The 224,327-nt window shown below is 65.0% G+C and carries 210 protein-coding genes, 5 tRNA genes, 3 rRNA genes and 2 pseudogenes (2 of these 220 running past the window's edge); 125 read left to right on the top strand and 95 right to left on the bottom strand.

Annotated elements, in window-relative coordinates; translation table 11 throughout:
- The 7 genes and pseudogenes from ACI766_RS26355 to gcbA all read right to left on the bottom strand — a co-directional run.
- Window positions 1-798, bottom strand: partial view of an EI24 domain-containing protein gene (locus tag ACI766_RS26355; protein WP_003112326.1) — the 5' portion only. Its footprint begins 69 nt before the window's first position; 798 of the gene's 867 nt are visible here — the first part of the coding sequence; its start codon is at window positions 796-798; the stop codon falls past the left edge of the window.
- A 110-nt stretch (window positions 799-908) separates the two neighbouring features.
- Entirely contained in the window at window positions 909-2,258 is a 1,350-nt protein-coding gene (gene accC / locus ACI766_RS26350; protein WP_003095391.1) for an acetyl-CoA carboxylase biotin carboxylase subunit, read from the bottom strand.
- Between the two features lie 17 nt (window positions 2,259-2,275).
- Window positions 2,276-2,746, bottom strand: a complete 471-nt coding sequence (accB, locus tag ACI766_RS26345; protein ID WP_003110495.1) for an acetyl-CoA carboxylase biotin carboxyl carrier protein — start codon at window positions 2,744-2,746, stop codon at window positions 2,276-2,278.
- A gap of 23 nt (window positions 2,747-2,769) precedes the next feature.
- The gene (gene aroQ, locus ACI766_RS26340; protein WP_003095385.1) at window positions 2,770-3,213 is read right to left on the bottom strand and encodes a type II 3-dehydroquinate dehydratase; all 444 of its coding nucleotides are present in this window, start codon (window positions 3,211-3,213) and stop codon (window positions 2,770-2,772) included.
- 143 nt (window positions 3,214-3,356) lie between these two features.
- Window positions 3,357-5,132 carry a protein-disulfide reductase DsbD gene (locus tag ACI766_RS26335; RefSeq protein ID WP_003106232.1) on the bottom strand — a complete coding sequence of 592 codons (1,776 nt, stop codon included), beginning with the start codon at window positions 5,130-5,132 and terminating at the stop codon, window positions 3,357-3,359.
- Between the two features lie 159 nt (window positions 5,133-5,291).
- Window positions 5,292-5,807: pseudogene (gene ctpL, locus ACI766_RS26330) on the bottom strand (methyl-accepting chemotaxis protein CtpL); the annotation flags it as partial.
- A gap of 1,535 nt (window positions 5,808-7,342) precedes the next feature.
- On the bottom strand, window positions 7,343-8,971 hold the full coding sequence (gene gcbA / locus ACI766_RS26325) for a diguanylate cyclase GcbA (RefSeq protein ID WP_003106227.1): 1,629 nt from the start codon (window positions 8,969-8,971) through the stop codon (window positions 7,343-7,345).
- A gap of 352 nt (window positions 8,972-9,323) precedes the next feature.
- On the opposite strand from gcbA, the gene ACI766_RS26320 reads away from it, so the two are divergent.
- The 4 genes from ACI766_RS26320 (at window position 9,324) to speA (ending at window position 13,669) form a co-directional block, all read left to right on the top strand.
- Window positions 9,324-10,394: a DUF2333 family protein gene (locus tag ACI766_RS26320; RefSeq protein ID WP_003106226.1), complete on the top strand. Its 1,071-nt coding sequence runs from the start codon at window positions 9,324-9,326 to the stop codon at window positions 10,392-10,394.
- Window positions 10,395-10,397: 3 nt separating this feature from the next.
- Window positions 10,398-10,934 carry an NUDIX hydrolase gene (locus tag ACI766_RS26315; protein WP_003095369.1) on the top strand — a complete coding sequence of 179 codons (537 nt, stop codon included), beginning with the start codon at window positions 10,398-10,400 and terminating at the stop codon, window positions 10,932-10,934.
- A gap of 203 nt (window positions 10,935-11,137) precedes the next feature.
- Window positions 11,138-11,509, top strand: a complete 372-nt coding sequence (locus tag ACI766_RS26310) for a translation initiation factor Sui1 (protein WP_003106225.1) — start codon at window positions 11,138-11,140, stop codon at window positions 11,507-11,509.
- A gap of 249 nt (window positions 11,510-11,758) precedes the next feature.
- Window positions 11,759-13,669: an arginine decarboxylase gene (gene speA, locus ACI766_RS26305; RefSeq protein WP_003095365.1), complete on the top strand. Its 1,911-nt coding sequence runs from the start codon at window positions 11,759-11,761 to the stop codon at window positions 13,667-13,669.
- A 242-nt stretch (window positions 13,670-13,911) separates the two neighbouring features.
- On the opposite strand, the gene ACI766_RS26300 is transcribed toward speA, so the two are convergent.
- Window positions 13,912-15,066 (bottom strand): DUF1624 domain-containing protein, encoded by a 1,155-nt coding sequence (locus tag ACI766_RS26300; RefSeq protein WP_004347775.1) that lies wholly within the window; start codon window positions 15,064-15,066, stop codon window positions 13,912-13,914.
- Window positions 15,067-15,207: 141 nt separating this feature from the next.
- Between ACI766_RS26300 and cntO the strand changes: the two genes are divergently transcribed.
- Genes cntO through cntI form a run of 4 tightly spaced genes read left to right on the top strand, consistent with a single transcriptional unit; the run spans window position 15,208 to window position 20,289 of the window.
- Window positions 15,208-17,334, top strand: a complete 2,127-nt coding sequence (cntO, locus tag ACI766_RS26295; RefSeq protein ID WP_016253948.1) for a pseudopaline transport outer membrane protein CntO — start codon at window positions 15,208-15,210, stop codon at window positions 17,332-17,334.
- 29 nt (window positions 17,335-17,363) lie between these two features.
- Window positions 17,364-18,155 carry a pseudopaline biosynthesis protein CntL gene (gene cntL / locus ACI766_RS26290; protein WP_003104339.1) on the top strand — a complete coding sequence of 264 codons (792 nt, stop codon included), beginning with the start codon at window positions 17,364-17,366 and terminating at the stop codon, window positions 18,153-18,155.
- Window positions 18,152-19,453, top strand: coding sequence for a pseudopaline biosynthesis dehydrogenase CntM (gene cntM / locus ACI766_RS26285; protein WP_003104337.1), 1,302 nt, complete (start codon window positions 18,152-18,154; stop codon window positions 19,451-19,453). Before cntL ends, cntM begins: the two co-directional genes overlap by 4 nt.
- Window positions 19,435-20,289 (top strand): pseudopaline transport inner membrane protein CntI, encoded by an 855-nt coding sequence (gene cntI, locus ACI766_RS26280; RefSeq protein ID WP_003104336.1) that lies wholly within the window; start codon window positions 19,435-19,437, stop codon window positions 20,287-20,289. The genes cntM and cntI overlap by 19 nt, the downstream gene beginning before the upstream one ends.
- 44 nt (window positions 20,290-20,333) lie before the next feature.
- On the opposite strand, the gene trhA is transcribed toward cntI, so the two are convergent.
- Window positions 20,334-20,951 (bottom strand): PAQR family membrane homeostasis protein TrhA, encoded by a 618-nt coding sequence (gene trhA, locus ACI766_RS26275; RefSeq protein ID WP_003095352.1) that lies wholly within the window; start codon window positions 20,949-20,951, stop codon window positions 20,334-20,336.
- A 230-nt stretch (window positions 20,952-21,181) separates the two neighbouring features.
- Here trhA and ACI766_RS26270 point away from each other — a divergent pair, with 230 nt between their 5' ends.
- On the top strand, window positions 21,182-21,979 hold the full coding sequence (locus ACI766_RS26270) for an SDR family NAD(P)-dependent oxidoreductase (protein WP_003104334.1): 798 nt from the start codon (window positions 21,182-21,184) through the stop codon (window positions 21,977-21,979).
- A 4-nt stretch (window positions 21,980-21,983) separates the two neighbouring features.
- On the opposite strand, the gene ACI766_RS26265 is transcribed toward ACI766_RS26270, so the two are convergent.
- Both ACI766_RS26265 and ACI766_RS26260 read right to left on the bottom strand, forming a co-directional pair.
- A complete protein-coding gene (locus ACI766_RS26265) occupies window positions 21,984-22,544 on the bottom strand; it encodes a TetR/AcrR family transcriptional regulator (protein ID WP_003112334.1) in 561 nt (186 codons plus the stop codon).
- A gap of 67 nt (window positions 22,545-22,611) precedes the next feature.
- Window positions 22,612-23,151, bottom strand: coding sequence for a PaaI family thioesterase (locus ACI766_RS26260; protein WP_003095346.1), 540 nt, complete (start codon window positions 23,149-23,151; stop codon window positions 22,612-22,614).
- A 172-nt stretch (window positions 23,152-23,323) separates the two neighbouring features.
- Between ACI766_RS26260 and lpdA the strand changes: the two genes are divergently transcribed.
- On the top strand, window positions 23,324-24,727 hold the full coding sequence (lpdA, locus tag ACI766_RS26255; protein ID WP_003095344.1) for a dihydrolipoyl dehydrogenase: 1,404 nt from the start codon (window positions 23,324-23,326) through the stop codon (window positions 24,725-24,727).
- A 4-nt stretch (window positions 24,728-24,731) separates the two neighbouring features.
- Here the strand turns inward: lpdA and ACI766_RS26250 are convergent, their stop codons facing one another.
- Window positions 24,732-25,187 carry a DUF2214 family protein gene (locus ACI766_RS26250; RefSeq protein ID WP_003104329.1) on the bottom strand — a complete coding sequence of 152 codons (456 nt, stop codon included), beginning with the start codon at window positions 25,185-25,187 and terminating at the stop codon, window positions 24,732-24,734.
- A 124-nt stretch (window positions 25,188-25,311) separates the two neighbouring features.
- On the opposite strand from ACI766_RS26250, the gene ACI766_RS26245 reads away from it, so the two are divergent.
- From ACI766_RS26245 to ACI766_RS26215, 7 genes are all read left to right on the top strand, one after another.
- The gene (locus tag ACI766_RS26245) at window positions 25,312-26,151 is read left to right on the top strand and encodes an arylamine N-acetyltransferase family protein (RefSeq protein ID WP_003095340.1); all 840 of its coding nucleotides are present in this window, start codon (window positions 25,312-25,314) and stop codon (window positions 26,149-26,151) included.
- Window positions 26,152-26,480: 329 nt separating this feature from the next.
- The gene (locus ACI766_RS26240) at window positions 26,481-26,699 is read left to right on the top strand and encodes a hypothetical protein (protein ID WP_003095337.1); all 219 of its coding nucleotides are present in this window, start codon (window positions 26,481-26,483) and stop codon (window positions 26,697-26,699) included.
- Window positions 26,700-26,925: 226 nt separating this feature from the next.
- Window positions 26,926-29,637: a magnesium-translocating P-type ATPase gene (gene mgtA, locus ACI766_RS26235; protein ID WP_003095335.1), complete on the top strand. Its 2,712-nt coding sequence runs from the start codon at window positions 26,926-26,928 to the stop codon at window positions 29,635-29,637.
- A 97-nt stretch (window positions 29,638-29,734) separates the two neighbouring features.
- Window positions 29,735-30,511 (top strand): hypothetical protein, encoded by a 777-nt coding sequence (locus tag ACI766_RS26230; RefSeq protein ID WP_003112339.1) that lies wholly within the window; start codon window positions 29,735-29,737, stop codon window positions 30,509-30,511.
- Between the two features lie 50 nt (window positions 30,512-30,561).
- Window positions 30,562-30,771, top strand: a complete 210-nt coding sequence (locus tag ACI766_RS26225) for a hypothetical protein (protein ID WP_003104324.1) — start codon at window positions 30,562-30,564, stop codon at window positions 30,769-30,771.
- 42 nt (window positions 30,772-30,813) lie between these two features.
- Window positions 30,814-32,481 (top strand): Na/Pi cotransporter family protein, encoded by a 1,668-nt coding sequence (locus tag ACI766_RS26220; RefSeq protein ID WP_003104322.1) that lies wholly within the window; start codon window positions 30,814-30,816, stop codon window positions 32,479-32,481.
- On the top strand, window positions 32,469-32,837 hold the full coding sequence (locus tag ACI766_RS26215) for an SLOG family protein (RefSeq protein ID WP_003112341.1): 369 nt from the start codon (window positions 32,469-32,471) through the stop codon (window positions 32,835-32,837). The genes ACI766_RS26220 and ACI766_RS26215 overlap by 13 nt, the downstream gene beginning before the upstream one ends.
- Here ACI766_RS26215 and ACI766_RS26210 read toward each other — a convergent pair.
- Window positions 32,813-34,174, bottom strand: coding sequence for an MATE family efflux transporter (locus tag ACI766_RS26210; RefSeq protein WP_003095327.1), 1,362 nt, complete (start codon window positions 34,172-34,174; stop codon window positions 32,813-32,815). The genes ACI766_RS26215 and ACI766_RS26210 overlap by 25 nt on opposite strands.
- Before the next feature lie 236 nt (window positions 34,175-34,410).
- Here ACI766_RS26210 and ACI766_RS26205 point away from each other — a divergent pair, with 236 nt between their 5' ends.
- From ACI766_RS26205 to ACI766_RS26195, 3 genes are read left to right on the top strand one after another with little or no spacing between them, the layout of a single operon-like run.
- Entirely contained in the window at window positions 34,411-34,773 is a 363-nt protein-coding gene (locus tag ACI766_RS26205; RefSeq protein ID WP_003095326.1) for a GtrA family protein, read from the top strand.
- Window positions 34,770-35,744, top strand: a complete 975-nt coding sequence (locus tag ACI766_RS26200; protein ID WP_003107470.1) for a glycosyltransferase family 2 protein — start codon at window positions 34,770-34,772, stop codon at window positions 35,742-35,744. Before ACI766_RS26205 ends, ACI766_RS26200 begins: the two co-directional genes overlap by 4 nt.
- On the top strand, window positions 35,741-37,177 hold the full coding sequence (locus tag ACI766_RS26195; RefSeq protein ID WP_003123522.1) for an ArnT family glycosyltransferase: 1,437 nt from the start codon (window positions 35,741-35,743) through the stop codon (window positions 37,175-37,177). Before ACI766_RS26200 ends, ACI766_RS26195 begins: the two co-directional genes overlap by 4 nt.
- Before the next feature lie 2 nt (window positions 37,178-37,179).
- On the opposite strand, the gene ACI766_RS26190 is transcribed toward ACI766_RS26195, so the two are convergent.
- The 4 genes from ACI766_RS26190 to ACI766_RS26175 form a co-directional block, all read right to left on the bottom strand.
- The gene (locus ACI766_RS26190) at window positions 37,180-37,674 is read right to left on the bottom strand and encodes a YkgJ family cysteine cluster protein (RefSeq protein ID WP_079384496.1); all 495 of its coding nucleotides are present in this window, start codon (window positions 37,672-37,674) and stop codon (window positions 37,180-37,182) included.
- A complete protein-coding gene (locus tag ACI766_RS26185) occupies window positions 37,650-38,885 on the bottom strand; it encodes a DUF1835 domain-containing protein (protein ID WP_087823868.1) in 1,236 nt (411 codons plus the stop codon). Before ACI766_RS26185 ends, ACI766_RS26190 begins: the two co-directional genes overlap by 25 nt.
- Before the next feature lie 155 nt (window positions 38,886-39,040).
- The gene (locus tag ACI766_RS26180; RefSeq protein ID WP_003095321.1) at window positions 39,041-39,490 is read right to left on the bottom strand and encodes a DMT family transporter; all 450 of its coding nucleotides are present in this window, start codon (window positions 39,488-39,490) and stop codon (window positions 39,041-39,043) included.
- Window positions 39,491-39,698: 208 nt separating this feature from the next.
- Window positions 39,699-41,744 carry an NADPH-dependent 2,4-dienoyl-CoA reductase gene (locus ACI766_RS26175; protein ID WP_003116092.1) on the bottom strand — a complete coding sequence of 682 codons (2,046 nt, stop codon included), beginning with the start codon at window positions 41,742-41,744 and terminating at the stop codon, window positions 39,699-39,701.
- Window positions 41,745-42,103: 359 nt separating this feature from the next.
- Between ACI766_RS26175 and lipC the strand changes: the two genes are divergently transcribed.
- The 7 genes from lipC to selB all read left to right on the top strand — a co-directional run bounded on the left by lipC (window position 42,104) and on the right by selB (window position 52,526).
- Window positions 42,104-43,033 carry a lipase LipC gene (gene lipC, locus ACI766_RS26170; RefSeq protein WP_003095318.1) on the top strand — a complete coding sequence of 310 codons (930 nt, stop codon included), beginning with the start codon at window positions 42,104-42,106 and terminating at the stop codon, window positions 43,031-43,033.
- A gap of 307 nt (window positions 43,034-43,340) precedes the next feature.
- Window positions 43,341-46,421 (top strand): formate dehydrogenase-N subunit alpha, encoded by a 3,081-nt coding sequence (fdnG, locus tag ACI766_RS26165; protein ID WP_077557572.1) that lies wholly within the window; start codon window positions 43,341-43,343, stop codon window positions 46,419-46,421.
- A gap of 8 nt (window positions 46,422-46,429) precedes the next feature.
- The gene (gene fdxH / locus ACI766_RS26160; RefSeq protein ID WP_023086683.1) at window positions 46,430-47,359 is read left to right on the top strand and encodes a formate dehydrogenase subunit beta; all 930 of its coding nucleotides are present in this window, start codon (window positions 46,430-46,432) and stop codon (window positions 47,357-47,359) included.
- Between the two features lie 71 nt (window positions 47,360-47,430).
- Window positions 47,431-48,057 (top strand): formate dehydrogenase subunit gamma, encoded by a 627-nt coding sequence (locus tag ACI766_RS26155; RefSeq protein WP_003095316.1) that lies wholly within the window; start codon window positions 47,431-47,433, stop codon window positions 48,055-48,057.
- Window positions 48,058-48,189: 132 nt separating this feature from the next.
- Window positions 48,190-49,119 (top strand): formate dehydrogenase accessory protein FdhE, encoded by a 930-nt coding sequence (gene fdhE / locus ACI766_RS26150; RefSeq protein WP_012614581.1) that lies wholly within the window; start codon window positions 48,190-48,192, stop codon window positions 49,117-49,119.
- Between the two features lie 78 nt (window positions 49,120-49,197).
- A complete protein-coding gene (gene selA / locus ACI766_RS26145; protein WP_003123517.1) occupies window positions 49,198-50,604 on the top strand; it encodes an L-seryl-tRNA(Sec) selenium transferase in 1,407 nt (468 codons plus the stop codon).
- On the top strand, window positions 50,601-52,526 hold the full coding sequence (selB, locus tag ACI766_RS26140; RefSeq protein ID WP_003102294.1) for a selenocysteine-specific translation elongation factor: 1,926 nt from the start codon (window positions 50,601-50,603) through the stop codon (window positions 52,524-52,526). Before selA ends, selB begins: the two co-directional genes overlap by 4 nt.
- 3 nt (window positions 52,527-52,529) lie before the next feature.
- On the opposite strand, the gene ACI766_RS26135 is transcribed toward selB, so the two are convergent.
- A complete protein-coding gene (locus tag ACI766_RS26135; protein WP_003123516.1) occupies window positions 52,530-53,213 on the bottom strand; it encodes a helix-turn-helix transcriptional regulator in 684 nt (227 codons plus the stop codon).
- A 281-nt stretch (window positions 53,214-53,494) separates the two neighbouring features.
- On the opposite strand from ACI766_RS26135, the gene ACI766_RS26130 reads away from it, so the two are divergent.
- The 4 genes from ACI766_RS26130 (at window position 53,495) to ACI766_RS26115 (ending at window position 57,286) form a co-directional block, all read left to right on the top strand.
- Window positions 53,495-54,901: an aminotransferase gene (locus ACI766_RS26130; protein WP_003111398.1), complete on the top strand. Its 1,407-nt coding sequence runs from the start codon at window positions 53,495-53,497 to the stop codon at window positions 54,899-54,901.
- A 48-nt stretch (window positions 54,902-54,949) separates the two neighbouring features.
- Entirely contained in the window at window positions 54,950-56,347 is a 1,398-nt protein-coding gene (locus ACI766_RS26125; RefSeq protein ID WP_003102289.1) for an APC family permease, read from the top strand.
- Between the two features lie 94 nt (window positions 56,348-56,441).
- Window positions 56,442-57,059 (top strand): class I SAM-dependent methyltransferase, encoded by a 618-nt coding sequence (locus ACI766_RS26120; RefSeq protein WP_003095305.1) that lies wholly within the window; start codon window positions 56,442-56,444, stop codon window positions 57,057-57,059.
- Between the two features lie 131 nt (window positions 57,060-57,190).
- Window positions 57,191-57,286, top strand: a tRNA-Sec gene (locus ACI766_RS26115).
- Window positions 57,287-57,313: 27 nt separating this feature from the next.
- On the opposite strand, the gene ACI766_RS26110 is transcribed toward ACI766_RS26115, so the two are convergent.
- From ACI766_RS26110 to ACI766_RS26045, 14 genes are all read right to left on the bottom strand, one after another.
- Window positions 57,314-58,354, bottom strand: coding sequence for a tyrosine-type recombinase/integrase (locus tag ACI766_RS26110; protein ID WP_033943156.1), 1,041 nt, complete (start codon window positions 58,352-58,354; stop codon window positions 57,314-57,316).
- On the bottom strand, window positions 58,354-59,646 hold the full coding sequence (locus ACI766_RS26105; protein ID WP_033943155.1) for a hypothetical protein: 1,293 nt from the start codon (window positions 59,644-59,646) through the stop codon (window positions 58,354-58,356). Before ACI766_RS26105 ends, ACI766_RS26110 begins: the two co-directional genes overlap by 1 nt.
- A gap of 257 nt (window positions 59,647-59,903) precedes the next feature.
- Complete coding sequence (locus ACI766_RS26100) at window positions 59,904-61,166, bottom strand: zonular occludens toxin domain-containing protein (protein WP_412828481.1); 1,263 nt, start codon at window positions 61,164-61,166, stop codon at window positions 59,904-59,906.
- Between the two features lies 1 nt (window position 61,167).
- Window positions 61,168-61,518, bottom strand: coding sequence for a DUF2523 family protein (locus ACI766_RS26095; RefSeq protein WP_003159569.1), 351 nt, complete (start codon window positions 61,516-61,518; stop codon window positions 61,168-61,170).
- 9 nt (window positions 61,519-61,527) lie between these two features.
- Complete coding sequence (locus tag ACI766_RS26090) at window positions 61,528-62,670, bottom strand: hypothetical protein (RefSeq protein WP_412828480.1); 1,143 nt, start codon at window positions 62,668-62,670, stop codon at window positions 61,528-61,530.
- A gap of 109 nt (window positions 62,671-62,779) precedes the next feature.
- A complete protein-coding gene (locus tag ACI766_RS26085) occupies window positions 62,780-62,998 on the bottom strand; it encodes a hypothetical protein (RefSeq protein ID WP_019725828.1) in 219 nt (72 codons plus the stop codon).
- 13 nt (window positions 62,999-63,011) lie between these two features.
- The gene (locus ACI766_RS26080; protein ID WP_412828479.1) at window positions 63,012-63,263 is read right to left on the bottom strand and encodes a hypothetical protein; all 252 of its coding nucleotides are present in this window, start codon (window positions 63,261-63,263) and stop codon (window positions 63,012-63,014) included.
- A gap of 120 nt (window positions 63,264-63,383) precedes the next feature.
- The gene (locus ACI766_RS26075) at window positions 63,384-63,818 is read right to left on the bottom strand and encodes a hypothetical protein (protein ID WP_009875803.1); all 435 of its coding nucleotides are present in this window, start codon (window positions 63,816-63,818) and stop codon (window positions 63,384-63,386) included.
- Between the two features lie 687 nt (window positions 63,819-64,505).
- A complete protein-coding gene (gene pflM / locus ACI766_RS26070; RefSeq protein ID WP_023119949.1) occupies window positions 64,506-64,796 on the bottom strand; it encodes a lysogeny maintenance protein PflM in 291 nt (96 codons plus the stop codon).
- A 3-nt stretch (window positions 64,797-64,799) separates the two neighbouring features.
- Window positions 64,800-64,958, bottom strand: a complete 159-nt coding sequence (locus ACI766_RS26065) for a hypothetical protein (RefSeq protein WP_153573984.1) — start codon at window positions 64,956-64,958, stop codon at window positions 64,800-64,802.
- Complete coding sequence (locus ACI766_RS26060; RefSeq protein WP_029528621.1) at window positions 64,958-65,173, bottom strand: hypothetical protein; 216 nt, start codon at window positions 65,171-65,173, stop codon at window positions 64,958-64,960. The genes ACI766_RS26065 and ACI766_RS26060 overlap by 1 nt, the downstream gene beginning before the upstream one ends.
- A gap of 509 nt (window positions 65,174-65,682) precedes the next feature.
- Window positions 65,683-66,351 (bottom strand): RloB family protein, encoded by a 669-nt coding sequence (locus ACI766_RS26055; protein ID WP_079381322.1) that lies wholly within the window; start codon window positions 66,349-66,351, stop codon window positions 65,683-65,685.
- Entirely contained in the window at window positions 66,341-67,615 is a 1,275-nt protein-coding gene (locus ACI766_RS26050; RefSeq protein WP_079381323.1) for an AAA family ATPase, read from the bottom strand. Before ACI766_RS26050 ends, ACI766_RS26055 begins: the two co-directional genes overlap by 11 nt.
- Window positions 67,616-68,079: 464 nt before the next feature.
- The gene (locus ACI766_RS26045; RefSeq protein WP_003095301.1) at window positions 68,080-68,802 is read right to left on the bottom strand and encodes a carbon-nitrogen hydrolase family protein; all 723 of its coding nucleotides are present in this window, start codon (window positions 68,800-68,802) and stop codon (window positions 68,080-68,082) included.
- 262 nt (window positions 68,803-69,064) lie between these two features.
- Here ACI766_RS26045 and ACI766_RS26040 point away from each other — a divergent pair, with 262 nt between their 5' ends.
- From ACI766_RS26040 to ACI766_RS26030, 3 genes are all read left to right on the top strand, one after another.
- The gene (locus tag ACI766_RS26040; protein WP_003121092.1) at window positions 69,065-69,433 is read left to right on the top strand and encodes a hypothetical protein; all 369 of its coding nucleotides are present in this window, start codon (window positions 69,065-69,067) and stop codon (window positions 69,431-69,433) included.
- Window positions 69,434-69,728: 295 nt separating this feature from the next.
- Window positions 69,729-70,529 (top strand): class I SAM-dependent methyltransferase, encoded by an 801-nt coding sequence (locus tag ACI766_RS26035; RefSeq protein ID WP_023122381.1) that lies wholly within the window; start codon window positions 69,729-69,731, stop codon window positions 70,527-70,529.
- Window positions 70,526-71,104 (top strand): AAA family ATPase, encoded by a 579-nt coding sequence (locus ACI766_RS26030; protein WP_003114630.1) that lies wholly within the window; start codon window positions 70,526-70,528, stop codon window positions 71,102-71,104. Before ACI766_RS26035 ends, ACI766_RS26030 begins: the two co-directional genes overlap by 4 nt.
- 22 nt (window positions 71,105-71,126) lie before the next feature.
- Here the strand turns inward: ACI766_RS26030 and ACI766_RS26025 are convergent, their stop codons facing one another.
- The 5 genes from ACI766_RS26025 to ACI766_RS26005 form a co-directional block, all read right to left on the bottom strand.
- A complete protein-coding gene (locus ACI766_RS26025) occupies window positions 71,127-71,855 on the bottom strand; it encodes a GrpB family protein (protein WP_003146164.1) in 729 nt (242 codons plus the stop codon).
- A gap of 116 nt (window positions 71,856-71,971) precedes the next feature.
- A complete protein-coding gene (locus ACI766_RS26020) occupies window positions 71,972-72,439 on the bottom strand; it encodes a glycine cleavage system protein H (RefSeq protein WP_003121090.1) in 468 nt (155 codons plus the stop codon).
- Entirely contained in the window at window positions 72,436-72,813 is a 378-nt protein-coding gene (locus tag ACI766_RS26015) for a DsrE family protein (RefSeq protein ID WP_003095286.1), read from the bottom strand. The genes ACI766_RS26020 and ACI766_RS26015 overlap by 4 nt, the downstream gene beginning before the upstream one ends.
- Window positions 72,803-73,285: a GNAT family N-acetyltransferase gene (locus tag ACI766_RS26010; RefSeq protein ID WP_003111411.1), complete on the bottom strand. Its 483-nt coding sequence runs from the start codon at window positions 73,283-73,285 to the stop codon at window positions 72,803-72,805. Before ACI766_RS26010 ends, ACI766_RS26015 begins: the two co-directional genes overlap by 11 nt.
- A gap of 1 nt (window position 73,286) precedes the next feature.
- Entirely contained in the window at window positions 73,287-73,850 is a 564-nt protein-coding gene (locus ACI766_RS26005) for a DUF4136 domain-containing protein (protein WP_003095282.1), read from the bottom strand.
- Between the two features lie 131 nt (window positions 73,851-73,981).
- Between ACI766_RS26005 and ACI766_RS26000 the strand changes: the two genes are divergently transcribed.
- Window positions 73,982-74,917 (top strand): glycerophosphodiester phosphodiesterase family protein, encoded by a 936-nt coding sequence (locus ACI766_RS26000; protein WP_003102260.1) that lies wholly within the window; start codon window positions 73,982-73,984, stop codon window positions 74,915-74,917.
- Here ACI766_RS26000 and ACI766_RS25995 read toward each other — a convergent pair.
- The 4 genes from ACI766_RS25995 to ACI766_RS25980 all read right to left on the bottom strand — a co-directional run bounded on the left by ACI766_RS25995 (window position 74,902) and on the right by ACI766_RS25980 (window position 77,578).
- Window positions 74,902-75,522, bottom strand: a complete 621-nt coding sequence (locus tag ACI766_RS25995) for a DUF4136 domain-containing protein (RefSeq protein ID WP_003102259.1) — start codon at window positions 75,520-75,522, stop codon at window positions 74,902-74,904. The genes ACI766_RS26000 and ACI766_RS25995 overlap by 16 nt on opposite strands.
- A 65-nt stretch (window positions 75,523-75,587) precedes the next feature.
- Window positions 75,588-76,337 (bottom strand): methyltransferase domain-containing protein, encoded by a 750-nt coding sequence (locus tag ACI766_RS25990; RefSeq protein WP_003111303.1) that lies wholly within the window; start codon window positions 76,335-76,337, stop codon window positions 75,588-75,590.
- Window positions 76,334-76,639 carry a nucleotide pyrophosphohydrolase gene (locus ACI766_RS25985; RefSeq protein ID WP_003102255.1) on the bottom strand — a complete coding sequence of 102 codons (306 nt, stop codon included), beginning with the start codon at window positions 76,637-76,639 and terminating at the stop codon, window positions 76,334-76,336. The genes ACI766_RS25990 and ACI766_RS25985 overlap by 4 nt, the downstream gene beginning before the upstream one ends.
- An 81-nt stretch (window positions 76,640-76,720) precedes the next feature.
- Window positions 76,721-77,578 (bottom strand): MaoC family dehydratase, encoded by an 858-nt coding sequence (locus ACI766_RS25980; protein WP_003095272.1) that lies wholly within the window; start codon window positions 77,576-77,578, stop codon window positions 76,721-76,723.
- Window positions 77,579-77,838: 260 nt separating this feature from the next.
- On the opposite strand from ACI766_RS25980, the gene ACI766_RS25975 reads away from it, so the two are divergent.
- Window positions 77,839-78,840 carry an AraC family transcriptional regulator gene (locus ACI766_RS25975; protein ID WP_003095270.1) on the top strand — a complete coding sequence of 334 codons (1,002 nt, stop codon included), beginning with the start codon at window positions 77,839-77,841 and terminating at the stop codon, window positions 78,838-78,840.
- Between the two features lie 74 nt (window positions 78,841-78,914).
- Here ACI766_RS25975 and ACI766_RS25970 read toward each other — a convergent pair whose 3' ends face one another.
- On the bottom strand, window positions 78,915-80,270 hold the full coding sequence (locus ACI766_RS25970) for a 3-oxoacyl-ACP reductase (protein ID WP_003123512.1): 1,356 nt from the start codon (window positions 80,268-80,270) through the stop codon (window positions 78,915-78,917).
- A 254-nt stretch (window positions 80,271-80,524) separates the two neighbouring features.
- Here ACI766_RS25970 and ACI766_RS25965 point away from each other — a divergent pair, with 254 nt between their 5' ends.
- Window positions 80,525-81,802: an acetyl-CoA C-acetyltransferase gene (locus tag ACI766_RS25965; RefSeq protein WP_003102247.1), complete on the top strand. Its 1,278-nt coding sequence runs from the start codon at window positions 80,525-80,527 to the stop codon at window positions 81,800-81,802.
- A gap of 322 nt (window positions 81,803-82,124) precedes the next feature.
- On the opposite strand, the gene ACI766_RS25960 is transcribed toward ACI766_RS25965, so the two are convergent.
- Window positions 82,125-82,592, bottom strand: a complete 468-nt coding sequence (locus tag ACI766_RS25960; RefSeq protein ID WP_003095262.1) for an Lrp/AsnC family transcriptional regulator — start codon at window positions 82,590-82,592, stop codon at window positions 82,125-82,127.
- 154 nt (window positions 82,593-82,746) lie between these two features.
- Here ACI766_RS25960 and yedA point away from each other — a divergent pair, with 154 nt between their 5' ends.
- The 6 genes from yedA to ACI766_RS25930 all read left to right on the top strand — a co-directional run bounded on the left by yedA (window position 82,747) and on the right by ACI766_RS25930 (window position 87,768).
- The gene (gene yedA, locus ACI766_RS25955; protein WP_003161350.1) at window positions 82,747-83,637 is read left to right on the top strand and encodes a drug/metabolite exporter YedA; all 891 of its coding nucleotides are present in this window, start codon (window positions 82,747-82,749) and stop codon (window positions 83,635-83,637) included.
- A gap of 33 nt (window positions 83,638-83,670) precedes the next feature.
- On the top strand, window positions 83,671-83,916 hold the full coding sequence (locus ACI766_RS25950) for a hypothetical protein (RefSeq protein WP_003102243.1): 246 nt from the start codon (window positions 83,671-83,673) through the stop codon (window positions 83,914-83,916).
- Window positions 83,917-84,023: 107 nt separating this feature from the next.
- The gene (locus ACI766_RS25945) at window positions 84,024-85,205 is read left to right on the top strand and encodes a cyclic di-GMP phosphodiesterase (protein WP_023104766.1); all 1,182 of its coding nucleotides are present in this window, start codon (window positions 84,024-84,026) and stop codon (window positions 85,203-85,205) included.
- 123 nt (window positions 85,206-85,328) lie between these two features.
- Window positions 85,329-86,222 (top strand): PA4780 family RIO1-like protein kinase, encoded by an 894-nt coding sequence (locus tag ACI766_RS25940; protein WP_003095255.1) that lies wholly within the window; start codon window positions 85,329-85,331, stop codon window positions 86,220-86,222.
- Between the two features lie 89 nt (window positions 86,223-86,311).
- Complete coding sequence (locus ACI766_RS25935; protein ID WP_003102239.1) at window positions 86,312-87,205, top strand: EamA family transporter; 894 nt, start codon at window positions 86,312-86,314, stop codon at window positions 87,203-87,205.
- Entirely contained in the window at window positions 87,202-87,768 is a 567-nt protein-coding gene (locus tag ACI766_RS25930; RefSeq protein WP_023086678.1) for a nucleotidyltransferase family protein, read from the top strand. The genes ACI766_RS25935 and ACI766_RS25930 overlap by 4 nt, the downstream gene beginning before the upstream one ends.
- Here the strand turns inward: ACI766_RS25930 and cueR are convergent.
- The 9 genes from cueR to ACI766_RS25885 all read right to left on the bottom strand — a co-directional run bounded on the left by cueR (window position 87,737) and on the right by ACI766_RS25885 (window position 98,999).
- Complete coding sequence (gene cueR / locus ACI766_RS25925; RefSeq protein WP_003095248.1) at window positions 87,737-88,135, bottom strand: Cu(I)-responsive transcriptional regulator; 399 nt, start codon at window positions 88,133-88,135, stop codon at window positions 87,737-87,739. The genes ACI766_RS25930 and cueR overlap by 32 nt on opposite strands.
- Before the next feature lie 63 nt (window positions 88,136-88,198).
- Window positions 88,199-89,632 (bottom strand): two-component system sensor histidine kinase PmrB, encoded by a 1,434-nt coding sequence (gene pmrB, locus ACI766_RS25920; protein WP_003102237.1) that lies wholly within the window; start codon window positions 89,630-89,632, stop codon window positions 88,199-88,201.
- A gap of 23 nt (window positions 89,633-89,655) precedes the next feature.
- Window positions 89,656-90,321: a two-component system response regulator PrmA gene (pmrA, locus tag ACI766_RS25915; RefSeq protein WP_003095244.1), complete on the bottom strand. Its 666-nt coding sequence runs from the start codon at window positions 90,319-90,321 to the stop codon at window positions 89,656-89,658.
- A 12-nt stretch (window positions 90,322-90,333) separates the two neighbouring features.
- Window positions 90,334-91,194, bottom strand: a complete 861-nt coding sequence (locus ACI766_RS25910; protein WP_003102235.1) for a hypothetical protein — start codon at window positions 91,192-91,194, stop codon at window positions 90,334-90,336.
- A 2-nt stretch (window positions 91,195-91,196) separates the two neighbouring features.
- Entirely contained in the window at window positions 91,197-92,324 is a 1,128-nt protein-coding gene (locus ACI766_RS25905) for a fused MFS/spermidine synthase (RefSeq protein WP_003102234.1), read from the bottom strand.
- Complete coding sequence (gene speD, locus ACI766_RS25900; protein WP_003095236.1) at window positions 92,324-92,806, bottom strand: adenosylmethionine decarboxylase; 483 nt, start codon at window positions 92,804-92,806, stop codon at window positions 92,324-92,326. Before speD ends, ACI766_RS25905 begins: the two co-directional genes overlap by 1 nt.
- Before the next feature lie 327 nt (window positions 92,807-93,133).
- Complete coding sequence (locus ACI766_RS25895; protein WP_003123510.1) at window positions 93,134-95,950, bottom strand: FAD-binding and (Fe-S)-binding domain-containing protein; 2,817 nt, start codon at window positions 95,948-95,950, stop codon at window positions 93,134-93,136.
- A gap of 66 nt (window positions 95,951-96,016) precedes the next feature.
- On the bottom strand, window positions 96,017-97,162 hold the full coding sequence (gene lldD / locus ACI766_RS25890; RefSeq protein ID WP_017148603.1) for an FMN-dependent L-lactate dehydrogenase LldD: 1,146 nt from the start codon (window positions 97,160-97,162) through the stop codon (window positions 96,017-96,019).
- Between the two features lie 154 nt (window positions 97,163-97,316).
- Window positions 97,317-98,999 carry a lactate permease LctP family transporter gene (locus tag ACI766_RS25885; RefSeq protein WP_003163444.1) on the bottom strand — a complete coding sequence of 561 codons (1,683 nt, stop codon included), beginning with the start codon at window positions 98,997-98,999 and terminating at the stop codon, window positions 97,317-97,319.
- Window positions 99,000-99,327: 328 nt separating this feature from the next.
- Between ACI766_RS25885 and ACI766_RS25880 the strand changes: the two genes are divergently transcribed.
- Window positions 99,328-100,101, top strand: coding sequence for an FCD domain-containing protein (locus ACI766_RS25880; protein WP_003095221.1), 774 nt, complete (start codon window positions 99,328-99,330; stop codon window positions 100,099-100,101).
- A gap of 22 nt (window positions 100,102-100,123) precedes the next feature.
- Here ACI766_RS25880 and smpB read toward each other — a convergent pair whose 3' ends face one another.
- Entirely contained in the window at window positions 100,124-100,603 is a 480-nt protein-coding gene (gene smpB / locus ACI766_RS25875) for an SsrA-binding protein SmpB (RefSeq protein WP_003100496.1), read from the bottom strand.
- A gap of 275 nt (window positions 100,604-100,878) precedes the next feature.
- On the opposite strand from smpB, the gene ACI766_RS25870 reads away from it, so the two are divergent.
- The gene (locus tag ACI766_RS25870; protein WP_003100497.1) at window positions 100,879-101,313 is read left to right on the top strand and encodes a type II toxin-antitoxin system RatA family toxin; all 435 of its coding nucleotides are present in this window, start codon (window positions 100,879-100,881) and stop codon (window positions 101,311-101,313) included.
- The gene (locus tag ACI766_RS25865; RefSeq protein WP_003125388.1) at window positions 101,306-101,611 is read left to right on the top strand and encodes an RnfH family protein; all 306 of its coding nucleotides are present in this window, start codon (window positions 101,306-101,308) and stop codon (window positions 101,609-101,611) included. Before ACI766_RS25870 ends, ACI766_RS25865 begins: the two co-directional genes overlap by 8 nt.
- Window positions 101,612-101,678: 67 nt before the next feature.
- Here ACI766_RS25865 and ACI766_RS25860 read toward each other — a convergent pair whose 3' ends face one another.
- Window positions 101,679-102,209 carry an outer membrane protein assembly factor BamE gene (locus tag ACI766_RS25860; RefSeq protein WP_003109323.1) on the bottom strand — a complete coding sequence of 177 codons (531 nt, stop codon included), beginning with the start codon at window positions 102,207-102,209 and terminating at the stop codon, window positions 101,679-101,681.
- A 97-nt stretch (window positions 102,210-102,306) separates the two neighbouring features.
- Here ACI766_RS25860 and fur point away from each other — a divergent pair, with 97 nt between their 5' ends.
- Complete coding sequence (gene fur / locus ACI766_RS25855; RefSeq protein ID WP_003095216.1) at window positions 102,307-102,711, top strand: ferric iron uptake transcriptional regulator; 405 nt, start codon at window positions 102,307-102,309, stop codon at window positions 102,709-102,711.
- A gap of 69 nt (window positions 102,712-102,780) precedes the next feature.
- Here fur and recN read toward each other — a convergent pair whose 3' ends face one another.
- The gene (gene recN / locus ACI766_RS25850) at window positions 102,781-104,457 is read right to left on the bottom strand and encodes a DNA repair protein RecN (protein WP_003100507.1); all 1,677 of its coding nucleotides are present in this window, start codon (window positions 104,455-104,457) and stop codon (window positions 102,781-102,783) included.
- Between the two features lie 167 nt (window positions 104,458-104,624).
- On the opposite strand from recN, the gene grpE reads away from it, so the two are divergent.
- The 9 genes from grpE (at window position 104,625) to ACI766_RS25805 (ending at window position 115,413) form a co-directional block, all read left to right on the top strand.
- Window positions 104,625-105,185: a nucleotide exchange factor GrpE gene (gene grpE / locus ACI766_RS25845; protein ID WP_003095213.1), complete on the top strand. Its 561-nt coding sequence runs from the start codon at window positions 104,625-104,627 to the stop codon at window positions 105,183-105,185.
- Between the two features lie 89 nt (window positions 105,186-105,274).
- Window positions 105,275-107,188, top strand: a complete 1,914-nt coding sequence (gene dnaK, locus ACI766_RS25840; protein WP_003095212.1) for a molecular chaperone DnaK — start codon at window positions 105,275-105,277, stop codon at window positions 107,186-107,188.
- Between the two features lie 115 nt (window positions 107,189-107,303).
- A complete protein-coding gene (dnaJ, locus tag ACI766_RS25835; protein ID WP_003095211.1) occupies window positions 107,304-108,437 on the top strand; it encodes a molecular chaperone DnaJ in 1,134 nt (377 codons plus the stop codon).
- Between the two features lie 56 nt (window positions 108,438-108,493).
- The gene (dapB, locus tag ACI766_RS25830; protein WP_003095210.1) at window positions 108,494-109,300 is read left to right on the top strand and encodes a 4-hydroxy-tetrahydrodipicolinate reductase; all 807 of its coding nucleotides are present in this window, start codon (window positions 108,494-108,496) and stop codon (window positions 109,298-109,300) included.
- Between the two features lie 182 nt (window positions 109,301-109,482).
- The gene (gene carA / locus ACI766_RS25825) at window positions 109,483-110,619 is read left to right on the top strand and encodes a glutamine-hydrolyzing carbamoyl-phosphate synthase small subunit (RefSeq protein WP_003095209.1); all 1,137 of its coding nucleotides are present in this window, start codon (window positions 109,483-109,485) and stop codon (window positions 110,617-110,619) included.
- Between the two features lie 11 nt (window positions 110,620-110,630).
- Window positions 110,631-111,281, top strand: a complete 651-nt coding sequence (leuE, locus tag ACI766_RS25820; protein ID WP_003121078.1) for a leucine efflux protein LeuE — start codon at window positions 110,631-110,633, stop codon at window positions 111,279-111,281.
- 19 nt (window positions 111,282-111,300) lie between these two features.
- Window positions 111,301-114,522, top strand: a complete 3,222-nt coding sequence (gene carB, locus ACI766_RS25815; RefSeq protein WP_003095207.1) for a carbamoyl-phosphate synthase large subunit — start codon at window positions 111,301-111,303, stop codon at window positions 114,520-114,522.
- Window positions 114,519-114,995, top strand: coding sequence for a transcription elongation factor GreA (greA, locus tag ACI766_RS25810; RefSeq protein ID WP_003095206.1), 477 nt, complete (start codon window positions 114,519-114,521; stop codon window positions 114,993-114,995). The genes carB and greA overlap by 4 nt, the downstream gene beginning before the upstream one ends.
- A gap of 10 nt (window positions 114,996-115,005) precedes the next feature.
- Window positions 115,006-115,413 carry a DUF4149 domain-containing protein gene (locus tag ACI766_RS25805; protein ID WP_003100510.1) on the top strand — a complete coding sequence of 136 codons (408 nt, stop codon included), beginning with the start codon at window positions 115,006-115,008 and terminating at the stop codon, window positions 115,411-115,413.
- A gap of 40 nt (window positions 115,414-115,453) precedes the next feature.
- Here the strand turns inward: ACI766_RS25805 and yhbY are convergent, their stop codons facing one another.
- A complete protein-coding gene (gene yhbY, locus ACI766_RS25800) occupies window positions 115,454-115,768 on the bottom strand; it encodes a ribosome assembly RNA-binding protein YhbY (protein ID WP_003095204.1) in 315 nt (104 codons plus the stop codon).
- A gap of 94 nt (window positions 115,769-115,862) precedes the next feature.
- Between yhbY and rlmE the strand changes: the two genes are divergently transcribed.
- From rlmE to ACI766_RS25715, 17 genes are all read left to right on the top strand, one after another.
- The gene (gene rlmE / locus ACI766_RS25795; RefSeq protein ID WP_003095202.1) at window positions 115,863-116,486 is read left to right on the top strand and encodes a 23S rRNA (uridine(2552)-2'-O)-methyltransferase RlmE; all 624 of its coding nucleotides are present in this window, start codon (window positions 115,863-115,865) and stop codon (window positions 116,484-116,486) included.
- A gap of 198 nt (window positions 116,487-116,684) precedes the next feature.
- Window positions 116,685-118,604 carry an ATP-dependent zinc metalloprotease FtsH gene (gene ftsH / locus ACI766_RS25790; RefSeq protein ID WP_003095200.1) on the top strand — a complete coding sequence of 640 codons (1,920 nt, stop codon included), beginning with the start codon at window positions 116,685-116,687 and terminating at the stop codon, window positions 118,602-118,604.
- 9 nt (window positions 118,605-118,613) lie between these two features.
- The gene (gene folP, locus ACI766_RS25785) at window positions 118,614-119,465 is read left to right on the top strand and encodes a dihydropteroate synthase (RefSeq protein ID WP_003121077.1); all 852 of its coding nucleotides are present in this window, start codon (window positions 118,614-118,616) and stop codon (window positions 119,463-119,465) included.
- A gap of 16 nt (window positions 119,466-119,481) precedes the next feature.
- Window positions 119,482-120,819 carry a phosphoglucosamine mutase gene (gene glmM / locus ACI766_RS25780; protein ID WP_003095196.1) on the top strand — a complete coding sequence of 446 codons (1,338 nt, stop codon included), beginning with the start codon at window positions 119,482-119,484 and terminating at the stop codon, window positions 120,817-120,819.
- 65 nt (window positions 120,820-120,884) lie between these two features.
- The gene (gene tpiA / locus ACI766_RS25775) at window positions 120,885-121,640 is read left to right on the top strand and encodes a triose-phosphate isomerase (protein ID WP_024929037.1); all 756 of its coding nucleotides are present in this window, start codon (window positions 120,885-120,887) and stop codon (window positions 121,638-121,640) included.
- Window positions 121,641-121,642: 2 nt separating this feature from the next.
- Window positions 121,643-122,032 carry a preprotein translocase subunit SecG gene (gene secG / locus ACI766_RS25770; protein ID WP_003095194.1) on the top strand — a complete coding sequence of 130 codons (390 nt, stop codon included), beginning with the start codon at window positions 121,643-121,645 and terminating at the stop codon, window positions 122,030-122,032.
- Between the two features lie 13 nt (window positions 122,033-122,045).
- Window positions 122,046-122,131, top strand: a tRNA-Leu gene (locus ACI766_RS25765).
- A 90-nt stretch (window positions 122,132-122,221) separates the two neighbouring features.
- Window positions 122,222-122,298 (top strand) — tRNA-Met (locus ACI766_RS25760).
- 126 nt (window positions 122,299-122,424) lie between these two features.
- Window positions 122,425-122,883: a ribosome maturation factor RimP gene (gene rimP / locus ACI766_RS25755; RefSeq protein ID WP_003095193.1), complete on the top strand. Its 459-nt coding sequence runs from the start codon at window positions 122,425-122,427 to the stop codon at window positions 122,881-122,883.
- 44 nt (window positions 122,884-122,927) lie between these two features.
- Window positions 122,928-124,409: a transcription termination factor NusA gene (gene nusA / locus ACI766_RS25750; protein ID WP_003095192.1), complete on the top strand. Its 1,482-nt coding sequence runs from the start codon at window positions 122,928-122,930 to the stop codon at window positions 124,407-124,409.
- 27 nt (window positions 124,410-124,436) lie between these two features.
- Window positions 124,437-126,959, top strand: a complete 2,523-nt coding sequence (infB, locus tag ACI766_RS25745; RefSeq protein WP_003113908.1) for a translation initiation factor IF-2 — start codon at window positions 124,437-124,439, stop codon at window positions 126,957-126,959.
- A 102-nt stretch (window positions 126,960-127,061) separates the two neighbouring features.
- Window positions 127,062-127,451, top strand: coding sequence for a 30S ribosome-binding factor RbfA (gene rbfA / locus ACI766_RS25740; protein ID WP_003095188.1), 390 nt, complete (start codon window positions 127,062-127,064; stop codon window positions 127,449-127,451).
- A 2-nt stretch (window positions 127,452-127,453) separates the two neighbouring features.
- On the top strand, window positions 127,454-128,368 hold the full coding sequence (truB, locus tag ACI766_RS25735) for a tRNA pseudouridine(55) synthase TruB (protein ID WP_003100522.1): 915 nt from the start codon (window positions 127,454-127,456) through the stop codon (window positions 128,366-128,368).
- A gap of 95 nt (window positions 128,369-128,463) precedes the next feature.
- Window positions 128,464-128,733, top strand: a complete 270-nt coding sequence (rpsO, locus tag ACI766_RS25730; protein ID WP_003095184.1) for a 30S ribosomal protein S15 — start codon at window positions 128,464-128,466, stop codon at window positions 128,731-128,733.
- Window positions 128,734-128,906: 173 nt separating this feature from the next.
- Complete coding sequence (gene pnp, locus ACI766_RS25725; protein ID WP_003095181.1) at window positions 128,907-131,012, top strand: polyribonucleotide nucleotidyltransferase; 2,106 nt, start codon at window positions 128,907-128,909, stop codon at window positions 131,010-131,012.
- Window positions 131,013-131,284: 272 nt separating this feature from the next.
- On the top strand, window positions 131,285-131,629 hold the full coding sequence (locus ACI766_RS25720; protein ID WP_003095177.1) for a BON domain-containing protein: 345 nt from the start codon (window positions 131,285-131,287) through the stop codon (window positions 131,627-131,629).
- A 49-nt stretch (window positions 131,630-131,678) separates the two neighbouring features.
- Window positions 131,679-131,876 (top strand): CsbD family protein, encoded by a 198-nt coding sequence (locus tag ACI766_RS25715; RefSeq protein WP_003095174.1) that lies wholly within the window; start codon window positions 131,679-131,681, stop codon window positions 131,874-131,876.
- Window positions 131,877-131,939: 63 nt separating this feature from the next.
- Here the strand turns inward: ACI766_RS25715 and ACI766_RS25710 are convergent, their stop codons facing one another.
- The 16 genes from ACI766_RS25710 to dksA form a co-directional block, all read right to left on the bottom strand.
- On the bottom strand, window positions 131,940-132,254 hold the full coding sequence (locus ACI766_RS25710) for a DUF2845 domain-containing protein (protein WP_003100526.1): 315 nt from the start codon (window positions 132,252-132,254) through the stop codon (window positions 131,940-131,942).
- Window positions 132,251-132,544 (bottom strand): DUF2845 domain-containing protein, encoded by a 294-nt coding sequence (locus ACI766_RS25705; protein ID WP_003100541.1) that lies wholly within the window; start codon window positions 132,542-132,544, stop codon window positions 132,251-132,253. The genes ACI766_RS25710 and ACI766_RS25705 overlap by 4 nt, the downstream gene beginning before the upstream one ends.
- A 4-nt stretch (window positions 132,545-132,548) precedes the next feature.
- On the bottom strand, window positions 132,549-135,821 hold the full coding sequence (locus ACI766_RS25700; RefSeq protein WP_003116075.1) for a DUF748 domain-containing protein: 3,273 nt from the start codon (window positions 135,819-135,821) through the stop codon (window positions 132,549-132,551).
- 124 nt (window positions 135,822-135,945) lie between these two features.
- Window positions 135,946-136,827 (bottom strand): oxygenase MpaB family protein, encoded by an 882-nt coding sequence (locus tag ACI766_RS25695; RefSeq protein ID WP_023086673.1) that lies wholly within the window; start codon window positions 136,825-136,827, stop codon window positions 135,946-135,948.
- A 97-nt stretch (window positions 136,828-136,924) separates the two neighbouring features.
- A complete protein-coding gene (gene acs / locus ACI766_RS25690) occupies window positions 136,925-138,862 on the bottom strand; it encodes an acetate--CoA ligase (protein ID WP_003095161.1) in 1,938 nt (645 codons plus the stop codon).
- Window positions 138,863-139,055: 193 nt separating this feature from the next.
- The gene (pgi, locus tag ACI766_RS25685; protein WP_003100194.1) at window positions 139,056-140,720 is read right to left on the bottom strand and encodes a glucose-6-phosphate isomerase; all 1,665 of its coding nucleotides are present in this window, start codon (window positions 140,718-140,720) and stop codon (window positions 139,056-139,058) included.
- 89 nt (window positions 140,721-140,809) lie between these two features.
- Window positions 140,810-141,190, bottom strand: a complete 381-nt coding sequence (gene panD, locus ACI766_RS25680; protein WP_003095150.1) for an aspartate 1-decarboxylase — start codon at window positions 141,188-141,190, stop codon at window positions 140,810-140,812.
- 93 nt (window positions 141,191-141,283) lie between these two features.
- Window positions 141,284-142,135: a pantoate--beta-alanine ligase gene (panC, locus tag ACI766_RS25675; RefSeq protein ID WP_003163437.1), complete on the bottom strand. Its 852-nt coding sequence runs from the start codon at window positions 142,133-142,135 to the stop codon at window positions 141,284-141,286.
- Window positions 142,132-142,932, bottom strand: coding sequence for a 3-methyl-2-oxobutanoate hydroxymethyltransferase (gene panB / locus ACI766_RS25670; protein WP_003095147.1), 801 nt, complete (start codon window positions 142,930-142,932; stop codon window positions 142,132-142,134). Before panB ends, panC begins: the two co-directional genes overlap by 4 nt.
- 249 nt (window positions 142,933-143,181) lie before the next feature.
- Window positions 143,182-143,670 (bottom strand): 2-amino-4-hydroxy-6-hydroxymethyldihydropteridine diphosphokinase, encoded by a 489-nt coding sequence (gene folK, locus ACI766_RS25665; RefSeq protein WP_003095144.1) that lies wholly within the window; start codon window positions 143,668-143,670, stop codon window positions 143,182-143,184.
- Complete coding sequence (locus ACI766_RS25660) at window positions 143,667-145,070, bottom strand: polynucleotide adenylyltransferase PcnB (RefSeq protein WP_003095142.1); 1,404 nt, start codon at window positions 145,068-145,070, stop codon at window positions 143,667-143,669. The genes folK and ACI766_RS25660 overlap by 4 nt, the downstream gene beginning before the upstream one ends.
- A 900-nt stretch (window positions 145,071-145,970) precedes the next feature.
- Complete coding sequence (gene cbrB / locus ACI766_RS25655) at window positions 145,971-147,407, bottom strand: two-component system response regulator CbrB (RefSeq protein WP_087823867.1); 1,437 nt, start codon at window positions 147,405-147,407, stop codon at window positions 145,971-145,973.
- Window positions 147,408-147,433: 26 nt separating this feature from the next.
- On the bottom strand, window positions 147,434-150,385 hold the full coding sequence (gene cbrA, locus ACI766_RS25650) for a two-component system sensor histidine kinase CbrA (RefSeq protein ID WP_003095132.1): 2,952 nt from the start codon (window positions 150,383-150,385) through the stop codon (window positions 147,434-147,436).
- Entirely contained in the window at window positions 150,369-150,545 is a 177-nt protein-coding gene (locus ACI766_RS25645; protein ID WP_003095129.1) for a hypothetical protein, read from the bottom strand. The genes cbrA and ACI766_RS25645 overlap by 17 nt, the downstream gene beginning before the upstream one ends.
- A 69-nt stretch (window positions 150,546-150,614) precedes the next feature.
- Window positions 150,615-151,496 carry a tRNA glutamyl-Q(34) synthetase GluQRS gene (gene gluQRS / locus ACI766_RS25640; protein ID WP_003146131.1) on the bottom strand — a complete coding sequence of 294 codons (882 nt, stop codon included), beginning with the start codon at window positions 151,494-151,496 and terminating at the stop codon, window positions 150,615-150,617.
- 67 nt (window positions 151,497-151,563) lie between these two features.
- Window positions 151,564-152,010 (bottom strand): RNA polymerase-binding protein DksA, encoded by a 447-nt coding sequence (gene dksA, locus ACI766_RS25635; protein WP_003095122.1) that lies wholly within the window; start codon window positions 152,008-152,010, stop codon window positions 151,564-151,566.
- 192 nt (window positions 152,011-152,202) lie between these two features.
- Between dksA and ACI766_RS25630 the strand changes: the two genes are divergently transcribed.
- Both ACI766_RS25630 and sfsA read left to right on the top strand, forming a co-directional pair.
- On the top strand, window positions 152,203-153,375 hold the full coding sequence (locus tag ACI766_RS25630) for a pyridoxal phosphate-dependent aminotransferase (RefSeq protein WP_003113459.1): 1,173 nt from the start codon (window positions 152,203-152,205) through the stop codon (window positions 153,373-153,375).
- Window positions 153,375-154,082 (top strand): DNA/RNA nuclease SfsA, encoded by a 708-nt coding sequence (gene sfsA, locus ACI766_RS25625; RefSeq protein ID WP_003100180.1) that lies wholly within the window; start codon window positions 153,375-153,377, stop codon window positions 154,080-154,082. Before ACI766_RS25630 ends, sfsA begins: the two co-directional genes overlap by 1 nt.
- Before the next feature lie 31 nt (window positions 154,083-154,113).
- On the opposite strand, the gene trmA is transcribed toward sfsA, so the two are convergent.
- Both trmA and ACI766_RS25615 read right to left on the bottom strand, forming a co-directional pair.
- On the bottom strand, window positions 154,114-155,205 hold the full coding sequence (gene trmA, locus ACI766_RS25620) for a tRNA (uridine(54)-C5)-methyltransferase TrmA (RefSeq protein WP_003116071.1): 1,092 nt from the start codon (window positions 155,203-155,205) through the stop codon (window positions 154,114-154,116).
- On the bottom strand, window positions 155,202-156,497 hold the full coding sequence (locus ACI766_RS25615; protein ID WP_003095114.1) for an NCS2 family permease: 1,296 nt from the start codon (window positions 156,495-156,497) through the stop codon (window positions 155,202-155,204). The genes trmA and ACI766_RS25615 overlap by 4 nt, the downstream gene beginning before the upstream one ends.
- A gap of 413 nt (window positions 156,498-156,910) precedes the next feature.
- Here ACI766_RS25615 and ACI766_RS25610 point away from each other — a divergent pair, with 413 nt between their 5' ends.
- A complete protein-coding gene (locus tag ACI766_RS25610; RefSeq protein ID WP_003100175.1) occupies window positions 156,911-157,387 on the top strand; it encodes a SecDF P1 head subdomain-containing protein in 477 nt (158 codons plus the stop codon).
- A 21-nt stretch (window positions 157,388-157,408) separates the two neighbouring features.
- Here the strand turns inward: ACI766_RS25610 and ACI766_RS25605 are convergent, their stop codons facing one another.
- Together ACI766_RS25605 and ACI766_RS25600 are read right to left on the bottom strand one after the other, a co-directional pair.
- Window positions 157,409-158,302, bottom strand: coding sequence for a neutral zinc metallopeptidase (locus tag ACI766_RS25605; RefSeq protein WP_003095112.1), 894 nt, complete (start codon window positions 158,300-158,302; stop codon window positions 157,409-157,411).
- Window positions 158,303-158,369: 67 nt separating this feature from the next.
- Window positions 158,370-159,224 (bottom strand): PhzF family phenazine biosynthesis protein, encoded by an 855-nt coding sequence (locus ACI766_RS25600; RefSeq protein ID WP_003161370.1) that lies wholly within the window; start codon window positions 159,222-159,224, stop codon window positions 158,370-158,372.
- A gap of 169 nt (window positions 159,225-159,393) precedes the next feature.
- On the opposite strand from ACI766_RS25600, the gene alaC reads away from it, so the two are divergent.
- Complete coding sequence (alaC, locus tag ACI766_RS25595) at window positions 159,394-160,629, top strand: alanine transaminase (protein ID WP_003100170.1); 1,236 nt, start codon at window positions 159,394-159,396, stop codon at window positions 160,627-160,629.
- Between the two features lie 58 nt (window positions 160,630-160,687).
- Here alaC and ACI766_RS25590 read toward each other — a convergent pair whose 3' ends face one another.
- Window positions 160,688-161,137 (bottom strand): DUF411 domain-containing protein, encoded by a 450-nt coding sequence (locus tag ACI766_RS25590; protein WP_003095106.1) that lies wholly within the window; start codon window positions 161,135-161,137, stop codon window positions 160,688-160,690.
- 248 nt (window positions 161,138-161,385) lie between these two features.
- On the opposite strand from ACI766_RS25590, the gene ACI766_RS25585 reads away from it, so the two are divergent.
- Window positions 161,386-161,835 carry a DUF4345 family protein gene (locus ACI766_RS25585; protein ID WP_023086672.1) on the top strand — a complete coding sequence of 150 codons (450 nt, stop codon included), beginning with the start codon at window positions 161,386-161,388 and terminating at the stop codon, window positions 161,833-161,835.
- A 3-nt stretch (window positions 161,836-161,838) separates the two neighbouring features.
- On the opposite strand, the gene ACI766_RS25580 is transcribed toward ACI766_RS25585, so the two are convergent.
- The 3 genes from ACI766_RS25580 to phuR form a co-directional block, all read right to left on the bottom strand.
- Complete coding sequence (locus ACI766_RS25580) at window positions 161,839-162,351, bottom strand: DUF4136 domain-containing protein (RefSeq protein ID WP_003100166.1); 513 nt, start codon at window positions 162,349-162,351, stop codon at window positions 161,839-161,841.
- Window positions 162,352-162,431: 80 nt separating this feature from the next.
- Window positions 162,432-162,779 carry a Rieske (2Fe-2S) protein gene (locus tag ACI766_RS25575; RefSeq protein ID WP_003121065.1) on the bottom strand — a complete coding sequence of 116 codons (348 nt, stop codon included), beginning with the start codon at window positions 162,777-162,779 and terminating at the stop codon, window positions 162,432-162,434.
- Window positions 162,780-162,881: 102 nt separating this feature from the next.
- A complete protein-coding gene (gene phuR, locus ACI766_RS25570; RefSeq protein WP_003095102.1) occupies window positions 162,882-165,176 on the bottom strand; it encodes a heme/hemoglobin uptake receptor PhuR in 2,295 nt (764 codons plus the stop codon).
- 180 nt (window positions 165,177-165,356) lie between these two features.
- On the opposite strand from phuR, the gene ACI766_RS25565 reads away from it, so the two are divergent.
- The 5 genes from ACI766_RS25565 to ACI766_RS25545 are packed head-to-tail and all read left to right on the top strand — an operon-like array spanning window position 165,357 to window position 170,023.
- Window positions 165,357-166,421 carry a hemin-degrading factor gene (locus tag ACI766_RS25565; RefSeq protein ID WP_003095101.1) on the top strand — a complete coding sequence of 355 codons (1,065 nt, stop codon included), beginning with the start codon at window positions 165,357-165,359 and terminating at the stop codon, window positions 166,419-166,421.
- A gap of 9 nt (window positions 166,422-166,430) precedes the next feature.
- Window positions 166,431-167,324: a hemin ABC transporter substrate-binding protein gene (locus ACI766_RS25560; RefSeq protein WP_009877124.1), complete on the top strand. Its 894-nt coding sequence runs from the start codon at window positions 166,431-166,433 to the stop codon at window positions 167,322-167,324.
- 50 nt (window positions 167,325-167,374) lie between these two features.
- Complete coding sequence (locus ACI766_RS25555) at window positions 167,375-168,358, top strand: FecCD family ABC transporter permease (protein ID WP_003121063.1); 984 nt, start codon at window positions 167,375-167,377, stop codon at window positions 168,356-168,358.
- A complete protein-coding gene (locus ACI766_RS25550) occupies window positions 168,358-169,125 on the top strand; it encodes a heme ABC transporter ATP-binding protein (protein ID WP_003095098.1) in 768 nt (255 codons plus the stop codon). The genes ACI766_RS25555 and ACI766_RS25550 overlap by 1 nt, the downstream gene beginning before the upstream one ends.
- Before the next feature lie 10 nt (window positions 169,126-169,135).
- Entirely contained in the window at window positions 169,136-170,023 is an 888-nt protein-coding gene (locus tag ACI766_RS25545) for a ChaN family lipoprotein (protein WP_010793747.1), read from the top strand.
- 463 nt (window positions 170,024-170,486) lie between these two features.
- Here ACI766_RS25545 and cbpA read toward each other — a convergent pair whose 3' ends face one another.
- From cbpA to ACI766_RS25525, 4 genes are all read right to left on the bottom strand, one after another.
- Window positions 170,487-171,284, bottom strand: coding sequence for a cAMP-binding protein CbpA (gene cbpA / locus ACI766_RS25540; protein WP_003095096.1), 798 nt, complete (start codon window positions 171,282-171,284; stop codon window positions 170,487-170,489).
- Window positions 171,285-171,388: 104 nt separating this feature from the next.
- Window positions 171,389-171,661, bottom strand: coding sequence for a TfoX/Sxy family protein (locus ACI766_RS25535; RefSeq protein ID WP_003095094.1), 273 nt, complete (start codon window positions 171,659-171,661; stop codon window positions 171,389-171,391).
- Between the two features lie 225 nt (window positions 171,662-171,886).
- Window positions 171,887-172,234: a pentapeptide repeat-containing protein gene (locus tag ACI766_RS25530; protein WP_003095090.1), complete on the bottom strand. Its 348-nt coding sequence runs from the start codon at window positions 172,232-172,234 to the stop codon at window positions 171,887-171,889.
- 91 nt (window positions 172,235-172,325) lie between these two features.
- The gene (locus ACI766_RS25525; RefSeq protein WP_087823865.1) at window positions 172,326-173,888 is read right to left on the bottom strand and encodes a bifunctional aminoglycoside phosphotransferase/ATP-binding protein; all 1,563 of its coding nucleotides are present in this window, start codon (window positions 173,886-173,888) and stop codon (window positions 172,326-172,328) included.
- A gap of 212 nt (window positions 173,889-174,100) precedes the next feature.
- On the opposite strand from ACI766_RS25525, the gene mrcB reads away from it, so the two are divergent.
- The 3 genes from mrcB to ACI766_RS25510 are packed head-to-tail and all read left to right on the top strand — an operon-like array spanning window position 174,101 to window position 177,550.
- The gene (gene mrcB, locus ACI766_RS25520) at window positions 174,101-176,425 is read left to right on the top strand and encodes a penicillin-binding protein 1B (RefSeq protein WP_003100154.1); all 2,325 of its coding nucleotides are present in this window, start codon (window positions 174,101-174,103) and stop codon (window positions 176,423-176,425) included.
- A 16-nt stretch (window positions 176,426-176,441) separates the two neighbouring features.
- The gene (gene lpoP / locus ACI766_RS25515) at window positions 176,442-177,221 is read left to right on the top strand and encodes a penicillin-binding protein activator LpoP (protein WP_003116066.1); all 780 of its coding nucleotides are present in this window, start codon (window positions 176,442-176,444) and stop codon (window positions 177,219-177,221) included.
- A complete protein-coding gene (locus tag ACI766_RS25510; RefSeq protein ID WP_003123490.1) occupies window positions 177,221-177,550 on the top strand; it encodes a YqcC family protein in 330 nt (109 codons plus the stop codon). Before lpoP ends, ACI766_RS25510 begins: the two co-directional genes overlap by 1 nt.
- A 107-nt stretch (window positions 177,551-177,657) precedes the next feature.
- Here the strand turns inward: ACI766_RS25510 and ACI766_RS25505 are convergent, their stop codons facing one another.
- The gene (locus ACI766_RS25505; RefSeq protein ID WP_003095076.1) at window positions 177,658-178,110 is read right to left on the bottom strand and encodes a DUF4124 domain-containing protein; all 453 of its coding nucleotides are present in this window, start codon (window positions 178,108-178,110) and stop codon (window positions 177,658-177,660) included.
- Here ACI766_RS25505 and ACI766_RS25500 point away from each other — a divergent pair.
- The 15 genes from ACI766_RS25500 (at window position 178,100) to ACI766_RS25430 (ending at window position 194,048) form a co-directional block, all read left to right on the top strand.
- Window positions 178,100-178,372: a hypothetical protein gene (locus tag ACI766_RS25500; protein WP_153549457.1), complete on the top strand. Its 273-nt coding sequence runs from the start codon at window positions 178,100-178,102 to the stop codon at window positions 178,370-178,372. The two genes, ACI766_RS25505 and ACI766_RS25500, sit on opposite strands and share 11 nt — an antisense overlap.
- Window positions 178,373-178,660: 288 nt before the next feature.
- Complete coding sequence (locus ACI766_RS25495; protein ID WP_003095071.1) at window positions 178,661-180,385, top strand: acetolactate synthase 3 large subunit; 1,725 nt, start codon at window positions 178,661-178,663, stop codon at window positions 180,383-180,385.
- Window positions 180,386-180,387: 2 nt separating this feature from the next.
- Window positions 180,388-180,879: an acetolactate synthase small subunit gene (gene ilvN / locus ACI766_RS25490; RefSeq protein WP_003095069.1), complete on the top strand. Its 492-nt coding sequence runs from the start codon at window positions 180,388-180,390 to the stop codon at window positions 180,877-180,879.
- Between the two features lie 42 nt (window positions 180,880-180,921).
- Window positions 180,922-181,938, top strand: a complete 1,017-nt coding sequence (gene ilvC, locus ACI766_RS25485; RefSeq protein ID WP_003095066.1) for a ketol-acid reductoisomerase — start codon at window positions 180,922-180,924, stop codon at window positions 181,936-181,938.
- A 154-nt stretch (window positions 181,939-182,092) separates the two neighbouring features.
- Complete coding sequence (pssA, locus tag ACI766_RS25480; protein ID WP_003095061.1) at window positions 182,093-182,908, top strand: CDP-diacylglycerol--serine O-phosphatidyltransferase; 816 nt, start codon at window positions 182,093-182,095, stop codon at window positions 182,906-182,908.
- A gap of 60 nt (window positions 182,909-182,968) precedes the next feature.
- Window positions 182,969-183,982, top strand: a complete 1,014-nt coding sequence (msrP, locus tag ACI766_RS25475; RefSeq protein WP_016562371.1) for a protein-methionine-sulfoxide reductase catalytic subunit MsrP — start codon at window positions 182,969-182,971, stop codon at window positions 183,980-183,982.
- A complete protein-coding gene (gene msrQ, locus ACI766_RS25470; protein WP_016852158.1) occupies window positions 183,982-184,590 on the top strand; it encodes a protein-methionine-sulfoxide reductase heme-binding subunit MsrQ in 609 nt (202 codons plus the stop codon). The genes msrP and msrQ overlap by 1 nt, the downstream gene beginning before the upstream one ends.
- Window positions 184,591-185,132: 542 nt before the next feature.
- Window positions 185,133-186,668: ribosomal RNA gene (locus ACI766_RS25465) — 16S ribosomal RNA — on the top strand.
- Between the two features lie 64 nt (window positions 186,669-186,732).
- Window positions 186,733-186,809 (top strand) — tRNA-Ile (locus tag ACI766_RS25460).
- Between the two features lie 28 nt (window positions 186,810-186,837).
- Window positions 186,838-186,913: transfer RNA gene (locus ACI766_RS25455), tRNA-Ala, on the top strand.
- Between the two features lie 225 nt (window positions 186,914-187,138).
- Window positions 187,139-190,029, top strand: a 23S ribosomal RNA gene (locus tag ACI766_RS25450).
- A 143-nt stretch (window positions 190,030-190,172) separates the two neighbouring features.
- Window positions 190,173-190,288, top strand: a 5S ribosomal RNA gene (gene rrf, locus ACI766_RS25445).
- Together the 16S, 23S and 5S rRNA genes with 2 tRNA genes alongside form the textbook arrangement of a ribosomal RNA operon.
- A 146-nt stretch (window positions 190,289-190,434) precedes the next feature.
- Window positions 190,435-191,142, top strand: coding sequence for a paraquat-inducible protein A (locus ACI766_RS25440; protein ID WP_023187661.1), 708 nt, complete (start codon window positions 190,435-190,437; stop codon window positions 191,140-191,142).
- Window positions 191,129-191,749: a paraquat-inducible protein A gene (locus tag ACI766_RS25435; RefSeq protein WP_003107436.1), complete on the top strand. Its 621-nt coding sequence runs from the start codon at window positions 191,129-191,131 to the stop codon at window positions 191,747-191,749. Before ACI766_RS25440 ends, ACI766_RS25435 begins: the two co-directional genes overlap by 14 nt.
- Window positions 191,742-194,048, top strand: a complete 2,307-nt coding sequence (locus tag ACI766_RS25430; RefSeq protein WP_019727269.1) for a PqiB family protein — start codon at window positions 191,742-191,744, stop codon at window positions 194,046-194,048. Before ACI766_RS25435 ends, ACI766_RS25430 begins: the two co-directional genes overlap by 8 nt.
- Window positions 194,049-194,128: 80 nt before the next feature.
- Here the strand turns inward: ACI766_RS25430 and ACI766_RS25425 are convergent, their stop codons facing one another.
- The 5 genes from ACI766_RS25425 to mksB all read right to left on the bottom strand — a co-directional run bounded on the left by ACI766_RS25425 (window position 194,129) and on the right by mksB (window position 201,633).
- Complete coding sequence (locus ACI766_RS25425) at window positions 194,129-195,667, bottom strand: ABC transporter permease (protein ID WP_003161946.1); 1,539 nt, start codon at window positions 195,665-195,667, stop codon at window positions 194,129-194,131.
- Between the two features lie 20 nt (window positions 195,668-195,687).
- Window positions 195,688-196,695 (bottom strand): iron ABC transporter substrate-binding protein, encoded by a 1,008-nt coding sequence (locus ACI766_RS25420; protein ID WP_003095046.1) that lies wholly within the window; start codon window positions 196,693-196,695, stop codon window positions 195,688-195,690.
- A 111-nt stretch (window positions 196,696-196,806) separates the two neighbouring features.
- Window positions 196,807-199,653 carry an Mks condensin complex protein MksF gene (gene mksF, locus ACI766_RS25415; protein ID WP_003106141.1) on the bottom strand — a complete coding sequence of 949 codons (2,847 nt, stop codon included), beginning with the start codon at window positions 199,651-199,653 and terminating at the stop codon, window positions 196,807-196,809.
- The gene (mksE, locus tag ACI766_RS25410) at window positions 199,650-200,345 is read right to left on the bottom strand and encodes an Mks condensin complex protein MksE (protein ID WP_003095041.1); all 696 of its coding nucleotides are present in this window, start codon (window positions 200,343-200,345) and stop codon (window positions 199,650-199,652) included. The genes mksF and mksE overlap by 4 nt, the downstream gene beginning before the upstream one ends.
- A complete protein-coding gene (mksB, locus tag ACI766_RS25405; protein WP_003095037.1) occupies window positions 200,335-201,633 on the bottom strand; it encodes an Mks condensin complex protein MksB in 1,299 nt (432 codons plus the stop codon). The genes mksE and mksB overlap by 11 nt, the downstream gene beginning before the upstream one ends.
- A 284-nt stretch (window positions 201,634-201,917) precedes the next feature.
- On the opposite strand from mksB, the gene ACI766_RS25400 reads away from it, so the two are divergent.
- From ACI766_RS25400 to can, 8 genes are all read left to right on the top strand, one after another.
- Window positions 201,918-202,520 (top strand): hypothetical protein, encoded by a 603-nt coding sequence (locus ACI766_RS25400; protein WP_003095035.1) that lies wholly within the window; start codon window positions 201,918-201,920, stop codon window positions 202,518-202,520.
- Window positions 202,521-202,724: 204 nt separating this feature from the next.
- Window positions 202,725-203,771: a DUF6160 family protein gene (locus tag ACI766_RS25395; protein ID WP_003106143.1), complete on the top strand. Its 1,047-nt coding sequence runs from the start codon at window positions 202,725-202,727 to the stop codon at window positions 203,769-203,771.
- A gap of 1 nt (window position 203,772) precedes the next feature.
- A complete protein-coding gene (locus tag ACI766_RS25390; RefSeq protein WP_023086668.1) occupies window positions 203,773-204,792 on the top strand; it encodes a hypothetical protein in 1,020 nt (339 codons plus the stop codon).
- A 30-nt stretch (window positions 204,793-204,822) separates the two neighbouring features.
- Window positions 204,823-205,359: a DUF6160 family protein gene (locus ACI766_RS25385; RefSeq protein WP_003141635.1), complete on the top strand. Its 537-nt coding sequence runs from the start codon at window positions 204,823-204,825 to the stop codon at window positions 205,357-205,359.
- A gap of 259 nt (window positions 205,360-205,618) precedes the next feature.
- Entirely contained in the window at window positions 205,619-206,320 is a 702-nt protein-coding gene (locus ACI766_RS25380; protein ID WP_003141633.1) for a hypothetical protein, read from the top strand.
- Window positions 206,317-206,769 carry a ribosomal protein S18-alanine N-acetyltransferase gene (rimI, locus tag ACI766_RS25375; RefSeq protein ID WP_003095025.1) on the top strand — a complete coding sequence of 151 codons (453 nt, stop codon included), beginning with the start codon at window positions 206,317-206,319 and terminating at the stop codon, window positions 206,767-206,769. The genes ACI766_RS25380 and rimI overlap by 4 nt, the downstream gene beginning before the upstream one ends.
- 198 nt (window positions 206,770-206,967) lie before the next feature.
- Window positions 206,968-208,206, top strand: a complete 1,239-nt coding sequence (locus ACI766_RS25370; RefSeq protein WP_003113524.1) for a C69 family dipeptidase — start codon at window positions 206,968-206,970, stop codon at window positions 208,204-208,206.
- Window positions 208,207-208,267: 61 nt separating this feature from the next.
- Complete coding sequence (gene can, locus ACI766_RS25365; RefSeq protein WP_003095021.1) at window positions 208,268-208,915, top strand: carbonate dehydratase; 648 nt, start codon at window positions 208,268-208,270, stop codon at window positions 208,913-208,915.
- Window positions 208,916-208,984: 69 nt separating this feature from the next.
- Here the strand turns inward: can and ACI766_RS25360 are convergent, their stop codons facing one another.
- On the bottom strand, window positions 208,985-211,213 hold the full coding sequence (locus ACI766_RS25360; RefSeq protein ID WP_023086667.1) for a TonB-dependent receptor: 2,229 nt from the start codon (window positions 211,211-211,213) through the stop codon (window positions 208,985-208,987).
- Window positions 211,214-211,363: 150 nt separating this feature from the next.
- Here ACI766_RS25360 and ACI766_RS25355 point away from each other — a divergent pair.
- The 5 genes and pseudogenes from ACI766_RS25355 to ACI766_RS25335 form a co-directional block, all read left to right on the top strand.
- Window positions 211,364-211,489 (top strand): annotated as a pseudogene (locus tag ACI766_RS25355) (integrase); the annotation flags it as partial.
- A gap of 52 nt (window positions 211,490-211,541) precedes the next feature.
- On the top strand, window positions 211,542-211,820 hold the full coding sequence (locus ACI766_RS25350; RefSeq protein ID WP_003113526.1) for a type II toxin-antitoxin system RelE/ParE family toxin: 279 nt from the start codon (window positions 211,542-211,544) through the stop codon (window positions 211,818-211,820).
- 11 nt (window positions 211,821-211,831) lie between these two features.
- The gene (locus ACI766_RS25345; RefSeq protein WP_003113527.1) at window positions 211,832-212,137 is read left to right on the top strand and encodes a HigA family addiction module antitoxin; all 306 of its coding nucleotides are present in this window, start codon (window positions 211,832-211,834) and stop codon (window positions 212,135-212,137) included.
- A 419-nt stretch (window positions 212,138-212,556) separates the two neighbouring features.
- Window positions 212,557-212,886, top strand: a complete 330-nt coding sequence (locus tag ACI766_RS25340; protein WP_124142480.1) for a hypothetical protein — start codon at window positions 212,557-212,559, stop codon at window positions 212,884-212,886.
- Complete coding sequence (locus tag ACI766_RS25335; RefSeq protein WP_033971059.1) at window positions 212,879-213,967, top strand: ImmA/IrrE family metallo-endopeptidase; 1,089 nt, start codon at window positions 212,879-212,881, stop codon at window positions 213,965-213,967. Before ACI766_RS25340 ends, ACI766_RS25335 begins: the two co-directional genes overlap by 8 nt.
- Here ACI766_RS25335 and ACI766_RS25330 read toward each other — a convergent pair whose 3' ends face one another.
- Genes ACI766_RS25330 through ACI766_RS25315 form a run of 4 tightly spaced genes read right to left on the bottom strand, consistent with a single transcriptional unit; the run spans window position 213,968 to window position 217,077 of the window.
- Window positions 213,968-214,903, bottom strand: a complete 936-nt coding sequence (locus tag ACI766_RS25330) for a hypothetical protein (protein ID WP_124166594.1) — start codon at window positions 214,901-214,903, stop codon at window positions 213,968-213,970. It abuts the gene before it with no gap.
- Entirely contained in the window at window positions 214,903-215,700 is a 798-nt protein-coding gene (locus tag ACI766_RS25325) for a hypothetical protein (RefSeq protein WP_128671064.1), read from the bottom strand. Before ACI766_RS25325 ends, ACI766_RS25330 begins: the two co-directional genes overlap by 1 nt.
- A complete protein-coding gene (locus ACI766_RS25320; RefSeq protein WP_079384011.1) occupies window positions 215,701-216,708 on the bottom strand; it encodes a thymidylate synthase in 1,008 nt (335 codons plus the stop codon).
- Window positions 216,709-216,744: 36 nt separating this feature from the next.
- Window positions 216,745-217,077: a DUF4031 domain-containing protein gene (locus ACI766_RS25315; RefSeq protein WP_236081132.1), complete on the bottom strand. Its 333-nt coding sequence runs from the start codon at window positions 217,075-217,077 to the stop codon at window positions 216,745-216,747.
- 466 nt (window positions 217,078-217,543) lie between these two features.
- On the opposite strand from ACI766_RS25315, the gene ACI766_RS25310 reads away from it, so the two are divergent.
- The 11 genes from ACI766_RS25310 to ACI766_RS25260 all read left to right on the top strand — a co-directional run.
- On the top strand, window positions 217,544-217,816 hold the full coding sequence (locus tag ACI766_RS25310) for a hypothetical protein (protein ID WP_004352675.1): 273 nt from the start codon (window positions 217,544-217,546) through the stop codon (window positions 217,814-217,816).
- Window positions 217,806-217,988 carry a hypothetical protein gene (locus ACI766_RS25305; protein ID WP_128671063.1) on the top strand — a complete coding sequence of 61 codons (183 nt, stop codon included), beginning with the start codon at window positions 217,806-217,808 and terminating at the stop codon, window positions 217,986-217,988. Before ACI766_RS25310 ends, ACI766_RS25305 begins: the two co-directional genes overlap by 11 nt.
- A gap of 3 nt (window positions 217,989-217,991) precedes the next feature.
- Window positions 217,992-218,279, top strand: a complete 288-nt coding sequence (gene pflM, locus ACI766_RS25300) for a lysogeny maintenance protein PflM (RefSeq protein WP_412828478.1) — start codon at window positions 217,992-217,994, stop codon at window positions 218,277-218,279.
- 7 nt (window positions 218,280-218,286) lie between these two features.
- Window positions 218,287-218,931: a DNA cytosine methyltransferase gene (locus tag ACI766_RS25295; protein ID WP_003133746.1), complete on the top strand. Its 645-nt coding sequence runs from the start codon at window positions 218,287-218,289 to the stop codon at window positions 218,929-218,931.
- Window positions 218,932-219,469: 538 nt separating this feature from the next.
- Entirely contained in the window at window positions 219,470-219,904 is a 435-nt protein-coding gene (locus tag ACI766_RS25290) for a hypothetical protein (RefSeq protein ID WP_025324669.1), read from the top strand.
- A gap of 121 nt (window positions 219,905-220,025) precedes the next feature.
- On the top strand, window positions 220,026-220,277 hold the full coding sequence (locus ACI766_RS25285; RefSeq protein ID WP_003115979.1) for a hypothetical protein: 252 nt from the start codon (window positions 220,026-220,028) through the stop codon (window positions 220,275-220,277).
- Between the two features lie 12 nt (window positions 220,278-220,289).
- Window positions 220,290-220,538, top strand: a complete 249-nt coding sequence (locus tag ACI766_RS25280; RefSeq protein WP_003125072.1) for a major capsid protein — start codon at window positions 220,290-220,292, stop codon at window positions 220,536-220,538.
- Between the two features lie 135 nt (window positions 220,539-220,673).
- Window positions 220,674-221,966 carry an attachment protein gene (locus tag ACI766_RS25275; RefSeq protein ID WP_412828477.1) on the top strand — a complete coding sequence of 431 codons (1,293 nt, stop codon included), beginning with the start codon at window positions 220,674-220,676 and terminating at the stop codon, window positions 221,964-221,966.
- A gap of 4 nt (window positions 221,967-221,970) precedes the next feature.
- The gene (locus ACI766_RS25270) at window positions 221,971-222,327 is read left to right on the top strand and encodes a DUF2523 family protein (protein WP_412828476.1); all 357 of its coding nucleotides are present in this window, start codon (window positions 221,971-221,973) and stop codon (window positions 222,325-222,327) included.
- 3 nt (window positions 222,328-222,330) lie between these two features.
- Window positions 222,331-223,605, top strand: a complete 1,275-nt coding sequence (locus ACI766_RS25265; protein ID WP_412828475.1) for a zonular occludens toxin domain-containing protein — start codon at window positions 222,331-222,333, stop codon at window positions 223,603-223,605.
- A 229-nt stretch (window positions 223,606-223,834) separates the two neighbouring features.
- Window positions 223,835-224,327: the 5' end (the start) of a hypothetical protein gene (locus ACI766_RS25260; RefSeq protein WP_033946423.1), read on the top strand. 800 nt of this gene lie beyond the right edge of the window; 493 of the gene's 1,293 nt are visible here — the first part of the coding sequence; the start codon lies at window positions 223,835-223,837; its stop codon lies beyond the right edge, outside the window.

Here is a 224,327-nt window from a genome sequence, read left to right as displayed (position 1 = left end):
GCAGGTACCGCCGCCGAGCACCGCCGGCAGCAGCAGGTTGAGCAGCGGCACCAGCGCCAGGAGCAGTATCAGCAGGCCGAACAGCAACAGGCTGCCGCGGCGAGCACGAAGCACGGCGAGCTGCTCGCCGGCATCGGCCAGCCCGGCCAGCGTGGCGGGCAGCAGGAAGCGGATGTTCAGGTAGGCCAGCGCCAGCAGCAGGAGTACACCGTTGTAGAGCGGAACCAGCAGGCCGACCAGGATCGATCCGGAAACGCCCAGCCAGGGTGCCAGGCGGAAGCCGGCGGCACGCCACAGCGAGATCCTTTCGCCGGAGGCAGGTGCCAGTCGCGGGTAGCGTTGGCGGACCTGTTCCTTCAGTTGTCCGAGCAGGCCGATGCGCAGGCCCAGGCGGATGCCGAAGACGATGCTGGCGGCGTACAGGGCGACGAAGAACAGCGCGGCATAGCCGACGAAATAGAACGCCAGTTGCGCCAGTCCCGCCAGGCCGTTGAAGGCCGCCAGCGGATCGAAGTACGGGCCACCGCTGCCGGCCTCGATCAGCGAGCCGCTGGGGATCAGGGCGAAGTTGGCCACGCTGAATGCCGTGTACAGCGCGGCCCAGCCGCAGAGGCGGATGATCGGTTCGAAGAAATGCACGAACAGCCAGGTGCACAGCACGCTGACGAGAATGCACAGGCTCGCGGAGCGGAAGAGTGCGGCGGGTTGCAGGCTTTCCCTGAAACCCAGGGCGAAGCAGGTCGCGGCCTCGGTCGCGGCGGCCAGCGATTGGCGGTACCAGCGGCGGATGCGTTCCATGCAGGAGTCCGGTGGTGGAGGGGCGACGAGGATAGCACCGTTGGGGCGGCCGGCAGGCGGAAACGACAAGGGCCGCCCGGAGGCAGCCCTTGTGCGCAGCGACTGACGGATCAGTGCTTGTCCATACCCAGTTTCTTCTCCAGGTAATGGATGTTCACCCCGCCCTTGCAGAAGGCGGCGTCGCGCACCAGGTCCTTGTGCAGTTCGGTATTGGTCTTGATACCGTCGACGATCAACTCGTCCAGGGCATTGCGCATCCGCGCCAGCGCCTCGTCGCGGTCGGCACCGTAGGTGATGACCTTGCCGACCAGCGAGTCGTAGTTCGGCGGCACGCTGTAGCCGCTGTAGAGGTGCGAGTCGACGCGCACGCCGTTGCCGCCGGGGGCGTGGAAGTGCTTGACCTTGCCCGGGCTGGGCATGAAGGTCTTCGGGTCTTCGGCGTTGATCCGGCACTCCAGCGCATGGCCGCGGATGACCACGTCCTCCTGGCGGATCGAGAGCTTCTCGCCGGAGGCGATGCGCAGCATCTCCTTGACGATGTCGACACCGGTGACCATCTCAGATACCGGGTGCTCCACCTGCACGCGAGTGTTCATCTCGATGAAGTAGAAGCGGCCGTTCTCGTAGAGGAACTCGAAGGTGCCGGCGCCGCGGTAGCCAATCTCGATGCAGGCCTGGACGCAGCGGGCGAAGACTTCCTGACGGGCCTTCTCGTCGATGCCGGGGGCCGGCGCCTCTTCGATCACCTTCTGGTGGCGGCGCTGCAGGGAGCAGTCGCGGTCGCCGAGGTGGATGGCGTTGCCCTGGCCGTCGGAAAGCACCTGGACTTCCACGTGGCGCGGGTTGGTCAGGAACTTCTCCAGGTAGACCATCGGGTTGCCGAACGCCGCGCCGGCCTCGGTGCGGGTCAGCTTGGCCGACTTGATCAGCTCGGATTCGTCGTAGACCACGCGCATGCCGCGCCCGCCGCCGCCGCCGGCGGCCTTGATGATCACCGGGTAGCCGACCTCGCGGGCGATCGCCAGGGCGGTTTCTTCATCTTCCGGCAGCGGGCCGTCGGAGCCCGGCACGGTGGGGACGCCGGCGCGCTTCATGGCGTCCTTGGCCGAGACCTTGTCGCCCATCAGGCGGATCACCTCGGCGGTCGGGCCGACGAAGGTGAAGCCGGAGCGTTCGATCTGCTCGGCGAAGTCGGCGTTCTCGGCGAGGAAGCCGTAGCCGGGGTGGATCGCGGTGGCGCCGGTGACCTCGGCCGCGGCGATGATCGCCGGGATCTGCAGGTACGACTGGGTGGCCGGGGCCGGACCGATGCACACCGATTCGTCGGCGAGCGACAGGTGCATCAACTCGCGGTCGGCGGTGGAGTGTACCGCCACCGTCTTGATCCCCAGCTCCTTGCATGCGCGAAGGATGCGCAAGGCGATTTCGCCGCGGTTGGCGATCAGCACTTTTTCCAACATCGCAGGTTCCCCGCGGCTTAGACGATGGTGAACAGCGGCTGGTCGAACTCAACCGGCTGGCCGTTCTCCACCAGGATCGACTCGATGGTGCCGCTAACTTCGGCTTCGATGTGGTTCATCATCTTCATGGCTTCGACGATGCACAGGATGTCGCCTTTCTTCACGCTCTGGCCGACTTCGACGAAGTTGGCCGAGGTCGGCGAGGCGGCGCGGTAGAAGGTGCCGACCATCGGCGAGCGAACCACGTTGCCGTTCAGCTTCGGCGCGGCCGGGGCGCTTTCCGCGGCAGCGGCGGCCGGAGCGGCGGCTGCCGGCGCCGGCGCGGCGACCGGAGCGGCGAAGGCCGGAGCCTGTGCGTACACCGGCTGGGCGGCGGTCTTGCTGTGGCGGCTGATGCGTACCGACTCTTCGCCTTCGCGGATTTCCAGTTCGTCGATACCGGACTCTTCCAGCAGCTCGATCAGTTTCTTGACTTTACGAATGTCCATTAGCGCTAGCACTCCCAGTGAGGTCAGGGGCGTTGAAGTTGTTCAAGGGCGGATTCCAGGGCCAGGCGGTAGCCTGTGGCGCCGAGACCGCAGATCACCCCTACCGCCACGTCGGAGAAGTAGGAGTGATGCCGGAAAGGTTCACGTTTGTGCACGTTCGACAGGTGCACTTCGATGAATGGGATGCTCACCGCAAGCAGCGCGTCACGTAACGCGACGCTGGTATGGGTGAATGCCGCCGGATTGATGATGATGAAGTCCACGCCTTCGTCGCGCGCGGCATGGATCCGGTCGATCAGTTCGTATTCGGCGTTGCTTTGCAGATGCAGCAGGTGGTGGCCGGCTTCGCGGGCGCGGCGCTCGAGGTCCTGGTTGATCTGCCCGAGGGTGGTCGAACCGTAGGTGCCGGGCTCGCGGGTGCCCAGCAGGTTCAGATTCGGCCCGTGCAATACGAGGAGGGTCGCCATTGTCTTGTTGATTGTCCTGTACAGGCTGCAAACGGCAAGCGGGCACTATGCCGGAATTTCCGTATGACTGTCCAGTCACTGTTAGATTGCAGTAGATCGCCGCATGTTGACCGGCAATTGCGGCAGAAGTATGTCAGCGCATGTCACTGCCGGGTAGCGGCCCGGCGCAGTCGTTCGGCGAGCCCGGCGGCGTCGATCTCTCCGATGACGCGCAAGTCGCTCCATTCGTCACCGCCCGGGGCGAAGAACAGGATCGCCGGCGGACCGAACAGGTTGTAGCGGTCCAGCAGGCCGCGCTGGGCCGGGTTGCTTTCGGTGATGTCGAAGCGCAGCAGGCGGTAGGCCGGCAGTCGTGCCTGCACCGTGGGATCGGTGAGAACCTGGCGCTCGATGACCTTGCAACTGATGCACCAGTCCGCATACCAGTCCAGCAGCACCGGCTTGCCGGCCTGACGTGCCTCGGCCAGGGCGGCGTCCAACTGCGCCGGGGTGGTCAGGTTCTGCCATTCGCCGGGCGTGCTCGGCGGCCCGGCATGGATCGACGGCACCGAGCGGCCCAGCGGATGGATCGGGTCCGACTCGCCCTGCAGGGCGCCGATCCAGGCGGCCACCGCGTAGGTCAGGAACATCAGGCCAAGCAGTTGCAGCAGGCGGCGTGCGGCGCTCTTCGGGGTGAATTCGAGGGCGCCCAGGGCCAGGCCGGCGCCGCCGGCGAGCATGCCCCAGAGCATCAGCGCCACCGGGCCGGACACCACCCGCTCCAGCAGCCACACGGCGACCGCCAGCAACAGCACGCCGAAGGCGTTGCGCACGCCGTTCATCCAGGCTCCACTCTTGGGCAGCAGGGCGCCGCCGCCGGCGCCGAACACCACCAGCGGCGTACCCATGCCCAGGCCGAGGGCGAACAGTTGCAGGCCGCCCCCCCAGGCATCGCCGCTGGCGCTGATATAGAGCAGCGAGGCGGCCAGCGGGGCGGAGACGCAGGGCGAGACCAGCAGGCTGGAAAGCACGCCGAGGGTGGCCGCGCCGAGGATCGAGCCGCCGCGCGCATCGCCGGCCAGGCGGTCGAGCGGTTCGCGGATGAAGCCGGGCAGGCGCAGCTCGAAGAAGCCGAACATGGCCACGGCGAACAGCGCGAAGAACGCCGCGAATGGCACCAGTACCCAGGGCGACTGCAATTGCGCCTGGAGATTGAGGCTGGCGCCGAACATGCCCATCAGCGCGCCGAGCAGGGCGAAGCAGAGCGCCATCGGCAGCACGTAGGCGAGCGACAGGACGAAGCCGCGACCACCGCCCGGCCGGCCGCGCAGGACCACTCCGGAGAGGATCGGCAGCATCGGCAGCACGCAGGGGGTGAAGGTCAGGGTCAGGCCGGCGAGGAAGAAGAACAGCAGGCTGCGCTTGCCCTTGTGCTCGAGCGGGCCCTTGCCGGCCGCGTCGCTCGCGGCTGGCGTCGCGGCACCGCCGTCGATGTCGAAGCGCCTGGTTTCCGGGGGGTAGCAGAGGCCCTTGTCGGCGCAGCCCTGGTACGTCACCACGAGGGTATAGGGCTGCCGGGCCGGGTTGTTCAGGGGAATCTTCAGGTCGACGATGTTGTAGTAGACCTCGGTATCGCCGAAGTACTCATCGTGGTGCTGCTTGCCCGCCGGCAGCTGCACCTGGCCGAGGCTGACCTGGGCTGGCTCGACCTTGAACTGGAAGCGGTGGCGGTAGAGGTAGTAGCCCTCGGCGTTGACGAAGCGCAGCAGCACGTGCTGCGCGTCGCTGCGCTCGACGCTGGGCTTGAACGCCTGGTCGACCTTGAGGAAGCCGCCGCCATCGAGGCCGCCGCCGAGGGAGGCGCCGGGACGGCTGTCGAACAGGCCCGCGCCGGCGGGCAGGGCGACCAGCAGGAGGATCAGGGTCAGCAGGCGGCGCATGGATATCTCGTCGGATCAAAAGCCGGAATGATAGCGGAAAGCCGGGCCCGATCGAGCCCCGTGCGGCTGATCAGGTCCTGCCCCGGTTCCGCTGAGCGGTATCCGACCGGTCCGAAGCCAGACGGTTCCTCTGGCGCCTTGCGGCACGTCGCCGCAGGGTCACAGGCGGAAGGCCTGCACCGTGGTGCGCAGGTCGCCGCCCAGTTGCCGCAGTTGCTCGCCCTGTTCGCGGCTATGGCCGATCAGCCGCAGGTTTTCCCCGCCCAGGGCGTGGATGCGTTCGCTGTGCGAGCGAATCTCGCCGACCGCCTGGCTCTGCTGGGTCGAGCCTTCGGCGATGCGTTCGGCCATCACGCCGATGGTATGGATCGCGGCGACCACTTCGTCCAGCGCGCCTTCCGCCGCGCCGGCCTGTTCGGCGGTGCGTTCGGCATGCTCGACCTGGCTGCGCATGGCCTCCACCGATTGCCGCGCGGCCTGTTGCAGGCGGCCGATGAGCTGCTGGATCTCCTCGGTGGCGCCGGCGGTGCGCTGGGCCAGCGAGCGGACTTCCTCGGCGACCACGGCGAAGCCGCGGCCTTGGTCGCCGGCGCGGGCGGCCTCGATGGCGGCATTGAGGGCGAGCAGGTTGGTCTGTTCGGCGATCGAGCGGATCACCGTCAGCACGCTGCCGATGGTCGCCGACTCCTCGGCCAGGCGCTCGATCGACTGGGCGTTGCCTTGCACCTCGTCGACCAGCTCGCGCAGGCCGCCCAGGCTCTCGCCGATCACCCGCTGGCCATGCTCCACTGCCTGGCCTGCGCTGCGACTGGCGTCGGCGGTCTGGCTGGCGTCTCCGGCGACCTGCTGGATCGCCGCTTCCATGTCGCCGAGGGCGTCGCGGATCTGCCCGGTATCGCCGGCCTGGCGCTCGACCCCGGCGTGCAGGCCGCTGCTGACCTCGGCCAGGGTCTGGCTGCTGCCGGCGACCTGTTCGGCGCGGCGGTGGATCGCGCCGACCAGCTCGGCGAGGAAGCTGCGCAGGCGGTTCAGCGAATCTTCCAGGTTGCGCAGGTCCTCGGTGCGGGTACGCAGGGATATGGGGCGCGAGAAGTCGCCGTCGGCCCAGGCCGAGAGCGCCGGCACCAGTTGCCCGAGGACCCGCGCCAGGCGTCTTTGCAGGCTGTCGATGGCGAGGGCGATGAGCAGGATCAGGGCGATCATCCCACCCTGGATCAGGCGTACCTGGCCTTGCAGGCGCTGGCGTTCGCCGCGCACCTGCGGTTCCAGGGTGGCCAGGGCCTGGCGCACCGCGTCCAGTCTGGCGCCGGTGTCGGCGGACAGTTGCTGGCGACGCTCGATCAGGTCGCGGGTGCGGCGTAACTCGTCCGGATAGCGTTGCAGCAGGCTGGCGAGTTCGCGCCGCAGCGCCACGCCGCGGTCTTCGGCATTGCCGGCGCCAGCCTCGGCGTCGCCGGCCAGCCCCATCATGGCGGCGAAGTCGTCGCTGGCCGAGCGTTGCTCGTCGAGCACGCCGAGCAGCGGCAAGGCCTCGATCCGCCCGGCCTGCTCGCGCAGGTTGGCCAATTCGCGCTCGACGTCGCCGGCCAGGGCCGGGTTGGCGCTTTCCACCAGCTTGGCGCGGGCCAGGCTGAGGCGGGTCAGGTGCAGGCTGGCGAGCAGCAGCGGGGTGCGGTAGGCGCCGGCCTGGGGCTGCCCCGCCGCGGCGTCCAGGTAGGCGGACCATTGTTCCAGGTTGCCGGTGAGGTCGCGCTCGGCCTGTAGCAGCAGGCCCTGCGGGTCGCCGGCGAGCTTGCCGGCGGCGAGCAGGTCGCCGGCGCTGAATTCGCGCAACTCCGCGAGGCTTGGCGCGAGGGTCCGGGCGAGGTCCGGCGGTAGCTCCGGCAAGGCCTCGGCGAGGCTTTCCAGGGCTTGCAGCGCGGCCTGCTGGCGCACGGCGTCGCCGCTGCCGAGGTACTGGCGGATGTTGCGCGCGACCTGTTCGTCGAAGCGCTGCGACAGCTCCAGGTACTGGTCGAGCAACTGGAAGGGCCGCTCCATGGCGCGTTGCGACCACCACAGGGTGATTCCCAGGGCGAGGCAGACGGTGAGCAGGAGCAGGGTGTTGAGGTTGGTGAGTTGCTTGAGGCGCATGGCGAGTCTCGTCCGACTACGGAACGGCGAGATCGCAGGTTATTTCCGTTCGGTTACCGGCTGATGACAAAAGGCCATTATCGAGCGTCGGGACGATATACTTCGATCCGGTTGCGCCCGCCGTGCTTGGCCCGGTACAGCGCTTCGTCGGCCTGCTTGGCCATGCTCTTGATATCGAGGTCCGGGGTCAGCTCGGCGATGCCGCAACTGAAGGTGCAGCGCAGGTCGGTCGGTTGCGCCGGGTAGTGGATCTCGGCGAAGCGCTGGCGAATCTCGTCGAGCACCAGGCGCGCGGCGTCCAGGTCGGTGTCCGGAAGGACCACGGCGAACTCTTCGCCGCCATAGCGGCCGATGTGGTCGGTCTTGCGCAGGCGTTGCTTGAGGAACAGCGCCAGGCCCTTGATCACCCGGTCGCCCATGGGGTGGCCGAAACGGTCGTTGACCTGCTTGAAGTGGTCGATGTCGAGCATCGCGAAGCTCAGCGGACGGCCATCGCGACGTGCGCGCAGACGGGCGTCCTCGAGCAGTTGCAGGGTATGGGTGTGGTTGTACAGGCCGGTCAGGCTGTCGCGCACCATCCGCGCCTTCAGGCTGCGCGCGCGGCTGGCGCGGGTGCGCACGGTGGCGATCAGGTGGCGCGGGCGGATCGGCTTGGTGAGGAAGTCGTCGCCGCCTTCGCTCATGGCGTCCAGCTGCTTGTCCAGGTCGTCCTCGGCGGACAGGTAGATGATCGGCACGCTGACGTGGCGCTCGTGCTGGCGGATCACCTTGGCCAATTCGGTGCCCAGGCATTCGGGCATGTACATGTCGAGGATGATCAGGTCGGGCTGGAAGTCGCTCAGCTCGGCCATCACCGACAGTGGCTCGGTGAGTGCGCGGGTGATGATCCCGGCGCTGTTGAGGACCATCTCGGTGTGCAGCGCCTGGGCCCGGGAGTCGTCGACGATCAGTACCCGGTAGGGCTCGTAGAAGCTCAGGCGGCTGAGGGTCTCGATCTTTTCCAGCACGCTGGAGGCGTCCAGGGTGCCGGTGAAGAATTCCTGGCCGCCGGCGCGGGCCGCGGCCAGGCGGGTCGGTGTGTCGGTCTCGCTGTCGCTGAAGAACAGCACCGGCAGCTTGTGTTCGAGGCCGGCCTGGGCCTCGCTGGCCAGTCGCAGGCCCATGTCGGGGCCGGCGAAGTCGACTTCCATGACGATCGCCGCCGGGTAGCGTTCGCGCATGCTGGCGCGGAAGGCGTCGGCGGTCTCGCAGCTCAGCGCCTGCAGACCGAAGAACTCCAGTTGCTGGGCCAGGCGCTCGGCGCGTTCGCGGTCCTTCAGTGCCAGGTAGACCGGTTTGCGCAACGGCGGCAGGACGGTGTGCTCGAGCTGGTCGCCATGCCGCAGGCCGGTGCGCGACAGGCGCTGCATCAACTGGTTGAGTTCGCTGATCGACTCGCTGGAAAGCCGGCCGCGGTTGGCCTCGACGACGTCCAGGGTACGGTCGATGGCACCGGCCAACTGGGCATGCTCGGCTTGCTCGAAGCGTTCGGCGTAGCGCTGCAGGCGCAGGGTGGCGTCGGCCAGTTCTTCCATGCCGTCGCTGTTCCACTCCGCGCGGGTCAGGCGTTGCCAGACCTCCAGAACCTGGCGCGCCTGGTTGATCACTCGCTGGGCGAAGTGGTGCTTCAGGCGGTCCAGGGTCGGGTCATCGTGCTCGGTCATCATGACGCGCTTCTTTCGTGGTCTTCGCGGCAGAGCGTCGCCGCGAATGATGGCTCTATGCTATCATCTATCGCCATGAAAGCCAGCGGCCGTTGGGCGGCTGACGAGAGGAGCCTTTTCTTTTCCAAATGTCATCCCCACCTGTTGGTGGGTGCCTTTGTGCGACGGACTACGGCATGCTTATGCCTGTTTCGGAAAATTCTCACTGAGCATTCCGGCACAAAACCGGCTTCCACTACGCTGAAAGCCGACGATGCCGAGGTTTTCGGCGTCCTGGAAGGGTTGGCGCTTGGCACGGAACGCGTTCGCCATGGTCCAATCCCCCATCTATCGAGCTGTTTTAAGGACCCTTGCCATGCTGGACTGGAAGAAGCGTCGTGGGACCATGCGCGATCGCGTGGACAATTCCGTGGATGATGTGCGTACCTACTTCGGCGGCCCCTGGCTGGTGCGCGTGGTGGGAGGCCTGCTGGGCATCTACCTGCTGGTGGCGATGCTGGTTGGCTGGTACTGGAGCCAGGAACCCGACCTGTTCCCCGTGCAGCAGGACGCCCAGGCCGCCGCCGAGCGCGCCGGGCGGCAGATGGTCACCGGCTACACCACGGTGGAGACCCTCAAGGAAGTAGTCGATACCCTGCTGACCAAGCCGGGCGGCTACATCTCCAACGACATCTTCCCGCCGGGCATCTGGATGGACAACATGCCCAGCTGGGAGTATGGCGTGCTGGTCCAGGTGCGCGACATCAGCCGGGCGCTGCGCAAGGATTTCGCCCGTTCGCAGTCGCAGTCCACCGAGGACGCCGACCTGGCTCGCGCCGAGCCGCGTTTCAACTTCGACAACAAGAGCTGGGCGCTGCCGGCGTCCGAGTCGGAGTACCAGGAAGGCATCAAGTCGCTGGATCGCTACCTGGCCCGTCTGTCCGACCCGAACCAGCCCAACGCGCAGTTCTATGCCCGCGCCGACAACCTGAACAACTGGCTGGGCGACGTCGCCACCCGCCTGGGCTCGCTGTCCCAGCGCCTGTCGGCGAGCGTCGGCCGGGTCAAGCTGAACACCAACATCAAGAACCCCGAAGAGGTACAGCCGGGCGAGGCGCCCAAGGTCGAGGAAGTGGTCCAGGAAACCCCCTGGCTGCAGATCGACAACGTCTTCTACGAGGCCCGGGGCCAGGCCTGGGCGCTGTCGCACCTGCTGCGCGCCATCGAGGTCGACTTCGCCGACGTGCTGGCGAAGAAGAACGCCACGGTCAGCGTGCGGCAGATCATCCGCGAACTGGAGGCCGCGCAGGAGCCGTTGTGGAGCCCGATGGTGCTGAACGGCAGCGGCTACGGCATCCTGGCCAACCACTCGCTGGTGATGGCCAACTACATTTCCCGCGCCAACGCCGCGGTGATCGACCTGCGCCAGCTGCTTTCCCAGGGCTGACCCATGGCCGCGCCGATCAGCGCCGAAGAGGTGGCCCACCGGGCCGCCTCCGACGCCGAACTCATCGCCTGGGTCGACGAGCAGGACCGCCCGCTCGGTAGCCTGCCGCGCGCGGAGCTGCGCGAGCGCGGGCTGATCGGTCGCGGCACCTTCATCCTGCTGTTCAACTCCGCCGGCGAGCTGTGCGTGCAGCGCCGGACCCTGAGCAAGGCGGTCTATCCCGGGTACTGGGACCTCGCCGCCGGCGGCATGGTCCAGGCCGGCGAGCCCTACGCCGACTCCGCCGCCCGCGAACTGGAGGAAGAGCTGGGAATCCGCGACGCGGTCCTGCGCGAACATGGTCGCTTCTTCTTCGACGAACCGGGCAACCGGCTCTGGTGCGCGGTGTTTTCCGCCGTCTCCGATGCGCCCTTGCGCCTGCAGGCGGAGGAAATCTCCGAGGCCCGCTTCATCCGTCCCGAACTGGCGCTGGAGGAGGCTCGCAGCTTGCCATACTGCCCCGATTCCCTGCAGGCGTTGCGCCTGTACCTGGACGCCTGAGCCGCGGATGTCGCCATTTCACCGATCAATGGCGCATTTTCGCTCTTAGCATTTGCTCGCAATGCTGCTAAATTGCGCGACCTTTTCGGGCGGTCCCCATGCCGCCCCTGCGCAGCCCCTGCCTGAGTGGGGCGTCGCGGTCGGCTCCCGCCGGCCATCGTTGTTGACCTGGCCCGTCGAGGCCATTCTGGGGGAAACGCCCGGTGGTCAAAAAAGCTTCGTCCCTGTCCGCCCTCGGCGGGCTGGTGTATTCCACGGATGGCGGCCGGCATTGCCCGGACTGCCAGCAACCCAAAGACGCCTGCATCTGCGGGCAGGCCGTAGCGCCTGTCGGCGACGGGATCGCGCGCGTGCGCCGCGAGACCAAGGGCCGCGGCGGCAAGACGGTGACCACCATCAGTGGCCTGCCGCTCGCCGGCGATGCGCTCAAGGAGCTGGCCAGCGCGCTGAAGCGGCGCTGCGGCACCGGCGGCAGTCTCAAGGACGGCGTGGTGGAGATCCAGGGCGAGCATGTCGAACTGCTGATCGACGAACTCCTCAAGCGCGGTTTCAAGGCGAAGAAGTCCGGCGGCTGACCGCGTTCTCCCCTGCAGAGAGCGGGCAGGTCCGGCACCGCGAGGCCGCGCCAGCCCTTTCCCTAGATGGGAGACTGCGGATACCCGCATGAGCGGATTTCCTCGGCTTTCCTAAACTACCGCCCAGTGTGGCGGTCAACACGGCAACGTCACATCCTCCGGCTAGCCTCCACCACAGGCGTGCCGGCCCAGGGCCATCCGGAGATCCCGGCGCCCGCCCGACCCCGAACATTGAGGAGATCACCGCGCATGGCCGCTCGACGGACTCGCAAAGACGATGGCAGCAACTGGACCGTGGCCGACAGCCGCGGCGTATACGGCATCCGCCACTGGGGTGCGGGTTATTTCGCCATCAACGATGGCGGCAATGTCGAAGTGCGTCCGCAGGGTGCCGACTCGACGCCCATCGATCTCTACGAGCTGGTCGGCCAGCTGCGCGAGGCGGGCCTGAGCCTGCCGCTGCTGGTGCGCTTCCCGGATATCCTGCAGGACCGCGTGCGCAAGCTCACCGGCGCCTTCGACGCGAACATCGAGCGCCTCGAATACCAGAGCCGCTATACCGCGCTGTATCCGATCAAGGTCAACCAGCAGGAAGCGGTGGTGGAGAACATCATCGCCACCGAGAACGTCTCCATCGGCCTGGAGGCAGGCTCCAAGCCGGAACTCATGGCGGTGCTGGCGCTGGCCCCGAAGGGCGGCACCATCGTCTGCAACGGCTACAAGGACCGCGAGTTCATCAAGCTGGCGCTGATGGGGCAGAAGCTCGGGCACAACGTGTTCATCGTGATCGAGAAGGAATCCGAGGTGCAGCTGGTGATCGAGGAGGCCGCCAACGTCGGCGTGCAGCCCCAGGTCGGCCTGCGCGTGCGGCTGTCCTCGCTGGCTTCGTCGAAGTGGGCAGACACCGGTGGCGAGAAGGCCAAGTTCGGCCTTTCCGCCGCCCAGCTGCTGTCGGTGGTCGAGCGCTTCCGCCAGGCCGGTCTCGACCAGGGCGTGCGCCTGCTGCATTTCCACATGGGCTCGCAGATCGCCAACCTGGCCGACTACCAGCACGGCTTCAAGGAAGCCATCCGCTACTACGGCGAGCTGCGCGCGCTCGGCCTGCCGGTGGATCACATCGACGTTGGCGGCGGCCTCGGCGTCGACTACGACGGCACCCATTCGCGCAACGCCAGCTCGATCAACTACGACATCGATGACTATGCCGGCGTGGTGGTCGGCATGCTCAAGGAGTTCTGCGACGCCCAGGGCCTGCCGCATCCGCACATCTTCTCGGAGAGCGGCCGGGCGCTGACCGCGCACCATGCGGTGCTGATCACCCAGGTCACCGACGTCGAGCGGCACAACGACGACGTGCCGAAGATCGTCGATCTCGACGAGCAGCCGGAGATCGTCCGCTGGCTGGCCGAACTGCTCGGCCCGACCGATGCCGAGATGGTCACCGAGACCTACTGGCGCGCCACCCACTACATCGGCGACGCCGCCGCGCAGTATGCCGACGGCAAGATCAGCCTGGCGCAGAAAGCCCTCGCCGAGCAGTGCTACTTCGCTATCTGCCGGCGCCTGCACAACCAGCTCAAGGCCCGCCAGCGCTCCCACCGGCAGGTCCTCGACGAACTCAACGACAAGCTCGCCGACAAGTACATCTGCAACTTCTCGGTGTTCCAGAGCCTGCCGGATACCTGGGCCATCGGCCAGGTGCTGCCGATCCTGCCGCTGCACCGCCTGGGCGAGGAGCCGGATCGGCGCGCGGTACTGCAGGACCTGACCTGCGACTCCGACGGCAAGATCACCCAGTACGTCGACGAGCAGAGCATCGAGACCAGCCTGCCGGTGCACGAGGTGAAGGAGGGCGAGGACTACCTGATCGGGGTATTCCTGGTCGGCGCCTACCAGGAGATCCTCGGCGACATGCACAACCTGTTCGGCGACACCGACTCGGTGAACGTCTACCAGCGCGCAGACGGCGGCATCTATCACGCCGGCATCGAGACCCACGACACCATCGAGGACATGCTGCGCTACGTGCACCTGTCGCCGGAGGAACTGATGACCCTCTACCGCGACAAGGTCGCCGGGGCCAAGCTCACCGCCCGCGAGCGCAACCAGTACCTGGATGCGCTGCGCCTGGGGCTGACCCGCTCGGCGTACCTGTCCTGACTGGCTAGCCCGTCGGCGACGGGAAGCGAACCAGGCAATGGCCGGCGGGCGCGAGGCGCCCGCCGGCCGTTTCGTTTCCGTTGTCTGGGAGTTCCGCGCAACCCTTCATTTCTACTTCCCTGCCGGCGGTGGACGTCGGCGTGGTTGCCTGCTGTGTCCGGCGGATAACGCTTCGCAGCATTCGTCCTACCCGTGGGGGGGAAGGGCCGGACGTTTCCAGCGGCTCCTGGATGCTCCGCGCCTCAGAAGTATTTCAACCAGGCGATATCCCGCCGCCGCGCCTTGAAACCGGCGAACCAGTGCACCGCCGGGTACAGCGCCACGGCCAGCAGGATGCTGCACAGCCATAGCGCCGGCACCGAGGAGAAACCGAAGTAGTCGCCCCGGTTGGCGCCCCAGATCGCCAGCGCCAGCAGGTACAGCAGCTTCAGTAGGTAGAGATGCAGCAGGTAGAAGAACATCGGCGCTCCGCCGAACGCCACCAGGGCCTTGCCGCGACCGCTCCAGTCCAGGCGTTCGAACCAGGCCAGGAGCAGCAGGCCGATTCCCAGGGTGAGGGCGAGGAACAGCAGCGACGGCGGATACTTGGTGACGTTGAAGAAGCCCATCAGGGTGATCGCCGGCGTCTCGCCGAAGGCCCAGGGTTTCTCGCCATAGCCGTTGAGCAGGCGCAGCAGGATGAAGCCGAGCAGCAGCCCGCCACCGCCCGCCAGGAGGTAGCGTCGGCGCGTGGTTGCCGGCGTGGCGCCGCTGAACCAGTTGCCTGCGGCATAGCCCAGGGCGATCACACCGATCCACGGCAGCAGGGGGTAGGAGGTGCGCAGGCGCAGGGCGTCGCCCGCTTCGATCCAGCCACGGTCGTGGAGCACCGCCCACGGCAGATGCCAGGCCGAGCCGGGAGCGAAATGCAGCGGATCGAGCAGGTTGTGGCCGGCCACCAGCAGCACGCCGAGCGCCGCGAGCAGAGGGCGCGGCAACCAGAGCAGGGCGGCCAGGGCGAGCATGCTCAGGCCGATCGCCCAGATCACCTGGAGGTAGATCACCGTCGGCGGCAACTGGAAGGTCCAGGCGAAGTTCACCAGGGTCAGTTCCAGCGCCACCAGGAACAACCCGCGCTTGAACAGGAACGCCGAGACCGCCCGGCGTCCCTGGTGCTTCTCGCCGTAGAGGAATGCCGACAGGCCGGTGAGGAAGACGAACACCGGCGCGCACAGGTGCGCCAGGGTGCGGCTGAGGAACAGCGCCGGCTCGGTGCTGGCGACGTCCATCGGGTCGCCGACCTGGCGGTGCAGGAAAAAGGTCTCGCGGACATGGTCGAGCAGCATGAACAGCATCACCAGGCCGCGCAGGGCGTCGATGCTGTGCAGGCGGGAGGAATTGGAGACGGAGTTGGGCATGGCTGGGCTGGTCGTCGGAAAAGAGGGATGAGTATCACAGCCTGGCGGCGAGAAGCGAGATAGAGCCGGGCATTGTATTGCGAGGCCGGAATCGAACTGGTAGCGTTATAGTATATCATTTCTTTTCTGGTGCGATTTCCCATGAGAGTCAGTGTGTCGCTTGTCCTCGGTGTCGGCCTCGGTTGCAGCAGTCCGGCGCTCTGGGCGGAAACGGAAAGTCCCGCGGAGCTGGAGGTCCTCACTGTCACCGCCGAAGCGGAGCGCGCGGAGGGCCCGGTGCAGGGCTACCGGGCCAATCGGTCGGCCAGCGCGACGCGCACCGACACCCGTATCGAGGACATCCCGCAAGCCATCAGCGTGGTGCCGCGCCAGGTGCTCGACGACCTTGACAGCGCTCGTATCGAACGGGCGCTGGACTTCGCCGGCGGGGTCTCGCGGCAGAACAACTTCGGCGGCCTGACGATGTTCGAGTACAACGTCCGTGGCTTCACCACTTCGGAGTTCTACCGCGACGGCTTCAGCGCCAACCGCGGCTATATGAACGCCCCGGACAGCGCCACCATCGAGCGCGTGGAAATCCTCAAGGGACCGGCCTCCAGCCTGTACGGGCGCGGCGATCCCGGCGGCACGGTGAACCTGGTGACCAAGAAGCCCCAGGCCGAGCGCTTCGCCCGCTTGCATGCCAGCGCCGGCAGCTGGGACCGCTACCGCTCGACCCTGGACCTGAACACGCCGCTGGACGAAGAGGGCGACCTGCTCTACCGGATGAACCTGGCGGTGGAGGACAGCAAGGGCTTCCGCGACTACGCCGACGGCCAGCGCCTGCTGGTGGCGCCATCGTTCAGCTGGCAACTGGACCCGGACACCTCGTTGCTGGTGGAAGCCGAGGTGGTGCGCAACCGCCAGGTCTTCGACCGCGGCACCGTGGCGCCGCACAACCACCTGGGCAGCCTGCCGCGCTCGCGGTTCTTCGGCGAACCGGACGACGGCAAGATCGACAACAACAACGAAACCCTCCAGGCCACCCTGCGCCATCACTTCAACGAGCAGTGGAGCCTGCGCCTGGCCAGCCACTACAAGCATGGCCACCTGGACGGCTACGCCTCGGAGAACTCCAGCCTCGCCGCCGACGGCTACAGCCTGCGCCGGGAGTACCGCTACCGCGACTTCGAGTGGCACGACAGCATCACCCAGCTCGACCTGCTCGGCGACCTCCATACCGGCTCGATTCGCCACCAGTTGCTGATGGGCCTCGAGTACGAGCGCTACCACAACGACGAACTGATCCTGCGTAGCATCCCGTCGCGCAACCCCTATGCCATCGACATCCGCCGGCCGGTCTACGGCCAGCCGAAACCACCCTTCGGACGCGACGACCGCAACCACGAGGAAGTCGACGCGATGGCCCTCAACCTGCAGGACCAGATCGAGTTCAGCGAGAAATGGCGCGGCCTGCTCGGCGTGCGCTTCGACCGCTACCGCCAGGACATGAACGCCACGCGCCTGAACAATGGCCGCTTCCGCGACACCAGCTCGCAGCAGACCCAGCGTGCCGCCACCCCGCGCATCGGCGTGCTGTACCAGGCGACCCCGGAGGTCGGCCTGTTCGCCAACGCCTCGAAATCCTTCAAGCCCAATGGTGGTACCGACATGGCCGGCAAGGCCTTCGACCCGGAGGAGGGGCGCGGCTACGAGGCGGGGGTGAAGCTCGACCTGCTCGATGGCCGGCTGGGCATGACACTCGCCGCGTTCCACCTGAAAAAGAAGAACGTGCTCACCGCCGACCCGAGCAATCCCGGTTACCAGCAGACCGCCGGCGAGGCGCGCAGCCAGGGCTTCGACCTGCAGTTCAGCGGCCAGCTCACCGAGCAGTTGCGGCTGATCGGCGCCTACGCCTATATCGACGCCGAAGTGACCAAGGATGAGAACATCGCTCGCGGCAGCCGCCTGCTCAACGTGCCGAAGCACAGCGGCAGCCTGATGGGCGTCTACGAGTTCCGCGAAGGCTGGCTGCACGGCGCCGATGCCGGCGCGGCGGTCAACTATGTCGGCGAGCGCGCCGGCGACAGCAGCGACAGCGGCTTCGAACTGCCGGCCTACACCACCGTCGACCTGCTCGCGCGCTATCCGCTGGCGAGCAATGCCACCCTCGGGGTGAACGTCAACAACCTCTTCGATCGTCGCTACTACGAGCGTTCCTATAACAACGTCTGGGTCGCCCCCGGCGAGCCGCGCAACCTGACCATGAGCCTGACCCTGAACTACTGAGCCCTCTACCGCCGCCAGGAAGCCATGCCATGCAAGGACGCACACCGCTGCTGGAAACCCTCCGCGAACTGGAATGCGAGATTCGCCTGCTCACCGTCTATGCCCGCGAGTGTTGCGGCTGCTACGAGATCCTCAGGCGCAAGCTCGACCGTCTGAGCGGACTGATCGGGGAGGATTGCAGCCGGGCGCAGTGGCAGGCCGATTCGGACGATCCTGCGTTGCAGGCGCTCGGCCTGCGCCTGCGCGACGCGGCGGTGCAGGCCCTCTGCGAACTGGAGAAGCACCTTTGCCAGGGCGTGCTGCATGAACCCGGCGAGATGGGCCGCTACCTGGGTAGCCTGCTGGAATCCATCCGCGGCGAACTCGACAGCGCCGGGATAGATGCCGATGCACGGGTCCTGTTCGTCGGCTCCGGTGCCCTGCCGACCTCGGCCCTGGTGCTGGCGCGGGAGGTCGGCGCACATTTGTGCTGCCTGGACATCGACGAGGAGGCCCTGGGCTGTGCCCGCGAGATCGCCCGCTGCCAGGGGCTGGAGGCGCGCATGCAGTTTTCCTCGCTGCCGCCGGCGGAACTGGCGTTTTCCCGCGATGCCACGCATTTCCTGATCGCTTCGCTGGTGCAGCAGAAAAGCGCGGTGCTGGCGCAGATCCGCCAGGTCATGCGCGCCGACGCCAAGGTCCTGCTGCGTCACGGCAGCGGCATCAAGGGACTGTTCAACTACCCGGTGGAACCGGCCGAACTGGAGGGCTGGCGGGTTTGCGCGGAGCGGGTCAGCCAGCCGCTGTACGACACCCTGATCCTGGAGAAGGCCGGTCGATGAATGCCGCTGATGAGAGCCTGGGCAACGTCCTGCTGGTCGGTCTGGGCGCGGTGGCGATCCAGGTCGCGCTGGACCTGCGCCGCCACGGTGCCGGTCGCCTCGGCGCGCTGAACCATCCCGGCCGGCGCAGCCAGCGGATCGCCGAGGCCCTGGCGCGCGGCGCCTGCCTGCAGCTGGAAGGGCAGGGGCAGCATCGCTGGCTGTCCGGCAACGCCGCGCTGGACGTCTTCCACCAGGACCCCGCTGAGCTTCGCGACGATTGGCAGACCCTGGTGCTCTGCGTGCCGGGCGACAGTTACCTGGACGTGGTCCGCGGGTTGCCCTGGGAGCGACTCGGCGGGGTGCGCACGCTGCTGCTGGTGTCCGCCTTCATCGGCGCCAACCTGCTGGTGCGCAGCGCCCTGCCGGCGGGGTGCCAGGCGACCGTGCTGAGCCTGTCCAGCTACTACGCGGCGACCAAGGTGATCGACGAGACACAACCGCTGCGGGCCCTGACCAAGGCGGTCAAGCGCAGGGTCTACCTGGGTTCCAGCCGGCCGGACTGCCCGGCGCGGGAGACCTGGCGGCGAGTCCTGGCCGGCAGCGGGGTGGAGGTGGTACCCCTGGCGACGCCGGAAGCGGCGGAGGGCCGCAACGTCACCACCTACGTGCACAGTCCGTTCTTTCTCGGCGAGTTCGCCCTCGCCCGGATACTTTCCGAGCAGGGGCCACCCGGTTTCATGTACAAGCTCTACCCGGAGGGACCTATCACCCCCGGGGCCATCGGCGCCATGCGGCGGCTGTGGTGCGAGCTGAGCGAACTGTTGCGGCGGATGGGCGCCGAGCCGTTGAACCTGCTGCGGTTCCTCAACGACGACAACTACCCGGTGCACGAGACGATGCTGCCGCGCGCGGCCATCGACGGCTTCGCCGAGGCCGGCGCCGAGCGCCAGGAATACCTGCTGTTCGTGCGCTACGCGGCGTTGCTGGTCGATCCGTTCTCTCCGGCCGACGAGCAGGGTCGCCACTTCGACTTTTCCGCCGTGCCGTTCCGCCGCGTCAGTCGCGACGAAGACGGACTCTGGCGGCTCCCGCGGGTGCCGCTGGAGGACTATCGCAAGCTGGCGCTGATCGTCGCGCTGGCCGCCCACTTCGACCTGGCCATGCCGCAGGCGCGCAGCCTGTTGGCGAGCTACGAGAACGCCGTGTCCCGATTCATCGATTGCCAAGGAGCGAGCCAGTGCCATCCAAGCCTGTATCCGATCGACAGCCGTCCGGCGGCGGACGCCATCTATCGCCAATGGTGCTCGACCTGCTGAAGAGCGGGGTGCTGCTGGCGGTGCTGGCGTCCTTCACCTTCAGCGTGATGAACGCCCTGGTCAAGGAAGCCAGCGCCACCCTGCCGGCTGCCGAGATCGTGTTCTTCCGCAGCGCCATCGGTACCCTGCTGATCTATCTGCTGATGCGCCAGGCCGGTGTCGCCCTGTCGCGCCAGGGCGTGCCGATGCTGCTGGTGCGCGGGGTGATGGGGGCGCTGTACCTGGTCTGCTATTTCTACGCCATCGCCCATATCCCGCTGGCGGACGCGAGCATCCTGGCGCACATGTCGCCGTTCTTCGTCATCCTCTTCTCCGCGCTGTTCCTCGGCGAGCGGATTCCCCGGGCGGTCTATTGGCTGTTGCTGGTGGTGGTGCTCGGCGCGCTGATGATCGTCAAGCCGTTCAGCTATTCCAGCTACTCGGTATACGCCGTGGTCGGCTTGCTCAGTGCGGTGTTCGCCGCCGGTGCCTCGGTGGCGATCCGCCAACTGAGCGCGCGGCACCATACCTACGAGATCGTCTTCTACTTCCTGGCGGTGGCCACCCTGGTGGCCATCCCGCTGATGTGGAACGACTTCGTGGTGCCGGCGACGCTGCGCGAGTGGGGGCTGCTGCTGGCCATCGGGGTCGTATCGCTACTCGGCCAGGTGTTCCTAACCCGCGCCTTCAGTCACGAGAGCGCGACCATCGTTGCGGTGACCCGCTATATCGGCATCGTCTTCAACGCCGGCTGGGGCTGGCTGTTCTGGAGCGAGGTGCCGGACGCACTGACCATCGCCGGCGGCGTGCTGATCGTGGTGGCGTGCATCGCGCTGTCGCGGACGAAGAAGGGCTGAGCCTCCGGCGCGACCAGCTCCCGCTGCTTCGCGCCGGACCGCGCCTAGAGTACGTAGCGCCAGATCGCCACGAAGTGGAGGAGGCTGCCGGCGATCACGAACAGGTGCCAGATGCCATGCCAGTGGCGGAAGCGGTGGTCATAGGCATAGAAGACGATCCCTACGGTATAGAGCACGCCGCCGGCCGCCAGCCAGGTGAAGCCGGCGCTGCCGAGGGCGGCGAGCAGCGGTTTCACCGCGATCAGCACGATCCAGCCCATCACCGCGTAGATCACCACCGACAGCACTCGCGCCTCGGAGCGTGGCTTGATCTCCTGGAGCATGCCGAGTACCGCCAGGCCCCAGACGATGCCGAACAGCGTCCAGCCCCAGGGACCGCGCAGCGTGACCAGGCAGAAAGGCGTGTAGCTGCCGGCGATCAGCAGGTAGATGGACAGGTGGTCGAGCTTGCGCATCACCACCTTCGCTCGCCCGCGCACGCTGTGGTAGGCGGTCGAGATGCTGTAGAGCAGCGTCAGGGTGACGCCGTAGACGCCGACCCCGACGATCTTCCACGGACTGCCGTTGAGGCTCGCCTGGACCGTCAGCCAGACGGCGCCGGTACAGGCGGCGACCGCACCGATCAGGTGGGTCCAGGCATTGAGTCTTTCACCGTGATACATGACGCATGATCCTCCCGCGATGGACAACGCCATGGTAGGGCATGTCGGGGTGGTGTGGGTCCTGACCTTTTATTGGCGTTTTCCGTGACGGTTGCATGAAGGTTTTCCTCATCCCTCCCTGCTCGTTGGAACGGATAAAGGCTTGACGGTTTTAATTATGGTCATAATATTAAGTGTGTAATATAAACAGCCGCTGTCAGCGGTCAGGCTTTTTTCCAGCGAGAACCCACATGAACGAACAGATTGGCAATGGCGTCGCCCTGGTCACCGGCGCCTCTTCCGGAATCGGCGCGACCTACGCCGAGCACTTGGCCCGCCGTGGCCACGACCTGTTGCTGGTGGCGCGCGACCGGCAACGCCTGGAAGCCCTGGCGGATCGACTTCGCCAAGCCCACGGGGTCAGGGTGGAGATCCTGCGCGCCGACCTGTCCGAGCGCGACGATAGGTTGCGGGTCGAGCGACGGTTGCGCGACGACGCCTCGATCGCGTTGCTGGTGAACAACGCCGGCGTGGCGATGAACGGTCCGCTGGCCGATGCCGACATGGACCGGGCGGAGCGGATGATCGCCCTCAACGTAGTGGCCCTGACCCGCCTGGCTGCCGGCGCGGCGGAGGGGTTCCGCCGGCGTGGCGGCGGCGCCATCGTCAACCTTGGTTCGGTGGTGGCGCTGGCGCCGGAGTTGTTCAATGCCGTCTATAGCGCGACCAAGGCCTACGTGCTGAGCCTGAGCCAGTCGCTGCAGCACGAGCTGGCCGGCAGCGGCGTTTACGTCCAGGCGGTGCTGCCCGGCGTCACCCGTACCGAGATCTGGGAGCGCAGCGGCGCCGGAATCGCCGGGATTCCCGCGGAGATGGTGATGGAGGTCGAGGATCTGGTGGAGGCAGCGCTGGTCGGTTTCGATCGGCGTGAAGCGGTGACCATCCCGTCGTTGCCGGATGCGGCCGATTGGCAGGCGCTGATGACGGCGCGGGCCAGGCTCGCGCCCAATCTGTCGCGGCAGCGGCCGGCCGAGCGCTACCTCGGCTGAGGCCCTAGCGCTCCATCTGCTCCAGCAGCTTCTTGCGCGTCGCTTCCAGTATCCGTTGCGACAGCGCCTCATCCTGCACGCTGCGCGACAGTTGCAGCGCGCCGACCAGCGAAGCGAGCAGCAGCACGGCGCGCTCGCCTGCGTCCTCGCCCTCCAGGGCCGCTTCGATCATCGCCAGGCGCTTGCGCACGATGCTGTCGGTGGTCGGGCTCGGCGTGCCGCGCTGGCCGAGTTCCGCCGACAGGGTCGGCAACGGGCAGCCGGCGCCGGGGTTATCGCGGTGACGCGGCGACAGGTACTGCTCTATCAGCAGCGCCAGCGGTCGTTCCGCCTCCGCCAGGGGCGCGGTGATTTCGTCGAGTTGCGCCGCGGCATGCCGCAACGCGGTTTCCACCAGGTCGTCCTTGGACTTGAAGTGCGCGTAGAAGCCGCCATGGGTCAGGCCCAGGGCCTTCATCAGCGGTTGCAGCCCGGTGGCGCCGACGCCGTCCTGGCGGAACAGCCGGGCAGCCTCCTCGACGATACGCCGGCGGGTCTTCTGCTTGTGGTCTTCGGGATAACGCATGGCTTCGATACCTTGGAATGCAGGTCGTCATCTTAACGCCTGGCGGCCTTCCCTGGCGAAGCCGCGTTCATCCGGCCATGTGCAGGACCAGGCAGGTGGTCGAGCCGACGGCGTAGAGACGGTCGTCGACATCGTACAACCGGCCCTCGGCGACCGCCGTCGAGCGGCCGAGGTGCACCACCCGGCCTTCGGCGCGCACCGGGCCGACCTTGTCGGTCAGCGCGCGCAGGTAGCTGATCCGCAGGTCGGTGGTGGTATAGCCCTGGCCGGCCTGGAGCCGGGTATGGATCGCGCAGCCCATGCAGGAGTCCAGCAGCGACGCGGCGTAGCCGCCGTGCACGCTACCCAGCGGATTGTAGTGGCGGCGGTCCGGGGTGCCCTGGAACAGGAAGCGCCCTTCGGACCACTCGATGGGAACGAAGTCGACCAGTTCGCCGTAGGGCGGACAGGGCAGTTGGCCGCTGCCGATGCGGTCGAAGAACTCCTGCGGGGAGAGCGCGGCGACTTGCGCCAGCTCCAGGGTTCCGCTGGCGCCGAGGCGGGCGCGGGCGGCCCGCTCGGTGGCGATCCAGGCGTTCAGGCGATCTTCGCGGCCGGGCTGTTCCATGGTAGTGCTCCTGTCGTGGTGGGAAAGGGTTGCAGGAAAATTACGGTCATCATATAAGCTTTGCATGACGAGCGAAATACAATCGCTTTCGGTCCCTCTACGCGGCGTTTCCTCTATTTGCGCCGGCGTCGCCTACGCTGAGGGGGCCGTGGCGGGACAACCGAGGAGCAGGATGATGGAAAGCTATGACGTGATCGTGATCGGCGCCGGTCCGGGGGGCTACAACGCTGCCATTCGCGCCGGCCAGCTGGGCCTGAAGGTGGCCTGCGTGGAGGGTCGCGAAACCCTCGGCGGGACTTGCCTGAACGTCGGCTGCATGCCGTCCAAGGCCCTGTTGCACGCCTCGGAGCTATACGCCGCGGCGAGCGGCGGCGAGTTCGCCCGGCTCGGCATCCGGGTCAGCCCGGAACTGGACCTGGCGCAGATGATGAAGCAGAAGGACGAGAGCGTCGCCGCCCTGACCCGTGGCGTCGAATTCCTCTTCCGCAAGCACAAGGTGCAGTGGATCAAGGGCTGGGCGCGCTTGCAAGGCGAGGGCCGGGTCGGCGTGGCCCTTGCCGACGGCGGCCACGCGCAACTGGAGGCGCGCGACATCGTTATCGCCACCGGTTCGGAACCGGCGCCGCTGCCCGGCGTGCCTGTGGACAACCAGCGCATCCTCGACTCCACCGGCGCCCTGGAGTTGGTCGAAGTGCCTCGCCACCTGGTGGTGATCGGCGCCGGCGTGATCGGCCTGGAGCTTGGTTCGGTCTGGCGCCGGCTGGGCGCACAGGTCACGGTGCTGGAGTACCTCGAGCGGATCTGCCCGGGGCTGGATGGGGAAACCGCAAGGACCCTGCAGCGCGCCCTGACCCGCCAGGGCATGCGGTTTCGCCTCGGCACCCGCGTGGTCGCCGCGCGCAGTGGCGAGCAGGGCGTCGAACTCGACCTGCAACCGGCCGCCGGCGGCGCTACGGAATCGCTGCAGGCGGACTACGTGCTGGTGGCCATCGGCCGGCGCCCCTATACCGAAGGACTGGGGCTGGAGACGGTCGGCCTGGCCAGCGATCGTCGCGGCATGCTGGAGAACCAGGGACAGCGCAGCGCGGCGCCGGGCGTCTGGGTGATCGGCGACGTGACCTCGGGACCGATGCTGGCGCACAAGGCCGAGGAAGAGGCGATCGTCTGCATCGAGCGGATCGCCGGGCATGCGGCGGAGATGAACGCCGAGGTGATTCCGTCGGTCATCTACACCCAGCCGGAAGTGGCCAGCGTCGGCCTCGGCGAGGAGCAGCTGCAGGCGGCGAGGCGCGAGTACAAGGTCGGACGCTTCCCGTTCAGCGCCAACAGCCGGGCGAAGATCAACCACGAGAGCGAAGGCTTCATCAAGATCCTCTCCGATGCCCGCAGCGACCAGGTGCTCGGCGTGCACATGATCGGGCCGGGCGTCAGCGAGATGATCGGCGAAGCCTGCGTGGCCATGGAGTTCAGCGCCTCGGCGGAGGACCTCGCGCTGACCTGCCATCCGCATCCGACCCGCTCCGAGGCGCTGCGCCAGGCGGCGATGGACGTGCATGGCCGGGCCATGCAGAACTGAGGGCTCAGCCGCGCATGCCGAAGCCGCGCGCCATCAGCGTAGCCAGCAACGGAATGACCAGCAGCAGGAGCAGTTGCAGGCGCACCGCCAGGACCACCCGCCGGCCCCGGGCCGGCGTCACCGCCGGCACTTCGCCGGCCTTGAGGGCGCCGCGCCAGCCAAGGAAGGTAACGGTCGGCAACAGCGAGACCAGGGCAGCGAGGACGAATAGCCCGACCTTGGCGTGGAACAGACCATTGTGCAGGTAATAGTCGACGCCCTTGCCGTACCACAGCACCCGCGCCAGCCCGCTGGCCAGTACCGCCAGGGCGCAGAGGCCGTAGCCGCGGTCGATCGCCGCCAGGCTGCGGGCGCGCTCCAGGTCCAGCGGCAGGCGCAGCAGGCGGTGCTGCAACACCAGCAGGGCGAACAGCAGGAAGATCGACAGGTAGTGCAGGTAGGCGACGATTGCCTGGGCCATGGCGGCGCTCCTCGGGGTGGGATGGGCACAGTCAAGCAGACCCCGGGCCAATGTGCCTGACGGCGCTTCCGGTATTCCCCGAGAATGCGTCTAGAATCGAGCTGGCCATTTTCCGGAGCCCGCCATGACCCCGCTGACGCCCGAGCAGACCCATGCCTACCTGCACCATATCGGCATCGACGATCCCGGTCCGCCGAGTCTGGCGAGTCTCGACCGACTGATCGACGCGCATCTGCGCCGGGTCGCCTTCGAGAACCTCGACGTGCTGCTCGACCGTCCCATCGAGATCGACGCCGACAAGGTTTTCGCCAAGGTCGTCGAGGGCAGCCGCGGTGGTTATTGCTTCGAACTCAACTCGCTGTTCGCCCGCCTGCTGCTGGCCCTCGGCTACGAGCTGGAACTGCTGGTGGCACGGGTACGCTGGGGACTCCCGGAGGACGCGCCGCTGACCCAACAATCGCATCTGATGCTGCGTCTGTACCTGGCGGAGGGCGAGTTCCTGGTGGATGTCGGCTTCGGCTCGGCCAATCCGCCGCGAGCACTGCCTTTGCCGGGCGACGAGGCGGACGCCGGACAGGTGCATTGCGTGCGCCTGGTCGACCCGCACGCCGGTCTCTACGAAAGCGCCGTGCGCGGTCGCAGCGGCTGGCTGCCGCTGTACCGCTTCGACCTGCGCCCGCAGTTGTGGATCGATTACATCCCGCGCAACTGGTACACCTCGACCCACCCGCACAGCGTGTTCCGCCAGGGCCTGAAGGCCGCCATAACCGAGGGCGACCTGCGCCTGACCCTGGCCGACGGGCTGTTCGGCCAGCGCGCCGGCAACGGCGAGACGCTGCAGCGCCAACTGCGCGACGTCGAGGAACTGCTGGACATCCTGCAGACCCGTTTTCGCCTGCGCCTCGACCCGGCCTCCGAAGTGCCGGCGCTGGCGCGACGGCTGGCGGGACTGATCTCCGCCTGAGCGCTTTTGGCCGGTGTCTTTTCGCCGGACTCCTGCGGGAATTTTCCGATGTTCCATAGAAGCCTGAACGAAACGGCTTTTTCGGTTGACCTCGTCTGGCAAGAGGTCTATAAAACCCCCGCCCGCAGAGCCGGGCACTTTCTTTCCCCCTACGAAGAGAGCCATGGACAGTATTCCCAGTAGTCGTCGCCCGGCCCAGCAGATGCCGGCTGGTGCGATGACCCAAACCAACGCACGACGGAACCCGCAACGGGTCGGTCGGTTGAGCGGCATCCTGGGCTGACCCACTGCTTCTCACCCGTGTCCGGCACGCCGGGTACAGGTGAGTCATGAACTTCGAGAATTCGGTATCCCCCGGCGTATCCGCCTTCGTGGCGAAGATGCGCGTGCGCGCCGCGCAGTCCCCCGGCGCGATCCTTCCCGGCCACGGCCATCCTGCGAGCCTCGCCTGGCGTGTCGACCCGGCCGGCGGTCGCCTGGAGTATCGCCGCCTGGAGACGCAGGTCGAAGAGAACCCTGAGAGCGGTCGCCGCCCGATGCGCGGCTGACGCTTTCTCCTGCCCAACCCTTCGCACAAGGAGCCTGCCATGGACGAACCACCAAGTCGGCCTGCTGCGTGCCGCCTGAGCGGCCGCGCGCAGTGGGCCTCACCCGGACAAGCCGAACATTCTTCCCACCGATCGCGAACATCGCGACCCGGCACGCCTTTGCCTGTCACCTGACCGGCAACCGACTCGTGTCGCCGTCGCGCAGCTCGCGACAGGAGACCGAGTCATGAGCGTAGCGACCCAACGCAATACCCAGCTCGATACCGAGCGCCGCAACGACCGACTGTCCATGCGCGCCGCCCGCGAAGCGCAGAACAGCCTGGAAACCACCCTCACCAACGTCCGCGGTCGCCAGGATGGCCTCGACCAGGCCGAGGCCGCCGCCCGGCTGCACGCCGACGGCCCCAACGAAGTGGCCCACGACCGTCCGCCACACGTCCTGGTGCAATTGCTGCAGGCGTTCAACAACCCCTTCATCTACGTGCTGATGACGCTCTCTGCGATCAGCTTCTTCACCGACTTCTGGCTGCCCCTGCAGGACGGTGAGGAAACCGATCTCACCGGCGTCATCATCGTCCTCTGCATGGTCCTGGTCAGCGGCCTGATGCGCTTCTGGCAGGAATACCGTTCGGGCAAGGCCGCCGAGGCGCTCAAGGCCATGGTGCGGAACACCGCCACCGTGCTGCGCCGCGACGAGCGCGGGATGCGCGGCGAGCTGCGGGAAATCCCCATGGGCGAACTGGTGGTCGGCGACATCGTGCGCCTGTCCGCCGGCGACATGATCCCCGCCGACATCCGCCTGATCGAATCGCGCGACCTGTTCATCAGCCAGGCCGTACTCACCGGCGAGGCGCTGCCGGTGGAGAAATACGACACCCTCGGCGCGGTCCGCGAGAAGTCCGCCAAGCGGATCGCCGCCGACCAGCAGGACCTGCTCGAACTGCCGAACATCTGCTTCATGGGCACCAACGTGGTCAGCGGCACGGCCACCGCGGTGGTGGTTGCCACCGGTGCGCGCACCTATTTCGGTTCGCTGGCCCGTTCCATCGTCGGTTCGCGGGCGCAGACCGCCTTCGACCGTGGGGTGAACAGCGTCAGTTGGCTGCTGATCCGCTTCATGCTGGTGATGGTGCCGATCGTGCTGCTGATCAACGGTTTCACCAAGGGCGACTGGACCGAGGCGTTCATGTTCGCTCTCGCCGTGGCGGTCGGCCTGACCCCGGAAATGCTGCCGATGATCGTCAGCGCCAACCTGGCCAAGGGCGCGGTGGCGATGTCGCGGCGCAAGGTGGTGGTCAAGCGCCTCAACGCGATCCAGAACTTCGGCGCCATGGACGTGCTCTGCACCGACAAGACCGGCACCCTGACCCAGGACCGGATCATCCTCGAGCATCACGTCGACGTTGCCGGCCGGCGCTGCGACCGGGTCCTGCAAATGGCCTGGCTGAACAGCTTCCACCAGTCCGGGATGAAGAACCTGATGGACCGCGCGGTGGTCGCCTTCGTCGAACAGAACCCGCGCATCACGCCGTCGGATGCCTGGCGCAAGGTCGACGAACTGCCCTTCGATTTCGTCCGTCGGCGTCTCTCGGTGATCCTCGAGGGCAAGGACGGCGAACACCTGCTGGTGTGCAAGGGCGCGGTCGAGGAAATGCTCGAGATCGCCACCCGCGTGCACCAGGACGGTGTCGACCTGCCGCTCGACGAGGAACGCCGCCGGGCCCTGCTGGCGCTGGCCGAGCAATACAACCGCGACGGCTTCCGCGTGCTCCTGCTCGGCACCCGCAGCCTCTCGCGCACGGAGTCCCAGGCCCAGTACGGCGCCAGCGACGAGCGCGACCTGGTGATCGCCGGCCTGCTGACCTTCCTCGATCCACCGAAGGAAACCGCCGGCCCGGCCATCGCCGCGTTGCGCGAGAACGGCGTGGCGGTGAAGGTGCTCACCGGCGACAACCCGGTGGTCAGCGCGAAGATCTGCCGCGAGGTCGGCCTGGACGTCGGCGAGCCGCTGCTCGGTCGCGACATCGACCTGATGGACGATGCCACCCTGCAACGCCTGGCCGAGGAGCGCACGGTGTTCGCCAAGCTGACGCCGCTGCAGAAGTCGCGGGTGCTCAAGGCCCTGCAGGGCAACGGACACACCGTTGGCTTCCTCGGCGACGGCATCAACGACGCCCCCGCGCTGCGAGATGCCGATGTCGGCATCTCGGTGGACAGCGGCACCGACATCGCCAAGGAATCGGCCGACATCATCCTCCTGGAAAAAAGCCTGATGGTCCTGGAGGAGGGCGTTATCAAGGGCCGCGAGACCTTCGGCAACATCATGAAGTACCTGAACATGACTGCCAGCTCCAACTTCGGCAACGTGTTCTCGGTACTGGTGGCCAGCGCCTTCATCCCCTTCCTGCCGATGCTGGCGATCCACCTGCTGCTGCAGAACCTGATGTACGACATCTCCCAGCTGTCGCTGCCGTGGGACAAGATGGACAAGGAGTTCCTCGCCAAGCCGCGCAAGTGGGACTCGAAGAACATCGGCCGCTTCATGGTCTGGATCGGCCCGACCTCGTCGATCTTCGACATCACCACCTACGCGCTGATGTGGTTCGTGTTCGCCGCCAACAGCCCGGAAATGCAGTCGCTGTTCCAGTCCGGCTGGTTCATCGAGGGCCTGCTCTCGCAGACCCTGGTGGTGCACATGCTGCGTACCCAGAAGATTCCCTTCATCCAGAGCACCGCGGCGCTGCCGGTGATGCTGATGACCGGGCTGGTGATGGCGCTGGGCATCTACGTGCCGTTCTCGCCGCTGGGGGCGATGGTCGGCCTGCAGCCGCTGCCGTGGGAGTACTTCCCCTGGCTGGTGGGCACGCTGCTCTGCTACTGCGTCACCGCGCAGACCATGAAGACCCTCTACATCCGCCGCTTCGGCCAGTGGTTCTGAGCGATCGGCCGGGCTTCGTCCCGGCCTTTCCCGGCGCGTCGGCAAGCCTCGCCGCGCCGCGCAACGCACACCGGACCCACGCATGGAGAGACGCATCATGACCCTGCACGACCGGCGCCCGCGGGCGCCCCTTTTCCAACCGCTGCCGGCCGCGCTGCGACGCGCCCTGTCCTGGCGCCTGGGCTTCGTCGCCGCCGCGCTAGCCTGCGTCCTGCTGCTGGCGCTGCTGTCCGAGGCTCGCGCCGCGGGCGGCGCCTACCGGGTCGACGACGGCGAGATCGACCCCGTCGGCGAATGCAACCTGGACGCCTGGCACCAGCGCGAACGCCACCACGGCAACCGCTACCAGTCGGTGCTGTCGCCAGCCTGCACCTTCTCCGCCCTACCATCGGTGCAGCTCGGCGCGGCGCTGGTGCGCGAGGGCGACGCAGGCGATCGGCACAGCCGCCTCAGCCCCGAGCTGAAGACACCGCTGCTGGCCCGCGACGACCTCGGCCTGGCGTTGGCCTTCGCGCTCTCGGCGGATCTCTACCTGGACCGCCGGCACGCCTTCGAAGGCGCCGGCTTCAACCTGCCGCTGAGCTACCAGCCGTTCGAGGCCCTGCGCCTGAACGCCGGGGTCGGCCTGGGGCATGCCTACGCCGAGGGCGAGCGCCGGCATCGCTGGAACTGGGGCATGGGCATGGAATACCGCGTTGGCCAGCCGTTGACCCTGATCGCCGAACGCTTCGGCGAGTCGGCCGGCGACAGCGGCTGGCAGGCCGGACCGCGGCTGCACCTGGGCGAACGGCTGGACCTCGATCTGCTGGTCGGCGGCCACCTGCGCGGCGAGCGCGAGCGATGGCTGGTCTCGGGAGCGACCTTGCGTTTCTGAGCCCAAGGGCGTGCCGCGCTGCGGCGCGCTCCTCCACCGAGGAAGCAGCCATGAACGTCGTACGCAAATGCCTGGGCGCGTCTCGCCGCGCGCTCTGTGGCCTGGCAGCACGGCTGCTGGCAAAGGCCGCGCACCTGCTGATGGTGGTCAGCGTGCGCGCATACGCCAGCGGCCGCCTGAGCCAGGTCGAAGTGAAATACCTGCTGGACTGCTCGAGCGCGCTCAACCGTGCATCGCTCAGGCTGGCCATGGGTCAATGAGCCCGTTCCCTTCACGATCCATTCCGAACCGGGAGTTCCGCCATGCTGGGAACCATCCTCCTGATCAACCTGGCCGGTGCCGTGGCCCTCCTGTTGTGGGGCACGCACATGGTCTCCAGCGGCGTGCTGCGCGGTTTCGGCACTGTGCTGCGCAACTGGCTCGGCCGCCACCTGGGCAACCGCTGGCTGGCCCTGCTCGCCGGGCTCGGCATCACCGGCCTGCTGCAGAGCAGCACCGCCACCAGCCTGATGGCAGCGTCCTTCACTGCCAGTGGCACCCTGGGCCTGGCGCCGGCGCTGGCAGTGATGCTCGGCGCCAACGTCGGCACCACCCTGGTGGTGCAACTGCTCAGCTTCGACACCTCGTTGCTGGCGCCGCTGGCCCTGCTGTCCGGCCTGCTGCTGTTCCGCCTGGGCGACGGTCCACGCCTGGAGAGCCTTGGCCAGTGCCTGATCGGACTCGGCCTGATGCTCCTGGCGCTGGCGTTGCTCGGCCATTCCCTGCAGCAGATCGAGGCCTCGCCAGCCTTTGTCGCGGTGATCCACGGCCTCGAAGGCGATCCGCTGATCGCCCTGCTGCTCGCCGCGCTGCTGACCTGGGCCTGCCATTCCAGTGTCGCGGTGGTACTGCTGGTGGCGTCCCTGGCCCAGGCCGGACTGGTCTCGCTGCCCATCGCCCTGGCCCTGGTGCTCGGTGCCAACCTCGGCGGCGCCTTGCCGGCGCTAGGGGTGGCCGGTAGCCGGGTGGCGCGGCGCCTGCCGTTGGGCAACCTGCTGGTGCGCCTGCTCGGTTGCCTGCTGGTGCTGCCCTGGCTGACGGCGCTGGCGCAACCGGCCAACGCACTCGGCGGTGCGGCGGCGGTCTGGTTCCACAGTGCTTTCAACCTGGCCCTGGCACTGCTGGCGATCGGCTTCACCGGACCCCTTGCGGCGCTGCTCGCGCGCCTGTTGCCGGAAGAGGCACAGTCCGACGAGCCGGGCATGCCGCGCTACCTCGACGAAGCCGGGCTGGAGGTGGCCAACATCGGCCTGGCCAACGCTACTCGCGAAGTCCTGCGGCTGGCCGACATGGCCAGTCTGATGCTGCGCGCCACCAGCGGCCTGTTGCAGCGACCGGAGGCGAAGGTGGCGGCGGAAATCCGTCGCCAGGACCAGGCCCTCGACCAGTTGAGTGCGGCGATCCGCGCCTACCTGGCAGACCTCGGCCAGGACGGCCTCGGCGACAGCGACGCCGATCGTGCCCAGGAAATCCTCCTGTTCGCCATCAACATCGAGCACATCGGCGATCTCGTCGCCAACAGCCTGCTGCCCCTGGCGATGCGCTGGGCCGGGCGCAGCCGCGCCGGCAGCGAGTTCGAGCTGGGCCGCATGCTGCCGTTGCAGGCGGCGATCGAGGAGAGCCTGCACCTGGCGATCAGCGCGTTCCTTCGCGAAGACCTGGACGCCGCGCTGCGCCTGGTGGCGCGCAAGAAGTTGCTGCAGCGACTGGAGGCCGATGCCAGTCGCGAGCGCTTCCGTCGCCTGCGCGACGATCGTGGTGCCTGGGTGGAGTCCGGTGACGTGTTCCAGCGCATTCTCCGCGACTACCGACGCATCCACCATCATGTCACCGCCCTGGCCTATCCGCTGCTCGAACGCAGCGGCATCGATCCGATGGCGAAGCGGCCGGACGAGCCAGGGCAAGGGGAGGGATCGGCATGCGCCTCCTGATCTGCGCCGGACGCCATTTCAAGGACGCCGAACGCCTGCGCCTGGCGCTCGACCAGTGCCACGGCCTGCAACCGGTGGCGCTGCTCGGCCACCTGCTGCATGCCGGCAGCGGCCTGCCGGACGAGGCCGAGCGCTGGTGCCGCGAGCGTGGCGCGGATTCGCGCGCCTACGATTATCCGGAGCGCAGTGGCAGCGACAACGCCCTGCGCGAGTATGGCGAGGCCGTCTTCGGCGATGCCGCGCCGGACCTGGTGCTGGTGTTTCCCGGTGGGCGCCTGGCCAGCGAACTGGTACAGGTCGCGCACGCCGCCGACGTCCCGCTGATGCTCGCCTATCGTCCGCTGTCGGCGCCCTGAGCGGCGAACCAGCCATCGCGGCGGGTCAGGCGCCAGCCGTAGGCGGCCAGGACCAGCCCGCGCAGCAGCATGAAGGCGAGGAACGCCAGCCATAGCCCGTGGTTGCCCAGCCCCTGCAACAGCCAGCCGAGGGGCAGGCTGGCGGCCACCGCGACGAGCATCGCGTTACGCATCTCGCGGGCGCGGGTGGCGCCGATGAACAGGCCGTCGAGCAGATAGCTCCACATCCCCAGCAGCGGCAGGCAGGCCAGGTACGGCAGATAGGCGTAGGCGACTTCGCGGACGCCGGCGATGTCGCTCTGCAGGTCGATGAACAGGTGGCCGAACAAGGCGAACAGCGCGGCGAACGCCAGGCTTGCCAGCAGCGACCAACCACCGGCTACCACCAGCGCGCGGCGCAGGGCGGCTCGGTCGCGGGCGCCGATGGCGTGGCCGCAGAGCGCCTCCACCGCGTGGGCGAGACCGTCGAGGGCGTAGGACGTCAGGAGCAGGCCGTTGAGCAGCAGGGCGTTGGCGGCTACCGTGGCGTCGCCGAGGCGGGTGCCCTGTACGGTGAGCAGGAAAAACACCAGTTGCAGGGCCAGGCTGCGGATGAAGATATCCCGGTTGACCATCAGCAGCGGCAGCCAGGACAGCCAGTGGCGCAGGCGTTGCCACTGCGCCCGCCCGGGGCGCCGGGCCAGGTCGCGGCGGGTCAGGGCCAGGCCGAGCAGGGCGCCGCTCCATTCCGCCAGCACCGAGGCGCGGGCCGCGCCTTGCACGCCCCAGTCGAGGCCGTGGACGAACCAGAGCACCAGGGCGATGTTGCTCAGGTTGGTGGTCAACAGGATCGCCAATGGCGCCCGTGCGTTCTGCGTGCCGAGGAACCAGCCGACCAGTGCGTAGCTGGCCAGGGCCGCCGGCAGGCCGAGCAGGCGGGTATGGAAGAAGGCGCGGGCCTCGCCGGTCAGTTCCGCCGACGGTTGCATCAGTTGCAGGGCCCAGCCGCTCAGGGGCAGGGCCAGCGCGCCGAGCAGCAGGGCCAGGAGCAGCGCCATGCCCAGGCCCTGGGCGAGGATCAGGCGCAGCGCGCCGCCATCGTCGCGGCCGGCGGCCTGGGCGGCGAAGCCGGTGGTGCCCATGCGCAGGAAGCCGAGCACGCCGACCATCAGGGTGTACAGGCTGCCGCCCACGGCTACCGCGCCGAGCTGGTAGGCGTGCGGCAGGTGGCCGACCACCGTGCTGTCCACCAGGTGCACCAGGGGAACGGAAACGTTCGACAGAATCATCGGCCCGGCCAGCGCCCAGACCCTGTGGTGGGTCGGGGCGTGGCGCCAGGCATCGCGCAACAGGCTCATGGGGTCCTCCGGATCGGCCGGGCAGTATAGCGACGGCGGCGAGGTCTGCGGAAAACCCGTTTTTCATATCCGGTAACAGACCTCTGCCTGCCGTGTATTCCTTGTCCGACGCGGCTTCCAGGCCTGCCGCGGGGAACCCTGCGAAAACCTGTCAGGAAGCTTGCGCAGCGCTAACCGCGGGGCTTTGCGCACCTTCCTAGAATGCCGGCGTCGGTTGTTTCCAGAGGAAGCCATGCATGCTCCTGGGGCGTTTCGTCTCGGTCGGCGCCGGTGCCACCGCCGTTCATTACCTGGTGCTGACCCTCCTGGTCGAGGGCTTCGCCGTCGGCGCCGCCGTGGCCGCCGCGACGGGAGCAGGCTGCGGGGCTCTGGCTGCCTACCTGGGGCATCGCCGGAAGACTTTCCGCCACCGTGGCCCGGTGTTCCGTTCGCTGCCGCGCTTCTTCGCCGTCAGCCTGCTTTGCGTACTCGGCAACGCCGTCCTGGTGTTGCTGCTCGGCGACCTCGCCGGACTCGACTACCGCCTGGCCCAGCTCGCCGCGACCGGCGCACTGCTGTTGGCGACCTATCACCTTCATCGACTCTGGACCTTCTCATGATGATCGAACCTTCCCTGGCGTCGAAGCTCGAGGCCCCCTGCCTGCTCAGCGTGGTAGTGCCGGTGTTCAACGAGGAGGCGGTGCTGCCGGCCTTCCACCAGCGCCTGGGCGCCGTGCTCGGCGACCTTGGCGACGATTGCGAGGTGCTCTATGTCGACGACGGCAGCACCGACCGCAGCGCGACGATCCTCGCCCAGCTACAGGCCGCCGACCGCCGGGTGGGCGTGGCCCGCTTCACCCGCAACTTCGGCAAGGAACAGGCGATGAGCGCCGGGCTCAAGCTGTCGCGCGGCGCCGCGGTGATCGTCATCGATGCCGACCTGCAGGATCCCCCGGAACTGATCCCGCAGATGCTCGACGCCTGGATCGGCGGCGCCGAAATGGTCAACATGCGCCGCCGCAGCCGGGCCGGCGAAAGCTGGCTGAAGCGCGCCTCGGCGAGCGCCTTTTACCGTTTGATCAACCGCCTCAGCGAGGTGCCGATCCCGCGCGACGTCGGCGACTTCCGCCTGCTCGACCGGCGGGTGGTCGATGCCCTTTGCGAGCTGCCGGAAGGCAATCGCTTCATGAAGGGACTGTTCGCCTGGGTCGGTTTCCGCCAGGTCGATATCGCCTATAGCCGCGCCGCCCGCGTCGCCGGCCACAGCAAGTGGCGCTACTGGCGGCTGTGGAACTTCGCCCTGGAAGGCATCACCGGGTTTTCCACCGCGCCGCTGAAGGTCGCCGGCTACCTCGGCCTGCTCAGCCTGTTGGCGGCCCTGGCGACCCTGCTCGCCGGGATCTTCGGCCAGCAGGAGATCCACGAACACTGGCCGGTGATCGCCGCGCTGTTCCTGATCGGCGGCCTGCAACTGCTGGCCATCGGCGTGTGTAGCGAATACCTCGGGCGGATGACCATGGAAGCGCGGCGCCGCCCGCTCTACCTGATCGACCGCTACCTGCCGGCGCAGGTCGGCGGGGCCAATCCGTGAGGGCGCTGCGCGGCTGGCCGCTGGCCTGGCTCCTGCTCGCCCTGGCCTTCGCCATCCGCCTGCTGAGCCTGGGCAGCTATCCGCTGATGGACACCACCGAGGCCCGCTATGGCGAGGTGGCGCGGAAGATGGCCGAACTGGGCGACTGGATCACGCCCTGGTACGACGTCGGCGTGCCGTTCTGGGGCAAGCCGCCGCTGGCCTTCTGGCTCAGCGCCGGCGGCCAGCTTCTGCTCGGCGCCAACGAGTTCGCCAGCCGCCTGCCGCACTGGTTGCTGGGCGTGCTGGTGCTGTGGCTGGTATGGGACTGGCAGGCTCGCGAAGATCGTCGGCAGGCGCGGATCGCCTGCGTCCTGCTGGGCAGTTCGGCGCTGTTCTTCGTCGCCTCCGGGGCGGTAATGACCGACATGGCCCTGGCCCTGGCGCTGGTCCTGGCCATGCGCGGCTTCTGGCTGGGCCTGCATGGCGCGGAGGGAATCCGGCGCCGCGAGGGCTGGCTGATGTTCCTCGGCCTCGGCCTCGGGCTGCTGGCGAAGGGGCCGCTGACGCTGATCCTCGCCGGACTGCCGATCGGCCTGTGGGCCTTGCTGGAGTGGCGCTGGCGCGCGCTCTGGCGGGGCCTGCCATGGATCCGCGGAAGCCTGCTGATGCTCCTGGTGGCCGCGCCCTGGTACCTGCTGGCGGAGTTGAAGACGCCGGGCTTCCTCGAGTACTTCCTGCTCGGCGAGCATTGGCAGCGCTTCGTCACCGCCGGCTGGGACGGCGACCGCTACGGCAATGCCCACGCCTATCCCTACGGCAGCGTCTGGCTGTTCCTGCTGGCCGCCGCGTTTCCCTGGAGCCTCTGGCTGCCGCTGCTGCTCTGGCTGGGCTGGCGCCAGCGCGGGGAGGTGGTCGATGGCGTCGCCTCGCGCAGGCGCTACTGGCTGTTCTGGGGACTGGCGCCGTGCCTGTTCTTCACCTTCGCCGGCAACGTCCTCTGGACCTACGTGCTGCCCGGCCTGCCGGCCCTGGCGTTGCTCGCCGCCGACCTGCTGCGCGCGCCGGTGGCGCGCAGCGCCTGGCTGCGGCGTGGCGGGTTGGCTTGCCTGGCACTGACCCCATTGCTGTTCGCGCTGTTCCTCGGCTCCCTGTTGCTGGGCTCGCGCGCCGAGCAGAAGTCCACCGCCGCGCTGCTGGCCAGCGACGCCGGCTGGCGCGAGCGGCCGCTGGTGTTCTGGCCGAAGCGGCCGTACTCGGCAGTGTTCTACAGCGGCGGGCGGGCGCAACGGGCGGAGGACAGCGAGCTGGCCGGCTGGTTGCGTCGCGACGCCCTGCTGGCGATCCGCTCGCGTTCGTTCGGCGCCTTGCCCGACGAGGTGCGCCAGCGCTTGCGCTGCCGGCCGCCGGTGGGACAGTACCAGTTATGCCAGGGCGTGGCGCCGCCTGGCTGAGACTACCTCGGCCGGTAGGCGCAGTAGCCGGGACGCGGGCCGATGCGCGGGTGGTTGCGGCAGGTGTCCGGGCGGCGGGCATAGATGGTGCACAGGCGGGTCTTGCGGTCGAGGTACAGGCAGTCGCCGTTGGCCATGCGGGTGAGGGTGAAGATCTCGCGCTTGTGGTTGAAGTGCTCGATCACGCCATCCTTTTCCAGTCGCTTGGCGATTCGCTTGGCCGGCTCCTCGCGCTCGAACTCGTCGACCAGTCCCATGCGGATCAGGTCGTCGATGCGCACTTCCACCGGCAGCGTGCAGCAGGTCGCGTTGCACTCGCCGCACAGGCCTTCGCGGTATTTCACCCAGGTATCCAGGCGGTCGGGGTCGGCGGCGGCGAGCGGGATTTTCTTCATCGGCGGGCGGGTGCGGGGAAAACGGGCGCGCAATGATAGTGGCTGCGCGCCCGTTGCGCTCGTCCGGGCGATGAGCGTCAGTGCCGAGGGTCCTCCCGCCATACCGGCCGGTCCTGCTCGTCCAGCGCCCAGTGCGCGGTGCCGGCGCGCAGGCATACGCCGCCGACCCAGCGTTCGGGGGCGCCGAGGTCGAGGCGGTAGCGCCGCCCGGCCAGGACCTCGCGGCCCGCAGCGGTCAGGGCCAGCGGCTGGCGTTCCCAGGGCAGTTCCGGTGCCGGCGTGCGCAGCAGCGCGCCGGGCTCTTCCAGCAGCGCGCGGAGCAGGACGCGGAACATCAGGTCGCCGAGATAGGGCAGCGGCTCGCGCCGTGCGGTCAGCTCGGCGAAGACCTGGCCGGCGCTCGGCCGCTCGCTGTCGCGGAGGATCTCCAGGGTCAGCCGTTCGCTCAGCGACAGGCCGTCGCGCAGGGCCGGCAGTTCATGCAGTTGCCGACGCAGCGCCGGCCCCAGCAACGGTAGCGCCGGGGTCGGCGCGGCGGCCAGTTGCGCCCAGCGCAGTGGCGCCGGATCGCGGTAGGCGTCCCAGGCCGCGCGGGCCAGCGCCAGGGCTTCGGCGTCCAGCGGGCGACGCCGGGTCCATAGCCAGGCGAGCAGCTCAGGCGCCAGTTGGCCGATGCCGACGAAGCGCTCGACGCCTGGCACGCGGTCGATCTCGATCAGTTCCAGGTGCTCCGGCGGCGTCTGCATTCCTGCCAGCACCCGGACCAGGAACAACTGGTCGTAGGCATCCGCCTCGCACCAGAGCGCCACCCGCGAGTATTCGCCGAGCCGCTCGAGCCCGGCGTATTCCTGGCGCTGGCGGGCCTGGACGTCGGCCGGGTCGAGGTCGAAGGCGCGGCTCAGGTAGTCGCTGCGCAGGGCGAGGAACTCGGGCAACGGCAGGTTCGGCACCGGTCCCATGGTCAGCGGGTCGGCGAACATCCGGAAGCCGCCGCGAAAGCCGGCGAGCTTCAGGCCGTGGGCGATGTCGTTGCCGCAGCGCAGGTGCAGGGTCGCGGCCTCATCGCCGCCGACCAGATCGGGGTGGCGGCTGGCGAAGGCGATGGCGTCGACATGCGCCTTGAGTCGCGGCCAACTGGCGAAGCCCAGTTCGCGCGCCACCTGCCACTGGGCGTCGGCCAGGCGCGGCGCCTGCCCCGGAAGCCCTGTACGGCTGGCCGGGTCGCGGCGCCACTGGCGCAACAGCTCCTTGGCGCGCTTGCGTTGCTGTTCGAGATTGATCCGGCCGTCGCCGAGAATGCGGGAAAAGGACATACGATCTCCTCTGCAGCCTTGTCCGCCATCAGGCCTGGAGTCGCATGCGCGATGCGTGGGGTGGATCGCCTGGGCGCTGCCCTTTCCGCGGACGGGAGGCTGGAGAACGCCGAGGCCGACTATAGGCCGGCCGACGCGTCCGCGGCAAGACGCACTCAGCCCTTGCGGATCATCCAGATGCCGGCGCCGATCAGTGCCAACCCGCCCAGCTTCAGCGCGCTGATCGGTGCCTCGCGGAAGCCGGCCCAACCGAAGTGGTCGAGGCTCATGGCCATGCCCAGCTGGCCGGCAAGCACCAGCACCATGAACATCAGCGCGCCGATGCGCGGTGCGGCGAAGGCGGCGATGAAGATGAAGAACATGCCGAGGAAACCGCCGCACCAGTGCCACCAGCTCAGCCCGCGCAATGCCGCCAGGCCGGGAAACTCGCGCTGCGAGAGGGTCAGGGCGAGCAACCCGAGGGTGCCGACGAAGAACGAGATCAGTGCCGCGGCGAGGACGCTGGACACCTGCTTGGCCAACTGGCCGTTGATCCCTGCCTGCAGCGGCAGGCAGGCGCCGGCGAGCAGGGGCAGGACGAACAGCCACCAGGGTGGAGTGGGCATGCAAGACTCCTGGAACGATGACGGCGAGCGCGCCCCGCGCATGGCGAGGGACGGGCCGGAGTGGTACGGGGAGTCGCACAGTATGCACCAGGCGGGGGCGGAGGAGGAAAACGCGAGACCCCATCGCACGCCCTCGGATTCCGCCCGGCGGGTAACCGCGAGCGGTTGTTCGCTCTACGGCAGCCATACCGCCAGCGGCGTTATCCCCCTACAAGCGCGCCGCCAGCATGGCCCCCTCGCGAATCGCCCGCTTGGCATCCAGTTCCCCTGCCACCCGCGCCCCACCGATCAGGTGGAAGCGCAGGCTTTCCGCCGCCTGGCTGATCTGCAACTCGCGCAGCGGCTCCTGGCCGGCGCAGATCACTACGTTGTCCACCTCCAGCCAGCGTTCCTCGCCGTCGACGCGGATCAACAGGCCGCGTTCGTCGATCTTCAGGTACTCCACCCCGCCGAGCATCCGTACGGCGTTGTGCCTGAGGTGCGCGCGGTGTACCCAGCCGCTGGTCTTGCCGAGCTGCGCGCCGGGAGCGCCGGGCTTGCGCTGGAGCAGCCAGACCTGGCGCGCCGGCCGCGTCGGAGCGGGTTCGCGGAGGCCGCCGGGCTGGCTGTTGTCGAGGTCCACGCCCCATTCCGCGAGCCATTCGCCGAGCGCCCGCGGCTGGCCGTCGCTGGGCGCGGCGACGAGGAAGGCGGCGACGTCGAAGCCGATGCCGCCGGCGCCGACGATGGCGACCCGCGCGCCCACCGGCGCGCCGCGCAGCACGTCCACGTAGCTGAGTACGGTCGGTCCGCCGATGCCGTCGATCCTTGGCCGGCGTGGCTGGATGCCGGTGGCCACCACCACGTCGTCGAACTGACCGTCCAGCTCGCCCTGGCGCACCCGGTGGCCGAGGCGCAGGTCGACGCCGAGGCGTTCCAGACGCACGCGGAAGTAGCGCAGGGTTTCGCGGAACTCCTCCTTGCCGGGAATCCGCTTGGCCAGGTTGAACTGCCCGCCGATTTCCCCGCTCGCCTCGAACAGGCTGACCCGATGCCCGCGCTCGGCGGCCACGCAGGCGGCGGAGAGCCCGGCGGGGCCGGCGCCGATCACCGCGATGCGCTTCTGCGTGCGCGCCTTGCGGTAGCGCAATTCGGTCTCGAAGGCCGCCCGCGGGTTGACCAGGCAGGTGGCGCGGCGGTTGGCGAAGGCATGATCGAGGCAGGCCTGGTTGCAGGCGATGCAGGTGTTGATCTCCTCGGCCCGGCCGGCGCCGGCCTTGGCCACGAACTGCGGGTCGGCCAGCAGCGGCCGGGCCATCGACACCAGGTCGGCCTTGTCGGTGGCGAGCAGGGATTCGGCGACCTCGGGGGTGTTGATCCGGTTACTGGCGATCACCGGCACCTTCAGCTCGTGGCGCAGCCGTGCGCTGACCTCGGCGAAGGCCGCGCGCGGCACCGAGGTGACGATGGTCGGCACGCGCGACTCGTGCCAGCCGATGCCGGTGTTGAGCAGGGTGATTCCGGCTTCCTCCAGGGCCAGGGCAATGCGCCGCACCTCGTCCCAGGTATTGCCGCCCTCGACCAGGTCGAGCAGCGACAGGCGATAGCAGAGGATGAAGCGTTGGCCGACGATCCGCCGGATGCCGCGGACGATCTCCAGCGCCAGGCGCATGCGGTTTTCCAGCGGGCCGCCCCACTGGTCGTCGCGGCGATTGGTGCGCGGGCAGAGGAACTGGTTGAGCAGGTAGCCTTCGCTGCCCATCACCTCCACGCCGTCGTAGGCGGCGGCCTTGGCCAGCCGCGCGCAACGGACGAAGGCGCGGATGGTCTTGCGGATGCCGCGCTCGGAGAGCTCGCGCGGGGTGAACCAACTGATCGGCGACTTCAACGGCGAGGCGGACACCGCCATCGGGTGGTAGCCATAGCGCCCGGCGTGGAGGATCTGCAGCAGGATCTTGCCGCCCTCGGCATGCACCGCCTGGGTCAGGCGACGATGGGCGGGCACCTCCAGGGCGCTGGTGAGGCTGCTGCCGAAGGGCAGCAGCCAACCTTCGCGGCAGGGCGCGAAACCGCCGGTGACGATCAGCCCGACGCCGCCCCGGGCACGCTCGCGGTAGTAGGCAGCGAGCTTGCCGAAGTCCCACAGACGATCCTCCAGCCCGGTGTGCATCGAACCCATCACCACGCGGTTGCGCAGACGGGTGAAGCCCAGGTCCAGCGGGGCCAGCAGGTGCGGATAGGGAGCGGCGGCGAGCGGCGGGTAGGGGTTGCGCATGGCGCGGTTCCGGTAGCCAGGGACGCTTCACCATAGGAAGTTGCGCCGCCGCCGAATGCGGCCCGCTTGCCGGAACCGCCAGGCATTTCGGTCAAGCCGGCGGACTGGCTGATCGGATAGGTGCTCGCTGCGCTGCACCGCTGTGGCCCCGGGTGACAGGCGTCGAAAGCTCTCCGACAGCACTTGCGGCGCGGCGGGCGGAATGGGAACGGCGGCGCTGTTACCCGGGGTAATGGCGTGCGCCGGGAGCCCAACTTAAGCACGGCTCGACGCCTTTGGCGGCGCTGTCAGGCTGGGGGTCCGGCCCGCTCAGCACGTGCCTTGCCAACTGCCTGTCCAATCCGAACGGAGTCTCGACGATGAACAAGAACAAGACGTTCCTCGCGGCGGCGCTGGTAGCGCTGGCCGCCAGCCTTCCCGTGCACGCTGCGACCGACTACACCCGCACGCGCTATCCCATCGTGCTGTCCCACGGTCTGTTCGGCTTCAAGAGCGTCGGCCCGGTGGACTACTGGCACGCTATCGTGCCGGCCCTGGAGAAGGACGGCGCGAAGGTCTTCGCCACCTCGCAGTCGCCGGTGAACAGCAACGAGGTGCGCGGCGAACAGCTACTGGCGCAGGTGGAGGAAGTCCTGGCCCTGACCGGCGCGGAGAAAGTCAACCTGATCGGCCACAGCCAGGGCGGCATGACCGTGCGCTACGTCGCCGGGGTGGCGCCGCAACTGGTGGCCTCGGTCACCACCATGGGCACGCCGCACAAGGGCACGCCGGTAGCCGACGCGGTGACCGGCTTCAGCGAGTTCCTCGGGCCGATCGGCACCGAGGTGATCGCCTCGGCGGTGGAGGCGCTGTTCTCGGTGGTCGACATCGTCGACGGCGGCGAGTGGGTCAAGGGCGACGCGCTGGCTGCCCTGAACAGTCTCAACACTCCCGGCACCGCGCGGTTCAACCAGCGCTTCCCGCAGGCGATCCCGGCCAGCGCCTGTGGCCAGGGCGCGGAGACGGTAGCCGGGGTGCGCTACTACTCGATGAGCGGCACCGGCTCCCTGACCAATGCGCTCGACCCGAGCTCCGCCGGCCTGGCGGTGACCGGGCTGCTGTTCGGCGAGGCCAACGACGGTCTGGTCGGCCAATGCTCCAGCCACCTGGGCAGCGTGGTGAAGGACAACTACCGGATGGACCATCTGGACGAAGTCAACCAGTTGCTCGGCCTGGTCAGCCTGTTCGAGAGCGACCCGACCCAGGTCTATCGGCAGCATGCCAATCGCCTCAGGAACGTCGGACTCTGATCCGCTCGCCGGGTCGCCGCAGCCCTAGGCGACCCGGCATTAGTCTTTGGTCTAATGGCACCTGGATATCACCTCCTGTTCGCGCGCCTCGCGGCGTTCGGACCTGTCCCGATTCCGCGCACCTTGCTGGACAAGGTTTGCGCCGCCGTGTAATGACTCCGGTCAAGGCAGAAAAACCCAGCGTTCGTGTAGGGTTCGCTGCCCCGTAGCCATGCCCGGCTGGCGTACCTCGCCAGGCTGGCTATCTTTTAACCAGAGACATCCGGCCATGTCCCGGGTGTCCTTTGCCTGATGCAGGAGATGCACGATGGATATGAACCGTCGGCAATTCTTCAAGGTCTGCGGTATAGGCCTTGGAGGATCGAGCCTTGCGGCGCTCGGGATGGCCCCCACGGAGGCCTTCGCCGACCAGGTCCGCCACTTCAAGCTGGCGCACACGGTCGAGACCCGCAACACCTGTACCTACTGTTCGGTCGGTTGCGGCCTGATCATGTACAGCCAGGGCGACGGCGCCAAGAACGTCGCGCAGAACATCATCCATATCGAGGGCGACGCCGACCATCCGGTCAACCGCGGCACCCTCTGCCCGAAAGGCGCCGGCCTGCTGGACTACATCCACAGCCCGAACCGCCTGAAGTATCCGGAAGTGCGCGAGGCCGGCTCCAGCGAGTGGAAGCGCATCGAGTGGGACGAAGCCCTCGAGCGCATCGCCAAGCTGATGAAGGAAGACCGCGACGCCAACTTCGTCGAGAAGAACGAGCAGGGCCAGACCGTCAACCGCTGGTTGACCACCGGCTTCCTCGCCGCGTCCGCCTCGTCCAACGAGGCCGGCTACATCACCCACAAGGTGATGCGCTCCCTCGGCATCCTGGGATTCGACAACCAGGCGCGTGTCTGACACGGCCCGACGGTGGCAAGTCTTGCCCCGACGTTTGGCCGTGGAGCCATGACCAACCACTGGACCGACATCAAGAATGCCGATCTGGTGCTGATCATGGGCGGCAACGCCGCCGAAGCCCACCCGTGCGGATTCAAATGGGTCACCGAAGCCAAGGCGCACAACAAGGCGCGGCTGCTGGTGGTCGATCCGCGTTTCACCCGTTCCGCCTCGGTCGCCGACTACTACGCGCCGATCCGGACCGGCACCGACATCGCCTTCCTCGGCGGCCTGATCAACTACCTGCTGGAAAACGACAAGATCCAGCACGAATACGTGCGCAACTACACCGATGTCTCGTTCATCGTGAAGGAAGGCTTCAGCTTCGAGGACGGCCTGTTCAACGGCTACGACGCCGAGAAGCGGACCTACCCGGACAAGTCCTCCTGGGGCTACGAGATCGGTGAGGACGGCTATGCCAAGGTCGACCCGACCCTGACCCACCCGCGCTGCGTGTTCAACCTGCTCAAGCAGCACTACAGCCGCTACACCCCGGACGTGGTGAGCAACATCTGCGGTACGCCGAAGGACATGATGCTCAAGGTCTGGGCGGAAATCGCCGAGACCTCCAAGCCGGGCAAGGTCATGACCATCATGTACGCCCTGGGCTGGACCCAGCACTCGGTAGGCGCGCAGATGATCCGCACCGGCGCGATGGTCCAGCTGCTGCTGGGCAACATCGGCATGCCCGGCGGCGGCATGAACGCCCTGCGCGGCCACTCCAACATCCAGGGCCTGACCGACCTCGGCCTGCTGTCCAACTCGCTGCCGGGCTACCTGACCCTGGCGATGGACGCCGAGCAGGACTACGACGCCTACATCGCCAAGCGCACGGCCAAGCCGCTGCGCCCGGGACAGCTGTCCTACTGGCAGAACTACGGCAAGTTCCACGTCAGCCTGATGAAGGCCTGGTTCGGCAAGTCGGCGACCAAGGAAAACAACTGGTGCTACGACTGGCTGCCCAAGCTCGACATGCCGGGCGCCGGCTACGACGTGCTGCGCTACTTCGACATGATGTACCAGGGCAAGGTCAACGGTTACTTCTGCCAGGGCTTCAACCCCATCGCCTCGTTCCCCAACAAGGCCAAGGTCGGCGCCGCGCTGGCGCGCCTGAAGTGGATGGTGGTGATGGACCCGCTGGTGACCGAGACCTCGGAGTTCTGGCGCAACGTCGGCGAGTACAACGACGTCGACACCGCCAGCATCAAGACCACGGTGTTCCGCCTGCCCACCTCCTGCTTCGCCGAGGAAGACGGCTCGATCGTCAACAGCGGCCGCTGGTTGCAGTGGCACTGGAAGGGCGCCGAGCCGCCGGGCCAGGCGCGTCCGGACATCGCCATCATGGCCGGGCTGTTCCACCGCCTGCGCGAGATGTACCGCAAGGACGGCGGGGCCTTCCCCGACCCGATCCTCGGCCTCGACTGGTCCTACCTCAAGCCCGACGAACCGGGCCCGGACGAACTGGCCCGGGAGTTCAACGGCAAGGCCCTGAGCGACCTGGTCGACCCGGCCAACGGCATGATCCTGGCCAAGGCCGGCGAGCAGTTGCCGGGCTTTGCCCTGCTGCGCGACGACGGCAGCACGGCGAGCGGCTGCTGGATCTTCGCCGGCTCCTGGACCCAGCAGGGCAACCAGATGGGCCGCCGCGACAACAGCGACCCTTACGGCATGGGCCAGACCCTCGGCTGGGCCTGGGCCTGGCCGGCGAACCGGCGGATTCTCTACAACCGCGCCTCGGCCGACGTCAGCGGCAAGCCGTGGGACCCGGAGAAGAAGCGCCTGGTGTGGTGGAACGGCAAGTCCTGGGGCGGCACCGACGTGCCCGACTACAAGGCCGACGTACCGCCGGAAGCCGGGATGAACCCGTTCATCATGAACCCCGAAGGGGTGGCCCGCCTGTTCGCCGTCGACAAGATGGCCGAAGGCCCGTTCCCCGAGCACTACGAGCCGTTCGAGACGCCGATCGGGGTGAACCCCTTGCACCGCGACAACCGCAAGGCGATCAGCAACCCGGCGGCACGGGTGTTCAAGAACGACATGGAACTGTTCGGCACGGCCGACGAGTTCCCCTACGCGGCGACCACCTACCGGCTCACCGAGCACTTCCACTACTGGACCAAGCACTGCCGGCTGAATGCGATCACCCAGCCCGAGCAGTTCGTCGAGATCGGCGAGGCGCTGGCCAAGGAGCTGGGCATCAATGCCGGCGACAAGGTCAGGGTCTCCTCCAACCGCGGCTACATCAAGGCGGTGGCGGTGGTGACCAAGCGCATCCGCCCGCTGCAGGTGGACGGCAAGACCGTGCACCACGTCGGCATCCCGATCCACTGGGGCTTCGCCGGCATGGCGCGCAACGGCTTCCTGGCCAACACCCTGACCCCCTTCGTGGGCGACGGGAATACCCAGACGCCGGAGTTCAAGTCGTTCCTGGTCAACGTGGAAAAGGCGTGAGGTGAAACATGAGTAGTCAGGACATCCACGCCCGCTCCGCGACCACCACGCCGATGCCCTCGGTGCGGAACCAGGAGGAAGTGGCGAAACTGATCGACGTGTCCAAGTGCATCGGTTGCAAGGCCTGCCAGGTCGCCTGCTCGGAATGGAACGAGCTGCGCGACGAGGTCGGCCACAACCACGGCACCTACGACAACCCCATGGACCTGACGGCCGACTCGTGGACGGTGATGCGTTTCACCGAGCACGAGAACGAGGCCGGCAACCTCGAGTGGCTGATCCGCAAGGATGGCTGCATGCACTGCGCCGAGCCGGGCTGCCTGAAGGCCTGCCCGAGCCCGGGAGCGATCGTGAAGTACGCCAACGGCATCGTCGACTTCAACCAGGACAAGTGCATCGGTTGCGGCTACTGCATCACCGGTTGCCCGTTCGACATCCCACGGATCTCGCAGAAGGACCACAAGGCCTACAAGTGCAGCCTGTGTTCCGACCGCGTCTCGGTGGGCATGGAGCCGGCCTGCGTGAAGACCTGCCCGACCGGCGCCATCGTCTTCGGCAGCAAGGAGGACATGAAGGAACACGCCGCCGAACGCATCGTCGACCTGAAGAGCCGCGGTTACGAGAACGCCGGCCTGTACGACCCCGAAGGGGTGGGCGGCACCCACGTGATGTACGTGCTGCACCACGCCGACAAGCCGTCGCTCTATGCCGGCCTGGCCGACCAGCCGAGCGTCAGCCCGCTGGTCAGCCTGTGGAAGGGCGTGACCAAGCCGCTGGCGCTGCTGGCCATGGGCGCCACGGTGCTCGCCGGGTTCTTCCACTATGTGCGCGTCGGTCCCAACCGCGTGGACGACGAGGAAGACCACGGGCAAGCCGAGGCACCGGTGCACCAGGTCGATCCGTCGGTACACACCTTTGACCCGCACGAGCGTCGTTGAGCCTGCGCGCGGGCGTTGCCGCCGGTCCTCCGCGACCCGGCGGCAGCGGCGGCGCTCTCGAGGAGTCGGAAATGAAAAATGAAATCCAGCGCTACAACGCCAACGAGCGCAGCAACCACTGGGCCGTGGCGATCCTGTTCTTCATGGCCGGGTTGTCCGGGCTGGCGCTGTTCCACCCGGCGCTGTTCTGGCTGACCAACCTGTTCGGCGGCGGTCCCTGGACGCGTATCCTGCACCCCTTCCTGGGGCTGGCGATGTTCGTCTTCTTCCTCGGCCTGGTGGTGCGCTTCGCCCACCACAACCGGGTGCAGAAGAGCGATATCCAGTGGCTCAAGCAGTGGCGCGACGTGGTCAGCAACCGCGAGGAGAACCTCCCGGAAGTCGGCCGCTACAACGCCGGGCAGAAGCTGTTGTTCTGGGTGCTGCTGCTGAGCATGCTGACCCTGCTGGTCACCGGCATCGTGATCTGGCGCCAGTACTTCAGCGCCTGGTTCGGCATCGAGGCGATCCGCCTGTCGGCGCTCCTGCACGCCTTCGCCGCCTTCGTCCTGATCGCCAGCATCATCGTGCATATCTACGCCGGCATCTGGGTCAAGGGCTCGATGGGCGCGATGCTCTACGGCAAGGTCAGCCGCGCCTGGGCGCGCAAGCACCATAACGGCTGGCTGAAGGAAGTCGGCAAGGGCGAGGAGCACTGACGCGTATAGTGTCGCCATCGCCCGACCGGAGGCCCCAGCGATGGGGCCTTTGCATTCATTCCGCGCCCCACCGGGCGCCCGATCGTTGCGGCGCGGCCCACCGGCCCGCCGGCGCAGACCCGAGGAGTTCCCGTGTCACGCACCATTCTTCAGCCGGGGCAGATCGAAGCCGCCGCCAACATTCCCCCGCACCTGCATCAGCCGTCGCGCGACCTGTTCGCCCGCCGCGGCGAGCGTCTGCTGCAACTGGCCGAGGGGCACCCGATGGGCGACTACCTGCGGCTGGTCGCCGGTCTCTGCCGGCTCCAGCAGGCGCTGCTGGACAACCCGCCGGCCCTGGCCCCGCTCGACCCCGAGCGCCTGCGCAAGAGCCGCGAGCACGGCATGCCGCCGCTGGCCTACGACCTGCTGGTGCGCGAAGGCGCCTGGCTGCCCTGGCTGGATGCCCTGCTCGCGGGCTACCCGGCACCGGCCAACGCCGCCGTCGGCGCGGCACTCGAACAATTGCGCGAAGCCGACGAAGGCCAGCGCAAGGCCTGGGCCATCGCCTTGCTCAGCGGTCAGTTCGACCTCCTGCCGGCGGCCCTGGTGCCGTTCCTCGGCGCCGCCCTGCAGATAGCCTGGAGCCATTGGCTGCTGGGACTGGAGGAGGGCGCGGTGGTCGAGACCGAGAGCCGGACCCTGTGCCCCGCCTGCGGCTCGCCGCCGATGGCCGGGATGATCCGCCAGGGCGGCAAGGAAACCGGTCTGCGCTACCTGAGCTGCTCGCTGTGCGCCTGCGAATGGCACTACGTGCGGATCAAGTGCAGCCACTGCGAGGAAAGCAAGCACCTGGCCTACCTGTCCCTGGAGCATGACGGGCAGCCGGCGGAAAAAGCCGTGCTGCGCGCCGAGACCTGCCCCAGTTGCCAGGGCTACCTGAAGCAGTTCTACCTGGAGTTCGACCGCCACGCCGATGCCCTTGCCGACGACCTGGCCAGCCTGGCGCTGGACATGCGCCTGGCCGAGGACGGCTACCTGCGGCGTTCGCCGAACCTGTTGCTGGCCCCCGGCGGCGAATAGCCGAAGACGCTGCGGGCATGCGCCGACGCGTCTATGATGGGCGTGTCGGTGACCCTACCCTGTGGATAAGGTTTCTCCATGAGTTCCGTTCGCTTGCCTTCGGTCGACCGCCTGCTGCGCAGCGCGGCGGCCGCTCCCCTGCACCAGCGCTACGGCCGCGAGGCGTTGCTGGCGACCCTCCGCGACCTGCTCGACGAACTGCGCGAGCCGGCCCGACGCGGTGCCCTCGCCGAGATCGAACTGAGCGAGGCGGTGCTCGCCGGGCGCGCCGGCGAACGCCTCGCCGCGCAGCATGCCAGCCGCGTGCGGCGGGTGTTCAACCTGACCGGCACGGTGTTGCATACCAACCTCGGCCGCGCCCTGCTGCCGGACGAGGCCATCGAGGCGATCACCCTGGCCGCGCGCTACCCGCTGAACCTGGAGTTCGACCTGGCCAGCGGCAAGCGCGGCGACCGCGACGACCTGATCGCCGGGCTGATCCGCGAACTCACCGGCGCCGAGGCAGTCACCGTGGTCAACAACAACGCGGCGGCGGTGCTGCTGGCGCTGAACAGCCTGGGGGCGCGCAAGGAAGGGATCATCTCGCGCGGCGAGCTGATCGAGATCGGCGGTGCCTTCCGCATTCCCGACATCATGGCCCGCGCCGGCGTGCGCTTGCACGAGGTGGGCACCACCAACCGCACCCACGCCAGGGACTACGAAGCCGCCATCGGCCCGCGCAGCGGCCTGCTGATGCGCGTGCATACCAGCAACTACAGCGTCCAGGGCTTCACCGCCAGCGTGCCCACCGCGCAACTGGCGGCCATCGCCCATGGCCACGGCCTGCCGCTGCTGGAAGACCTCGGCAGCGGCACCCTGGTGGACCTGACCCGCTGGGGCTTGCCCAAGGAACCGACGGTGCAGGAAGCCCTGGCCGACGGCGCCGACATCGTTACCTTCAGCGGCGACAAATTGCTCGGCGGGCCCCAGGCCGGGCTGATCCTCGGCAATCGAGAACTGATCGGGCGGATCAAGAAGAACCCGCTCAAGCGCGCCCTGCGCGTCGACAAGCTGACCCTCGCCGCCCTCGAGGCGGTGCTCGGCCTGTACCGCGATCCGGACCGCCTCGCCGAACGCCTGACCACCCTGCGCCTGCTCAGCCGCCCGGCGGCGGAGATCCGCGCCCAGGCCGAGCGTCTGGCGCCGGCGCTGGGCGAGGCGCTCGGCGAGGGCTGGGAGGTCGCTGTGGTCGACGCCCTGGGCATGATCGGCAGCGGCGCGCAGCCGGTGGCGCGGCTGGCCAGCGCCGCGCTGTGCCTGCGTCCGCGGCAGCCCAGGCGCCTGCGCGGACGCGCCCTGCGCAACCTCGAGGAAGCCCTGCGCGGGCTGCCGCTGCCGGTGATCGGTCGGCTCGACGACGACGCCCTCTGGCTCGATCTGCGCCAGCTCGACGACGAGCCGGCGTTCCTCGCCCAGTTGCCGCGACTGCGGAGCGAGCTGTCGTGATCGTCGGCACCGCCGGGCACATCGACCACGGCAAGACCTCGCTGCTGCGCGCCCTCACCGGCATCGAGGGCGACCGCCGCCCGGCCGAGCGCCAACGCGGGATCACCATCGACCTGGGCTATCTCTACGCCGACCTTGGCGACGGCAGCCCCACCGGCTTCATCGACGTGCCCGGCCACGAGCGCTTCGTCCACAACATGCTGGCCGGCGCCAGCGGCATCGATTGCGTGCTGCTGGTGGTGGCCGCCGACGACGGCTTGATGCCGCAGACCCGCGAGCACCTGGCGATCGTCGAACTGCTCGGTATCCGCCGGGCGCTGGTGGCGCTGACCAAGATCGACCGGGTCGAGCCGCAGCGGGTGCAGCAGGTGCGGACCCAGGTCGAACACCTGCTGGCCTCCGGCCCGCTGGCGCGCTCGCCGATCTTCCCGCTCTCCAGCAGCACCGGGGAGGGCGTCGAGGCGTTGCGCGAAGCACTCGGCGGGCTCGCCGGCGAAGTCCGCGAGCGTAGCCGCGAGGGATACTTCCGCCTGGCGGTGGACCGGGCCTTCAGCGTCGCCGGCAGCGGCATCGTGGTCACCGGTACGGCCTTCTCCGGACAGGTCGCGGTGGGCGACGAACTGCTCCTCGGCAACGCCGGACGGCCGGTACGGGTGCGCGGCCTGCACGCGCAGAACCGGCCCGCGCAACAGGCCTGGGCCGGCCAGCGCGTGGCCCTGAACATCGCCGGCGAGCGCCTCGCGCTGGAACAGATCCAGCGCGGCGACTGGCTGCTGCAGGCAGCGCTGCACGCGCCGACCACGCGGGTCGACATCGACTTCCGCCTGTTGCCCGACGAACTTCGCGACTTCACCCACTGGACCCCGGTGCACCTGCACCTGGGCACCCAGGACGTCACCGGACGCCTGGCCCTGCTCGAAGGCGAACAACTGGAGCCTGGCCACCGCGCCTTCGCCCAACTGGTGCTGAACGCGCCGATCCAGGCCCTGCACGGCGACCGCCTGGTGCTGCGCGACCAGTCGGCGCAGCGCACCCTTGGCGGCGGGCGGGTGCTCGACGGCGCCGCGCCGGCGCGCAACCGACGAACGCCGGCACGCCTGGCGCAGCTCCAGGCGCTGCGCCAGGAAAGCCTGGAGGAGGCGCTGCCGACCTTGCTCGGCGCGGCCGAGAACGGCCTCGACCCGCAACGCCTGGTGCAATCCTTCAACCGCCCGCGCGAGCACTGGCGGCTGCCGGAAGAGGTGGTCGAGGTGCAGACCCGCCTCGGCCCCCGGTTGTTCGCCGGGGAGCGCTGGTTCGCCCTGGTCGAGCAACTGCTCGCCGGCCTGCGGCGCTTCCACGAAGAGCTACCGGACGAACTCGGTCCCGACCGCGACCGCCTGCGTCGCTACGCCCTGCCGCAGCTGGAGCGGCCGGTGTTCATCGCCCTGCTCGACGCCGCCCTGGCCGGCGGCGATGTGCACAGCAGCGGGCCCTGGCTGCACCTGCCCGGCCACGAAGTGCGCCTGAGCGATAGCGAGGAGCAACTGCGCGCGCGCCTCTGGCCGCTGCTCGAAGCCGGCCGCTACGACCCGCCCTGGGTCCGCGACCTGGCCCGCGAGCTGCGCCAGGATGAAGCCGTCATGCGCAACCTGCTGCGCAAGCTGGCACGCCTGGGCCAGTTGCAGCAGGTGGTGCGCGACCTGTTCTACCCGGAAGCCACCCTGCGTCAATTGGCCGAGATCGCCGTGCAGGTGCGCGACCCCGCCGGGCTGATCCGCCCGGCGGAATTCCGCGACCGCCTGGGCATCGGCCGCAAGCGCAGCATCCAGATCCTCGAGCACTTCGACCGCATCGGCCTGACCCGCCGCATCGGCAACGACCGTCGCCTGCGCGAGGGCTCGGCGCTGGCCGAACAGTTGCTCGGCGGCGTCTCGCCCTGAGTCTCAGGGGCCGACGCGCTGCCCCTGGCTCAGGCACTCGATGAACAGCGCGAACAGTTCCGACTGCGAGCCGACTTCCAGCTTGGTGTAGAGATTCTTCCGGTGCATGCGCACGGTCTCCGGGGAGATGTCCATCAGCCGCGCGCTGGATTTCGCCGAGTGGCCGCTGAGCAGCAGGTGGCAGGCCTCGCGTTCGCGGTCGGTGAGCACGTCGCGACCGAAGCCGCGCAGCACTTCCTGAAGGCGCGGGGCGAGGTCGGCCTGCGGGTTCGGCGAGAGGTCGGCGCGCCCGGCGCAGAACTGCCGGGCCAGCTCCAGCACCGGCGGCGCCAGGCCGGCGAGGGCGGCGACCTGGGCGTCGCTGTAGCGGCTCGCCGAAAGGCCGTTGTAGAGACAGATCGAGAGCTTCTCGGTAGGGCCGAGGTCGAGGATGTAGTAGACGTCCTCCACCGCTCCGGCGCCGAGGTAGTAGGTCTGGTAGTAGGCGCTCTGGAAGAAGTCGTCGGGGGCGATCTCGCCGAGGGTGTAGAAGCCTTCCGGAAGGCCTTCCTCCACCGCCAGGCAGAAAGGGTCGAGCAGGTAGCCGCGGGAGAAGTAGCGGCGGATGATCGCCTCGCGGAAGCGCTCGGCGATGCCGCGCTCGTAGAGCAGGGTGGGCGCGTGGCCCTTGCGTTCCAGGCTGATCATGCTCGACTCGATCGGCACCAGTTGGTGGATGGCGTCGACCAGCGCGGCGAGGAAGTCGGGTTGGCGCAGGCGCCGGATCGCCAGCGCCAGGTGTTCGTGCCAGCGGTCGAGCGCGTTCGGGGCGATGGCCTGCATGGACGGTACGGCTCGTTCTTGTCGTTGTCGCCGCAGGATAGCAAGCCGCGTCGGCCGCACCCAGCGCTTACCCCAAAATGGGGTATGGCCCGCCGCGCGGTGCTCTTGCACCCTCGGAGCATCCATCCGAGAAGAGCGACAGCCCGATGAATGCAAGACTGCACGCCACGTCCCCCCTCGGCGACGCCGACCTGGTCCGTGCCGACCAGGCCCACTACATGCACGGCTACCACGTGTTCGACGACCACCGCGTCAACGGCTCGCTGAACATCGCCGCCGGCGACGGCGCCTATATCTACGACACCGCCGGCAACCGCTACCTCGACGCGGTGGGCGGCATGTGGTGCACCAACATCGGCCTGGGGCGCGAGGAAATGGCTCGCACCGTGGCCGAGCAGACCCGCCTGCTGGCCTATTCCAATCCCTTTTGCGACATGGCCAACCCGCGTGCCATCGAACTCTGCCGCAAGCTCGCCGAGCTGGCCCCCGGCGACCTCGACCACGTGTTCCTCACCACCGGCGGTTCCACCGCCGTGGACACCGCGATCCGCCTCATGCACTACTACCAGAACTGCCGCGGCAAGCGCGCCAAGAAGCACGTCATCACGCGGATCAACGCCTACCACGGCTCGACCTTCCTCGGCATGTCGCTGGGCGGCAAGAGCGCCGACCGGCCGGCCGAGTTCGACTTCCTCGACGAGCGCATCCACCACCTTGCCTGTCCCTACTACTACCGCGCTCCGGAAGGAGTGGGCGAGGCCGAGTTCCTCGATGGCCTGGTGGAGGAGTTCGAACGCAAGATCCTCGAACTGGGCGCCGACCGGGTGGGGGCGTTCATCTCCGAGCCGGTGTTCGGCTCCGGCGGCGTGATCGTCCCGCCCGCGGGCTACCACCGGCGGATGTGGGAGCTGTGCCAGCGCTACGACGTGCTGTACATCTCCGACGAAGTGGTGACCTCCTTCGGCCGCCTCGGCCACTTCTTCGCCAGCCAGGCGGTGTTCGGCGTACAGCCGGACATCATCCTCACCGCCAAGGGCCTCACCTCCGGCTACCAGCCGCTGGGCGCGTGCATCTTCTCCCGGCGCATCTGGGAGGTGATCGCCGAGCCGGACAAGGGCCGCTGCTTCAGCCATGGTTTCACCTACTCCGGCCACCCGGTGGCCTGCGCGGCGGCGCTGAAGAACATCGAGATCATCGAGCGCGAGGGCTTGCTCGCCCACGCCGACGAGGTCGGCCGCTACTTCGAGGAGCGCCTGCAGAGTCTCCGCGACCTGCCCATCGTCGGCGACGTGCGCGGGATGCGCTTCATGGCCTGTGTCGAGTTCGTCGCCGACAAGGCGAGCAAGGCGCTGTTTCCGGAAAGCCTGAACATCGGCGAGTGGGTCCACCTGCGGGCGCAGAAGCGCGGCCTGCTGGTTCGTCCGATCGTCCACCTGAACGTGATGTCGCCGCCGCTGATCCTCACCCGCGAACAGGTCGATACCGTGGTCCGGGTGCTGCGCGAGAGCATCGAGGAAACCGTGGAGGATCTTGTCCGCGCCGGTCACCGGTAAGCGCCGGGGCGCCGCCGGCGCCCCACCCGAACATTCAGGAGAACCCCAATGGACGACAACAAGAACAAGGTCCTGCGGTTGCGCGATGTGGTGCTCTACACGGTCTCGGCGATGCTCTTCATGGACCAGATCGCCCTGGCTTCCTCCCTCGGTCCGTCGAGCCTGTTCTGGTGGCTCTACGTGCTGGTCCTGCTGTTCCTGCCGATGGCCATGATGACCTCCGAGCTGGGCACCGCCTTCCCCGCCAACGGCGGCGTCTACCACTGGGTGCGCAGCGCCTTCGGCTTCCGCTGGGGGGCCCGGGTGTCATGGATGTACTGGGTCAACAACGCACTGTGGATGCCTTCGGTCTACACCCTGTTCGGCAGCATGCTCGGCGCCTTCTATTTCCCCGAGCTGAGCCTCTGGGGCAAGATCGCCATCGGCATAGCCCTGGCGCTGCTCACCGCGGCGTTCAACGTGGTCGCGCTGCGCCTGGGCAAGTGGCTGCCGAACCTCGGCGCGCTGCTCAAGCTGCTCGCGGTGCTCGCCCTGGGCGTCGGCGGCCTGCACTTCGGCTGGAACCATGGCTTCGCCAACGACTTCAGCCTGGACTCCATCGTCCCGTCCTCGCCGGGCCAGATGGCCGCGCTGGGAGTGATGGTCTATGGCATCATGGGGACCGAGCTGGCCTGTTGCAGCGCCGCGGAGATGCGCAACGCGCGCCGCGACATCCCGCGCGCGGTGCTGATCTCCGGGCTGATCGTCGGCGCCTTCAACATCTTCGGCACCCTCGGCGTGCTGGCCGCGGTACCGGCCGAGGAAACCGACGTCACCCGGATCTTCGCCCATACCCTCTACAACATCTACGGCCACGACGGCGCCGGCGGGATGCTCGCCGACCTGGTCGGCGCCTTCGTCCTGTTCACCCTCTTCACCAACATGGTCACCTGGAGCATGGGCACCAACCGTGCCGCGGTGGAAGCGGCCAAGGCCGGCGAGCTGCCGGCGCTGTTCGGCGTGGTCCATTCGCGCCACGGCACGCCGATCGGCTCGGCGGTGCTGGCCTCGGCGGTGAGCATCGTCCTGCTGCTGCTCTACGGCCTGGTGGCGCACACTGCCGAGGAACTGTTCTGGACCCTGCTGTCGATCTTCGCCATGGTTTTCATGATGCCCTATGTGCTGATGTGCCTGGCCTTCGTCCGCCTGCGCCGCGCCGACCCGCGTCCACGGCCCTACCGGATGCCGCTGGGCGACCGCCTGGCCAGTCTCTGGGCGCTGTTCGTCGCGCTGCATGTGCTGGCCGGCATCTGCCTGTTCGTCGTCACCCCCGGCGCGCCGATGGACTGGGCCTACGCCGGCAAGATCGTCGGCGGCGTGGCGCTGGCCCTGGCCGTGGGCGAACTGCTGATCCGCCAGGCGGCGCGAAGGCGCGGCGTGATGTCACTGCGCGGTGCCTACGGTTGAGGAGCGGCCCTGTCGCAACACCGCCTATGGCGTTAATGTGCCGTTAACGCCCTTGGTGGGTAATGGGTCGCAGCGCAACACGGAGAAGGTCGTCATGTCCGAACGAGAGCACTGGCAACGGGTATACGAGAGCAAGCCGTCCGACGCGGTGAGCTGGTTCCAGGCCGAGGCCACGCTGTCTCTCGACCTGATCCGACGCATCGGCGCGCCCCGCGAGGCGGCGATCATCGATGTCGGCGGCGGCGCCTCGACCCTGGTCGACGGCCTGCTCGCCGAAGGCTTCGGCGACCTGACGGTGCTCGACCTTTCCGACGCCGCCCTGCGTGTCGCCCGCAACCGCCTCGGCGCGCGCGGCGAAGAGGTGCGCTGGATCGCCGGCGACATTACCGGCGTCGACCTGCCGGAAGCCACCTACGATGTCTGGCACGACCGCGCCGTGTTCCACTTCCTTACCACTGCCGAAGCCCGCCGCGCCTACGTGCGCCAGGTGATGAAGGCGGTCCGCCACGGCGGCCACGTGATCGTCGCCACCTTCGCCGCCGACGGCCCGACCGAATGCAGCGGCCTGCCAGTCATGCGCTACGACGCCGACGAACTGCACGCCGAGTTCGGCTCCGCCTTCCAGCTCACCGAGCACCGCGACGAACACCACGTCACTCCCGCCGGCCGGGTCCAGCACTTCGTCTACTGCCATTGCCTGAAACGCCTGTGAAGTGCTCCGAGGCTGGGCTACGCTCTGCTCGCCCGGCCATGCGAACGACTTTCCATGACATCCGGCATTTCTTCTTCGGACCCCGGCCTGATAAGCTCCCGTCTCGAGGAAAACCTCTTGCAAATCAAAGAGGAAGGCAATCACGCCCGGTGGTGTGGCCGGACTTCAAATCCGGTGGGGGACGGCAGCCGTTCCTGGGTGGGTTCGACTCCCACTGCCTTCCGCCATATCCCCCTTCCACAGTCCTTGCCGCTCTAGGCTTCCAGCGTTTCCGCCGGTGTCGAAAAATCCGTCGTGTCGAAGAAGTGTCGAAAGTCTTTCAGCGGGCCGAGTCTGATCACGTCTTGCAGGAAGTCCGGGGCGAGGTGCGCATACCGCATGGTCATGGTCAGCGACGAGTGCCCGAGTATCTTTTGCAGGGTCAGGATGTTGCCGCCGTTCATCATGAAGTGCGAGGCGAACGTGTGGCGGAGCACGTGCGATTTCTGCCCACGGGGGAGGGCGACGCCGGACATTTTCACGGCGAAGTCGAAGCTGTCGCGGCAGTTGGAGAACTTGCCGTAGCGGCGCAGGTGCGAGTGCAGGCGTCGTTCCAGTTCTGGAGGTATCGGGACCGAGCGACGACGCTTTGACTTCGTGTTAACGAACTGCACCGCTCCATCCCGGACCCGATCCAGGGTTAGCCCTTGAGCTTCACCCCAGCGGCAACCGGTAGCCAGACAGACCAGGGCGACGGGTTCCACATGAGGCGTCTTGCAATGTTCCCGGAGGGCACGGAACAGCGTTTCTATCTGCTGGCGGGTCAGGTAGGTCAACTCACGATCTTGCAGCTTGATCGCCTTCACCTTGGCCAGCGGGTCTGGATAGTCGATTTCACCCAACTGGTGCAGTTCGTTGAACAGCGACCGCAGGTAGCCCAGTTCGTTGTTCAAGGTCTTGCCGCTGATGCCTGACGCAAGGCGTCTGGCCCGATACTCGGTGAAGATGTTCCCGGTTACCGCCGAGCCTATGGGGTCGCCCATGCGTTCCGCCATCTTGCGCAGCACCAGGGAACGACGGTCAGCGTCCGTCAGGGCGTGGCCGTGAAGCAACGTCCAACGGGTCACCAATTCAGACAGGCGTCGACGGTCCTTCGGCCTTGGTGTCCAGGCCGGGTTTTCAATGGTCCGTTGCCGCACGGTGGCTTCGAACCGCTGGGCTTCGCCCTTGGTCTTGAAACGCTTCCTGAAGCGCTTGCCCTTGATCGGTTCAATGTCGGCCAGCCAGCGGCCATCCTCAAGCTTGGTGATCGCCATCAGATCGCGTATCCCCGCCGCAGATACCGATCACACATCAGCTTGTGTATGTGCCTTTCCAGATCGCGACGAGTCCAACCCTTGGCCAGGTAGTGGTCTTCGATGACGTGCCAGAACTCCAATTTGCGGGCGGACTCAATTGCCTTTTTTGCCGGGATACGCTCCCGCGCAATCAGGCTGATGAACTGGCCGAGGAACATCTCGCAGTTACGCCCGCTAAAGCCCTTGGCGGTCTTGTAATAGCGCCGATACTCGGTGCGCTCGATCAGCGGATCGCACTCGACCTGTACGCGGGCGTCCTGGCTGATCAGGCTCCAGAACGGATCGTAGACCGCTGTCCGGCTCAGCAGCTTGAAGCTTTCGCAGGCGTAGTTCCACAGCCCTTGCAGGTGCGGGCAGAGGCCCTCATAGGTGCGGCAGCCAATGACCTCCCCGGAGGCCATACGCGAGCCTTCAGAGAACTGCTGGACGATGGAGTGATGAAAGCGGAATTCGAGCCGCCAGACCGTTTCCAGGGGGTTATAGGCCGGGTCGCCATCGCCGAACGGATCGCCGTTCAGGGACGCCCACACGCTTTCCCAATAGTCGAGCTTGTCGGTGGCCCGAGCCTGGAGGGTCTTGTTATAGATCGACAGTTGCAGACCGTTGGCCGAGCCGAACATGTACGTCTCGCCACGCCCGTAGACCGAGGCGTTGCCGTCGAACTCGATACGCTCGATCCCGCTGATTTGTCGCACCCGACGCGAGCGGCAATGCATGCGGTCCACCAGATCGCGAGGTGGTTTCCAGCCTTGCACGTCCAGGGCGATATGCACAGCGGCTTGGTTGGTTTCGCAGTGGCTCAGCACCGCAGCAGCCAAGTCATCCAGTACGCCCTGGAGGATATGCGGGTCGGCTCCGTCGAGGGCGTGGGGCGACACCTCGATCTTGAGGTGCGAGCCGAGGGTATCGACCTTGATGTTGTGATTCTTGATCAGCAGGATCAGCCCCAATTCTGCGTTCTGCAGACGGTACTGATAGCCGGAGTCGCGACCGATGCGGCCCTTGGACCATTCGTAGCCGGCGAACTCGACCACATCCACCGAGAGGTCAAACAGCGCCATGACTTCCGGGCGCAACTTGCCGTTGTACAACTGCCGCACCGTGTCCACGCCGCAACGCAGGATGCGCACGCCTGACAGGTCGGTGAACGCCCCCGTCATGGAATCAACGAAGAGCCGTCCCTTGGGGGAGTCCAGCAGTTGTCCGTCGGGTTGCAGCAGGAGGCGGTTTTGATGGGTCACTTTCTTCATGGTTTCACCTAACAATGTCCATTAATGTCCAAATCGCGGGGTGCTTATCTGACGTGTTACAGGGGCGTCGGCCGGCCCCGCCGTGGCGCTTGCTCACTCCGAGACGAGCCGTTCGCGCGCGCCCCGGCCAGGCCGGCTACAGCGGCCATACCGGCCCCGTCGGCGTCACCGCCACCGCGAAGAAAAAGCCCGCCAGATAGGCCAGGAACGCCAGCCCCAGGGCGGCGAAATAGCTTGTCCAGTTCATCGGCTCTCCCTCAGTTGATCGAGCGCGGCAAGCGGCTGGTATCAGGAACCACCGTCACCCGCACGGCGGCGCCGTTCGCGGTGGTGGGCGGCACGTTCGGCGCGGCGGCCTGAGCCGGCGGCGCATTGCCCAAGGCGCTACGCCCGGCGCAGGCGGCATAGCCGGACCAACCGCCCTTGAAGCTCAGTTCCGCGGCGCAGTTGCCCCGCGGCACCACGGCATAGCCGGTGTCGGTTAGGTCGCGATCGGTGAGAGTGAATTCGCTGCCGTCCTGGCCCCGGACGGCGAACAGATAGGTGCGGCGCCCGGAGGCGGACAGCAGGGTCGCCTTGACGATGAAGTCGCGGCCGGCGAAGGGATGCCCTACAGGAGCAGCACCCGGAACGCCTGCGTGCCCAGGTACATCATCATCAGCATCAGGACCAGCCGCACCAACAGCACGCGCAGCACCCACAGCAGGACCGGCTTGAGCAGGCGCAGCAGTTCCAGCAGCAGGCGGCGATACAGGGTCGCCCATGAGCAAACGAGGTCCGCCGTCATAAACCACAGACCCAATAGCAAGGGCCGGAATTGCCATGAATAGAAGAATCTTAGGTTGTCTAAAAAGGCTCTTGCCGGCGATGGTGTCGGTGACGGAGCCGGTGGCTGTCGATTCATAGAGGGCGAAGGTCTCCTTACGGATTTTCTTGATCTCGACGATCACGTCGCGGGCCGGCGGTTTGTTGTCCTGCGCCGAGTGCTGGCTTTCCTTGTAGCGGCCTCGAATGCCGATGACGGCGAGGTTGGAGTGCAGATAGGCCTTTTCCGCCGTCATGCGGATGTCGTCGCGGATATAGGCGATGTTCGGCGTGGTGAGGATGATGTCCCAGTTGAAATGCCGGTGCCGGGTCCAGGCATCCAGCCAGCCCATGGGCCGCCCCGCTGCCTTGGCCGCTTCTGGGCCGTCCGGGAAGTCGAAGCGCTTGAGGTCGGCTTCGCGCCAGGACTTCAGAAAGATCAGTTGGGTTTCGTCGAAGATGATGAACGCGCCACGCGGCGCCCACATGAACCAGGTGCGCATCTTTTCCATGTCATCCAGGTCCTCGAGGTCGAGGTTGATGACGTCGCAGCTGGAGGGCGTCTCCGGCATCACTTGGAAGATCCGTTCGCGGGTCAGGCCGCGCACGTTGGTGATGATGACGCGGCCTTTCTTGATCGCGGGGATCAGGTCATCTTGGATCGCGCCGGAGGTCTTGTAGGAGCCGTTCGGGCCGTGATGAATCTTGATCGCCATGTCACTTACCTATGAAGGGGATAAAGGACATGGAGAAGCGCGTGCCGATGGCGGCGAAGATCATGTTCACCGCGTCCGGCAGGCCGAAGAACGCCAGCAGCGAGCGCAGGTCGCCGTCCAGGGACGAGTAATAGGACGTGATGGTCGAGCCGATACCGATGCCGCCGACGACTTCGCGGAACGCCTTGTAGCCGATTTCCGCGACGAACAATTGCATCTCGAACCAGCCCTTGATGGCCATCTTGGTCAGCAGGACAAAGGCGTCGGTGACGAAGTCATAGACACCGCTGTAGAGGAAGTCCCAGAGGGATTGCATCCAGGCGAGAATGTCGGAGAGAAAGGGAATGTCCATGGCGTTTCCTCAGGAGCGATAGAAAACGATCCATCCGGCCAGGATCGCGGCGATGAACAGCACCACGTAGCGGATGACGGAGAGTTCTTGGGCGTACTGGGTGAGGCAGACGTCGTAGCGCTGACCGAGGGCGGTAAAGTCCCAACACGGCAGGGAGCCGCCGCCGGTGCCCAGGTGAATATCGAACTTGGAAGCGAGGACGCTTTCGAACTTGCCTTGCAGTTCCCGGAAGTCCTTTTGCGCCTTGGCGATGGCGTCGTCGTATTCCTTGATGGTCTTGTCGAAGGAGCCTTGCTTCGGCTCTTTCAGGCCACCCCCGCCGGAGCCGTCGCCGCCATCGCCACCGGTCCCGCCGCTGGAGCCGGACCCGTCGCCATCGCCGCCGCTACTGCCGTCACCGCCGGGCGTGGTGCCGCAGTCACTGCCAACATGGCCCTGACAGGGGTTGTTACCGCCACCGCCCCCACCGCCGCCGCCACCACTGGAGCCGTCATCGCCACCGCCGTTACCGGGCTTGGTGCCGCCATCGCTTCCACCGTCGCCGCCGGGCGGGTTGCTGCCACCATCGCCCCCGGTGCCGCCGTCCCCACCCGGAGGAGGACCGTCACCCGGGCCCACGTCGCAGCCAAAGGCACAGGAGCCATTGGAGGTGAACCAGTTACCGGTGAACGAGCCGATGACCTTGCAGTACGTCGCGCCGGCTTGACCCTCAGCGGGGCCGATACAACCGTCAATCGAACTGACGGCGATCTCGCAGCCGAGGTAATTGATGAAGCGGGAGATCGGCGCTTGATGGGATTTTTCGTAGAGCGAGCCGGCCAGGATTTCGCACTTGTTTTCCTTGCACTCGCCGATCTCTTTATTGAAGTCCGTACCTTCCGGGCAACTGTCGCCGGTCAAGATGGCGGACGACGTCTGCCAGGTGATTCCGCCAGTACCCGAAACATTGCACTGAACTTCCTTGTAGCTCAGCTTGTTGATTTCCTTTAGCCAGTTGGCCGACGTGTTATCGAAGTAGTACTGGCATGCCGCCGTATAGGATGGAAAGAAGGCCGTGGGATTTCCGGGGATGGAAATCTTCCATTGGTAGAAGTCCGCGTGGGCCACCGATGCGAGCACCAGGGCGAAAATGAGTAGTACGAAGCGAGGCATAAAAAAGGGGCCTTTCGGCCCCTCCTCCTGTCACTGATACTGGCCGATTTTCAATCCCGTCAGCAGCGCGGACGCCATGAATGCGCCCAGCATCAGGGACCAGATCACGTCAGGCCTTGCGCATCGCGCCGATGACCAGGGCGAGGCCGACCAGCACCGCCACGGCGGCGATCACCAGCTTGGCCACGGACCCGCCATCAGTGCTGGCTTGCGCCAGAACCCCCTTGGTGGTTTCGTCGAGCAGCGATTCGGCGAAGGAGACGTTGGCCACGGCCAGGCCGACGGTGGCGATGGAAGCGTTGCGGAACAGGGTTTTCATTTTTTCCATGATTGGAACCTCATTAATTGCGCGCTTTGCGCATGGCGGAAATGATCAAGCCAGCCCCCAAACCAACGGCGAACAGCCCGATGGTCCCGGCGAAGCCGAGGCGGAAGGCCGACGGGTCGAAACCACCCATCAGCAGAGTCAAATAGCCCTCTGCCTCAGGCGGCAGCAGGTAGGTCTGTATCCACTCAAGGTGCGTACAGCCGACCGTGCCGTCCGCGTTCTGGACCCAGATCTTGCACACTTGAACCGATACAGAGCCTTCCATTCGTGCAGTCCTCAAACAGCCAGGGAGGCCGCTAGGCCGTCGATCCAGCCCCAGGCGTAGCCGGTGGCCAGACCTACCGCGAACAGCGAGAGATAGCGGAGCATCGCGGCCTCCTACGGCTTACGCCTTGGCGTCCGGAGACTTGTCTTGTTTGTCCTGGCCCTGCGGCTGCTGGGCCGGGCGCGGGGCTTGGGCCTGTGCTTGCGGGCGAGCCGGGGCTTGGGCGGTCGGCGTCATCGGCTTTCCGCCCACGGCCAGCAGATCCACAAGGACCTGGGTATTGGTGATCCGGCCGAAACGGTCTTGGGTCGGGCGGACCACGCTGGCGAACTTGCAGAGCACCGGCTGGCCTTCGAAGACGATGGCGTCCAGCAGGGTCGGCTCGATGTTGTATTCGCTGATCTCGAAGCCCTTGGCGTTGCCACGGGCGCCTTCCGGGATCGGGGCGATGGACTGGACCGAGGCGTAGATTTCCCCGGTCTTGGTCGAGGTGTAGGTGTCGGTCTTGGTGACCCACAGTTCGACGACGCCGCCTTGGGTTGCAAACATGTTCATCGGTGTTTCTCCTTCAATTCGCCTTTTTCGGCGTGAGTTAGCCCGCCGTTGGAATTTTCGGAGTTATTCCGATCAATCAACGGGGTTTTTTACTTAGGTTTTCTGGCCGTTCTGGAAAGGCCTAGATCAGTGCTTTCAGTTGCATATCAGCACAGAAAAACGCTGCTGAAAATAGGTTTTAAACACTTTTTTAGTTGTTAAAAATAAAAGTCCAACATAGTCCATTAATGTCCATTTCAATATTTAATTTAATTAATGCTTTTAAACTTTAAAGCTGGGCGATCCCTTCGGGCCGGGCTCTATTCGCTAGCGAACCAAGCCAACCACGGGTGTTCGTCTCGGCCCATCCGGGTAACGATCCCTATCGCAACGTCGTCGCCGACGGCCAAGGGGAACGCTTCCCCTTGGAACCCGCAGAGCAACACCAAGGGCTCTGCCCTTGTCATCCCGCTCTTGCCGCCGAGGGCTCGGGAGCGCGGGGCGGAGGAGCTGCCCCACACTCCCAAGCGCAGGCTGTTTCAGGGGGGAGGCGTTCAAGGGTGCGCTCCGCCCGTGCTTCCGTTCGCCGGAACGGTGAGGCTGTTCCGACGAGCCGGGAGCGCGGCCCTTGACCGGATCGGCCACGGTGCGGGCGGCTTGGATCAGGCAGAGCAGGAGCAGCGCTTTCAGGGTCTTAGCGAGCATGGTTCAGCCCTCCAGTTGGAATGCTTCGCGCACGGGCACGAAGGGCGTGGGTTTCCCGCTGTCGTACACAACGTGCCAGTACTTCGGCGGACGCCGGGACGGATCGTGTTTCGCGCAGAAGGAACGGGGACGGCAGAGCCAGCGGCCATCTTCCCGATAGGGCAGCCCAGGGGGCCGGCAGTCCGGACACGGCGACGGGCTGTGCAATGGGATGGCCTGCCTTGCGGACCAGCACACAGAGCAAGCGCAGTCCGGGGCGTGGGTTTGGCGCAAGTAGTAGGGACTGGCGGCCATGGCTCATTTCTGCCCCCTACGGCCAGAGCGATAGTCTTCAATTGCCCGACGAAGCCAAGCATTCTCGATCTGGTCGATATCGACAGTCAGGCCGCCCCAGGTCACGACCCTGCCGGCGACGCTGCCGACGATGCCCGCGAAGCAGAATTGGAAGGTGTCCATCAGAACTCCTCCTTTTCCATCAGTTGACGGGTGAAGAGCGCAACATTGACCATCACGTGCTTGCCGATCTTGTACGCGGGGAGATAGCCCTTACGAATCCATCCACGGACGGTTTCGTGGTCTTCCCCCATGCCAATCCAGTTCGCGAAGTCCCGCCACGGCAACACCGGGGGCGCCGCGCGGAGGTCTTGAGCCTTGATTTCTTCCACTTCCATGGCCTTTGCTGCACTATGTTGGTCTTTAGAGGACTATGGTCTTGGACTATGTCCATTGACTATGTGCAAACAATAGCCCTTGGACTATGTCATGTATATAGTCCAAATAATGATTAATACCTATTAAATGAGCATTACAGATAGAGCTTTGCTATTGATTGGCCGTAGTAACCTAAGCGCCCTGACCAGAGCAGGCGCGACGGACTACAACCGATGGGTAAGCATCAAGCGAGGGAAGGCCAGAGTGGGCGCGGACGAGATTGAAATCCTCGGCAGTGTCTACCCTGCATATCGATGGTGGCTTACCACAGGCGAAGTCATGCCGGAGATTGGGCAAACAAGCCCTGACTACGACGAAGCCAACCGAAACTTGACCAGTCAAAGCGCGGGATAGCGATCACACAGGAAGTGGCTAGGCGTTGGTTCGCCCGTGAAGTGGTCAAAAAGTCAAAGGACTAGGGTTCGCTAAATAATATAGAAAACCCTAAAGCTATCTAGGGCTGTTAGCTTTATATACTAGAATACTTAATTAGTTCCTCAACTAGTTCGTGCACATAAGTTACAGGGTTCTCTTGGCCTGTAGCTCCGTAGTCTTCTACTGCTTTTTTTGCATTTTTTAAAGCGTCGCCTTGTTTGGATTTAAGTGACTCATAAAGCCCTTTTCCTCCTTTCTTGTAAGGCATGTACTGCTGAATCTCTTTGCATAGATCTGCGGAAACTGAACTCTTATCCTTTCTCTCATATGGAGATCTATGGTATCTATAGTGGAGAACGACCCAGTACTCAAAGCAAGGGATTGAGGCTATTGAAACAAGAGGGACCCCTTCTTTGTTTTTTTGAGAAACTAACGCAAGGGCCCTGTAATAGCTTTCATGGTTGTCTCTATCAAAAACACAGTAGACTACCTCTACCTGTTCTCCGTCACTTAGGAGGTTAGAGTATAGCTCTAGTGCATGATTGACTACTGAAATAGGAGCAGAGCCGCACTCACCAGTAACTCTGATCTTAACCGTAGATATTCTTTCGTGGTTTCTCATTTCCTCAAAATATAGAGGCTCACTTTTTTTTCCTTCACAAACTATAAGGTATAGAGGTTTTGTTTCTTTAACGGCTTTTCGACGTTCTAACTCGTTTCTTCTTTTACCCTGCCGTTTTCTAAAGATATTGTCAGTTCCCATCTATTGCCAGATCCTTGATGAATGGGATTGCACCATACCTGCCAGATAGATAACCTTTCTCCAGAGCCTCCCCCTCCCTAACTTTGTAGTCGGAAACAGGGTAAAGGAGAGTGCCTCGCCTCTTATCCTTAGAAACTAACCAGACTTGGTCTCGGCGAAGAATTTTTTTAGAGAGAATGGTTGTGTCATGAGTCGTAAAGATAATCTGCGCTTTAGTTTCGGAACGATGAAGGACTTCTATCAAATGATGAACGATTAATGGATGCAAGCTACTGTCTAGTTCATCAACGCAAAGAACTAAGTCGTTGTGGATAACATCAATCCAAGGGCCGGCAAAACTGAAGAGCCCTATAGTTCCCTTCGATTCCTCCTCAAGGTCAAAGGAGATTAAATTTCCTGAGTCGTCTTCTCTTAAAAAGCTAACTTCAAAGTAATCTTTGTCTTTTAAGGACTTTTTTAAGTCTTCGCGTAGACTGAGCGGAAAGTTTTCAATAAAAGATGGGTCTCCAAGCTTTCTCTTTTTAATTTTGATATCAGCGATCTGAATATCTGCGCTTGCAATAAAGTCAATGACTGACTTTTTAACCTTCTTATCTAGGCATTGCTCAGCAGAAAACTGACTGCTTAGATTCTCTGGACGTAGCTGTGCTACTCTTGCTAGGAACCAATTGTAAACCGGAAGTAGTTGCGTGTTATTAAATTGAATCGCAACAGAAAGAAACGCCGCGTTATCTCTGGTCTGTCTTCTCCAGTCTCCTCTTAGTCTTCCTCCTTCAAAATATTTTGAGAATTTGTAGTAGTATTCCTCGGTCTGAGGATCATATACTCGGTGGTACCATTTTTGCGGGGAGCCTTTAGGGTAAGCAATTAACCACTCTTCAGTAACTCTCTTCTCGTTAACACAGATCCCATAATCATAGCGAATGCCTTCACTGATTAGTGTTGTTTCAAATTCAGAGTCTTGCTGTCTACTCTCCTCTGAGAGCTTATAAGGCGAAACTTGAATTTCATCTCCCGCATTAATATTTTTTGCTGAGTGAATAACAAAGCTTTCAACAAAGGACATTGCGTCCAAAATTGTGCTTTTGCCAGCAGCATTTGCCCCATAAATGACAATGGACTTCAGCAGTCTAGGGCAATCTTCAAGTCCAGTATCAATAGTATTGGTTACTTCATTTTCCTTGTAGTAATTAGAGGCCACCATGCTGAGCTCACAAAGCTCCTTGATGGAACGAAAGTTTTTCACACTGAACTGAACTAGCATTTTCGCTCCCTTTGTACGTTTTCTGCTGATTTTCTGCAAAAAACCTCTTGAATTTCATTTAAACCTAAAATCTTAACCTCTTCAAGAGGGTTTTCTGTTTTGTCAAGGAAAAAGCGTGAAAATCTGGTTGTCACACGGAAACGTAGTGCCGTCACACGGCTTTAGGAGGGGGGAGCGAGGTGGCTTTTTGGTATCATCAGGGCCTTAGCCAAGTCCTTAATCCGGCAAAGGTTCTCGCTAGAGCTCTTTAAGGTGCGTCCACTGCGAAGCAAGATCTGTCGAAAAACTGTCGAAATAACTATCCAATAATGACTTGTAAAGGCCATTTCAATAACTGTAAGTCACTGATTTTTCTACCATTGTCCGATACAGTCTAATTATGTCCACCCTGAAAATAGGGTTCGACTCCCACTGCCTTCCGCCAATTCTCCGCTCGCTTTCGGCGGCCATCGTGTCTCACAGGATCAAGCGTCTATCTCGGTCCGTTCCAGCAGAAGCAGCGTCTCACCCGTCCCCGTCGTCTCCCTGACCAGCGCTCCCCGCTCATTCCAAAACGCACTCCTGCCCGCCGCCTTCCAGCCACCCGTCGGCCCGCCATGGTTGGCCAGCAGCACGCCCATTCCGTGCTCGCGGGCATAACCGGCCAGTAGGGCCGAGTCGGCCGGGTAGCCGTTTTCTCCGATCAGCGCGCTGGCGATGTAGAGGCGAGCGCCGGCACGGGCGGCGTGGGCCGGGTGGCTGGGTTGGCTGAAGTCGGCGCAGACCGCCAACGCCATCGGCAGGCCGTCGATCTCCAGCAGGGGGCCGCCGTCGCCGGCTGAGAAGTGGCGTTCCTCGCCCGCGTGCAGGTGCTGCTTGGCATAGACGCCGAGGCTGCCGTCGGCGCCGAGGATCAGGGCGGCGATCAGCGGCTTGGCATGCTTCGGCGAGCGCAGCGGCAGGCCGACCACCGTGGTCATCCGTGCCTGCTCGGCGAGCTGGCGCAGCGGTTGCAGCAGGGGCGTGTCCGCCGGCTGGGCGAGGGCGGCGGCAGCGGTGGGTTCGTAGCCGGTGAGCGACAGTTCGGGAAACACCAGCAGGCGCACGCCCCGTGCCTGGGCGATACGCATCAGGCGCAGGTGGTCGTCGAGGTTGCGTGGCAGGTCGGCGGGGTGGGCGCAGCTCTGGGCGGCGGCGATCAGCGTCATGGGGCTGTCTCGGGTATGGATGGCACAAATTCGCCAGTAGAGCCGAAGGCAGCATTTCCGGGAAGAGGCGATTAGCGGCTGCGCTACGTTTGGCTGGGGAGGGCGCTTTCGTCGCCGCGAAGCCGTAAGATAACGCGCTTCATGGCGCGCCCGACGGACGGGTGCGCACGCTTGCCTCGGGAGAACAGGGATGGCCGAGATCAATCCGCTTTCAACGGACCTGCAACAGCAACTGGCGGAGCTGCAGGCACAGGGGCTCGCCTTGCTTGGCGTCGCCGCGGACGAGACGCCGGCGCAGATCGTCGCCGCCGTCACCGACTACGTGCGCGATGCGAGGGAGCAGGGGCGCAGCCTCGACGACGAGGCGGTCTTCGCCCTCGGCGCGCTGATCGGCGCGCAGTACGTGCGTGGCCTCGGCTGGCACTGGGGCGACGTGACCTGGGACGGCGACCCGGACAGCGCCGCCGTCGGCGTGCTCAGCCCCGACGAATCGCTGTTCAACAACCCCATCGGCTGGGTAAGCCAGATCGCCGAAAGCGGCGGCGGGGTGCCGTTCATGCTCAGCTACAACATGATCCTGGCCAACCAGGTGCCGCTGTTCGAGCGGGGCAGCGCCACCGGTCTCTATTGAGCATGCAGGCGGATCGCCGCGACGCGCCGGCGCATCCCGCCAGGCGGGGCCGACAACCTGAACGGCCGGCGTCAGGCGCCGCGACCCGCCGAGCAGCGCCAACCGGCGAACGAGGTGCGGGTGACCGTGGTGGAACAGACGCTGCCTCTGAGAAACCGCGCCTGCGGCGCTTTCCAGGAAGGCAGCCTGGAACGACGCGACTGCCGAGCCCATATCGGGCTGCAATTCCGCGATTGAGTGGGCTGCGGGTTCGCGACTCGGCTGGCCTTCCTGGGAACACTTCTGAGGTTTTCGCATGACGGATCTTGAACACGCGGTGGAAAGCAACCGACGCGCCTGGGACGCGTCCGCCGACAGTCACCTGCGTGGCAGCGGCTGGCAGGAATTGTCGCTGGCGGTACAGGAAACCGGCTTCAGTTGCCTGGACGAGACCCTGGCTGGCGTGCTGCGCAATCTGGACCTGGCCGGCAAGGCGGCGGTCCAGGTCGGCTGCAACAACGGCCGGGAAGTGCTTTCGCTGTACGCCTTCGGCGTCGCGCGGGCGGTGGGGATCGACCAGTCCGCCGCCTTCCTCGCCCAGGCGCGGCAACTGGCCGAGCGCTCGCCGCATCAGCCGCGTTTCGTCGAAGCCAATGCCTACGAGCTGCCGGCCGAGCTGAACGGTCAGTTCGACCTGCTGCTGATCACCATCGGTGTGCTCAACTGGATGCCCGACATCGCGCGCTTCTTCGCCTCGGTGAGCGGCCTGCTGAAGCCGGGCGGGCAATTGGCGATCTATGAGACCCACCCGCTCCTGGAGATGCTCGAACCCGAGTCGGAGCGACCGTTCGAACTGCGCAACGACTACTTCACCGACACGCCCCACGTATCCCGGGAGGCCATCGTCTACGAAGGCAGCGGCAGCGATACCGGCATCGCCAGCTACTGGTACGTCCACCCGCTCGGCGACATCCTCGGCGGGCTGCTCGGCGCCGGCCTGCGCCTGAGTCACTTCAAGGAGTACCCGCACTCGAACCGCGAGGAACTCTACGACCTCTACGAGGACGGACCGCTGGCGATCCCGATGTGCTACACGCTGGTCGCGGTCAAGGCATGACCTGCGTCGAGGCCGAGCGAGGCGCGCCGCTGCGTGTGGTGGTGGTCGGCACCAGCGGGGCCGGGAAGTCGACCTTCTCCGCCGCGCTGGCCGCCAGGCTGGGTTGTACGCATGTCGAACTCGACCGACTCTACTGGGGCCCCGGCTGGCAAGCCGTGCCCCACGAACGCTTCGAGCACGCCGTGGAGCGGGCGACGACGGCGCCGCGCTGGGTCGCCGACGGCAACTACAGCGCCGTCCGCGAGTTGCTCTGGGGCCGCGCCACCCACGTGGTATGGCTGAATTTCGGCCGCTGGACGGTGTTCTCCCGGGTCCTTCGCCGCACCCTGGCCCGGGGCCTGCTGCGCACCCGCCTGTCCCACGGCAACCGTGAATCGCTGCGGATGGCGTTCTGCTCCAGGGATTCGATCCTGCTCTGGTCATGGACCACCTTCGCAGGCAACCGCCGCAAATACACCGGCCTGCGCGAGGATCCGCGGTTCGCGCATTTGCGCTGGGTGGAGGTTGGCGAGCCGGGGAGGGTGGGGGAGGTGATCGAGAGGTTGGTGGAAGCCGCGCTCGCACAGTCGCAGTAGTGAGCGAAGCACGCTATCCGCCTCAGTCCTGGGGCTTGCTTACCCGGCTGCGCAGCGACTCGAAATAGGCTGTATCGGCGGGGCCGCCTGGCGTCGATTCCGCGCCGGCGACCAGCGTTTCACGCAGTTCCCTGGCGTGCATTTCGCGTTCTCCCCTTACCAGGCCACCCTGTATCATTGGGTGCCGCGTCGCCGCCAGCGCCCGGCCGAGAATCCTTGCGACGACCTCGTCCTTGCCACGGGTATAGGCCTCGCGGTCGGTGGGGTAGCGGCGGGCCAGGGCGTGCTTGGTTTCGGCGTAGAGGCGGGCGTCGTCGGGGTGGTTGCGCAGCCAGTCGCGGAACAGCAGGTAGCGGTCGGCCTGGGCCAGGGGCATGACATGGACATGGTGGGTGCGGCCATGGCCGAAGGGCGGCATGCCTTTGACGAAGAACATCCGCTGGGTGTTCGGGTTCTCGCGCCAGAACTGGTAGCCGAGGCCCTCCAGCGGGGCTACCAGCCGCTGCGGATCGTGGCCGGGCGGCGGCAGCAGGAGGATGTCGATGATCGGCTTGGCGTCGAGCCCGGGCACCGCGGTGCTGCCGACATGCTCGATGCCCAGCCCGGGCAGCGCCAGCGCCGTGCGGATGGCCTCGGCTTCGGCGGCGAAGTGTTGTGGCCAGGCGGGGTCGGCAGGCAGCACCTCGATGCGGTCGTCGTCGGCGTTGCTCCAGCGTTGGCCGTCGAAGCGGGGCGGTTGGGGTGAGGACATGGCGGACTCCGGGGATATGCGGGAGATTGGCGGCGATGGAGAGCTGGGGTAGGGCGAATAACGCCAGCGGCGTTATCCGCCTTCCGCGAGCGGGGTGCGGGTAAAACCCGGGAGTCTCAGACGTCCAGCGCCTGCACCCCTGGATGCTGCGGATCGAACCCATCCAGGCGCATGCGCTCGGCGAATGCCTCCCGCGCCGCGTCTCCCTGGAGAAACGCGCTCCGCGCCGAGGCCCAGTCGTCCGGTTGCAGCCGTACCATCCAGCCCTCGCCGTAGCAATCCCGGTTGATCAGCGCCGGGCGCTTGACCACCGCCGGGTTGCTCGCCAGCAGGGTCCCGGCCAACGGGCTGCGGGCCGAGGAGGCAGCCTTGGCGAACTCGACCACGCCGAAGCTGCGGTCGCGTTCGATGTGCCAGCCGTCGCGCTTGGGGGTGAAGGCGAAGATTTCGCCATACAGCGCGCAGCCGTAGGCGCTCAGGCCCAGGGTCAGGCTGCCGTCGACTTCCTCGCGCAACCACAGGTTGTAGTCCGGGGCGTAGAACAGCCCGTCGGGGAACTCCAGGCCGTGCAGGTTCGCGCTCATAGGGTCAGCACCCGCTCGGATTCGAGGATCAGCCGTGCCAGTTCGCCGCCGCTGGAGATTTCGTCGAGTTCCTCGATCAGTTCGCTTTCGTCGATGTTCACCCCGGGTTGGCGGCACATCAGCAGGCGCGCGCCGGCCTCGCGGGCCTGGCGGATGAAGTGGCGCAGCGGCTCGCCGCCGTCCAGCGCGCGCAACTGGTCGGCGACGGCGCGGCGGGCCAACTGCACGCCTTCGCCGCTGAGGAACAGGGTCACCTCGGCGTCCATGCAGGCCAGCAGGGTGGCGGTGTGGAAGGGCGCGGCGCAGCGGGCCGGGGTGCTCGGGCCGCTGGAGACGATGATGAGGACGCGCTGGGCGTGGGTGTCAGGGTTCAAGGGGCTTGTCCATCTGGATCAGCGCCACGCGCCGGCCGTCCGGATCGTGGCGTTCGGCGATGGCGCGCGGCTGGTAGCCGAGCTGGGTATAGAGCAGCAGCCCGGCGGCGTTGGCGTTGAAGCAGGAAATCTTCATCAGGCGCGCTTTGTACTGTTCGCGGGCGAGGTTTTCCATGACCCCGATCAGGTAGCGGGCCACGCCCAGGCCGCGCGCGGCGGGCGCCACCATCATGTTGCCGAGGGCGCAGAAGTCGCCGTGCTGCCACTGGTAGAAGTTGGCGAAGCCGAGCACCTGTCCGTCGTGCACGGCCACGGTGCTGCCGCGGCGTTCGGCGATGGCGGCGGCCAGCTGGGCGACGCTGAACGGCCAGATCGCCTTGGGGTAGCAATAGAAGAGTTCGTCGCGGTCCTGGGGGAAGCCGGCGACCGTCTCCAGGTCACCGGTCTCCGCCGGGCGGTGGCTGAGCTGCATGTCAGCGCGGCGGGTATTGCGACATGACTTTCTGCACCGTCTCGCGGATCGCCTGCTCGCGCTCGGCCGGGCTCGGCGGGCTGGTGCGCATGATCTGCTCGCCGCTGCCGCGCCAGACCAGTTTGCCGTCCTTGCCGTCGAACAGGTCGACCTGGAGGGTGGCAACCTTGTAATTCACGGTGCGCGTCTCGGCCATCGCCGGGCCGCCCCAGTATCCTCCCCAGTAGCCGCCCCAGTAACCGCCGCCGTAGTTGGTGGTGATCTGGTCCTGGCGATCGTCGACGATCAGGTAGGCGCGCACCGTGACGTCGCCCCTGGCGTTGCCCTGGGCCGGACGCAGGCCGCGCTGGTCGAGCTGCTGGGCGACGGCTTCACGGATGCGTTGCTCGGTGAGGTCGCTCTTGATGCGTGGGTCGTCGGGGCGGTATTCGAAGGCGGGTTGCGACCAGCTCCAGCTACGGTAGGCGGCGAAGTCGCGGGAGCTGTCGAAGTCGCGGTCGAGCTGGGTGGTTTCGCAGGCTGCGAGGCTGAGGAGCAGGCCGAGCAGCAGGATTCGGCGGATCATGGTTTTTCTCCAGTCAGAGTTCACATCCAAGCTCAGCGCCGGATGAAAGGCAAGAGGAAACGCGGGTTTGAAGCGTCTCCACAAGTAACGTTGGCGAGCACCCGCCCTATAGGGCGCGACGGGAGAATGAAATGAATCGAAGTATTGCGATCCTGCTGCTGGGCCTGTCGCTGACCGGCTGCGTCGAGGCACGCTCGGTGGTACCGGCGGATGGCCCGGGCCCGCTGCTGGTGGCCCATCGCGCCGGCACCGCGGACTACCCGGAGAACACCCTGCTGGCGATCCGCAAGGCGCTGGACAACGGCGCCGACGCGCTATGGTTGTCGGTGCAGTTGAGCGCCGATGGCCATCCGGTGCTCTATCGCCCCGCTGACCTGGCGGTCCTGACCCAGGGCGCCGGTGCGGTCGGCCAGTCGAGCCTGGCCGAGCTGGCGCGCTTGAACGCCGGCTATATGTTCAAGGCCGAGGACGGCAGCTATCCCTACCGCCAGAAGCCGCTGCGGATTCCTACGCTGCGCCAGGCGCTGCGGGCGATCCCGCCGCAGGTGCCGGTGTTCCTCGACATGAAGTCGCTGCCGGTGGAGCCGCTGGTCGATGCCGTGGCCGGCGAGCTGGAGCGGCAGAAGGCCTGGTCGCGGGTGCGTTTCTATTCCACCGAGAAGGCCGCCAACGACTACCTGACGCAGCGCTACGCGGACCGCGCGCGACAGTTCGAAAGCCGCGATGCGACGCGCAACCGCCTGGTCGGCCTGGCCTTCGGCGAGCGCTGCGAGGCACCGCCGGCCGGCGGCACCTGGATGGGCATCGAGCTGCGCCGCGAACTGACGGTGACCGAGCGCTTCACCCTTGGCGAGTCTTCCTACAAGGTGCCGGCGGCGCAGTTGTGGACGCGCAAAGCGATGGACTGCGTGCGCCGCGAGCCGGTGAAGGTGGTGATGTTCGGCATCGAGACCGCCGAGGACTACCGCACCGCGCGCGCCCTGGGCGCCGACGCGGTGATGAGCAACTCGCCCAGGAAGATGGAGGCGATCCGCCGCCGGGTGCTCGCCGATCAGCCCGGCGGGTAGCTCGACAGCGCCCGTTTCACCGCTTCGCGCAGGGCCTTGGCCTGTTCGCTGGCGGAGTCGCCGGAGTCGAACTCGGCGCTGTTGCCCCACACCGGCTGGCCGCTGCGGGCGTCGTTCAGCTCGACGCGGACCACGGTGACCTGCACGGTGTAGCTGCGGGTCACCGGGTAGCTGGCGCCATAGCCGTACCAGGGATCGCGCCAGCCGCCGTAGTTGCCGTAGTAGCCGCCGTAGTAGTCGGTAACCTGGCGGGTGCGCAGTTCGTTGCGCAGGAACGCGCTGACCTGCAGGTCGGCCGCGCTGCCCGGCCGCGCCGGGCGCAGGCCGCGCTGGTCGAGCTGCTGGCTGACGGCGTCGCGCAACTGGTTGTCGTCCAGGCCCTGGGGAAAGCCGCTGACCCCGGCGGCGGCCCAGCTCCAGCTACGGTAGCGGGCGTAGTCGCGCGGCGCCGCCGGATAGGCGCCGGGATCGAGGCCGGGATTGGCCGCGGTGGCAGGCTGCGGCGGGTAGGGCAGAGAGCTGGCGCGGTAGGGATTGTCGCCCTGGCAGGCACCGAGGGCGGCCAGGCTGGCGAGTAACGGCAGGATCAACAGTCGCGATTGCATGCTCGACGCTCCGTGGCCGCGCTACGTCGGCGGCCCTTGCAGGCTCAGACTGCATTCTGCGCCTTTCATTGCGGGCGGCACAGCCAGTGCAGGTAGCGGCCAAGCCCGGCAAAGGCCGGGTGGCGGCGGTAGGCCAGTTCCATTTCTACCAGGTCGAGCCGTTCGGCCTTGGCCTGGAACTCGCTCGGCATGTAGTCGTGGAACACCCGCACGCCGCTGCGCGCCTCGATGCGCCAACGCGCTGCCAGCGCCTGTTCCAGCTCGCGCGGGTCGAGCGGGCGCTGCGGGGTCAGGCTCTGCCCCTCGCCAGCGAAGCGTTCCTTGCGCAGCTTGCGGAAGTGGCCCTTGAGCAGGTTGCGGTAGATCAGCGCGTCGCGATTGTAGAAGGCCAGCGACAGCCAGCCGCCGGGTGCGCAGAGTTGGTGCAGCACCGGCAGGATCGCATGGGGTTCGGCCAGCCACTCGAGCACGGCGTGGCAGAGCACCAGGTCGTAGGGCTCGGTGAGCTGGCCGAGCAGTTCCTGCCAGGGCGCCTGGATGAATTCGGCGGCCTGCCCGGCTTCGGCGAAGCGCTGGCGGGCGCCGTCGAGCATGGGTTGCGCTGGCTCGGCGAGGGTTACGCGGTGGCCGCGAGCGGCCAGCCAGAGCGACATGTGGCCGAGCCCGGCGCCGATGTCGAGGACCCGCAGAGGTCGCTCCGGGAGGGCCTCGGCGAGGTCGGCCTGGAGTACCGCGAGGCGGATCGCACCCTTGGCGCCGCCATAGATCTTTTCGGCGAAGCGCGTCGCCAGTTCGTCGAAATGGCGGTCGCTCATGGCAGGAAGCGCCGTTCGCAGTCGGCCAGCTTGGCGCGCACCACCTGTTCCAGGTCGAGGCCGGTTTCCCCGCAGAACAGCAGCAGATAAAGGACGATGTCGCCAACTTCCTGGCCAGCGTGTTCGAGCTGCTCGGCCGACAGCGTGCGCGACTGGTCTTCCGTCAGCCACTGGAAGATCTCCACCAGTTCGGCCATCTCGACGCTGGCGGCCATGGCCAGGTTCTTCGGGCTGTGGAATTGGCGCCAGTCGTTGCGGTCGCGGATGGCGTGCAGGCGCGCGGTGAGTTCGTGCAGGTCCATGGGGGATTCTTCGCGGTGGCGGTAAGCAGCCGCATAGCTTCGGGCTTTGCGCCCGAAGCTTCAAGGCATGGCGGACCGGCGTCAGCCCTGTAGCCGGCTCCAATGCCCGGCCATGTGCGGCAGGTCGTCCTTGCCGCGCAGGCTGAACTGGCCGTCCGCCGCCGCCGCGCTGGCCAGGAGGGTGAGGCTGGCCGGCAGCAGCACTGGCTTCTGGAAGCGCACCTCGACCCGATAGCCCGAGGCTGGCAGTCGCTCGCCGAGGGCGGCCAGGCTGCGAGCCTTGTTCCACAGGCCGTGGGCGATGGCGCGGGGAAAGCCGAACAGCTTGGCGCTGGGCGCCGACAGGTGGATCGGGTTGTAGTCGCCGGCGGCACGGGCATAGCGCCGGCCGATGTCGGCGGGCGCCTTCCAGTTATCGACCGGCTCCAGCGGCAGCGGCTCCTGCTCGGCTTTCGGCGGAATTTCGCCGGGCACCTTGACGCCGCGGCAGAGCACCTTGCTGTCGCCGACCCAGAGCAGGCCAAGCTGGTCTTCCAGGCGGGTGACGATGCTGAAGGTGGCGCCCTTGTCGTGCGGTTGCAGGTTTTCCACCGCGACGCTCACGGTGAACGGGCCGAGGCCGCCGAGCGCGCGCAGCACGTCGATGCGGTTCTCCAGGTGGACCAGGCCGAGCAGCGGGAAGGGGAAGCGCTTGTCGGTGAGCAGCGCCATCTGCAGCGGGAAGGCGAGGATGTGCGGGTAGGTCGGCGGCAGCAGGCCGTCGTCGCGGAAGCCGCAGACCTGGCGGTAGCGCTCGAGGTGCTTCGGGTCCACCGTGACCTGGCTGCGCAGGCCGCGCTCGGGCAGGGCCTTGCCGCGGATGCCGCGGCGCAGTGCGGCGCGCAGGAACAGGCCGGGCAGGGCGGGTGGGGCGGGCAGGTCGAGCCAGGCGGTGGGCATTGGACATCTCCTCGAAATAGGTGGCTGTCAGCTTAGTCGAGCACCCGCAGCAGGCATTGGCCGCCTGGCCGACGCCGCTGGCAGGGCGGTCAATCGGCTCCGGGATGCGTCTGCATCGAGATTTTCGACCACGCCGGCGGCTAGTCGATCTGAGGGTTTTTCCGTCATGCGGGATGGGTTATTTCTATGGCCTCTCCTTGAGAGGGGATGGCAAAGCTGCCTAAGATGGGCCCGCCCCATGGATAACTAGAAAAAACACCATGCGTGATCTGACCGACGATGTAGCGCTGATGCGCCCGGTGATCGACGCCCTGCGCGCCAGCGGCTGCGATCCGGACCGGGTCCTGGTCCGTGTCGGGCTGCCACCGGGTGGCCTGCCGGCCGGCCGTTTCCCCCATTCCGCACAGAACCTGTTCTGGAAGGCCGCCGCCGACGAGTGCGGCGAAGAGCATGTCGGCCTGCACCTGGCCGAGCACCTGCCGGCGTTCCACGGCCTGCTCCTGGAATACCTGTTCCTCTCCAGCGATACCTTCGGCGCCGGCCTGCGCCATTCCCTGCGCTACGTACGCCTGCTGTCCGACACCCTGCAGGCGCAACTGGAGGTGGAGGGCGAGCGCGCGGTGCTGTCGCTGGGCGAATCGCCGGCGATCAACCGCCACTTCCCGGAAATGCTCGCCGGCGCGGTGATCCGCCTGTTCGGCGCGCTCACCGAGGGCGAGTTCAAGCCGCTGGAAGTGCAACTGATGAACGAAACCGGCGCGCCGATGGAGCGCTACCGTGCGGTCTACGGCTGCCCGACGATCCTCGGCATGCCGCGCTACGCGCTGGTATTCGATGCCGCGGTGCTGGACAAACCCTCGCGCCACGCCGCCCCGGAACTGCTGCGCATGCACGAGTCGCTGGCGCGCCGGCAACTGGCCGAGGTGGAGCGCCTGGACCTGGTGCGCCAGGTCCGCGAACTGATCGGCGAGTTGCTGGTGGACGGAGGCGCCACCCTGGAGCAGGTCGCCGCGCGCCTCGGCATGCCGGCCCGACGTCTGCGCGAACGCCTGGCGATGGCCGGGGTGCGCTTCAACGATCTGGTCACCGACTACCGCTGCCGACTGGCCAAGGAACTGCTGCTGAAGACCGACGAGCGCATCGAAGTGATCGTCGAACGCACCGGGTTTTCCGAGCCGAGCACCTTCTATCGCGCGTTCAAGCGCTGGGTCGGCGAGACGCCGGTGGAGTTCCGCCGGCGCGGGCAGCAGGGGCGCGGGTAGGGCCTGTCCGAAGGGGCTACCGGTGTTTTCCTGGTGCAGGGCGCCTGCCCGTCGCCGGGGAGTTAGGGGCCGCCTCAGGCCCCCAGCAGGCTCTGCCCGCACACCCTCAGCACCTGGCCGCTGACCGCGCCGGACGACGGCTGGACGAACCAGGCCACCGTTTCGGCGACGTCCTGCGGCAGGCCGCCCTGGCTCATGGAGTTCATCCGCCGGCCGGCCTCGCGGATGGTCAGCGGAATGGCGGCGGTCATCTGCGTCTCGATGAAGCCCGGCGCCACCGCGTTGATGGTGATGCCGCGCTTGCCCAGCGCCGGCGCCCAGGCCTGGGCCAGGCCGATCAGGCCGGCCTTGCTCACCGCGTAGTTGCTCTGCCCGAGGTTGCCGGCGATGCCGCTGATCGACGCCAGCAACACCACTCGGCCGTTGTCATGCAGCTTGCCGCCGTCGAGCAGGGCCTGGGTCAGCACCTGCGGGGCATTGAGGTTGACGTTGATCACCGAGTTCCAGAAGTCGCTGCTCATCTTCGCCAGGGTCTTGTCGCGAGTGATCCCGGCGTTGTGCACGACGATATCGACGCCCTCCGGCAGCGCCTCCACCAGTTGCTGCCCGGCGTCCGCGGCGCAGATGTCGAGGGCCACGGCACGGCCGCCGAGGCGCGCGGCGAGGCCTTCGAGGGCCTCCCTGGCCGGCGGCACGTCGAGCAGCACCACTTCCGCGCCGTCGCGCGCCAGGGTTTCCGCGATGGCCGCGCCAATGCCGCGGGCGGCGCCGGTGACCAGTGCGCGCTGGCCGGCCAGCGGCTTGCTCCAGTCGTGGACCTGGGCGCTGTTGGCGGCAAGACGGATCACCTGGCCGGAGACGTAGGCGCTCTTCGGCGAGAGGAAGAAGCGCAGTGCGCCTTCCAGTTGGTCCTCGGCGCCCTTGCCGACGTACAGCAACTGCACGTTGCCGCCGCGACGGATTTCCTTGCCCAGGGAGCGGGTGAAACCTTCCAGGCTGCGTTGCACGCTGGCGGCGACCGGGTCCTTGAGAGACTCGGGGGGGCGTCCGAGGACCACCACCTTCGGGCACTTGTCGAGGCCCTTGAGCACCGGCTGGAAGAAGTCGCGCAGCGCCACCAACTGCTCGAAGCGGGTCAGGCCGCTGGCGTCGAACAGCACCGCCTTGGCCCGCGGGCTGTGCTCGGCGGTCCAGCGCGGCAGCTCGAACTGTCCCTCGACGGCGGCGAACACCGCGTCGGTCAGCTTGCCGGCGAAGGGCAGCACGGCCTCGGCCAGCGCGCCGCTCCCGCCGATCACCAGCGGGCCGTCCACCGGCCGTACCCGGCCGGCCTGCCAGCGCTCCAGGCGCAGCGGGGAGGGAAGGCCGACGGCGCCAACCAGGCGGCGGCCGACGGGGGAGTTGGCGAAGGCGATGTAACGATCGGTCATGGAACGGGCTCCCGGTGGAAAGGCTCCAAGGCTGAAGGTGGATTCCGCCGGCCAACGATGCCGAGGGAACGCGGGTAACAGTGTGGACAACTCTACGCAGCCACCTGTTCGCCGCAATTGACCGCGCTGACCGGGATAACGGCAGGGCGGCCAATGCGACGCGACCGGCTAAGGTTAGCCTGTGCGCCACTGACCGCTCAGTTAACGGGTCGAGCCTCGGCTCGGCGTAAACGATTCCAGCAAGGAGTTCTTCCATGACCCAGCTGCGCCGGGTCGCCATTGTCGGCGGCAACCGTATTCCCTTCGCCCGCTCGAACACCGTGTACGCCACGGCGAGCAACCAGGAGATGCTCACTTCCGCCCTGGAAGGCCTGGTGGAGCGCTACAACCTGCACGGAGAGCGCCTTGGCGAGGTGGTGGCCGGCGCCGTGCTGAAGCATTCGCGCGACTTCAACCTGACCCGCGAATGCGTGCTCGGTTCGCGCCTGGCCCCGGAAACCCCGGCCTACGATATCCAGCAGGCCTGCGGTACCGGCCTGGAGGCGGCGATCCTGGTGGCCAACAAGATCGCCCTCGGGCAGATCGACAGCGGCATCGCCGGCGGCGTCGATACCACTTCCGACGCGCCGATCGGGGTCAACGAGGGCCTGCGCAAGATTCTCCTCGAGGCCAACCGCGGCAAGAGCAACCTGGACAAGCTCAAGAGCCTGCTGAAGATCCGCCCGCGCCACGTGGTCCCGGCCATCCCGCGCAACGGCGAGCCGCGCACCGGGCTGTCGATGGGGGAGTCCTGCGAACTGATGGCGCAGACCTGGCAGATTCCCCGCGACGAGCAGGACAGGCTGGCCTTCGAGAGCCACCACAAGCTGGCCGCGGCCTATGAGGAGGGCTGGCAGAACGACTTGATGACGCCGTTCCGCGGCCTGACCCGCGACCAGAACCTGCGCCCGGATATCGACCTGGAGAAGATCGGCACCCTCAAGCCGGTGTTCGAGCGCGGTTCGCGCGGCACCCTCACGGCGGCCAACTCGACGCCGCTGACCGACGGCGCCTCGGTGGTACTGCTGGCCAGCGAGGAGTGGGCGAAGGCGCGCGGCCTGCCGATCCTGGCCTATTTCAAGGACGGCGAGGCGGCGGCGGTGAACTTCGTCGATCGCCAGGAGGGCCTGCTGATGGCGCCGGTCTACGCGGTGCCGCGGCTGCTGGCACGCAACGGCCTGAGCCTGCAGGACTTCGACTACTACGAGATCCACGAGGCCTTCGCCGCCCAGGTGCTCTGCACCCTGAAGGCCTGGGAAGACCCCGAGTACTGCAAGACCCGCCTCGGCCTCGACCAGCCGCTGGGCTCCATCGACCGCAGCAAGCTCAACGTCAAGGGCAGCTCGCTGGCCGCCGGCCACCCGTTCGCCGCCACGGGAGGACGGATCGTCGCCAACCTGGCCAAGCTGCTCTCGCTGGCGGAGCAGGGACGCGGGCTGATTTCCATCTGCGCTGCCGGTGGGCAGGGTGTGACCGCGATCATCGAGCGGTAATCCAATAGGGCGAGCGGCCTTGTCGCTCGACGATGTAAGCAACTCCGTGACTTGGGCGGTGCCGTGCGAACGGGACCGCCTTTTTTTTGCTGGCGCCCTACGGTTCGGGTTCGTCGGCGGCGTTGGAGACAGCGAATTCGACGCTTGTACGGAGAATCCCCTCTCTCTTCAGGGAGAGAGTTGGGGTGAGGGCGGCTCCGCTATCGGCCGGGAGTGCCGCTGCGGCGGATAACGCCGTTGGCGTTATGCGCCCTACCGTTCGGGTTCGTGGCGGCGATGAAGTACGGATCCCGACGCCTGCCGGATAACCCCGGCGTAGGGCTCACGCCGCACATCCGCCATTGCCGTCCTGCCCCCGCAGGCTTGCCGGCTGGCGGTCGGCGAAGGGGGTGGAGAGGATCATCGAGGTCTTGCTGATGCCGAACTTCATCAGCCGGTCGATCAGGTCCTGCAGCTCCGGCATCGAAGCCACGGCGGCCTTCATCAGCACGCAGGCGTCGCCGGTGATCCGGTGGCAGAGGGTCAGTTGGGGGATCCGGGCCAGTTCGTCGAGCACCGACTGGCAATCCTTCTCGGTGATCCGCAGTTCGATCACGCACTCGATGGGCAGGCCGAGCTTGGCCAGGTTCACCGAGGCGTGGTAGCCGGTGATCACCCCTTCGGCCTCCAGCTTGGCCACCCGGTCGGCCACCGCCGGGGGCGACAGGTTGATGCGCCGGGCCAGTTCGGCGAAGGTCAGGCGGCCGTTGTCGATCAGGGCGGCGAGGAGCGCACGGTCGTATTTGTCCATGATGGATCCCGGTTGTCGAATCGACGGAAAGCATGGCCGATTTCCATGGAAAGAAAAGTGTTACGTCCCGATAACCAGCGGCTGTGCCTTAACCGGCGGGTAGCGACCTCATAAAATGAAGTCTTTCTCCCGCCTGCCCTGTCGAGTGCTTTCCATGCCTGCCCGTCGCCTTCCGCTGTTGCTTTTCGGTGCGTTCTTCGCCCTGTACTTCATCTGGGGCTCCACTTACCTGGCGATCCGCTTCGGCGTCGAGTCCTGGCCTCCGATGCTGATGGCCGGGGTGCGCTTCGTCATCGCCGGCGGCCTGATGTTCGCCTGGTTGCGCTGGCGCGGCGCGCCGTTGCCGACCTGGCGCGAGTGGCGCGGCGCGGGGGTCGTCGGAATCCTCCTGCTCAGTTGCGGCAACGGCGGGGTGACGGTGGCCGAGCACTGGGGCGTGTCTTCCGGGGTGGCGGCCCTCGCGGTGGCTACGGTGCCGCTGTTCACCCTGCTGTTCAGCCAGTTGTTCGGCCAGCGCAACACCACCCTGGAATGGGGCGGCATCGTGCTCGGGCTGTTCGGCATCGTCCTGCTCAACCTCGGTTCGAACCTCCAGGCCAGCCCTGCCGGCGCCGGCCTGATCCTGTTCGCCGCCGCGTCCTGGGCCTTCGGCTCGGTGTGGAGCCGGCGCCTGTCGCTGCCGGCCGGACCGATGGCCAGCGCCGCGGAAATGCTGGTCGGCGGCGCGGTGCTGCTGGTCGGCAGCCTGGCCAGCGGCGAGCGCCTGGAGCATTGGCCGAGCACCAGCGGCTGGCTGGCGCTGGTGTACCTGATCCTGTTCGGCTCGATCATCGCCTTCAGCGCCTACCAGTACCTGCTGCGCAACGTACGGCCGGCGGCGGCCACCAGCTATGCCTACGTCAATCCGGCGGTGGCGGTGTTGCTCGGCACCCTGTTCGCCGGCGAGCGGATCGGCGGTATCGAGGGGCTGGCGATGGCGGTGATCATCAGCGCCGTGGTGCTCATCGGCCTGCCCCAGTGGCGCGCCAGCCGCGCCGCCGCCTGAATGCCTTAAGCGATCCCTAAGGCGGGCTGCGCCATGCTGCGGCGCAGCGCCCGGATGGGCCGGGCTGACGGGGGTACGAAGATGAAAGCGCTGGTCATCGGTGTGGTCCTGGTGTTCCTTGGCGGTTGCGCCAGTCACGTGAGCCCCGGCGGCAAGGCCATCGAGTCGCCGATCAAGGAGTATTTCGGCCAGGACCCCATCGAGCGCCGGGCCTTCGGCGAGAGCGAGAACGGCGCCGAGGCCGAGGATTCGCCACTGCGTTTCCGCCTGACGCCCTGAACGGTCGCCCCGGGCGCCTGACCGGACGTGCAGAAGTCGTCTCCAGCGTCTTCAATACGGAATGACGGTCGCCGCCAGGCGGCCCCGTAGCGAAGGCCGGAGGGGCGATGGAGAACATGCTGGACAGGCCCGAGCAGGAACTCGTGCTGGTGGTGGACGACACCCCGGACAACCTGCTGCTGATGCGCGAGCTGCTCGAGGAGCAGTACCGCGTGCGCACCGCCGGCAGCGGCCCGGCCGGGCTGCGGGCGGCCGTCGAAGAGCCGCGCCCGGACCTGATCCTGCTCGATGTGAACATGCCGGGCATGGACGGCTACGAGGTCTGCCGACGGCTCAAGGCCGATCCGCTGACCCGCGACATCCCGTTGATGTTCCTCACTGCCCGCGCCGATCGCGACGACGAGCAACAGGGCCTGGCCCTGGGCGCGGTGGATTACCTGGGCAAGCCGGTGAGCCCGCCGATCGTCCTGGCGCGGGTGCGTACCCATCTGCAATTGAAGGCCAATGCCGATTTCCTGCGCGACAAGAGCGAATACCTGGAACTCGAAGTGCGCCGTCGCACGCGCCAGCTGCAACAGTTGCAGGACGCCGTCATCGAAGCCCTGGCGACCCTTGGCGATCTTCGCGACAACCCGCGCAGCCGCCATCTTCCGCGTATCGAGCGCTATGTCAGGCTGCTCGCCGAGCACCTGGCGGCGCAGCGGGCGTTCGCCGACGAGCTGACTCCGGAGGCTGTCGACCTGCTGAGCAAGTCGGCGCTGTTGCATGACATCGGCAAGGTCGCGGTGCCCGACCGGGTCCTGCTCAACCCCGGGCAACTGGACGCCGCCGACACCGCCCTGCTACAGGGCCATACCCGCGCCGGGCGCGACGCCCTGGCCAGCGCCGAGCGGCGGCTCGGCCAGCCTTCCGGATTCCTCCGCTTCGCCCGGCAGATCGCCTACAGTCATCACGAACGCTGGGATGGCCGGGGCTTTCCGGAAGGCCTTGCGGGCGAGCGGATTCCCCTGGCGGCGCGGATCGTCGCCCTGGCCGACCGCTACGATGAACTGACCAGCCGGCACGCCTACCGGCCGCCGCTGGCGCATGCCGAGGCGGTGCTGCTGATCCAGGCCGGCGCCGGCAGTGAATTCGACCCACGGCTGGTGGAGGCCTTCGTCGCCGTGGCCGACGCTTTCGCCGAGGTTGCCCGGCGCTACGCCGACAGCGCCGAGGCGCTGGACGTGGAGATGCAGCGGCTGGAACAGGCGGTGGCGGAAAGCATCGAACTCACCGCGCCACCGGCCTAGTACGCCGATCGGTGCGCAGTCCGGCGGAAAGCCGGCGCGTCCGGCTGTGCTCGGCACGGCGTTTGCCGTATAACGTCAGACCCTTTGCCTTACACATTGGCCCCGAGGAACCGCGTAGCACCGATGAAGACACCCAGACGCCTGGAACCGTTGATCGAAGACGGTCTGATCGACGAGGTCGTGCGCCCGCTGATGAGCGGCAAGGAAGCCTCGGTCTATGTGGTGCGTTGCGGCGACAGCCTGCGTTGCGCCAAGGTCTACAAGGAGGCCAACAAGCGCAGCTTCCGCCAGGCCGCCGAGTACCAGGAGGGCCGCAAGGTCCGCAACAGCCGCCAGGCGCGGGCCATGGCCAAGGGCTCGAAGTATGGCCGCCGCGAACAGGAGGAAGCCTGGCAGAATGCCGAAGTGGCGGCCCTGTTCCGTCTCGCCGGGGCTGGTGTGCGGGTGCCGAAGCCCTATGATTTCCTCGATGGCGTGTTGCTGATGGAACTGGTGGCGGACGCCGACGGCGATGCTGCGCCGCGTCTCAACGACGTGACGCTGGAGCCCGACGAGGCACGGCGCCACCACGCTTTCCTGATCCGCCAGATCGTCGCCATGCTCTGCGCCGGCCTGGTGCACGGCGACCTCTCCGAGTTCAACGTCCTGCTCGGTCCGGATGGCCCGGTGATCATCGACTTGCCGCAGGCGGTCGACGCGGCCGGCAACAACCATGCGTTCAGCATGCTCGAACGCGACGTCGGCAACATGGCCGCCTACTTCGGCCGCTTCGCCCCGGAACTCAGGCAGACCCGCTATGCCAAGGAAATGTGGGCGCTCTACGAAGCCGGCGAGCTGACAGCGGAAACCCCGCTCAGCGGCACCTTCGTCGAAGCCGAAGAGGCCGCCGACGTGCGCGCGGTGCTCCGCGAGATCGAGGCCGCGCAGCGCGAGGAGGCGCGTCGCCAGGCGCTGCGCCAGGCCGACGACGCGCCGCGTGGCGAGCGCGAGGAACCGCCGCCGCCCTGGTTGCAGTGAGCGGCTGGCGGATGTTTTTTCCCGCCAACTGTATCGCGACCCTTGCGCACGCAACTGCTAGCGTGGCCTGAAGTTTTCCGGAGGCCGCCATGCCTGTTGCACATATCCTGCTCGCCCTGCTGGTGACCCTGATCTGGGGTCTGAACTTCGTCGTTATCAAGGTCGGCCTCGGCGACTTCCCGCCGCTGCTGTTCTGCGCCCTGCGCTTCGCCCTGGCGGCGCTGCCGCTGTTGGTCCTGCGCGGGCCGATGCCGGCGCCGTTCGGACGCATCCTGCTGATCGGCGTGCTCCTCGGGGTGGTCAAGTTCGGCCTGCTGTTCGTCGGCATGGCCCAAGGCATGCCGGCCGGGCTGTCGTCGCTGGTGCTGCAGAGCCAGGTATTCTTCACCATCCTCATCGCCGCCCTGTGGCTGGGCGAGCGGCCGACGCCGCGCGGGTTGTTCGGCCTCCTGCTGGCGGCGGCGGGGCTGGTCCTGATCGGCCTGGAACGGCCGCTGGGAGACAGCCTGCTGGCATTCCTGCTGGTGGTCGCCGCAGCGCTGGCCTGGTCCTTCGCCAATATCGCCACCAAGCGTTCCGGGGCCACCGACATGCTGCGCCTGATCTGCTGGGTCAGCCTGGTCCCGCCGTTGCCGCTGCTGGCGCTTTCCTATCTATTCGAAGGTCCGCAAGCCATCGAGCGCGCAGTGCTGAACATGAGCTGGGGCGGCTTCGGCGCGCTGCTCTACATCGCCTTCGGCGCGACCACGGTGGGCTTCGCCATCTGGAGTTTCCTCCTGCGCCACTACCCGGCCAGCCTGGTGACCCCGTTCGCCCTGGCGGTGCCGGTGTCGGGCATGCTCGCCGGCTGGCTGCTGCTCGGCGAACGCCTCGACCTGGACAGCCTGCTGGCCTGCGCGCTGGTGTTCGTCGGGCTGGCCATCACCCTGTTGCCGGCCAGCCTGCTGCGACGCTTCGCCTGGCCGGTGCGGCGGTTGGGATGAAAACGGCGGAAGACATCCTCGCGCTGATCGCCGCCGATTCCTCGCGCCTGCATCTGCTCCGCGTGCTGCGCGAGGTCGGCCCGGAGGGCGCCTGGATCGGCGCCGGCTTCGTGCGCAACGCGGTATGGGACCATCTGCATGGCTACGGCGAAGCCACGCCGCTGGCGGACATCGACGTACTTCATTTCGCCCCGCGGGCCCTCGACCCGCAGGCCGACGCCGACTTCGAGGCCGCGTTGCGCCGTCGCTGCGAGGCACCCTGGTCGGTGAAGAACCAGGCGCGCATGCACCTGCGCAACGGCGACCGGCCCTACCGGGATTGCGCCGATGCGCTGTGCCACTGGGCGGAAACGTGCACGGCGGTGGCGCTGCGGCTCGTCGGCGAACGCCTGGAGCTACTGGCACCGCTGGACGTCGACGACCTGCTGGCGCTTAAGGTGCGGCCCACCGCGCATTTCGCCGGCAAGCCGGAGGTCTACCGGCGGCGCCTGCGGGAGAAGAACTGGACGGCGCGCTGGCCGCTGCTGGATATCAGTGGCAGCAGCCAGACGCCAGGTCCTTGAGGATCGGGCAGTCGGGGCGGTGGTCGCCCTGGCAGTGCTCGACCAGGTCCTGCAGGGTGTCGCGCAGGGTGCTGAGCTCCTCGATCTTGCGATTCAGCTCGCGCACGTGCTGCGCCGCCAGGGCCTTGACGTCGGCACTGGCACGCTGGCGATCCTGCCAGAGGGTGAGCAGCTTGCCGACTTCGTCGAGGGAGAAACCGAGGTCCCGCGAACGGCGGATGAACGCCAGGGTATGCAGGTCGTTCTCGTTGTAGTGGCGGTAGCCGCTGGCGCTGCGTCCGGCTGGGCGGAGCAGCTCGATGGACTCGTAGTAACGGATCATCTTCGGCGTCAGTCCGCTTTTCTTCGCCGCTTCACCGATGTTCATCCGGGTCTCCTGGGAGGTTGCGAAGCCGCTAGCCTATCCCTTTCCCGGCCAATGCGCAGGCTATCAGATATGTGACCGCCCGCTGTCCGGACCTCTGGCCGGCGGCCGCGTCGCGTCCGGCTGGGTCTTCGGCAGGAACACCTGCACTTCCAGCCCTTTGCCCTCCAGTCCCTTGCCCAGGCCGATACTGCCGAAGTGCAGTTCGACGATGCGCTTGACGATCGGCAGGCCCAGGCCGCTGCCCTCGCCGCTGCTGGTGGCGGGGCTGCGGTAGAAGCGGGTGAAGATCGCCTGCTGCTCTTCCAGGGCGACCCCGGGGCCGTTGTCGCGCACCCGCAGCACGGCGTGCTGGGCGCGATTCTCGACGCGGATCTCGACCTGGCCCCCGGCCGGTGTGTAGCGCAGGGCGTTGCCCACCAGGTTGCCGACCATCGCCTTCAGCCACAGGTCGATGCCCATCACGTGCACGGTCTCCTGGTGCAACGACAGCTCGATGTCCTTGTCGATGGCCTGGCGCGCCAGTTCGGAGAGTACGTCTTCGGCCAGGGTGGCGAGGTTGACCGGGTGGAATTGCTCCAGCAGGGCGTCGCCGTCGAGGCGGGCGAGGAGCAGGATCTGCTCCATCAAGGTGCTGATCCGCTCGACGCTGCGACTGACTTGCAGCAGGCCGCGGGCGTGGGCCTTGGGGTCTTCCGAACGCAGCGCGACCTGGGCATGGGTGCGCAGGCTGGCCAGTGGCGTGCGGATTTCATGGGCGGCGTCGCTGGTCAGTCGGCGTTCGGCCTCGAGGGCGGTGCGCAGACGCTCCAGCAGGAGGTTGAGTTCGTCGATGAGGCCGCGGATCTCCAGCGGCACCGCTTCCACCGCGATCGGCTGCAGGTGTCGCGCGGAGCGCTGCTGGACCTCGGCCTGCACTTCGCGTAGCGGCGCCAGGCCGCGGGCAACGCCGAACCAGACCAGGCCGCCGAGCAACGGCAGCGCCAGCAGCAGTGGGAACAGCGAGTAGAACAGCAGCAGGTTCATGGTGTGCTGGCGGTAGATCAGGTTTTCGCTGATCCAGATCTGGAAGCCGTCGATGTTCAGCTGGAGCACCCGCCAGTGGGTGCCCTGGGCTTCCACGGTGCTGAAGCCGGGGCCCTGGGCCGTGATCTCCGGCGGCAGGTTGAGGCTCGACAGCAGCGGCTGGCCGTCGCGCCACAGGGCGTAGCCGAGGGCGCTTTCGCGGCGCAGCAGGGGCAGACCCTGGATCGCTTCGCGGCTGCGTTCGATGATCTCGGTGATGGAGCCGTCCTCGCCGGCCTGGTCTTCGGTGGCAAGGTCGAGCAGGCGCAGGGCGGCTTCGCCGAAGTCCACCATATCGTCGTCGAACAGGCGGTTCACCTGCTTCAGCGAGAGGTGGTAGGTCAGCGCCGCCACGCTCAGCCAGCACAGCACGAAGCCGACCAGCAGGTTGACCAGCAGGCGCCGGCGGACGGAGGGGACGGCGGCACGGGACATCGGGGGACTCCGGTAGGCGGTTTTCAGGGCGCCGGCTGGTCGATGCCGTAGCCGATGCCGCGGACGGTGCGGATCAACTGGTTGCCGAGCTTGCGCCGCAGGTGGTGGACGTGGACTTCGATGGCGTTGCTCTCGACGTCGCCGCTCCAGCCGTAGAGGCTCTGCTCCAGTTGGTTGCGCGAGAGCACCTTGCCGCTGTTCTCCAGCAGCAGGCGCAGCAGTGCGTATTCGCGCGGCGCCAGTTCCACCGCCTGCCCGGACAGGGTCACCTGGTGGGTCGCCGGGTCCAGGCGCAGCTCGCCGTGCACCAGTTGCGGCAGGGCGCGACCGGTGGTGCGGCGGGTCAGGGCGCGCACCCGTGCCTGCAGTTCGTCGAGATCGAAGGGCTTGGTCAGGTAGTCGTCGGCACCGCTGTCGAGCCCGGCGACCCGGTCGGCCACCTTGTCCCGCGCGGTGAGCAGCAGCACCGGGGTGAGCCGGCCCTGGTGGCGCAGGTTACGCAGGATGTCCAGGCCGCTGCGGCGCGGCAGTCCGATGTCGAGCACCAGCAGGTCGAACTCGTCGGTGACCAGCGCGTTCTCCGCGGCCACGCCGTCGGTCACCCATTCCACGGTATCGCCTTCCAGGCGCAGCCCGGCGCGGATGCCGTCGCCGAGCAGCAGGTCGTCCTCGGCCAGCAGTATTCTCATGGCAGCCTCGTTTCAGTGATTCCACAATTCCCACAGGCTCAGGCCGGCCTCCAGCAGGAGGATGGCGACGATCAGCCATTCGACCCGCAGTTCGCCCCGGAAGTAGCGGTATTCGCCGAGGCGGTCGGCGGCCAGTTCGTAGAGGTCCTGCAGCACTTCGATGCGGTCGTCCAGGGTCGCCAGGCGATCGTGCACTTCGGCCTGCATGGCCAGTTCGTTGTAGAGCCGGCGCACAGCGCCGTTCAGTTGCAGCGGCGGCTTCTCCAGGTGCGACTCCAGGCGGGCATAGGCCATGCGCCAGAGTGTAGTGCGTCGCACCTGCCGGTTCACATGTTCCTGGCGCCGCAGGGCGGCACGGCGCGGTAGCTGGGTCAGTTCGACATCGGCCTGGGCCGGTTCCCAGGCCGCCGCGGTCTCGCCTTCCAGGCGGCGCAGGTGACCTTCGTGCCAGGCGAAGACGGCCAGGCCTTCGAGCAGCTCCCGGCAGCGCTCGGGGTTGCCGATGACCAGCGCGCGGCCGGGGCGCCACAGCACCCGCTCGCCGAACGAGGGCGCTTCCAGGGTCGGCTGGCGCTCGTCCTCGCCGGCGGCCATCCAGGCTTCCAGGCGCTGGCGCCAGGCGTGCCCGGTCTGTAGCCCGGCGTTGGCGAAGATCACCAGCAGCTCGTCGTCGACGGCGGTCTCCGGCAGTTCCGCGTCTTCGCTCAGCTCGATGCGTTGCGCCAGGACGGCCAGCGCCGGCTGCGGATCGCGCAGGGTGGCCAGCAGCGGCAGGCCGCCGCCGTCCGCGGCGGAGCGGAAGCGTACCCGGTGCAGCAGGCAGGGCGCGCCGTTGACGGCCAGCGGTACGCTGGCCAGGGGAGCGGCGGACATCTTCAGGTCCTCGCCAGGGCCGGCAATTGTGCCGGGCCGAACTCGATCTCCTCGATATCCGGCGGTGCGACGAAGGGTACGCCGTCTTCCAGTACCGGTCCCGGTTGGGCGAGCAGGAAGCGGGTTTCCCGGTCCATCACGAAGCAGGCCTTGAGGTAGTCGCCGTCGAGGTGGTCGAGCCACAGCGGGCCGAGCTTGCGTTCGATGCGTCGGTCGATGTCCTCGGCCTGCCAGTGGTTCGTGTCGAGCCAGTCGGAAGCCAGCAGGAAGCCCCAGGAGGAGAGGAACGAGGGCACCGTGGCGCGGTAGCTGTGGACCTGGGAGAAGACACTGCGCAGGGTGCGGGCGAGGGCCGCGTGGGGCTTGTCGTCGCTGTGGGAGAACTCCAGCCCCTGCACCGCGACCACCCCGCCCGGTCGCAGGCGCGAATGCAGCAGCTCGTAGAACTGGCGGGTATAGAGAGCCTGGGCCGGGCCGTTGTCGAGCATGTCGACGACGTCGATGATGACCACGTCATAGAGCGACGGGTCGCGCTCGAGATAGGCCCGGCCGTCCTCGGCGAGCAGTTCGCAGCGTGGGTCGTCGAAGGCGCCCTGGTGCCACTGGAACAGGTGTTCGCGACACAGTTCCACCAGCTCCCGGTCGAGATCGACCATCACCGCCCGCCGCACGCTGGCATGGGACAGCACCTCGCGCAGGGTGGCGCCTTCGCCGCCGCCGATGATCAGTACGTCGCGCGGCTCGTCGTGGGCGAGCATGGCCGGCTGCACCAGCAGCTCGTGGTACAGCGACTCATCGCTCTCGGCGCTCTGGATCGCGCCGTCGAGCATCAGCACGCGGTCGTAGTTGTAGGTGTCGGCGATCAGCACGTTCTGCCAGCGCGTGCGGCCCTGGTAGAGCACCCGGCGCAGGCGGTAGACGTACTGGTCGAAGGGGTCGCTGTCCTCGATCGCGGTGATCGCGCCGTCGCCTTCCAGCAGCGGGTCCGGCGGATAGAAATAGAAGTGGTTCGGCGGCAGCGGCGGCAGCCCGGCGGCGACCTCCGCCGGCACCAGGCCGGTGAGGTCGACGGCGTAACGGGCCTGGCTCAGGTCGGGAGCCAGCGGGGCGCGTTCGATCGGCGTATCCATCAGGCCACCCCCGTGCCCTGGCCCAGCGCCCAGCGCAGGGTCGGGCTGTCTTCGTCGACCGGGCCATTGCCGGCCAGGCTGCGGCTGAGCAGCCCCAGGCGATGGCCGCCGAGGCCGCGGTCCATGCTCGAGATCAGGTGCCGACGGCTGCCCAGGCGTTCGCTGAGCACGCGCACGGCCTGGGCGCCATCGAGCACGTCGCCGCAGGTGAACACGTCGACCGCGGCATAGCCGTACTCCGGCCAGGTATGGATCGCCAGGTGCGATTCGGCGATCACCACCACGCCGGAGATGCCGATCGGGCTGAACTTGTGGAACGCCGAGGTGATGATGGTGGCGTTGGCCTGGCGGGCGGCCTCGAGCATGCTTTCCTCGATCCACTGGATATCGTCGAAGCGCTGGTCGACGCAGTCGAACAGCTCGATGACCAGTTGCTTGCCGAGCACGGTGATCGGATCGAGTCGCAACGGTTGAATTGCCATGAAGGCCTCCTGCTTCCGTTTCGGCGAGGGATGTCCTCGCGGTGGAAGGCACGATAGGCGCGGCTGACTTAAGAGGTGCTTAACGACGGATTTTTTGCCCGACCCGGCGCGGGCCGACGACGCCGGAGCAGCCATTTCGCCTGACGTAGGGCGAATAGCGCCAGCGGCGCTATCCGCCGCTTCTGCGGAGCATGGCCCGGCGGATAACCGCGAGCGGTTATTCGCCCTACCGGTGGGAGTCGTGAGGTAGGGCGAATAGCGCCAGCGGCGCTATCCGCCGCTTCTGCGGAGCATGGCCCGGCGGACAACCGCGAGTGGTTATTCGCCCTACCGAGGCGCGCCCTTCGCCTGCGTCACCCGGTCCACCAGGTAGACCACCCCGCGGTAGTCGATCCCGCCGTGCTCGCTGAGGCCGATCTCGCAGGTACGGCTGGTGGATACGCCTTCCTCGCAGAACTGCACGGCATCCTTCAGGCTGCGCAGGGAGTGAGCGTTCAGTTCCGGCGTGGTGAAGCCCTTGTCGCCGGCGAAGCCGCAGCAGTGGATGCCTTCCGGGATCACCACCTTGCGGGTGCAGCGGCCGACCAGGTCGATCAGCGCCTGGCTCTCGCCGAGGTGCTGGGTGCTGCAGGTGACGTGCACCGCTACCGGTTTGTCCTGCGGGATGAACTCCAGGCGATCGAGCAGGTGACTGCGGATGAATTTCACCGGGTCGTGGATCTGCAGCCGCGGATCGTCCAGACCCTGGACCAGGCGCAGGGTGCAGGGACTGGTGTCGCAGTAGATCGGGTCGAGGCCGCCGCGGCTGGCCTGGAGCAGGGCGGCGAGCAGCTCGTCGCGCTTGTCGTCGGCCTGCTTCGCATACCCCTTGGACGCGAACGGCTGGCCGCAGCAGAGGTTGTCCAGGTTATCCGGGAACACCACCTGGTAGCCGGCCTTTTCCAGTAGACGGCGGGTCTTGTCCAGCAGCGGCTCGCGCTCTTCGTCGCCGAAGGCCGGGCCCATGGCACGCGAGACGCAGGCGGCGAGATAGACCACCCTCGGCCGCTCGTCGTCGAGCGGGGCGGTCGGCGGCGCCAGGCGTACCGGCTGCGGCAGCGCCGGCGTCCATTGCGGCACGCGGCCGCCGCTGGCCTGGCTGAGGCCGCGGCTGGCCCTGGCCAGCAGGGGCGCGCCAAGCAGGCGCCGGGCGCCGTCGGCAGCGAGCAGGGCGAAGCGCGCAGCACGCATGGCTCCGGCAAAGTTGCGCGCCAGCCAGGTGGCGCCTTCGGCGTGGCGGGCGTCGGCGCCGCGCAGCTTGCGGATCAGCTCGCCGGTGTTGATGTTCACAGGACAGCGCTGGGCGCATAGGCCGGTGGCGGCGCAGGTGTCGATGCCCTGGTAGCGGTAGTCGCGCTCCAGCGCCGTGGTGTCGACGCCGGCGCGCTTCTTCGCCTGGATGTCGCGCCACAGGACGATGCGCTGGCGTGGCGTTAGGGTCAGTCCGCGCGACGGGCAGACCGGTTCGCAGAAACCGCACTCGATGCACTTGTCGACGATCTCGTCGGCAGCCGGCAGCGGCTTGAGGTTCTTCAGGTGGCTCTGCGGGTCGTCGCTGAGGACCACACCCGGGTTGAGGATGCCGCGCGGGTCGAGCAGGCGCTTGAGCTGCCACATCAAGCGATAGGCGTCCTCGCCCCACTCCAGCTCGACGAACGGCGCCATGTTGCGCCCGGTGCCATGCTCGGCCTTCAGCGAGCCGCCGTACTCCACCGCCACCAGGTGCGCCACGTCGTCCATGAACGCCGAGTAGCGGGCGATCTGCTCGGGCGAGTCGAAGCCCTGGGTGAAGACGAAGTGCAGGTTGCCCTCCAGCGCGTGGCCGAAGAGGATCGCCTCATCGTAGCGGTGCTTGTCGAACAGCTCGATCAGGCGGTTGACTCCCTCGGCCAGTCGTTCGACGGGGAAGGTGACGTCCTCGATAATCACCGTGGTGCCGGTCTCGCGCACCGCGCCGACAGCCGGGAAGGTGTCCTTGCGGATGCGCCAGAGCTGGTTGTAGACCGCCGGGTCTTCGCTGAAGTCGACCTGCTTCTCCAGCGGATATTCGGCGATGGAGGCCATGATCCGCCCGAGCTGTTCGTGCAGCAGCGTGCGGCTCGCCGCGCGGGACTCGATGAGCAGGGCGCAGGCACCGGCGGAAAGACTCTTCACCCATTCCGGCATGCCCTGCATGTTCTCAACCGAGCGCAGGCTGCGCCGATCGAGCAGTTCCACCGCCGAGACCGGCTGGCGCTTGAGCACCGCGACCGCCGTGCAGCAGGTTTCCACCGTGGGGAAAACCAGCAGCGCCGAGGCCTTGTGCGGGTGTTCCGGGACGGTGTCGTAGGTCACCGCGCTGATGAAGCCGAGGGTGCCCTCGGAGCCGACCATCAGGTGGGTGAGGATGTCCAGCGGCTCGTCGTAGTCGACCAGCGCGTTCAGCGACAGGCCGGTGGTGTTCTTCAGCCGGTACTTGTGGCGGATCTTCGCGGCCAGTTCGGCGTTGGCGCGGGTCTCGCGGCCGAGTTCGGCGAGCCGTTCCAGCAGCTCGCCGTGGCTGGCGCGGAAGGCCGCGACGCTGGCCGGGTCCTCGCTGTCCAGACGGGTGCCGTCGGCCAGCAGCAGGCGCAGGCCGGCGAGGGTGTGGTAGCTGTTCTGCGCGGTGCCGCAGCACATGCCGCTGGCGTTGTTGGCGACGATGCCGCCGATCTTGCAGGCGTTGATCGAGGCCGGGTCGGGACCGATCTTGCGGCCGAACGGCGCCAGCCAGGCGTTCGCCTGGGCGCCGATGACACCCGGCTGCAGGCGGATCTGCGCGCCGTCGGCGCGGATTTCCCGGCCGTTCCAGTTGTCGCCGAGGACGAGCAGCACCGAGTCGCTGATGGCCTGGCCGGAGAGGCTGGTGCCGGCGGCGCGGAAGGTCACCGGGACCTGCTCGCGGTAGGCGGCGGATAGGATCGCGGCGACCTCGTCCTCGCTTTCGACGCGCAGCACCAGCTTGGGAATCAACCGGTAGAAACTGGCGTCGGTGCCGAAGGCCAGGGTCGACAGCGGGTCGTCGAAGCGGCGTTCGCGCGGTATCAGCCGCTCGACGGTCTCGAGAAAGGGAATCGGCAGGCTCATCGGCTTTCCTCGGCCCTGGGACGACGGTCACGCCCCGGGCGTTTTCAGGCTTTTCTGGTGGGCGTCTCAGGCGCCCAGTTCGCGGACCAGCGAGTCAGCGCTGATCTCGCCGATCGACTTGGCCCCGGTGAGGACCATGGCCACGCGCATTTCCTTTTCGATCAGTTCGAGCAGGTTGCTCACCCCGGCCTCGCCGGCGGCGGCCAGGGCGTAGACGAAGGCGCGGCCGAGCAGCACGCTGTCGGCGCCGAGGGCGATCATCCGCACCACGTCGAGACCGGTGCGGATGCCGGAGTCGGCAAGGATCGCCAGTTCGCCCTTCACCGCATCGGCGATCGCCGGCAGCGCGCGGGCGCTGGACAGCACGCCGTCGAGCTGGCGCCCGCCGTGGTTGGAGACGACGATGCCGTCGGCGCCGAACTTCACCGCATCCCTGGCATCCTCCGGGTCGAGGATGCCCTTGATCACCATCGGGCCGTCCCAGAACTCGCGGATCCACTCCAGGTCCTTCCAGGAAATCGACGGGTCGAAGTTGGCGCCCAGCCAGCCGATGTAGTCCTCCAGTCCGGTCGGGTTGCCGCGGTAGGCGGAAATGTTGCCGAGGTCGTGGGGCTTGCCCAGCAGGCCGACGTCCCAGGCCCAGGCCGGGTGGGTCATGGCTTGCAGGATGCGGCGCGGCGCGGCGTAGGGGCCGCTCATGCCGGAATGGGCGTCGCGGTAGCGGGCGCCGGGGACCGGCATGTCGACGGTGAACACCAGGGTGGTGACGCCGGCGGCCTTGGCCCGCTCCAGGGCGTTGCGCATGAAGCCGCGGTCCTTCAGCACGTAGAGCTGGAACCACATCGGCCGGTCGATGGCCGGGGCGACCTCCTCGATCGGGCACACCGATACCGTCGACAGGGTGAAGGGCACGCCCTTCGCCGCCGCCGCGCGCGCCGCCTGGACCTCGCCGCGGCGGGCGTACATGCCGGTGAGACCGACCGGGGCGAGCGCCACCGGCATCGCCAGGGTCTCGTCGAACAGGCGGGTTTCCAGGCTCAGCTCGGACATGTTCTTCAGCACCCGCTGACGCAGGGCGATGGCCGACAGGTCCTCGACGTTGCGGCGCAGGGTGTACTCGGCGTAGGCGCCGCCGTCGATGTAGTGGAAGAGGAACGGCGGCAGCTTGCGTTGGGCGGCGGCGCGGTAGTCGGTGGAAGCGGAAATGATCATTGGGCTCTTCCGTTGTGTCGAAAGGTTTTGCATCGAGCGCAGTGGAGCGGGATACGGCGGAAATGGCCAAGGGAGCCGGGCCTACGATCGTAGGCGAGCCTCCCCGGGCCATTTCCTGCGCAGTATCGCCGACGCGCGGCCGATCAGGGCGCGGTCAGTGCACCAGCATGCCGGTGAATAGGTATGCCTGGGCCAGGGTGATCAGTCCGACCAGCGCGGCGAAGATCAGGCTGTGCTTCAGGGTGAAGCGGAACAGGTCGGATTCCTTGCCGACCATCCCGGTCGCGGCGCAGGCCACGGCGATGGATTGCGGGGAGATCATCTTGCCGGTCACGCCGCCGCTGGTATTGGCGGCCACCAGCAGGGTGTCGCTGACCCCGATCTGGTGCGCGGTGGTCGACTGCAGGGAACTGAACAGGGCGTTGGAGGACGTATCCGAACCGGTCAGGAATACCCCCAGCCAGCCGAGGAACGGCGAGAAGAACGGGAACGCCGCGCCGGTACCGGCCAGGACCAGGGCCAGGGTGGTGGACATGCCCGAGTAGTTGGTGACGAAGGCGAAGGCCAGGACCATGCCGATGGACAGGATCGGCCACTTCAGCTCCACCAGGACTTCCTTGAAAGTGGTAATACCAATTTTCGTTCCAATGCGCAGGATGAGCATCGATACCAACGCCGAGAGGAAGATCGCCGTGCCGGTGGCGGAGATCGGGTCGAACTTGAATACCGCGGCGATCGGCGTGGCGCTGGTGGCGATCGGTGCGCCCTTGACCACCAGTTGGTCGAGGTGCGGGATGGCGAAGTTGAACACCAGCCAGTAGAGCTCGCCGCCCGGGGCGAACAGGGCCTTGAAAGGTTTCAGGGTCCAGATGGTCACCAGTACGGTGAGCACCAGGAACGGCGACCAGGCCTTGAGGATCTCGCCGAAGCTGTAGGCGGACGGTTCGACGCTGCGTTGCCCGCCGAAGCCGCCACCGGCCACGGCCGCGCCGCCGCCTGCGGCGAGCGCTTCGCTGGCGCCCTGCGGCTGCCAGACCTTGAGGAACAGGGTCAGGGAGACCAGGCTGACCAGTGCCGAGGTGATGTCCGGCAACTCCGGGCCGATGAAGTTGGACGTCAGGTACTGGGTGATGGCGAAGCTGCCGCCGGCGACGATGGCGGCCGGCCAGGTTTCGCGGATGCCGCGCCAGCCGTCCATCATGAACACCAGCCAGAACGGTACCAGGATCGACAGGAACGGCAGTTGGCGGCCGGTCATGGCGCCGATCTTGAAGGCGTCGATGCCGGTCACCTGGCCGGCGACGATGATCGGGATGCCCAGTGCGCCGAAGGCCACCGGCGCAGTGTTGGCGATCAGGCACAGGCCGGCGGCGTAGAGCGGATTGAAGCCGAGGCCGACGAGCAGGGCGGCGGTGATCGCCACCGGCGCGCCGAAACCGGCGGCGCCTTCGAGGAAGGCCCCGAAGGAGAAGCCGATCAGCAGTACCTGCAGGCGCTGGTCGCCGGTAATCGACAGCACCGAGCTGCGGATCACCTCGAACTGGCCGCTCTTCACCGTCAGTTTGTAGAGGAAGACCGCGGCGACGATGATCCAGGCGATCGGCCAGAGACCGTAGAGGAAGCCGTAGCCGGCGGCGGCGAAGGCCATGTCGGCGGGCATGTGGAAGGCGAAGATGGCCACCGCGATGGCCAGCGCCAGGGTGATGCTGCCGGCGATGTGGCCCTTGAGGCGGAATACCGCCAGGGCGAGGAAGAAGAACACGATCGGGATGACGGCCGCGGCGGCCGACAGGCCGAGACTGCCCAGGGGGGTATAGAGTTGTTGCCAGGCTTGCATGGGGGTTGGCTCCCTAATTGTTGTTGGGTTTGCCTGTGACCAGATCGGATACGCGCCAAGACCTGTGTGTGCAAGGGCGCTGGGCAGCCGAACCTGGCAAAGCTCGCATAATTGGTAAGACCAATTTACAAAAGCGAGCGCTCAGGTTAAGAGTCGAGCGTTCGGCGTGTCAATTTGCCCGTCTACGACTTTTGTCTAAGGATGCTCGTGCGGGGCTCGTGGCGCCTCGCTTGTGGTGCGGGGAGCGGCTCGGTACGCTTCCTCTCTTTTTCGCGCTGGGCGCATGGCAGAGGCTTTGCGACGAAACTTCGGGTAAGGGTGTCGGGATATGGAATTTGGTCAGGTCAGGCAGCGCCGTCTGTCGGATGACATCGTTGCGCAACTGGAGGCGATGATCCTGGAGGGCACGCTGAAGTCCGGCGAGCGGCTGCCCGCCGAGCGCGTGCTTGCCGAGCAGTTCGGGGTTTCCCGGCCGTCGCTGCGCGAGGCGATCCAGAAACTGGTGGCGAAGGGGCTGCTGGTCAGCCGCCAGGGTGGCGGCAACTATGTGACCGAATCGCTGGGTGCGACTTTCAGCGATCCGCTGCTGCACCTGCTGGAAGGTAACCCGGAGGCCCAGCGCGACCTGCTGGAGTTTCGCCACACGCTGGAAGGGTCTTGTGCCTACTACGCGGCGCTGCGTGCGACCTCCCTCGATCACCAGCGCCTGACCGAGGCCTTCGAGGCGCTCCAGGCCTGCTATGCGCGCAACGACCAGGTCAGCGCGGAAGAGGGCGCCGCCGACGCGCGCTTCCACCTGGCGATCGCCGAGGCCAGCCACAACACCGTGCTGCTGCACACCATCAAGGGCCTGTTCGACTTGTTGCGGCGCAACGTGGTGACCAATATCGGCGGGATGTACGCGCAGCGCACGGAAACCCGCGCGCAACTGATGGAGCAGCACCAGCGCCTATACGACGCGATCATCAGCGGTCAGGCGGAGCTGGCCCGGGAGGTGTCCAACCAGCACATCCACTATGTGCAGGAGGTCCTGGCGGAGGTCCAGGAAGAGGCGCGCAGGATGAAGCGCTCGCAGCGCCGGCGCAGCGTGCAGGAAGACTAGCGAGGCGCGGGCCGGGACGCGCTCAGTCGTCCTTGCCGTGGCGCATGGCGCGCTGGATCTCCCGATCGGAGTCGCGCTCCTTCTCGGTGTGGCGCTTGTCGAAGTCCTTCTTGCCCTTGGCCAGGGCGATCTCGCACTTGACCAGGTGCTTCTTCCAGTACATCGACAGGGCGACGCAGGCGTAGCCCTTCTGTTGCACGGCGCCGAACAGCTTGCCCAGTTCGCGCTTGTGCAGCAGCAGCTTGCGCGTGCGCACCGGGTCGGCGATCACGTGCGTGCTGGCGGTGGTCAGGGGCGTGATGTGGCTGCCGAGCAGCCAGGCCTCGCCATCCTTGAGCAGCACGTAGCTGTCGACCAGCTGGGCCTTGCCGGCGCGCAGGCTTTTCACTTCCCAGCCCGCCAGGGCGACGCCCGCCTCGAAGCGTTGTTCGATGAAATAGTCGTGCAGAGCCTTCTTGTTCTGCGCGATGGTCCCCGAAGGGTGTTTCTTCTGCTTAGCCATAGGCGGCGCATTATAGGGAGTCGCCGGCTTCACCGCTATGGGGCGGCGTCGCGCTTGAGGGATAGAGGTGAATTTCGGACAATGCCCACTCTTTTCCTGGCCGCTGGCCAAGGTTTTGTAAGAAAAGTCTTCAAGTGGCGTCAGGCTGCGCTGAGCGTTTTTTCTGCCGAACCCTGGCCCCGGTCGACGGGCGCAGCGCGCCGCCGTGGCGGATGCCGCCGTCCCGCCGGCTATGCTTGGGGAGTCGCCCGCTCGACAGCAGAAGTGAGAGTTCTATGAGCACCCATATCCAGCGTTCGGCGCTGTTGCCTTATCCCGCCCGCGCGCTGTTCGATCTGGTGAACGACGTGAAGCGCTATCCGGAGTTCCTGCCCTGGTGTTCGGCCAGCCAGGTCCTGGAGGAGAGCGAAAGCCTGATGCGCGCCGAGCTGACCGTGGCCAAGGGTAGCCTCAGCCAGCGCTTCACCACCCGCAACGTGTTGGTGCCGGGAGCTTCCATCGAGATGAACCTGGAAAACGGACCGTTCACCGAACTGCATGGCGTCTGGCAGTTCAAGGCGCTGGGCGAGAAGGCCTGCAAGATCACCCTCGACCTGACCTTCGATTACGCCGGGCCGCTGGTCAAGGCGACCCTCGGGCCGCTGTTCACCCAGGCCGCCAACACCATGGTCGACGCGTTCTGCCAGCGCGCCAAGCAACTCTATGGCTGAGATCGCCGTCGAGGTGGTCTACGCGCTGCCGGAGCGACAGGCGTTACTGCGCCTGAGCGTGCCGGCAGGTACCAGCGCACGCGAGGCCGTGCTGCTCTCCGGCATCGGCGAGGCCTTTCCAGGGCTGGATGTGCAAGGTTGCCCGCTGGGTATCTTCGGCAAGCTCCTGGCACGCCCGGAGGAGCGAGTGCTGGAGGCCGGCGAACGGGTGGAGATCTACCGCCCGCTGATCGCCGATCCCAAGGAGGTGCGCAAGCAGCGTGCCGCACGGGCCCGGAGCGAACGCGAAGGCGGTTAGCCGAGGGGTTTCCTGCGGAAATGAAAAAGCCCGGCGAATGCCGGGCTTTTTCGTGGAACGCCAGCCGTCATTGCGGGCTGGGGTCCAGAGGTTCGGGAGTCGGAACCGGTACCGGCTGGGCTTCGTCCACTTCGCGCTGGAGCTGTTCCAGGGTGGAGCCCGGTTTCGGCGGCTCTTCTTTCTGCTCTTCCGGTTTCTGCTGGTCGGCCGGCTGGGTGACGGTGGTGCTGCCTTCCTTGCCGAGGATCGCTTCGTCGCGGCTGACGCCGGGCATGAAGTCGCCGTTCAGGCCGGCCAGCTGGTCGCTGTCGTTGAAGAACAGGCTGACGCGCTCCTGCTGGCGACGACCGCCGCCCGGCTGGATGCTGTAGAGGTAGTCCCAACGATTGGCGTGGAAGGTATCGACGATGAGCGGGTTGCCCATGATAAACCGCACTTGGCGTCGGGTCATTCCGGGGCGCAACTGGTCTATCATGTCCTGCGTTACGACGTTGCCTTGCTGGATGTCGATTTTATAGACGCCAGGAAACGAGCAACCGGCGAGTGCGGCAAGCCCCGCGAAAGCGAGACAGGTCAGCATGAGCTTGGCGTTTTGCATCGGTGAGCGACTTCCACTATCTTGGCTGGGCAAATAAAAGCCCGATCATACCCGTATTCCGGGATACTGCGAAACATCCCGCGCTGAGAAAGCAGACATGGTTGAAAATAGCGAACTTCGAAAAGCCGGCCTTAAAGTGACCCTGCCGCGGGTCAAGATCCTGCAGATGCTCGACTCGGCCGAGCAACGCCACATGAGCGCCGAAGACGTGTACAAGGCGCTGATGGAAGCAGGCGAGGACGTGGGCCTGGCAACCGTCTATCGGGTGCTGACCCAGTTCGAGGCCGCCGGCCTGGTGGTGCGTCACAACTTCGATGGCGGCCATGCCGTGTTCGAGCTCGCCGATAGCGGCCACCACGACCACATGGTCTGCGTCGATACCGGCGAGGTGATCGAGTTCATGGATGCGGAAATCGAGAAGCGCCAGAAGGAAATCGTCCGCGAGCGCGGCTTCGAGCTGGTCGATCACAATCTGGTGCTCTACGTGCGCAAGAAGAAGTAGTCGCGCAACGGTTCCATGCGAAAACGGCGACCCTGGGGTCGCCGTTTTCATTTTCCATTGAAGGAACGTTCAGTTCTGGGCGGCCAGGTTGACCAGTTTCTTCGCGTGGGCCAGGGATTCCTTGGTCAGGTCGACGCCGCCGAGCATGCGGGCGATCTCCTCGATCCGCTGGGCCTTGTTCAGGGTGGCGACCGCCGTACGGGTTTCGCTGCTGCCGCGTTCCTTGTGCACGAACAGGTGCTGGTGGCCCTGGGCGGCGACCTGCGGCAAGTGGGTCACGGTGAGGACCTGGCCGCGTTCGCCGAGGCGGCGCAGCAACTGTCCGACCACTTCGGCGGTGGGGCCGCCGATGCCGACGTCGACTTCGTCGAAGACCAGGGTGGGGATGCGCGAGGTCTGTGCCGTGATCACCTGGATCGCCAGGCTGATCCGCGACAGTTCGCCGCCCGAGGCGACCTTGGCCAGCCCTTTCAGCGGCTGCCCGGGGTTGGCGCTGACCAGGAACTCCACGCTTTCCAGTCCGTTGGCCTGCGGCTCGGCGCTGTCGCCGGGATGCAGGACGATGGCGAAGCGCCCCCCGGGCATGCCCAGGCGCTGCATTTCCTGCTCCACGCTGGCGGCAAGAGGTGCGGCCGCGGCCTGGCGCAGGCGGCTCAGTTCTTCGGCTTTTTCCTGGTAATGCCGGGCGTAGGCGGCCAGCTCGTCGCCCAGGCGTCCGACCGCTTCGTCGTCGGCGTTCAGCGCCTCGAGCTCGTCGAACAGGCGCTGCTGCAGGTCGGCCAGTTCGGCGGGCTGGACCCGGTGCTTGCGCGCCAGGGAGTAAATGACGTCCAGGCGCTCCTCGACCTGCTGCTGGCGATTGGGATCGGCATCGAAGTGGTCGACGAAGCGGTTCAGTTCGCCGATCGCCTCCTCGACCTGGATCTGCGCGCTGGACAACAGATTGACCGCTTCGCCGAGAGCGGCGGGCTGGCCGCTGAACGAGGTCAGGCGGTTGAGGCTGGCATTGAGCGCGGAAAGGACGTTGCCGGCATCGCTCTCGCTGCACATTTCCACGACTTGGCGGCAGGCGGCGAGCAGGCTTTCGGCGTTGCTCAGGGTCTTCTGCTCCTGCTCCAGGCTTTCCAGTTCGTTTTCGCCGAGGGACAGGTTTTCCAGTTCTTCCAGCTGGTAGCTGAGCAACTGGTGGCGGGCGCGCTGTTCGTCGCCGCTACGCGACAGGCGTTCGAGTTCCTGGCTGGTCTGCTTCCAGCGTTGCGCGGCGAGCTGCACCTGGCGCGCCAGCTCCTGGCAGCCGGCATACTCGTCGAGCAGGCGCCGGTGGGTCTCGCTCTTCAGCAGCGACTGGTGCTCGTGCTGGCTATGGATGTCGATCAGCAGTTCGCCCAGGCTCTTCAGGTCGCCCAGCGGGCAAGGCGTGCCGTTGATGTAGGCACGCGAGCGACCTTCGGCAGTGATCACCCGGCGCAGGATGCACGGACCGTCCTGTTCCAGGTCGCGCTCGGCGAGCCAGTCGCGGGCCTCGGCGATGGCACTGACGTCGAAGCTGGCGAGAATGTCGGCCTTGTCCGCTCCGGGACGTACCGCGCCGCTGTCGGCGCGGTCGCCGAGGGTAAGGCCGAGGGCGTCGAGCATGATCGACTTGCCCGCGCCGGTTTCGCCGGTGATCACGCTCATGCCGGTAGCGAGTTCGAGATCCAGGTGCTCGACGATGGCGTAGTTGTGAACGGACAGGTGAACCAGCATGGCGGGCGGCTCCGTGGGTTTTGTCTGGTTATTTATACAGTATTTTTTCCGGCTGGCAATTGCCGCTCGCCCCTTGAACCGTGGAAAGCCGTCCCCATATAGCCGGCAACGTTGCGAACTTATGCGTTCGCCTTGTATTTGCCAGCTTATTTTTGAAGGAGAGTGGCATGGCTGACGAACAGCAGACCCTGGATCAACAGACCCCCGAGCAGCCCACCGGCGCCGCCGAGGACCTGACCGCCCGCGTGCAGGAACTGGAGGAGCAGCTGGCTGCCGCCCAGGACCAGGCGCTGCGCATGGTCGCGGATCTGCAGAACGTACGCCGGCGTGCGGAGCAGGATGTCGAGAAGGCGCACAAGTTCGCGCTGGAGAAATTCGCCGGCGACCTGCTGGCGGTGGTCGACACCCTCGAGCGCGGCCTGGAGATGTCCGATCCCAACGACGAGGCGATCAAGCCGATGCGCGAAGGGATGGAACTGACCCTGAAGATGTTCGACGACACCCTGCGCCGCTACCAGGTGGAGGCGCTGAACCCGGAAGGCGAGCCTTTCAACCCCGAGCAGCACCAGGCGATGGCCATGCAGGAAAGCGCTTCGGCCGAGCCGGGCAGTGTCCTCAAGGTGTTCCAGAAAGGCTACCTGCTCAACGGCCGCCTGCTGCGTCCGGCGATGGTGGTAGTCAGCAAGGCGCCGGCGGAAACCCCGCCGTCCATCGACGAGCAGGCTTGAAATTCGACGCGACGACCCCATCTGGGTAGTCAACCGAGCACGAGACCCACGGGCGGGTCGCACGGAATCAAAGTTTCTGGAGAGTGAATATGGGCAAAATCATTGGCATCGACCTGGGTACCACCAACTCCTGCGTGGCTATCCTGGAGAACGGTAACGTCAAGGTCATCGAGAACGCCGAGGGCGCGCGTACCACCCCCTCGATCATCGCCTACACCAACGATGGCGAAACCCTGGTGGGCCAGCCGGCCAAGCGCCAGGCGGTCACCAACCCGCAGAACACCCTGTATGCGGTGAAGCGCCTGATCGGTCGTCGCTTCGAAGAGAACGTGGTTCAGAAAGACATCCAGATGGTGCCGTACAGCATCGTCAAGGCCGACAACGGCGACGCCTGGGTGGAAGTGAAGGGCCAGAAGATGGCGCCTCCGCAGATTTCCGCCGAAGTGCTGAAGAAAATGAAGAAGACCGCCGAAGACTACCTCGGCGAGCCGGTCACCGAAGCGGTGATCACCGTTCCGGCCTACTTCAACGACAGCCAGCGCCAGGCCACCAAGGACGCCGGCCGCATCGCCGGCCTCGACGTCAAGCGGATCATCAACGAGCCGACCGCGGCGGCGCTGGCCTATGGCCTGGACAAGGCCAAGGGCGACCACACCGTGATCGTCTATGACCTGGGCGGCGGTACCTTCGACGTGTCGGTGATCGAGATCGCCGAAGTCGACGGCGAGCACCAGTTCGAAGTGCTGGCCACCAACGGCGACACCTTCCTCGGCGGCGAAGACTTCGACATCCGCCTGATCGACTACCTCGTCGACGAGTTCAAGAAGGAAAGCGGCATCAACCTGAAGGGCGACCCGCTGGCCATGCAGCGTCTGAAGGAAGCGGCCGAGAAAGCCAAGATCGAGCTGTCCTCGACCCAGCAGACCGACGTCAACCTGCCGTACGTGACTGCCGACGCGAGCGGTCCGAAGCACCTGAACGTCAAGGTTTCCCGCGCCAAGCTGGAGTCCCTGGTCGAAGACCTGGTGCAGCGCACCATCGAGCCGTGCCGCACCGCGCTGAAGGATGCCGGCCTGGATGTTTCCGATATCCATGAAGTGATCCTGGTCGGCGGCCAGACCCGCATGCCGCTGGTACAGAAGACCGTTGCCGAGTTCTTCGGCAAGGAAGCGCGCAAGGACGTCAACCCGGACGAAGCCGTGGCTGTCGGTGCCGCCATCCAGGGTGCGGTCCTGGCCGGCGACGTGAAGGACGTGCTGCTGCTCGACGTGACCCCGCTGACCCTCGGCATCGAGACCCTGGGCGGCGTGATGACCGGTCTGATCGAGAAGAACACCACCATCCCGACCAAGAAGTCGCAGGTGTTCTCCACCGCCGACGACAACCAGGGCGCGGTGACCATCCACGTGCTGCAGGGCGAGCGCAAGCAGGCCGCGCAGAACAAGTCGCTGGGCAAGTTCGACCTGGCCGACATTCCGCCGGCTCCGCGCGGCGTGCCGCAGATCGAGGTGACCTTCGATATCGATGCCAACGGCATCCTGCACGTCTCGGCGAAGGACAAGGCCACCGGCAAGCAGCAGTCCATCGTGATCAAGGCATCCTCCGGCCTGTCCGAGGATGAGATCCAGCAGATGGTCCGCGATGCCGAGGCGAACGCCGAGGAGGACCGCAAGTTCGAGGAACTGGCTGCCGCTCGCAACCAGGGCGACGCGCTGGTTCACGCGACCCGCAAGATGATCACCGAGGCGGGCGACAAGGCCACCGCCGAGGACAAGGCGACCATCGAGAAGGCGCTGGGCGAGCTGGAAGCGGCGGTGAAGGGCGACGACAAGGCCGAGATCGAGGCCAAGATGAACGCTCTGTCCCAGGCTTCCACCCCGCTGGCGCAGAAGATGTACGCCGAACAGGCCCAGCAGGGCGAAGACGCTCCCCAGGGCGAGCAGGCGAAAGCCGCTGACGACGTGGTGGACGCCGAGTTCGAAGAGGTCAAGGACAACAAGTAAGCCCCGGCTTGCTTCTGCCCCGCGTGCCGGCCAGGCCGGTACGCATGATCCGCCACGCGGGAGCCTGCTCCCGCGTTGGCGTGTCTGGAGGGTCCTTAATTGAGACGGAAAGGTTATGGCGAAACGAGACTTTTACGAGGTTCTGGGGGTTGAGCGTGGCGCCAGCGAGGCGGACCTGAAGAAGGCCTACCGCCGCCTGGCGATGAAATACCACCCGGACCGCAATCCTGGCGACAAGGAAGCCGAGGACAAGTTCAAGGAGGCCAACGAGGCCTATGAGGTCCTCTCCGATGCCAGCAAGCGGGCGGCCTACGACCAGTACGGCCATGCCGGCGTCGATCCGAATATGGGTGGGGGCGCTGGCGCCGGTTTCGGCGGGGCGAGCTTCTCCGACATCTTCGGCGATGTGTTCAGCGATTTCTTCGGTGGCGGCGGTGCCCGCGGTGGCTCGCGCGGCGGCGCGCAGCGCGGCGCGGACCTGCGCTACACCCTGGACCTCGACCTGGAGGAGGCGGTACGTGGCACCACCGTCACCATCCGCGTGCCGACCCTGGTCGGTTGCAAGACCTGCAACGGCAGCGGCGCCAAGCCCGGCACCACACCGGTCACCTGCACCACTTGCGGCGGTATCGGCCAGGTGCGCATGCAGCAGGGCTTCTTCTCGGTCCAGCAGACCTGCCCGCGCTGCCACGGCACCGGCAAGATGATTTCCGATCCCTGTGGCTCCTGCCATGGCCAGGGGCGCGTGGAAGAGCAGAAGACCCTGTCGGTGAAGGTGCCGGCCGGCGTCGACACCGGCGACCGCATCCGCCTCACCGGCGAAGGCGAGGCCGGCAGCATGGGTGGTCCGGCGGGCGACCTGTACGTGGTGGTCAATGTGCGCGAGCACCCGATCTTCCAGCGCGACGGCAAGCATCTGTACTGCGAAGTGCCGATCAGTTTCGCCGACGCTGCGCTGGGCGGCGAGCTGGAAGTGCCGACCCTGGATGGCCGGGTCAAGCTGAAGATTCCGGAAAGCACCCAGACCGGCAAGCTGTTCCGCCTGCGCGGCAAGGGCGTGGCCCCGGTGCGCGGCGGCGGCGCCGGCGACCTGATGTGCAAGGTGGTGGTGGAAACCCCGGTGAACCTGGACAAGCGCCAGCGCGAGCTGCTCGAGGAGTTCCGCAAGTCGTTGCAGAGCGACACCTCGCATTCGCCCAAGGCCAGTGGCTGGTTCGAAGGCATGAAGCGTTTCTTCGACGACCTATAAACAAAGCCATGGGCGCGGCCTGACAGCCGCGTCCGGGTTCCGCGTGGAGTGGTTTTATGCGACGTATAGCCGTAGTGGGCGCCGCCGGGCGCATGGGCAAGAACCTGATCGAGGCCGTTCAGCAGACCGGCGGTGCCGCCGGGCTGACGGCGGCGGTGGATCGTCCGGATAGCACCCTGGTGGGGGCGGACGCCGGCGAGCTGGCCGGTCTCGGCCGGATCGGCGTGCCGCTGTCCGGGGACCTGGGCAAGGTCTGCGAGGAGTTCGACGTCCTGATCGACTTCACCCATCCCTCCGTAACCCTGAAGAACATCGAGCAGTGCCGCAAGGCGCGCCGCGCGATGGTCATCGGCACCACCGGCTTCAGCGCCGACGAGAAGCTGCTGCTGGCCGAAGCGGCGAAGGATATCCCGATCGTCTTCGCTGCCAACTTCAGCGTCGGCGTGAACCTTTGCCTGAAGCTTCTGGATACTGCGGCACGGGTGCTGGGCGACGAAGTGGATATCGAGATCATCGAGGCCCATCACCGGCACAAGGTCGATGCGCCGTCCGGCACCGCCTTGCGCATGGGCGAGGTGGTAGCCCAGGCGCTCGGCCGGGACCTCCAGGAAGTGGCGGTCTACGGACGCGAGGGGCAGACCGGCGCGCGGGCGCGGGAAACCATCGGCTTCGCCACCGTGCGCGCCGGCGACGTGGTGGGCGACCACACCGTGCTGTTCGCCGCCGAGGGCGAGCGCGTGGAGATCACCCACAAGGCTTCCAGCCGCATGACCTTCGCCCGTGGCGCGGTGCGTGCGGCGCTGTGGCTGGAGGGCAAGGAGAACGGCCTGTACGACATGCAGGATGTGCTCGGCCTACGCTGAGGCGCTGCCGCACGTCGTCTTATTGGTGGACCGGAATGTCGCGATTCTGTAAACTACAGCTTTAGTGTGTCCACTAAAAGCAGCGCAGCATGAATCGAAAAAAAGCGGGATGACTCTTCACGGTGTCATCCCGCTTTTTTACACCTGCGCGACCAGTCAGGCTTGATTTACGGGAGGTCTTCTTGACTAAGCCAGCCATACTTGCACTTGCCGACGGCAGCATTTTTCGCGGTGAAGCCATCGGTGCCGACGGCCAGACCGTTGGCGAGGTGGTGTTCAACACCGCCATGACCGGCTACCAGGAAATCCTTACCGATCCTTCCTACGCCCAGCAGATCGTCACCCTGACCTACCCGCACATCGGCAATACCGGTACCACCCCGGAAGACGCCGAGGCCAACCGCGTCTGGGCCGCCGGCCTGATCATCCGCGACCTGCCGCTGATCGCCAGCAACTGGCGCAGCAAGCAGTCGCTGCCTGACTACCTGAAAGCCAACGGCACCGTCGCCATCGCCGGCATCGATACCCGTCGCCTGACCCGCATCCTCCGCGAGAAGGGTTCGCAGAACGGCTGCATCCTGGCTGGTGCCGACGCTACCGAGGAACGCGCGCTGGAGCTGGCTCGCGCCTTCCCCGGCCTGAAGGGCATGGACCTGGCCAAGGAGGTCACCACCGCCGAGCGCTACGAGTGGCGCTCCAGCGTCTGGAACCTGGAAAGCGACAGTCATCCGGAGATCCCGGCCGGTGAACTGCCGTATCACGTGGTGGCCTACGACTACGGCGTGAAGCTGAACATCCTACGCATGCTGGTGGCGCGCGGCTGCCGCCTGACCGTGGTGCCGGCGCAGACACCGGCCAGCGAAGTGCTGGCGCTGAACCCTGACGGCATCTTCCTTTCCAACGGCCCCGGCGACCCCGAACCGTGCGACTACGCGATCCAGGCGATCCGCGAATTCCTCGATACCGAGATCCCGGTGTTCGGCATCTGCCTCGGCCATCAGTTGCTGGCCCTGGCCTCTGGCGCCAAGACCCTGAAGATGGGCCACGGGCACCACGGCGCCAACCACCCGGTGCAGGACCTGGACAGCGGCGTGGTGATGATCACCAGCCAGAACCACGGTTTCGCGGTCGACGAGAGCACCCTGCCGGACAACCTGCGAGCCACTCACAAGTCGCTGTTCGACGGTACCCTGCAGGGTATCGAGCGCACCGACAAGGTCGCTTTCAGCTTCCAGGGCCACCCCGAGGCGAGCCCCGGTCCGCATGACGTCGCCCCGCTGTTCGACCGCTTCATCTCGGCGATGGCCGAGCGTCGCTGAGGAGCAGAGCCATGCCGACCCTGGGGATAACCGATTTCTGGACCTACGTGCTGGGTGTGGTTTTCGTGATCCTGTTGCCCGGACCGAACTCGTTGTTCGTCCTCGCGACTTCGGCCCAGCGTGGCGTGGCGACCGGCTACCGGGCCGCCTGCGGCGTGTTCCTCGGAGACGCGGTGCTGATGCTGCTGTCGGCCCTCGGTGTGGCCTCCCTGCTGAAGGCCGAGCCGATGCTGTTCATCGGCCTGAAGTACCTCGGTGCGGCCTACCTGTTCTATCTCGGCGTCGGCATGCTGCGGGGCGCCTGGCGCAAGCTGCGCAATCCCGAGGCGACGGCGGCGCAGGCCGAAAAGGTGGATGTCCACCAGCCGTTCCGCAAGGCGCTGCTGCTCAGCCTGTCGAATCCCAAGGCGATCCTGTTCTTCATCTCCTTCTTCATCCAGTTCGTCGATCCCGGCTATGCCTATCCGGGGCTGTCGTTCCTGGTGCTGGCGGTGATCCTGGAACTGGTCAGCGCCCTTTACCTGAGCTTCCTGATTTTCACCGGTGTGCGGCTGGCGGCCTGGTTCCGCCGGCGGCAACGGTTGGCTGCCGGCGCCACTTCGGGCGTCGGCGCCCTGTTCGTCGGCTTTGGTGTGAAGCTGGCCACCGCAACCCTGTCCTGATTATTGCAACGAGAGTCCCATGCCAAAACGTACAGACATAAAGAGCATCCTGATCCTCGGTGCCGGCCCCATCGTGATTGGCCAGGCCTGCGAATTCGACTACTCCGGCGCCCAGGCCTGCAAGGCCCTGCGCGAGGAGGGCTACCGCGTCATCCTGGTGAACTCCAACCCCGCGACCATCATGACCGATCCGGCGATGGCCGACGCGACCTACATCGAGCCGATCAAGTGGGCCACCGTGGCCAAGATCATCGAGAAGGAACGCCCCGACGCGCTGCTGCCGACCATGGGCGGCCAGACCGCGCTGAACTGCGCCCTGGACCTGGAGCGCCACGGCGTGCTGGAGAAGTTCGGCGTGGAGATGATCGGCGCCAATGCCGATACCATCGACAAGGCCGAGGACCGCTCGCGCTTCGACAAGGCGATGAAGGATATCGGCCTGGCCTGTCCGCGCTCGGGCATCGCCCACAGCATGGAGGAGGCCTACGGCGTGCTCGAGCAGGTCGGCTTCCCCTGCATCATCCGTCCGTCCTTCACCATGGGCGGCACCGGCGGCGGTATCGCCTACAACCGTGAAGAGTTCGAAGAGATCTGCGCCCGTGGCCTCGACCTGTCGCCGACCAACGAGCTGCTGATCGACGAGTCGCTGATCGGCTGGAAGGAATACGAGATGGAGGTGGTCCGCGACAAGAAGGACAACTGCATCATCGTCTGCTCCATCGAGAACTTCGACCCGATGGGCGTGCACACCGGTGACTCGATCACCGTGGCACCGGCGCAGACCCTGACCGACAAGGAATACCAGATCATGCGCAACGCCTCGCTGGCGGTATTGCGCGAGATCGGCGTGGAAACCGGCGGTTCCAACGTGCAGTTCGGCATCTGCCCGAACACCGGGCGCATGGTGGTGATCGAGATGAACCCGCGGGTTTCCCGCTCCTCGGCCCTGGCCTCCAAGGCCACCGGTTTCCCGATCGCCAAGATCGCCGCCAAGCTGGCGGTCGGCTACACCCTCGACGAACTGCAGAACGACATCACCGGCGGTCGCACCCCGGCGTCGTTCGAGCCGGCCATCGACTACGTGGTGACCAAGATCCCGCGCTTCGCCTTCGAGAAATTCCCGAAAGCCGATGCCCGCCTGACCACCCAGATGAAGTCGGTCGGCGAAGTCATGGCCATCGGCCGGACCTTCCAGGAGTCGGTGCAGAAAGCCTTGCGCGGCCTGGAAGTCGGCGCCACCGGCTTCGATCCGAAGCTCGACCTGAACGACCCGGAGGCCGACAGCATCCTCAAGCGCGAGCTGACCGTGCCCAGCGCCGAGCGTGTCTGGTACGTCGCCGACGCCTTCCGCGCCGGCAAGAGCGTCGAGGAAGTGTTCGAGCTGACCCGCATCGACGAATGGTTCCTGGTGCAGATCGAGGACCTGGTCAAGGACGAGGAGAAGGTCAAGACCCTCGGCCTGTCCTCCATCGATCGCGAGCTGATGTACAAGCTCAAGCGCAAGGGCTTCTCCGACGCGCGCCTGGCCAAGCTGCTCGGCGTCACCGAGAAGAACCTGCGCAGCCATCGCCACAAGCTGAAGGTACTGCCGGTCTACAAGCGCGTCGATACCTGCGCCGCCGAGTTCGCCACCGACACCGCCTACATGTATTCGACCTATGAGGAAGAGTGCGAGGCCAACCCGTCGAGCCGCGAGAAGATCATGATCCTCGGCGGCGGTCCGAACCGCATCGGCCAGGGCATCGAGTTCGACTACTGCTGCGTGCACGCGGCGCTGGCGATGCGCGAAGACGGCTACGAGACCATCATGGTCAACTGCAACCCGGAAACCGTCTCCACCGACTATGACACCTCCGACCGCCTGTACTTCGAGCCGGTGACCCTCGAGGACGTCCTTGAGATCGTCCGCGTCGAGCAGCCCAAGGGCGTGATCGTCCAGTACGGCGGCCAGACCCCGCTGAAGCTCTGCCGCGCCCTCGAAGAGGCCGGCGTGCCGATCATCGGCACCAGTCCGGACGCCATCGACCGTGCCGAAGACCGCGAGCGCTTCCAGCAGATGGTCCAGCGCCTGAACCTGCGCCAGCCGGCCAACGCCACCGCGCGCAGCGAAGACGAGGCCCTGGCCGCGTCCAAGGCCATCGGATATCCGCTGGTGGTACGCCCGTCCTACGTGCTGGGCGGGCGGGCGATGGAAATCGTCTACCAGGAAGAAGAACTCAAGCGCTACATGCGCGAGGCGGTGCAGGTTTCCAACGACAGCCCGGTGCTGCTCGACCACTTCCTCAACTGCGCCATCGAAGTCGACATCGACGCGGTATGCGACGGCGAGATCGTGGTGATCGGCGCGATCATGCAGCACATCGAGCAGGCTGGCGTTCACTCCGGCGACTCCGCCTGTTCGCTGCCGCCGTACTCGCTGCCGCAGCACATCCAGGACGAGATCCGCGAGCAGGTCAAGAAAATGGCCCTGGAGCTTGGCGTGGTCGGCCTCATGAACGTGCAGATGGCGGTGCAGGGCGAGGATATCTTCGTCATCGAGGTCAACCCGCGCGCCTCGCGTACCGTGCCGTTCGTCTCCAAGTGCGTCGGCGAGTCGCTGGCCAAGGTCGCCGCCCGCGTCATGGCCGGCAAGACCCTGGCCGAGGTCGGCTTCACCCAGGAAATCATCCCGCCGTTCTTCAGCGTCAAGGAAGCGGTGTTCCCGTTCGCCAAGTTCCCCGGCGTCGATCCGATCCTCGGCCCGGAAATGAAGTCCACTGGTGAAGTGATGGGCGTCGGTGATAGCTTTGCCGAAGCCTTTGCCAAGGCTCAGTTGGGGGCCAGCGAGATTCTCCCGACCGCCGGTTGCGCCTTCATCAGCGTCCGCGAAGACGACAAGCCGTTCGCCGCCCAGGTGGCTGGCGACCTGGTCGCGCTGGGCTTCGAAGTGGTAGCCACCGCCGGTACCGCGCGTGTCATCGAGGCCGCAGGCCTGCCGGTGCGTCGCGTGAACAAGGTGACCGAAGGTCGCCCGCACGTGGTGGACATGATCAAGAACGACGAGGTCACCCTGATCATCAACACCACCGAGGGCCGGCAGTCCATCGCTGACTCCTACTCCATTCGTCGAAACGCCCTGCAGCACAAGATCTGCTGCACCACCACTATTGCGGGTGGGCAGGCGATCTGTGAGGCGCTCAAGTTCGGTCCCGAGAAGACCGTTCGGCGTCTGCAGGATCTCCACGCAGGAATCAAGGCATGAGCAAGTTCCCCATGACCGTCCAGGGCGCCCGCGCCCTGGAAGAAGAAGTGAAACACCTGAAGGGCGTGCTGCGCCCGCAGATCAGCCAGGCCATCGCCGAAGCGCGTGAACTGGGCGACCTCAAGGAAAACGCCGAGTACCATGCGGCGCGCGAACAGCAGGGCATGGTCGAGGCGCGTATCCGCGACATCGAGGCCAAGCTGTCCAACGCCCAGGTCATCGATGTCACTGCCATCCCGCACAGCGGCAAGGTGATCTTCGGCACCACCGTCGACATCGCCAACGTCGAGACCGACGAGACCGTGACCTACCAGATCGTCGGCGACGACGAGGCGGATATCAAGGGTGGCAAGATCTCGGTGAATTCGCCGATCGCCCGTGCGCTGATCGGCAAGACCGAGGGCGATGCCGTGCTGGTGAGAACCCCGGGCGGCGACGTCGAGTACGAGATCGTCGAGGTTCGCCATATCTAAGCGCGCTCCGTTGCGCGCAGGCGCGATCAGTTGGCTGCTGGCCCAGACGTTCTGGGTCGGCGGCCTCTGGTTGCTGCAGTTCGTGGTCCTGCCTGCGTTGGCCAAGACCGGACTGGCGCCGTTGCTGGTGGAAACCGTAGCCGCGGCGTTGACGCCGCTGCTGATCGGCTTCGCCGGATTCTGTGCGGTGCTGCAGGCGCTGGTGTTGGTGTCGAGCCACGGGCCGAGGAGCCTCTGGCGAGACCTTCGCGGTCAGCTGTTGCTCGCCGTCGCGCTGCTCTGCCTGGTGTACTTCCTGGTGCGTGGGCTGGCGCCCGAGGCGGTGCGCTGGCTGCTGTTCAACTACCTGGCGGTGGCGATGTGTGGCCTGCTGCTGGTGTTGCAGCCGGTACCGGGGCGGGACGAGGAATACGTCTGAACCAGGTCGGGAAGTTTCCCGACCTTGGTTGGATGGGACATCAGATGCCGGCGAAACGGCTGATGTTCGAGAGATTCTTGTTCGGCTTCGGGTTCTTCCGATAGACCAGCGCCATCTTGCCGATGCTTTGCACCAGGTCGCTGCGCGACTGCGCGCAGAGTTCGTCGAGCAGGGCGCGGCGATCGTCGCGCTCGGCCAGCGCCAGTTTCACCTTGATCAGTTCGTGATCGTTGAGTGCGCGCTCGAGTTCGGCGAGAACGCCTTCGGTCAAGCCGTTCTCGGCTACGATCAATACCGGTTTCAGGTGGTGACCGATAGATTTGAACTGTTTCTTCTGCTCTTGAGTGAGCGCCATAATCAGACCCCTGGGAAAAAGTCGTCTATTTTACCCCAGTTTTAGTCCAAGTGATGCTGCCCCCGCCGACCGGGGGTGCCCGAAGAGGTATTCCGTGGCCCGCTCCAAAACCAGCCAGCGTTGGCTGAAAGAACATTTCGACGATCCCTACGTGAAGATGGCCCAGCGCGATGGCTATCGCTCGCGCGCCAGCTACAAGCTGCTGGAGATCCAGGAGAAGGACCGCATCCTGCGTCCGGGCATGACCGTGGTCGACCTGGGCGCCGCGCCGGGCGGGTGGTCGCAGGTCACCAGCCGGGTGATCGGCGACCGCGGCCGGCTGATCGCTTCGGACATCCTCGAGATGGACAGCATCCCCGACGTCACCTTCATCCAGGGCGACTTCACCGAGGACGCGGTGTTCGCGCGGATCCTCGAGGCGATCGGCGACCATCCGGTAGACCTTGTGATTTCCGATATGGCCCCCAATATGAGTGGAGTGCGGGCCGCCGACCAGCCGCGCGCCATGTATCTCTGCGAACTGGCGCTGGACCTGGCCGGCCGTGTGCTGCGGCCGGGCGGCGATTTCCTGATCAAGATCTTCCAGGGCGAAGGTTTCGACCAGTACCACAAGCAGGCCCGGGAAATGTTCGACAAGGTACAGATGCGCAAGCCCCTGTCGTCGCGTGATCGTTCGCGGGAACAGTATCTGCTCGCACGCGGCTTTCGCGGGGAATAGACTGGAATGATTGACCCTATAGCCTGTCTATTGGTCGATGACCTGTTGTGCCGGGACGGGCGAGGGTTCATAAAGGGTTACAGACAACGCCTGCGTGCGCGGGCGCTTGTGTAGTACTTTTGGCCGGAAGGAGTCTGGCCGTCGTGTGAAGCGGTTTCCAGGACGGAGCCGGCTTCAGAGGGTAGTCAATTGAACGACATGGCAAAGAATCTGATTCTGTGGCTGATCATCGCGGCGGTACTGGTGACCGTGATGAACAATTTCTCGAGCCCGAGCGAGCCACAGACGCTGAACTACTCGGACTTCATCCAGCAGGTCAAGGATGGCAAGGTCGAGCGAGTGACCGTGGATGGCTATGTCATCACCGGCAAGCGTAGCGACGGCGATACCTTCAAGACCATCCGCCCGGCGATCCAGGACAACGGCCTGATCGGCGACCTGGTCAACAACAACGTCGTGGTCGAGGGCAAGCAGCCCGAACAGCAGAGCATCTGGACCCAGTTGCTGGTCGCCAGCTTCCCGATCCTGGTGATCATCGCCGTCTTCATGTTCTTCATGCGCCAGATGCAGGGTGGCGGCGGCGGTCGCGGCGGCCCGATGAGCTTCGGCAAGAGCAAGGCGCGCCTGCTGTCCGAGGACCAGGTCAAGACCACCTTCGCTGACGTCGCCGGCTGCGACGAGGCCAAGGAGGAGGTCAGCGAGCTGGTCGAGTTCCTTCGCGATCCGGGCAAGTTCCAGCGCCTGGGCGGCCGTATCCCGCGCGGCGTGCTGATGGTCGGCCCGCCCGGCACCGGCAAGACCCTGCTGGCCAAGGCCATCGCCGGCGAAGCCAAGGTGCCGTTCTTCACCATTTCCGGTTCCGACTTCGTCGAGATGTTCGTCGGCGTGGGCGCTTCCCGTGTCCGCGACATGTTCGACCAGGCCAAGAAGCATGCGCCGTGCATCATCTTCATCGACGAGATCGACGCCGTCGGCCGCCATCGCGGCGCCGGCCTGGGCGGTGGTCACGACGAGCGCGAGCAGACCCTCAACCAGTTGCTGGTGGAGATGGATGGCTTCGAGATGAACGATGGCATCATCGTCATCGCTGCCACCAACCGTCCGGACGTTCTGGACCCGGCGCTGCTGCGTCCGGGTCGCTTCGACCGCCAGGTGGTGGTCGGCTTGCCGGATATCCGCGGGCGCGAACAGATCCTCAAGGTGCACATGCGCAAGGTGCCGCTGGGCGACCATGTCGATCCTGCCGTCATCGCCCGCGGTACGCCCGGTTTTTCCGGCGCCGACCTGGCCAACCTGGTCAACGAGGCTTCGCTGTTCGCCGCGCGCTCCAACAAGCGCATCGTCGACATGCGCGAGTTCGAGCTGGCCAAGGACAAGATCATGATGGGCGCCGAGCGCAAGACCATGGTCATGTCCGAGAAGGAGAAGCGCAACACCGCCTACCACGAAGCCGGCCACGCCATCGTCGGTCGCCTGGTGCCGGAGCATGACCCGGTCTACAAGGTGTCCATCATTCCGCGCGGACGCGCCCTGGGCGTGACCATGTTCCTCCCCGAGGAAGATCGCTACAGCCTGTCCAAGCGCGCGCTGGAAAGCCAGATCTGCTCGCTGTTCGGCGGCCGTATCGCGGAAGAGATGACCCTCGGCTTCGAAGGCGTCACCACTGGCGCTTCCAACGACATCATGCGTGCTACCCAGTTGGCGCGAAACATGGTGACCAAGTGGGGTCTGTCCGAGAAGCTCGGCCCGCTGATGTACGCGGAGGAGGAGGGCGAGGTGTTCCTCGGCCGTAGCGCCGGCAGCCAGCACGCCAATGTGTCGGGCGAGACCGCCAAGATGATCGACCAGGAAGTCCGGCGCATCATCGACGACTGCTACGGTACCGCCAAGCGACTGCTCGACGAGAACCGCGACAAGCTGGAGATGATGGCCGACGCACTGATGAAGTACGAAACCATCGACTCCGACCAGATCGACGACATCATGGCCGGTCGCGTGCCGCGCGAGCCGCGTGACTGGCAGGGTGGTTCGGGTACCGGCACCCCGCCGGCCAACCTGGAAGAGTCGGGCCGCCGCGAGAACACCCCTCCCATCGGTGGGCCGGCCGGCGAGCACTGAGAGCCCTGAATGAGCAATCCGCAATACCCGACCCGACTGCCTTGCGGCAGTCGGGTTCTTGATTTGGCCCGCCCACATGTCATGGGCATCCTCAATGTCACCCCCGATTCCTTTTCCGATGGCGGCCGTTACGACCGGCTGGACGATGCCCTGCGGCATGCCGAGCGCATGGTGCGGGAAGGCGCAACGCTCATCGACGTCGGCGGCGAGTCGACCCGTCCCGGTGCGCGCAGCGTTTCTCCGACGGAGGAGCTGGAGCGGGTCGCTCCGGTAGTCGAACGCATCGCTCGCGAGCTGGACGTCGTGATTTCGGTGGATACCTCCACGCCCGCGGTCATGCGCGAAACTGCGCGTCTCGGAGCGGGTCTGATCAACGACGTCCGTTCGCTGCAGCGCGACGGTGCGCTGGATGCTGCGGTGGATAGCGGCCTGGCGGTCTGCCTCATGCACATGCGTGGAGAACCGCAGACCATGCAGGATGCGCCTGCCTACCAGGATGTGGTGGCGGAAGTCGGCGCGTTCCTGCAGGAGCGTGTGAATGCCTGCGTGGCGGCCGGAATCGACCGCGAGCGGCTGTTGCTGGATCCGGGTTTCGGTTTTGCCAAGACACTGGAGCACAACCTGGTGCTGTTCAGGCATCTGCAGGCACTCCATGGCCTGGGCTTGCCGTTGTTGGTCGGCGTTTCGCGCAAGAGCATGATCGGCAAGGTACTGGGGCGGGAGGTGGACGAACGCCTCTACGGCAGCCTAGCTCTGGCGGCCCTGGCGCTGGCCAAGGGCGCACGGATAATTCGAGTGCATGACGTGGCGGCGACCGTCGACGTGATGCGAATGATCTCCGCCGTTGAAATGGCGGATTGAGCACGGAAGACAAAAGATGAGCAGAAAATACTTCGGGACTGACGGTATCCGTGGTCGTGTTGGCGAGTTTCCGATTACTCCGGACTTCGTTCTCAAGCTGGGCTGGGCGGTGGGCATGGCCTTCCGCCGGCAGGGCAACTGCCGGGTCCTGATCGGCAAGGACACGCGCAGCTCGGGTTACATGTTCGAGTCGGCCTTCGAGGCGGGGCTCTCCGCTTCCGGCGCCGATACCCTGTTGCTGGGACCGATGCCTACCCCCGGCATCGCCTACCTGACGCGGACTTTCCACGCCGAGGCCGGGGTGGTGATCAGCGCTTCGCACAATCCCCACGACGACAACGGCATCAAGTTCTTCTCCGGGCAGGGGACCAAGCTGCCGGATGACGTCGAGCTGATGATCGAGGAACTGCTCGATGCGCCGATGACCGTGGTGGAGTCCGCCCGTCTCGGCAAGGTTTCGCGGATCAATGACGCGGCGGGGCGCTACATCGAATTCTGTAAGAGCAGCGTGCCGACCAGCACCGACTTCAACGGTCTCAAGGTCGTGCTCGACTGCGCCAACGGCGCTACCTACAAGATCGCTCCCAGCGTCTTCCGGGAACTGGGCGCGGAAGTGACGGTGCTGGCGGCCAGCCCGAATGGCCTGAACATCAACGACAAGTGCGGTTCCACTCACCTGGATGGCCTGCAGGCTGCGGTGGTCGAGCACCATGCCGACCTCGGCATCGCCTTCGACGGCGACGGCGACCGGGTGATGATGGTCGACCATACCGGTGCGGTCGTGGATGGCGACGAACTGCTTTTCCTCATCGCGCGCGACCTGCAGGAAAGCGGGCGCCTGCAAGGCGGTGTGGTCGGCACCCTGATGAGCAACCTCGGCCTGGAGCTGGCTTTGCAGGAACTGCATATCCCGTTCGTGCGGGCGAAGGTCGGCGATCGCTATGTGATGGCCGAACTGCTGGCTCGGAACTGGATGCTGGGAGGGGAGAATTCGGGGCATATCGTCTGCTGCCAGAACACCACGACGGGCGATGCCATCATCGCGGCGCTACAGGTGCTGATGGCGCTCAAGCATCGCGGCCAGACCCTGGCCGAGGCGCGCCAGGGGATTCGCAAGTGCCCCCAGGTGCTGATCAATGTGCGCTTCAAGGGCGAAAACGATCCGCTCGAGCACCCCTCGGTGAAGGAGGCCAGCGTCCGCGTCACCGAGCAAATGGGCGGGCGCGGTCGTGTCCTGCTGCGCAAATCCGGCACGGAGCCGTTGGTCCGGGTGATGGTCGAGGGCGACGAGGAAGCTAGCGTTCGTGCCCACGCCGAACAGCTGGCAAAAATTGTTTCTGAGGTATGTGCTTGATTTTGCTTGCCAGTCTGGAAACTGTTGAGTAACATCTGCGCCCACTTTGCCCCGCGAGGTACAGCATGCGTCGACCCTTGGTGGCCGGTAACTGGAAAATGCACGGTACGCATTCCAGTGTGGCCGAGTTGATCAAAGGCTTGCGTCAGCTGGCGTTGCCGAGCGGAGTCGATGTAGCTGTGATGCCGCCTTGCTTGTTCATCAGCCAGGTCATCCAGGGCCTGGCCGGCAAGGCGATCGATGTAGGTGCGCAGAACAGCGCCGTCGAGCCGATGCAAGGCGCGCTGACCGGTGAGACTGCTCCCAGTCAGTTGGCGGATGTCGGTTGTAGCATGGTCCTTGTAGGCCACTCGGAGCGTCGCCTGATTCTCGGCGAGAGTGACGAGGTTGTGAGTCGCAAGTTTGCCGCGGCTCAGTCGTGCGGCCTGGTGCCGGTGCTGTGTGTCGGGGAGACCCGGGTGGAGCGCGAGGCGGGCAAGACGCTGGAGGTTGTCGCAAGGCAGCTGGGAAGCGTGATCGACGAGTTGGGTGTTGGAGCTTTTGCTCGCGCAGTCGTGGCTTACGAGCCGGTCTGGGCGATCGGGACCGGGTTGACCGCGTCCCCCGCGCAAGCCCAGGAAGTGCACGCGGCGATCCGCGCGCAACTGGCAGCGGAAAATGCCGAGGTCGCAAAAGGTGTGCGACTCCTTTACGGCGGCAGTGTAAAGGCGGCAAGTGCAGCCGAGTTGTTCGGCATGCCGGATATCGATGGGGGGCTGGTAGGTGGAGCCTCCCTCAATGCGGATGAGTTCGGCGCGATCTGTCGTGCCGCGGGAAGCTGAAGATGCTGGAAAAGGTCGTAATTGTCGTGCATCTGCTGATGGCATTGGGTCTTGTTGGCCTGATCCTCGTTCAGCATGGCAAGGGTGCGGATGCAGGGGCTTCTTTCGGTGCAGGTGCTTCGGCAACTGTTTTCGGAAGCCAAGGTTCCGCTACCTTTTTGAGTCGGATTACTGGTATACTGGCAGCGGTTTTTTTCTTGACCAGCCTTGGCTTAGCGTACTTCGCTAAAGAAAAGTCTGATGCTCTGCAACACATCGGACTGCCGGATCCGGCAGTTCTGGAGCAGAAGCAAGAGAAAGCACCGGCCGCTGACGATGTGCCGGTTCTTCAGGAGCAGTCCAAGCCTGCGGAAAGTGCGGGCGATGTACCGGCGGCTCCTGAACAGAAGTAAGAGAAAGGTTTCTGCCGAGGTGGTGGAATTGGTAGACACGCTACCTTGAGGTGGTAGTGGCCATAGGCTGTAGGGGTTCGAGTCCCCTCCTCGGTACCATATAAGCAAGCCCCGTCCTGCGGGGTTTGTCTCCGCAAGGTTCGGTTGACCCATCAGGGTGTCGGTCGTATAATCTTGCACCAGCTTTGACGCGGGGTGGAGCAGTCTGGTAGCTCGTCGGGCTCATAACCCGAAGGTCGTTGGTTCAAATCCAGCCCCCGCAACCAGTTTTTCAGGGCCCCTTTTTAGGGGCTTTTTGTTAGCTGGACAGTCCATGCCACGGTTCCGAGTGGCAATTTAGGGATGGGCGTTTCGCCCATTTTTTGTTTCTACGACATACGCGAGGCGATCAGGTGTCGAGCAAGCTAGAACAGTTGCAGGCCTTGCTGGCCCCTGTGGTCGAGGCGCTCGGCTATGAGTGCTGGGGCGTCGAGTTCATTTCCCAGGGTCGTCATTCGGTGTTGCGCGTCTATATCGACCGCCCCGAAGGCATCCTCATCGATGACTGTGAAGCCGTCAGTCGGCAGGTCAGCGGTATTCTCGACGTCGAAGACCCGATCAGCGGCGAGTACACCCTGGAGGTGTCCTCTCCGGGCATGGATCGGCCGCTGTTCACCCTCGAACAGTTCGCCAAGCATGCCGGCGAGCAAGTGAAGATCAGGCTGCGTTCGCCCTATGAGGGGCGGCGTAACTACCAAGGCATTCTCCGTGGTGTGGAGGAGCAGGATGTGGTGGTCCTGGTGGACGATCACGAGTACCTGCTGCCGATCGATTCGATCGACAAGGCCAACATCATTCCCCGTTTTGATTGAGACGCGAATCCGCGGATCCAATGGATTGAAAGGCGAGGCGTACAATGAGCAAAGAAGTACTGCTGGTTGTTGAGTCGGTATCCAACGAAAAGGGCGTACCGGCCGGCGTGATTTTCGAGGCGCTGGAGCTGGCTCTGGCGACCGCCACCAAGAAACGTTTCGAGGACGAGGTCGACCTGCGCGTCGAGATCAATCGTCATAACGGCAGCTACGAGACTTTCCGTCGTTGGCACGTCGTCGCCGACGAGGACTACCAGGACCCCGCCACCGAGATCACCGTCGAGGACGTCCAGGAGCAGAAGCCGGGCGCGAAGGTCGGCGAGGTCATCGAAGAAAAGATCGAATCCATCGAGTTCGGCCGCATCGCTGCGCAGACTGCCAAGCAGGTCATCGTGCAGAAGGTCCGCGAGGCCGAGCGCGCCCAGGTGGTCGATGCCTACCGCGAGAAGGTCGGCGAGATCATTTCCGGTACCGTGAAGAAGGTCACCCGCGACAACGTCATCGTCGATCTCGGCAACAACGCCGAGGCGCTGCTGGCCCGCGACCAGATCATTCCGCGCGAGACCTTCCGCGTTGGCACCCGCGTGCGTGCCCTGCTGAAGGAGATCCGTACCGAGAACCGCGGTCCTCAACTGGTCCTGTCGCGTACCGCGCCGGAAATGCTGATCGAGCTGTTCCGCATCGAAGTACCGGAAATCGCCGAGCAGTTGATCGACGTGATGGCCGCCGCCCGTGACCCGGGCTCGCGCGCCAAGATCGCCGTTCGTTCCAAGGACAAGCGCATCGACCCGCAGGGCGCCTGCATCGGCATGCGCGGTTCGCGCGTCCAGGCGGTATCCGGCGAGATCGGTGGAGAGCGGGTGGACATCGTCCTGTGGGACGACAACCCGGCGCAATTCGTGATCAACGCCATGGCTCCGGCCGAGGTGGCGGCGATCATCGTCGACGAGGATACCCATACCATGGATATCGCCGTCGCCGAGGACAATCTGGCGCAGGCTATCGGCCGCAGTGGCCAGAACGTCCGTCTGGCCAGCCAGTTGACCGGCTGGACCCTGAATGTGATGACCGAGGCGGATATCCAGGCCAAGCAACAGGCCGAGACCGGGGATATCCTGCAGCGCTTCGTCGACGAGCTGGATGTCGACGAGGAACTGGCCCAGGTACTGGTGGAAGAGGGCTTCACGACTCTTGAGGAAATCGCCTACGTACCGATGGAAGAGATGCTCAGCATCGATGGCTTCGACGAAGACATCGTCAACGAGCTGCGCTCCCGTGCCAAGGATCGCCTGCTGACCAAGGCCATTGCGACCGAAGAGAAGCTCGCCGACGCACAACCGGCAGAAGACCTGCTCAGCCTCGATGGCATGAGCAAGGAGCTGGCCCTGGACCTGGCGCTGCGTGGCGTAACCACCCGTGAAGATCTGGCCGAGCAATCGATCGACGATCTGCTCGACATCGACGGCATGGACGAAGAGCGTGCCGGCAAGTTGATCATGGCCGCCCGGGCCCATTGGTTCGAGTAAGCAGTCGCGGCCTGAGGAGAGAAGTGCATGACGCAAGTCACGGTGAAAGAACTGGCCCAGGTGGTCGACACACCGGTGGAGCGCCTGCTGCTGCAGATGCGTGACGCAGGTCTGCCGCACACCAGTGCCGAACAAGTTGTAACGGATAGCGAGAAGCAAGCCCTGCTGACCCACCTGAAAGGCAGCCATGGCGATCGCGCCAGCGAGCCGCGCAAGATCACCCTGCAACGCAAGACCACTACCACGCTGAAAGTGGGTGGCAGCAAGACGGTGAGCGTCGAAGTTCGCAAGAAGAAAACCTATGTCAAGCGCAGCCCCGACGAGATCGAGGCCGAGCGCCAGCGCGAACTCGAGGAGCAGCGCGCGGCGGAAGAGGCGGAGCGTCTGAAGGCCGAAGAGGCCGCTGCCCGCCAGCGTGCCGAAGAGGAAGCGCGCAAGGCCGAGGAAGCTGCGCGTGCCAAGGCTGCCCAGGAAGCAGCGGCTACTGCCGGTGCCGAGCCTGCCGTGGTGGCGGATGTCGCGGTTGCCGAACCAGTGGCCAAGCCTGCCGCCGTGGAAGAGCGCAAGAAGGAAGAGCCGCGCCGCGTGCCCAAGCGTGACGAGGACGATGACCGCCGCGACCGCAAGCACACCCAGCACCGTCCCTCGGTCAAGGAGAAGGAAAAGGTTCCTGCTCCGCGCGTGGCTCCACGCAGCACCGACGAGGAAAGCGATGGTTACCGTCGCGGCGGTCGTGGTGGCAAGTCGAAGCTGAAGAAGCGCAACCAGCACGGGTTCCAGAACCCGACAGGACCGATCGTGCGTGAAGTGAACATCGGTGAGACCATCACCGTAGCCGAGTTGGCCGCCCAGATGTCGGTCAAGGGTGCCGAAGTCGTCAAGTTCATGTTCAAGATGGGCTCCCCGGTGACCATCAACCAGGTCCTGGACCAGGAGACCGCCCAACTGGTCGCCGAAGAGCTGGGCCACAAGGTCAAGCTGGTCAGCGAGAACGCGCTGGAAGAACAACTGGCCGAGTCCCTGAAGTTCGAAGGCGAGGCGGTCACCCGCGCGCCGGTCGTCACCGTCATGGGCCACGTCGACCACGGCAAGACCTCGCTGCTCGACTACATCCGTCGCGCCAAGGTCGCCGCGGGCGAGGCCGGTGGCATCACCCAGCATATCGGTGCCTACCACGTCGAAACCGAGCGTGGCATGGTGACCTTCCTGGATACCCCCGGCCACGCCGCGTTCACCGCGATGCGTGCCCGTGGCGCCCAGGCGACCGACATCGTGATCCTGGTGGTCGCGGCCGACGACGGCGTCATGCCGCAGACCCAGGAAGCCGTGCAGCACGCGAAAGCGGCGGGCGTGCCGATCGTGGTCGCGGTGAACAAGATCGACAAGCCCGAGGCCAACCCGGACAACATCAAGAACGGCCTGGCCGCTCTCGACGTGATCCCGGAAGAGTGGGGCGGCGACGCTCCCTTCGTCCCGGTTTCGGCGAAGCTCGGTACTGGCGTCGATGAACTGCTCGAAGCGGTCCTGCTGCAGGCAGAAGTGCTCGAACTGAAAGCCACTCCGTCGGCCCCGGGCCGTGGCGTGGTGGTCGAGTCGCGCCTGGACAAGGGACGCGGCCCGGTGGCCACCGTGCTGGTCCAGGACGGTACCCTGCGCCAGGGCGACATGGTGCTGGTCGGCATCAACTACGGTCGTGTCCGCGCCATGCTCGACGAGAACGGCAAGCCGATCAAGGAAGCCGGCCCGTCGATCCCGGTCGAGATCCTCGGCCTGGACGGTACGCCGGATGCCGGTGACGAGATGACCGTGGTCGCCGACGAGAAGAAGGCCCGCGAAGTCGCCCTGTTCCGTCAAGGCAAGTTCCGTGAGGTGAAACTGGCGCGAGCCCATGCCGGCAAGCTGGAAAACATCTTCGAGAACATGGGCCAGGAAGAGAAGAAGACCCTGAACATCGTCCTCAAGGCCGATGTGCGCGGTTCGCTCGAGGCTCTGCAAGGCTCGCTCAGCGGCCTGGGCAACGACGAAGTGCAGGTCCGCGTGGTCGGTGGCGGCGTCGGTGGCATCACCGAGTCCGACGCCAACCTGGCGCTGGCTTCCAACGCGGTGCTGTTCGGCTTCAACGTGCGCGCCGACGCCGGCGCGCGCAAGATCGTCGAAGCCGAAGGTCTGGATATGCGTTACTACAACGTGATCTACGACATCATCGAGGACGTCAAGAAGGCCCTGACCGGCATGCTCGGCAGCGACCTGCGGGAGAACATCCTGGGCATCGCCGAGGTGCGCGACGTGTTCCGCTCGCCGAAGTTCGGCGCGATCGCCGGCTGCATGGTCACCGAGGGCATGGTGCACCGCAACCGTCCGATCCGCGTGCTGCGCGACGACGTGGTCATCTTCGAAGGCGAGCTGGAGTCTCTCCGTCGCTTCAAGGACGACGTCGCCGAAGTGCGTGCCGGCATGGAGTGCGGCATCGGCGTGAAGAGCTACAACGACGTCAAGGTCGGCGACAAGATCGAAGTGTTCGAGAAGGTCGAAGTCGCACGCAGCCTTTGATGGCGAGTGCGTAACCACAGCGCCCGGGCCGGCTTCCAGCTGTCCCGGGCGTTTGTCGCTTTTTTTTCCAGTGGCCGGGTGTCGCTGGAGGCAGGTTGAAAAATGGCAAAAGACTACAGCCGTACCCAGCGTATCGGCGATCAGATGCAACGCGAACTGGCTCAACTGATCCAGCGCGAGATCAAGGACCCGCGCCTGGGCCTGGTCACCATCACCGGTGTCGAGGTCAGCCGCGACGTGGCGCACGCCAAGGTGTTCATCACCGTCATGGGCCAGGACGATGCCGGCAAGATCGCCCTGAACATGGAAATCCTCAACGACGCCGCCGGCTACCTGCGCATGCTGCTGGGCAAGTCGATGAAGCTGCGCAGCGTGCCGCAACTGCATTTCCACTACGACGAAAGCATCCGCCGCGGCGCCGAGCTGTCGGCGCTGATCGAGCGTGCGGTGGCCGAAGACGGCCGCCGCCACGGCGACGAGACCGAGGACTGAGCGTGGCCCAGGTGAAGCGTATCCGCCGCTCCATCAGCGGCATCCTGGTGCTCGACAAGCCGCGCGGCATGAGTTCCAACCAGGCACTGCAGAAAGTCCGCTGGCTGCTCAATGCCGAGAAGGCCGGCCACACCGGCAGCCTCGACCCACTGGCCACCGGGGTGCTGCCGCTGTGCTTCGGCGAGGCGACCAAGTTCTCCCAGTATCTTCTCGATGCCGACAAGGGTTACGAGACGGTGATGCGCATGGGCATCACCACCACCACCGGCGACGCCGAGGGCGAACTGCTCGCCGAGCGGGACGTGACCGTCGGTCGGGACGATCTCGAACAGGCCCTGCCGCGCTTCCGTGGCGACATAGAGCAGGTGCCGCCGATGTACTCGGCGCTGAAGAAAGACGGACAGCCGCTGTACAAGCTCGCCCGTGCAGGAGAGGTAGTGGAGCGCGAGGCGCGTTCTGTTACTATTACGCGCCTGGATTTGCTCTCCTTCGAGCCGCCCTGTGCGACCCTGGCCGTTTCCTGCAGCAAAGGCACCTACGTGCGTACGCTGGTGGAAGATCTCGGCCAGGTCCTGGGCTGCGGCGCGCACGTCGCGGCACTGCGGCGGACCCAGGCCGGGCCGTTCGCCCTGGCCCAGGCGATCACCCTCGAGACGCTCGAACGCGTGCATGCCGAAGGTGGTCCGGAAGCGCTGGACCAATTCCTGATGCCGGAAGACAGCGGCCTGTTGCATTGGCCGGTGTTGCAGTTGTCCGAGCACAGTGCGTACTACTGGCTGCACGGGCAGCCGGTGCGGGCCCCGGAAGCGCCGAAGTTCGGCTGGCTGCGGGTGCAGGATCACACAGGTCGTTTCATCGGTATCGGTGAAGTGACCGACGACGGGCGTATCGCCCCGCGTCGACTGATTCGGTCATAAGACCGATACGAGGGTGGCTGTCAGCAGGCACGGTCATTCCTCCTTTTAAAACACGGGAAGCGATTCCCGGCCTGTTCACTCAGAGGAAGCCCATCATGGCACTGAGCGTTGAAGAAAAAGCGCAGATCGTTAACGAATACAAGCAAGCTGAAGGCGACACCGGTTCCCCGGAAGTGCAGGTAGCCCTGCTGTCCGCCAACATCAACAAGCTGCAGGATCACTTCAAGGCCAACGGCAAGGATCACCATTCCCGCCGTGGTCTGATCCGTATGGTTAACCAGCGCCGTAAGCTGCTGGACTACCTGAAGGGCAAAGACGTGTCTCGCTACACTGCCCTGATCGGCCGTCTGGGTCTGCGTCGCTAAGCGACGCCGGTCGGCAGCTTGAAGCAAGGAGCTGGAAGTCTGGCGTCGATACCCGCACACGAGGCGGGTATCGGCGTCGGGCTTCCAGCTTCGCGCTTTCTAGGAATCGATTCGGGTCCGACTCCCGGCATTCCACCGATTTCCCCCAAGGCAACATAGAAGGTAAAGACACCGTGAACCCGGTAACCAAGCAATTCCAGTTCGGTCAGTCGACCGTCACTCTCGAGACCGGCCGTATCGCTCGCCAGGCCACCGGCGCCGTACTGGTCACCATGGACGACGTCAGCGTGCTGGTCACCGTGGTCGGCGCCAAGTCGCCGGCCGAAGGCCGCGACTTCTTCCCGCTGTCCGTGCACTACCAGGAAAAGACCTACGCCGCAGGCCGTATCCCCGGCGGTTTCTTCAAGCGTGAAGGACGTCCTTCCGAGAAGGAAACCCTGACCTCGCGCCTGATCGACCGTCCGATCCGTCCGCTGTTCCCCGAAGGTTTCATGAATGAAGTGCAGGTCGTCTGCACCGTCGTTTCCACCAACAAGAAGTCCGATCCGGACATCGCCGCGATGATCGGTACCTCCGCCGCCCTGGCGATCTCCGGCATTCCGTTCGCCGGCCCGATCGGCGCCGCCCGCGTCGGTTTCCACCCGGAAATCGGCTACATCCTCAACCCCACCTACGAGCAACTGCAGAGTTCCAGCCTCGACATGGTCGTGGCCGGTACCGAAGACGCCGTGCTGATGGTGGAGTCCGAGGCCGACGAACTGACCGAAGACCAGATGCTCGGTGCCGTGCTGTTCGCCCACGACGAGTTCCAGGCGGTGATCCGTGCCGTCAAGGAGCTGGCCGCCGAAGCTGGCAAGCCGGCCTGGGACTGGAAAGCCCCGGCGGAAAACACCGTGCTGGTTAACGCCATCAAGGCAGAGCTGGGCGAAGCGATCTCCCAGGCCTATACCATCACCATCAAGCAGGACCGCTACAACCGTCTGGGCGAGCTGCGCGATCAGGCCGTGGCCCTGTTCGCCGGCGAGGAAGAGGGCAAGTTCCCGGCTTCCGAGGTCAAGGACGTATTCGGCCTGCTGGAATACCGCACCGTTCGCGAGAACATCGTCAACGGCAAGCCGCGTATCGACGGTCGTGACACCCGTACCGTGCGTCCGCTGCGCATCGAAGTCGGCGTGCTCGGCAAGACCCACGGTTCCGCGCTGTTCACCCGTGGCGAAACCCAGGCCCTGGTCGTCGCGACCCTCGGCACCGCGCGCGATGCCCAGTTGCTGGATACCCTGGAAGGCGAGCGCAAGGACGCCTTCATGCTGCACTACAACTTCCCGCCGTTCTCGGTAGGCGAGTGCGGCCGCATGGGCAGCCCGGGTCGTCGTGAAATCGGCCATGGCCGTCTGGCCCGTCGTGGCGTCGCCGCCATGCTGCCGACCCAGGACGAGTTCCCCTACACCATTCGCGTGGTTTCCGAGATCACCGAGTCCAACGGTTCCAGCTCGATGGCCTCCGTGTGCGGCGCCTCCCTGGCGCTGATGGATGCCGGTGTGCCGGTCAAGGCGCCGGTCGCCGGTATCGCCATGGGCCTGGTCAAGGAAGGCGAGAAGTTCGCCGTCCTGACCGACATCCTCGGTGACGAAGACCACCTGGGCGACATGGACTTCAAGGTTGCCGGTACCGACAAGGGCGTCACCGCCCTGCAGATGGACATCAAGATCAACGGTATCACCGAAGAGATCATGGAGATCGCCCTGGGCCAGGCCCTGGAAGCTCGCCTGAACATCCTCGGCCAGATGAACCAGGTCATCGCCAAGCCTCGCGCCGAGCTGTCTGAGAACGCCCCGACCATGCTGCAGATGAAGATCGACTCGGACAAGATCCGCGACGTCATCGGCAAGGGCGGCGCGACCATCCGTGGTATCTGCGAAGAGACCAAGGCCTCGATCGACATCGAGGACGATGGCAGCGTGAAGATCTACGGCGAAACCAAGGAAGCCGCCGAGGCCGCCAAGCTGCGCGTCCTGGCGATCACCGCGGAAGCCGAGATCGGCAAGATCTACGTCGGCAAGGTGGAGCGCATCGTCGACTTCGGTGCCTTCGTCAACATCCTGCCGGGCAAGGACGGCCTGGTGCATATCTCGCAGATCAGCGACAAGCGCATCGACAAGGTCACCGACGTGCTGCAGGAAGGCCAGGAAGTGAAGGTCCTGGTGCTCGACGTGGACAACCGTGGCCGCATCAAGCTGTCGATCAAGGACGTGGCTGCCGCCGAAGCTTCCGGCGTGTAAGTCGAGTCGTGATCGATGAAAACAGGGCCCTCGGGCCCTGTTTTCGTTTCCGCGACACGCTTCTCGGCGAAGGGGGTGAATCCTTGCATTTTGCAAGCCCTGCCATCGCCAATTCGGCATTCTGCAACCGTCTCGCTTCCGACCTGTTTTTTAACCTATTGTTTTTAAAGGATTTTATTTTAGAGGAAAACTGGCACAGCGCTTGCGATATCTACTATGCAACTGACGCCAGGAATGGCTGCAGTTTTTCGAAATCCATAGGAGAAACCGCAATGAAATTCAGCAAACTCGCTATTGCCGCTGCTACTGCCACTGCTCTGAGCTTCTCGATGGCCAATGCGTTCGCTGCCCAGCCCATCAGCCTGGCGGCCAACGACACTATGCAGAAAACCGAAGAAGCGGTTTCCGATACCTGGATCACCAGCAAGGTGAAATCCAGCCTGATCGCCAACAAGAATGTCAGTGGCGTCGATATCAAGGTCGAGACCAACAAAGGTGTGGTTTCCCTTTCCGGCAACGTGAAGAGCGATGCCGAGCGTGACCTGGCGATCGAGACCGCCAAGGGCATCAAGGGCGTGAAAGCCGTTTCCGCCGATGGCCTGAAATCGGTCGAGTAAGCGCCCGGGCCGAACGATCCCTTTTCCCTCGTCACCAGGAGGAAGACCGATGAATTCCGATGTGATCAAAGGTAAGTGGAAGCAACTCACCGGCAAGATCAAGGAGCGTTGGGGCGATCTGACCGACGACGATCTCCAGGCTGCCGACGGACATGCCGAATACCTGGTCGGCAAGCTGCAGGAACGCTATGGCTGGTCCAAGGAAAGGGCCGAACAGGAAGTTCGCGACTTCAGCGACCGCCTGTGAGCACGTAGAAAGAAGCCCCGCCGGGATAGATTGCCCGGCGGGGCTTTTTCATGGGCGCTGGATTCAGTCGCCGCGCCGGCTCTGGATGGCGCTGAGGCGGTTGCCCTCGAAACGGACGAAATACAGCATGCCGTTCCATGGGCCATAGACCCATTCCTGGACCTCGACCTCGTAGCGCTTGCCCCATTCCCCGACGACCTCGCGATAACCCAGGCTGTCGCGGCTGCGTGGCTCGCCGCAGCGCGCAAGGACGTCGGCGCTGCTGTCGCCGGTACTCACCAGGCGGCTGCCGCAACGCAGCGAATCGGCCTGAGCATGTGCCAACGGCAGCAGGGACAGCAACGCCACCAGCCCGGTGCGCGGAAGCGAGCGATTCAACGCTTGAACTCGATGCGTTTCAGCTTGTTGGCTTCGAAGGTCAGGATGTAGGTCACGCCGTTGCGCGGGCCGTACACCCACTCCTCGACCTTGAATTCCCGCCGATCGTAGCTGCCCAGGGTATAGCCGACGTCGTCGCGGTGATCCGGATCGCCGCACTTTTGCTGTACTTCGAAGGCCCGGTCGCCGACGCTGACCAGCGCACTGCCGCAACGCATGGTGTCGGCCTGCGCGCTCGCGCAGGCAAGGTAGAGCAGGGGGGCCGCGAGGGCGGCGAATCGCTTGTGCAAGGTATCACTCGCTATCCAGGTGCAGTTGGGTGTCGACATTACCCTTGTCTTCGCCTTCGGCGAAACTGACGTCGATCAAGTAGATGCGATCGTCCGGCAACTGGCCTTTCTCCACCAGGTAATCCTTGATCCGGGTGGCCCGGGCCTGGCCGATCTGGCGCAGCAGCACCTGGCTCTTGGCCCAGGAAGCGATCACCGCTTCGCGCATCTTCGCGGTGCGTTCGTCGCTGTCCAGTTCCTTCCACTCGGCCGGTGGCTGCTGCTTCAGGCGGGTCCGGTAGATGCCTTCGAGCAGCGGTGCCTGCATGTTCTCCGGCACCTCGAGCTGCTTGGCGTCGCTCGGTACCTTGTCGCCGCGACGCTGGAGCATGCGGTAGTAGGTGTTCTGGTATTCCAGTTCGAGACGCTTGGCGCCGATCGAGGGACCGTCAGCCGCGGCGGAGGCCACGCCTTCCACTTCCAGGCGCAGCGCCGGCCGCTCCTTGAGCGCATCGGCGAGCTTGTCGAGGTTGGCCTGGGCTTCTGGCGTCAGCTCGTCGCTGCCCGCGGCGAAGGGTACCGTGCCGAGATCCTCGTTACCGCCGGCGGCGAGGCCGGCGATGAACTTGAACGGCGCCTGCACGGCGCGCAGGACCAGGTTGCGCAGGGTCTGCCAGACGATCGGCATGACGCTGAACTCCGGGTTGTTCAGGTCGCCGGCCACCGGCAACTGGATATCGATGTTGCCCTTGGTGTCCTTGAGCAGGGCTACCGCCAGCTTCACCGGCAGGTCCACGGCATCCGGGCTATCGACCTTCTCGCCGAGTTGCAGGCCTTCCAGCAGGACCTTGTTTTCCGCCTTCAGTTGGCTGCGTTCGATCTGGTAGTGCAGGTCCAGGTTGAGTCGCCCCTTGCGGATGCGGTAGCCGGCGAACTTGCCGGAATAGGGCGTCAGGGTGGTCAGCTCGACGCGCTTGAAGCTGGTGGTGATGTCGAGCTTCTTCAGCGGGTCGAATGGGTCCAGTTCGCCGGCGATGGTCACCGGTGCGTACTTGTCGACCTTGCCCTTGATGTCCACCTTGGCCGGCTGCGAGTTGCGCGTGTCGAGGGTGCCGACTTCGCCGCTGAGCTGCTGGATGGCGGTACCGAACGGCGGCATCAGGGTCAGGTCGGCGAAGTTCGCCGAGCCGTTGTTGATCCGTACGCCGCCGATGTGGATGCCCAGCGGCTTGCTCGCCGGCGCGTTCTTGCTTTCGGCGGCGGCCTTGCCGGACGAACTACCCGGTTGCGGGATGATCAGCTCGCTGACGTTGGTGCTGCGATCTTCGTTGATGATGAAGCGGGCGTAGGGCTCCTCGAAGGACACGCTCTGGATCGACAGGCTGTCCTCGTGCCGATAGGCGAGGCCGTTGAGGGTCAGCTTGGTCCATTTGACGAAGTCGCGGTCCTTGATGGTATCCAGGGTATGCAACTGGCTGACTTCGGCGCTGCCGTCGACGCTGAAGGCCAGCGGCTCGACGCTCTTCAGGTCGACCGCCAGCTCGCTGCCAAGGAAGCCGCTGCGCAGTTCCAGGCGGATGAACGGCGAGATGTAGGCCTGGGCCACGCGCAGGTCGATGTCGCGGGTACTGACCTTGAGCCTGGCGCTGACCGGGTCGAGCACCACCTGGCCGCTGGCCTGGACCTGGCCGCGGTTGCCGAGGCCGGTCTTGAGCTTGAGGTCGAAGGGGGTCTTGCCGAGGCTGTCGACGTTCTGCAGGTCGAGGTCCAGCGGGCCGACTTCCAGCGGGACCTCGGTGGCCGGCTGGCGATCCACCAGGTGCGCCTTGTAGCCGCGCAGCTGGGCGTCGCGCAGGACGATGTGCCAGGGCTTGGCGGGCGTCTCCGCGGCGGCTTTCGTACTTTCCGGCGGAGGCGTCTTTGCAGTGCCGGCGAGCTGTTGCGGCTTGTCGTTGGCCGCCTTGTCGATCTCCGCAGTCTTGGCCGTTTCCTGCCCGGTTGCCTTGCCGGTCTTCGGAGCCTCGCTCGTCTCTTGCTTGGCTACTTTTTTATCGGCAGCGCCGCCTTCCGCGGCCTTGGCGGACTCTTTGTCGTCCGTTGCCCTTTTCGTCTCGGCGACGCTGGTGCCCTTCTCCGCCGGCCTGTCCTTGCCCGCTTCGCCCGAGGCTATCGCGGCTGCCTTGGCGGCACCGTCGGTTGCCGGTTCGCGGGTGGTCTGCGCCGCGTCGGCCGGGGCAGCGGCGGGATCGGTGTTTTCCGCCGGCTTGGGCGCAGGCGCCTTGCGTGGCGGCGGAGTGAAGTCGGCGAACAGTTTCTGCCAGTCGAGCTGGCCGTCCTTCTCGCGCGCGGCCCAGGCTTCCAGGCCCTGGCTACGGACTTCGCCGAGCACCACTTCCTGCTTGGCCAGGTCCAGGGTGGTAGCGGCCACGTCGAGGCTGGCGAGCTTGGCCAGCGGCTTGCCCTGAGGCGAATTGATGCTGAAGTCGGCGAGTTTCAGCGCGGCCTTGTCGAGCAGCAGTTGGGTGTCCTTGGACAGGTCCAGGCGATAGTCGCTGGAGAGGCTGACCACGCCGTTCTCCAGCACCAGCGGGGCATTGTCGCGGACATAGGGCCACCAGGCCTTGAGCTGGATATCCTTGACGCTCAGGTGGCCCCTGGACGTGATCGGCACCAGGGTCAGGTCGCCTTCCCAGTCGAGGCGGCCGCCGTTCGGGCCGGTGGCGACCAGGGTCATCTTCGCGCCGTCGTCGGGCAGGGTGCTGAGGTTGTGCAGCTCGAAGCCCAGCGGATCGAAGCTGAAGTCCACCGGCTCGCTCGGTCGCAGGTCCTGGAAGTGCAGGCTGCCCTCGGCCAGTTGGATGCGGTCGATGCGCAGCGGGAACGGGTCGCTCGGCTGTTCAGGCTCGGGCGATTCGCTCGGCGGGATCCTGAACAGGCTGGCCAGGTTGAGCTGGCCCTTCTCGTCGAACAGCAGTTCGGTATGCGGACCTTCCAGCTCGACGTCGGCCAGGTGCAGCTGGCGTTTCCACAGGCTGTCCAGCTGCAGGTTGGCGTACAGCCGGCGGAAGGCGAGCTGGGGGTTCTTCTCCTCGCCCAGGCGCAGACCCCAGAGGGTCAATTCCAGGCTGAAGGGGTTGAATTCGATACGTTCGAGATGTGCGGGGACGGTGGCGTATTGCGCCAGTTGCTGGTTGGCGACGCGCAGCCCGATGCCGGGTATGAGCAGAAAGCCCAGCAGGCAATAGACGAGGAAGGTGATCAGCAGGGCGCTGACAGCGCGTTTCAGTCCTTTGGGCATGGCTCTCTTTCGTTTTCCGTTCTAAGCGGTGCGTTGGAGTATGGCACGGCCTCAAGGTTCCGACCGTGATTCGCGCCGTTTCAGAGCCTTTGGACGGGTATTCTTGCTGTCACGGCACGAAAGTTCAGTGGCTCACCGGCGGCAGACCCATGCGCCGGCAGGCTCGATGCATCGAAGCGTTGCGCACCGCCCAGCGCAGCAAGGGTACGCTGCGCCTGACGCTGCCGCGGATCAGGCGGCGTTGCAGCGGACTGAACGGGAGGTCGAGCAACGATCCGGCCCATTCCGGCAACAGCTCGGCGCCTGCGCGCAGCATCAGCGCGCCGAACGGCCTGGCCAGGGTGCTGGGCGCTGGTGCGTTGAAGAGAATCCGCACCACTTCGCGGGTGCGTTCGTCGCAACGCAGGCGTGGACGCATCGCCTCCAGGTAGGCGGCGATCTGCTGGCGGTCGCGCGGTACCGCGCGGGCGCCGAGGCGTTCGGCGACCAGGGCGATTTCCGAGTAGTAACGGTCCTGCTCGCTGCCCGGCAGGTCGGGATTGAGATAGCGCAGGTAGGACTTGAGAAAGCTGCTGACCTCGGCGACATGCACCCAGGTCAGCAGGTCCGGGTCGCTGGCGGAGTAGGGCGTGCCGTCGGGCAACTGGCCGATGACGCTTTCGTGGATGCGCCGGACCCGCTCGATCAGTCGCTCGGCATCGGCCAGCGGGCCGTAGGTGGTGGCCGAGATGAACTGACCGGTGCGACGCAGGCGCCCGAGCAGGTCGTCGCGGAAATTGGAGTGGTCCCACACCCCCGCCAGGGCCAGCGGATGGAGCATCTGCAGGAGCAGCGCGCCGATGCCGCCGATCATCATGCTGCTGAAGTCGCCGTGGACCTTCCAGCAGGCGGCATCGGGGCCGAACAGGCCCGGATCGCCTTTCGGCGACTCGAAGTCGACACCGCCGACGGCGAGCCCGGTAAGGCTCAGCACCTGGCTTTCGATATGGCGACGGACGCTTTCCATGGGGGGCTCGCTACGACAGGGCAGGCACGAGCTTAACCCAGGCGCCGGAGAGACTGGAACCGTCCCGCGCCGCAGGGCGGCGGGACGGTTGCGCGGGTCAGCGGTTGAGGCGGTTGTCGATCAACCCCTGCACCACTCCCGGATCGGCCAGGGTCGAGGTATCGCCGAGACTGTCCAGCTCGTTGCAGGCGATCTTGCGCAGGATACGCCGCATGATCTTGCCGGAGCGGGTCTTCGGCAGGCTGGGCGCCCATTGCAGGTGATCCGGCTTGGCGAAGCTGCCGATCTCCTTGCCGACCAGGGCCAGCAATTCCTGTTGTAGCGCCTCGCTGGGCTGACTGCCGGCCATCAGGGTGACGAACGCGTAGATGGCCTGGCCCTTCACGTCATGCGGGCAGCCGACCACTGCCGCCTCGGCCACCGCATCGTGCAGGACCAGCGCGCTCTCGACCTCGGCGGTGCCGATCCGGTGTCCGGAGACATTGATCACGTCGTCGACCCGGCCGGTGATCCAGTAGTAGCCGTCCTCGTCGCGGCGCGCGCCGTCGCCGCTGAAGTAATACCCGGGGTAGGGCTTGAAGTAGGTGTCGATCATCCGCTGGTGGTCGCCGTAGACGCTGCGGATCTGACTCGGCCAACTGGCCTTGATCGCCAGTACGCCGCTGCCCGCGCCGTCGATTTCCTTGCCTTTCTCGTCGAGCAGCACGGGTTGCACGCCGAAGAACGGGCGGGTAGCCGAGCCTGGCTTTAGCGCAGTGGCGCCGGGCAACGGGGTGATCAGGATGCTGCCGGTCTCGGTCTGCCACCAGGTATCGACGATGGGGCAGCGCTTCTCGCCGACCACCTGGTAGTACCACTCCCAAGCCTCCGGGTTGATCGGCTCGCCCACCGAGCCGAGCAGGCGCAGGCTGCTGCGCGAGGTCTGGCGGACCGGGGCGTCGCCTTCGCGCATCAGCGCGCGGATCGCGGTCGGCGCGGTGTAGAAGATATTCACCTGGTGCTTGTCGATCACCTGCCAGAAGCGCGAGGCGTCCGGGTAGTTGGGCACGCCCTCGAACATGAGGGTGGTGGCACCGTTGGCCAGCGGGCCGTAGACGATATAGCTGTGTCCGGTGACCCAGCCGACGTCGGCGGTGCACCAGTAGACGTCGCCATCGTGGTAGTCGAACACGTACTTGTGGGTCATCGCCGCGCCGAGCAGGTAGCCCCCGGTGGTGTGCAACACGCCCTTCGGCTTGCCGGTGCTGCCGGAGGTATAGAGGATGAACAGCGGGTCCTCGGCGTCCATCGCTTCCGCCGGGCAGTCGGCTGAGGCCGCGTGGAGCGCCTCGTGGTACCAGATGTCGCGGCCTTCGACCCAGGGTATGTCGCCCTGGGTGCGCTCGACCACCACCACGGTAGAGACGTCCGGGCAGTCCTTCAGTGCCTTTTCCACATTCTGCTTCAGCGGGATGTACTTGCCGCCGCGCACGCCCTCGTCGGCGGTGATCACGGTGCGGCAGTCGGCATCGAGGATGCGGTCGCGCAGCGAGTCCGGCGAGAAGCCGCCGAACACCACCGAGTGCACCGCCCCGATACGGGCGCAGGCGAGCATGGCGTAGGCGGCCTCGGGAATCATCGGCATGTAGATGCAGACCCGGTCGCCCTTTTCCACGCCGCGGCTCTTCAGCACGTTAGCCAGGCGGCAGACGTTGTGGTGCAGCTTGCGGTAGGTGATGTGCGCGGATTCGCTGGGGTTGTCGCCTTCCCAGACGATCGCGATCTGTTCGCCGCGGCGTTCCAGGTGGCGATCGATGCAGTTGTAGGCGACGTTCAACTGGCCGCCCTTGAACCAGGTGGCCTGGCCTTTCCTCAGGTCGCCGTGGTGGACGCTGTGCCAGGGCTTGAACCAATCGAGGAAGGCCTTGGCCTGCTCGCCCCAGAACTCGTCGGGGTTCTCGACGGATTGGCGGTACAGGCGCTGGTAGTCGTCGTCGTTCAGGTAGGCACGCTGGCGGACGGCGTCCGGCACCGGGTGGACGCTGATCTCGAACATGGCGGTTTCCTTTGTTTTTCTGCTCCGCAAGGTGTCGAGAGACCGCACGCGGCCCCTCTCCAGGTTCGACCAAGGGTGGGCCAGGCGAGAGCCATGTTCAAGTGCCAAAGGCGCGAGCGGGGAAGGCGCCGGGGTCAATCGCCGGACGGAATGAAAAAGCCCGGCCTAGGGCCGGGCTTTGGGGAGAGGCGGATCAGCCGCGATGGCGGCCGCGGAAGAAGTCGATCAGGCCTTGGGTCGAGGCGTCCTCGGCCGGGGTTTCCTCGCTGCCGACCAGGCGCGAATAGACACCCTTGCCGAGTTCCTTGCCAAGCTCCACGCCCCATTGGTCGAAGGCGTTGATGCCCCAGAGGATGCTCTGTACGTAGACCTTGTGCTCGTACATGGCGATCAGCGCGCCGAGGCGGCGGGCGCTGATGCGCTCGACCACCAGGGTGTTGCTCGGTCGGTTGCCCGGAATCACCTTGTGCGGCGCCAGGCGCTGCACTTCGGCTTCCGGCAGGCCCTTGGCGCGCAGTTCGGCCTCGGCCTCCTCGCGGCTCTTGCCGAGCATCAGCGCCTGGCTCTGCGACAGGCAGTTGGCGTACAGCCACTGGTGATGGTCGGCCACCGGGTTGTAGCTGCTCACCGGGACGATGAAGTCCGCCGGGATCAACTGGGTGCCTTGGTGCAGCAACTGATGGTAGGCGTGCTGGCCGTTGCAGCCGACACCACCCCAGATCACCGGCCCGGTGCCGCTGGTGACCGGCGTGCCGTCCTGGCGCACGCTCTTGCCGTTGGATTCCATGTCCAGTTGTTGCAGGTGGTCGGTGATATTCCGCAGATAGTAGTCGTAGGGCAGGATCGCGTGGCTGTTCGCGCCCCAGAAGTCGCCGTACCAGACGCCGAGCAGGCCGAGCAGCACCGGGATGTTGCGTTCGAACGGCGCGGTCTGGAAGTGCTGGTCCATGTTGTAGGCACCGGACAGCAACTCCTTGAAGTTGGAGATGCCGATGGACATGGCGATCGGCAGGCCGATGGCCGACCACAGCGAGTAGCGGCCGCCGACCCAGTCCCACATGGGGAAGATGTTTTCCTCGCGGATGCCAAAGGCGATCGCGGCCTCCTTGTTGCTGGAGACGGCGATGAAATGGCGGTAAAGCTCTTCCTCGGTGCCGCCCTGGGCCAGGTACCAGGCGCGTGCGGCCTGGGCGTTCTTCAGGGTTTCCAGGGTCCCGAAGGACTTGGAGGAAACGATGAACAGGGTGGTCTCGGCGTTCAGGCGGCTGGCCAGTTCATGGAACTCGCTACCGTCGATGTTCGCCAGGTAGTGGCAGCGCACGCCTTTCTGGGCGAATGGCAGCAAGGCTTCGGATACCAGTTGCGGGCCGAGGAAGGAGCCGCCGATGCCGATGTTCACCACGTCGGTGATCGGCTTTTCGGTATAGCCGCGCCACAGGCCGTTGTGCACGTAGCCCACCAGCTCGGTCATCTGGTGCAGGACGCGGTGGACTTCCGGCATCACGTCGACGCCATCGACCAGCACCTTGTCGCCGATCGGTCGACGCAGCGCGGTATGCAGTACCGGCCGGCGCTCGGAGGCATTGATCGCCTCGCCGTCGAACATCGCCCGGATCGCGTCGCTCAGCCGTGCTTCCTCGGCCAGCTTCACCAGCAGGTCGATGGTGTCCTGGCGAATCAGGTTCTTCGAGAAGTCGAGGAACAGCCCACAGGCGCTGAAGGAAAACCGCTTGAAGCGCTCCGGATCGTCGATGAACGCCTGGCGCATCCTGAAGTCCTGCAGTTCCTGGCGATGGGCGGCCAGGGCGCGCCAACTGTCGAGTTGCGTGGCATCCAGCGGAGTGAGGTGGTGCTTCATGGCTGACCTTCTGGTTGGAATTCGATGGCGCACTTATTTGAACATGAAAAAGCCCGGATGAAACCGGGCTTTATCCAGAGAGGGCGAGGTCAGGCGACCTGTATCGGAATCGCCTCGCTGGTATGGCTGAGCTGGTTGCCCGGCGCCATGTACAGCATGCGCGGCTTGTGGCTGGCCAGTTCGGCTTCGCTGTAGTGTGCGTAGGCGCAGATGATCACGCGGTCGCCGACCTTGGCCTTGTGTGCCGCGGCGCCGTTCACCGAGATCATCTTCGAGCCGTTCTCGGCGCGGATCGCATAGGTGGTGAAGCGCTCGCCGTTGTCGACGTTGTAGATCTGGATCTGTTCGTACTCGCGGATTCCGGAGAGGTCCAGCCAATCGCCGTCGATGGCGCAGGAGCCTTCGTAGTCGAGGACGGCATGGGTGACTTCGGCGCGATGCAACTTGGCTTTGAGCATTATGGCGTGCATGGGGCGACTCCTATCGGGTCCGCGGGGGGCGGCAGAGTATGGCGAGTCCGTGGTGAGCGCTCAAGCCCCCGGGAACCGGGGGCTCGGCATGCGTCAATCGAGGTGGACTGAGAGGTTGTCGATCAGCCGCGTGCTGCCCAGGTAGGCGGCGGCCAGGATCACCAGTTGGCGGTCGCCGGGTACCCCGGGGCGCAGGCTGATCGGCTCGCGGATTTCCAGGTAGTCGGGGCGCAGCCCGGCCTGTTCCAGGGCCTGGCGGGCGTCGGCGAGCAATGCCGGGAAGTCCTCGCCGCCGGCGCGGATGCGTTCGCCGAGCTGCCGCAGGGTGCGGTAGATCGCCGGGGCGGCGGCGCGCTGCTGCTCGTCGAGGTAACCGTTGCGCGAGGACAACGCCAGGCCATCGGCGGCACGCACCGTCGGCTCGCCGAAGATCTGCACCGGCAGGTTGAGGTCGCGGACCAGCTTGCGGATCACCGCCAACTGCTGGAAATCCTTTTCGCCGAACAGCGCGAGGTCCGGCTGGACCATGTTCAGCAGCTTGCTGACCACGGTCGCCACGCCTTCGAAATGGCCGGGACGACTGGCGCCGCAAAGGCCTTCGGAGACGCCGGGAACATGGATGCGGGTCTGCCCGTCCATGCCGTCGGGGTACATTTCCTCGACGGTCGGGGTGAACAGCAGGTGGCAGCCGGCTTCGAGCAGGCGTTCCTGGTCGGCTGCGAGGGTCCGCGGGTATGTGTCGAGGTCTTCGCTGGGGCCGAATTGCAGCGGGTTGACGAAGATGCTGACGACCACGAAGTCGGCGCGTTCGCCGGCTTTCTTTACCAGCGCGGCATGGCCGGCGTGGAGGTTGCCCATGGTCGGCACGAAGCCGATGCGCTTGCCTTCGCTGCGGGCGCGCGCCACCGCGGCGCGCAGTTCACGGACGGTCTTGACGGTGTTCATGCGTTGAATCCGTGTTCGGCGGCGGGGAAGGACACGTCCTTGACGGCGCGGACATAGGCCGCGATGGCGGCCGGGATGCTCTCCTGGCCTTGCATGAAATCCTTGACGAACTTGGGCGAGCGGCCGGTCAGCGAGAGACCGAGCATGTCGTGCATGACCAGCACCTGGCCATCGGTCGCCGCACCGGCGCCAATCCCGATCACCGGGATCTTCACCGCCTGGGTGATCTCTTCGGCCAGCACGCTGGGCACGCACTCCAGCAGCAGCATGGCGGCGCCGGCCTGCTCCAGGGCGATGGCATCGGCGCGCAACTGGCGCGCCTGGGTTTCCTGGCGGCCCTGGACCTTGAAGCCGCCGAACAGGTTGACCGCCTGCGGGGTCAGGCCGAGATGCGCGCAGACCGGCACGCCCATCTGTGCCAGGCGGGCGATCGGCTCCGCCAGCCAGGCCCCACCCTCCAGCTTGACCATGTGTGCGCCGGCCTGCATCAGGCGGACCGCGTCGGCAAGGGTCTGGGCCACGGAATGGCTGGATTCGAAGGCCAGGTCGGTGACGATCAGGGAACCTTTGTTACCGCGTTTCACGCAGGCCGTGTGATAGGCCATTTCCTCGTTGCTGACCGGCAGGGTGCTGTCGTGACCCTGCAATACCATTCCGAGCGAATCTCCGACCAGAAGCACGTCCACGCCGGCCTGGCTGGCGGTGTGGGCGAAGGTGGCGTCGTAGCAGGTCAGCATGGCGATCTTCTCGCCGCTCTGCTTCAACCCTTGCAGGGTGGTCAGGGTTACATCAGGCATGGAAAGGCTCCTCGGTGGGCCGGTGATGAGCCGGCGCGGGGCAAACGGCCACTTATAGTCCGGATGGGGTGGCTCGAAGTCAATTGCAGGTGTTACCGCATTGTTACGGCGTTACTGCCACTGCCGAACGCCGCGCTGCCTGCGGTTGCGCGCGCAGTGTACGCCCATCCGCGGCGTCCTTCGTCAGCTTTTCGGTAACAGTGTGAAGAGCCCGCCGCGAGGTATCCGCGCAGCGGCGGGCAGGCAGGGTCAGGCGCCCGGAAGGCGTTCGATGCCCTCGAACGGACAGGCCGCGAGCAGCTCCGGCAGGTGGCGGCCATCGGGCAGGCGCAGGTCGGGGGCGAGATCGGCGAGGGGATAGAGCACGAAAGCGCGCGCCTGCATGTGGTAGTGCGGCACCTTCAGGCGCGGCAGGTCGAGCAATTGTTCGCCGAACAGCAGGATGTCCAGGTCGAGCGTGCGCGGACCCCAGCGCAGGTCGCGGACGCGCCCCTGTTCCAGTTCGATGGCCTGCAGGGCGTCGAGCAGGTCGAGCGGCGCCAGGTTGGTGTCGAGGGCCGCCACGCCGTTGACGAAGCGCGGCTGGTCGGCGGGGCCGAGCGGGTCGCTGATATAGAGCGGCGAGACGGCGACCAGGCGGGTCTCGGGAAGCCGCTCGAAGGCATCGAGGGCAGCCTGGATCTGCTCGCGCGGTTCGGCCAGGTTGCTGCCCAGCGCCACGTAGACGCGCTGGATCATTCGCCGCTTCCGCCGCTGCCTTCCTTGCGCGGCCCGCGGCGCCGACGGCCGCTGTTGCCGCCGCGGCGACGCTTGCGCGGGGCGCTGCCGTCTTCCTGGCTGACCAGGTCGCGGATCATGTTGCGCCGCTCGCTGTCGCTGACTTCCTGGTAATCGGTCCACCATTGGCCGAGTCCTTCGGTTTCCTCGCCGGCACTTTCGCGCAGCAGGAGGAAGTCGTAGCCGGCGCGGAAGCGCGGGTTTTCCAGGAGCAGGTCGGCGCGCTTGCCCTGGCGTCGCGGCAGACGTTCCTGCATATCCCAGATCTCGCGGATCGGCAGGGTGAAACGCTTGGGAATGGCAATCCGCTGGCACTGTTCGCTGATCAGTTCGTGGGCGGCTTCCTGCATCGCCGGGATAGCCGGCATGCCTTTCTCCTGCAACTGCGCGACGCGCGCCGGCAGGGCCGGCCAGAGCAGCGCGGCGAAGAGGAAGGCCGGGGTTACCGGCTTGCCCTGGCGAATACGCGCATCGGTATTGGCCAGGGCCTGGCGGATCAGCTTGCCGGTGTAGTCGGGGTTGGCCTGCAGTGCCTTGGCGCTGGCCGGGAACAGCGGCGCGAACAGTTCGTACTCGACCAGCAGTTCGAAAGTGCGCTCGGCCCGGCCGGCGAGGAACAGCTTGAGCACCTCGTCGAACAGGCGCGCCGAAGGGATTTCCCGCAGCAGCGGGGCCAGCCGGCGAATCGGCGCGGCGCTGTGCTTCTCGATCTCGAAGTCGAGCTTGGCGGCGAAACGTACCGCCCGCAGCATCCGCACCGGGTCTTCCAGATAACGCTGCTCCGGATCGCCGATCAGGCGGATCAGGCGATTGCGGATGTCGTGAACGCCATTGGCGTAGTCCAGCAGCCGCTCGCTGGTGACGTCGAAGTACAGGGCATTGATGGTGAAGTCACGGCGCTGGGCGTCGTCTTCCAGGCTGCCATAGACGTTGTCGCGCAGGATGCGGCCGCTTTCGTTGCTGGACGCGCGGCTATCGCCATCGTCCTGGCCTTCCGGATGATGGGCGCGGAAGGTGGCGACCTCGATGATCTCGCGGCCGAAGTGCACGTGTACCAGTTTGAAGCGGCGGCCGATGATCCGCGCGTTGCGGAATTCGGCGCGGACCTGCTCCGGCGTGGCGCTGGTGGCGACATCGAAGTCCTTGGGAGCGATGCCGAGCATCTGGTCGCGTACGCAGCCCCCGACCACGTAGGCCTGGTAGCCGGCCCGCTGGAGGATCTCGACGACCTTGACGGCGTTCCGGCTGAACTGGTCCCGGCGCAGGGAGTGCTGGTTGTTACCGATGACTTCCGGGGTTGTACGGACGGCGCGCGGACGGCGCAGGGGGGAACGAATGGTCTGGATCAGCTTTTTCAGCATGGATGTGTTATCGGGAGCACGATGTGGGTGATTGCACGCCTGCGTTGCTCAAACAGGACGGACGTCGGGTAATGCTGCGGCATTATCAGGACCTCTCGGGCGAGGCGTGTTCTGTACCCGTTGAATGTTTGGCCCCGCGACGCACAGGGCGTCCCGGGCGCCGGAACCGACTGCGCCATGCATCCTGACAGAAACGAACAGGGGCCGTACATCCTGTTCCCGCGAAGCGGGAGAGGGCCGGGAAGGCTGCGGTGAATCTGGCAAGGCATGCGGATGGCCGCATAGTCTGCGCGGATTCTAGCATTGGATGGGGAAATGGTGTAAGGCGAAGGAAAAACGGGGAAAACGGAGGGAGGGGGTGAAGCTACTGGGGGAGCCGAAGCTCCCCCCCAAGTAGGTGCGTGCTTTGTTTTTATTATGATTTCGGGCTTGTTGTTTTTGTTTGTCGACCCGTCCCTTGAGCCAGTCGCTTCAGGGATATCTCCCAGGCTGGGAGTTCAATAGCAAACGGATTGCTTTGGTCGCTGATGCTGCCATGATCGTCGAGCGATCCAACCAGTCTGTGCGCTGCCTCGAGGCAGTTTTATTCTTCTTCCGACTGGCTGCGGGACGGGTCCCGACAGCAACTCCTCTCCAAAAGAATCAGTTAGCTGCGCCTCCGCGATTTTGTTTTTGTTGTGCTGGAGTCGTTACGTGTTGTTTTTATTGTCTTCGTCGTTGCTTGTTATTGTTGTTGTGCCAATACATAAGCAGATGCCGTGCCAGTTTTTCGAAACCCAGTAAAATCAAGGGGTTGAGGTTTTCGGTGGGTCGGCGAAGGGCACAAAAAAACCGGGTTCCCGTTACCGATGAACCCGGTTTCTGTTACGCGGTACGTCTGCGGTAACAGGTTGCAGGGTGTTACGAGTCGGCCGAGGCCCCTGATTTGCGTCGCGGAATGCCCAGGCGCTGGCGGCGTTCCCACAGGCATTTGCGGCTGATGCCCAGCTTGCGGGCCAGCTCGGTCTCGGTCATGTGGTCCTGGTGCTCGAGGACGAAGTGCTGGAAGTAGTCTTCCAGCGAAAGGTCCTCGGTGGGCTCGTGGTTGCTGGCCGCGGCGCCCGCCGGGCCGAGGCCGAGGTCGGCGGCGAAGACGTCCTCGAGGTCGTCCAGCTCGATGTCGATACCCAGCAGGTCGGCGTGGATTTCCTGGCTCTCGCTGAGGATCACCGCCCGCTCGATGGCGTTTTCCAGTTCGCGCACGTTGCCCGGCCATGGGTAATGGCGGATCGCCTGTTCGGCGTCGTGGGCGAAGCTGAGCGGCGCGCGCCCCATCCGGGTGCACTGGCGAGCCAGAAAGGCGCGGGCGATCTCCATCACGTCGTTGCCACGCTCGCGCAGGGCGGGCAGCTTCAGCGAGATCACATGCAGGCGGTAATAGAGGTCTTCGCGGAATTGCCCGGTCTTGGCCAGGGTTTTCAGGTCGCGGTGGGTGGCGGCGATCAGGCGCACGTCGACCTTCTGCGATTGCACCGAGCCGACCCGGCGGATCTCGCCTTCCTGCAATACGCGCAGCAGGCGGGCCTGGGCCTCCAGCGGCAGTTCGCCGATCTCGTCGAGGAACAGGGTGCCGCCGTCGGCCGCTTCGACCAGCCCGGCGCGCCCGGCGCTGGCACCGGTGAAGGCGCCTTTTTCATGGCCGAACAGCTCGGATTCGATCAGGGTTTCCGGAATCGCCGCACAGTTCACCGAGATCAGCGGCGCCTTGGCGCGCTTCGACAGGTTGTGCAGGGCGCGGGCGACCAGTTCCTTGCCGGTGCCGGACTCGCCCTGGATCAGTACCGTAGAGTCGGTCGGCGCGACCTTGCGAATCTTGCTGTACAGCTCTTGCATCGGCGCACAGGAGCCGATGATGCCTATCTCGCCGTCGGCTGCCGCCGGGCTGGCGCCGCGCTCGCCGCCGGCCTTGCCGCCGTTGGCGGAGACCGGGGCCGCGCTGCGGTTCTCCTGGCGGTCCTTGAGGATGCGCGCCACGGCCTGGAGCATTTCGTCGTGGTCGAAAGGCTTGGCGATGTAGTCCACCGCGCCCATCTTCATCGAATCCACCGCCGAACGCAGGCTGGCGTAGCTGGTCATGATCAGCACCGGAATGCCTTCGGCGAGCTTGATCAGTTCGGTGCCGGGGGCGCCCGGCAGGCGCAGGTCGCTGACCACCATGTCGAAGGAGGGGATGGTGTAGCGCTCCTGGGCTTCCTGCACCGAGCCGGCTTCGCTGACCTGGTACTGGTTGCGCTCCAGCAGGCGTCGCAATGCAGATCGGATAATGGTTTCGTCTTCGACGATCAGAATATGTGCCATGTATTCAGCTCTCTCGACGTGCTCGTCTACAGCTCGGCCGTCGGGCCAGGGTGCCGCGGCAGGGTCACGCGGAAGCGGGTGCCGCCTTCTCGCTGGTGATCCGTCGGGCTCTCGATGGTTATCTGTCCATAATGCTCTTCCACGATCGAATAGACCAGTGCGAGGCCGAGCCCGGTCCCCTTGCCGGGGTCCTTGGTGGTGAAGAACGGTTCGAACAACTGGTCCATGATCGCCTTCGGGATGCCGCTGCCCTCGTCCTCGACGACCAGGTCCACGGTATGTTCCGAGGCTTCGCTGCGGACCCGGATCGCGCCGCCCGGCGGGCTGGCGTCGCGAGCATTGGAGAGCAGGTTGATCAGCACCTGGGCCAGGCGCTGCGAGTCGCCCTCGACCCAGTGCGCCGGATCGCAGAGGTTGAAGAACTCTACTTCGACGCTACGCCGGTTCAGCGACAGCAGTCCGATGGCCTCCTGGGCGACTTCGCTCAGGCACACCGGTTCCAGGGCCTGCAGGTGGCTGCCGGAGTGGGCGAAGCTCATCAACGACTGGACGATGCGCGATACGCGCTTGGTCTGGTCGAGGATCTGCTCGCTGATCTCGGTCAGCTCGCCGTCGCCTTCGCGTTCCTCGCGCAGGTTCTGCGCCAGGCAGGCGATGCCGGTGATCGGATTGCCGATCTCGTGGGCCACCCCGGCGGCAAGGCGGCCGATGGAAGCCAGGCGCTCGGAGTGGACCAGCTTGTCTTCCAACAGTTGGGTTTCGGTGAGGTCTTCCACCAGTAGCACCAGGCCGCTGTTGCCCGGCGCCAGGGGTTCCTCGATGGCCGCCTTGTGCAGGTTCAGCCAGCGGGTGTGGCCGTCGTAGACCAGGCGCTGCTTGTGCAGGTGCTCGTCGGGGGCGTCGATGAAACGTTCCAGCAGGCCCTTCCAGGGTTCGGGCAAGGCCGACAGGCGCGAACCGACGACCTTCTGCGCGCCGACCCCGGTGAGTTCCTCGATGGCGCGGTTCCACATCAACACTTCCTGGTCCTTGGCCAGGGAGCAGACGCCCATCGGCAGGTCTTGCAGGGTCTGCCGGTGGTAGCGGCGCAAGGTGTCGAGTTCGGCAGCCAGGCCAGTCAGCCGGGAGTGATAGTCCTCCAGGCGGCTCTCGATGAAGTGGATGTCCTCGGTGACGTAGCTTTCTTCGCTGGTCTTGTAGGGAAGGAAGGTCTCCACGATGTCCTGGGCGACACTGGGTCCCATCAGCCCGGAAAGGTTCGCCTCGATGCGGTCGCGCAAGCGACGCAGGGCATAGGGGCGACGTTCGTCGAAGGGCAGGTGGAGATCGCGCAGGGCCTGCTCGACCTCCTTCTGCGCGGTCTTGGCGCCCAGCGGCTTGGCCAACTGGCTGGCGAACTCCTGCGGCGAACCGGCGAACAGTTCGCGGCGTTGCGGACGGCGTACGTTGTCCACCGCGCAGGCCTCGGCGGCGCCTTTTTCCTCGTCGCTGGCCTCGGTGAACAGCGACACCAGGGTGAATACCAGCACGTTGGCCGCCAGCGAGGACAGCGCCGCCAGGTGCCAGTTCGAATCGTCCAGCACGTAGATCACGTCGAACAGCGGCAGGTACAGGCCCTGTACGTTCCCCATCAGGGGCAGCAGCATGGTGATCGCCCAGACCAGCATGCCGGCGATCAGCCCGGAGATGAAGCCACGGCGGTTGGCGGTCGGCCAGTACAGCACCGAGAGGGCGCCGGGAAGGAATTGCAGGGTGGCGACGAAGGACACTATGCCCAGGTTGGAGAGGTCCTGTTCGGCGCCCAGCAGCAGGTAGAAGGCGTAGCTGGCCATGATGATGGCGACGATCAGCAGGCGCCGGGTCCATTTCAGCCAGCGGTAGATGTTGCCCTGCGCCGGCGGCTGGTAGAGCGGCAGCACCAGGTGGTTGAGGACCATTCCCGAGAGCGCCAGGGTCATCACGATAGTCAGCCCGCTGGCGGCGGAGATGCCGCCGATGAAGGCGGCCAGGGCCAGGGCCGGGCTGTCCACCGCCAGGCCGAGGCCGATGGTGTAGTACTCCGGTGTGGTCGAGGCGCCGAGGCGCAGCCCGGCCCAGAGGATCGGCGGTACCGCCAGGCTCATCAGCAGCAGGAACAGCGGCAGGCCCCAACTGGCGGAAATCAGCGCGCGCGGGTTGAGGTTCTCGGTGAAGATCATGTGGAACATGTGCGGCATCACGATGGCCGCGGCGAAGAACACCAGCAGCAGCGTTCGCCATGGACCTTCGGCCAGCGGCGTGTGCAGGGTGGTCAGCGCGGTCTGGTTCTGCAGCAGCCAGACTTCCAGGCCTTCCGGCCCGCCGAAGACGCCGTACAGGGCGTAGAGGCCGATACTGCCGAGCATCACCAGCTTGACCAGCGACTCGAAGGCGATGGCGAACACCAGTCCCTCGTGGCGTTCGCGGGTGGCGATGTGGCGAGCGCCGAAGAGGATCGCGAACAGGGTGATCAGGGTGCAGAAGACGAATGCGACCCGCTCCTGGGCCGGGTCGCGGGTGAGAATGCTGATCGAGTCGGTGACCGCCTGGATCTGCAGGGCCAGCATCGGCAGCACGCCGATCAGCATGAACAGCGTGGTCAGGGCGCCGGCCCAGGTACTGCGGAAACGGAAGGCGAAGAGGTCGGCCAGCGAGGACAGCTGGTAGGCGCGTGTCACCCGGAGGATCGGATAGAGCAGCACCGGGGCGAGCAGGAAGGCCCCGGAAATCCCCAGGTAGATGGCGAGGAACCCGTAGCCGTACTGGTAGGCCAGGCCTACCGTGCCGTAGAACGCCCAGGCACTGGCGTAGACGCCCAGCGACAGGGTGTAGACCAGCGGGTGGCGTACCAGCCGGCGCGGCACGTAGCCGCGCTCGGTGATCCAGGCGATGCCGAAGAGGGTGGAGAGGTAGGCGACGCTGATCAGGATCAGCTGGGTCAGGCTAAAGCTCGTCAGCATCGCGCTGGCTCTGCAGGATGAAAGTGACCACGATGAGGATCAGCCACAGCAGGTACGGGCGGTACCAGGCGCCGTTGGGGTCGATCCACCAGTCCATGATGGCGGGGGAAAAGAGATAGATGCCCACGACCAGGAGCAGGACCAGTCGGTAGATGTACATGCCGCTTCCCTCATGCTTGGGCCGGCAGGCTACAGGCTGCGGGTGGGTGCCGGCAAGCCGCCGGGCGGGCTACAGGCGTTCCTCGGGAAGGGTAGCGCAGCGCGGGATGCGCGTGGCGTCCCAGTGCGCGACGCCCCAGGCCAGCGCCTCGCTGGCGCTGGCCTGGGCCAGTTCGGCCGGCGGCCGCTGGCCGAGCGCGCGCAGGGCGCGGGTCAGCGGCGCGGCGGCCTGCTCGGCGGGCAGTGGCGGGGAGCGGTAGGACTTGCCGAGCTTGTGCCCGTCCGGCTGGACGATCAGCGGCACGTGCAGGTAGCGCGGCTGGCTCAACCCCAGCAATTCCTGGAGGTAAAGCTGGCGCGGGGTCGAGTCGAGCAGGTCGGCGCCGCGGACGATGTCGGTGATGCCCTGCCAGGCGTCGTCCAGCACCACCGCCAGTTGGTAGGCGTAGAAGCCATCGCGGCGCTGGATGACGAAATCGCCGACCTCGCGGCCGAGATGCTGGCGGACTTCGCCCTGCACGCGGTCGACGAAGCGATATTCCAGCTCCGGCACGCGCAGGCGGATCGCCGCATCCTCGCGGGCGTGCCCGGCGTCGCGGCAGAAGCCCGGGTAGATCCCGGCGAATCCCTCAAGCTGCTTGCGCGAGCAAGTGCAGGCGTAGGCCAGGCCGCTGCGCAGCAGTTGCTCGACCACTGCGGCGTAGGCCGGGAAGCGTTCGCTCTGCCGCTCCACCGCGCCGTCCCATTCGAAGCCGTAGCGCTCCAGGGTTTCCAGGATCGCCTGCTGGGCGCCCGGGACTTCGCGGGGCGGGTCGAGGTCCTCCATGCGCACCAGCCAGCGGCCGCCGACGGCACGTGCGTCCAGGTAGGAGGCGACGGCCGCCACCAGGGAACCGAAATGCAGGTAGCCGCTGGGCGTCGGGGCGAAGCGGCCTACATAGGAAGAGGTCATGGCGCGGGCGGTGCGGCGGGGAACGGCGGAAACGAAACGGGGCGCCTTGGCGCCCCGTCGGTCCGGCTCAGGAGCCGAGTTGCTTCTCGCGGATTTCCGCGAGGGTCTTGCAGTCGATGCAGAGGGTCGCGGTGGGGCGCGCCTCCAGGCGACGGATGCCGATCTCGACGCCGCAGGAGTCGCACCAGCCGTACTCTTCGTCTTCGATCAGTTGCAGGGTCTCGTCGATCTTCTTGATCAGCTTGCGCTCGCGGTCGCGGGCGCGCAGTTCCAGGCTGAATTCTTCTTCCTGGCTGGCGCGGTCGGCCGGATCGGGGAAGTTGGCCGCTTCGTCCTGCATGTGATGCACGGTACGGTCGACCTCTTCCATCAGCTCCTGTTTCCATTTGTTCAGGATCGCGGTGAAGTGCGCGCGCATGCGCTCGCTCATGTACTCCTCGCCCTTGGTTTCCTGATAGGGTTCGAAGCCGCGGGTCATCTGCTGGCTGCTCTGTTGTTTTGCTTTGGTGGACATGAATGGCCGCCTCTCACTTTCGCTAATCCTGTCCGCGGCAGGGTTCCCTCGCCGGCTCTCCGGCCCCGCGGTCGCAAGCGGGCGAACTTACCAGAACGATAACCTTGGCGCTACTCCCGGTTGTCGAGGCTGGTGTCGCCCGCGTAATGGCTTGGTTAGAATCGGTTTTTCCTCGCAAAGTTCGGAATATCCATGGCTACCTCCTATAGCGCGCGCAGTCGGGCCATCGAGCCTTTCCATGTCATGGCCCTGCTGGCGCGGGCCAACGAGTTGCAGGCCGCCGGCCACGATGTGATCCACCTGGAGATCGGCGAGCCGGACTTCACCACGGCCGAGCCGATCGTCGAGGCCGGGCGCGCCGCCCTGGCCGCCGGGCATACCCGCTACACCGCCGCCCGCGGCCTGCCGGCGCTGCGCGAGGCGATCGCGAAATTCTACGGCGAACGCTACGGGGTCGACCTCGACCCACAGCGCGTGCTGGTCACTCCGGGCGGTTCCGGAGCCCTGCTGCTGGCCAGCAGCTTGCTGGTCGACCCCGGCCGCCACTGGTTGCTCGCCGACCCGGGCTACCCGTGCAACAGGCATTTCCTGCGCCTGGTGGAAGGCGCCGCGCAACTGGTGCCGGTGGGGCCGGACAGCCGTTACCAACTGACACCGGATCTCATCGAGCGGCACTGGGATTCAGACAGTGTAGGCGCTCTGGTGGCGACGCCGGCGAATCCGACCGGGACCCTGCTCGATCGCGACGAACTGGCCGGCCTGTCGGGCGCCTTGAAGGCCCGCGGCGGGCACCTGGTGGTGGACGAGATCTATCACGGCCTGACCTATGGCGTGGACGCCGCGTCGGTGCTGGAAGTCGACGACGACGCTTTCGTCCTGAATAGTTTTTCCAAGTATTTCGGCATGACCGGCTGGCGCCTGGGCTGGCTGGTGGCGCCGACAGCGGCGGTGCCTGAACTGGAGAAGCTGGCGCAGAACCTCTACATCAGCGCGCCGAGCATGGCCCAGCAGGCCGCGCTGGCCTGTTTCGAGCCGACCACCATCGCCATTCTCGAAGAGCGTCGCGAAGAGTTCGCCCGCCGTCGCGACTTCCTCCTGCCGGCCCTGCGCGAGCTGGGTTTCGGAATCGCCGTGGAGCCGGAAGGCGCCTTCTATCTCTACGCCGATATCAGTGCGTTCGGCGGCGATGCCTACGCCTTCTGCAAGCACTTCATCGAGACCGAGCACGTGGCCTTCACTCCGGGGCTGGATTTCGGCCGCCACCAGGCCGGCCACCACGTGCGTTTCGCCTATACCCAGAACCTGCCGCGCCTGCAGGAAGCGGTGGAGCGGATCGCCCGCGGCCTGAAGAACTGGCGGCCCTGATGCGTTTCGAGCAGCCACTGGAAGAAGGCCGCCTGCTGCGTCGCTACAAGCGTTTCCTCGCCGATATCGAGAGCGCCGGCGGCGAGCGCCTGACTATCCACTGTCCGAATACCGGTTCGATGCTCAATTGCATGAGCGAAGGTTGCCGGGTCTGGTTCAGCCGCTCCAACGACCCCAAGCGCAAGCTGCCGGGGACCTGGGAGCTGAGCGAGACTCCGCAGGGCCGCCTGGCCTGCGTCAACACGGCGCGGGCCAACCGCCTGGTAGAGGAGGCGCTGCTGGCCGGGGACATCGCGGAGCTTGCCGGTTTCACCGCTCTGCGCCGGGAAGTGGCCTACGGCGTGGAGAACAGTCGCGCCGACTTTCGCCTGGAATACCCCACGGGCGCACTGTTCATCGAGGTGAAGAGCGTCACCCTGGGCTTCGACGAAACCGCCGTGGCGGCCTTTCCCGACGCGGTGACGCTGCGCGGCGCCAAGCACCTGCGCGAACTGGCGGCGCTGGCGCGGGAGGGGATCCGCGCGGTGCAGCTGTACTGCGTGAACCTTTCCGGGGTCGAGGCGGTGCGCCCCGCCGACGAGATCGATCCAGCCTATGGCAAGGCGTTGCGCGAGGCGGCGCAAGCGGGCGTCGAGGTGCTGGCCTATGGCGCCGAGGTGACGACGGAAGGATTGCACCTGGCGCGGCGCCTCCCGGTGCGACTCTGAGGCACAGCCGCGCCGTGGGGCGCGGCCACTCTCAGCGGCGTTCGAGCAGGACGCCGCTTTCCATGTGGTGGGTGTAGGGGAACTGGTCGAACAGCGCGCAGCGGCTGATCCGGTGCGTGTCGTGCAGTTGGGCGATGTTCTGCGCCAGGGTTTCCGGGTTGCACGAAATGTACAGGATGCGCTCGAAGCGTCGGGCCAGCTCGCAGGTGTCCGGATCCATGCCGGCTCGTGGCGGATCGACGAAGACACTGCCGAAGGCGTAGCTCTTCAGGTCGATGTCGGCCAGGCGGCGGAACGGGCGAACCTCGTTCAGCGCCTGGGTCAGCTCTTCGGCCGACAGGCGCACCAGGCTGACGTTGTCCACCGCGTTGTCGGCCAGGTTGGCCAGCGCCGCATTGACCGAGGACTTGCTGATCTCGGTGGCCAGCACCTTGCGTACCCGGGTGGCCAGGGGCAGGGTGAAGTTGCCGTTGCCGCAGTACAGTTCGAGCAGGTCGTCGTCGCGCTGGCCGAGCGCCTCGTAGGCCCAGCCGAGCATCTTCTGGTTGACCTCGCCGTTGGGCTGGGTGAAAGCCCCCTCGGGCTGGCGGTAGCGGAAGCGCCGGCCGGCGACCGACAGTTCCTCCTCCACATAGTCGCGTCCGACGACGATGCGCTTGCCGCGCGAACGCCCCACCAGGTTCACGCCCAGTTCCGCCGCGAGCTTTTCCGCTGCCTGTCGCCAGGCGTCGTCGATCGGCCGGTGGTAGCAGAGGGTGATCAGCGCGTCGCCGGCCAGGGTGGTGAGAAACTCCACCTGGAACAGCTTGAAGCCCAGCGCCGGGTCGGCCCAGGCCGCCTTCAGGCGCGGCATCAGTTCGTTGATGCGGCGGCTGGCGATGGGGAAATCCTCGATCAGGATCGGCGTGTGCTTGTCGCCCTGCTCGAACATCGCGTAGTGACGCTTCTCGTTGCCGGTTTCCCGCCACAGGCGGAATTCGGCGCGCAGCCGGTAATGTTCGCGCGGCGACTCGAAGACCTCCGGCGCGGGTGCCGCGAATGGGGCCAGCAATCCGGCGAGGCGGGACTTCTTGTCTTCCAGTTGCGCGGCGTAGGCGCTGGGGTCGAACTGTGGACGGCTCATGCGTTGAAGAAGCCCAGCTTGATCACGAACAGCACGGAGAGGATCACCAGCGCCGGGTTCAGTTCGCGCCAGCGCCCGGACAGCACCTTGATCGCGGTCCAGGAAATGAAGCCGAAGGCGATGCCGGTAGCGATCGAATAGGTGAACGGCATGGCCAGCGCGGTGACGACCACCGGCGCGGCGACGGTGATGTCTTCCCAGTCGATCTCTGCCAGGCCCGAGGCCATCAGTACGGCGACGAAGAGCAGCGCCGGGGCGGTGGCGAAGGCCGGTACGCTGCCGGCCAGCGGGGCGAAGAACAGCGCGAGGAGGAACAGGATGGCGACGACGATGGCGGTCAGGCCGGTGCGGCCGCCGGCGCTGACGCCCGCGGCGGACTCGATGTAGCTGGTGGTGGTCGAGGTGCCCAGCAGCGAGCCGCCCATGGCGGCGGTACTGTCGGCGATCAGCGCGCGGCCCATCTTCGGCATGTGGCCGTCCTTGCCCATCAGTCCGGCGCGCTTGGCGACGCCGATCAGGGTGCCGGAGTTGTCGAACAGGTCGACGAAGAGGAAGGCGAAGATCACGCTGACCAGGCCGATGTCCAGCGCGCCCTTGATGTCCAGTTGGAGGAAGGTCGGCGCCAGCGACGGCGGCATCGAGACCACGCCGCCGAACTGGGTCACGCCGAGCAGGATGGCGATGGCGGTGACCACCAGGATACCGATCAGCACCGCGCCGGTGACGCTACGCGCCTCCAGGGCGACGATCAGGATGAAGCCGAGGGTGGCGAGGATCGGTGCCGGCTTGGTCAGGTCGCCCATGCCGATCAGGGTTGCCGGGTTGTCCACCACGATGCCGGCGTTCTGCAGGGCGATCAGTGCGAGGAACAGGCCGATACCGGCGGCGATCGCCGAGCGCAGCGGCAGGGGGATGCTGTTGATGATCCATTCGCGGATGCGGAAGATCGACAGCAGGAAGAACATGGTGGCGGAAATGAACACTGCGCCCAACGCGACCTGCCAGCTGTGGCCCATGTGCAGCACCACGGTGTAGGTGAAGAAGGCGTTGAGGCCCATGCCGGGGGCCAGGGCGATCGGGTAGTTGGCGATCAGGCCCATGATGGTCGAGCCGATGGCCGCTGCCAGGCAGGTGGCGACGAACACCGCGCCCTTGTCCATGCCGGTCTCGCCGAGGATGCTCGGGTTGACGAAGAGGATGTAGGCCATGGTCAGGAAGGTGGTGATCCCCGCCAGGATCTCGGTGCGCACCGTGGTGTTGTGCGCCTTTAGTTGAAACAGCTTTTCCAGCATGTTGGATTCCCCTGAATGTGCTCTGCAACGATCCCCATGGCGCCAGCAGAAGTGGCCGGCCGCGGAGCCGGCCGCCGACCAGGGAAAACCGAATTTCCGCGTGGCGGGCGTTGCATCGCTGTCTCGTCGGCGCGGTATCGCGAACGATCCCGGCAGACGGCTGAGTCCCGAAAATGCGCGAGCCGCATGAAACGACCCACGCACGCCAGGGGCCTCGCGGCGGCCTGCGTGGGGTTCATACGGCTCGAAAAGGCGCGCATCATACCAGTTCGCGGGAGATGGGTGAATTTCCGCCAGTCTAGTCGATCGTCGCTTCGCGGAAGGGCCTGCTCGCCCGCCCGGCGCGGGCGGCGTTAACATAGGCGTTGGCGTCCGGACGGACGCTCCGCCCAGGTTTTCTGCAGTACCTCATCATGAAACGCTCGAAACTCGCACTCCTTCCGCTGGGCCTGGCGCTGCTGCTGGCCGCCTGCGCCAGCGATCCGCTGCCGATCCCGCAGCACAGCTTCGGGGTCTATGCCACCGCCAGCACGCCTTCCGCGGCGTTCCGCACCCTGGCCGACCCGCAGGGCAAGGCCATGCTGGTGGCGCTGAAGCCCAGCCTGACCCAGGCTGACGTACTCCGCGCCGAGGTCCTGTACGACCAGAACGGTCGACCCGGCGTCGAAGTCACCTTCACCGAACCGGCCGCCCGCCGCCTGGCCGCGCTGACCGGCGAGGCCCGGGGGCGCACTCTCGCGGTACTGGTGGACGGGCGCCTGCGCCTGGCGCCGCGGGTGCGCGAGCCGATCCGCAACGGCAAGGTCTATCTCGACGGGTTGGCTTCGGTCTACGAGGCCAGGGAACTGGCCGATCAGTTGAATGCGCTGGGAAGCCAGCCGGGGCGCTAAGCGCCCGGCTGGCGGCGAGGCTCAGAGCGTCTGGGCCTTGAAGGTATCGCAACTGGCCGGCGAGCCGCTCTCGAAGCCGGTCTTGAACCAGCGCATGCGTTGCGCCGAGGAGCCATGGGTGAAGGAATCCGGCACCACCATGCCGCGGCCCTGGCGTTGCAGGCGATCGTCGCCGATGGCGTTGGCGGCGTTCAGGGCTTCTTCGATGTCGCCCGGCTCCAGCCAGTTCAGCCGCTGCTGTGCACGGTTGGCCCAGACCCCGGCGAAGCAGTCCGCCTGCAGTTCCTGGCGTACCGACAGGCCGTTGGCGCCCTCCATGCGCGCGCCGCGCTGGCGGGCTGCGTTGATCTTGGCCGAGATGCCCATCAGGTTCTGCACGTGGTGGCCGACCTCGTGGGCGATCACATAGGCCTGGGCGAAGTCGCCGGCGGCGGAGAAGCGCTGTTCCATCTCGCGGAAGAACTCCAGGTCGAGGTAGACCCGGCGGTCGGCCGGACAGTAGAACGGCCCGGTGGCCGACGAGGCGAAGCCGCAGGCGGAATTCACCCCATTGCTGAACAGCACCAGCTTGGGCTGTTGGTATTGTGCCTGGCCGCTGGCGAAGATCTGTTCCCAGGTGTCCTCGGTGTCGCCGAGGATCGAGCGGACGAACTCGCTCTGCTCGTCATTGGCCGCCGGGGCCCGACCGCCGGCCTGCTGCTGGGTGGCCGGCGCCGGGCTGTCCATCTGGCCGAGCAGCGACCCGAGGATCTGCATCGGGTCCTGGCCCATCAGCAGGCCGACCACCACCACGATGGCCACCCCACCCAGGCTGAGGCCCTTGCCGCCGATGCGCATGCCGCCACCGCCGCCTGCGCCTCCTTCGCCCCGGGCATCAATCACGTTGTCACTGCGTCGTCCTTTGCGCCAGAGCATGGCGGTTCTCCTGTACGTTTCGCTTCTTCAGTGTTGTCGTCGTCCGCCGCCAGCGCCACCCCGACCGTCAGGCCGAGGTCAGCAGCTCGGCGCGGGCGAGCAGTTGGACGTGGCCGCCGACCCTGACGCCGCCGTCTGTCGCGACCTGGACGTCGAGTCGGCTCGGCCGGTCGAGGAAGCGTCCCTGGTGCAGGACGAAGGGTTCGCCGCGCGCGGCAAGCCCGTATTCCACCAGGTAGGCGGCGACCGGACCGGCAGCGCTGCCGGTAGCCACGTCTTCCACCAGCCCCAGGTTGTCCCAGGTGCGGCCCTCGCGCCCGTCGACGTCGAGCAGATAGACAAACGCCGCGCCGAGTTTATCCAGGGCTTCTTGCAAATCGTTGACCTGACGGGCTCGACCCAGTGCCTCGGCGGTCACCGGCAGGAGCAGGTAGGGCAGGCCGGTGCTCACCACCCGCGGCGGATGCCCGGACAGGTCGTTGGCCGATAGCGAGAAGGCTTCGGCGAACCAGCGGCAGGTCCCGGCGTCCGGGGTGGCGCCGAATTCGGCGCGGCCCTGGTCCATCTCGGCGTAGAAACCGCTGCCCGCCCGCACGCTGCGCAGGGCCACCGACTTGCTGGCCAGGTGCAGCGTCCAGTGCTGTTCGTTGTCGCCGCCGCGCAGGTGATGGAGCAGGGCGGCGGCGCCGAGCAGCGGGTGGCCGGCGAACGGCAGTTCTTCCTCCAGGGTGAAGATCCGTGCGCGGAAGGCCCGTGGGTCGTCGCCCGGCAGCAGGAAGATCGACTCGAACTGGCGCAGTTCGCGGGTCCAGGCCTGCATGGCGGCGTCATCGAGGGCGCTGGCGTCGTCGAATACGGCCAGACCGTTGCCGGTGAGCGGACGCTCGGCGAACACATCGAGTTGCCAGTAGCGTCGGGACATGGGCCTTTTCCTGTGAAATGGAATGAAAAACGCGAGGGGGGACTCGACAAGCAGCCTATCGGCCTTTATGTTCGCCGACAAGAAAGCGCCTGGCTTGCGCTTTCCAGGCCGCCGCAGCGGTCGGCGTCGCTCGGACGGTTCCGGGCGCTTACGTTACTCCGAGGACAGCATGGCTGAATCACGCCCTGCGCGCCGTTTCGCGCGCATCGACCGCCTTCCCCCCTACGTTTTCAATATCACCGCCGAACTGAAGATGGCCGCTCGTCGCCGTGGCGAGGACATCATCGACCTGAGCATGGGCAATCCCGACGGGCCGACCCCGCCGCATATCGTCGAGAAGCTCTGCACCGTCGCCCAGCGCGAAGACACCCATGGCTACTCCACCTCGCGTGGCATCCCGCGCCTGCGCCGGGCCATCTCGCACTGGTACCGTGACCGCTACGACGTGCAGATCGACCCGGAAAGCGAAGCCATCGTCACCATCGGCTCCAAGGAAGGCCTGGCGCACCTGATGCTGGCGACCCTCGACCATGGCGACACCATCCTCGTGCCCAACCCGAGCTATCCGATCCACATCTACGGTGCGGTGATCGCCGGCGCCCAGGTGCGCTCGGTGCCGCTGGTGCCGGGCATCGATTTCTTCAACGAGCTGGAACGGGCGATCCGCGAATCGATTCCCAAGCCGCGCATGATGATTCTCGGTTTCCCCTCCAACCCTACCGCGCAGTGCGTCGAGCTGGACTTCTTCGAGCGCGTGGTGGCGCTGGCCAAGCAGTACGACGTGATGGTCGTGCACGACCTGGCCTATGCAGACATCGTCTACGACGGCTGGAAAGCGCCGTCGATCATGCAGGTACCGGGTGCCAAGGATATCGCCGTGGAGTTCTTCACCCTGTCGAAGAGCTACAACATGGCCGGCTGGCGGATCGGCTTCATGGTCGGCAATCCCGAGCTGGTCTCGGCCCTGGCGCGGATCAAGAGCTACCACGACTACGGCACCTTCACGCCCCTGCAGGTGGCGGCCATTGCCGCTCTGGAAGGCGACCAGCAGTGCGTCCGCGATATCGCCCGGCAGTACCAGCAGCGCCGCGACGTCCTGGTGAAGGGGCTGCGCGAGGCCGGCTGGATGGTGGAGAACCCGAAGGCCTCGATGTACGTCTGGGCGAAGATCCCCGAGCCCTACGCGCATCTGGGCTCGCTGGAGTTCGCCAAGAAGCTGTTGCAGGACGCCAAGGTCTCGGTGTCGCCGGGGATCGGCTTCGGCGACTACGGCGACGATCATGTGCGTTTCGCCCTGATCGAGAACCGCGACCGCCTGCGCCAGGCGGTGCGCGGGATCAAGGCGATGTTCCGCGCCGACGGGCTGCTGTCGCCGCAGAGGAAGGTCGATAGCCTGGCGGAGTGATCCTCACGTCCTGCTACAAGGAAAAACGCCGTTTTCCCTGGGGAAAACGGCGTTTTCGTTAGCGTCCCGGGTACTCCGCCAGTACCGAGGCCTGGCCGCTCCTGGTCAGGCCGACGACCTGGTAGGCGTCCTGGCGGTCGCCCATTTCCATGCCCGGCGAGCCGACCGGCATGCCCGGTACGGCGGCGCCGACCAGGTCGGCGCGTTCGCGCAGCTTGAGGATGTCGGCTGCCGGCACGTGGCCTTCGACGAACTTGCCGTCGATCACTCCGGTATGACAGGAGCCCATGCTGTAGGGCACGCCGAGACGGCTCTTGACTGCGCTCATGTCTGCTTCCACATGGTCGGTGACCTTGAAACCGTTGGCTTCGAGGTGCTTGATCCAGTCCTTGCAGCAGCCGCAGTTGGCGTCGCGGTGGACGTCGATGGCCAGCGGTTCGGCGGCCTGGACCAGGGAACCGTGGAGCAGGGTGGCGGCCAGGACGGCCAGGGGTGCGAAGCGGCGCATGGGATTCTCCTTGCTGCGAGCGAATGCCGGGAGCATACCGCTGGCACCCGCCGCCACCCAGCCGGTGAGCTGTATCCACTTGTGACGAAGCGATGCGCTGCCCGCCGCGCCGGGTTGCCGTTGGGCAGGGACGGATTGTCGCAGCGAACTCGTCGGCGCGGTTTGGGTCTGCTGTCCTTAGGGTTGCCGGGGCGTTCGCCGCCGGTGTCGAACTGACCGCTGGGGCAACAGGCCCGAGGAGAAAGGGGATGCTCTTCGCCCGTTTGGTTTTGCTGGTTCAGGCGCTGGTATGGGGCGCGCTGGGAGTGCTGTACTGGGTGCGTCCCTACGAGATGGCCAATCTCAGTGGCATGCTGCTGATGGAGCCTTCGGCGGTCAGCGATGCGCGGGTGTTCTATGGCGGCCATCAGTTCGCCCTGGCGTTGTTCCTGCTGTTCGCCCTGCGCCGGGCTTCGCTGGTGCAGCCGGCGTTGATCCTGATAGTGCTGCTGCAATCGATCCTGACCCTGTCGCGGCTATTGATTGCCTGGATCGAGGGCGGGATGGAGGCCGACGGCAACCTGTTCGGCCTGCTGTTCCGCGGCGCAATGGCTGCCCTGGGGATCGCCGCCCTGTGGTGGCTGCAACGGCGGCCGCCCCGGCTGTCGGCACCCGGCGAGAGCGCCGAGCGTCGCGAGGACGACTTCGACGGCCTGTGACATTCAAGGTTGACTGCGACTCGGGAAGTCCTTCAGCAACTGCGCGACGCCGCGGTCGAACGCTTCCTGGGTCAGCGCCGGATCGTGCAGTTGGCGGCTCAGCACGCTTTCCAGAAGGACCCTGCCGTTGCTTTCGTCAAGGATGCGCAGCGCCAGCCTGGCCTCGGTGTCTTCGGTCAGTTGGGTCTGGGTGAAGACGCCATCCTGGGTGATCACCGGGCGCATTTCCAGGCCCGGCTGGCGTTGCAGGCCGAGGGCGTAGATCACCCGCAGGTCGCCGTGTTCCGCGTGGTAGCGATAGCCCTTGGCCTCCAGGGCGCGGCGCACGGCCGTATCGAAACGCTCCTCGAAGTCGATGCGGTGCCCCTCGGCGCGTACCGCCTGGATGAAGAAAGTCCGGTAATCCGCCGCTGTTACGCCAGGGGCGAGCCGTACGGGGCCCGGTTCATTGCGGCAGGCATAGAGCAGCAGGCCGAACAGGAGCAGCAGGACGAAGCGCAGGCTGAATCGGCGCATGGCGCGTTCCTTCCTCTTTTTTATCTTTGTGCCGCAAGCCTAGCCGTTGCCTCGCGGCTTGCCGCCCATCCCCCGTTGGGTCAGTCGTCCAGCTCCACCCAGAGGCCTTCGGCGTCTTCCCGGCAGGGCAGGGCGCGCAAGCGCTCGCCAGCGCAGGGGCCGGCGACGCACTCGCCGGACTCGATGAGGAACAGCGCGCCGTGGCTGGCGCAACGGATCAGGCTGGCGCTGTCGTCGAGGAAGGCATCGGGCTGCCACTCCAACGGGATGCCGCGATGCGGGCAGCGGTTCAGGTAGATGTAGGCGCGGCCGTCGCGACGCACCGCGAACAGCCGCCGCTCATCGACGAGGAAGCCGCGGCTGTTGCCTTCGGCGAGATGGGAAGAGGGACACAGGTGGATCATGGGCGCTCCGTTTGCCGGGATCATTATCCCTGATCCGGAGGACGGCTTTCACCTGTGGCATGGAAAGCGCCCGGCATGGCCAGGCGCTGGGTATGGGGGCACTTCCGTGTGCGAAGGGGTAACGGGTCAGATGTCCCAGACCAGGTTGACCGCGAAATTGCGGCCTGGCTGGGACAGTCGGTCGATGTTGGCCGGGGCCAGCGCCGAAGCCTCGCCGACGCTGTCGTAGCCGCGCACGTCATCCCACAGCCAGTATTTCTTGTCGGTCAGGTTGTAGAGACCGGCGTTGAGGGTCAGGTCCTTGCTCAGCCTGTAGTAGGCGCTGAGGTCGAGGACGCCGAAGCCCGGGGTCTTGAACTGGCTGGCGGTGCCATCCGGGGTGTGGAAGGTGCTGTCGTCGACGCGATCCTTGCGTTTGACCAGGGTCCAGCTGAGCAGCCCGCCGTAGTTGCCGTCTGCTTCGTCGTAGCCCAGGCCGAACACTCCGGTGAGTGGGTTGACGCTGTTGATCGGCTCGCCGTTGTCCTTGTTGCGACCGTAGGCGTAGGCCACGCTGCCCTGGGTGTAGAGCCCCTGCGGCGCGCCGAAGGCGCCCAGCTCCAGGCGGCCCTTGAGTTCGACGCCCTTGATCACCGCCCGCTCGATGTTGTTGGACTGGAAGGTCTGGCCGTTGCCGCCGGTGCTATCGGTATTCAGGGCGTCTTCGTCGATGAAGTCGCGATATTTGTTGTAGAACACCGCTACGCCGAAGCTGCCTTCGTCGAACTTGCCGCGCAACCCGGTCTCGAAGCTCTGGCTCTTTTCCGGCTTGAGGTTGGGGTTAGGCTCGATGTGGTAGCCCGCCTGCAGGTTCTCGAATCGACCGTACAGCGCCTTGGCGGTGGGCGTGCGGAAGCCCTGGGCGTATTGGCCGTACCAGGTGTAGTGCTGGGCGAAGTCGTAGGTCACGCCGAACTTGGGCGAAACCCGGTGCCATTTCTTGTCCGACTCGTCGACCGCGGTGTTCTGGCTCTGCTTCATGGTGCGCAGGAACTCGTCGGTGATGTGCGGCTCCATGCGCGTGTAGTCGTAACGCAGGCCGGGAGTGAAGGTCCAGTCGTTCCAGCTGATGCTGTCCTGGGCGAACAGGGCGTAGGTCTTCACCGTCGGATCGGGAAAGTCGCTGCTGCGTTCCAGGGCATCGCGCGGGCTGTCCGCGCCGGTGTCCAGGTTGGTGCCGGTGCCGCTGCGCATGCCGGTGACCTTCTGGTGCTTGAGATTGATCCCGTAGCTCAGCAGGTGCTCGGTCTCGCCGATGGCGAAGCTCTTGTCCAACTGGCTGTCGAAGACCCACAGGCGTTCCTTGTAGGTAGTGTCGCGGGTACGCAGGACCTTGCGGGTGATCGGGTAGTAGAACTCGCGGGTCGCCTGGTCGGTCTTCGCCAACTGGTAGTTCAGGCTCCACTGGATGCGATCGGCGACCGGGCTGTCGAGCAGGAAATGGTGCTCCAGGCCGTAGCGCTCGCGAGTCAGGGTGTCGTTGCCCTTGCGCCACTGGTACATGCCGCCCGGCAGCATGCTCGGCGGGATGGCCGGCTTGCCCTTGTCGTACGGGCCGCCATAGGCGCTCTTCTGGTCGGTATCGACGTCGCTCTTGTACTTCTCGAAGACCAGCCCGAAGCGGCTGCCCTCGGCGTAGTTCCAGCCCAGCTTGCCGAGCAGGCTGTAGCTGTCGGCGTCTTCCGGGTTGGCTTCGCTGCGCGAGAGCCCGGTGCCGCCGTGGCCGCCGTTGGATTCGGTCTCGTGGCCCTGGCGGTAGCCATAATGCAGCAGGCCGTCGAAGTCGTCGGCGCGGCCGGCGACGGTGGCCGAGGTCAACCAGGAGTGGCTGGCCGACTCGTAGCCGGCCTTCAGCCGGGCGCCGACGTCCTTGCCGTCCTTGATGATGTCCGACGGGTCGAGGGTGAAGTAGCTCACCGCGCCGCCGATGGCGTTGCTGCCGTACAGCGCCGAGGCCGGGCCGCGAAGGATTTCCACGCGCTTTACGATGTCCGGATCGACGTAGTTGCGGTGGGTCTGCGCGTAGGGGCCGCTGAAGAAGTCGTTGGGCAGTTCGACCCCGTCGATCTGCGTAAGGATGCGGTTCCCGTCGATGCCGCGGATGTTGTAGCCGGTGATCCCGGCACGCTGGCCGGCGCCGCCGACCGAGACTCCCGGTTCGTAGCGCACCAGTTCCTTGATGTTGTTGACGTTCTGCCGGTCCAGTTGTTCGCGGGTCTGCACGCTGACGGTGCTTGGCACCGAATCCACTGCCTGCTCGGTACGGGTGGCGGTGATGGTGGTCGGGGTCAGCGGGACGGCGTTCCCCGCCAGGGCCAGGGAAGGGCTGAGCAACAGCAGGGCCAGGCAGGGGCGCAGGGCGAAGGGCGGGGAGAGCGGCATGTGGGACTCCTTGGGTCGGGCCGGTGGCGAATAGCCAGGGGGACGTCGGGCGCACAAGGTACTGCCAGAAAAACGCTAATGCAAATAATTATCAAATGGATTCAGATATGCGTTTTGTGGCAAAGTTCACCTGTTTTTGCGCGTAGCGCGACCGAACCGGATATGCCCGAGGAACCGTCGATGAGCAGCACTCCCAGCCTTTCCCATTCCCCTGCCGAGCTTTACCGCGCCTGGCAGGACCTGCGCGCCGAGCGACCGCAGCTACGCGCGCGCGACGCCGCCGCGCTGTTGCAGGTCAGCGAAGGCGAGCTGGTCGCCAGCCGGGTCGGCATCGATGCCGTGCGCCTGCGGCCGGACTGGGCCGCCTTGCTGCCGGCGCTCGGCGAACTGGGGCCGATCATGGCGCTGACCCGCAACGAGCATTGCGTCCACGAACGCAAGGGGCCGTATCGCGAAGTGACGGTCTCTGCCAATGGGCAGATGGGCCTGGTGGTCTCGCCGGATATCGACCTGCGCCTGTTCCTGGGGGGGTGGAACGCCGTCTTCGCCATTGCCGAGGAGACAGCGCGGGGTACCCAGCGCAGCATCCAGGTGTTCGACCAGCAGGGCGTGGCGGTGCACAAGGTGTTCCTTACCGAGGCCAGCGACGTCCGCGCCTGGGAACCGCTGGTCGAGCGCCTGCGGGCTGCCGAGCAGGATGCCGTGCTGGCGCTGCACGAACCCCGCGCACCGGCTGCGGCGCTCGTCGATGCGCAGATCGATGCCGCCGCCTTGCGCGAAGGCTGGGCCGCGTTGAAGGACACCCATCATTTCCACGCCCTGCTGAAGAAGCATGGCGCGCAGCGCACCCAGGCGCTGCGCCTGGCTGGCGGCGAATGGGCCGAGCGCCTGGACAAGGGCGACCTGGCGAAACTCTTCGAAGCGGCGGCCGAAAGCGGATTGCCGATCATGGTGTTCGTCGGCAACGCCCACTGCATCCAGATCCATACCGGGCCTGTGTGCAACCTGAAGTGGCTGGACGACTGGTTCAACGTGCTCGATCCGGAATTCAACCTGCACCTGAAGACCACCGGCATCGCCGAGCTTTGGCGGGTGCGCAAGCCGAGCACCGATGGCATCGTAACCAGCTGGGAGGCCTTCGACGCCGACGGCGAACTGATCGTGCAACTGTTCGGCGCACGCAAGCCCGGCGAGCCCGAGCGCGACGACTGGCGCGAACTGGCCGAATCCTTCAAGGCGCTCTGAGGAGAGATCATGCGTATCGATCGACTATTCAACGGGTTGGCGCTGGGCATCCTGCTCGGCACCGGCATGGGCCAGGCCGCCGAGCTGCCGCAACGCTGGGTGAGCGCGGGCGGCTCGCTGAGCGAATGGGTGGTGGCGCTGGGCGGCGAGAGCAAGCTGGTCGGGGTGGACACCACCAGCCAGCATCCGCAGGCGCTGAAACAGTTGCCGAGCGTCGGCTACCAGCGCCAACTGGCTGCCGAGGGCGTGCTGGCGTTACGCCCGGATATCCTCATCGGCACCGAGGAAATGGGGCCTCCGCCGGTACTCAAGCAGCTCGAAGGCGCCGGCGTGCGGGTCGAGACCCTCTCCGCCAAGCCGGATCTGGAGGCACTGGAAAGCAATCTGAAGAAGCTCGGCGACTGGCTCGGCGTGCCCCAGCGCGCCGAGGCCGCCGAACTTGACTATCGTCAGCGGCTGCGGCGCCAGGCGGACTGGATCGCGGCCGCGCAGAAGAGTCAGCCGGCCCCGGGCGTCCTGCTGGTGATCGGCAACGCCGGGGGTCAGTTGCTGGTAGCCGGGCGCAATACCGGCGGCGATTGGGTCCTGAACCGAGCCGGAGCACGCAACCTGGCTACCCATGAGGGTTACAAGCCGATCTCGGTGGAAGCCCTGGCAGCGCTCGATCCGGTCGCGGTGGTGATCGCCGACCGCAGCCTCGAAGGTGATGCGGCGCGTGCCGCGCTGCTCAAGCAGAACCCCGGCCTCGCCGCGACTCGCGCGGCGCGTGACGGACGTCTGCTGGTGCTTGACCCGACGCTCCTGGTGGGCGGCCTCGGTCCGCGCCTGCCGGATGGCCTGGCGGCTCTCTCCGCAGCCTTTTATCCTTCCGCGAAACCGCTGAGTACGGAAGCCGCCCATTGAAATCGGTTGTTCGCCCCCGCGCACTGTTCGGTGCGCTGGGGATTTCGCTCGTGTTGGTCCTCTGGTTGTCCCTCGCCCTCGGTCCCGTCAGCCTGCCGCTGGGCGATACCCTGCGCGCCGCGCTGCGCCTGGCCGGGCTGCCGCTCGATGGAACGGGCCTGGCCCAGGCGGAAATGATCCTCGGCCAGATCCGCCTGCCGCGGACCCTGCTCGGCCTGGCCGTGGGCGCGGTGCTGGCGCTGTCCGGGGTGGCGATGCAGGGCCTGTTCCGCAACCCGCTGGCCGATCCAGGGCTGGTCGGGGTGTCCAGCGGCGCGGCCCTCGGCGCGGCGCTGGCCATCGTGTTCGGCGCCTCGCTGGGTGGCTTGCCGGCGTTCCTAGCGCCCTACCTGCTGTCGCTGTGCGCCTTCGGCGGCGGCCTGGGGGTGACCTGGCTGGTCTATCGACTTGGCCGCCGCGATGGCCAGACCAGCGTGGCCACCATGTTGTTGGCAGGGATCGCCTTGACCGCGCTGTCCGGCGCGGTGATCGGACTGTTTACCTATCTCGCCGATGACGCCACCTTGCGTACCCTGACCTTCTGGAACCTGGGCAGCCTGAACGGCGCCAGCTACCCACGACTCTGGCCGCTGCTGCTGGTGGCGCTGCTGGTGGCCTGCTGGCTACCGCGCCGGGCAGATGCGCTGAACGCACTGCTGCTCGGCGAGTCCGAGGCCCGTCACCTAGGCTTCGACGTCGAGCGATTGAAGGCCGAACTGGTGCTTTGCACTGCCCTTGGCGTCGGCGCCGCAGTGGCGGCGGCGGGGATGATCGGCTTCATCGGCCTGGTGGTGCCGCACCTGATCCGTCTGGTTGCCGGTCCGGATCATCGGACGTTGCTGCCGGCCTCGATGATGGCCGGCGCCATTCTCCTGCTGCTTGCCGACCTGCTGGCGCGCCTGGCGCTGGCTCCGGCGGAGTTGCCGATCGGCATCGTCACGGCACTGATCGGCGCGCCGTTCTTCCTTTATCTGCTATTGCGGGGGCGGGCCTGATGCTGCGCGTGGAGAACCTGTCCATCCGCCGTGGCGGAAAGACTGTACTGGAAGGCCTCGAACTGGAGCTGCGGCCTGGCGAGATGCTCGGCGTACTCGGCCCCAACGGCGCTGGCAAGAGCACCTTGCTTGGCGCTCTCTGTGGCGAACTGGAGCCGGCCGAAGGGCTGGTGCTGCTCGACGAGCGCGGCCTCGACGACTGGCCGGGCGTCGCTCGCGCGCAGCGCCTGGCGGTGCTGCCGCAGAGTTCGTCGCTGGGCTTCGCCTTTCCGGTGGAGGCGGTGGTCGGCTTCGGTCGGCTGCCCCATTCCAGCGGCCGCGAGCGCGATGTGCAGATCGTCGCCGAGGCCTTGGCGGCGGCCGACGCCAGCCATCTGGCCGGGCGCAGCTACCTGGCGCTGTCCGGCGGCGAACGCCAGCGCGTGCACCTGGCGCGGGTGCTGGCGCAGCTGTGGCCGGGCGAGCCGGGGCAGGTGCTGCTGCTCGACGAACCGACCTCGGCGCTCGACCCGCTGCACCAGCACACCACCCTGCAGGCGGTGCATGATTTCGCCCGCCGCGGTGCCTCGGTGCTGGTGATCCTCCACGATCTCAACCTGGCCGCGCGCTATTGCGACCGCCTGCTGCTGTTGCAGAATGGTCGCCCGCACCTGCTCGGTACGCCCGAGGAAGTCCTGCGCCCCGAGCCGTTGCGCGCGGTGTTCGGCCTCGAGGTCCTGGTCCAGCGTCATCCCGAGCGAGGTCATCCGCTGATCGTCGCCCGTTGAAGGAGTCGCCATGCGCATTCGCCTGTTCGCTTTCTGTCTGCTGCTGGGCGGCTGCCAGTCCCAACTGCCGCCGCTGCCTGATTGGCAGAGCGCGGAAGGGCGCGACGATCCGCAGACGGGACGAATAGTCGAATTGCGCAGCGGCGTGACGCTGAGCCCGCAGCAACTGGTCGCACGCCTGGCGGCCGCGCCGCGAGTGATCGTCGGCGAGAAGCACGACAATCCCGATCATCATGCCGTGGAACTGTGGCTGGCGCAGGCCCTGGGCGAATATCGGGCGCAGGGCAGCCTGCTGCTGGAAATGCTCGATCCCGGCCAGCAACCACGGGTGGATGCGGTCCGCGCACAACTCGGGACCGGCAAGCCGGTGGCGAACCTGGAGCAGGCCCTGGACTGGCAGAAAGGTTGGGACTGGACGCAGTACGGACCCCTGGTGTCCTGGGCGGTTGCGCAACCCGCGCCGTTGCTGGCGGCGAACCTCCAGCGGAGCGAGATCATGCGCATCTACAGGGAGCGTCCGCCGCTTCCCGGAACGGCCTCCAGGCGTGACAGCGTGCGCCTGCCGCTGCTTGCGCAGATTCGCGAGTCCCACTGCGGCATGCTTCCCGACGATCAATTGCCGGCGATGCTCGCCGTCCAGCAGCAACGTGACCGCCGCATGGCCGAGCGTTTTCGCGATGCGCCACTGCCGGCGATGCTCGTCGCCGGCAGCTTCCACGCCCGGCGCGACCTCGGCGTACCGGTCCACCTGCGCGACCTTGGTGCGGAGAAGGGTGCGCAGGTACTGATGCTGGTCGAGGCCGGGCAGGCGGTAACGACGCGTGAGGCCGACTACGCCTGGTACACGCCGGCACAGCCGGACAAGGACTATTGCGCGGAGATGAAGAAGGCACGTTGAAGGAAGGGCGCGAGGCCTGGAGCCGTGTATCGCGCTACGTTTTCGCGGGCAAAAAAAGACCCGGCAAAGTGCCGGGTCGAAACCGTGATTAGCCTGATGAGGAGATAATCTGAAGAGTCCGACTGCTTGGTCTCTCAGCTTACCTGCTGGCCTCGCGACCAGTTGGTGTAATAATAACTATTCTCATTATCAGGTCAAGCCGGTTCTCATTCATTCCATCGCCAGCCGATGAACGGTCGTCTCCGGCCGAATCGCAGGCAAAAAAAGACCCGGCAAAGTGCCGGGTCAAAAACCGTGATTAGCCTGATGAGGAGATAATCTGAAGAGTCCGACTGCGTGGGTCTCTCAGCTTACCGGCTGATCTCGCGACCAGTTGAGTGACATAATAATGATTCTCATTTCCATGTCAAACGCTTTCGCCAAACTTTTCTGCTAGCTAGTCGCGAGCCCTCTGGAATGGGCCTCAGGCGCTGCGGCGCAGGCGCAGCTGGGTCACTTCCCGGTTAAGCAGGTCTATCCGCCGGGCCATGCCTTCGATCAGGCTATGGGCGATTCGCGGGTTGTTCTGCATAAGGCCGAGGAACTGCTCCTTGGGAATCACCATCACCGTGCAGGGTTCGCTGGCGACCACCGTGGCGCTGCGTTTCTCGCGAGTGAACACGGCCATGGCGCCGAAGATCTCGTCCTTCTGCACATCGCCGACTTTCTGGCCGTCCACCAGCGCTTCGGCATGCCCCTCGATGATGATGAACACATGATCCGCATCGTCGCCCTGGCGGATCAGCGCCTCGCCCGCGGCGAAGTGGCGGAAGCCGGTGGCCGGGCGGACTTCCGGCTGCTTCAGGTGCGCCAGCGCATCGCCGAGCAGGGCAGTCTGTCCGATCAGGTACTGCAATAGCAGTTCCTGACGTTCCTGGTCAGCATGGATGTGCTGGAGCAGCGCATCGCGCGAATAGGGCAGCAGGCGGATCGGTTCTTCGTTGGCATGCCGGCAGGCGGGGAGCTCGAGTCCGCGTCGAAGGCCGAGGAGGTCGCCTTCCTGGAGGTAGAACAGTGGGCGTTCGTCGACCAGCGCATGCAGCAGGCCGCTTTCCACCAGGAATACCTGGTCGGCGGGCAGCTCGCGTTCCAGGTCGTCGCTACGTTCCAGTTCCAGGGCGGGGCCGCTGGGTGCCAGGCCTTCGAGCAAGCGGTGAGGGATTCCCTGCAGGCGATTGATCAATTGGTCGGCATACGCCGGTTGCTCGCCGAGTAGATACATGGCCATTTCCTTGAGCTGCCTGGTCGGGAGAGGAGGTACGAACGTCCACGAGACGATAGGTGGGCGCCCGGGGGGAGTAAATATCTTCCCGTGGCAGGTGTGAGCTAGCTCTTGTTTCGCACGGGGAAAGTCTCCAGCTCGCCGAGCAGTGCGGCCTTGTGGTCTGGGGACAGCTCGTTCCAGTGAACGTCGAGGAGTGCGCCTTCGATGGCATAGAGCAAGACTTTCGAGGCTCGGAAGCCGCGCGCGCGGACCGCGCGATAGGCTCCCACCGAGCCGAGCCGACGCAGATCGGTGGCGCTGTGGATACCCACGGCATGCAACCATTGGGTCGAGGTTTTCCCGAGGTTTTTCAGGTTCAGCAGTTCGTCGTTCATCGTCGGTCCTTGCGATGCCGCTCAGAAGCGTGATGGCGCGGAACTGCCTGGAACCGGTCCGGAGCCGACAGGGCCGGCGCGATGGAGCGAGATGGCCGACGCGAGCGGCCTTCGCCCTTACGATCCGGCGTAGGCGGTCCGGGACCGATCCTCAGCCGGCCGGGTACCTGCCAGAAGTGTAGCGGCCTCCCGGCAAAACGTGGCCTGGCGTGGTCCTTCCGCTTCTCAGGGCTCCGGCAGGTAGCGCAGGCGGGTGCCGAAGTTCACCGACATGCGGATCTCGTCCGGCGCCAGGCGCAACGGGAAATACGTACCGGATATCTGCGCATGGGCCAGGCTGGCGCCCTCCAGGCGCGCCTCGCGCAGATCCACGCCGCGCAGGTCGGCGCCGCGGAAATAGGCATCGCTGAAGTCGACGCGGGCGGCATCCAGCAGACGCAGGTCGAGGCCGCGGAAGTCGCCGCCGGCCAGGTCGATCCAGCCGTCGGCCGGCTTCTGTCGGTTGAAGCCTTCGATGTCTTCGGCGTGGAGCAGTTGGTAGAGCGGCGAGTCGAGCTGACGGGGCGAGTTCATGGGCGGCGTCCTGTGCAGAAGGCTCGCCGTGAGTATAGAAGAGCAGCGGCATGGCGCCCGCCCTGGAGGGGCGGGCGCCATGGCAGTTCGTTCAGAGACCGGGCAGGCGCTGGCGAATGCCGTCGACCAGCCCGTCGAGGCTGGCCGCGTCGTGGGTGTCTACGCGCTTGCTCTGGACCGTCTCCGCCGCTGTCAGCGGCTCGCGGGTAGCCTGCTGGGTGCGGATCACGTCGAGAGTCGCGTCGGACGGATCCTTGCCTTCCGCCTGGCGTTGCGCAAGCCAGCCGGCGATCACCGCTTCGGGCGCCTGGCAGTCGAGGATCAGGAACGGCACGCCGGTTTCTTCCGCGATGTGGCAAGCGGCCTGGCGCTGATTCTGCTTCAGGTAGGCGGCATCGATCATCACCGGATAGCCGGCCTGGAGGATCTTCGCGGCCAACTGGTGAAGGTGCGCATAGGTCGCTTCGCTGGCCTGGCTGCTATAGATGCCGGCGGCGAACTGGCCCCTGTCGTGTTCCGGCTGCTCGCCGAACAGACGCTTGCGTTCGATATCCGAGCGCAGGCGCACGGCGCCCAGAGCCTCCACCAGACGCATGGCCACCTGGCTCTTGCCGACCGCGGAGACACCATGGGTGACCGCCAGGAAGCGCGAGGGAATGGCGCTGTAGCTTTCCGCCAGGTTGGCGTAGTTGCGGTACTGGCGCAGGGTCGCGGCGCGCTGCACGGCATCGGTCTGGTAGCCGAGGCTGAACAGCGCGACCTTGGCGCGGACCATGGCGCGGTAGGCCTTGTAGAAGTTCAGCAGTTCCAGGGCCTGGTAGTCGCCGGTGTGTTCCAGATAGAGGCTGACGAAGCGTCGAGCGTGGCACTTCAGGCCGCGATCTTCCAGGTCCATCGCGAGGAAGGCGAAGTCGGCGCAGACATCGGTGAAGCGGAACGGTTCGTTGAATTCGATGCAGTCGAACAGCACTACCCTGCCGTCGATCAGCGCGGCGTTGCCCAGGTGGATGTCGCCGTGGCATTCGCGGATGAAGCCCTTCGCCTTGCGCTCCTGGAGCACCGGCAGCAGGCGTTCGAAGCTGCTTTCCGCCCAGGCTTCGAGGGCATCCAGCTGTTGCAGGTCGGCCTTGTCCTTGAGCAGCGGGCGAACCTGCTCGAAATTCTGCCGCACCGGCGCCATGCAGGACTCGGCGGTGCCCAGCGGGTGCTCCAGCGGCACCTTCGGAGTGTTCTGGTGGAAGTGCGCGATCTGCTCGGCCAGTTCGTCAATATGCTGGTTGGACAGTTCGCCGCGGCCCTGGATTGCCGCCAGCAGGTTGTCCTGCGGGAACTGGCGCATCTTCAGCAGGTATTCGATTGCCTCGCCGTCGCCGCCGATCCGCGGCGCCTCTTCGCTGCCGGTGATCGGCAGGACCTCCAGGTAGAGATCGTCGGTGAGGCGCTGGTTCAGGCGCAGCTCTTCGTTGCAATAGAAGCGGCGCTTGTCCAGGCTGGTGAAATCGAGAAAGCCGAAATCCATCGGCTTCTTGATCTTGTAGGCGTAGGGACCGGTCAACAGGACCCAGGAGATGTGCGTCTCGATGACCTCGAAGCGCTCCACCGGGTGGGGGTAGAGGGCCGGGTTCTGCAGGGCGGCGATCAGGGTCTGGCTCACGGGATATCCTTGCCTCTGAAATATGCGAAAACCCGCATTATGGCGGGAAGGGGTGACAGTGCAAACCTCGCTGGCGGATAGCAACCATTTGCCGGATCGCCGGTCGAATGCGCCGCGCTGCCGCCGCGTCTATCCACCGGGGCCGCGCAGACCGTGGATGCCGCCGATGCGGTGTCTGTCCGCTGTGGATAAAGTACGTATAATGCGCCGCCATGACGCGTCCCCGATCCCCCCGTTCCCGTAACAGCAAAGCACGCCCGGCACCCGGCCTGAACAAATGGCTCAGCTGGGCTCTCAAGCTCGGCCTCGTCGGCCTGGTGCTCCTCGCCGGCTTCGCCATCTATCTCGATGCCGTGGTGCAGGAGAAATTCTCCGGCCGGCGCTGGACCATCCCGGCGAAGGTCTATGCCCGCCCGCTGGAGCTGTTCAACGGCCTGAAGCTGAGCAGGGAAGACTTCCTGCGCGAACTCGACGCCCTCGGCTACCGTCGCGAGCCCAGCGTGAGCGGCCCTGGAACCGTATCGGTGGCGGCCAGCGCGGTCGAACTCAATACCCGTGGCTTCCAGTTCTACGAAGGCGCGGAACCGGCCCAGCGCGTGCGCGTGCGCTTCAACGGCAACTACGTCAGCGGGCTGAGCCAGGCCAACGGCAAGGAACTGGCGGTGGCGCGCCTTGAGCCGCTGCTGATCGGCGGCTTGTATCCGGCGCACCATGAGGATCGCATCCTGGTCAAGCTCGACCAGGTGCCGACCTACCTGATCGACACCCTGGTCGCGGTCGAGGATCGCGACTTCTGGAACCACCATGGTGTGTCGCTGAAGTCCGTGGCGCGGGCGGTGTGGGTCAACACCACGGCCGGCCAGTTGCGCCAGGGCGGCAGCACCCTGACCCAGCAGTTGGTGAAGAACTTCTTCCTGAGCAACGAACGCAGCCTGAGCCGCAAGATCAACGAAGCGATGATGGCGGTGCTGCTGGAGCTGCACTACGACAAGCGCGACATCCTCGAGTCCTATCTCAACGAGGTGTTCCTCGGCCAGGATGGGCAACGAGCGATCCATGGCTTCGGCCTGGCCAGCCAGTATTTCTTCAGCCAGCCGCTGGCCGAGCTCAAGCTCGACCAGGTGGCGCTGCTGGTCGGCATGGTCAAGGGGCCGTCCTACTTCAACCCGCGGCGTTACCCGGATCGTGCGCTGGCGCGGCGCAACCTGGTGCTCGACGTGCTCGCCGAGCAGGGCGTGGCGACCCAGCAGGAAGTCGACGCCGCCAAGCTGCGCCCGCTCGGCGTGACCCGGCAGGGCAGCATGGCCGACAGCTCCTATCCGGCCTTCCTCGACCTGGTCAAGCGCCAGTTGCGCCAGGACTACCGCGACGAGGACCTGACCGAGGAAGGGCTGCGCATCTTCACCAGCTTCGATCCGATCCTGCAGGAGAAGGCCGAGACCTCCGTCAACGAAACGCTCAAGCGTCTCAGTGGGCGCAAGGGGGTCGACCAGGTCGAGGCGGCGATGGTCGTGACCAATCCGGAAACCGGTGAGATCCAGGCCCTGATCGGCAGTCGCGACCCGCGCTTCGCCGGCTTCAACCGGGCCCTGGACGCGGTGCGGCCGATCGGTTCGCTGATCAAGCCGGCGGTCTACCTGACCGCTCTCGAGCGGCCGAGCAAGTACACCCTGACCACCTGGGTGCAGGACGAGCCCTTCGCGGTGAAAGGCCAGGACGGCCAGGTCTGGCGACCGCAGAACTACGACCGGCGCTCGCATGGCACGATCTTCCTGTACCAGGGCCTGGCAAACTCCTACAACCTGTCCACCGCCAAGCTCGGCCTCGACGTCGGTGTGCCCAACGTGCTGCAGACCGTCGCCCGGCTGGGTATCAACCGTGACTGGCCGGCCTATCCTTCGATGCTGCTGGGCGCCGGTTCGCTCAGTCCGATGGAGGTCGCCACCATGTACCAGACCATCGCCAGCGGCGGCTTCAACACGCCGTTGCGGGGGATCCGCAGCGTCCTCACTGCCGACGGCCAGCCGCTCAAGCGCTATCCGTTCCAGGTCGAACAGCGCTTCGACTCGGGCGCCGTCTACCTGGTGCAGAACGCCATGCAACGGGTCATGCGCGAAGGCACCGGGCGTTCGGTGTACAGTCAATTGCCGTCGTCGCTGACCCTCGCCGGCAAGACCGGCACCAGCAACGACTCGCGCGATAGCTGGTTCTCCGGTTTCGGCGGCGACCTCCAGGCTGTGGTCTGGCTCGGTCGCGACGACAACGGCAAGACGCCGCTTACCGGCGCCACCGGTGCCTTGCAGGTGTGGGCCAGCTTCATGCGCAAGGCGCATCCGCAATCGCTGGAAATGCCGATGCCGGAGAACGTGGTGATGGCCTGGGTCGACGCGCAGACCGGGCAGGGCTCGGCGGCGGATTGCCCGAATGCCGTACAGATGCCCTATATTCGTGGCAGCGAGCCCGCCCAGGGCCCAGGCTGCGGGAGCCAGAACCCCGCCGGCGAGGTGATGGACTGGGTACGTGGCTGGCTGAATTGATCCGAGAGGACCTGACGTGAAGAAGATTTTCGTATTCGCCGCGCTTGCCGGCAGTGCCCTGCTCGCGGGCTGTGCCAGCCCGCAGCACGGGGCAATCCCGGTGGTGGATTCGGGCACTCCGGTTTCCAACCAGGAAAGCGGCGGTTTCCGCATCACCCGTACCCAGGTACCGCGTACCCAGCAAGGCGCCGCCACCCAGGGCATTCCCCAGGGCGGCGACTCCGGCGTGGTGGTGATGGTGCCGCAGGGCGCCAATTCCGCACCGATCCAGACTTTCCCGGCGCAGTCCGGCGCCGCGCCGATCAGCAGCGCTCCGCTCGGCACCGGCACCCAGTACCAGGCTCCGCCCAGCAGCGCCTCCACTCCACCGCTGGGCGGCAGCTACAACATGCCGCCCAGCGGCGCCAGTCGTTCCGCGCCCACCGGCATTCCGGCCTCCGGCTCGGCCGGCAGCCTGGCGGCCGACGAGCAGTTGGACGGGCCGGTCCTGGCGATGCTCACAACCGCCCAGCAACAGCAGGGTAGCGGCGACCTGAACAGTGCCGCCGCCAGCCTCGAGCGAGCCCAGCGCATCGCTCCGCGCGAGCCTCAGGTGCTCTATCGCCTGGCCCAGGTGCGCCTGGCCCAGGGCGATGCGGCTCAGGCCGAGCAGGTCGCGCGCCGTGGCTTGAGCTACGCCAATGGCCGGCCGGCCTTGCAGGCCGGGCTCTGGGAACTGATCGCCCAGGCGCGGGAGAAGCAGGGAGACTCCGCCGGCGCTGCGCTGGCCCGGCAGAAGGCAAAGGTCAGCTCCTGATGGATCGACGGGTCTATGCGCTGGCCGACCAGTTGCTGCTGATCGAGCGTGAGTTGCGTGCCCTCGGCTGGTGGAGCGAAAGCCGCCCCGCCCCGGAAGCGCTGGCCAGCCCCGAGCCGTTCTGCGTGGATACGCTGGCGCTCGAGCAATGGCTGCAATGGATCTTCCTGCCGCGGATGAAGCTGATTCTCGAAAGCGACAGCGCCTTGCCGCAGGCCTCGGGTATCCTGGCCATGGCCGAGGTGGCCTATGCGCAGCGTGGCGAGGAAGTCGCCGGCCTGCTGGCGGCGCTTGGCGAGTTCGACCGGCTGATCGGCGGGCCGTCATGAAGCTTCGGCAGTAAAGAAAAACCCGGCTACAGGCCGGGTTTTTCTTTGCTTCAAGCAAGGTGGAGAGCCGGGTCAGCCCCCTGCTGCGGGACGGGGCTGTGTTCGCCTCAGCGGCAATTCTCCTGGATCGCCTTTTCGGCCTTGGCGATTCGCTCCTGGCGTTCTTCCTCGCCGAGGCGACGGAGTTCGCCCTTGCCTTCGTCGACCCTTACGCGCGGGTTGTTCTTCAGTTGCGCGAGGTTGTTGCGGGTCTCTTCGCAGAACTGCTTGCGCTCGGCCTCTTCCTTCGCCACTTGCTGCTTCACCTTGTCGTCGATCGCCTTCTGCTCGGGATCGGCCGGTTTCTGCTGGATGGTCGGTGCCGGTGTCGAGGGGGGCAGGGGGAAGTTGTCCGGCGGCGGGGCGGTCTGGGTATTCACCGTGGTCGCTTGCGCACCTTGCGGCGGTTGTGCGCCGAAGTGGGTGACGCCCTCGGCGTCGACCCATTTGTAGATCGGGGCGGCCATGGCGAAAGAGGAGAGGGCGAGCAACAAGCTGGCCGGGAGGATCATGCGTCGCATGCGGAGTCCTTGGAATGCGCTAACTGCGGCTAACTATAACCAAATCCGCCAGCGCGGCATGCTGCACGGCATCACAACCGCCGCCGGAGACGGCCTCGCCGTGGCAAGTCCTCGCGGGAATCATGGGCATTTTGGAAAAGTTTGCTCTAAATCGGAATTTTATAGCCATAAAATCTGTTTTTGGTCATTGATCAGCTTTTTTATGGAAGGGTATGGCAGCTTCCTTGGAATTTTTTTTGATAATTTTCAGAATAAAGCTTGACTTGCGTTCGACGAATGCGAAGAATCCAAGCTCGCTGTAGCGGGCCGTCTGCAACCCAGTCCCCTCTCCGGCAGACCATGAGGTGCCTACCCGCGCCGAAAGTTACACCCTGCTTCGCGTTACCTCGCGCTGGGTGGAAGAGCTCCGTAACACCAGGCGCCCTTCCAAGTTTGCTCAATCGGCAGTTGACGTAGCCGGTGACTACCGTCACCCATGCTCTGCCGGGCAGCCAACCGAATTTCGGTCGCCCGCCCCTGGGTGGCCGTATAGCGTTCTAGAGGTGAAAACGTGGAGCTTTTATCTGGCGCTGAAATGGTCGTCCGCTCGTTGCGCGACGAAGGCGTTAAGTACATCTACGGGTACCCGGGTGGTGCCCTCCTGCATATCTACGACGCGCTCTTCAAGGAGCACGACGTGACCCACATCCTGGTGCGCCACGAACAGGCGGCTACCCATATGGCCGACGGCTACGCCCGCGCCACCGGCAAGCCCGGTGTCGTGCTGGTGACTTCCGGCCCGGGCGCGACCAACGCCATCACCGGTATCGCCACCGCATACATGGACTCCATCCCGATGGTGATCCTGTCGGGCCAGGTGCCGAGCAACATGGTCGGTACCGATGCGTTCCAGGAAACCGACATGGTCGGGATCTCCCGGCCGATCGTGAAGCACAGCTTCATCATCAAGCATCCCTCGGAAATTCCCGAGGTGATCAAGAAGGCCTTCTACCTGGCGCAGTCCGGTCGTCCGGGGCCGGTGGTCGTGGATATTCCGAAGGACATGGGCGACCCGACGCAGAAGTTCGAATATTCCTATCCGAAGAAGGTCAAGTTGCGTTCGTACAGCCCGGCCGTTCGCGGTCACTCGGGACAGATCCGCAAGGCCGCCGAGATGCTCCTGGCCGCCAAGCGCCCGGTGGTCTATTCCGGCGGCGGCGTGATCATGGGCAATGCCGCGGCGCCGCTGACCGAGCTGGCGCAGATGCTCAACCTGCCGGTGACCAACACCCTGATGGGCCTCGGCGGGTATCCCGGCGCGGACCGCCAGTTCCTCGGCATGCTCGGGATGCATGGCAGCTTCACCGCCAACCTGGCGATGCATCACAGCGACGTGATCCTCGCGGTCGGCGCGCGTTTCGACGACCGGGTCATCAACGGTGCGGCGAAGTTCTGCCCGAACGCCAAGATCATCCACATCGACATCGATCCGGCGTCGATTTCCAAGACCATCAAGGCCGACATCCCGATCGTCGGCCCGGTGGACAGCGTTCTCACCGAAATGGTCGCGATCGTCAGGGAAATCGGCGAGACCCCGAACCAGGATGCCCAGGCTGCCTGGTGGAAGCAGATCGACGAGTGGCGTGGTAACCGTGGGTTGTTCCCGTACGACAAGGGCGACGGCAGCATCATCAAGCCGCAGACCGTCATCGAGACGCTCTACGAGGTTACCCATGGCGATGCCTTCATCACCTCCGATGTCGGCCAGCACCAGATGTTCGCCTCGCAGTACTACAAGTTCAACAAGCCCAATCGCTGGATCAACTCCGGCGGTCTCGGCACCATGGGCTTCGGCTTCCCGGCGGCGATGGGCATCAAGCTCAACTTCCCGGACGACGATGTCGCCTGCGTGACCGGCGAGGGCAGTATCCAGATGAATATCCAGGAACTGTCTACCTGCCTGCAGTACGACCTGCCGGTGAAGATCGTCAACCTGAACAATGGTGCCCTGGGCATGGTCCGCCAGTGGCAGGACATGCAGTACAACAGCCGTTATTCGCATTCCTACATGGAATCCCTGCCGGACTTCGTCAAGCTTGCCGAAGCCTACGGGCATGTCGGCATGCGCATCACCGACCTGAAGGATCTGAAGCCGAAGATGGAGGAGGCGTTCGCCATGAAGAATCGCCTGGTCTTCCTCGACATCCAGGTGGACGCCAGCGAACACGTCTATCCGATGCAGATCCGTGACGGCGCGATGCGCGACATGTGGCTGAGCAAGACGGAGCGTACCTGATCATGCGACACATCATTTCCCTGCTGCTGGAAAACGAGCCAGGCGCATTGTCCCGTGTGGTCGGCCTGTTCTCCCAACGCAACTACAACATCGAAAGCCTGACCGTGGCGCCGACCGAGGACCCGACCCTGTCGCGTCTGACGCTGACCACCGTGGGGCACGATGAGGTGATCGAGCAGATCACCAAGAACCTCAACAAGCTGATCGAAGTGGTCAAGCTGGTGGATCTGTCGGAAAGCGCCCATATCGAGCGCGAGCTGATGCTGGTGAAGGTCAAGGCCACGGGCGCCCAGCGCGCCGAGGTCAAGCGCACCACCGATATCTTCCGTGGGCAGATCGTCGACGTCACCAGTAGCGTCTATACCGTGCAACTGGCGGGTACCAGCGACAAACTGGACAGCTTCATCCAGGCCATCGGCACCGCGTCGATCCTGGAAGTGGTCCGCAGTGGCGTCACCGGCATCGCCCGTGGCGACAAGACTCTGAGCATCTGAACTGAAAGCAGGCCCGCGAGGCCTTACTGAAGGGGAATTCCCATGCGCGTTTTCTACGATAAAGACTGTGACCTCTCGATCATCCAGGGCAAGAAAGTTGCCATCATCGGCTACGGCTCCCAGGGCCACGCCCATGCCTGCAACCTGAAGGACTCCGGCGTCGACGTCACCGTGGGCCTGCGTAGCGGCTCCGCCACCGTGGCCAAGGCCGAAGCGCACGGTCTGAAGGTTGCCGACGTGAAGACCGCCGTCGCTGCAGCCGACGTGGTCATGATCCTCACCCCGGACGAGTTCCAGGGCCGCCTGTACAAGGAAGAGATCGAGCCGAACCTGAAGAAGGGCGCCACCCTGGCCTTCGCTCACGGCTTCTCCATCCACTACAACCAGGTCGTCCCGCGCGCCGACCTCGACGTGATCATGATCGCGCCGAAGGCCCCGGGTCACACCGTGCGTTCCGAGTTCGTCAAGGGCGGTGGCATCCCTGACCTGATCGCCATCTACCAGGACGCTTCCGGCAACGCCAAGAACGTCGCCCTGTCCTACGCCTGCGGCGTCGGCGGCGGTCGTACCGGTATCATCGAAACCACCTTCAAGGACGAGACCGAAACCGACCTGTTCGGTGAGCAGGCCGTTCTCTGCGGTGGTTGCGTCGAGCTGGTCAAGGCCGGTTTCGAAACCCTGGTCGAAGCCGGTTACGCGCCGGAAATGGCCTACTTCGAGTGCCTGCACGAGCTGAAGCTGATCGTCGACCTGATGTACGAAGGCGGCATCGCCAACATGAACTACTCCATCTCCAACAATGCCGAATACGGTGAGTACGTAACCGGTCCGGAGGTGATCAACGCCGAGTCCCGTGCTGCCATGCGCAACGCCCTGAAGCGCATCCAGGACGGCGAGTACGCGAAAATGTTCATTACCGAAGGTGCGGCCAACTACCCGTCGATGACTGCCTACCGCCGCAACAACGCCGCTCACCCGATCGAGCAGATCGGCGAGAAGCTGCGCGCGATGATGCCGTGGATCGCAGCCAACAAGATCGTCGACAAGAGCAAGAACTAAGCGGCTCCGGCGACAGACGAAGAAACGCGGCCCCGGCCGCGTTTTTTCGTTCTTGCCTGGCGATCTGGTATAAAGCCTGGGCCGGCGGAGTTGTCTTCCTAGTCAGAAGTGCTGTCGGCATATTCGTACCCCATCAGTTCCCAAGGAATTGTCCATGAGTGAACGTCCCGAGGAGCCGAACAAGGCCTCCGACGAAGAAAGCCTGCTGCCCATCGACGAACATATAGAAGAAGGGCACGACGCCGAAGGGCGGAAGGTTCGTCACCGCGGTATCTACCTGCTGCCCAACCTGTTCACCACGGCGGCCCTGTTTTCCGGCTTCTACGCCATCATCAATGGCATGAGCGGCCAGTTCGCCAACGCCGCCATCGCTATCTTCGTGGCCATGGTCCTCGATGGACTGGACGGCCGCGTGGCTCGCCTGACCAACACCCAGAGCGCCTTCGGCGCCGAGTACGACTCGCTGTCGGACATGGTCGCCTTCGGTGTGGCGCCGGCGCTGGTCGCCTTCGAATGGGCGCTTGGCAGCCTCGGCAAGGTCGGCTGGATGGTCGCCTTCATCTACGTTGCGGGCGCCGCCCTGCGTCTGGCTCGTTTCAACACCCAGGTCGGCAAGGCCGACAAGCGCTATTTCATCGGCCTGGCCAGTCCGGCCGCCGCGGCGCTGGTGGCGGGCACGGTATGGGCGTTCAGCGATTTCGAGATCCAGGGCGCCAAGGTTGCCTTCCTCGTCGCCCTGCTGGTCGCCGCCGCTGGTGTGCTGATGGTCAGCAACATCAAGTACCACAGCTTCAAGGATCTCGACCTGCGCGGCCGGGTGCCGTTCGTGGCGATCCTTATCGTGGTGCTGGCCTTCGCCGTGGTCTTTACCGACCCGCCGCGCATCCTCCTGTTGCTGTTCCTTGCCTACGCGGCCTCCGGTCCTGTGCAATACCTGCTGCAACTGCGTCGCCGGAAGCAGCCGAGCTGATGTAATTTCCAACGGGCTCCGTAGTCTACTGGCACAAAGCTGGTCATTGCGGAGCCCGTCATGCTGATCAAGATTCCCTCCCGTTCCGACTGTTCCGAGTCGGAAGTCACGTCCGAAACCCTCTACCTGTCCCGTCGGCGTCTGCTCGGTGCTTCCTTCGCCGGATTGGCGCTGGCCAGCGGCCTGCCGCGCCTGGGCTTTGCCGACGAACAGCGCTATGCCGGCGTCGAGTCGGTACCGGCGCCGGGCTGGTTCGCCGAAAAGCTACCGCAGACCCGCTGGCAGGCGGTGAATGTCCAGAGGGAGGCGATCACGCCATTCAAGGACGCCACCCACTACAACAATTTTTACGAGTTCGGGCCGAACAAGGGCGACCCGGCGGAAAACGCCTCGGCCCTGAAGACCGAGCCCTGGTCGGTGGTGATCGACGGCGAGGTCGGCAAGCCGGGTACCTATGCCCTCGAGGATTTCGTCAAACCCTACCAACTGGAAGAGCGCATCTATCGGCTGCGCTGCGTGGAAGCCTGGTCGATGGTGATCCCTTGGCTGGGCTTTCCCCTGGCGGACCTGCTCAAGCGGGTCGAACCCAATGGGCAGGCGAAGTTCGTCCGTTTCGAAACCCTGCAGCGTCCGGAACAGATGGTCGGCCAACGCTCCGGTTTCTCGGTGATCGACTGGCCTTATATGGAAGGCTTGCGCATGGACGAGGCGATGCATCCCCTGGCAATTCTGGCGGTGGGCATGTACGGGCGGCTGTTGCCCAACCAGAATGGCGCGCCGTTGCGCCTGGTGGTGCCGTGGAAGTATGGCTTCAAGAGCATCAAGTCTATCGTGCGTATCAGTCTGGTCCGCGAGCAGCCGAAGACCACCTGGGAAAGCATTGCCGCCAACGAGTACGGGTTCTATGCCAACGTCAATCCGCAGGTCGACCACCCGCGGTGGTCCCAGGCCCGCGAGCGGCGCCTGCCCAGTGGGTTGTTCAGTCCCAATGTGCGGGATACGCAGATGTTCAATGGCTACGGGAGTGAGGTCGCTTCCCTTTATAGCGGCATGGATCTGAGGAAGTACTACTGATGCGCTACTGGTATCTGCGCCTTGCGGTATTCCTGGGGGCGCTGGCAGTACCGGCCTGGTGGTTGTACCAAGCCTGGATCTTTGCCCTCGGACCTGACCCGGGCAAGACCCTGGTCGATCGACTGGGGCTGGGTGCCTTGGTATTGCTGCTACTCACCCTGGCGATGACGCCACTGCAGAAGCTGAGCGGCTGGCCGGGCTGGATCGCCGTGCGCCGCCAGTTGGGGTTGTGGTGCTTCACCTATGTGCTGCTGCACCTGAGCGCTTACTGCGTGTTCATCCTGGGGTTGGACTGGGGGCAGTTGGGCATCGAGTTGAGCAAGCGTCCCTACATCATCGTGGGAATGCTTGGATTCGTCTGCCTGTTCCTGTTGGCGATCACTTCCAACCGCTTCGCCATGCGCAAGCTCGGTAGCCGCTGGAAGAAGCTGCATCGCCTGGTCTACCTGATCCTTGGGCTCGGCTTGTTGCACATGCTCTGGGTGGTGCGGGCAGACCTGGAGGAGTGGACCCTGTACGCTGTGGCTGGTGCGTCGCTCATGCTGCTGCGGCTACCCTCGATCGCTCGCCGCCTGCCCAGGCTTCGAACTCGTCACGGTGTTTCGTAATAAAAGTTTCAAATAAGTGTTGACGCCAGTTTCTATCTCCCTATAATGCGCACCACTCCCGGCGACGACGAAGAGTAAGTGCTTGAAAATCAAGGATTTACGGATTCTCTCCCAGGGGTGGTGAAGCGCTCCGGCAGGTTGTCCGCCGCAGCGGTTCGGTCCCGAAAGGGGCTCGAAACGAAGCTTCACCGAGGTGCTTGACAGCGAATTTGAACGCTGTAGAATGCGCCTCCCGCTGATCGGAAGATGGTTTGAAGGTCGGCGCAAGCGGTTGAGTAGAAAAGAAAATTTTCGAAAATAACGCTTGACGGAACGAGAGGTTGCTGTAGAATGCGCGGCCTCGGTTGAGACGAAAGCCTTGACCAACTGCTCTTTAACAAGTCGAATCAAGCAATTCGTGTGGGTGCTTGTGATGTAAGACTGGTGATCGCAAGATTATCAGCAACGCAAGTAACACTCGTGAATTCGAGAGTTTTATCTCTTTTTAAGAGAATGCGATTGCTGAGCCAAGTTTAGGGTTTTCTCAAAACCCAAGCAGTATTGAACTGAAGAGTTTGATCATGGCTCAGATTGAACGCTGGCGGCAGGCCTAACACATGCAAGTCGAGCGGATGAAGGGAGCTTGCTCCTGGATTCAGCGGCGGACGGGTGAGTAATGCCTAGGAATCTGCCTGGTAGTGGGGGATAACGTCCGGAAACGGGCGCTAATACCGCATACGTCCTGAGGGAGAAAGTGGGGGATCTTCGGACCTCACGCTATCAGATGAGCCTAGGTCGGATTAGCTAGTTGGTGGGGTAAAGGCCTACCAAGGCGACGATCCGTAACTGGTCTGAGAGGATGATCAGTCACACTGGAACTGAGACACGGTCCAGACTCCTACGGGAGGCAGCAGTGGGGAATATTGGACAATGGGCGAAAGCCTGATCCAGCCATGCCGCGTGTGTGAAGAAGGTCTTCGGATTGTAAAGCACTTTAAGTTGGGAGGAAGGGCAGTAAGTTAATACCTTGCTGTTTTGACGTTACCAACAGAATAAGCACCGGCTAACTTCGTGCCAGCAGCCGCGGTAATACGAAGGGTGCAAGCGTTAATCGGAATTACTGGGCGTAAAGCGCGCGTAGGTGGTTCAGCAAGTTGGATGTGAAATCCCCGGGCTCAACCTGGGAACTGCATCCAAAACTACTGAGCTAGAGTACGGTAGAGGGTGGTGGAATTTCCTGTGTAGCGGTGAAATGCGTAGATATAGGAAGGAACACCAGTGGCGAAGGCGACCACCTGGACTGATACTGACACTGAGGTGCGAAAGCGTGGGGAGCAAACAGGATTAGATACCCTGGTAGTCCACGCCGTAAACGATGTCGACTAGCCGTTGGGATCCTTGAGATCTTAGTGGCGCAGCTAACGCGATAAGTCGACCGCCTGGGGAGTACGGCCGCAAGGTTAAAACTCAAATGAATTGACGGGGGCCCGCACAAGCGGTGGAGCATGTGGTTTAATTCGAAGCAACGCGAAGAACCTTACCTGGCCTTGACATGCTGAGAACTTTCCAGAGATGGATTGGTGCCTTCGGGAACTCAGACACAGGTGCTGCATGGCTGTCGTCAGCTCGTGTCGTGAGATGTTGGGTTAAGTCCCGTAACGAGCGCAACCCTTGTCCTTAGTTACCAGCACCTCGGGTGGGCACTCTAAGGAGACTGCCGGTGACAAACCGGAGGAAGGTGGGGATGACGTCAAGTCATCATGGCCCTTACGGCCAGGGCTACACACGTGCTACAATGGTCGGTACAAAGGGTTGCCAAGCCGCGAGGTGGAGCTAATCCCATAAAACCGATCGTAGTCCGGATCGCAGTCTGCAACTCGACTGCGTGAAGTCGGAATCGCTAGTAATCGTGAATCAGAATGTCACGGTGAATACGTTCCCGGGCCTTGTACACACCGCCCGTCACACCATGGGAGTGGGTTGCTCCAGAAGTAGCTAGTCTAACCGCAAGGGGGACGGTTACCACGGAGTGATTCATGACTGGGGTGAAGTCGTAACAAGGTAGCCGTAGGGGAACCTGCGGCTGGATCACCTCCTTAATCGAAGATCCCGGCTTCTTCATAAGCTCCCACACGAATTGCTTGATTCACTGGTTAGACGATTGGGTCTGTAGCTCAGTTGGTTAGAGCGCACCCCTGATAAGGGTGAGGTCGGCAGTTCGAATCTGCCCAGACCCACCAATTGTTGGTGTGCTGCGTGATCCGATACGGGGCCATAGCTCAGCTGGGAGAGCGCCTGCTTTGCACGCAGGAGGTCAGGAGTTCGATCCTCCTTGGCTCCACCATCCAAACAATCGTCGAAAGCTCAGAAATGAATGTTCGTAGATGAACATTGATTTCTGGTCTTTGCACCAGAACTGTTCTTTAAAAATTCGGGTATGTGATAGAAGTAAGACTGAATGATCTCTTTCACTGGTGATCATTCAAGTCAAGGTAAAATTTGCGAGTTCAAGCGCGAATTTTCGGCGAATGTCGTCTTCACAGTATAACCAGATTGCTTGGGGTTATATGGTCAAGTGAAGAAGCGCATACGGTGGATGCCTTGGCAGTCAGAGGCGATGAAAGACGTGGTAGCCTGCGAAAAGCTTCGGGGAGTCGGCAAACAGACTTTGATCCGGAGATCTCTGAATGGGGGAACCCACCTAGGATAACCTAGGTATCTTGTACTGAATCCATAGGTGCAAGAGGCGAACCAGGGGAACTGAAACATCTAAGTACCCTGAGGAAAAGAAATCAACCGAGATTCCCTTAGTAGTGGCGAGCGAACGGGGATTAGCCCTTAAGCTTCATTGATTTTAGCGGAACGCTCTGGAAAGTGCGGCCATAGTGGGTGATAGCCCCGTACGCGAAAGGATCTTTGAAGTGAAATCGAGTAGGACGGAGCACGAGAAACTTTGTCTGAACATGGGGGGACCATCCTCCAAGGCTAAATACTACTGACTGACCGATAGTGAACCAGTACCGTGAGGGAAAGGCGAAAAGAACCCCGGAGAGGGGAGTGAAATAGAACCTGAAACCGTATGCGTACAAGCAGTGGGAGCCTACTTGTTAGGTGACTGCGTACCTTTTGTATAATGGGTCAGCGACTTATATTCAGTGGCAAGCTTAACCGTATAGGGTAGGCGTAGCGAAAGCGAGTCTTAATAGGGCGTTTAGTCGCTGGGTATAGACCCGAAACCGGGCGATCTATCCATGAGCAGGTTGAAGGTTAGGTAACACTGACTGGAGGACCGAACCCACTCCCGTTGAAAAGGTAGGGGATGACTTGTGGATCGGAGTGAAAGGCTAATCAAGCTCGGAGATAGCTGGTTCTCCTCGAAAGCTATTTAGGTAGCGCCTCATGTATCACTCTGGGGGGTAGAGCACTGTTTCGGCTAGGGGGTCATCCCGACTTACCAAACCGATGCAAACTCCGAATACCCAGAAGTGCCGAGCATGGGAGACACACGGCGGGTGCTAACGTCCGTCGTGAAAAGGGAAACAACCCAGACCGCCAGCTAAGGTCCCAAAGTTGTGGTTAAGTGGTAAACGATGTGGGAAGGCTTAGACAGCTAGGAGGTTGGCTTAGAAGCAGCCATCCTTTAAAGAAAGCGTAATAGCTCACTAGTCGAGTCGGCCTGCGCGGAAGATGTAACGGGGCTCAAACCACACACCGAAGCTGCGGGTGTCACGTAAGTGACGCGGTAGAGGAGCGTTCTGTAAGCCTGTGAAGGTGAGTTGAGAAGCTTGCTGGAGGTATCAGAAGTGCGAATGCTGACATGAGTAACGACAATGGGTGTGAAAAACACCCACGCCGAAAGACCAAGGGTTCCTGCGCAACGTTAATCGACGCAGGGTTAGTCGGTTCCTAAGGCGAGGCTGAAAAGCGTAGTCGATGGGAAACAGGTTAATATTCCTGTACTTCTGGTTACTGCGATGGAGGGACGGAGAAGGCTAGGCCAGCTTGGCGTTGGTTGTCCAAGTTTAAGGTGGTAGGCTGAAATCTTAGGTAAATCCGGGGTTTCAAGGCCGAGAGCTGATGACGAGTTGTCTTTTAGATGACGAAGTGGTTGATGCCATGCTTCCAAGAAAAGCTTCTAAGCTTCAGGTAACCAGGAACCGTACCCCAAACCGACACAGGTGGTCGGGTAGAGAATACCAAGGCGCTTGAGAGAACTCGGGTGAAGGAACTAGGCAAAATGGCACCGTAACTTCGGGAGAAGGTGCGCCGGCTAGGGTGAAGGATTTACTCCGTAAGCTCTGGCTGGTCGAAGATACCAGGCCGCTGCGACTGTTTATTAAAAACACAGCACTCTGCAAACACGAAAGTGGACGTATAGGGTGTGACGCCTGCCCGGTGCCGGAAGGTTAATTGATGGGGTTAGCGCAAGCGAAGCTCTTGATCGAAGCCCCGGTAAACGGCGGCCGTAACTATAACGGTCCTAAGGTAGCGAAATTCCTTGTCGGGTAAGTTCCGACCTGCACGAATGGCGTAACGATGGCGGCGCTGTCTCCACCCGAGACTCAGTGAAATTGAAATCGCTGTGAAGATGCAGTGTATCCGCGGCTAGACGGAAAGACCCCGTGAACCTTTACTGTAGCTTTGCACTGGACTTTGAGCCTGCTTGTGTAGGATAGGTGGGAGGCTTTGAAGCGTGGACGCCAGTTCGCGTGGAGCCATCCTTGAAATACCACCCTGGCATGCTTGAGGTTCTAACTCTGGTCCGTGATCCGGATCGAGGACAGTGTATGGTGGGCAGTTTGACTGGGGCGGTCTCCTCCTAAAGAGTAACGGAGGAGTACGAAGGTGCGCTCAGACCGGTCGGAAATCGGTCGCAGAGTATAAAGGCAAAAGCGCGCTTGACTGCGAGACAGACACGTCGAGCAGGTACGAAAGTAGGTCTTAGTGATCCGGTGGTTCTGTATGGAAGGGCCATCGCTCAACGGATAAAAGGTACTCCGGGGATAACAGGCTGATACCGCCCAAGAGTTCATATCGACGGCGGTGTTTGGCACCTCGATGTCGGCTCATCACATCCTGGGGCTGAAGCCGGTCCCAAGGGTATGGCTGTTCGCCATTTAAAGTGGTACGCGAGCTGGGTTTAGAACGTCGTGAGACAGTTCGGTCCCTATCTGCCGTGGACGTTTGAGATTTGAGAGGGGCTGCTCCTAGTACGAGAGGACCGGAGTGGACGAACCTCTGGTGTTCCGGTTGTCACGCCAGTGGCATTGCCGGGTAGCTATGTTCGGAAAAGATAACCGCTGAAAGCATCTAAGCGGGAAACTTGCCTCAAGATGAGATCTCACTGGGAACTTGATTCCCCTGAAGGGCCGTCGAAGACTACGACGTTGATAGGCTGGGTGTGTAAGCGTTGTGAGGCGTTGAGCTAACCAGTACTAATTGCCCGTGAGGCTTGACCATATAACACCCAAACAATCTGACGATTGTGTGTTGTAAGGTGAAGTCGACGAACCGAAAGTTCGCATGAACCGCAAACACCTTGAAATCACATACCTGAATCCGGATAGACGTAAGCCCAAGCGAACGGATATCCAACCGAATTGCTTGACGATCATAGAGCGTTGGAACCACCTGATCCCTTCCCGAACTCAGAAGTGAAACGACGCATCGCCGATGGTAGTGTGGGGTCTCCCCATGTGAGAGTAGGTCATCGTCAAGCTCCTATCCCAAAACCCCTGGTCAGCGATGACCGGGGGTTTTGCTTTTGCGCGCGGAAAAGTGGCAAGCCAGCAGCGCTGCGGACGGTAATCGAAAAACTTCGAGAGCTGCCGGGCGGCGTACTTCCGAGGGCATGGGAGACGCGATTTGCACTGTGCGCTCGTCTACAATAGCCGACAAATCCAGCCGAGCTCATTCATGTCCGATACCGATGTCCGTGGCCTGCAGGATCTTCCCCTGGAAGAACTGGTTGCTTGCCATGAGTGTGATCTGTTGATGCGCCGGGAACCCCTGGGACCGGGCGAGAAAGCCAATTGTCCGCGCTGCGGTTTCGAGTTGGCCGCGCATCGCCATCAATGGAAACGCCGTTGCTTCGCGCTGGTTCTGACGGCGCTATTTCTCTATATCCCAGCCAATTTCCTGCCGATCATGAATCTCAGCCTGCTCGGCCAGACCCGCAGCGATACGGTCTGGACGGGAGTGCTCGGTCTTTACGACAGTGGCATGCAGGGCGTCGCCATCCTGGTATTCCTGTGCAGCATGGTGATCCCGTTGGTCAAGTTGCTCTGCCAGTTGCTGGTGATGATCAGCGTGCGTTTCGGTATCGCCCGTCACATCGGCATGCTGCTCTACCGCGGCTATCACCATCTGCGCGAGTGGGGGATGCTCGAGGTCTACCTCATGGGTATCCTGGTTTCCATCGTCAAGCTGATCGACATGGCCGACCTCAGCCTGGGCATCGGCCTGGCCTGTTTCGTGGCGCTGCTGTTCACCCAGGTCTGGCTGGAGGTCACCATGTCGCCGCACCAGGTATGGGAAGCGCTGGGCGGCGAGGACGACGATGCGCGCGCTTGATGCCGGAATCCTGGTGTGCGGCGAGTGCCACCAGTTGAATCGCGCCGACGGGGACGAGCATCCGCGTTGCAGCCGCTGCGGTGCGGTGCTGCACGCCCGGCGCCCAAACAGCCTCACGCGCACCTGGGCGTTGCTGATCACCGCGGCGATCCTCTACATACCCGCCAACCTGTTGCCGATCATGACGGTCAACCTCTTCGGCAGCGGAATGCCCGCCACCATCATGGAGGGCGTGGTCGAACTGGTGCATGCCGACATGTTCCCCATCGCCATGGTGGTGTTCGTCGCCAGTATTCTGGTTCCTACTTTCAAGCTGGTGGGCATCGCCCTGCTGCTCTATTCGGTACAGCGGCACCAGCCGATGTCGGCCCGCCAGCGTATCCTGATGTATCGCTTCATCGAATGGATCGGGCGCTGGTCGATGCTCGATATCTTCGTCATCGCCATCCTCGTGGCGCTGGTGAATTTCGGCAACCTGGCGAGCATCGAGGCCAACCTCGGCGCCGCCGCCTTCGCCAGCGTGGTGGTGCTCACCATGCTCGCCGCCGTGACGTTCGACCCCCGGCTGATCTGGGACAACACCAATCTGGATGACGAGAATGAGTGATCTGCCAAGTCCGAAGAAACACAAGACCTCGAACTGGTCGGCGATCTGGGTGCTGCCGCTGGTGGCCCTGGCCATCGGTGCCTGGCTGGCGTGGCGTGCCTTCGACCAGGCTGGCGTGGACATCCAGGTTCGCTTCGAGAGCGGCGACGGGATCCAGGCCAACAAGACCGAGGTGCTGTACAAGGGCATCTCGGTGGGCAAGGTGACCGACCTGCATGTCAGCAAGGACATCAAGGGCGTGGTCGCGACCATCGAGATCAAGAAGGAAGCCCAGGAGTACCTGAGCAAGGACACCCGCTTCTGGCTGGTCAAGCCGCGTGTTTCCCTGGCTGGCGTCACCGGCCTGGAAACCCTGGTCTCCGGCGTCTACATCGCGGTCGATCCGGTGAAGGGCGAGAAGGAAGAACGCTACTTCACCGCGTTGAAGGAGCCGCCACCCCTTTCCGACAAGCTGCCCGGCCTGCACCTGACCCTCAAGGCCGATCGCCTGGGCTCCCTGGAGCAGGGCAGCCCGGTGTTCTACCGGCAGATCCAGGTCGGCCAGGTGAAGAGCTTCCAGTTAGGCGATGACCAGAGGACCATCGAGATCAAGGTGCACATCGAGCCGGCCTACGCCGACCTGGTGCGCAAGCACACGCGATTCTGGAACGCCAGCGGCATCTCCATTTCCGGCGGCCTGTCCGGCTTCAAGGTGCACAGCGAGTCGCTGCTGACCCTGGTCGCCGGCGGTATCGCCTTCTCCACCCCGGAGAACCGCACCGACAGCCCGCCGACCGATCCGAGCAAGCCGTTCCGCCTGTACGACGACTACGACGCGGCCCAGGCCGGTCTGCGCGTGAAGCTGAAGATGAACGACGTCAGTGGTATCGATCCGGGCCGCACCCCGGTGATGTTCAACGGCGTGCAGGTCGGCCTGGTCAAGTCGATCGACATGGGCAAGGACTACAGCAGCGCCACTGCCGACCTGGCGATGGATCCGCGGGTCGAGGACATGCTGCTGGAAGGCACCGAATTCTGGACCGTCAAGCCAAGCATCTCCCTGGCCGGCATCACCGGCCTCGAGGCCCTGGTGAAAGGTAACTACATCGACGTGCGCTTCGCCAAGAGCGGCGCGCCGAGTCGCGAGTTCACCATCCGCCCGAAAGCGCCGCCGCTGAACACCGACGCGCCCGGCCTGCACCTGGTGCTGACCAGCGACAAGCTCGGCTCGATCGACATCGGCGCGCCGATCCTCTACCGCCAGGTCCGCGTCGGCAGCGTGCAGAGCTACCAGCTGTCGCGCGACCGCCAGCGAGTGGTGGTGGGTGTGCACATCGAGCCGGAGTACGCGCACCTGGTGAATACCTCGACGCGCTTCTGGAACTCCAGCGGGATCACCCTGACCGGCAACCTCAGCGGCGTGCAGGTGAAGAGCGAGTCGCTACAGACCCTGATCACCGGCGGGATTTCCTTCGACACCCTCGATCCGAAGGCACCGACCGTGACCAAGGTGCGTCGCTTCACCCTCTTCGACAGCGAGGAGGCGGCGATGGCCCGTGGCGTGGAAATCCAGCTGAGCATCGACAATGCCGACGGCCTACGCGAAGGCACGCCGATCCGCTTCAAGGGCCTGGACATCGGCAAGATCGAAAGCGTCGAGCTGAACCCGGACCTCTCCGGGGTACTGATGAAGGCCCGCCTGACTTCCGCCGGCGAGCGCGTCGCCCGCAGCGGAACCCGCTTCTGGGTGGTGCGTCCGGCGCTCGGCCTGCTGCGTACCGAGAACCTCGGAACCCTGGTTAGCGGCCCCTATATCGAGGCGCTGCCGTCGAGCACGCCGGGCGAGCGCCAGGCACGCTTCCAGACTCTCGCCGAAGCGCCCAACCTGCTGGGCCGGGAAAGCGGCCTGCGGCTGACCCTCAGTGCGCCGCGCAAGGGCTCGATCAAGCCGGGCAACCTGGTGACCTACCGGCAGATCCCGGTGGGCAAGGTCGTCGACCTGGCCTTGGGCGAACAGGCCGACCGGGTGCTGATCAGCATCCTCATCGAACCGCGCTACGTACCGCTGGTGCGTACCGGCAGCCGTTTCTGGAATGCCAGCGGCTTCGGCGTCGACGCCAGCCTGTTCAAGGGTCTGTCGCTACGCACCGAGTCGATGGAGGCGCTGATGGAGGGCGGCATTGCCTTCGCCACCCCGAACAATGCGCAGATGGGCGAGCCCGCCAAGCCGGGGCAGACCTTCGCCCTGTTCGATTCGGCCAATGACGAATGGTTGGAGTGGGCGCCGAAGATTCCTCTGAAGGAAACCGCCCGCCGCTGATTGTCGGACCGGCAAAAAGAAACGCCGCTTACCTGGGTAAGCGGCGTTTTCGTTCATGCCTGCCTGCTGGGAAGTGGGTGTCAGTGAGTGCTGAGATGCGCCCGGGTGGTCAGCAGGTACACCGGCAAGCCGGAGATCAGGATCAGCAGCGCGGCGTAGGGTGCGGCGGCAGCGTACTCCAGGTTGGCGGTGTGCACCCAGACCGAGGTGGCCAGGGTCGACAGCCCGGTGGGACCTAGCACCAGGGTGGCGGTCAGTTCCTTCATGGTGTCGAGGAACACCAGCACGAAGCCGGCGCCGATGGCCGGCGAGATGATCGGCAGGGTGATCCGCAGGAAGGCCATCAAGGGCGTCTGGCCGAGAGTGCGGGCGGCTTCCTCCAACTGCGGCGAGGCCTTTTCCAGGGCCACGCGGATCGGTGCCTGGGTCAGCGGCATGAACAGCAGGGCATAGGCGACCAGCAGCAAGCCGGTGGTCTGGTAGGTGGCTGGCAGGTAGTGCAGCGAGAAGTACACCAGCGAGAGTGCGATCACCAGTCCCGGCAACGCTTGCAGCAGGTACGGCAGGCGCTGGGTCCAGCGCGCCAGGGCGCCGGGGTAGCGCACCACCAGGATGCTTACCGGCAGCGCCAGCAGGCAACTGAGCAGGGCCCCGCCGAAGGCCAGCGACAGGGAGGAAAGCAGGGTCGAGGCGATTTCCATCAGCGGGAAGCTGGCCGAGGAGCCTTCGTACAGCCAATAACCGAGCATCACCAGGGGGATACCGGTACCGACCAGCACCAGCGTCGCCAGCAGCGCCTGGATCGGCCACTTGCCAAGCCCCAGGCGGACCCGTTCGGCCCGCCGCGCGCTGCCCTGGCCGGTGCGTACCAGGCGGCCGCGGCCGCGCATGCGCAACTCCAGCCAGAGCAGCAGGAAGCACAGTGCCAGGAGTACCGAGGAGAGCATCGCCGCGGTGGCGTTGCTGAACTCCAGTTCGAATTCCTGGTAGATGGCTGTGGTGAAGGTCTGGTAGCGCAGGATCGACAGCGCGCCGAACTCCACCAGCATGTGCAGCGCCACCAGTAGTCCGGTGGCGGCCAGGGTCGGGCGCAGCAGCGGCAGGGTGACCCGCAGGAACACCTGGCGCCGCGACAGACCGAGCATCCGCGCCGACTCCTCCAGGGAAGGATCGATGCCGCGCAGGGTCGCTGCTACCGGCAGGTAGACCAGCGGATACTTGGACATGGTCATGACCAGGATGGCGCCGCCGAGGCCTTCGTACATCGGGCTCAGCGAAACCCAGGTGAAACTGCTGACGAAGGCGGGGATGGCGAACGGCAGGCACAGCACCACGTTCCAGAAGCGCCGCGCCGGCAGGTCGCTGCGCTCCACGCACCAGGCCAGGGCCAGGCCGAGCAGGGCGCTGAGCAGGGTCACGCCGAACATCAGCCACAGGGTGTTGCCCAGCAAGCGGAATACGTAGGGGCGCCAGAGCAGTTGCCAGGCGCTGTGCCAGCCGGCGTCCCAGGCCTTGGCCGCGACGTAGAGCAGCGGCAGGCTGGCCAGCAGGGCGAGGAGCAGGACCGGCAGGAGCAGCCAGAATGGCGTTCGCCGGCGCGAGCCCGTGCGCAGGCGCACGGGCGTGGAGGCGGCGCCGATCAATTCAGGCCAACGTCGCGTTCGAGGCTGAGGGCCTCGCTGGCCTCACCCAGATCGGCCGGGGTCAGTTTCGGTGGGTCCAGTTCGGCGAACGGCTTCAGCGCCGGATCGGCCTGCATCCCCTTGCGCATCGGGTACTCGGCGGACTGGCTGAGGATCGCCTTCTGGCCTTCCTCGCTGAGCATGAAGGCGACGAACTGCTGGGCTTCCCTGGGGTGCTTGCTGGACTTGAGCACCGCGGCGCCGGAGACGGTGACCAGCGCGCCCGGGTCCTGGTTGCCGAAGTAGTGCAGGCGCGAGTTCAACTCGCCCTTTTCCTTCTTCAGGGTGTACCAGTAGTAGTTGTTGATCAGCGCCATGTCGACCTCGCCGTTCTCCACGGCTTTCATGGCGGTGACGTTGTTGGTGTAGATCGAGCCGAAGGCCTTCAGGCCGGTCAGCCAATCCTCGGCTTCCTCCTGGCCCTTGAGCTTGATCACTGCGGCGACCTGTTCGAGGAAGGCGCCACTGGTGGGCACGAAGCCGAAACGGCCGGACCAGGACGGATCGGAAAGATCCATCAGGCTCTTCGGCAGATCCTTCTCGTCGATCTTCTTCGGGTTGTAGGCCAGTACCCGGGTGCGGGCGGTGATGCCGATCCAGTCACCGTTGCCGCCGGCGTGCTCCGGCTCGACCAGGGCCAGGGTCTCTGGCTCCAGCTTGGCCAGCAGGCCGGCGCTGGCCAGGCGGATCAACGGTGGCGATTCCTCGGTGTAGAGCACGTCGGCCGGCGAGCGTGCGCCTTCCTCGGTGATCTGGCTGGCGAGTTGGCCATCGCCGCCCTTGCGGATCTTCACCTGGATGCCGGTCTTGTCCTGGAAGGCCTTGGCGATGGCGATACCGGTGGCGGCGTGCTGGCCATTGTAGAGGGTAAGGGTGACGGGATCGGCCGCCGCATTGAGGGAAAGCGAACCGAGCAGGCACGCCAGGGCGGCGTGGCGGAAACGGTTGAGAAGTCGAACAGGCATGGATTCTCCCCGTGGGTTACAAATGCGAATGTAACCAATTATATCTTCGCGGGAGCCTCGGGCCTATCGGAAAAGTCCACGGCCCTGTCAGGCAGGGCCGTGGCAGACGCTTCACGCCGGTTCGCCGGCTTCCTCCGGCTCGCTGGCTGCGCGGGTTTCGCCGCTGGCGGCGGCATCCCGGCGACGGATGTATTTCCAGTCCGCTTCGTCGATATAGATGCCGTTCGGGCCGCTACCGCCTTCCAGGTCGATCGCCACGTGTGCGGAAACCTGCGGCTTCACGCTCGCCAGGATCGGCACGAAGCCCAGTTGCAGGCTGGTCTCCAGCAGCGCGGCCTGGTTGCGCTCGTCGATGTCCGCCGCCTCGTCCAGGTAGTAGGGCAGGCGCACGCGCCCGGCCTGCTCGCGGTCCATCAGGTGCAGCAACAGGTACATGTTGGTCAGCGCCTTGATGGTCATGGTGGTGCCGTTGGAGGCGGCGCCGTCGATGTCGGTGTGCATGATCGGCTGGCCGTTGACCTTGGTGATCTCGAAGGCCAGTTCGAACAGGTCCTTCAGGCCCAACTGGTTGTGGTTGGCGGCGACCAGGCGGGCCAGGTATTCCTTGGCCTCCTCGTTCTTCGCGTCCTGCTCGGCGCTCTGGGTCAGGTCGAACACCGAGAGGTTCTCGCCTTCCTCGTACTGGCCGGCGCTGTGGATGATCTGGTCGATGTGCTTGAGCGCATCCTTGTTCGGCGCGAGGACGATGCGGAAGCTCTGCAGGTTGGAAACCTGGCGCTTGTTGATCTCGCGGTTGAACAGGGCCAACTGGTGTTCCAGGTTGTCGTAGTCGCTGCGGATGTTGCGCAGGGTCCGGGCGATGTCGGTGACCGCCGCGCGGCGCGCCTTGGCCAGCGTCAGGGCCTCGTCCTGGCGATGCGCGTAGGCGTTGATCAACAGCTTCAGGCGGCGCTCGGTGTCGTCTTCGCTATCGAACTTGGCGACGCCCTTCAGGCGCACCTGGGCGTACAGCGCCTCGATCTGCCCGTCGATGCGCTGCAGCGCCTGCCAGGTGTCTTGGTAGTCGTTGAGCAGCGGCAGCAGGTTGTCCAGCGAGTCGTCCACCGGCTCCATGAACGGCGTGCCGAAGGGCAGGTCGGCCGGCAGTAGCTGGCGGCGGCGCAGGGCATCTTCCAGGGTGCGCTCCTTGGCCTCCAGGTCGCCCAGTTGCCGGGCCACCAGTTGCAGGCGCGCGGAGAGTTGCTGGACGCGCTCGGCGAAGGCGTCGCTGGAGCGCTTGAGTTCGTCCTGGGACGCCTCCAGCTGGGCCAGTTCGGCGAGCTTCTCGGGCTCCTCGGCGGTCAGCGTCTGGGTGCGGCGGAAGTCTTCCAGGGCCTTCTGCGCATCCAGCACGTCCTGGTACAGCTTCTCTGCCTGGGCCTTGCTCGCGGCGCGGTCGGCGGCGACGCTCTGCTGGGTCTTGAGCTGCTTCAGCTCCTTCTCCAGGCGCTCCTTCTGGTCGCGCAGGGCGGCGCGGTCGGCCAGGGCCTGCAACGCCGGCGGTTCGATGTGCGACAGGTCGATGCTCAGGCCAGGGGCTTCGAAATGCTCGCCCTTGAAGTGGTCGAGGATGGCTTCGACGCTCTTCACCCAGACGTCGCCGTCATCCAGGTTCACCCCGTTCTCGCCGAGCGGCAGGCTGAACAGCGCGCCGTTGAACAGACGCATCAGGCGTTCCACGTCCTGCTGGCTGAACTCCTCGCGCAGGCGTGCGTAGCTGTTGTTGTCGGCGTGTTCGAGCTGCTGGCGGACGTTCTTCAGGCGTTTTTCCAGGTCGCGCAGGCGCTCTTCCAGGTCTTCGCTGGAGAACTGCCGCGAATGGGCCAGGGCGCCGGCCAGTTCGTCGTGGGCATCCTTGGCGGCGAGCAGCTGTTGTTCGAGGACCTTGGCGTCGTCGACCAGGGCGAAGCGGGTCTTGAGCACCGACAGCTCGCCGAGCCAGCGCTGGATGCCGGCGATCTCGCGCTCCAGGCGCATCAGCTCCTGGGTGCCGCCACGCTGTTCGTTCTGCAGGCCGTCCTGCTCGGCGCGGTATTGCTCGTGCTGGATCAGCAGTTCCTCGCGGCGCGCCCCGGCGTAGTCGTGCCAGGTGCCGAGCAGGCTGTCGAGCAGCGGTGAAAGGCGGTGCATCTTGCCGCGCAGTACGTCGCGCTGGGTCACGCCGTTGGCCAGGGCTTCCACCAGCGGGCCGGCGGCGACCAGCGCCTGGTAGTCCTGCTCCATCCGCCGCACGTCGCGGAAGGCCTCCTCGCAGGCGGCGATGTAGTCGACATTACCCGAGCGCAGGCTGTGCTCGAAGGCGTCGAGGAACAGCTGCTTGAGCTTGGCCGCGGTGATCTCGCGCATGTGCAGCAGGTTGATGAACAGCGAGCGGAAGGTCTTCAGGCTCTGCTCGCTGGTGGAGCGCAGCGGGATCATGGTCAGGTCGAGCGGGATCGACGTGTGCCCGCCGACCAGCAGGCGGCGCAGCTCTTCCGGCTTCACCTCGTAGGCCTTGATGCCTTCGCGCTCAAGGTTGGCGAACAGCTCGCGCTGGCGCAGGCAGGTACCGTTCTTCTGGTAGTGGTCCAGGCTCAGCTCGCCGGCGTAGGCGAAGAACTGGTGGCCGAAGCCGCCGCCCGGGCCGCGCCCGGCCACGCCGATCACGTGCGGACCGTGGGGCAGCATCAGTTCGAGGAGGATGTAGCTGGTGTCCGAGGCGAAGTAGAAGCGCCGCGACTGCTCCATGCTGTACTTGCCGAAGCTCATGTCCGACAGGCGGGCAAGGATCGGGAACTGCAGGGCGTTGATCGAGGCGCTCTTGCCCAGGTTGTTGGCGCCGTAGATCGACAGCGGGTTTTCCAGCGGGAAGATACCCAGGCTGTAGCCGGCGGTATTGAGCAGGGCGAAGCGGCGGATGCCGTAGCGGGTCTGGCTCATGCGTCAGCCTCCTGTTGCGCGTGTTCTTCGGCGATGGCGCGGGCGAGAGCGTCTTCCTCGCTCTCTTCGGACAATTCTTCGTCGCTGGCCATCAGCGGTTCGATCTCGCCGTCATCGACCAGCACCGGCGTCTGCAACGGCAGGTCGGCGTGCAGGCTGGCGGACAGGTTGCGGTCCTGCTGCACCGACAGGCAGACGTCGAGGAAACGGTGCATCGGCGGCATGAAGCGGTACACGCCGCTGTCCTCGGAGGCGAAGCCGAGCTGGGTCAGGCGGCGCATGACCTTCTCTTCCAGTTCTTCCTGGGTCTGCACCTCGGCCTGGAGGAACAGGTCGCGGTATTTCTCCAGCAGCGGCGGCAGCTCTTCGCGGCCGATGCTGCCGCCGTCCAGCACGGACAGCGGGTCGCGGCCCTGGTCGGCGAGGTGTTCGACGAGGATGAAGGTGAACAGCGCCAGGCGTTGGGCGGTCTTGTTCACCTGGGCGCCGACCTGCTCCGGGACGAAGTAGTAGAAGCCGCGGGTGTCGCAGACCAGCTCGAAGCCCATGGCGCGGAACAGGCCGCGGTACTGGTCCTGGTGCGAGGACAGCTGGGTGTACAGCTCGGGGTCGCGGTGGCTGATGTGGTAGCCCTTGAACAGCTCGCGGAAGATTGGCGCGAGCTGGGTCAGTTCGGAGAGATCAAGATGCATGGGTTTCGCTCGCGGAAAGGGTGTCTGCGTCCCTGGCCTGGCCCTTGTCCTTGGCGGCGGGGTTCAGGGCGAAGGAGCAGAGGCTGACGCAATGTTCGGTGGTTTCGTACTCGCGGCGTTGCAGGCGTTCGCGCTGGAAGCGCGCGTCGCGCGACAGCCGGGAGAACCAGTAGAGCAACTCGTCGGTGGCGCCGTCCGGTTCCTGGGCCAGCAGCCATTGCATGAGGTCCGGCAGCGGCAGCGCCGCCTGGCAGCGTTCGATCATTTCCCGCGCGGTCCGCGGTGGTCGCGCCGGCCCGTTGCTCTTGCGCGTGCCGCTGGACTTGGGGAACTGCGCCGGCTTCGGCTCGAAGCGGGCGAGGGCGAAGACGTAGCTCTCGACCTGCGAGGCGGTGCCGAGGAAGGTGCTCTGCGGCCGGGTGAACAGCGGCATCGCCGCCTGCGGCACGGCATCCAGGCCCTTGCGCCGGATCGCCGCCAGCGCCAGGGCGGCGCCACGGGTCACCGCGTTGTGCCGGCGCGCTTCCTCGCGCAGCGGCAGCAATAATTCGCGGGCGCGGCGCAAGGTCAGCTGGGCGTTGGTCTGCATCTCGAGGATGCGCGCGTGGGTGCGCAGCACCAGGTCGTCGTCGACCAGGTGGCCGAGGCGCTGCTGTTCGCCGAGCAGGCGCAGCAGGACCTGTTCGACCCGCCGCACGCCCTGCTCGAAGGCGCCGTCGGCGCTGACCAGTTGGATCATCGGCTCGACGTACTCGTCCCAGGTCGCCAGGACCTCCGCGTAGCGCTGCGCCAGGGGAATCTGCCGGTCGCTGGTCTTGGCCCGCTCGGCCACGCCGATCAGTGCCTGCTCGTCATTGCCGAGCTTCTTCAGTACATCGCGCACGCGCATGTCGAGCAGTCGCAGCTGGCGCGCCAGGTCCTGGCTGTCGCGGGTCTCGAAGGCGTCCTGGATGTACCCGGCGAGGCGCTCCAGATGGCGCAGGTAGGCCTCGATCTCCAGGCACAGACCAAGGCGATGCTCGTGGCGCAGGTAGGCGAGGAAGTCGTGGATCTGCGCGTTCAGCTCGAAACGGTTGGGGCTCTTGGCCACCGGGACCAGGATATCCAGGCGGATCCACTGGTCGAGCAGGGCGGTGATTTCCGCCGGGTTGCTTTCCGGTAACTGGGTGTTCAACTGGCTGCGCAGTTCCGCCAGGCTCAGGGTGCCGGCATCGAAGCGCTCGCAGAGAGGCTCGAGCAGGGCCCAGTGTTCGGCAAGCGCACGCAGTACGCGTCGGGGGTCGATCATCGGGAGGGCCGGTCCGTGGAAAAAGCGCCGATTGTACTGCAAAGGCACGGGCGACGCAGACGCCGCCGATGAGTGCGATGCAGGCCGTCGACACGTCTGCGGCGCAGGTACGGGCCCGGTATCGGTGGATGGCATCTGGCTATCACCGAAGTGTCGAAAAGCGGCAGTTTATGACTGCGTAAGGACTTTCCTGCCCCGCCTGGTCCGGGGAATGGGGCTTCCAGGGGCTGGCACGCTTTCTGCTGAAGTCCCCTGGCCTGTCTATTCCAAATGAATGCCGACTCTTGAACGACGCCGCCTACGCCGAGGCCCGCTGGGCCGAACTGCAGAACCAGGGTGACCTTGCCTGGGACCTGGATGCCATCACCAACCGCAGCGAGGCGATCGCCTTCCTCAAACGTTTCGAGAACCGCCTGTGCATCTACTCGGCCTATGTCGAGAAGCTCTACAGCAACTACAGCTTCGTGATTCCCGAGAGCGACCATGGCGGCATCACCATCCTGCCCAGCGAGCAGGCCTGGCACGACACCTTCCACGATATCCCGCTGGCCGCGGTGGAGCCCACCGGGATCCATATCCTGCCGGGCGAGACCATGGGCTATCGCGGGCTCTACCTGAAGATTCCCGGCGAGCACCGCCTGGTGGCGTCGAAGGAATTGCCGTTCCAGGAAGGGTTGAAACTGCTGATCCAGCGTTACCAGGCTCACGACGACGTGTTCCTGCCGATCCTGGTCAAGGGCGACCTGCGCGAGTACGAAGCGCGCATGCCCTCGCTACACCTGCACCGGATCAACCCCGCCCGCCTCAGCGCACACTCCCTGCTCAGCCTCAACGCCATCAAGGGCGCCATCGCCGACCATCTGATCGGCCTGTTCCGCCAGCAGTGAAAGGCTGACGTTACCCCCGTGTGACGATGGGTAACATCCATCCTGGCCGAGCGACCGCTCATCCGCTGCAGCGAGCGCGGCGACCGCGTCGTTCGCCGGTTTTTCTCGACTATGGGTCGGCCCCGATTCGCCCGGGGCTTTCTATAGTGACTACAGGTCGCAGTGTCTCTGCCGTCGGCCACGAGAAGAACAAGAGGTGAGCCCATGTCCCGTCGTCTGCCCTTCCTGCTGCGTTGCGCGCTGTTCTGCGGCGCCGGTCTGCTGGCTGCCACCGCCCAGGCGAGGATGGAGTCGCTGGACGACGACCAGCTTTCCGACGTGGTCGGCCAGGCCTTCATCAACCTCACCACCGACGCCGCCAACGGACTGAACTTCACCCGCATCAACTTCGGCGCCGACATCGAGACCCAACTGAACATGAAGAAGCTGCAGTTGGGCCAGTACAACCGCAGCGGCGAGCTTGCCGGCAGTGCCGACATCGCCATCGACAACTTCGCCCTGGGCACGGTCAACGACACCACCGGCGCGATCAACCCGTTCCTCATCAGCAATCCCTACATCGAGTTCGCCTACGACGGCAGCAAGATGGTCGGCATCCGTATCGGTTTCGGCGAAGCCAAGGGCTACCTCTCGGGCGATATCAAGACCCTCACCGGCAACGTGCCGGTGGACCTGTACGGCACCGGCAGCCAACTGGGAGGCAGCATTTCCTGCGGCCTGCTGGCCCTCGACTGCCTGGCGGCGAAGACCGCCATCACTCTCACCGGCAGCTCTCAGTACACCGCCCAGGCAGAGCTGGTGAACAGCTCCGGCAACCCCGACCCGATCCGCGCTGCCATGATCGGCCTGAAGAACGGCACGGCCCTGGACATGCACGACAGCACCATCATCGGCAGCCTGGTGAACGTCCTGCTGCCCTTCCTGACCTCCAACGACTGCAAGCTGATGGGCGCCCAGACATGCTTCAACCTGGCCCAGTACCAGTCGTTCCCGATCGGCACCGTGGATCCGAACAACGCGCAGAACTTCATCGACTCGTCGAAAGGCTTCTTCATCTCGATGCAGAGCCAGAACGTCCAGTGGCGCGACCAGCAGGATCCCTCCAAGCTGGTCGCCGCGCTGGCCGGTGCCTTCCTCAACATGTCGCGCAACGCCGATGGAACGGCGCCGATCAAGGTCGACTTCGGTCAGGCCTTCAATGGCATTCCACGGCAGGACACCTGCCTGGGCGGCCTGAACAAGGGCTGCTGAGATGAGTCGCGCCTGCCTGCTCGCGGCCCTGCTGGCCGCCCCCTTCGCCCATGCCGAGATGACAGCGCTCGACGACGAGCAACTGTCGGACGTGCAGGGTGCCGGCATCGGCTTCGTCCTCGACAGCGCCATGGTCGACGGCAACAAGGCCACCATCGCGATCAATGGCGTGACCAACACCGCCACCGGGCAGAACGTGCCGATCACGGTAAAGGAGCTGTACGTCGCCGCCACTGGCAGCAACAAGGGCAGCACCCTGGCGCCGGTGACTCTCGGCCGTCTCAATTTCCCGTTCAAGCTGAGTCTGGCCAAGGGTTCGGTGCTGACCACCCAGCTCGACGACGGGCGGGTGGTCAGCACCTTGCCGGACACCGCGGACGTGATCGAGCTGGCTTTCCCCAGCCTGGTGAGCGGCGCCGGCGGCCAGCCGTGCATCGCTGGTTACGCCGGTGCCGGCAGCAACTGCTCGAGCCGGGCCAGCGAAAAGGTCGACGCCGGCATCCGCTTCGACTTCGGCGTCACTTCCACGCGCACCGATGTGCTCAACCTGGACTTCTCCGAACTGGCGATGGACGGTTCCTACCTGCGCTTCTGGGGCGCCAACGCACGCAGCCAACTGGTTGGCGAGATGCGCCTGAACCTCTACGCCAAGACTTTCGAGATCATGTCCTGCGGTGCTGGCTCGCCCAGTTGCGTCAGCGCCGCCGAGCAGGCCGCGCGCACCGTCTACCTGACCAACGCCTATGCCAGCGTCGCGCTTGGCTACGGGAAGTCGCAGCCGTTGCTGTTCTCGGTCACCGCCGACGGCAACTTCACTTTCGAACTGCCCAAGCTGACCCTGGCCAACGCCGCTGACTTCTACGCCAATGCGCCGCGCACCAGCCTGGTGATCGAGAACCTCAACATCGGTGGTACCCGGCCAGGCTACGGGCAGGTACCGACCGGCGGCTACAACATGGGCCGCAACGAGATATCCGGGCTCAGCTTCAACTACCTGAAGGTGACGTCGCACAACCTCTGAGGTGGCGGCGGGAAACGAGGTACGCAGCACATGGCCAAGCAGACTCATCCACTGGCAGGCGGCATCGGCATCCTCGCGGCGCTGGCGCTGCTGTTCAGCGCATCGGCCGGGGCCGAGTTGCGCTCGCTGGGCGATAGCGATCTGGACGACGTGGTCGGCCAGGCCGGGATCAGCATCAGCGCCTCGCTCAATCTCCAGGAAAATCCTTCGCAGACGCGCTGCGCCGGCGGCTGCGGCGCGCGCCTGGCGATCCAGCCGGCCGGCAGCGGCAACAACTACCTGGTGATCGACGATATCAGCGGCAAGTTCAGCTTCGACGAAGTCACCCTGGACGTGGTGACCATCAAGGACGGTTTCGGCGGCGACGGCGCCGCCTTCAACCGCCCGGTGCTGCGCGTCGGCCTGAAGGACACCAGCTTCCAGGACCTGCGCTTCACCATCGCTGGCGCCAACAAGGCGCGCGGTACCGATCCCGGGCTGGTGCAGACCAACCTGGTCAGCGCACGCATCGACGGCACCCTCAAGCTGCAGGGCAACGTCAATATCTTCACCGTCGCCCCGCGTTGAGGGCGAACCGTCGCATGGCGGGACAAAGCCGCTCCGCCGAGGTCGAAGAACCGCTATCATTGCCTGCCTGAACGCCGGGGGCGAAACCGTCCCCGCGCATCGCCTAATTGCCGGTGCCCGAGATTTGATCGAAGAACAGCGTCGCCGCGCCTTCCTGGGCGCGATGCAGATAACCAGTTGGCTGCCCCGCCAGCCGTTGCCGTTCGCCGCACCCTCGCGGCCGGAGTTGCTGGAGACCCCGCCCCGGGAAGAGCCGGCGGTGCCTGTGCGTGCGCGCGCCGCGATCGATGCGCCGCAGGCCCGCGTCCCGCAAGCCGAGGCGCCGGCCAGCGCGCCGAGCGTGGCTCCCGCCGCGCCCGTGGAAGGCCGCGGGATCCCGATCAGCCTGCCGAAGCCGGGCGCCCCGGCGGCGAAGAAAGCCGAGCCGGTCGCGCCGGTCGAAGAGGCCCCGGCCGAGCCGCCGGCGGTCCAGGCCCCGCCGCCGCGCTTCGCCTTGCAACTGCTGCAGGCGGGCTCCTGCACCCTGCTGGTCGAACTGCCCACCGGCGAACCCTTCGCCAGCCGCGATCCGGGTTACCTGCTGCTGCGCGACCTGCTGCGCGCCGCCGGCCTGCCGGACAGCCCGCGGCTGATCGGCGAACCGGTACGCTGGCCGCTGCTGGCGCGCGGCAACCTCGACCAGGGGCCGCAGGCGGCCCTGGAGTTCGTCCAGAGCTTCGTCGCCGCGCGCATGGAGGAGAGCGAGCGTAGCCGCTGCCTGTGGTTGGTCGGCCTGCCGGCGATCCGCTTCGCCGGCGAGGGCGACGAGGGCAGCCTGTTCCGCGAGCTGCAGGTGGACGGTCTGGGCGCAACCTGGGCCGTGCCAGGCCTGGAAGCCCTCATGGAAGAACCCGCCCTCAAGGGCGAGCTGTGGCGCGCCATGCGCCGTGTCCGTCAGCGCTGGTCGAGCGAGATTCAATGAGCGATGCGATTTCCTTCCGCCCGATGACCGAGGCGGACCTCGATGCCGTGCTGAAAATCGAATATGCCGCCTTCAGCCACCCCTGGACCCGTGGCATCTTCAGCGAAGGCCTGAAGAACTACCATTGCTGGCTGATGTTCGAGGGTAGCCAGCAGGTCGGCCATGGCGTCATCCAGATCATCCTCGACGAGGCGCACCTGCTGAATATCACGGTGAAGCCCGAAAGCCAGGGGCGTGGCCTCGGTCTGCGCCTGCTCGAACACCTGATGCGCGAGGCGGCCGGCCACCAGGCTCGCGAATGCTTCCTCGAAGTGCGCGCTTCCAACCAGGCCGCCTACCGCCTCTACGAACGCTACGGTTTCAACGAGATCGGCCGCCGTCGCGACTACTACCCCGCCGTCGGCGGGCGCGAAGACGCCCTGGTCATGGCCTGTACCCTGTTCGACTGAGGCTTGCTCCGCTTCCCTGCCGGCAACTAGCTATCACTTGGAGTAGCTGGCTGGCCTTCTGGCACCGCCGTACCCTTACCAGCATTCCGATTCTCGCCTGCATACCGCAGGCAGGTCCCTTCATGCGGTAACCCTTCGCGGGAGTGCGAAGTCAGGTCGACAGCGGCCGGTGGCAGGATGCGCAGACTGGAGCCCCCCATGTGCGACACCCTGATCCTTCGCCACCAGGGCCAGACCTGGTTCGCCAAGAACAGTGACCGCGAGCCCGCCGAACCGCAGCGTCTGCTGCGCCTGCCGGCGGTGCGCAACGATCCGGAAGCGCGCTTGCGCACCACCTATCTCGACATTCCCCAGACCGCCCAGCGACATGCGCTGGTGATCAGCCAGCCGAGCTGGATCTGGGGCGCGGAAATGGGCGTCAATGAGCACGGCGTGGCCATCGGCAACGAAGCGGTGTTCACCAAGCTGACCCGTCAGCGCGGCACCGCGCTGCTCGGCATGGACCTGCTGCGCCTGGGACTGGAGCGCGGCGCCAGCGCCCGCGAGGCGCTAGAGGTGATCACCGGGTTGTTGCAGCGTTACGGCCAGGGCGGCCCGGCCGGCTACCGCGACAAGCGCATCCGCTACGACAACAGCTTCCTCATCGCCGACCCCGGCGAAGCCTGGGTGCTGGAAACCGCCGGCAACCTGTGGGCGGCGAAGAAGGTCGAGCGCTGGGCCATCTCCAACGCCCTGACCCTTGGCCACGAATTCGACCTGTGCAGCCGCGACCTCGAGGACCAGGCTCGCCGCCAGGGCTGCTGGGATGGTCGCGGCGACTTCCACTTCGCGCGGGTCTTCGACACCCGCCTGCTACCCTGGGTCGGCGGCGCGCACCGGCGCTGTCGGATCAACCAGCGCTTCCTCGACAGCCTGCCTGGTGAGCCGGACTGGCACGCGCTGTTCGCCGCGCTGCGCCACCATGGCCCGCGCGGGGACCACTTCCGCCGCCACAACAACCGCCAGGTATGCATGCACGCCGGCAGCTTCTGGCGGCCTTCGCAGACCACCGCCAGTCTGGTCGCCCGCTTGCGCGACGACGGCCCGCTGCTGGCCGCCACCGGTACTTCGGCGCCGTGCCTGGGACTGTTCCAGCCGCTGTCCTTCGATCCGGCCTCCGGCGCCGCCGTGCTCAGCCAGCCGCGCGAGGCGGTACAGGAGTCCCCCTGGTGGCGCTTCGAGGCGGTGCACCGCCGCGCGCTCACCGACCGCGCCTTCCGCCGGCTCCTGCGCAGCGGCCGCGATTGGCTGGAACGGGAACTCTTCGCCGACCTCGAACAGCCCGACTGGCCGCGCCTGGCAGAGGATGCCGCAGCCTGGCACGCCTGTTGGCATGATCAGGTCGCCATGCAGCCGCTGGCGCAGCAGCGCTGGTGGCGTAGCCACGCCGCGCTGTGACGCTTGTCAAACGGGCATCGCCTTCCGTAAGGTGCTGCACCGGTCAAACGAGGGGCATGCCATGAGCGACTTGCAGCAACTGTTCGAGAACAACGTCCGCTGGGCCGAAGCGATCAAGCAGGAAGACCCGGACTTCTTCGCCAAGCTGGCCCGCCAGCAGACCCCCGAGTACCTCTGGATCGGCTGCTCCGACGCGCGGGTGCCGGCCAACGAAATCGTCGGCATGCTGCCCGGCGACCTGTTCGTCCATCGCAACGTCGCCAACGTCGTGCTGCACACCGACCTCAACTGCCTGTCGGTGATCCAGTTCGCCGTCGACGTGCTCAAGGTCAAGCACATCCTGGTCACCGGCCACTACGGCTGCGGCGGCGTGCGCGCCTCCCTGCACAACGACCAGCTCGGCCTGATCGACGGCTGGCTGCGCAGCATTCGCGACCTCGCCTACGAATACCGCGAGCACCTGGAGCAGTTGCCGACCGAGGAAGAGCGCGTCGACCGCCTCTGCGAGCTCAACGTGATCCAGCAGGTGGCCAACGTCAGCCACACCAGCATCGTCCAGAACGCCTGGCACCGCGGCCAGTCGCTGTCCGTGCATGGCTGCATCTACGGGATCAAGGATGGCCTGTGGAAGAACCTCAACGTCACCGTCAGCGGCCTCGACCAGTTGCCGCCGCAGTATCGCTTGAGTCCGCTGGGCGGTTGCTGCTGAGAGAGGCGGAAGCTCTTTCCCACGAGTTCCCCTCTCCCTGGAGGGACAGGGGAACTGTCGAGGACGGCTTCAGAACTCCACGCTATACGTCAGGCTGTAGGTCCGCCCCCGTCCCTTGTAGTCGAACAGTCCCGCTGGTGCGAGCCCGCCGTAGTAGACCTGCGCGCGTTGTCCCCAGACCGTGGTGTAGTCCTTGTCCAGCAGGTTCTGGATGCCCGCGGTGAGGGTGCCCACCGGCAGCGCCTGGGTGCCGAGCAGGTCGAACAGCGCGTAGCCGTCGATCTTGTTGCCCGCCTCGTCGTTCAGGTTGAAGGTGCGCACGCCCTGCAGGCGCAGGCTGCGCTGGTCGTCCTTCCAGCCGACGAAGGCGCCGGCCTTGGACGGGCTGGCCGAGGTCACGTCCTGCTTCAGCCAGCGGCCGTCGACCTTCTCCTGGGAGCGGATGGCCAGGCCGTTGACGCCGACCTGCCAGTGATCGTCCAGCCAGTAGGTAGCCTGGCCCTCCAGGCCGTAGTTGCGCTTCTTGGTGTCCTGCTGCAGCACCGCCAGGGTCTTCGAGTCGTACTTGATGCTCTTGTCCGACCAAGAATAGAACGCCGCCACCTGGGTATCCAGGGCACCGTCGGTGTGCCGCCAGCCCAGCTCGACCTGCTTGGTCTTGATCCCGTCCAGCGGCGAGTCGTTCACGCTGACCCCCTGCAACAGCGGGTAGTGGCCATTGCCGTCGGCTGCGCCGTAGCGTCCGAAACCGTAGTACTTGGCCGGATCCGGCAGCTCGAAGCCTTCGCTGTAGTTGGCCCAGACCTGTTGTTGCAGGTTCAGCTTGTAGATGGCGCCGACGTTGACCAGGTTGACGTCGTAGTCCTTGCTCCCGCCCGGAACCGCGTCGGCGGTCTTGCCGAGGCCGTTGGCGATGAGGATCTGCTGGTTCGCCGCAACGAAGTCGCTGACGTCGGTGCTCATCGACTGGCGCCGCACGCCGGCACTCAGGGTCAGGTCGTCGGTGGCCTTCCAACTGCCCTGGAGGAAGAAGGCGCGGCTGTCGGTATCGATGTCCGGGTAGCGGCCCAGCTTGGCCTGTTCACTGGCTACCAGCCCGCCGCTGGCGGCGGCGAGCGGCAGGTTGAAGAGCATCTGGTCGGACGTGAATTTTTCCCGGTCCAGGTCCACCCCGTAGGTCAGGCTGGCGCGCTCCCAGGTCTTCACCAGGGCCAGTTTCATCCCGTAGTAGTCGGTGTCCTGCTGCGAGGCCGAGTAGTAGGAGGTGCCGTAGTTGATCGCGCCGGTATTGCTGTAGCGGATGGTAGGGAAGGGATTGAAGGCCATCTTCTCGTTGCGGTAGTAGGCCTGCAGGTAGAGGTCGTGACCCAGCACTTCCGGCGCGTGGTAGGTGGCGTTGAACTGATGGCGCTTGCTCTCCGGCTCGCGGTCGAGGTCGACGCCGCCCTTGATCGAATAGGGTGCCCGTCCGCGCAGGGCGTCGAAGTTGCGCCCAAGATCGAGGCCGCGGTCGCCGTCGTAGCCGGAGTCGTAGTACTGCAGGCCGAGATCGAGGCTGTGGCCATTGGCGAAAGTGAAGCCAAGGCTGCCCATCAGGTCCACCGACCTGTTGTACTGCAGGTCGGTCTGGGTGATGTCCGTCAGTACCTGGTCGCCACTGCCGTCGTAGGCCGCGCCGTTCTTCTGGTAGGCGATGGCCAGGCGGCCGTTGAACAGGTCGTTGCCGCCGCTGATCGACTGCGCCGCGCGCAGGTCGTGGTCCTCATGGCTCTGGAAGCCGCTGCGGGCGCCCAGCTCGGTGTTGAAGCGAGTGTCGCCGCCGACGCCCTTCTTGGTCACGATGTTGATGATCCCGCCGGTGGCGCCGCCGCCGTACACCGCGCTGGCGCCGGACATCACCTCGATGCGCTCGATGTTGAATGGGTCGATGGAGTCGAACTGCCGGCTGATGCCCCGTGAACTGTTCAGCGACACCCCGTCGATCATCACCAGTACGCTGCGTCCGCGCAGATTCTGGCCGTTGTTGGTACGACCCTGGGAGCCGATATCCAGGCCCGGGATCAATTGTCCCAACGCCTCCTTCAGCGGCACGCCGGCCTGGGTCTGCTGGTCCAGTTGCTCGCGCTCGATCACCCAGACCGTGCCGGGCAACTCGCTGATGCTGGTCGGCGCGCGCGAGCCGATCACCACCATCTGCTGCTCCACCGGATCGGCAGCCAGCGCAGGAGCGGAAAACGAAGCGAAGAGGGACAGGGAAAGCGCCAGGGGAGCCGGGCGCAAAGGGATGGAGCGGGGCATGAGGAGATTTCCGAGTTGCTGTTGTTTTGATGGGCGGCAAAGCTAAACAAATCGATAATGATTATCAAATGATTCGAACTGTTTCAATGAGGCATGCCTGGCATCCAAAGCAAGATGAAATGCCTGACACGGGGCGCTGCGCATGGCGTGGCCCTACAGCGGATCCTCGGGCATTCCTCGATGATGATGCGGTATGCACATCTGTCGCCGGAGCACTTGGAATCGGCGATGCGCTTTTCTCCGATTACTCAGTCTGGCTACAAATTGACCACATGAGGATCTGTGGTAATCTGTAGTGAAGTTAACGCTTAACGTTAAGGGTTAATTAATGATTCTGACCTTTCGCTGCGACGAGACTCGTCAGCTTTTTGAGACGGGTCTTTCGAGGCGGTGGGGAGCGATCCTCACAGTCGCTACGCGTAAGCTCGCAATGCTTCATGCGGCTACGGAGCTTCGAGACCTGCGCTCTCCACCTGGAAACCGGTTGGAGCCGTTGCAGGGAAAGCGGGCGGGCCAACATAGCATCAGGATCAATGACCAGTGGCGTGTCTGTTTCGTCTGGACGGATGCGGGTCCCGAAGAAGTCGAAATAGTTGATTACCACTGAGGAGGTGGACCATGGCTACCAATGGTATGCGCCCCATCCATCCTGGGGAAATATTGCGCGATGAGTTTCTGATGGAGTTTGATATCTCTCCAGCTGCTCTAGCACGCGCTTTGAAAGTCTCCGCTCCGACAGTGAACGATATCGTTCGTGAGCAGCGTGGTATCTCCGCAGATATGGCGATTCGTCTGGGGCGTTACTTTGATACGTCCGCTCAGTTCTGGATGAATCTCCAGAGTGAGTATTCGTTAGCAACTGCTTATGCGGCGAATGGCAAGCAGATCGAACATGAGATTGAGCCGCTGCTTGCTCACGGATAGCAGTGACGTTGATCGTAGAGCCCCGCAGATGCGGGGCTTTTTTATGCGAACCGTAAATCGGTAAAGGGGGGCGTAGACGGTTTGTAGTCGGTTTGTAGTCTGCCGACCAAAACAAAAAGGGGTTAGCTTGCGCTAACCCCTTGAAAAATATGGTGGCTACACCGGGACTTGAACCTGGGACATCAGCATTATGAATCCGTTACGCCCTTCCCCGTTGGGCCAGAGAGCCCCATAGAACGGGTTTTATAGCCACCTTCTAACCTCACTAAGCCAGAGCCTTTCGGGAAAAGCTGGCCATGTAGTCACCTTTGCTTTATCCGTGTTTTGCCGTTACCCTAGCCTGATAGCCCCCTGCCAGCAGGCTTCTCAAGGAGTGAGTGTGCGTTCTAATTATCACATTATATCTAAGGCCAAATAGTATGGCTCTGGATATCTCTTTCGCTGATAAGAAGATAAGGTCTATATGCCTAAAAGAGTCAGCAGCCAAGAGGAATTTACCGCTAGCAGCAGTTAGAATCCTTCACAGAAGGATAGATGATATCTGTGCAGCAGATAATCTATTTGATCTCCCGTTCTCACTAGAGTTCTTATCTAAAATTCCTCCAGGTTCATTCTCCATGCCGCTATCCGAGGGATATCATGCAATTTTTTGTGCCGTTGATCTGAAAATGCCTCTGGACCCGCATGGCAATGTAAACTGGCAAATGGTACGTAGAATTAAACTCATGGAGATATCTAAAGATGCTTGAGATATCAAAGTTTACGCATGGATCAGTCTGCCCACCGGGAGAGACAATCTCTGACGTACTGGAGGAAAAGCAAATTAGTTTTTCTGACTTCGCAAATATGCTAGGCGGAAGTCATGAGCTTGCAGACTCATTGCTGAAAGGAGATGCAAGAATTAATGATGATCTTGCTATACGCTTATCAGAAGTTCTTGGTGCATCCCCAGGCTTTTGGCTTAGAAGAGAAAAACTATACGTAGAATTTTTGGAGGTGGTTAATAGCCCAATCTCCGAAGCAGAGAACCAATGGCTATCTGAACTACCAATTCCGAGCATGCAAAGATATGGCTGGATTCCGAAAACACGTTCACCGGCAAGAAACTTAATTAATTGCCTTAATTTTTTTGATGTTTCCAGCGTTGATTCTTGGAGAGAATCTTATAGAAGCACGCCGGAGCTCGCAAAATTTAGAACCTCTCAAGCATTTAGTCCTCAATTAGGGGCTGTTGCTGCATGGATAAAACAATGCGAGACAGAAGCAGATTTCTTGGATTGCGCCCCCTGGAACAAAGAGAAATTTGCTGAATCTCTCCATGAGATAAAAAAACTAACACTTGAACCAGACCCAAGTATTTTTCTACCAGAGTTGCAGCGCATTTGTGCAAAAAATGGCGTCGCTGTTGTTATTGCACGAACACCTAGTGGCTGCCAAGCAAGCGGAGCCACAAAATTTATATCAAACTCAAAAGCACTTCTAATGCTTAGTTTTAGATATTTATCCGACGATCACTTCTGGTTCACCTTCTACCATGAGGCCGCACATCTAATCCTCCATGATAAGGATAGTGTATTCGTAGAAGGAGGGAATAATAATGAAGATATCCGCGAAACAGAGGCCAATACCTTCTCTCAAAATTTTCTTATACCTCCAGATGTTTTGCCTGAGTTACCCGCATTAAAGGATAACATGAGGGGTGTACTTAAGCTTTCTAAGAGGCTTGGCATATCCCCGGGAATCATCGTTGGACAACTTCAATACCGAGGTATAATCAAACAGAACCACATGCAAAAGCTAAAGGTTAGATACCGCTGGACAGAAGAATAGCTAGCCGCGAAATTGAATATATTTCCCGGGGGACTTCTGCCAATTGCAGAGAGCGTCCTCTAGGACTTGCATACCGACATCAAGATAAGTGTCTAGGCTCACTATCCATTGATCAAGTGTTCTCCTAGACGCTTCACCATTAGTATGCCCTAAAAAAAGCAGCTTAGCCCCATCATAAGGGCCTGTAGCATTACCCATGTATGTGGAGTCGGCTTGGATGTTGGCAACGCCGACTTTCCCGATCATCGTAAGATAATCAAAGCGACCTGTTCTGCCGAAACGATAAACAGCACTCATCGACTCATATAGATCACGAAATGCCTGTCTCGGGTCTTGATTACGACGTTCAAGTGCTTTACCGAACAAATCTGTGTGAGAGCCGCTCGCAAGAACCCAATGAACATAACTCCTTAAAACAATACCAGTAAAACTCCTCCGTGCTGGATTCATCGATTCGTATTTTCTATGGTTTCCAAAACGATATTTCCTATCCGAAATTTCCTGGTAATTCCGCTCAAGCCACTCAACCATTCTATCAGGATTATAGGTTGCTCTTTTCCAGTCCCAGGTGAAACCTTGCCCGAGAGCACTATAAAAGACTTGCGCAAGTGACCATCCATCCTTACCACTCTTACCGAAATGAGTTGCCAGGAATATCAACCAACTAGCTTCGTCTATATTTCCATTTTTAGCATGAATTACCGCCGCTTTAATCGGATCAAACATATCACTTCCAGCTTCTCCTCTTAGGGGGCTCAGCCTTCTTTGCCGAATCACTTCAACGTATTTGATCCTTCTAATACTATCTATTAGCTGAGCAATGAGAGTCTCTCTGTTCTCAGGAAACTCAACCCCAGGCAATCCCCTCACTTCATTTGAATATGCTAATAATTGAGCGTCCAAATTACGAGCGGTTTCTATATCTCTCTTCCGCATCAGAGCACCTCAGCAGTTTGCTTGGCTATCCAGTCTCTAATTGACGCCCTAACCTTCGACGTCACCCCATAGCTGCTTTGAATATTATGATTAAATCCGAGAACCAAAATCGGATTATCCAAACTAACATCGGATATTCTATTTATAACCCCCTGATACGAAAAGCCTTTTACACTCGCAATATTATTCCTCTTTAGATCCCAATCTGGAATATTCTGCATATTTAGCTTGCGACCAATCATACCTTCAAACCTTTCCACAACGGTCTTTCCATTAAGAACTAGAACCCTTATCGGAGTACCCTTCATTATCTGCCCCAGCGTATTGCTGGAGGCATCAAGAAGAGCTCTCTTTTGAGCGCTAGTTAAAGCAGCCCACTTTGTATGCGTTGCAAAAGGAATCAAATCCAAGTGAACCGCATGAAAAAGCTTATTGTAATAAGATTTTGAAGTTCCACTAATTAATAAGTCAAGAGACTTAAACCAAGTGTTATACGGATTTCTAGAAAAGTACTCCCTACAAGACTCCTCGATAAGCTTAATATGTCCTTCTGAAATCTGCTCCCACTTTTCTAGACCAAGCGAATTCAGTGTATGAAACCGCCGCTCACCACCTTGGATCTCCTGATTTTGATTATCAACGAACTCTTTATTACTTGGATTTAAACCTAAGGTCGCTACTGCCGCTAGCGATGGATCACCAAACGATGGTATCGGAGCCGCCCAAGGTACAACGTCAGAGGCTAGTAATCTCTGATCTCTTAATAAGTCTATTAACTCTATTATTATTTTACGCATTTAGGCCTTAGCATGAAGGAGTATTTCCAGTTGTGCGGGTGCTGTCTCTATTGAGGGATCTTTGTCTTGCCTTCTTTTTTCTAGATATGACATATACACGTCGGAGATCATCTCACGTAGTATTCTCTCTATTTTCTCGGCTTCCACTTTATCCTTTGTATATGTGAAAAACTGGAAAACCCTTGCAAGATCAGCCCAATATTCATCAAGACAAAGATCCTTAACACTTATTTCCTCGCCGCCTCGTATTTTTCTCTCGGCCTCTAACAGCTTATTTATACTTGGCCACGGATCTCCCTCAGGCATAGCTGGCATTTTAGAAATCTGCTGAAAGCCACTATTCACATAACCTCTGGCTTCTTCAAAGTTTTTTTCGTAAAGATGCAGGCTTGTGACGTAGTGCTTATACTCTCCAATTTCACACCCCAAAGAGCGCGCTAAAATTTCCTGTATCATCGTGAAGGCAAACACATCATGCGGCAGGCCAAGATATACATCGTTCGACCTCATTGAAGTGAACATATGCAGCCTTTGCTTTCTAATTAAGAACTGAAGAGTACATGTGCATGGAATATCTTTCCTAGGCTTCAAGATATCCTTAGCATCAAAAAGCTGCACTACAGCTTGCCGCGATGTTTTTTTATCACTCAGCAATCTTATAACTGATTGGAGCTGATTTTTATTTCCCTCCCCCATCATCCGCGGGCCATATCCACCATAAACAGTGCGCCCATCATCGGAGCTGTCCTTGTACATGGGGATATAGTGACGGATAAAATTTAGATCCTTAGAGCCAGCCAAGTACCAAGCCAACTCACCAAGACAGCTAAACAACTTTCCCTTTCCCTCCGCCCGACTCAAGCGGGCACGAGGGTTTTTTAGATGAAGTAAAGCCCCAGTTATCTCAGTAAACGCCCCTTTGCTCGCTATTATTCTTTCTCTCTTTTTTAAGAGCCTGTCGTATACTTTATTAAGAAGATCATCCAATGTCTCTTCTTTTATATACATTCCCTATCCCTCGCGCCTGCCTTGGCCAACACAGGCTCAGAATAATTTAAGCTGTGGATTTACTTCCTTAACCCTTAAACCTAGATTCCCCTGCTCGGCCTTTAAATTTTTAGCACAAGATATTATTTTTCTTCTACACCCAGGAAGAGCCCCCAACTCCAGAGCCTTTATCCTTGCAGAAGTCGTTATGTCATAGTGCGGATATGATGCCGAATACTGATACCAGCTTCTCTTTAAACCTAAAAGCTTGGCGAAATCATGCAACTCTTCTAGCGTATCAGCTACTAAATGGCACCATTCTTTTCCTCTCCATTTTATTCTTACGTTATCTACGTAGATCGGCATATTCCTAGCCTTAAGTTTCGCCATTTAAACTCTGTCTAGATATTTAGCTAATACTTGTACCATTACTCCGGGCGTACCAGCGCCTAGCTACTTCCTGTGTGATCGCTATCCCGCGTTTGGATTGGCCAAGTTTCGATTGGCCTCATCGTAGTCAGGACTCGTCTGTCCTTGCTCAGGCATGACTTCACCCGTTAGGAGCCACCAGCGGTAGCTGGGGAACGCACGGGCTAAGGTCTCGATCTCGTCTGCCCCAATCCTCGCTTTTCCTCTCTTGATGTTTTGCCAGCGGACATAGTCCGTAGTTCCGGCTTCTGCAAGCTCTTTGATGCTTGCTGCCTGGAGCAATCGAAGCCCTCTATCAGAAAGACGCTCGGTCATTACAAAAAACCATAAATGTCCTATGTACACACGCCATTTGCTGTGTATTATGTACATGTGTAATTTGTACATATCGCATGAGGCAACCTGTTGCCGAGTATAGGGGGAATACATGGAAGAGTCTGGAATAGTGGGGTTCACCGTAACGGGTGCTGTGGAAAAGGTCACGGACTTCCGCACCGCGCCGTTCTGCTCGCAGGCGGTCTTCGCACAGATGCTGGGCTTGGAGGACATCACGGAAGACGTGGTGCGGGGCTGGGTGGAGACCAAGACGATCCCGACTGCCAAGATTGGCCGTCGCCGCGTGGTGAACCTGCACCGTATTCGCCGTGACCTCGACCGGGGCAAATCGATCTTCTGCCAGGGTGATTACGATGCCGAGTGATCGCCCAATGCCGATGGAAACCTTCCAATTCTGCTTCGCGGGCATCGTCGGCAGCGTTTCCGGCAGGGTCGTGACCTGGGGCGGCCTGACTGTCGATATCGACCAGATCGAGAATGCTTGGCTCCGTCGGGCGATTGAAGACTATCGCTGTGGTCGTAGGGGGCAGAAATGAGCCATGGCCGCCAGTCCCTACTACCTGCGCCAAACCCACGCCCCGGACTGCGCCTGCTCTGTGTGCTGGTCCGCAAGGCAGGCCACCCCATTGCACAGCCCGTCGCCGTGTCCGGACTGCCGGCCCCCTGGGCTGCCCTATCGGGAAGGTGGCCGTTGGCTCTGCCGTCCCCGTTCCTTCTGCGCGAAACACGACCCGTCCCGGCGTCCGCCGAAGTACTGGCACGTTGTGTACGACAGCGGGAAACCTACGCCCGGCGTTCGACTGCACAAACCTTTCGTCTTGGAGTGACTGCCTTATGAGACAGCCAACCGCACTGATTGCCTGCGAGTTCTCCGGGCGTGTCCGCGATGCTCTGGCCCGGGTTGGTTTTTACGCCGTGAGCTGTGATCTGCTGCCTTCGGAAACCGAAGGGGAACACGTCCAGGGGGATGTCCTGGAAATGCTGGACTGGGGGTGGGATCTGCTGATTGCCCACCCGCCCTGCACTGACCTGGCTACCTCGGGTGCCCGCTGGTTTCCCGAGAAAATTGCTGACGGTCGTCAGGCACGTGCCCTGGAGTTCGTTCGTACCCTGCTGTCGGCGCCTATTCGATTCAAGGCACTGGAGAACCCCAAGTCTGTGATTTCCAGCCATATTCGCAAGCCGGACCAGATCATCCAGCCCTGGATGTTCGGACATGGCGAGCGCAAGGAAACGCACCTCTGGTTGCAGAACCTGCCGCTTCTGGAGCCGACCCGTATCGTCGATGGACGTTCTCCGGTCGTGCATTACATGGCGCCAGGCCCTGACCGCTGGAAGGACCGTAGCCGGACCTATATCGGTATCGCCGAGGCGATGGCCGAGCAGTGGGGCCGATATGTGATGCGGGCCTTGGCGGAACCAGAATCTGTGAGTTTTCACCCCGAGCAGCAGGACCTGCTGCGTGTCCTGGAGGGCTGACCCATGCTCGCTGACACCCTGAAAGCGCTGCTCCTGCTCTGCCTGATCCAGGCCGCCCGCACCGTGGCCGATCCGGTCAAGGGCCGCGCTCCCGGCTCGTCGGAACAGCCTCACCGTTCCGGCGAACGGAAGCACGGGCGGAGCGCACCCTTGAACGCCTCGCCCCTGAAACAGCCTCTGCTTGGGAGTGTGGGGCAGCTCCTCCGCCCCGCGCTCCCGAGCCCTCGGCGGCAAGAGCGGGATGACAAGGGCAGAGCCCTTGGTGTTAACAGACTTGAAAGTTATTCATTTCGGCGAAAATCGAAATGCTCGTTACTGCACTTTGTTGCTCAATAAGTTCAGTAGCTTGATATTTCCTCAGAAACGATTTTAGGCGCTTTATCTGTGTTGATATAGCTCCACTAGAACTCACTGAAACTCGGTAAAAAAGGCTCTTCTTTTCCTAAGCAATCACTTCCGCTGAATCACCGGCACATGAGCCGAATTGCAGCAGCGGGCTAACTCACGCCGAAAAAGGCGAATTGAAGGAGAAACACCGATGAACATGTTTGCAACCCAAGGCGGCGTCGTCGAACTGTGGGTCACCAAGACCGACACCTATACCTCGACCAAGACCGGGGAAATCTACGCCTCGGTCCAGTCCATCGCCCCGATCCCGGAAGGCGCCCGTGGCAACGCCAAGGGCTTCGAGATCAGCGAATACAACATCGAGCCGACCCTGCTGGACGCCATCGTCTTCGAAGGTCAGCCGGTGCTCTGCAAGTTCGCCAGCGTGGTCCGTCCGACCCAAGACCGTTTCGGCCGGATCACCAATACCCAAGTCCTTGTGGATCTGCTGGCTGTGGGCGGCAAGCCGATGGCGCTGACCGCCCAAGCCCCGGCCCGCCCGCAAGCACAAGCCCAAGCCCCGCGCCCGGCCCAGCAGCCGCAGGGCCAGGACAAACAAGACAAGTCCCCGGACGCCAAGGCGTAAGCCGTAGGAGGCCGCGATGCTCCGCTATCTCTCGCTGTTCGCGGTAGGTCTGGCCACCGGCTACGCCTGGGGCTGGATCGACGGCCTAGCGGCCTCCCTGGCTGTTTGAGGACTGATCGCTATGTCAGGCGTTGTCGCTGTGCAGGTGTGTACCGCGTGGACCTCGACCCCCGAGGGCTTCATGGCGTGTCGCGAACTCGCATGGCAACAGGCCTACCTGATTCCGCCCGAGGCCGCTGGATACGTGGACATCCTGGTCAACGGTGGTTTCTCCCCGGAAGCCTTCGGCATCGGTGCCGCTGGCGTCTTGGGATCGTTCGTGACGGGGCTTTTGATTGGCTGGGTCGCGTCACTTCTTCGTAAAGCCAAGTAGAGAGGAAACACCATGAAAGCAATGAAGCAACGCATCGCCAAGTTCAGCCCGGTCGCCTCGTTCCGCAACCTGTGCATTGCCGGTTCCGTCACCGCCGCGACCTCGCTGCCGGCCTTCGCCGGGGTGATCGACACCAGCGCGGTGGAATCGGCGATCACCGATGGCCAGGGCGATATGAAGGCCATTGGCGGCTACATCGTCGGCGCCCTGGTGATCCTGGCCGTTGCCGGCCTGATCTACAGCATGTTGCGCAAGGCGTAACGGGTGCTCTGGTCGGTGTGGTTGGGGGCGTTCTTCGCCGGCGCCTTCATCACCGGGTACCGGACCGGCGAATTCTTCTAACCGAACAGACCGAGGCGGAAGCCCCCTCCGGAGTTTCCGGCAGGGGGCTTTTTCATGGGTGACTGGATGAGTAACAACGCACGTTCCGGCTTTGGCCGAATTCTTCCGCTGCTGGGCCTGCTGGTCTCGTTGCTATGGCATTCCTTGGCGAGCGCGGACTTCTACCAATGGCAGATTTCCATCCCCGGAGAGCCCACGGCCTTCTTTCCATCCTATACGGCGGCGTGCCAGTACTACTTCGATAACACGTCGGCCAACTGGATAAAGGAAATCAACAAACTGAGCTACAAGGAAGTTCAGTGCAATGTTTCGGGTACTGGAGGAATCACCTGGCAGACGAAGACTGCCATCCTGACTGGCGATAGCTGCCCTCCGGAACAAGAACTCGATCCCGCCGATGGCGCCTGCAAGCCGCCGCCTGAAGAGTGCAAGGAAGGCGAACTGTTCCCGGCCAAGGGCCCGGACTCGCCTGTTGTCACCTCGGGCGGGCGGAACTATGTCGGCGACGGCGGCGCACCGAGCGCCTGTTATCAGAGCTGCGAGTACGGCGGCAACCCCAGCCCGGCCAGTTGCTATCTGGTCAAAGGCTCCACTACGACCGGCTTCTGCAATTACATTCTCAAGGGCACCGGCCAAAGCTGCGGTGCCGATTCCTACACCTTCGCGCAGACCGGCGATTCGCTGAACCCACCCGACACCCCGAACACCGATCCTTCCGACCCGAACGATCCCGGCTGCCCGCCCGGCTGGTCGTGGTCGGGGACTACCTGCGTCAAGACCCCGACCGATCCCACGGATCCAACCGACCCGACCACGCCGGGCGGTGATGGCGACGGCGGCGGCGATGGCAATGGCGGTGGAGACAACAACGGCGGCGGCAACGACGGCGGCACCGGCAATGGCGGCGACGGCAGCGGGGGAGGGGACGGCAACGGCGGGGGCGATGGTAGCGGCGACGGTGACGGCAGCGGCACGGGCGGCGATGGCAACGGCACCTGCGACCCGGCGAAAGAGAACTGCTCCACCGGCCCCGAAGGCCCCGGCGGCGAACTCAAGGAACCCACGCCCGGCACCTGGGATGACGCCATCGCCACCTGGGAAAAGAAGGTCGAGGAAGCCAAGAAAGAACTCAAGACCAAAGTGAAAGCCAACGTCGATCAGATGAAGGGCGCGTTCGACCTCAACCTGGCGGAAGGCGGCGGGCAACTGCCCTGCGAGCCCATGACCATTTGGGGCAAGTCCTACTCCCTCTGTATCTCCGACTACGCCGGCCAACTCTCCAGCCTGCGCGTGGCGCTGCTGCTAATGGCCGCGCTGATCGCCGCCCTCATTCTGCTGAAGGACTGACCCTATGGAATGGCTCTCCGGTTTTCTCGATCAGATCATCGCCTTCTTCCAGTGGATCTGGGATTTCTTCGCCCAAGGCATCTATGACTTCGTGCGCGACGGACTGGTGGTCGCCACCAAGGCGTCGATGTACGCCGCGCTCCAGACCCTGATCCTGCTGATCGATGTCAGCTACACCGCCGCCCGCGAACTGATCGACAGCCTCGGCGTGCCGCAGATGATCCGCAGCATGTATTCCGCGCTGCCGGGGCCGATTGCGGCGGGGCTGGCCTTCTTCGGCGTGCCGCAGGCGCTGAACATCATCATGGTCGCGGCGGCGACGCGCTTCTGCATGCGCTTCGTGCCGTTCATTGGGAGGTGATCCGTGTCGATCAAGATCCACCACGGCCCCAATGGCTCCTACAAGACCTCCGGCGCGATCCAGGATGACGCCGTGCCCGCGCTGAAAGACGGGCGGGTGATCATCACCAACGTGCGCGGCTTCACCCTGGAGCGGGCCTATCAGGTCTTCCCGGACCTGCCCAACACGGCGGAAATCATCAACCTCGATCTGGAGTCGCTGGAAGACCTCGAAAAGATGCGCACGTGGTTCCAGTGGGCGCCCCGCGGGGCCTTCCTGATCTTCGACGAAACCCAACTGCTGTTTCCCAAGTCCTGGCGGGAAAAAGACCTCGAGCGCTTCGACTATCCCGGTGGACCGGAAGCGGCCCACGCGGCCGACCGCCCCATGGGCTGGCTCGACGCCTGGACCCGGCATCGGCATTTCAACTGGGACATTGTCCTCACCACGCCGAACATCTCCTACATCCGCGACGATATCCGCATGACCTGCGAGATGGCCTACAAGCATTCCAACCTCGCGGTGATCGGCATCCCTGGCCGCTACAAGGAGGCCCAGCATGACGCCCAACTCAACCGTCCGCCCGCCGATGGCACCATCATCGAGTACAAGCGGATCCGAAAGCAGACCTTCGCCCTCTACCAGTCCACGGCCACCGGCAAGACCCAGGACACCAAGGCGGGCAAGAGCCTCTTCCGGTCGCCTAAGCTGGTTCTTCTACTGGCATTGCTGGCCGGCACTATTGGCTTTGTCTGGTATATGGGGCCTCTGCGCACGATTGGCGCTCCGGCTGCTGCGACACCTGCCGACGCTCCTGGCGACCCTGCTCAAGCCCCTGCTGCGCCCGCTGCTGTGGCTGCTCCAACGCGTCCTGCTGCGAATAGCTTTCTTCCTCCTGGGCTTGTACCTGATGGGCCTGCTGCTGCGCCTGTTGATCTGAACGCCCATCCCTTCGCCGATCGGCGGATCTCCATCCTCGCCCACGCCTACCGCAAGTCGCGGGGCGATATCTACCTGTTCGCCCTGGACGATCCCACGGGCCGGCGCCTGGAACTGACTAGCTGGCAACTGATCGGCTCCGGCTACCGGGTGACGCCCAAGGGCGAGTGCGTCGTAGAGCTTCGCTATGAGGACTGGAAACAGACCGTCACCTGTGCCGGGAGGCAGGCCGGCGCGGTGGCCAGCATCGCTCCGGCAGCGCCTGTTGCCGCGTCCGCAGACGCACCGGCCAGGGGCCAGTCGCCGCTGACCATCGTCCCCGATTCCGAATACGCCTCGCGGCCCTGGAGGCACAAATGATCGATTGGGAATTCCTCGTCCCGGTGGCGATGGGCTGGGCGCTGCATCACTGGTGGTCGGTGATGACGGCGCTAGCGGCGGTAGGGGTGCCGCCATGAGGGGCGGGCCGCGCCGCCGGCCGGGAGCGCAAGGCATGAGCGATAGGCCGAAGGCGCGGCCGACGCCCCTGTAACACGTCAGATAACCCCCGATCAGCAACCCCATAGAACCTCATTAACGGGTAAAGAACATGAAGACTCCGATCCATCCAACGCGACTGGTCCTCGAAGAGAACGGGGATTTCCACAAGTCCCCGAAGGGGATGCTTTTCATGGACCCGCTCAATGGACAGTTCACCGACCTGTCAGGCGTGCGCATCCTGCGGTGTGGCGTGGACACCGTGCGGCAGTTGTACAACGGCAAGCTCCGGCCGGAAGTCATGGCGCTGTTTGACCTGTCGGTGGATGTGGTCGAGTTCGCCGGTTACGAATGGTCCAAGGGCCGTATCGGTCGCGACTCTGGCTATCAGTACCGCCTGCAGAACGCCGAAATGGGCCTGATCCTGCTGATCAAGAACCACAACATCAAGGTCGACACCATTGGCTCGCACCTCAAGATCGAGGTGTCGCCCCACGCCATTGACGGCGCCGACCCGCGTATCCTCCAGGGCGTGCTGGATGACCTGGCCGCAGCGGTGCTGAGTCACTGCGAGACCAACCAAGCAGCCGTGCATATCGCGCTGG

Source organism: Pseudomonas sp. DL (assembly GCF_047199225.1).
Taxonomy (GTDB): Bacteria; Pseudomonadota; Gammaproteobacteria; order Pseudomonadales; family Pseudomonadaceae; genus Pseudomonas; species Pseudomonas aeruginosa.
This window is presented reverse-complemented; position numbering and strand designations above follow the sequence as displayed.

Bases quoted from the DNA above. Each gene is read 5' to 3' on its own strand.
- aroQ (WP_003095385.1), bottom strand. From the start codon at position 3,213: ATGGCGACCCTCCTCGTATTGCACGGGCCGAATCTGAACCTGCTGGGC.
- ACI766_RS25860 (WP_003109323.1), bottom strand. From the start codon at position 102,209: ATGCAAAACGCCAAGCTCATGCTGACCTGTCTCGCTTTCGCGGGGCTT.
- ACI766_RS26045 (WP_003095301.1), bottom strand. From the start codon at position 68,802: ATGACGCTGATCGCCGCCGCCCAGAGCTGCGCCCACCCCGCCGACCTG.
- cbpA (WP_003095096.1), bottom strand. From the start codon at position 171,284: ATGTATCTACTCGGCGAGCAACCGGCGTATGCCGACCAATTGATCAAT.
- greA (WP_003095206.1), top strand. From the start codon at position 114,519: ATGAGCAAGTTCCCCATGACCGTCCAGGGCGCCCGCGCCCTGGAAGAA.
- ACI766_RS26175 (WP_003116092.1), bottom strand. From the start codon at position 41,744: ATGCGCAACCCCTACCCGCCGCTCGCCGCCGCTCCCTATCCGCACCTG.
- ACI766_RS25585 (WP_023086672.1), top strand. From the start codon at position 161,386: ATGCTCTTCGCCCGTTTGGTTTTGCTGGTTCAGGCGCTGGTATGGGGC.
- ACI766_RS25275 (WP_412828477.1), top strand. From the start codon at position 220,674: ATGGGTGACTGGATGAGTAACAACGCACGTTCCGGCTTTGGCCGAATT.
- ACI766_RS26000 (WP_003102260.1), top strand. From the start codon at position 73,982: ATGAATCGAAGTATTGCGATCCTGCTGCTGGGCCTGTCGCTGACCGGC.
- dapB (WP_003095210.1), top strand. From the start codon at position 108,494: ATGCGACGTATAGCCGTAGTGGGCGCCGCCGGGCGCATGGGCAAGAAC.
- ACI766_RS25325 (WP_128671064.1), bottom strand. From the start codon at position 215,700: ATGCGTAAAATAATAATAGAGTTAATAGACTTATTAAGAGATCAGAGA.
- ACI766_RS26215 (WP_003112341.1), top strand. From the start codon at position 32,469: ATGCGCCTCCTGATCTGCGCCGGACGCCATTTCAAGGACGCCGAACGC.
- ACI766_RS25270 (WP_412828476.1), top strand. From the start codon at position 221,971: ATGGAATGGCTCTCCGGTTTTCTCGATCAGATCATCGCCTTCTTCCAG.
- ACI766_RS25610 (WP_003100175.1), top strand. From the start codon at position 156,911: ATGAAACGCTCGAAACTCGCACTCCTTCCGCTGGGCCTGGCGCTGCTG.
- ACI766_RS26135 (WP_003123516.1), bottom strand. From the start codon at position 53,213: ATGATCAGCCTGGAACGCAAGGGCCACGCGCCCACCCTGCTCTACGAG.
- ilvC (WP_003095066.1), top strand. From the start codon at position 180,922: ATGCGCGTTTTCTACGATAAAGACTGTGACCTCTCGATCATCCAGGGC.
- ACI766_RS25530 (WP_003095090.1), bottom strand. From the start codon at position 172,234: ATGAACTCGCCCCGTCAGCTCGACTCGCCGCTCTACCAACTGCTCCAC.
- folP (WP_003121077.1), top strand. From the start codon at position 118,614: ATGAGCAATCCGCAATACCCGACCCGACTGCCTTGCGGCAGTCGGGTT.
- ACI766_RS25340 (WP_124142480.1), top strand. From the start codon at position 212,557: ATGGCTCTGGATATCTCTTTCGCTGATAAGAAGATAAGGTCTATATGC.
- ACI766_RS25335 (WP_033971059.1), top strand. From the start codon at position 212,879: ATGCTTGAGATATCAAAGTTTACGCATGGATCAGTCTGCCCACCGGGA.
- ACI766_RS26125 (WP_003102289.1), top strand. From the start codon at position 54,950: ATGGACGACAACAAGAACAAGGTCCTGCGGTTGCGCGATGTGGTGCTC.
- ACI766_RS25895 (WP_003123510.1), bottom strand. From the start codon at position 95,950: ATGAGCCTGCCGATTCCCTTTCTCGAGACCGTCGAGCGGCTGATACCG.
- ACI766_RS26315 (WP_003095369.1), top strand. From the start codon at position 10,398: ATGGCCGCGCCGATCAGCGCCGAAGAGGTGGCCCACCGGGCCGCCTCC.
- ACI766_RS26230 (WP_003112339.1), top strand. From the start codon at position 29,735: ATGACCCTGCACGACCGGCGCCCGCGGGCGCCCCTTTTCCAACCGCTG.
- ACI766_RS26155 (WP_003095316.1), top strand. From the start codon at position 47,431: ATGAAAAATGAAATCCAGCGCTACAACGCCAACGAGCGCAGCAACCAC.
- ACI766_RS25575 (WP_003121065.1), bottom strand. From the start codon at position 162,779: ATGATCCCGGCAAACGGAGCGCCCATGATCCACCTGTGTCCCTCTTCC.
- yedA (WP_003161350.1), top strand. From the start codon at position 82,747: ATGCCTGCCCGTCGCCTTCCGCTGTTGCTTTTCGGTGCGTTCTTCGCC.
- ACI766_RS25995 (WP_003102259.1), bottom strand. From the start codon at position 75,522: ATGCAATCGCGACTGTTGATCCTGCCGTTACTCGCCAGCCTGGCCGCC.
- ACI766_RS26210 (WP_003095327.1), bottom strand. From the start codon at position 34,174: ATGAGCCTGTTGCGCGATGCCTGGCGCCACGCCCCGACCCACCACAGG.
- ACI766_RS26110 (WP_033943156.1), bottom strand. From the start codon at position 58,354: ATGGCGATCACCAAGCTTGAGGATGGCCGCTGGCTGGCCGACATTGAA.
- ACI766_RS26300 (WP_004347775.1), bottom strand. From the start codon at position 15,066: ATGCCCAACTCCGTCTCCAATTCCTCCCGCCTGCACAGCATCGACGCC.
- pflM (WP_412828478.1), top strand. From the start codon at position 217,992: ATGGCCGCCAGTCCCTACTACCTGCGCCAAACCCACGCCCCGGACTGC.
- ACI766_RS26220 (WP_003104322.1), top strand. From the start codon at position 30,814: ATGCTGGGAACCATCCTCCTGATCAACCTGGCCGGTGCCGTGGCCCTC.
- ACI766_RS26105 (WP_033943155.1), bottom strand. From the start codon at position 59,646: ATGAAGAAAGTGACCCATCAAAACCGCCTCCTGCTGCAACCCGACGGA.
- mrcB (WP_003100154.1), top strand. From the start codon at position 174,101: ATGACGCGTCCCCGATCCCCCCGTTCCCGTAACAGCAAAGCACGCCCG.
- ACI766_RS26090 (WP_412828480.1), bottom strand. From the start codon at position 62,670: ATGCCTCGCTTCGTACTACTCATTTTCGCCCTGGTGCTCGCATCGGTG.
- rpsO (WP_003095184.1), top strand. From the start codon at position 128,464: ATGGCACTGAGCGTTGAAGAAAAAGCGCAGATCGTTAACGAATACAAG.
- ACI766_RS26240 (WP_003095337.1), top strand. From the start codon at position 26,481: ATGAACTTCGAGAATTCGGTATCCCCCGGCGTATCCGCCTTCGTGGCG.
- ACI766_RS26010 (WP_003111411.1), bottom strand. From the start codon at position 73,285: ATGCAGCTCAGCCACCGCCCGGCGGAGACCGGTGACCTGGAGACGGTC.
- infB (WP_003113908.1), top strand. From the start codon at position 124,437: ATGACGCAAGTCACGGTGAAAGAACTGGCCCAGGTGGTCGACACACCG.
- ACI766_RS26025 (WP_003146164.1), bottom strand. From the start codon at position 71,855: ATGTCCTCACCCCAACCGCCCCGCTTCGACGGCCAACGCTGGAGCAAC.
- ACI766_RS25950 (WP_003102243.1), top strand. From the start codon at position 83,671: ATGCTGCGGCGCAGCGCCCGGATGGGCCGGGCTGACGGGGGTACGAAG.
- ACI766_RS26055 (WP_079381322.1), bottom strand. From the start codon at position 66,351: ATGGGAACTGACAATATCTTTAGAAAACGGCAGGGTAAAAGAAGAAAC.
- ACI766_RS25970 (WP_003123512.1), bottom strand. From the start codon at position 80,270: ATGACCGATCGTTACATCGCCTTCGCCAACTCCCCCGTCGGCCGCCGC.
- cntO (WP_016253948.1), top strand. From the start codon at position 15,208: ATGAGAGTCAGTGTGTCGCTTGTCCTCGGTGTCGGCCTCGGTTGCAGC.
- ACI766_RS25905 (WP_003102234.1), bottom strand. From the start codon at position 92,324: ATGGATACGCCGATCGAACGCGCCCCGCTGGCTCCCGACCTGAGCCAG.
- cntI (WP_003104336.1), top strand. From the start codon at position 19,435: ATGGTGCTCGACCTGCTGAAGAGCGGGGTGCTGCTGGCGGTGCTGGCG.
- ilvN (WP_003095069.1), top strand. From the start codon at position 180,388: ATGCGACACATCATTTCCCTGCTGCTGGAAAACGAGCCAGGCGCATTG.
- mksE (WP_003095041.1), bottom strand. From the start codon at position 200,345: ATGCATCTTGATCTCTCCGAACTGACCCAGCTCGCGCCAATCTTCCGC.
- ACI766_RS25965 (WP_003102247.1), top strand. From the start codon at position 80,525: ATGACCCAGCTGCGCCGGGTCGCCATTGTCGGCGGCAACCGTATTCCC.
- pgi (WP_003100194.1), bottom strand. From the start codon at position 140,720: ATGAAGCACCACCTCACTCCGCTGGATGCCACGCAACTCGACAGTTGG.
- ACI766_RS26080 (WP_412828479.1), bottom strand. From the start codon at position 63,263: ATGGAAGGCTCTGTATCGGTTCAAGTGTGCAAGATCTGGGTCCAGAAC.
- ACI766_RS25430 (WP_019727269.1), top strand. From the start codon at position 191,742: ATGAGTGATCTGCCAAGTCCGAAGAAACACAAGACCTCGAACTGGTCG.
- pmrB (WP_003102237.1), bottom strand. From the start codon at position 89,632: ATGTCCCGTGCCGCCGTCCCCTCCGTCCGCCGGCGCCTGCTGGTCAAC.
- carB (WP_003095207.1), top strand. From the start codon at position 111,301: ATGCCAAAACGTACAGACATAAAGAGCATCCTGATCCTCGGTGCCGGC.
- ACI766_RS25330 (WP_124166594.1), bottom strand. From the start codon at position 214,903: ATGCGGAAGAGAGATATAGAAACCGCTCGTAATTTGGACGCTCAATTA.
- ACI766_RS25605 (WP_003095112.1), bottom strand. From the start codon at position 158,302: ATGCTCTGGCGCAAAGGACGACGCAGTGACAACGTGATTGATGCCCGG.
- ACI766_RS25910 (WP_003102235.1), bottom strand. From the start codon at position 91,194: ATGTCCGCCGCTCCCCTGGCCAGCGTACCGCTGGCCGTCAACGGCGCG.
- ACI766_RS25545 (WP_010793747.1), top strand. From the start codon at position 169,136: ATGCGCATTCGCCTGTTCGCTTTCTGTCTGCTGCTGGGCGGCTGCCAG.
- panD (WP_003095150.1), bottom strand. From the start codon at position 141,190: ATGCACGCCATAATGCTCAAAGCCAAGTTGCATCGCGCCGAAGTCACC.
- ACI766_RS26130 (WP_003111398.1), top strand. From the start codon at position 53,495: ATGAATGCAAGACTGCACGCCACGTCCCCCCTCGGCGACGCCGACCTG.
- glmM (WP_003095196.1), top strand. From the start codon at position 119,482: ATGAGCAGAAAATACTTCGGGACTGACGGTATCCGTGGTCGTGTTGGC.
- ACI766_RS25550 (WP_003095098.1), top strand. From the start codon at position 168,358: ATGCTGCGCGTGGAGAACCTGTCCATCCGCCGTGGCGGAAAGACTGTA.
- ACI766_RS25385 (WP_003141635.1), top strand. From the start codon at position 204,823: ATGGCCAAGCAGACTCATCCACTGGCAGGCGGCATCGGCATCCTCGCG.
- yhbY (WP_003095204.1), bottom strand. From the start codon at position 115,768: ATGGCGCTCACTCAAGAGCAGAAGAAACAGTTCAAATCTATCGGTCAC.
- ACI766_RS25990 (WP_003111303.1), bottom strand. From the start codon at position 76,337: ATGAGCGACCGCCATTTCGACGAACTGGCGACGCGCTTCGCCGAAAAG.
- ACI766_RS25960 (WP_003095262.1), bottom strand. From the start codon at position 82,592: ATGGACAAATACGACCGTGCGCTCCTCGCCGCCCTGATCGACAACGGC.
- lldD (WP_017148603.1), bottom strand. From the start codon at position 97,162: ATGATCATTTCCGCTTCCACCGACTACCGCGCCGCCGCCCAACGCAAG.
- ACI766_RS25390 (WP_023086668.1), top strand. From the start codon at position 203,773: ATGAGTCGCGCCTGCCTGCTCGCGGCCCTGCTGGCCGCCCCCTTCGCC.
- dnaK (WP_003095212.1), top strand. From the start codon at position 105,275: ATGGGCAAAATCATTGGCATCGACCTGGGTACCACCAACTCCTGCGTG.
- trhA (WP_003095352.1), bottom strand. From the start codon at position 20,951: ATGTATCACGGTGAAAGACTCAATGCCTGGACCCACCTGATCGGTGCG.
- panC (WP_003163437.1), bottom strand. From the start codon at position 142,135: ATGAACACCGTCAAGACCGTCCGTGAACTGCGCGCCGCGGTGGCGCGC.
- sfsA (WP_003100180.1), top strand. From the start codon at position 153,375: ATGCGTTTCGAGCAGCCACTGGAAGAAGGCCGCCTGCTGCGTCGCTAC.
- ACI766_RS25505 (WP_003095076.1), bottom strand. From the start codon at position 178,110: ATGCGACGCATGATCCTCCCGGCCAGCTTGTTGCTCGCCCTCTCCTCT.
- can (WP_003095021.1), top strand. From the start codon at position 208,268: ATGAGCGACTTGCAGCAACTGTTCGAGAACAACGTCCGCTGGGCCGAA.
- mgtA (WP_003095335.1), top strand. From the start codon at position 26,926: ATGAGCGTAGCGACCCAACGCAATACCCAGCTCGATACCGAGCGCCGC.
- ACI766_RS25695 (WP_023086673.1), bottom strand. From the start codon at position 136,827: ATGGAAAGCGTCCGTCGCCATATCGAAAGCCAGGTGCTGAGCCTTACC.
- cbrB (WP_087823867.1), bottom strand. From the start codon at position 147,407: ATGGCACATATTCTGATCGTCGAAGACGAAACCATTATCCGATCTGCA.
- pssA (WP_003095061.1), top strand. From the start codon at position 182,093: ATGAGTGAACGTCCCGAGGAGCCGAACAAGGCCTCCGACGAAGAAAGC.
- ACI766_RS25345 (WP_003113527.1), top strand. From the start codon at position 211,832: ATGGCTACCAATGGTATGCGCCCCATCCATCCTGGGGAAATATTGCGC.
- panB (WP_003095147.1), bottom strand. From the start codon at position 142,932: ATGCCTGATGTAACCCTGACCACCCTGCAAGGGTTGAAGCAGAGCGGC.
- ACI766_RS25870 (WP_003100497.1), top strand. From the start codon at position 100,879: ATGAGCACCCATATCCAGCGTTCGGCGCTGTTGCCTTATCCCGCCCGC.
- leuE (WP_003121078.1), top strand. From the start codon at position 110,631: ATGCCGACCCTGGGGATAACCGATTTCTGGACCTACGTGCTGGGTGTG.
- ACI766_RS25935 (WP_003102239.1), top strand. From the start codon at position 86,312: ATGCCTGTTGCACATATCCTGCTCGCCCTGCTGGTGACCCTGATCTGG.
- ACI766_RS26050 (WP_079381323.1), bottom strand. From the start codon at position 67,615: ATGCTAGTTCAGTTCAGTGTGAAAAACTTTCGTTCCATCAAGGAGCTT.
- mksB (WP_003095037.1), bottom strand. From the start codon at position 201,633: ATGATCGACCCCCGACGCGTACTGCGTGCGCTTGCCGAACACTGGGCC.
- ACI766_RS25645 (WP_003095129.1), bottom strand. From the start codon at position 150,545: ATGTACATCTACCGACTGGTCCTGCTCCTGGTCGTGGGCATCTATCTC.
- ACI766_RS26120 (WP_003095305.1), top strand. From the start codon at position 56,442: ATGTCCGAACGAGAGCACTGGCAACGGGTATACGAGAGCAAGCCGTCC.
- secG (WP_003095194.1), top strand. From the start codon at position 121,643: ATGCTGGAAAAGGTCGTAATTGTCGTGCATCTGCTGATGGCATTGGGT.
- ACI766_RS25630 (WP_003113459.1), top strand. From the start codon at position 152,203: ATGGCTACCTCCTATAGCGCGCGCAGTCGGGCCATCGAGCCTTTCCAT.
- ACI766_RS25290 (WP_025324669.1), top strand. From the start codon at position 219,470: ATGAACATGTTTGCAACCCAAGGCGGCGTCGTCGAACTGTGGGTCACC.
- ACI766_RS25720 (WP_003095177.1), top strand. From the start codon at position 131,285: ATGAAATTCAGCAAACTCGCTATTGCCGCTGCTACTGCCACTGCTCTG.
- ACI766_RS25420 (WP_003095046.1), bottom strand. From the start codon at position 196,695: ATGCCTGTTCGACTTCTCAACCGTTTCCGCCACGCCGCCCTGGCGTGC.
- speD (WP_003095236.1), bottom strand. From the start codon at position 92,806: ATGGCAATTCAACCGTTGCGACTCGATCCGATCACCGTGCTCGGCAAG.
- ACI766_RS25360 (WP_023086667.1), bottom strand. From the start codon at position 211,213: ATGCCCCGCTCCATCCCTTTGCGCCCGGCTCCCCTGGCGCTTTCCCTG.
- lipC (WP_003095318.1), top strand. From the start codon at position 42,104: ATGAACAAGAACAAGACGTTCCTCGCGGCGGCGCTGGTAGCGCTGGCC.
- ACI766_RS25975 (WP_003095270.1), top strand. From the start codon at position 77,839: ATGCGTGATCTGACCGACGATGTAGCGCTGATGCGCCCGGTGATCGAC.
- ACI766_RS26180 (WP_003095321.1), bottom strand. From the start codon at position 39,490: ATGCCCACTCCACCCTGGTGGCTGTTCGTCCTGCCCCTGCTCGCCGGC.
- accB (WP_003110495.1), bottom strand. From the start codon at position 2,746: ATGGACATTCGTAAAGTCAAGAAACTGATCGAGCTGCTGGAAGAGTCC.
- ACI766_RS26085 (WP_019725828.1), bottom strand. From the start codon at position 62,998: ATGGAAAAAATGAAAACCCTGTTCCGCAACGCTTCCATCGCCACCGTC.
- rbfA (WP_003095188.1), top strand. From the start codon at position 127,062: ATGGCAAAAGACTACAGCCGTACCCAGCGTATCGGCGATCAGATGCAA.
- msrP (WP_016562371.1), top strand. From the start codon at position 182,969: ATGCTGATCAAGATTCCCTCCCGTTCCGACTGTTCCGAGTCGGAAGTC.
- ACI766_RS25980 (WP_003095272.1), bottom strand. From the start codon at position 77,578: ATGCCCACCGCCTGGCTCGACCTGCCCGCCCCACCCGCCCTGCCCGGC.
- ACI766_RS25285 (WP_003115979.1), top strand. From the start codon at position 220,026: ATGTCAGGCGTTGTCGCTGTGCAGGTGTGTACCGCGTGGACCTCGACC.
- selA (WP_003123517.1), top strand. From the start codon at position 49,198: ATGAGTTCCGTTCGCTTGCCTTCGGTCGACCGCCTGCTGCGCAGCGCG.
- cntL (WP_003104339.1), top strand. From the start codon at position 17,364: ATGCAAGGACGCACACCGCTGCTGGAAACCCTCCGCGAACTGGAATGC.
- ACI766_RS25295 (WP_003133746.1), top strand. From the start codon at position 218,287: ATGAGACAGCCAACCGCACTGATTGCCTGCGAGTTCTCCGGGCGTGTC.
- ACI766_RS25315 (WP_236081132.1), bottom strand. From the start codon at position 217,077: ATGGCGAAACTTAAGGCTAGGAATATGCCGATCTACGTAGATAACGTA.
- ACI766_RS26030 (WP_003114630.1), top strand. From the start codon at position 70,526: ATGACCTGCGTCGAGGCCGAGCGAGGCGCGCCGCTGCGTGTGGTGGTG.
- cntM (WP_003104337.1), top strand. From the start codon at position 18,152: ATGAATGCCGCTGATGAGAGCCTGGGCAACGTCCTGCTGGTCGGTCTG.
- ACI766_RS25590 (WP_003095106.1), bottom strand. From the start codon at position 161,137: ATGCGCCGCTTCGCACCCCTGGCCGTCCTGGCCGCCACCCTGCTCCAC.
- ACI766_RS26100 (WP_412828481.1), bottom strand. From the start codon at position 61,166: ATGGCGATCAAGATTCATCACGGCCCGAACGGCTCCTACAAGACCTCC.
- grpE (WP_003095213.1), top strand. From the start codon at position 104,625: ATGGCTGACGAACAGCAGACCCTGGATCAACAGACCCCCGAGCAGCCC.
- ACI766_RS25880 (WP_003095221.1), top strand. From the start codon at position 99,328: ATGGAATTTGGTCAGGTCAGGCAGCGCCGTCTGTCGGATGACATCGTT.
- ACI766_RS26205 (WP_003095326.1), top strand. From the start codon at position 34,411: ATGCTCCTGGGGCGTTTCGTCTCGGTCGGCGCCGGTGCCACCGCCGTT.
- ACI766_RS26270 (WP_003104334.1), top strand. From the start codon at position 21,182: ATGAACGAACAGATTGGCAATGGCGTCGCCCTGGTCACCGGCGCCTCT.
- ACI766_RS25660 (WP_003095142.1), bottom strand. From the start codon at position 145,070: ATGCTGAAAAAGCTGATCCAGACCATTCGTTCCCCCCTGCGCCGTCCG.
- gcbA (WP_003106227.1), bottom strand. From the start codon at position 8,971: ATGATGACCGAGCACGATGACCCGACCCTGGACCGCCTGAAGCACCAC.
- ACI766_RS26075 (WP_009875803.1), bottom strand. From the start codon at position 63,818: ATGAACATGTTTGCAACCCAAGGCGGCGTCGTCGAACTGTGGGTCACC.
- ACI766_RS26190 (WP_079384496.1), bottom strand. From the start codon at position 37,674: ATGGCGGGAGGACCCTCGGCACTGACGCTCATCGCCCGGACGAGCGCA.
- cbrA (WP_003095132.1), bottom strand. From the start codon at position 150,385: ATGCTGACGAGCTTTAGCCTGACCCAGCTGATCCTGATCAGCGTCGCC.
- ACI766_RS25885 (WP_003163444.1), bottom strand. From the start codon at position 98,999: ATGCAAGCCTGGCAACAACTCTATACCCCCCTGGGCAGTCTCGGCCTG.
- ACI766_RS26245 (WP_003095340.1), top strand. From the start codon at position 25,312: ATGACCCCGCTGACGCCCGAGCAGACCCATGCCTACCTGCACCATATC.
- ACI766_RS25320 (WP_079384011.1), bottom strand. From the start codon at position 216,708: ATGTATATAAAAGAAGAGACATTGGATGATCTTCTTAATAAAGTATAC.
- ACI766_RS25350 (WP_003113526.1), top strand. From the start codon at position 211,542: ATGATTCTGACCTTTCGCTGCGACGAGACTCGTCAGCTTTTTGAGACG.
- ACI766_RS26225 (WP_003104324.1), top strand. From the start codon at position 30,562: ATGAACGTCGTACGCAAATGCCTGGGCGCGTCTCGCCGCGCGCTCTGT.
- ACI766_RS25280 (WP_003125072.1), top strand. From the start codon at position 220,290: ATGAAAGCAATGAAGCAACGCATCGCCAAGTTCAGCCCGGTCGCCTCG.
- ACI766_RS25945 (WP_023104766.1), top strand. From the start codon at position 84,024: ATGGAGAACATGCTGGACAGGCCCGAGCAGGAACTCGTGCTGGTGGTG.
- mksF (WP_003106141.1), bottom strand. From the start codon at position 199,653: ATGAGCCAGACCCGCTACGGCATCCGCCGCTTCGCCCTGCTCAATACC.
- acs (WP_003095161.1), bottom strand. From the start codon at position 138,862: ATGTTCGAGATCAGCGTCCACCCGGTGCCGGACGCCGTCCGCCAGCGT.
- dnaJ (WP_003095211.1), top strand. From the start codon at position 107,304: ATGGCGAAACGAGACTTTTACGAGGTTCTGGGGGTTGAGCGTGGCGCC.
- ACI766_RS26020 (WP_003121090.1), bottom strand. From the start codon at position 72,439: ATGAGCGCGAACCTGCACGGCCTGGAGTTCCCCGACGGGCTGTTCTAC.
- ACI766_RS25305 (WP_128671063.1), top strand. From the start codon at position 217,806: ATGCCGAGTGATCGCCCAATGCCGATGGAAACCTTCCAATTCTGCTTC.
- ACI766_RS25580 (WP_003100166.1), bottom strand. From the start codon at position 162,351: ATGCGCCGATTCAGCCTGCGCTTCGTCCTGCTGCTCCTGTTCGGCCTG.
- ACI766_RS26260 (WP_003095346.1), bottom strand. From the start codon at position 23,151: ATGGAACAGCCCGGCCGCGAAGATCGCCTGAACGCCTGGATCGCCACC.
- ACI766_RS25600 (WP_003161370.1), bottom strand. From the start codon at position 159,224: ATGTCCCGACGCTACTGGCAACTCGATGTGTTCGCCGAGCGTCCGCTC.
- ACI766_RS26335 (WP_003106232.1), bottom strand. From the start codon at position 5,132: ATGCGCCGCCTGCTGACCCTGATCCTCCTGCTGGTCGCCCTGCCCGCC.
- cueR (WP_003095248.1), bottom strand. From the start codon at position 88,135: ATGAACATCGGTGAAGCGGCGAAGAAAAGCGGACTGACGCCGAAGATG.
- ACI766_RS25500 (WP_153549457.1), top strand. From the start codon at position 178,100: ATGCGTCGCATGCGGAGTCCTTGGAATGCGCTAACTGCGGCTAACTAT.
- ACI766_RS26185 (WP_087823868.1), bottom strand. From the start codon at position 38,885: ATGTCCTTTTCCCGCATTCTCGGCGACGGCCGGATCAATCTCGAACAG.
- ACI766_RS26065 (WP_153573984.1), bottom strand. From the start codon at position 64,958: ATGGACACCTTCCAATTCTGCTTCGCGGGCATCGTCGGCAGCGTCGCC.
- ACI766_RS26200 (WP_003107470.1), top strand. From the start codon at position 34,770: ATGATGATCGAACCTTCCCTGGCGTCGAAGCTCGAGGCCCCCTGCCTG.
- ACI766_RS25510 (WP_003123490.1), top strand. From the start codon at position 177,221: ATGGATCGACGGGTCTATGCGCTGGCCGACCAGTTGCTGCTGATCGAG.
- ACI766_RS26250 (WP_003104329.1), bottom strand. From the start codon at position 25,187: ATGGCCCAGGCAATCGTCGCCTACCTGCACTACCTGTCGATCTTCCTG.
- ACI766_RS25395 (WP_003106143.1), top strand. From the start codon at position 202,725: ATGTCCCGTCGTCTGCCCTTCCTGCTGCGTTGCGCGCTGTTCTGCGGC.
- ACI766_RS25700 (WP_003116075.1), bottom strand. From the start codon at position 135,821: ATGCCCAAAGGACTGAAACGCGCTGTCAGCGCCCTGCTGATCACCTTC.
- lpdA (WP_003095344.1), top strand. From the start codon at position 23,324: ATGATGGAAAGCTATGACGTGATCGTGATCGGCGCCGGTCCGGGGGGC.
- rimI (WP_003095025.1), top strand. From the start codon at position 206,317: ATGAGCGATGCGATTTCCTTCCGCCCGATGACCGAGGCGGACCTCGAT.
- phuR (WP_003095102.1), bottom strand. From the start codon at position 165,176: ATGCCGCTCTCCCCGCCCTTCGCCCTGCGCCCCTGCCTGGCCCTGCTG.
- smpB (WP_003100496.1), bottom strand. From the start codon at position 100,603: ATGGCTAAGCAGAAGAAACACCCTTCGGGGACCATCGCGCAGAACAAG.
- ACI766_RS25535 (WP_003095094.1), bottom strand. From the start codon at position 171,661: ATGAACGACGAACTGCTGAACCTGAAAAACCTCGGGAAAACCTCGACC.
- fdxH (WP_023086683.1), top strand. From the start codon at position 46,430: ATGAGTAGTCAGGACATCCACGCCCGCTCCGCGACCACCACGCCGATG.
- ACI766_RS26005 (WP_003095282.1), bottom strand. From the start codon at position 73,850: ATGATCCGCCGAATCCTGCTGCTCGGCCTGCTCCTCAGCCTCGCAGCC.
- ACI766_RS25930 (WP_023086678.1), top strand. From the start codon at position 87,202: ATGAAAACGGCGGAAGACATCCTCGCGCTGATCGCCGCCGATTCCTCG.
- dksA (WP_003095122.1), bottom strand. From the start codon at position 152,010: ATGTCCACCAAAGCAAAACAACAGAGCAGCCAGCAGATGACCCGCGGC.
- ACI766_RS26035 (WP_023122381.1), top strand. From the start codon at position 69,729: ATGACGGATCTTGAACACGCGGTGGAAAGCAACCGACGCGCCTGGGAC.
- tpiA (WP_024929037.1), top strand. From the start codon at position 120,885: ATGCGTCGACCCTTGGTGGCCGGTAACTGGAAAATGCACGGTACGCAT.
- ACI766_RS26320 (WP_003106226.1), top strand. From the start codon at position 9,324: ATGCTGGACTGGAAGAAGCGTCGTGGGACCATGCGCGATCGCGTGGAC.
- ACI766_RS26265 (WP_003112334.1), bottom strand. From the start codon at position 22,544: ATGCGTTATCCCGAAGACCACAAGCAGAAGACCCGCCGGCGTATCGTC.
- pmrA (WP_003095244.1), bottom strand. From the start codon at position 90,321: ATGAGAATACTGCTGGCCGAGGACGACCTGCTGCTCGGCGACGGCATC.
- speA (WP_003095365.1), top strand. From the start codon at position 11,759: ATGGCCGCTCGACGGACTCGCAAAGACGATGGCAGCAACTGGACCGTG.
- gluQRS (WP_003146131.1), bottom strand. From the start codon at position 151,496: ATGACCTCTTCCTATGTAGGCCGCTTCGCCCCGACGCCCAGCGGCTAC.
- nusA (WP_003095192.1), top strand. From the start codon at position 122,928: ATGAGCAAAGAAGTACTGCTGGTTGTTGAGTCGGTATCCAACGAAAAG.
- ACI766_RS26095 (WP_003159569.1), bottom strand. From the start codon at position 61,518: ATGGACATTCCCTTTCTCTCCGACATTCTCGCCTGGATGCAATCCCTC.
- ACI766_RS25370 (WP_003113524.1), top strand. From the start codon at position 206,968: ATGTGCGACACCCTGATCCTTCGCCACCAGGGCCAGACCTGGTTCGCC.
- fur (WP_003095216.1), top strand. From the start codon at position 102,307: ATGGTTGAAAATAGCGAACTTCGAAAAGCCGGCCTTAAAGTGACCCTG.
- folK (WP_003095144.1), bottom strand. From the start codon at position 143,670: ATGATCCAGCGCGTCTACGTGGCGCTGGGCAGCAACCTGGCCGAACCG.
- ACI766_RS25985 (WP_003102255.1), bottom strand. From the start codon at position 76,639: ATGGACCTGCACGAACTCACCGCGCGCCTGCACGCCATCCGCGACCGC.
- alaC (WP_003100170.1), top strand. From the start codon at position 159,394: ATGGCTGAATCACGCCCTGCGCGCCGTTTCGCGCGCATCGACCGCCTT.
- recN (WP_003100507.1), bottom strand. From the start codon at position 104,457: ATGCTGGTTCACCTGTCCGTTCACAACTACGCCATCGTCGAGCACCTG.
- msrQ (WP_016852158.1), top strand. From the start codon at position 183,982: ATGCGCTACTGGTATCTGCGCCTTGCGGTATTCCTGGGGGCGCTGGCA.
- ACI766_RS25715 (WP_003095174.1), top strand. From the start codon at position 131,679: ATGAATTCCGATGTGATCAAAGGTAAGTGGAAGCAACTCACCGGCAAG.
- ACI766_RS25940 (WP_003095255.1), top strand. From the start codon at position 85,329: ATGAAGACACCCAGACGCCTGGAACCGTTGATCGAAGACGGTCTGATC.
- ACI766_RS25435 (WP_003107436.1), top strand. From the start codon at position 191,129: ATGCGCGCGCTTGATGCCGGAATCCTGGTGTGCGGCGAGTGCCACCAG.
- ftsH (WP_003095200.1), top strand. From the start codon at position 116,685: ATGGCAAAGAATCTGATTCTGTGGCTGATCATCGCGGCGGTACTGGTG.
- ACI766_RS25565 (WP_003095101.1), top strand. From the start codon at position 165,357: ATGAGCAGCACTCCCAGCCTTTCCCATTCCCCTGCCGAGCTTTACCGC.
- ACI766_RS25560 (WP_009877124.1), top strand. From the start codon at position 166,431: ATGCGTATCGATCGACTATTCAACGGGTTGGCGCTGGGCATCCTGCTC.
- ACI766_RS25865 (WP_003125388.1), top strand. From the start codon at position 101,306: ATGGCTGAGATCGCCGTCGAGGTGGTCTACGCGCTGCCGGAGCGACAG.
- trmA (WP_003116071.1), bottom strand. From the start codon at position 155,205: ATGAGCCGTCCACAGTTCGACCCCAGCGCCTACGCCGCGCAACTGGAA.
- ACI766_RS26060 (WP_029528621.1), bottom strand. From the start codon at position 65,173: ATGGAAGTGGAAGAAATCAAGGCTCAAGACCTCCGCGCGGCGCCCCCG.
- ACI766_RS25310 (WP_004352675.1), top strand. From the start codon at position 217,544: ATGGAAGAGTCTGGAATAGTGGGGTTCACCGTAACGGGTGCTGTGGAA.
- pflM (WP_023119949.1), bottom strand. From the start codon at position 64,796: ATGGCCGCCAGTCCCTACTACTTGCGCCAAACCCACGCCCCGGACTGC.
- ACI766_RS25615 (WP_003095114.1), bottom strand. From the start codon at position 156,497: ATGCTGGAAAAGCTGTTTCAACTAAAGGCGCACAACACCACGGTGCGC.
- accC (WP_003095391.1), bottom strand. From the start codon at position 2,258: ATGTTGGAAAAAGTGCTGATCGCCAACCGCGGCGAAATCGCCTTGCGC.